Annotated in this window: 204 protein-coding genes (2 of these 204 only partly in view); 103 read left to right on the top strand and 101 right to left on the bottom strand. The window is 46.2% G+C overall.

The window, feature by feature from the left end; genetic code table 11:
• Both FIU99_RS20925 and FIU99_RS20920 read left to right on the top strand, forming a co-directional pair.
• Window positions 1-187: the 3' end of an AraC family transcriptional regulator gene (locus tag FIU99_RS20925; RefSeq protein ID WP_006960101.1), read on the top strand. Its footprint begins 746 nt before the window's first position; 187 of the gene's 933 nt are visible here — the last part of the coding sequence; the start codon falls outside the window, past its left edge; the stop codon is at window positions 185-187.
• Window positions 188-327: 140 nt separating this feature from the next.
• Entirely contained in the window at window positions 328-2451 is a 2124-nt protein-coding gene (locus FIU99_RS20920) for a TonB-dependent siderophore receptor (protein WP_006960102.1), read from the top strand.
• 61 nt (window positions 2452-2512) lie between these two features.
• Here the strand turns inward: FIU99_RS20920 and FIU99_RS27565 are convergent, their stop codons facing one another.
• The 3 genes from FIU99_RS27565 to FIU99_RS27555 are packed head-to-tail and all read right to left on the bottom strand — an operon-like array spanning window position 2513 to window position 4188.
• Window positions 2513-2851, bottom strand: coding sequence for a hypothetical protein (locus tag FIU99_RS27565; RefSeq protein WP_236612176.1), 339 nt, complete (start codon window positions 2849-2851; stop codon window positions 2513-2515).
• Entirely contained in the window at window positions 2800-3870 is a 1071-nt protein-coding gene (locus tag FIU99_RS27560; RefSeq protein ID WP_006960103.1) for a S8 family peptidase, read from the bottom strand. The genes FIU99_RS27565 and FIU99_RS27560 overlap by 52 nt, the downstream gene beginning before the upstream one ends.
• Before the next feature lie 15 nt (window positions 3871-3885).
• Window positions 3886-4188, bottom strand: coding sequence for a protease inhibitor I9 family protein (locus FIU99_RS27555; RefSeq protein WP_236612177.1), 303 nt, complete (start codon window positions 4186-4188; stop codon window positions 3886-3888).
• 631 nt (window positions 4189-4819) lie between these two features.
• Here FIU99_RS27555 and FIU99_RS20910 point away from each other — a divergent pair.
• Window positions 4820-6457, top strand: a complete 1638-nt coding sequence (locus tag FIU99_RS20910; protein WP_236612178.1) for an EAL domain-containing protein — start codon at window positions 4820-4822, stop codon at window positions 6455-6457.
• Window positions 6458-6605: 148 nt separating this feature from the next.
• Here the strand turns inward: FIU99_RS20910 and FIU99_RS20905 are convergent, their stop codons facing one another.
• Window positions 6606-7910, bottom strand: a complete 1305-nt coding sequence (locus FIU99_RS20905; RefSeq protein WP_006960105.1) for a dicarboxylate/amino acid:cation symporter — start codon at window positions 7908-7910, stop codon at window positions 6606-6608.
• Between the two features lie 580 nt (window positions 7911-8490).
• Here FIU99_RS20905 and FIU99_RS20900 point away from each other — a divergent pair.
• The 14 genes from FIU99_RS20900 to FIU99_RS20835 all read left to right on the top strand — a co-directional run bounded on the left by FIU99_RS20900 (window position 8491) and on the right by FIU99_RS20835 (window position 18404).
• Window positions 8491-9702, top strand: coding sequence for an AraC family transcriptional regulator (locus tag FIU99_RS20900; RefSeq protein ID WP_006960106.1), 1212 nt, complete (start codon window positions 8491-8493; stop codon window positions 9700-9702).
• A gap of 101 nt (window positions 9703-9803) precedes the next feature.
• On the top strand, window positions 9804-10004 hold the full coding sequence (locus FIU99_RS20895; RefSeq protein WP_006960107.1) for a RebB family R body protein: 201 nt from the start codon (window positions 9804-9806) through the stop codon (window positions 10002-10004).
• 52 nt (window positions 10005-10056) lie between these two features.
• Window positions 10057-10323, top strand: a complete 267-nt coding sequence (locus FIU99_RS20890) for a RebB family R body protein (RefSeq protein ID WP_006960108.1) — start codon at window positions 10057-10059, stop codon at window positions 10321-10323.
• 23 nt (window positions 10324-10346) lie between these two features.
• On the top strand, window positions 10347-10607 hold the full coding sequence (locus tag FIU99_RS20885; protein ID WP_006960109.1) for a RebB family R body protein: 261 nt from the start codon (window positions 10347-10349) through the stop codon (window positions 10605-10607).
• Window positions 10608-10660: 53 nt separating this feature from the next.
• Window positions 10661-10924, top strand: coding sequence for a RebB family R body protein (locus tag FIU99_RS20880; RefSeq protein WP_006960110.1), 264 nt, complete (start codon window positions 10661-10663; stop codon window positions 10922-10924).
• 59 nt (window positions 10925-10983) lie between these two features.
• Entirely contained in the window at window positions 10984-11277 is a 294-nt protein-coding gene (locus FIU99_RS20875) for a RebB family R body protein (protein ID WP_006960111.1), read from the top strand.
• Between the two features lie 86 nt (window positions 11278-11363).
• Window positions 11364-11792, top strand: coding sequence for a RebB family R body protein (locus FIU99_RS20870; protein WP_006960112.1), 429 nt, complete (start codon window positions 11364-11366; stop codon window positions 11790-11792).
• Entirely contained in the window at window positions 11779-12042 is a 264-nt protein-coding gene (locus tag FIU99_RS20865) for a hypothetical protein (protein WP_006960113.1), read from the top strand. Before FIU99_RS20870 ends, FIU99_RS20865 begins: the two co-directional genes overlap by 14 nt.
• An 11-nt stretch (window positions 12043-12053) precedes the next feature.
• A complete protein-coding gene (locus FIU99_RS20860; RefSeq protein ID WP_019277222.1) occupies window positions 12054-12326 on the top strand; it encodes a RebB family R body protein in 273 nt (90 codons plus the stop codon).
• Between the two features lie 94 nt (window positions 12327-12420).
• The gene (locus tag FIU99_RS20855; RefSeq protein ID WP_006960115.1) at window positions 12421-12612 is read left to right on the top strand and encodes a RebB family R body protein; all 192 of its coding nucleotides are present in this window, start codon (window positions 12421-12423) and stop codon (window positions 12610-12612) included.
• 13 nt (window positions 12613-12625) lie between these two features.
• On the top strand, window positions 12626-12892 hold the full coding sequence (locus FIU99_RS20850) for a hypothetical protein (RefSeq protein ID WP_006960116.1): 267 nt from the start codon (window positions 12626-12628) through the stop codon (window positions 12890-12892).
• Window positions 12893-13053: 161 nt separating this feature from the next.
• Window positions 13054-16578, top strand: coding sequence for a T6SS effector BTH_I2691 family protein (locus tag FIU99_RS20845; protein ID WP_251768407.1), 3525 nt, complete (start codon window positions 13054-13056; stop codon window positions 16576-16578).
• A gap of 9 nt (window positions 16579-16587) precedes the next feature.
• Window positions 16588-17481, top strand: coding sequence for a hypothetical protein (locus FIU99_RS20840; RefSeq protein WP_006960118.1), 894 nt, complete (start codon window positions 16588-16590; stop codon window positions 17479-17481).
• Window positions 17482-17510: 29 nt separating this feature from the next.
• Window positions 17511-18404: a hypothetical protein gene (locus FIU99_RS20835; RefSeq protein ID WP_006960119.1), complete on the top strand. Its 894-nt coding sequence runs from the start codon at window positions 17511-17513 to the stop codon at window positions 18402-18404.
• A gap of 264 nt (window positions 18405-18668) precedes the next feature.
• On the opposite strand, the gene FIU99_RS20830 is transcribed toward FIU99_RS20835, so the two are convergent.
• The 4 genes from FIU99_RS20830 to FIU99_RS20815 all read right to left on the bottom strand — a co-directional run bounded on the left by FIU99_RS20830 (window position 18669) and on the right by FIU99_RS20815 (window position 23266).
• Window positions 18669-19223: a hypothetical protein gene (locus tag FIU99_RS20830; protein ID WP_006960120.1), complete on the bottom strand. Its 555-nt coding sequence runs from the start codon at window positions 19221-19223 to the stop codon at window positions 18669-18671.
• Between the two features lie 195 nt (window positions 19224-19418).
• A complete protein-coding gene (locus tag FIU99_RS20825; RefSeq protein ID WP_231115567.1) occupies window positions 19419-20951 on the bottom strand; it encodes a hypothetical protein in 1533 nt (510 codons plus the stop codon).
• A gap of 10 nt (window positions 20952-20961) precedes the next feature.
• Window positions 20962-21210, bottom strand: coding sequence for a hypothetical protein (locus tag FIU99_RS20820; RefSeq protein WP_021456133.1), 249 nt, complete (start codon window positions 21208-21210; stop codon window positions 20962-20964).
• Window positions 21211-21403: 193 nt separating this feature from the next.
• On the bottom strand, window positions 21404-23266 hold the full coding sequence (locus FIU99_RS20815) for a hypothetical protein (RefSeq protein ID WP_006960124.1): 1863 nt from the start codon (window positions 23264-23266) through the stop codon (window positions 21404-21406).
• A 207-nt stretch (window positions 23267-23473) separates the two neighbouring features.
• Between FIU99_RS20815 and FIU99_RS20810 the strand changes: the two genes are divergently transcribed.
• On the top strand, window positions 23474-24388 hold the full coding sequence (locus FIU99_RS20810) for an SDR family NAD(P)-dependent oxidoreductase (protein WP_006960125.1): 915 nt from the start codon (window positions 23474-23476) through the stop codon (window positions 24386-24388).
• Window positions 24389-24424: 36 nt separating this feature from the next.
• Here FIU99_RS20810 and FIU99_RS20805 read toward each other — a convergent pair whose 3' ends face one another.
• The 6 genes from FIU99_RS20805 to FIU99_RS20780 form a co-directional block, all read right to left on the bottom strand.
• Complete coding sequence (locus FIU99_RS20805) at window positions 24425-25018, bottom strand: hypothetical protein (RefSeq protein WP_006960126.1); 594 nt, start codon at window positions 25016-25018, stop codon at window positions 24425-24427.
• Window positions 25019-25120: 102 nt separating this feature from the next.
• Window positions 25121-25972, bottom strand: a complete 852-nt coding sequence (locus FIU99_RS20800) for a hypothetical protein (RefSeq protein ID WP_006960127.1) — start codon at window positions 25970-25972, stop codon at window positions 25121-25123.
• 21 nt (window positions 25973-25993) lie between these two features.
• Window positions 25994-26701: a hypothetical protein gene (locus FIU99_RS20795; protein ID WP_006960128.1), complete on the bottom strand. Its 708-nt coding sequence runs from the start codon at window positions 26699-26701 to the stop codon at window positions 25994-25996.
• An 84-nt stretch (window positions 26702-26785) separates the two neighbouring features.
• Window positions 26786-27571 (bottom strand): hypothetical protein, encoded by a 786-nt coding sequence (locus tag FIU99_RS20790; RefSeq protein ID WP_039951866.1) that lies wholly within the window; start codon window positions 27569-27571, stop codon window positions 26786-26788.
• Window positions 27572-27619: 48 nt separating this feature from the next.
• Complete coding sequence (locus FIU99_RS20785) at window positions 27620-27919, bottom strand: hypothetical protein (protein ID WP_006960134.1); 300 nt, start codon at window positions 27917-27919, stop codon at window positions 27620-27622.
• A 20-nt stretch (window positions 27920-27939) separates the two neighbouring features.
• Complete coding sequence (locus FIU99_RS20780; RefSeq protein ID WP_006960136.1) at window positions 27940-28362, bottom strand: hypothetical protein; 423 nt, start codon at window positions 28360-28362, stop codon at window positions 27940-27942.
• A 152-nt stretch (window positions 28363-28514) separates the two neighbouring features.
• On the opposite strand from FIU99_RS20780, the gene FIU99_RS20775 reads away from it, so the two are divergent.
• Window positions 28515-28826 (top strand): hypothetical protein, encoded by a 312-nt coding sequence (locus FIU99_RS20775; protein ID WP_039951868.1) that lies wholly within the window; start codon window positions 28515-28517, stop codon window positions 28824-28826.
• Here the strand turns inward: FIU99_RS20775 and FIU99_RS20770 are convergent.
• The 7 genes from FIU99_RS20770 to FIU99_RS20740 all read right to left on the bottom strand — a co-directional run bounded on the left by FIU99_RS20770 (window position 28738) and on the right by FIU99_RS20740 (window position 36580).
• Window positions 28738-29700, bottom strand: coding sequence for a hypothetical protein (locus tag FIU99_RS20770; RefSeq protein ID WP_006960138.1), 963 nt, complete (start codon window positions 29698-29700; stop codon window positions 28738-28740). The two genes, FIU99_RS20775 and FIU99_RS20770, sit on opposite strands and share 89 nt — an antisense overlap.
• Window positions 29701-29716: 16 nt before the next feature.
• Window positions 29717-30493 carry a lamin tail domain-containing protein gene (locus tag FIU99_RS20765; protein WP_006960140.1) on the bottom strand — a complete coding sequence of 259 codons (777 nt, stop codon included), beginning with the start codon at window positions 30491-30493 and terminating at the stop codon, window positions 29717-29719.
• A 104-nt stretch (window positions 30494-30597) separates the two neighbouring features.
• Window positions 30598-32676, bottom strand: a complete 2079-nt coding sequence (locus tag FIU99_RS20760) for a hypothetical protein (protein ID WP_006960142.1) — start codon at window positions 32674-32676, stop codon at window positions 30598-30600.
• Complete coding sequence (locus tag FIU99_RS20755) at window positions 32673-33296, bottom strand: hypothetical protein (protein WP_006960143.1); 624 nt, start codon at window positions 33294-33296, stop codon at window positions 32673-32675. The genes FIU99_RS20760 and FIU99_RS20755 overlap by 4 nt, the downstream gene beginning before the upstream one ends.
• The gene (locus FIU99_RS20750) at window positions 33293-34849 is read right to left on the bottom strand and encodes a transporter substrate-binding domain-containing protein (RefSeq protein ID WP_006960145.1); all 1557 of its coding nucleotides are present in this window, start codon (window positions 34847-34849) and stop codon (window positions 33293-33295) included. The genes FIU99_RS20755 and FIU99_RS20750 overlap by 4 nt, the downstream gene beginning before the upstream one ends.
• Complete coding sequence (locus tag FIU99_RS20745) at window positions 34846-35631, bottom strand: bifunctional 2-polyprenyl-6-hydroxyphenol methylase/3-demethylubiquinol 3-O-methyltransferase UbiG (RefSeq protein WP_006960148.1); 786 nt, start codon at window positions 35629-35631, stop codon at window positions 34846-34848. The genes FIU99_RS20750 and FIU99_RS20745 overlap by 4 nt, the downstream gene beginning before the upstream one ends.
• Window positions 35632-35689: 58 nt before the next feature.
• On the bottom strand, window positions 35690-36580 hold the full coding sequence (locus FIU99_RS20740; RefSeq protein ID WP_006960150.1) for an N-acetylmuramidase family protein: 891 nt from the start codon (window positions 36578-36580) through the stop codon (window positions 35690-35692).
• A 256-nt stretch (window positions 36581-36836) separates the two neighbouring features.
• On the opposite strand from FIU99_RS20740, the gene FIU99_RS20735 reads away from it, so the two are divergent.
• The 3 genes from FIU99_RS20735 (at window position 36837) to FIU99_RS20725 (ending at window position 38116) form a co-directional block, all read left to right on the top strand.
• The gene (locus FIU99_RS20735; RefSeq protein WP_152472527.1) at window positions 36837-37082 is read left to right on the top strand and encodes a YdcH family protein; all 246 of its coding nucleotides are present in this window, start codon (window positions 36837-36839) and stop codon (window positions 37080-37082) included.
• 188 nt (window positions 37083-37270) lie between these two features.
• Window positions 37271-37666, top strand: a complete 396-nt coding sequence (locus tag FIU99_RS20730) for a helix-turn-helix transcriptional regulator (protein WP_039951870.1) — start codon at window positions 37271-37273, stop codon at window positions 37664-37666.
• A gap of 60 nt (window positions 37667-37726) precedes the next feature.
• The gene (locus FIU99_RS20725; protein WP_006960155.1) at window positions 37727-38116 is read left to right on the top strand and encodes a VOC family protein; all 390 of its coding nucleotides are present in this window, start codon (window positions 37727-37729) and stop codon (window positions 38114-38116) included.
• Window positions 38117-38217: 101 nt separating this feature from the next.
• Here FIU99_RS20725 and FIU99_RS20720 read toward each other — a convergent pair whose 3' ends face one another.
• The 4 genes from FIU99_RS20720 to FIU99_RS20705 all read right to left on the bottom strand — a co-directional run bounded on the left by FIU99_RS20720 (window position 38218) and on the right by FIU99_RS20705 (window position 41912).
• On the bottom strand, window positions 38218-39003 hold the full coding sequence (locus FIU99_RS20720; RefSeq protein WP_006960157.1) for an HAD-IIB family hydrolase: 786 nt from the start codon (window positions 39001-39003) through the stop codon (window positions 38218-38220).
• 33 nt (window positions 39004-39036) lie between these two features.
• Window positions 39037-40320, bottom strand: coding sequence for a TRAP transporter large permease (locus FIU99_RS20715; RefSeq protein WP_006960159.1), 1284 nt, complete (start codon window positions 40318-40320; stop codon window positions 39037-39039).
• A 9-nt stretch (window positions 40321-40329) separates the two neighbouring features.
• Window positions 40330-40794, bottom strand: coding sequence for a TRAP transporter small permease (locus FIU99_RS20710; protein WP_006960160.1), 465 nt, complete (start codon window positions 40792-40794; stop codon window positions 40330-40332).
• Between the two features lie 101 nt (window positions 40795-40895).
• A complete protein-coding gene (locus FIU99_RS20705) occupies window positions 40896-41912 on the bottom strand; it encodes a C4-dicarboxylate TRAP transporter substrate-binding protein (protein WP_006960162.1) in 1017 nt (338 codons plus the stop codon).
• Window positions 41913-42187: 275 nt separating this feature from the next.
• Here FIU99_RS20705 and FIU99_RS20700 point away from each other — a divergent pair, with 275 nt between their 5' ends.
• The 6 genes from FIU99_RS20700 (at window position 42188) to FIU99_RS20675 (ending at window position 47710) form a co-directional block, all read left to right on the top strand.
• The gene (locus tag FIU99_RS20700) at window positions 42188-42892 is read left to right on the top strand and encodes a glycerophosphodiester phosphodiesterase family protein (RefSeq protein WP_006960164.1); all 705 of its coding nucleotides are present in this window, start codon (window positions 42188-42190) and stop codon (window positions 42890-42892) included.
• 8 nt (window positions 42893-42900) lie between these two features.
• Complete coding sequence (locus tag FIU99_RS20695) at window positions 42901-43662, top strand: DeoR/GlpR family DNA-binding transcription regulator (protein ID WP_006960166.1); 762 nt, start codon at window positions 42901-42903, stop codon at window positions 43660-43662.
• 156 nt (window positions 43663-43818) lie between these two features.
• Window positions 43819-46152 carry a hypothetical protein gene (locus FIU99_RS27550; RefSeq protein WP_152472526.1) on the top strand — a complete coding sequence of 778 codons (2334 nt, stop codon included), beginning with the start codon at window positions 43819-43821 and terminating at the stop codon, window positions 46150-46152.
• A complete protein-coding gene (locus tag FIU99_RS20685; RefSeq protein ID WP_039951871.1) occupies window positions 46149-46700 on the top strand; it encodes a hypothetical protein in 552 nt (183 codons plus the stop codon). Before FIU99_RS27550 ends, FIU99_RS20685 begins: the two co-directional genes overlap by 4 nt.
• 26 nt (window positions 46701-46726) lie before the next feature.
• Entirely contained in the window at window positions 46727-47515 is a 789-nt protein-coding gene (locus tag FIU99_RS20680; protein ID WP_006960172.1) for a choice-of-anchor U domain-containing protein, read from the top strand.
• Window positions 47516-47518: 3 nt separating this feature from the next.
• On the top strand, window positions 47519-47710 hold the full coding sequence (locus tag FIU99_RS20675; protein ID WP_006960174.1) for a hypothetical protein: 192 nt from the start codon (window positions 47519-47521) through the stop codon (window positions 47708-47710).
• 13 nt (window positions 47711-47723) lie between these two features.
• Here the strand turns inward: FIU99_RS20675 and FIU99_RS20670 are convergent, their stop codons facing one another.
• Complete coding sequence (locus FIU99_RS20670) at window positions 47724-48911, bottom strand: MFS transporter (RefSeq protein WP_006960176.1); 1188 nt, start codon at window positions 48909-48911, stop codon at window positions 47724-47726.
• 122 nt (window positions 48912-49033) lie between these two features.
• Between FIU99_RS20670 and FIU99_RS20665 the strand changes: the two genes are divergently transcribed.
• The 4 genes from FIU99_RS20665 (at window position 49034) to FIU99_RS20650 (ending at window position 51799) form a co-directional block, all read left to right on the top strand.
• Window positions 49034-49915 (top strand): LysR family transcriptional regulator, encoded by an 882-nt coding sequence (locus FIU99_RS20665; RefSeq protein WP_039952037.1) that lies wholly within the window; start codon window positions 49034-49036, stop codon window positions 49913-49915.
• Between the two features lie 78 nt (window positions 49916-49993).
• Entirely contained in the window at window positions 49994-50314 is a 321-nt protein-coding gene (locus FIU99_RS20660; RefSeq protein WP_019276990.1) for a heavy metal-binding domain-containing protein, read from the top strand.
• 63 nt (window positions 50315-50377) lie between these two features.
• Window positions 50378-50836 (top strand): YaiI/YqxD family protein, encoded by a 459-nt coding sequence (locus FIU99_RS20655; RefSeq protein WP_006960182.1) that lies wholly within the window; start codon window positions 50378-50380, stop codon window positions 50834-50836.
• Window positions 50837-50845: 9 nt separating this feature from the next.
• Window positions 50846-51799, top strand: a complete 954-nt coding sequence (locus tag FIU99_RS20650) for a LysR family transcriptional regulator (RefSeq protein WP_006960184.1) — start codon at window positions 50846-50848, stop codon at window positions 51797-51799.
• 48 nt (window positions 51800-51847) lie between these two features.
• On the opposite strand, the gene FIU99_RS20645 is transcribed toward FIU99_RS20650, so the two are convergent.
• The 4 genes from FIU99_RS20645 to FIU99_RS20630 all read right to left on the bottom strand — a co-directional run bounded on the left by FIU99_RS20645 (window position 51848) and on the right by FIU99_RS20630 (window position 53962).
• Window positions 51848-52300, bottom strand: coding sequence for a copper chaperone PCu(A)C (locus tag FIU99_RS20645; protein ID WP_006960186.1), 453 nt, complete (start codon window positions 52298-52300; stop codon window positions 51848-51850).
• Window positions 52300-52899, bottom strand: coding sequence for an SCO family protein (locus FIU99_RS20640; protein WP_006960189.1), 600 nt, complete (start codon window positions 52897-52899; stop codon window positions 52300-52302). Before FIU99_RS20640 ends, FIU99_RS20645 begins: the two co-directional genes overlap by 1 nt.
• Window positions 52896-53315 (bottom strand): hypothetical protein, encoded by a 420-nt coding sequence (locus tag FIU99_RS20635; RefSeq protein WP_019276986.1) that lies wholly within the window; start codon window positions 53313-53315, stop codon window positions 52896-52898. Before FIU99_RS20635 ends, FIU99_RS20640 begins: the two co-directional genes overlap by 4 nt.
• 104 nt (window positions 53316-53419) lie before the next feature.
• A complete protein-coding gene (locus FIU99_RS20630; RefSeq protein WP_006960192.1) occupies window positions 53420-53962 on the bottom strand; it encodes a GNAT family N-acetyltransferase in 543 nt (180 codons plus the stop codon).
• Window positions 53963-54192: 230 nt separating this feature from the next.
• On the opposite strand from FIU99_RS20630, the gene FIU99_RS20625 reads away from it, so the two are divergent.
• A complete protein-coding gene (locus FIU99_RS20625) occupies window positions 54193-55470 on the top strand; it encodes an HD-GYP domain-containing protein (protein WP_006960194.1) in 1278 nt (425 codons plus the stop codon).
• A gap of 29 nt (window positions 55471-55499) precedes the next feature.
• Here the strand turns inward: FIU99_RS20625 and FIU99_RS20620 are convergent, their stop codons facing one another.
• Window positions 55500-56153, bottom strand: a complete 654-nt coding sequence (locus FIU99_RS20620) for a DUF2057 family protein (RefSeq protein WP_006960195.1) — start codon at window positions 56151-56153, stop codon at window positions 55500-55502.
• A gap of 502 nt (window positions 56154-56655) precedes the next feature.
• Here FIU99_RS20620 and FIU99_RS20615 point away from each other — a divergent pair.
• Entirely contained in the window at window positions 56656-58053 is a 1398-nt protein-coding gene (locus FIU99_RS20615) for a tryptophanase (protein ID WP_006960196.1), read from the top strand.
• Between the two features lie 412 nt (window positions 58054-58465).
• Window positions 58466-60994, top strand: a complete 2529-nt coding sequence (locus FIU99_RS20610) for a glycosyl hydrolase family 18 protein (protein ID WP_039951874.1) — start codon at window positions 58466-58468, stop codon at window positions 60992-60994.
• Between the two features lie 72 nt (window positions 60995-61066).
• Here the strand turns inward: FIU99_RS20610 and FIU99_RS20605 are convergent, their stop codons facing one another.
• From FIU99_RS20605 to FIU99_RS20590, 4 genes are read right to left on the bottom strand one after another with little or no spacing between them, the layout of a single operon-like run.
• Complete coding sequence (locus FIU99_RS20605) at window positions 61067-63181, bottom strand: type I secretion system permease/ATPase (RefSeq protein WP_006960198.1); 2115 nt, start codon at window positions 63179-63181, stop codon at window positions 61067-61069.
• A gap of 11 nt (window positions 63182-63192) precedes the next feature.
• Window positions 63193-65103 carry an EAL domain-containing protein gene (locus FIU99_RS20600; RefSeq protein ID WP_006960199.1) on the bottom strand — a complete coding sequence of 637 codons (1911 nt, stop codon included), beginning with the start codon at window positions 65101-65103 and terminating at the stop codon, window positions 63193-63195.
• Window positions 65104-65108: 5 nt separating this feature from the next.
• On the bottom strand, window positions 65109-65771 hold the full coding sequence (locus FIU99_RS20595; protein ID WP_006960200.1) for a transglutaminase-like cysteine peptidase: 663 nt from the start codon (window positions 65769-65771) through the stop codon (window positions 65109-65111).
• A 46-nt stretch (window positions 65772-65817) separates the two neighbouring features.
• Window positions 65818-67209 (bottom strand): HlyD family type I secretion periplasmic adaptor subunit, encoded by a 1392-nt coding sequence (locus tag FIU99_RS20590; RefSeq protein ID WP_006960201.1) that lies wholly within the window; start codon window positions 67207-67209, stop codon window positions 65818-65820.
• A gap of 282 nt (window positions 67210-67491) precedes the next feature.
• Between FIU99_RS20590 and pdxH the strand changes: the two genes are divergently transcribed.
• On the top strand, window positions 67492-68127 hold the full coding sequence (gene pdxH, locus FIU99_RS20585) for a pyridoxamine 5'-phosphate oxidase (RefSeq protein WP_006960202.1): 636 nt from the start codon (window positions 67492-67494) through the stop codon (window positions 68125-68127).
• 37 nt (window positions 68128-68164) lie between these two features.
• Here the strand turns inward: pdxH and FIU99_RS20580 are convergent, their stop codons facing one another.
• From FIU99_RS20580 to FIU99_RS20570, 3 genes are all read right to left on the bottom strand, one after another.
• A complete protein-coding gene (locus tag FIU99_RS20580) occupies window positions 68165-68878 on the bottom strand; it encodes a helix-turn-helix transcriptional regulator (protein WP_006960203.1) in 714 nt (237 codons plus the stop codon).
• Window positions 68879-69220: 342 nt separating this feature from the next.
• Window positions 69221-71050 (bottom strand): SUMF1/EgtB/PvdO family nonheme iron enzyme, encoded by a 1830-nt coding sequence (locus tag FIU99_RS20575; protein WP_006960204.1) that lies wholly within the window; start codon window positions 71048-71050, stop codon window positions 69221-69223.
• A 148-nt stretch (window positions 71051-71198) separates the two neighbouring features.
• The gene (locus FIU99_RS20570; protein WP_006960205.1) at window positions 71199-72308 is read right to left on the bottom strand and encodes a PEGA domain-containing protein; all 1110 of its coding nucleotides are present in this window, start codon (window positions 72306-72308) and stop codon (window positions 71199-71201) included.
• Window positions 72309-72755: 447 nt separating this feature from the next.
• Here FIU99_RS20570 and FIU99_RS20565 point away from each other — a divergent pair, with 447 nt between their 5' ends.
• From FIU99_RS20565 to FIU99_RS20540, 6 genes are all read left to right on the top strand, one after another.
• A complete protein-coding gene (locus FIU99_RS20565; RefSeq protein WP_006960206.1) occupies window positions 72756-73571 on the top strand; it encodes an AraC family transcriptional regulator in 816 nt (271 codons plus the stop codon).
• A 187-nt stretch (window positions 73572-73758) separates the two neighbouring features.
• Entirely contained in the window at window positions 73759-76878 is a 3120-nt protein-coding gene (putA, locus tag FIU99_RS20560; RefSeq protein ID WP_006960207.1) for a bifunctional proline dehydrogenase/L-glutamate gamma-semialdehyde dehydrogenase PutA, read from the top strand.
• 22 nt (window positions 76879-76900) lie between these two features.
• Window positions 76901-77599 carry a hypothetical protein gene (locus FIU99_RS20555; protein WP_006960208.1) on the top strand — a complete coding sequence of 233 codons (699 nt, stop codon included), beginning with the start codon at window positions 76901-76903 and terminating at the stop codon, window positions 77597-77599.
• A gap of 74 nt (window positions 77600-77673) precedes the next feature.
• Window positions 77674-79161 (top strand): sodium/proline symporter PutP, encoded by a 1488-nt coding sequence (gene putP / locus FIU99_RS20550; RefSeq protein ID WP_006960209.1) that lies wholly within the window; start codon window positions 77674-77676, stop codon window positions 79159-79161.
• Window positions 79162-79328: 167 nt separating this feature from the next.
• Window positions 79329-79559, top strand: a complete 231-nt coding sequence (locus FIU99_RS20545) for a hypothetical protein (protein ID WP_006960210.1) — start codon at window positions 79329-79331, stop codon at window positions 79557-79559.
• Between the two features lie 110 nt (window positions 79560-79669).
• Window positions 79670-80146, top strand: a complete 477-nt coding sequence (locus FIU99_RS20540) for an Lrp/AsnC family transcriptional regulator (protein ID WP_006960211.1) — start codon at window positions 79670-79672, stop codon at window positions 80144-80146.
• A gap of 54 nt (window positions 80147-80200) precedes the next feature.
• Here FIU99_RS20540 and FIU99_RS20535 read toward each other — a convergent pair whose 3' ends face one another.
• Window positions 80201-80902 carry a DUF445 domain-containing protein gene (locus tag FIU99_RS20535; RefSeq protein ID WP_006960212.1) on the bottom strand — a complete coding sequence of 234 codons (702 nt, stop codon included), beginning with the start codon at window positions 80900-80902 and terminating at the stop codon, window positions 80201-80203.
• A 125-nt stretch (window positions 80903-81027) separates the two neighbouring features.
• Entirely contained in the window at window positions 81028-82881 is a 1854-nt protein-coding gene (locus FIU99_RS20530) for an ABC transporter ATP-binding protein (RefSeq protein WP_006960213.1), read from the bottom strand.
• 304 nt (window positions 82882-83185) lie between these two features.
• On the opposite strand from FIU99_RS20530, the gene FIU99_RS20525 reads away from it, so the two are divergent.
• The gene (locus FIU99_RS20525; protein WP_006960214.1) at window positions 83186-84163 is read left to right on the top strand and encodes an arginine deiminase-related protein; all 978 of its coding nucleotides are present in this window, start codon (window positions 83186-83188) and stop codon (window positions 84161-84163) included.
• Window positions 84164-84280: 117 nt separating this feature from the next.
• On the top strand, window positions 84281-85171 hold the full coding sequence (locus FIU99_RS20520) for a LysR family transcriptional regulator (protein WP_006960215.1): 891 nt from the start codon (window positions 84281-84283) through the stop codon (window positions 85169-85171).
• 39 nt (window positions 85172-85210) lie between these two features.
• Here FIU99_RS20520 and FIU99_RS20515 read toward each other — a convergent pair whose 3' ends face one another.
• From FIU99_RS20515 to FIU99_RS20500, 4 genes are all read right to left on the bottom strand, one after another.
• Window positions 85211-86185 (bottom strand): TAXI family TRAP transporter solute-binding subunit, encoded by a 975-nt coding sequence (locus FIU99_RS20515; RefSeq protein ID WP_006960216.1) that lies wholly within the window; start codon window positions 86183-86185, stop codon window positions 85211-85213.
• Between the two features lie 55 nt (window positions 86186-86240).
• Window positions 86241-87092 carry a 3-keto-5-aminohexanoate cleavage protein gene (locus tag FIU99_RS20510; RefSeq protein ID WP_006960217.1) on the bottom strand — a complete coding sequence of 284 codons (852 nt, stop codon included), beginning with the start codon at window positions 87090-87092 and terminating at the stop codon, window positions 86241-86243.
• Complete coding sequence (locus FIU99_RS20505) at window positions 87083-88414, bottom strand: aspartate aminotransferase family protein (protein WP_006960218.1); 1332 nt, start codon at window positions 88412-88414, stop codon at window positions 87083-87085. The genes FIU99_RS20510 and FIU99_RS20505 overlap by 10 nt, the downstream gene beginning before the upstream one ends.
• Before the next feature lie 149 nt (window positions 88415-88563).
• The gene (locus FIU99_RS20500) at window positions 88564-89484 is read right to left on the bottom strand and encodes a DUF368 domain-containing protein (protein ID WP_039951879.1); all 921 of its coding nucleotides are present in this window, start codon (window positions 89482-89484) and stop codon (window positions 88564-88566) included.
• Window positions 89485-90129: 645 nt separating this feature from the next.
• Between FIU99_RS20500 and gltS the strand changes: the two genes are divergently transcribed.
• Complete coding sequence (gene gltS, locus FIU99_RS20495; RefSeq protein ID WP_006960220.1) at window positions 90130-91356, top strand: sodium/glutamate symporter; 1227 nt, start codon at window positions 90130-90132, stop codon at window positions 91354-91356.
• 59 nt (window positions 91357-91415) lie between these two features.
• On the opposite strand, the gene FIU99_RS20490 is transcribed toward gltS, so the two are convergent.
• On the bottom strand, window positions 91416-92546 hold the full coding sequence (locus FIU99_RS20490) for an HlyD family secretion protein (RefSeq protein ID WP_006960221.1): 1131 nt from the start codon (window positions 92544-92546) through the stop codon (window positions 91416-91418).
• Window positions 92546-92935, bottom strand: coding sequence for a DUF3302 domain-containing protein (locus FIU99_RS20485; RefSeq protein ID WP_006960222.1), 390 nt, complete (start codon window positions 92933-92935; stop codon window positions 92546-92548). Before FIU99_RS20485 ends, FIU99_RS20490 begins: the two co-directional genes overlap by 1 nt.
• A 135-nt stretch (window positions 92936-93070) precedes the next feature.
• On the opposite strand from FIU99_RS20485, the gene FIU99_RS20480 reads away from it, so the two are divergent.
• Window positions 93071-93961 carry a DMT family transporter gene (locus tag FIU99_RS20480; RefSeq protein ID WP_006960223.1) on the top strand — a complete coding sequence of 297 codons (891 nt, stop codon included), beginning with the start codon at window positions 93071-93073 and terminating at the stop codon, window positions 93959-93961.
• Window positions 93962-93964: 3 nt separating this feature from the next.
• Here the strand turns inward: FIU99_RS20480 and FIU99_RS20475 are convergent, their stop codons facing one another.
• The 4 genes from FIU99_RS20475 to deoD form a co-directional block, all read right to left on the bottom strand.
• Entirely contained in the window at window positions 93965-95545 is a 1581-nt protein-coding gene (locus FIU99_RS20475; RefSeq protein WP_006960224.1) for a GGDEF domain-containing protein, read from the bottom strand.
• Window positions 95529-97013: a hypothetical protein gene (locus tag FIU99_RS20470; protein WP_006960225.1), complete on the bottom strand. Its 1485-nt coding sequence runs from the start codon at window positions 97011-97013 to the stop codon at window positions 95529-95531. Before FIU99_RS20470 ends, FIU99_RS20475 begins: the two co-directional genes overlap by 17 nt.
• Before the next feature lie 126 nt (window positions 97014-97139).
• Window positions 97140-98609, bottom strand: coding sequence for a hypothetical protein (locus FIU99_RS20465; protein WP_006960226.1), 1470 nt, complete (start codon window positions 98607-98609; stop codon window positions 97140-97142).
• Window positions 98610-98672: 63 nt separating this feature from the next.
• Window positions 98673-99383, bottom strand: a complete 711-nt coding sequence (deoD, locus tag FIU99_RS20460) for a purine-nucleoside phosphorylase (RefSeq protein ID WP_006960227.1) — start codon at window positions 99381-99383, stop codon at window positions 98673-98675.
• 350 nt (window positions 99384-99733) lie between these two features.
• Between deoD and FIU99_RS20455 the strand changes: the two genes are divergently transcribed.
• From FIU99_RS20455 to FIU99_RS20440, 4 genes are read left to right on the top strand one after another with little or no spacing between them, the layout of a single operon-like run.
• Window positions 99734-100684: a DUF523 and DUF1722 domain-containing protein gene (locus FIU99_RS20455; protein WP_006960228.1), complete on the top strand. Its 951-nt coding sequence runs from the start codon at window positions 99734-99736 to the stop codon at window positions 100682-100684.
• 1 nt (window position 100685) lies between these two features.
• The gene (locus FIU99_RS20450) at window positions 100686-101471 is read left to right on the top strand and encodes a MerR family transcriptional regulator (RefSeq protein ID WP_006960229.1); all 786 of its coding nucleotides are present in this window, start codon (window positions 100686-100688) and stop codon (window positions 101469-101471) included.
• A gap of 4 nt (window positions 101472-101475) precedes the next feature.
• Window positions 101476-102891: a deoxyribodipyrimidine photo-lyase gene (phrB, locus tag FIU99_RS20445; RefSeq protein ID WP_006960230.1), complete on the top strand. Its 1416-nt coding sequence runs from the start codon at window positions 101476-101478 to the stop codon at window positions 102889-102891.
• Window position 102892: 1 nt separating this feature from the next.
• Complete coding sequence (locus tag FIU99_RS20440) at window positions 102893-103804, top strand: L,D-transpeptidase family protein (protein WP_039951882.1); 912 nt, start codon at window positions 102893-102895, stop codon at window positions 103802-103804.
• Between the two features lie 63 nt (window positions 103805-103867).
• Here the strand turns inward: FIU99_RS20440 and FIU99_RS20435 are convergent, their stop codons facing one another.
• The gene (locus FIU99_RS20435; protein ID WP_006960232.1) at window positions 103868-104116 is read right to left on the bottom strand and encodes an Lpp/OprI family alanine-zipper lipoprotein; all 249 of its coding nucleotides are present in this window, start codon (window positions 104114-104116) and stop codon (window positions 103868-103870) included.
• A gap of 344 nt (window positions 104117-104460) precedes the next feature.
• Here FIU99_RS20435 and FIU99_RS20430 point away from each other — a divergent pair, with 344 nt between their 5' ends.
• Window positions 104461-105804, top strand: coding sequence for a DEAD/DEAH box helicase (locus FIU99_RS20430; protein ID WP_031343167.1), 1344 nt, complete (start codon window positions 104461-104463; stop codon window positions 105802-105804).
• 292 nt (window positions 105805-106096) lie between these two features.
• Complete coding sequence (locus FIU99_RS20425; protein ID WP_006960234.1) at window positions 106097-108568, top strand: collagenase; 2472 nt, start codon at window positions 106097-106099, stop codon at window positions 108566-108568.
• A gap of 63 nt (window positions 108569-108631) precedes the next feature.
• Here FIU99_RS20425 and FIU99_RS20420 read toward each other — a convergent pair whose 3' ends face one another.
• The gene (locus tag FIU99_RS20420) at window positions 108632-108907 is read right to left on the bottom strand and encodes a nitrogenase-stabilizing/protective protein NifW (RefSeq protein ID WP_080555936.1); all 276 of its coding nucleotides are present in this window, start codon (window positions 108905-108907) and stop codon (window positions 108632-108634) included.
• A gap of 245 nt (window positions 108908-109152) precedes the next feature.
• Between FIU99_RS20420 and FIU99_RS20415 the strand changes: the two genes are divergently transcribed.
• From FIU99_RS20415 to FIU99_RS20390, 6 genes are all read left to right on the top strand, one after another.
• Window positions 109153-110478 carry a sphingomyelin phosphodiesterase gene (locus tag FIU99_RS20415; RefSeq protein ID WP_006960235.1) on the top strand — a complete coding sequence of 442 codons (1326 nt, stop codon included), beginning with the start codon at window positions 109153-109155 and terminating at the stop codon, window positions 110476-110478.
• On the top strand, window positions 110478-111422 hold the full coding sequence (locus tag FIU99_RS20410) for a hypothetical protein (protein WP_006960236.1): 945 nt from the start codon (window positions 110478-110480) through the stop codon (window positions 111420-111422). The genes FIU99_RS20415 and FIU99_RS20410 overlap by 1 nt, the downstream gene beginning before the upstream one ends.
• A gap of 155 nt (window positions 111423-111577) precedes the next feature.
• Window positions 111578-113995 carry a M9 family metallopeptidase gene (locus tag FIU99_RS20405; protein WP_006960237.1) on the top strand — a complete coding sequence of 806 codons (2418 nt, stop codon included), beginning with the start codon at window positions 111578-111580 and terminating at the stop codon, window positions 113993-113995.
• A gap of 254 nt (window positions 113996-114249) precedes the next feature.
• Entirely contained in the window at window positions 114250-115443 is a 1194-nt protein-coding gene (locus FIU99_RS20400; RefSeq protein ID WP_006960238.1) for a DUF3103 domain-containing protein, read from the top strand.
• A 415-nt stretch (window positions 115444-115858) separates the two neighbouring features.
• Window positions 115859-124426, top strand: a complete 8568-nt coding sequence (locus FIU99_RS20395; RefSeq protein ID WP_152472525.1) for a tandem large repeat — start codon at window positions 115859-115861, stop codon at window positions 124424-124426.
• Window positions 124427-124954: 528 nt separating this feature from the next.
• Window positions 124955-131602 (top strand): tandem large repeat, encoded by a 6648-nt coding sequence (locus FIU99_RS20390; protein ID WP_152472524.1) that lies wholly within the window; start codon window positions 124955-124957, stop codon window positions 131600-131602.
• 57 nt (window positions 131603-131659) lie between these two features.
• Here the strand turns inward: FIU99_RS20390 and FIU99_RS20385 are convergent, their stop codons facing one another.
• From FIU99_RS20385 to FIU99_RS20335, 11 genes are all read right to left on the bottom strand, one after another.
• Complete coding sequence (locus tag FIU99_RS20385) at window positions 131660-132115, bottom strand: hypothetical protein (protein WP_039951887.1); 456 nt, start codon at window positions 132113-132115, stop codon at window positions 131660-131662.
• 185 nt (window positions 132116-132300) lie between these two features.
• Complete coding sequence (locus FIU99_RS20380; RefSeq protein ID WP_006960244.1) at window positions 132301-134088, bottom strand: aminopeptidase P family protein; 1788 nt, start codon at window positions 134086-134088, stop codon at window positions 132301-132303.
• Window positions 134085-135080: an ABC transporter ATP-binding protein gene (locus FIU99_RS20375; RefSeq protein WP_006960245.1), complete on the bottom strand. Its 996-nt coding sequence runs from the start codon at window positions 135078-135080 to the stop codon at window positions 134085-134087. The genes FIU99_RS20380 and FIU99_RS20375 overlap by 4 nt, the downstream gene beginning before the upstream one ends.
• Window positions 135081-135089: 9 nt before the next feature.
• Window positions 135090-136079 (bottom strand): ABC transporter ATP-binding protein, encoded by a 990-nt coding sequence (locus FIU99_RS20370; protein WP_006960246.1) that lies wholly within the window; start codon window positions 136077-136079, stop codon window positions 135090-135092.
• Window positions 136080-136088: 9 nt separating this feature from the next.
• The gene (locus FIU99_RS20365) at window positions 136089-137018 is read right to left on the bottom strand and encodes an ABC transporter permease subunit (protein ID WP_006960247.1); all 930 of its coding nucleotides are present in this window, start codon (window positions 137016-137018) and stop codon (window positions 136089-136091) included.
• 10 nt (window positions 137019-137028) lie between these two features.
• A complete protein-coding gene (gene oppB, locus FIU99_RS20360) occupies window positions 137029-137949 on the bottom strand; it encodes an oligopeptide ABC transporter permease OppB (RefSeq protein WP_152472523.1) in 921 nt (306 codons plus the stop codon).
• Between the two features lie 71 nt (window positions 137950-138020).
• The gene (locus FIU99_RS20355) at window positions 138021-139631 is read right to left on the bottom strand and encodes a peptide ABC transporter substrate-binding protein (RefSeq protein ID WP_006960249.1); all 1611 of its coding nucleotides are present in this window, start codon (window positions 139629-139631) and stop codon (window positions 138021-138023) included.
• Window positions 139632-139927: 296 nt separating this feature from the next.
• A complete protein-coding gene (locus FIU99_RS20350) occupies window positions 139928-140692 on the bottom strand; it encodes a hypothetical protein (RefSeq protein ID WP_039951890.1) in 765 nt (254 codons plus the stop codon).
• A 5-nt stretch (window positions 140693-140697) separates the two neighbouring features.
• A complete protein-coding gene (locus FIU99_RS20345; RefSeq protein ID WP_006960251.1) occupies window positions 140698-141372 on the bottom strand; it encodes a GntR family transcriptional regulator in 675 nt (224 codons plus the stop codon).
• Window positions 141373-141521: 149 nt separating this feature from the next.
• A complete protein-coding gene (locus tag FIU99_RS20340) occupies window positions 141522-143036 on the bottom strand; it encodes an aldehyde dehydrogenase (NADP(+)) (RefSeq protein ID WP_006960252.1) in 1515 nt (504 codons plus the stop codon).
• A gap of 23 nt (window positions 143037-143059) precedes the next feature.
• Window positions 143060-144061, bottom strand: a complete 1002-nt coding sequence (locus FIU99_RS20335; protein ID WP_006960253.1) for a 4-hydroxyproline epimerase — start codon at window positions 144059-144061, stop codon at window positions 143060-143062.
• Window positions 144062-144172: 111 nt separating this feature from the next.
• Here FIU99_RS20335 and FIU99_RS20330 point away from each other — a divergent pair, with 111 nt between their 5' ends.
• The 7 genes from FIU99_RS20330 (at window position 144173) to FIU99_RS20300 (ending at window position 152042) form a co-directional block, all read left to right on the top strand.
• Window positions 144173-145438 carry an FAD-binding oxidoreductase gene (locus FIU99_RS20330; RefSeq protein ID WP_152472522.1) on the top strand — a complete coding sequence of 422 codons (1266 nt, stop codon included), beginning with the start codon at window positions 144173-144175 and terminating at the stop codon, window positions 145436-145438.
• A gap of 148 nt (window positions 145439-145586) precedes the next feature.
• Complete coding sequence (locus FIU99_RS20325; RefSeq protein WP_006960256.1) at window positions 145587-146666, top strand: polyamine ABC transporter substrate-binding protein; 1080 nt, start codon at window positions 145587-145589, stop codon at window positions 146664-146666.
• Window positions 146667-146711: 45 nt separating this feature from the next.
• Window positions 146712-147677 (top strand): ornithine cyclodeaminase family protein, encoded by a 966-nt coding sequence (locus tag FIU99_RS20320; RefSeq protein WP_006960258.1) that lies wholly within the window; start codon window positions 146712-146714, stop codon window positions 147675-147677.
• A gap of 80 nt (window positions 147678-147757) precedes the next feature.
• Window positions 147758-148672 carry a dihydrodipicolinate synthase family protein gene (locus FIU99_RS20315; protein ID WP_006960260.1) on the top strand — a complete coding sequence of 305 codons (915 nt, stop codon included), beginning with the start codon at window positions 147758-147760 and terminating at the stop codon, window positions 148670-148672.
• A gap of 120 nt (window positions 148673-148792) precedes the next feature.
• Window positions 148793-149914, top strand: a complete 1122-nt coding sequence (locus tag FIU99_RS20310) for an ABC transporter ATP-binding protein (protein ID WP_006960261.1) — start codon at window positions 148793-148795, stop codon at window positions 149912-149914.
• Window positions 149911-151191, top strand: coding sequence for an ABC transporter permease (locus FIU99_RS20305; protein WP_006960263.1), 1281 nt, complete (start codon window positions 149911-149913; stop codon window positions 151189-151191). Before FIU99_RS20310 ends, FIU99_RS20305 begins: the two co-directional genes overlap by 4 nt.
• Window positions 151192-151193: 2 nt before the next feature.
• Complete coding sequence (locus tag FIU99_RS20300) at window positions 151194-152042, top strand: ABC transporter permease (protein ID WP_006960265.1); 849 nt, start codon at window positions 151194-151196, stop codon at window positions 152040-152042.
• 67 nt (window positions 152043-152109) lie between these two features.
• Here the strand turns inward: FIU99_RS20300 and FIU99_RS20295 are convergent, their stop codons facing one another.
• Complete coding sequence (locus tag FIU99_RS20295) at window positions 152110-153120, bottom strand: GlxA family transcriptional regulator (protein ID WP_006960267.1); 1011 nt, start codon at window positions 153118-153120, stop codon at window positions 152110-152112.
• Window positions 153121-153263: 143 nt separating this feature from the next.
• Between FIU99_RS20295 and FIU99_RS20290 the strand changes: the two genes are divergently transcribed.
• From FIU99_RS20290 to FIU99_RS20280, 3 genes are all read left to right on the top strand, one after another.
• On the top strand, window positions 153264-153872 hold the full coding sequence (locus FIU99_RS20290; protein ID WP_006960269.1) for a LysE family translocator: 609 nt from the start codon (window positions 153264-153266) through the stop codon (window positions 153870-153872).
• 100 nt (window positions 153873-153972) lie between these two features.
• The gene (gene dmeF / locus FIU99_RS20285; RefSeq protein ID WP_006960272.1) at window positions 153973-154893 is read left to right on the top strand and encodes a CDF family Co(II)/Ni(II) efflux transporter DmeF; all 921 of its coding nucleotides are present in this window, start codon (window positions 153973-153975) and stop codon (window positions 154891-154893) included.
• Window positions 154881-155297, top strand: a complete 417-nt coding sequence (locus FIU99_RS20280) for a MarR family winged helix-turn-helix transcriptional regulator (RefSeq protein WP_006960274.1) — start codon at window positions 154881-154883, stop codon at window positions 155295-155297. The genes dmeF and FIU99_RS20280 overlap by 13 nt, the downstream gene beginning before the upstream one ends.
• Before the next feature lie 9 nt (window positions 155298-155306).
• Here the strand turns inward: FIU99_RS20280 and FIU99_RS20275 are convergent, their stop codons facing one another.
• Entirely contained in the window at window positions 155307-156062 is a 756-nt protein-coding gene (locus FIU99_RS20275) for a hypothetical protein (protein WP_006960275.1), read from the bottom strand.
• Window positions 156063-156241: 179 nt separating this feature from the next.
• Here FIU99_RS20275 and FIU99_RS20270 point away from each other — a divergent pair, with 179 nt between their 5' ends.
• From FIU99_RS20270 to FIU99_RS20260, 3 genes are all read left to right on the top strand, one after another.
• Window positions 156242-156514 (top strand): hypothetical protein, encoded by a 273-nt coding sequence (locus FIU99_RS20270; protein ID WP_006960277.1) that lies wholly within the window; start codon window positions 156242-156244, stop codon window positions 156512-156514.
• A 14-nt stretch (window positions 156515-156528) separates the two neighbouring features.
• Window positions 156529-157740 (top strand): radical SAM protein, encoded by a 1212-nt coding sequence (locus tag FIU99_RS20265; protein ID WP_006960279.1) that lies wholly within the window; start codon window positions 156529-156531, stop codon window positions 157738-157740.
• Between the two features lie 168 nt (window positions 157741-157908).
• Window positions 157909-158493 carry an EF-hand domain-containing protein gene (locus tag FIU99_RS20260; RefSeq protein ID WP_006960280.1) on the top strand — a complete coding sequence of 195 codons (585 nt, stop codon included), beginning with the start codon at window positions 157909-157911 and terminating at the stop codon, window positions 158491-158493.
• 62 nt (window positions 158494-158555) lie between these two features.
• Here FIU99_RS20260 and FIU99_RS20255 read toward each other — a convergent pair whose 3' ends face one another.
• Window positions 158556-159953, bottom strand: coding sequence for a DUF1501 domain-containing protein (locus FIU99_RS20255; RefSeq protein WP_039951893.1), 1398 nt, complete (start codon window positions 159951-159953; stop codon window positions 158556-158558).
• Between the two features lie 3 nt (window positions 159954-159956).
• Complete coding sequence (locus FIU99_RS20250) at window positions 159957-161729, bottom strand: DUF1800 family protein (RefSeq protein ID WP_006960282.1); 1773 nt, start codon at window positions 161727-161729, stop codon at window positions 159957-159959.
• Window positions 161730-162098: 369 nt separating this feature from the next.
• On the opposite strand from FIU99_RS20250, the gene FIU99_RS20245 reads away from it, so the two are divergent.
• From FIU99_RS20245 to FIU99_RS20235, 3 genes are all read left to right on the top strand, one after another.
• Window positions 162099-163196: a YdcF family protein gene (locus tag FIU99_RS20245; protein ID WP_006960284.1), complete on the top strand. Its 1098-nt coding sequence runs from the start codon at window positions 162099-162101 to the stop codon at window positions 163194-163196.
• Between the two features lie 479 nt (window positions 163197-163675).
• Complete coding sequence (locus FIU99_RS20240) at window positions 163676-166294, top strand: cellulose-binding domain-containing protein (RefSeq protein ID WP_039951895.1); 2619 nt, start codon at window positions 163676-163678, stop codon at window positions 166292-166294.
• Between the two features lie 287 nt (window positions 166295-166581).
• Window positions 166582-167451: an aspartoacylase gene (locus FIU99_RS20235; protein WP_006960288.1), complete on the top strand. Its 870-nt coding sequence runs from the start codon at window positions 166582-166584 to the stop codon at window positions 167449-167451.
• 51 nt (window positions 167452-167502) lie between these two features.
• Here FIU99_RS20235 and FIU99_RS20230 read toward each other — a convergent pair whose 3' ends face one another.
• The 4 genes from FIU99_RS20230 to FIU99_RS20215 are packed head-to-tail and all read right to left on the bottom strand — an operon-like array spanning window position 167503 to window position 170915.
• Window positions 167503-168501 (bottom strand): GTP-binding protein, encoded by a 999-nt coding sequence (locus tag FIU99_RS20230; RefSeq protein ID WP_006960290.1) that lies wholly within the window; start codon window positions 168499-168501, stop codon window positions 167503-167505.
• A complete protein-coding gene (locus FIU99_RS20225; RefSeq protein ID WP_031342569.1) occupies window positions 168491-169051 on the bottom strand; it encodes a carbonate dehydratase in 561 nt (186 codons plus the stop codon). Before FIU99_RS20225 ends, FIU99_RS20230 begins: the two co-directional genes overlap by 11 nt.
• Before the next feature lie 29 nt (window positions 169052-169080).
• Window positions 169081-170415, bottom strand: a complete 1335-nt coding sequence (locus FIU99_RS20220) for a dihydroorotase (RefSeq protein ID WP_006960294.1) — start codon at window positions 170413-170415, stop codon at window positions 169081-169083.
• A gap of 38 nt (window positions 170416-170453) precedes the next feature.
• A complete protein-coding gene (locus FIU99_RS20215; RefSeq protein ID WP_006960296.1) occupies window positions 170454-170915 on the bottom strand; it encodes a Fur family transcriptional regulator in 462 nt (153 codons plus the stop codon).
• Between the two features lie 248 nt (window positions 170916-171163).
• Here FIU99_RS20215 and FIU99_RS20210 point away from each other — a divergent pair, with 248 nt between their 5' ends.
• The 5 genes from FIU99_RS20210 to FIU99_RS20190 all read left to right on the top strand — a co-directional run bounded on the left by FIU99_RS20210 (window position 171164) and on the right by FIU99_RS20190 (window position 176444).
• Window positions 171164-171580, top strand: coding sequence for a RidA family protein (locus FIU99_RS20210; RefSeq protein WP_006960298.1), 417 nt, complete (start codon window positions 171164-171166; stop codon window positions 171578-171580).
• Between the two features lie 80 nt (window positions 171581-171660).
• Window positions 171661-172545, top strand: coding sequence for a DMT family transporter (locus tag FIU99_RS20205; protein ID WP_006960300.1), 885 nt, complete (start codon window positions 171661-171663; stop codon window positions 172543-172545).
• 265 nt (window positions 172546-172810) lie between these two features.
• Complete coding sequence (locus FIU99_RS20200) at window positions 172811-174463, top strand: phosphoethanolamine transferase (protein WP_006960301.1); 1653 nt, start codon at window positions 172811-172813, stop codon at window positions 174461-174463.
• Window positions 174442-175323, top strand: a complete 882-nt coding sequence (locus FIU99_RS20195) for a hypothetical protein (RefSeq protein ID WP_006960303.1) — start codon at window positions 174442-174444, stop codon at window positions 175321-175323. Before FIU99_RS20200 ends, FIU99_RS20195 begins: the two co-directional genes overlap by 22 nt.
• A 218-nt stretch (window positions 175324-175541) precedes the next feature.
• Window positions 175542-176444 (top strand): homocysteine S-methyltransferase family protein, encoded by a 903-nt coding sequence (locus tag FIU99_RS20190; protein WP_006960306.1) that lies wholly within the window; start codon window positions 175542-175544, stop codon window positions 176442-176444.
• 108 nt (window positions 176445-176552) lie between these two features.
• On the opposite strand, the gene FIU99_RS20185 is transcribed toward FIU99_RS20190, so the two are convergent.
• The 4 genes from FIU99_RS20185 to FIU99_RS20170 all read right to left on the bottom strand — a co-directional run bounded on the left by FIU99_RS20185 (window position 176553) and on the right by FIU99_RS20170 (window position 179591).
• Entirely contained in the window at window positions 176553-177299 is a 747-nt protein-coding gene (locus tag FIU99_RS20185; protein ID WP_006960308.1) for a ThiF family adenylyltransferase, read from the bottom strand.
• Window positions 177300-177301: 2 nt separating this feature from the next.
• The gene (locus tag FIU99_RS20180; protein WP_039951900.1) at window positions 177302-178096 is read right to left on the bottom strand and encodes a hypothetical protein; all 795 of its coding nucleotides are present in this window, start codon (window positions 178094-178096) and stop codon (window positions 177302-177304) included.
• Between the two features lie 556 nt (window positions 178097-178652).
• Window positions 178653-179066, bottom strand: coding sequence for an alternative ribosome rescue aminoacyl-tRNA hydrolase ArfB (gene arfB / locus FIU99_RS20175; RefSeq protein ID WP_006960314.1), 414 nt, complete (start codon window positions 179064-179066; stop codon window positions 178653-178655).
• A 96-nt stretch (window positions 179067-179162) separates the two neighbouring features.
• Window positions 179163-179591 (bottom strand): PACE efflux transporter, encoded by a 429-nt coding sequence (locus FIU99_RS20170; protein ID WP_006960316.1) that lies wholly within the window; start codon window positions 179589-179591, stop codon window positions 179163-179165.
• Between the two features lie 91 nt (window positions 179592-179682).
• Between FIU99_RS20170 and FIU99_RS20165 the strand changes: the two genes are divergently transcribed.
• Window positions 179683-180564 carry a LysR family transcriptional regulator gene (locus FIU99_RS20165; RefSeq protein ID WP_039951903.1) on the top strand — a complete coding sequence of 294 codons (882 nt, stop codon included), beginning with the start codon at window positions 179683-179685 and terminating at the stop codon, window positions 180562-180564.
• A gap of 6 nt (window positions 180565-180570) precedes the next feature.
• Here FIU99_RS20165 and FIU99_RS20160 read toward each other — a convergent pair whose 3' ends face one another.
• Window positions 180571-181182: a LysE family translocator gene (locus FIU99_RS20160; protein WP_006960318.1), complete on the bottom strand. Its 612-nt coding sequence runs from the start codon at window positions 181180-181182 to the stop codon at window positions 180571-180573.
• 103 nt (window positions 181183-181285) lie between these two features.
• On the opposite strand from FIU99_RS20160, the gene FIU99_RS20155 reads away from it, so the two are divergent.
• The gene (locus FIU99_RS20155) at window positions 181286-182161 is read left to right on the top strand and encodes a LysR substrate-binding domain-containing protein (protein WP_006960319.1); all 876 of its coding nucleotides are present in this window, start codon (window positions 181286-181288) and stop codon (window positions 182159-182161) included.
• Between the two features lie 8 nt (window positions 182162-182169).
• Here the strand turns inward: FIU99_RS20155 and FIU99_RS20150 are convergent, their stop codons facing one another.
• Window positions 182170-182730 (bottom strand): TetR/AcrR family transcriptional regulator, encoded by a 561-nt coding sequence (locus tag FIU99_RS20150; protein WP_006960321.1) that lies wholly within the window; start codon window positions 182728-182730, stop codon window positions 182170-182172.
• Window positions 182731-182821: 91 nt separating this feature from the next.
• On the opposite strand from FIU99_RS20150, the gene FIU99_RS20145 reads away from it, so the two are divergent.
• Both FIU99_RS20145 and FIU99_RS20140 read left to right on the top strand, forming a co-directional pair.
• Window positions 182822-183352: a dihydrofolate reductase family protein gene (locus FIU99_RS20145; RefSeq protein WP_006960323.1), complete on the top strand. Its 531-nt coding sequence runs from the start codon at window positions 182822-182824 to the stop codon at window positions 183350-183352.
• A 205-nt stretch (window positions 183353-183557) separates the two neighbouring features.
• Entirely contained in the window at window positions 183558-184712 is a 1155-nt protein-coding gene (locus tag FIU99_RS20140) for a histidine decarboxylase (protein WP_006960325.1), read from the top strand.
• Window positions 184713-184754: 42 nt separating this feature from the next.
• Here the strand turns inward: FIU99_RS20140 and FIU99_RS20135 are convergent, their stop codons facing one another.
• Window positions 184755-185078 (bottom strand): HdeA/HdeB family chaperone, encoded by a 324-nt coding sequence (locus FIU99_RS20135; protein ID WP_006960328.1) that lies wholly within the window; start codon window positions 185076-185078, stop codon window positions 184755-184757.
• A 157-nt stretch (window positions 185079-185235) separates the two neighbouring features.
• On the opposite strand from FIU99_RS20135, the gene FIU99_RS20130 reads away from it, so the two are divergent.
• A complete protein-coding gene (locus tag FIU99_RS20130) occupies window positions 185236-185487 on the top strand; it encodes a hypothetical protein (protein ID WP_006960329.1) in 252 nt (83 codons plus the stop codon).
• Window positions 185488-185583: 96 nt separating this feature from the next.
• On the top strand, window positions 185584-187053 hold the full coding sequence (locus tag FIU99_RS20125) for a winged helix-turn-helix domain-containing protein (protein ID WP_006960331.1): 1470 nt from the start codon (window positions 185584-185586) through the stop codon (window positions 187051-187053).
• A 56-nt stretch (window positions 187054-187109) separates the two neighbouring features.
• On the opposite strand, the gene FIU99_RS20120 is transcribed toward FIU99_RS20125, so the two are convergent.
• A complete protein-coding gene (locus FIU99_RS20120) occupies window positions 187110-187850 on the bottom strand; it encodes a TerC family protein (protein ID WP_006960333.1) in 741 nt (246 codons plus the stop codon).
• A 579-nt stretch (window positions 187851-188429) separates the two neighbouring features.
• On the opposite strand from FIU99_RS20120, the gene FIU99_RS20115 reads away from it, so the two are divergent.
• Window positions 188430-188966, top strand: a complete 537-nt coding sequence (locus FIU99_RS20115) for a mechanosensitive ion channel family protein (RefSeq protein ID WP_006960335.1) — start codon at window positions 188430-188432, stop codon at window positions 188964-188966.
• A 67-nt stretch (window positions 188967-189033) separates the two neighbouring features.
• A complete protein-coding gene (locus FIU99_RS20110) occupies window positions 189034-189414 on the top strand; it encodes a VOC family protein (RefSeq protein ID WP_006960337.1) in 381 nt (126 codons plus the stop codon).
• A 46-nt stretch (window positions 189415-189460) separates the two neighbouring features.
• On the opposite strand, the gene FIU99_RS20105 is transcribed toward FIU99_RS20110, so the two are convergent.
• From FIU99_RS20105 to FIU99_RS20085, 5 genes are all read right to left on the bottom strand, one after another.
• The gene (locus FIU99_RS20105; RefSeq protein WP_006960338.1) at window positions 189461-190138 is read right to left on the bottom strand and encodes a hypothetical protein; all 678 of its coding nucleotides are present in this window, start codon (window positions 190136-190138) and stop codon (window positions 189461-189463) included.
• A complete protein-coding gene (locus FIU99_RS20100; protein ID WP_006960340.1) occupies window positions 190125-191060 on the bottom strand; it encodes a hypothetical protein in 936 nt (311 codons plus the stop codon). The genes FIU99_RS20105 and FIU99_RS20100 overlap by 14 nt, the downstream gene beginning before the upstream one ends.
• 7 nt (window positions 191061-191067) lie before the next feature.
• Complete coding sequence (locus FIU99_RS20095) at window positions 191068-191745, bottom strand: hypothetical protein (protein ID WP_006960342.1); 678 nt, start codon at window positions 191743-191745, stop codon at window positions 191068-191070.
• Window positions 191746-191838: 93 nt separating this feature from the next.
• Window positions 191839-193140 carry an alpha/beta fold hydrolase gene (locus FIU99_RS20090; protein WP_006960344.1) on the bottom strand — a complete coding sequence of 434 codons (1302 nt, stop codon included), beginning with the start codon at window positions 193138-193140 and terminating at the stop codon, window positions 191839-191841.
• A 92-nt stretch (window positions 193141-193232) separates the two neighbouring features.
• Window positions 193233-194177 carry a LysR substrate-binding domain-containing protein gene (locus tag FIU99_RS20085; protein WP_006960346.1) on the bottom strand — a complete coding sequence of 315 codons (945 nt, stop codon included), beginning with the start codon at window positions 194175-194177 and terminating at the stop codon, window positions 193233-193235.
• Between the two features lie 125 nt (window positions 194178-194302).
• Here FIU99_RS20085 and FIU99_RS20080 point away from each other — a divergent pair, with 125 nt between their 5' ends.
• The 6 genes from FIU99_RS20080 (at window position 194303) to FIU99_RS20055 (ending at window position 201338) form a co-directional block, all read left to right on the top strand.
• Window positions 194303-195739: a Mur ligase family protein gene (locus FIU99_RS20080; RefSeq protein ID WP_006960348.1), complete on the top strand. Its 1437-nt coding sequence runs from the start codon at window positions 194303-194305 to the stop codon at window positions 195737-195739.
• Window positions 195736-196920: a D-alanyl-D-alanine carboxypeptidase family protein gene (locus tag FIU99_RS20075; RefSeq protein WP_006960350.1), complete on the top strand. Its 1185-nt coding sequence runs from the start codon at window positions 195736-195738 to the stop codon at window positions 196918-196920. The genes FIU99_RS20080 and FIU99_RS20075 overlap by 4 nt, the downstream gene beginning before the upstream one ends.
• Window positions 196920-198137 (top strand): MFS transporter, encoded by a 1218-nt coding sequence (locus tag FIU99_RS20070; protein WP_006960352.1) that lies wholly within the window; start codon window positions 196920-196922, stop codon window positions 198135-198137. The genes FIU99_RS20075 and FIU99_RS20070 overlap by 1 nt, the downstream gene beginning before the upstream one ends.
• Window positions 198138-198181: 44 nt before the next feature.
• Window positions 198182-198817 carry a type B chloramphenicol O-acetyltransferase gene (gene catB / locus FIU99_RS20065; RefSeq protein ID WP_006960353.1) on the top strand — a complete coding sequence of 212 codons (636 nt, stop codon included), beginning with the start codon at window positions 198182-198184 and terminating at the stop codon, window positions 198815-198817.
• A gap of 162 nt (window positions 198818-198979) precedes the next feature.
• Window positions 198980-199828, top strand: coding sequence for a pirin family protein (locus FIU99_RS20060; RefSeq protein ID WP_006960355.1), 849 nt, complete (start codon window positions 198980-198982; stop codon window positions 199826-199828).
• Between the two features lie 277 nt (window positions 199829-200105).
• Window positions 200106-201338, top strand: a complete 1233-nt coding sequence (locus tag FIU99_RS20055; protein WP_006960357.1) for a hypothetical protein — start codon at window positions 200106-200108, stop codon at window positions 201336-201338.
• A gap of 42 nt (window positions 201339-201380) precedes the next feature.
• Here the strand turns inward: FIU99_RS20055 and FIU99_RS20050 are convergent, their stop codons facing one another.
• From FIU99_RS20050 to FIU99_RS20025, 6 genes are all read right to left on the bottom strand, one after another.
• On the bottom strand, window positions 201381-201926 hold the full coding sequence (locus tag FIU99_RS20050; RefSeq protein ID WP_019275418.1) for a cupredoxin family protein: 546 nt from the start codon (window positions 201924-201926) through the stop codon (window positions 201381-201383).
• A 62-nt stretch (window positions 201927-201988) separates the two neighbouring features.
• Entirely contained in the window at window positions 201989-205117 is a 3129-nt protein-coding gene (locus FIU99_RS20045) for an efflux RND transporter permease subunit (protein ID WP_006960362.1), read from the bottom strand.
• A 2-nt stretch (window positions 205118-205119) separates the two neighbouring features.
• Window positions 205120-206826, bottom strand: coding sequence for an efflux RND transporter periplasmic adaptor subunit (locus tag FIU99_RS20040; protein WP_006960364.1), 1707 nt, complete (start codon window positions 206824-206826; stop codon window positions 205120-205122).
• Window positions 206827-206836: 10 nt separating this feature from the next.
• A complete protein-coding gene (locus tag FIU99_RS20035) occupies window positions 206837-208228 on the bottom strand; it encodes a TolC family protein (protein ID WP_006960366.1) in 1392 nt (463 codons plus the stop codon).
• A gap of 51 nt (window positions 208229-208279) precedes the next feature.
• Window positions 208280-208657: a hypothetical protein gene (locus tag FIU99_RS20030; protein ID WP_006960368.1), complete on the bottom strand. Its 378-nt coding sequence runs from the start codon at window positions 208655-208657 to the stop codon at window positions 208280-208282.
• Window positions 208658-208725: 68 nt separating this feature from the next.
• Window positions 208726-209163 (bottom strand): thioesterase family protein, encoded by a 438-nt coding sequence (locus tag FIU99_RS20025; protein ID WP_006960370.1) that lies wholly within the window; start codon window positions 209161-209163, stop codon window positions 208726-208728.
• Window positions 209164-209333: 170 nt separating this feature from the next.
• Between FIU99_RS20025 and FIU99_RS20020 the strand changes: the two genes are divergently transcribed.
• A complete protein-coding gene (locus FIU99_RS20020; protein WP_006960372.1) occupies window positions 209334-210098 on the top strand; it encodes a ferredoxin--NADP reductase in 765 nt (254 codons plus the stop codon).
• Between the two features lie 3 nt (window positions 210099-210101).
• Here the strand turns inward: FIU99_RS20020 and FIU99_RS20015 are convergent, their stop codons facing one another.
• The 3 genes from FIU99_RS20015 to ppsA form a co-directional block, all read right to left on the bottom strand.
• On the bottom strand, window positions 210102-210437 hold the full coding sequence (locus FIU99_RS20015) for a hypothetical protein (protein ID WP_006960374.1): 336 nt from the start codon (window positions 210435-210437) through the stop codon (window positions 210102-210104).
• Between the two features lie 131 nt (window positions 210438-210568).
• Window positions 210569-211939 (bottom strand): YjiH family protein, encoded by a 1371-nt coding sequence (locus tag FIU99_RS20010; protein WP_006960376.1) that lies wholly within the window; start codon window positions 211937-211939, stop codon window positions 210569-210571.
• A 469-nt stretch (window positions 211940-212408) separates the two neighbouring features.
• Window positions 212409-214781: a phosphoenolpyruvate synthase gene (gene ppsA / locus FIU99_RS20005; protein ID WP_006960378.1), complete on the bottom strand. Its 2373-nt coding sequence runs from the start codon at window positions 214779-214781 to the stop codon at window positions 212409-212411.
• 174 nt (window positions 214782-214955) lie between these two features.
• Here ppsA and FIU99_RS20000 point away from each other — a divergent pair, with 174 nt between their 5' ends.
• The gene (locus FIU99_RS20000; RefSeq protein WP_006960380.1) at window positions 214956-215789 is read left to right on the top strand and encodes a pyruvate, water dikinase regulatory protein; all 834 of its coding nucleotides are present in this window, start codon (window positions 214956-214958) and stop codon (window positions 215787-215789) included.
• Between the two features lie 43 nt (window positions 215790-215832).
• On the opposite strand, the gene FIU99_RS19995 is transcribed toward FIU99_RS20000, so the two are convergent.
• From FIU99_RS19995 to FIU99_RS19980, 4 genes are all read right to left on the bottom strand, one after another.
• Window positions 215833-216237, bottom strand: coding sequence for a hypothetical protein (locus FIU99_RS19995; protein ID WP_006960381.1), 405 nt, complete (start codon window positions 216235-216237; stop codon window positions 215833-215835).
• A 181-nt stretch (window positions 216238-216418) separates the two neighbouring features.
• Entirely contained in the window at window positions 216419-217150 is a 732-nt protein-coding gene (locus FIU99_RS19990) for an ABC transporter substrate-binding protein (RefSeq protein ID WP_006960382.1), read from the bottom strand.
• A gap of 61 nt (window positions 217151-217211) precedes the next feature.
• A complete protein-coding gene (locus FIU99_RS19985; RefSeq protein ID WP_006960383.1) occupies window positions 217212-218111 on the bottom strand; it encodes a DMT family transporter in 900 nt (299 codons plus the stop codon).
• 148 nt (window positions 218112-218259) lie between these two features.
• Complete coding sequence (locus tag FIU99_RS19980) at window positions 218260-219969, bottom strand: phospho-sugar mutase (protein WP_006960384.1); 1710 nt, start codon at window positions 219967-219969, stop codon at window positions 218260-218262.
• A gap of 357 nt (window positions 219970-220326) precedes the next feature.
• Between FIU99_RS19980 and coxB the strand changes: the two genes are divergently transcribed.
• From coxB to FIU99_RS19960, 4 genes are read left to right on the top strand one after another with little or no spacing between them, the layout of a single operon-like run.
• Window positions 220327-221481: a cytochrome c oxidase subunit II gene (coxB, locus tag FIU99_RS19975; RefSeq protein WP_006960385.1), complete on the top strand. Its 1155-nt coding sequence runs from the start codon at window positions 220327-220329 to the stop codon at window positions 221479-221481.
• Entirely contained in the window at window positions 221478-223145 is a 1668-nt protein-coding gene (ctaD, locus tag FIU99_RS19970) for a cytochrome c oxidase subunit I (RefSeq protein WP_006960386.1), read from the top strand. The genes coxB and ctaD overlap by 4 nt, the downstream gene beginning before the upstream one ends.
• Window positions 223146-223155: 10 nt before the next feature.
• On the top strand, window positions 223156-223758 hold the full coding sequence (locus tag FIU99_RS19965) for a cytochrome c oxidase assembly protein (RefSeq protein WP_006960387.1): 603 nt from the start codon (window positions 223156-223158) through the stop codon (window positions 223756-223758).
• A complete protein-coding gene (locus FIU99_RS19960; RefSeq protein ID WP_006960388.1) occupies window positions 223755-224639 on the top strand; it encodes a cytochrome c oxidase subunit 3 in 885 nt (294 codons plus the stop codon). Before FIU99_RS19965 ends, FIU99_RS19960 begins: the two co-directional genes overlap by 4 nt.
• Window positions 224640-224651: 12 nt before the next feature.
• Here the strand turns inward: FIU99_RS19960 and FIU99_RS19955 are convergent, their stop codons facing one another.
• Window positions 224652-224891, bottom strand: coding sequence for a DUF2909 domain-containing protein (locus FIU99_RS19955; RefSeq protein WP_006960389.1), 240 nt, complete (start codon window positions 224889-224891; stop codon window positions 224652-224654).
• On the opposite strand from FIU99_RS19955, the gene FIU99_RS19950 reads away from it, so the two are divergent.
• Genes FIU99_RS19950 through cyoE form a run of 4 tightly spaced genes read left to right on the top strand, consistent with a single transcriptional unit; the run spans window position 224881 to window position 228120 of the window.
• Complete coding sequence (locus FIU99_RS19950) at window positions 224881-225630, top strand: SURF1 family protein (RefSeq protein ID WP_039951909.1); 750 nt, start codon at window positions 224881-224883, stop codon at window positions 225628-225630. The two genes, FIU99_RS19955 and FIU99_RS19950, sit on opposite strands and share 11 nt — an antisense overlap.
• A complete protein-coding gene (locus FIU99_RS19945) occupies window positions 225623-226171 on the top strand; it encodes a hypothetical protein (protein ID WP_006960391.1) in 549 nt (182 codons plus the stop codon). Before FIU99_RS19950 ends, FIU99_RS19945 begins: the two co-directional genes overlap by 8 nt.
• Before the next feature lie 21 nt (window positions 226172-226192).
• The gene (locus FIU99_RS19940) at window positions 226193-227227 is read left to right on the top strand and encodes a heme A synthase (RefSeq protein WP_006960392.1); all 1035 of its coding nucleotides are present in this window, start codon (window positions 226193-226195) and stop codon (window positions 227225-227227) included.
• Window positions 227224-228120 (top strand): heme o synthase, encoded by an 897-nt coding sequence (gene cyoE / locus FIU99_RS19935; RefSeq protein ID WP_006960393.1) that lies wholly within the window; start codon window positions 227224-227226, stop codon window positions 228118-228120. Before FIU99_RS19940 ends, cyoE begins: the two co-directional genes overlap by 4 nt.
• 13 nt (window positions 228121-228133) lie before the next feature.
• Here cyoE and FIU99_RS19930 read toward each other — a convergent pair whose 3' ends face one another.
• The 3 genes in view from FIU99_RS19930 to FIU99_RS19920 are tightly spaced (at most 56 nt apart) and all read right to left on the bottom strand, a layout consistent with a single transcriptional unit that may run on beyond the window.
• Window positions 228134-229048: an amino acid ABC transporter permease gene (locus FIU99_RS19930; protein WP_006960394.1), complete on the bottom strand. Its 915-nt coding sequence runs from the start codon at window positions 229046-229048 to the stop codon at window positions 228134-228136.
• 56 nt (window positions 229049-229104) lie between these two features.
• Window positions 229105-229914 carry a transporter substrate-binding domain-containing protein gene (locus FIU99_RS19925; protein WP_031343191.1) on the bottom strand — a complete coding sequence of 270 codons (810 nt, stop codon included), beginning with the start codon at window positions 229912-229914 and terminating at the stop codon, window positions 229105-229107.
• Window positions 229915-229956: 42 nt separating this feature from the next.
• Window positions 229957-230686, bottom strand: the 3' portion of a protein-coding gene (locus FIU99_RS19920) for an amino acid ABC transporter permease (RefSeq protein WP_006960396.1). The gene runs 68 nt beyond the window's last position; 730 of the gene's 798 nt are visible here — the last part of the coding sequence; the start codon falls outside the window, past its right edge; its stop codon occupies window positions 229957-229959.

The following is a 230686-nucleotide window of genomic DNA, read 5'->3' as shown; positions in this document are numbered from 1 at the left end:
TAAACATTGTGGCCCGGTGGTGCATTTGCCAAAAACGCTGGAGTGGTTTCTGCTTAATTGGTTACCTAATTCTGGCTATCGAGGTATTGATGGCTATGAACTCGAATGCTATCCCGCCAATTACAATCAACATGATACCGATGCAGTTATGGAATATTGGATTCCTGTTGAACGCTTGTCTCAATGATCAAATGAACGACCTACTGATAGTTAACTAAATTATTTCGCGTAAGATGCACCAAATTGTTAACTTTCCTGTTTCTCAGGTTTGTAGAATGCAAATGAGATTTATTCTTAATAAGAAAAGCATTGGTACTTGAGGGACACATGACAACTCCAACTAATTTTAAGCGCTCAACACTTACTTTAGCGCTGCTTACCGCCTTTTCAGCCCCTGTAATGGCTGCGGATGAAGTCAGTCAAGATACAACTGAACTAGAAACCATCACTGTGATGGGCAAAGCCTATCGGAATACGGCAACCAAAACATCGCTAGAACCTGAAGAAACACCACAAAGTATCTCAATTATTGAAGGAGAGCAGCTTGAACAGCGCGGCGTCACTTCGATCAATCAAGCATTGCGATACGTACCGGGTGTTGCGACTGAGAACCGAGGCAGCTCGGTAACCATGTTTGATGATTTCACCATACGTGGCTTCCAGACAAAAAACCTCAATTACTATGACGGCTTGTCGATGCTCTACCTGACAGGCTGGAACTTACAGCCTCAGGTGGACCCTATCGCGCTCCAGCAAGTGGAGATCTTTAAAGGGCCAACTTCAGTACTGTATGGTGCGATGCCTCCTGGTGGTATGGTCAATATGATAGCCAAAACACCTCAGCAAGAAGAATCTACAACCGTTGATGTTGCGACAGGTTCACGAAATCTGATGCGAGCCTCGATTGATACGACAGGTCAAATTGGTGACAGTGACTTTTCATATCGCTTAATTGCGCTGGCACGTAAGCAAGACAGCCAAGTTGATAATGCCGAAGAAGAGCGTTACGTGTTGGCACCGAGCTTGGATTGGCAGGCAACAGATAAAACGTTGATTAACTTTAATGTTTACTATCAGAATGACCCGTCAATGGGCATTAACTCTTCTATGCCATTAGAGGTGTTAGAAAAGAGCTCTCCTTCCGTGTCGATGGGGGATGTGAACTGGAGTAAGTTTGAACGTGAAGTCGTAATGGTCGGTTACAAAATCAACCACGAATTCAATTCAAACTGGACGTTTCTGCAAAATGCTCGATTCACTGATGCGAGTTTGTATCAAGAGAACACCTACCACACAGCGGGCCTGAATTCTGATGGAACGCTAACTCGTACTCCTTACTCAACTGACGAAGAGCTAAAAGGGTTTGTTATTGATAACCAAGTGTCTGGCATCGTCGATATAGCAGGTATTGAAAACAATCTGTTATTCGGCATTGATTACCAATCTATGGATGGAAACACGATTTATTCCGCTTATAGTGTTGATGCTTCAAGTGGGTTCGGGAAGTTTGATCCGCTTAATCCAAACAATAATCTGTTGGACCGCGATGATCTGACTAAAACAGGTGAATATTTAGATGACAGCGAATCGAAACAGCTAGGTATTTACTTCCAGGATCAGGTTCGACTTGATCAACTGGTACTGATTGGTGGTGGTCGCTTCGATCAGTATGAATCAGAAAGCGTGTACTACTCGACAAAATCTGATCACAATCATTTCACGTATCGTGTCGGCGCGCTGTATGAGTTAGAGAATGGCCTGTCACCATTTGCAAGTTACGCGACCAGCTTTGAACCCGCGCCTGGTGTAGACAAAAACAACAAGGCGTTTGACCCTGAAACGGGCGAGCAAGCGGAAGTGGGCGTGAAATACATGTCGGCCGATATGTCCAAAACAGCAACGGCCTCATTTTTCCATATCACCAAGAAGAACATGTTGATGACGGATCCAAGCAACGTATACGGTCCTCGCATTCAAGTCGGTGAAGCGGTGTCTCAAGGGATAGAGTTAGAAGGTCGTTGGTATGCATCTGAGAGTCTAGATATTGCGGCATCCTACACCTATCTTGATATGGAAATTACCAAGGATTCAGGTAATGACCTCGAAGGTACCACACCAATCTATGTACCAGAGCACAGTGCGAATATCTGGGCAAACTACAACGTGTTTAGTGGTCTGCTTGCGGGTACTCGTATCAGTGGTGGTGCACGTTATGTGGGAGAAATGGAAATGAATGCGGCCAACACTCAGGGCAAAGTTCCATCTTACACTGCAGTAGATATGTCCGTTGGGTATGATTTAGGTAATGCAAGTGAATCCCTTACCGGAGCAACGGCTAACTTAATCGTGAACAACGTATTCGATAAAGAATACTATTCTTGCTACGACAAATATAACTGCTGGTTTGGTGCAGAACAGTCTGTTGAAGTGAACGTCAAATACGAGTTCTAATTATCCTGATAAGAAGAGTAGAAAAGCAGCCAAGCTGGCTGCTTTTTGTTTGTTTCTAATACTATTTACAGGCTGAGGCTTGTACCTCTCGCCATACGCCCCATTCACCTCCGGTGCCAGGTGTATCTCCTTGGGTCCACCAGTGGTTTTCCCAGAACTTACCGTTCCAAGTAACGACATTCCCTGGTAGGTCATAGATTTTTGATTTGTCCCAGACTTCGCAGGAAACGTCTTCTGCCACATAGTGAACTGATACTTGAGAGCTATCACTGAGTTGATTATCAGATACCGTTAACTGAAAAACGTAGTGCGTGTCTTGCTGAGTCTCAGGTATATAGGCTTGTGTTGCTACTGCGTTTTCACTGACGATATTGACCTGATGTGATTGAGGTGAAACCACCTTCCATTGATAGGAGAGGGTATCGTATCGTTGTCAGGATCATAAGATGCTGACGCATCCAGCTCAACGTAACCAGATTGGTTGACTTCAGTATGGCTTATTGTCGCTTTCGCGATAGGTGCAGTATTGATGTTATTGCTTTCTATCTGTGTATATAGCAAGCGGTTTGGTGAACCTGAGCCCACATCAAACAAGGCGTTTTGGGTTGTCTGGTTGATAAGCGTTTGTTTGAGCTCCTCTGTTGTGGCTTGCGGGTTCATTTGTAGTAAACGAGCTACGTGACCCGTAACATGTGGGGCTGCCATTGAGGTGCCATTCATTATTTTGGATCCACCCCCATCTGCCGCTGAAGTGATGTGATCACCGGGTGCGAAAAGTGAAACACAGTTTCCCCAGTTAGAGCTGTGGGCGCGGTGATCGTCATTAGTGGAGGAGCCGACAGTGATAGAGTAGTCTGAATGAGGGCTTTTGGTACATGCGTCGGTATCATTGTTGCCCGCAGAATGTACAAACGAAATGTTATGTGTCTGCACAATGGTGTCTACGGCTTCATCCATTGCATGCCAGCGTTCGTCTCTCGAAATACTGTAATTGATAACAGCAGGCTTACCTTGTTGTTTGGCATGATCGACAACCCAGTCAAATGCGTTAAGAATCTTTTCGCCGTTGCCTTTGCCCTCGCAATTGAGCACCCGCACTGAATAAATGTCAGCTTCTGGGGCAATTCCAAAGCGATTCCCAGCTGCTGTTCCAGCAACGTGAGTACCATGTCCACGACAGTCAGACGCATCACCGTCGTTATCTACAAAGTCCCAACCAGACACTGCCCGACCGCCAAAGTCTGAATGGGAGAGATCGATTCCTGAGTCGACAATATATATTGAAACACCTTTCCCCGTATATTGTCCTACATCATAAGTTCCATCGAGTGGAAGGTTCCTTTGATCTGAACGATCCAACCCCCACGATGGGGCTGAGCTGCCCTGAATTTGAGTAGCGTTATCCGACGTAAATGTCACGTTTTTATACACCCCTTATACTTTGGGGTGCTTCTTGAGTTGCTCTGCCTGCTTTTCGGATAACGTGGCTGAAAAACTCCTTAAGTTTTCGAAAGAACGGGAAATTTGCCCCTTGGACTTAGCTGAGTTCCGTGCTTCTCTAGTAGGGCTTTCGTCGATAATCTGTTGCGCGATATCCTTCACCTTGGTGTGAGGTGAATTGTTTTGGGCTGCAATATCTTTTAAAACCACAATATACGTATCATTCACATCAGCATGGGCTGGGAAGTATAAGGCTGTTGATAAAATAGAAAGCGCTATCCTGGATTTAATCCTCATTTTTCATTTCCTTATGTACGGTGTATTAGAGCGAAATTGTTCTAGAGTCTTGAAATTGAAACTTCCGCTGTTGAAGCTTTTTAATTTGTAGCTAAGTTATTAATGATTGTTTAGTCAGAAAATTGGTTTTTTTATTATTAATAATAATGATGACTTATATTTTAACAATTTACTTTCAGTAGTGGATATGGTGCTAAGGAGGTGTAATAAGAACTGAATGATTTTACTTACTTGTTCATTAATAATAGAAAGATAACTAGTGGCGATTGAGATATCACAGTGATAATCGATCTTATTTTTGCTTTTATCCTACTTTTTTCTTGTTTTTATGACTTTGTCTAAGGTTAGATAGTTAATCGCCATACTTTAGAAAATATAAATAACCAGTTACAAAATATGCATCATTAATCTTATGAATTCACATGGATACTTTTGTGACATCAATGGTTAAATAGCTTTAATTAACTCTGTTGGTTATATCCGTAAGCTCATTTTAATTCGAATAAAAAGTCTAATAAAAACATTAACGGGGTAAGGGATGTTCTATTCATTTAACTTAAGTAATGATAGATCGCTAAGTTTAATTCTTAATGGGAGCTTGTTATACAGCGTTGAGGATAAAGCAAAGAAATTGGAATTTGATTTAAACGATAAGGAACGTTTTGTTTTAGAGTTTTTAGTCGAGAATTCATCAAGGGAATTTCCGTCAAGCCCGAGGGATATCGAAGCCGCATATAAAGATTATTATCAGGGTGAATTTGGTCTATATGCACTTAAAAACACAATTGCATCATTGAGAAAAAAGTATAAACACCTTGTTGCTGAATACAGTGGTTCTATGGAAGACAAAGAACTGATTGTTAATGTGTTTAAAAAGGGCTACTACGTTGACCTAGATCTTATTGTAAACAATCAAATTAAAGAAAGCATCGTTGCTAACTTCAATAGTTTTAAGCCTTCCAATCTGGAAATGCTTTGGCTCTTTCTGAAAATCTATCATTTGACAGTGTTAAACAGAGCGACGAAGGCTCTTTCACTCGCAGGCTTTGTTATTGCACTTCTCTATGTTTTCCAAATTTGGCACTTGAGCTCCATTGTTGGGAAGTACAGTTATAATACGGATCAAGTGGCGCAAGCACTTATGACTCTTGGTTGTCATGATCGGGAAACCGTGACGGCGTTTAACCGATCATTGAATCTGGATTCAGCGCTGTTACTTGCAGAATCTCAGTCCTGCCTTGTCGATCGAGATGTCGTCAAAACGCTTAGCAGAGAGCAGGTAGAAGAGTTTCTGGGGTTACCTCAATTTGTTTACACGATTAGAGAGAACTTACCAAGCGGCTCGGTGATGATTGGCCGAATTTCTGCCAGTGCAATTGAGAACCGCTATCGGAATAATCTATGGCCTGTGCTCATCGATGCCGTGACTATAAACAATAAAGTCTCTAACGTGTTTACGACGGGAAGTCAGTCGGGCATTAGGGTATTTAGTGCGACCTTTGACAACGGTACTAGTGTCGCCTTCTATAGTCACAATTTGTTGAGCGAATGGCTAAGTCTATTTGTTGTGTTTTTGGTTGGCTTTTATGGCAATCGATTGCTGCGATTTGGAAAGTTTTGTCACGACTGGACAACACTGCGCTACAAGCTCGAAAAGATTATTGATACCACCTGCAAAAGCGTCCTTTATCATGAAGTGTTAACTAGAGTGAAGCACCGCACGGCACTGCAATATATCGCAAACCTAACGCAAAACCAGCTCGTCACTTTTCATACTGTTCTGATAGCCAAAACGATAGCCAACGCCCGAGCTCACGGAGTCGTTGGGGTATATGGTATGAACTTATGTCCAAGCTCACTGTTAAACAAGAACTTCTACGTTTTGGAAAAGTACCTCCAGATTTTGGAACCCAATGAGGTGGTTTTAGAACTGACCGAGAACTCGAACCAGCCATATAGCAAAGAAATCTACGCCAATATCACTCACCTTAAATCGCTGGGCTTTCATATAGCATTAGATGACTTTGGTACCGGAAACAATAACGTTCAGATTGTTCAGCGAGTGTCTCCAGATTATCTCAAAGTAGACAAAGAATTTATTCGAGGTATTGAGTCGAATGAAGTCAAAAAAAAGCTGCTCATGACATTATCGGATATCGGCACCATGTCGGATTGTAAGATCATACAAGAAGGTGTTGAAACCATCGAGCAGCAGGAAATCTTGTGCAAACTTGGCTATCGATTTCAGCAAGGCTACCTCTATAGCTAGGACATGAGCTATGAATTCTTTTACTTATTCTCTAGAGTTATCAGAAAACCAGTCATTGCAGTTGCAGTTCTTCCGAACAGCTTCTTAATCAGAAATAAAAATGCCCCGTGTGAAAGCACGGGGCATGTATTATGTGTAGATAAGAAAGTTAAGCTTCTGCTTTTTTCAGATGAACTTCTTCTTCTTTCGCTCCGGCCATTGGGTCGTTGAAGCGTGACTCATCCAGAGCACCTTCTGACTTAGCAACGATAACCGTTACCGCGCTGTCACCTGTGATGTTTACAGCAGTACGGATCATGTCTAGTAGACGGTCTACACCCATAATTAGTGCGATACCTTCTAGTGGTAGGCCTACTTGGTTAAGTACCATTGCTAGCATGACCAGACCTACACCCGGAACACCAGCCGTACCGATAGACGCAAGTGTTGCTGTCATGATCACCATCAGGTAATCACCCATAGTTAGGTCAATGTTGAATGCCTGAGCAATAAAGGCTGTCGCAACACCTTGCATGATGGCCGTACCATCCATGTTTACGGTTGCGCCTAGTGGAACCGTGAACGAAGAAATACGGTTATCAACGCCCATGCGGTTCTTAGCGGTTTCCATCGTGACAGGGATTGTCGCGTTGGAAGATGCAGTCGAGAACGCAAACATGATGGCGTCTTCCATCTTCTTCAGGAAGGTGATTGGGCTAAGACCAGTGAAGCCTTTTAGCATCACGCTGTAGGTAACTAGGCCATGAATCACAAGTGTACCCGCCAGAACGAGGAAGTATTCTGCTAAGTTCAGAATTGCACTCAGACCTAGACCTGTGAATAGCTTCGCCATTAGGAAGAACACACCGTAAGGAGCTAGGTTCATCAGTAGCGCAACCAGCTTCATGATGACCTCATTAAGGTCAGCAAATACAGCGGCAATACGCTCACCTGGTTTACCCGCGGCACTGATCGCGATACCAAACAGTACAGCAAATACGATGACCTGAAGGGTTTTACCTTCAGCCATGGCGCTGATCGGGTTGGTTGGGAACATGTCGATAATGACTTGGCCCAGAGACGGTGCTTCTGCGGATTTGAATGAGCTCGCTGCGGTCAGATCAGCACCTGCACCTGGCTGGAATAGGTTACCCATAGTCAGTGCAAGCGTAATCGCAACAGCGGTTGTAGTAATATAGAAAGCGAGTGTTTTACCACCCATTCGGCCTAAAGTAGATAGGTCTTTCAGTGAGCTTGTACCACAAACCAGTGAAACAAAAACTAGTGGGACAACAAGCATTTTTAAGCTGGCAACGAAAATCTGGCCACCAACTTCAAACAGTCCATTGACGATGTATGTGTCGACAAATCCGTTGTCGGCAAAAAGGCTGCGAATCGCAAAACCTGTCAAGATACCCGCAACCATGCCCAGAATTACTCGGCTGGTTAGCGACATTGGTTTCTTGGTATTCATAGTGAACACTCCTTATAGTTATGCACCTTGAGTTCACTTCAAGGCGTGCAGGAGGTTATCAGTCGAACCGGAAAATACGAAAGTAAAATGCATTATCAGATTTATAGATGTGATCTTTATCACTGGAGATTATTGGGTTTTAACTCTGTGATAACAATGTTAGTTAAATGTTTTATCTAAGTATTTTCAAATTTCACATCTTGTTTGGGAGGTGTTAAAAAACAAGTCATTCTCATTACCTGTGGGATTAGGTGCATATGGAGGTCGGATGACTTGATGCTTGCATAGATAATCAATAGTTATGCACTTTTTAGTGTGCCTGATAGGGAGATGTTAAGCCCTTTTCATCGAAATGACGCACGGTTTTCCTTTGCCATCACTTGTTTCTCGTGCGTTGGGCGTGGATAACAACAGTTATCGTGTTAATTATTCCTTTGTAAATGCTAGTCACTTCATATTCAACGGGTTTCTCACTGCTTTAACCGTGAATTTAGCCAATAACACCAATTTACCTAGGGATGTTCCCCTTAGCATAGAAGCTCGACGTCAGAGACTACATTAAAATAAAGGAATAATTACAATGTCAGAGCTAAGCTACGCCAATACAGGAGCGGCCGGAAATGGCCTTCCTATGGTACTTAATAATTACAATTCGTTCCCACATAACCCTGTCAATAGAAGTGGAGCAGAGTACCCTCTGCTAGGCTTATCCCCTTCAATACAGAGAATCCAAAGTCAGATTGAATTTGCTGCCAGAACCAACTATCCGGTATTTATCAGCGGAGAGACAGGGACGGAAAAACGCTCCATAGCCTCTCTTATTCATCTCAACAGACTGGAAGGTAAAGGCCGTTTTATTCTTATCCCGCCAACCATCCATAATCAGTCACAATTTAAAGCGTATCTAGAGAGTAGCCTCAATCGAGCGAAGCAAGGCACTTTGTATCTATCTGAAGTCGATGTGTTGCCACAGGAAAAGAAGGACTATCTGACCACCTTATTCAGTCAGGAGGAGTTTCAAAGTTGCTTGACTGAAAAAAAGGTCCAGCTGATCGTCTCCTGTACCGAGTCAATCAACAGTGCGGAAGGAAATCGGCAATTTTTGGCTAAGTTACTGGGGACAGAGGTTCCGCACCTAGAGCTTCATATCCCGCCAGTCAGGGAGCGTAAACAAGACCTCTCCAACCACATCGACCATATACTCAATAAACTCCAGTCCTTTACCACTACACGATTTACCCCCGAAGCGATTCAGCTTCTTCATAAATACCACTGGCCGGGTAATGTTGAGCAGTTGCAGCGCGTCATTGTGACTCTAGCGTCCTGTTGCAATAACAACATTGATGTTGAAGACATTCAGAATCTCGATCTTTTCCCCGAAAGTGAAACCTTCGACATTGTTGAAGCTGTATTAAGTCAAGAGTTCAGTGGATTCCGTCATCTTCACCCAGGATTGCTAAAAGCGCTCAACTATATGAGCGAGAACTTCACCGAAGAACTGACGCTAGCCGATCTCTCTAACGCGGCGTTTACTAGCCAGTCCCACCTCTCTTATCTATTCCGCCAGCACATTGGCTACTCATTTAAGTCACTACTGGTACAGGTGCGTATCTGTTATGCCAAGCAGCTGATTGATGAATCACCGATGATGAAAGTGACGGAAGTATGCCTGCAATCCGGGTTCGGTGACCTGAGTCATTTCGAAAAAATGTTCAAGAGAAATGTCGGCTGCACACCACGTCAGTACCGACAGAAAGAACGAGAAAAAGCGCGTCTCTTTGCGACGAATTAAGTTGGTGAAAAGGCCGCAATTCTTGATGGATTCGACCAAGTTATCAAGCGGGCTTCTTCTTAATATGGAAAGCATAGAGACGAACATCAAGAGCCTCTGAAATGGAAATCAACATCGAGAAAATGCTGAGTCAATTTACCCCGACAACATCGCGCAATATGTACCTCAACATGGTGGCCGATTCGTTAGGGAAAGCATCACAAAATGCGACTCATGCTCAGCAGCAGATTCAGACCATAGTGGTCACCAATACGGCGTTAGGTTCCGGGTTGATTTATTCCATTGCAGCAAAAGGGTCTTAGTCAGTTTTGAGGTGCAATGCGGCACTTCTTAACCAGCAAAGGAGCATTTGATATGCCAGTAAATGATGCGGTCACCGATTCTGTGACGCAAGTAAACACCGAGGTTGTGGGTGATACCCCCGCTGTTGCGAGTGGAAACCTGTTGCTTTCCACCAGTCAGGCAATGGGCATCTCCGCACTCAACAGTACAGGGGCGAACCAACAAGCGACTTTGGTCCATCAGTCTTCGACAGTGCAGGGAGTGAACTCTTTGCTCGCTACAGGTACCGCGGTTATAGGCCGTAGTGTCGAACTCATCCTAGAACCTAGCGCAAGCTAATTAACTGAAATTAGGAGCAAATTATGCCAGTTAATGAACAAGTAACAGACTCAGTAACACAGGTGAACACGAAAGTTGTTGGTGAAACTCCAGCAATGGCAATGGGTAACTTGCTAATGTCTACCAGCCACGCTTTGAGTAATGCTGCTCACAACGCGACGGCTGCACAGCAGCAAGCACAAATCACTATGCAGGCTGCAACAGTACAGGGTGTGAACTCTTTGATGGCAATCGGTTCTTCGGTCATTGGCCGTGGTGCTGAAGGCATCATCGAAAAAGGCTAATTATAGCCAGGTTGGAAAAAACTAATTGTTAACAACAAATAAGGAACGAAACAATGCCAGTTAATGAACAAGTAACAGACTCAGTAACACAGGTGAACACAAAAGTGGTTGGTGAAACTCCGGCAATGGCAATGGGTAACTTGCTAATGTCTACCAGCCAAGCGTTAGGCACTGCAGCTCACAACGCGACAAGCGGCCAGCAGCAAGCACAAATTACTATGCAGGCAGCAACGGTCCAAGGCGTTAACTCGCTTATGTCTATCGGTTCTTCGGTTGTTGGCCGAAGCGCAGAAGGCATCATCGAAAAAGACTCGTAATGCCATACGCACCTTTGTCAGTCTGATGGCTGGCAAAGGTGTATTTGAAGGAGATGTGAATGAAAACGGTAAACACACCCCCTGATCAGGCAGAGTCAGCATTCCACGCGGCGAATCAATCTGTGGCTCAGTCCACCGCCATGGCACTTGCGGATGCAACAGACAATCTGCGCAACCTGAACACATTGAGTACCACTGCGATTGGCACAGCGTTAAGCCAACTTCTGGAAACGGGTGATCCAAAGTACATGGACATTATCGACCAGGCGCAAAAAGTGGTGACGAACGGCGCCGAAAACTTCGGTGTGGTCGGCGATAAAGTAGCGACAGTGCTACACGATCGCTCTCAGTAACTATTGCTGTTCTTCTCATTTCCATTTCAGGTTTGTGAGTTCAGCATTCGTTTCAGCGCCTGTTGAAGGCATCGCAAGGAGTGAACATGAAAGAGCAGGATACAAGATTCGAAAACGAGTTCGAACAGGAACTCTCGCAAAACGCTATCGACCAGTTTAATACGTTGCAGGCGTTCTCGTCGCAACCAACCAGCTTGCTGGAAACCACATTGGCTGACACGTTAGGTTTGTCCATGCATAACGCGGTCAGCACTCAGCAACAGTCTCAAATGACCACCGCGGCTTCGGTGACGAACGCCTGCGCCCGACTACTTCAGACTCAAACTCGACCGACGGTTGAGGCGAAAGTTGAGCCTAAAACTGAGCCCGCCATTTTTGTCGATGCCAGTCATCGGTTAGGAAGAGAAGACGGTGGCAGTGAAGACATTCAGGAAGAGGCTGAAGAGAAAAAACGCTCATTCAGCTTGTTACGTTTTCTGAAGAGAAACAAAGGGGCGAACGATGACCAGCAATGACACGATGAAGTTTGATGTCAATGAACAGCTCAAGCAGATTGAGTCGTTCACCGAGCGGCAACAACAGGATGTGCAAAAGTTGATTGCAGAGTCACAGAAGCGTTTTGGTTCAGGCCAGGTGACTGAGTCCATTGATGAAGTGGAAAGCGCGGTCACGGGTATGTTGGATAACATCGAAGGCCAGCTTGAGCAGGAAATCAGCAAAATCAATCAGCAGCTGCAGGAGCTGCTGCCAAATGAAATTCAATAAGTGAGGTTATCATGCCGAAAAAAGTCAACGAGCAGATCACGGACTCTGTAACTCAAACCAATACTCAAGTGCTGGCGGGATCACCAGCTAATGCGATGGGTAACCTGTTTACCTCTATGGGCTTGGCGATGTCGAACCTGAACAATAACGCGACTTCAGCGCAGCAACAGGCAAACATTGGTATGCAGGCGGCGACGGTTCAAGGTGTCAACGCACTAACGGCTATTGGTACTGCAGTTTTGGGTCGAGCAACAGAAGCGATCGTCGAAAAAGACGAAGAATAAACGTCAGCACACTTTGATTTTCTTGCCAAAAGTACCATTTGACCCAACGGCCAATTCAGTTAATGACATTGGCCTTTTGTTTTAGGAGTGAACCATGAGTGATAAAAAAAGTGCGGAAGACCTCAAACAAGTGTCAGAGATGATCGATCAGCTGACAGAGTCAGCCATGTCAGACACCATGGGTCTGCACATGCAAAACGCCGTGACCATACAGCAAGGTATGCAGGCAATTAGCAATGCTTCAACCTCGACAGCTTGCGCCTTGATCCTCAAAAAAGGCGGCTAACGGGTAGCCGCTCATGTCGAATGAGAGCACGACTGACAAGGCCAAACAATCGGTCGCTCAATCTACTGCCATCGCAGTGCAAGACGCTGCCGACAACTTGCGCAATCTCAATACCATCAGTACCACCGCTATCGGTGTTGCTCTGTCTGAACTTCTGGCTACAGGTGACCCAAAATACGTTCAGGTTATCGAGCAAGCTCAGAAAATCATGGAAAAAGGCACCGCCAACTTTGCCGAATTGGGTGAAAAAGCGGCTGATGTGGCAAAGAAATTTGGATAGTCAGGTGCTCAAGAATTTGTTTAAAAACACAACTTCTTGTTCAAATTAGCAAAATGTTGTGTAACCAAGAAAAGAAACATTTTAATTGTTTGAATTATTTAACTTTTTATTAGGTACGCTATTTGCTTAATCCAGATAGTTTTTGTCCGTCTGGTGTAACTATGAGCAACCACAACCCCCTTCCTCCTAAGAAATCCATGTTTTGGAACGATCAGAGCTTCAGCCATGATGATGCGGTCACAGCGTATGAGCAAGATGGCACTCTTACATCCTTTAATCAGATGTCTGACTTGGAATCTGATGATCTTGCAGGATCGCCACCTGAACACAGCATGTTTTGGGAAGGGGGGACGGAAAAAATTGAGCCGCCAGAACAAGGCGTACCCGAAGAAAAACTCAACTTAAAGAAAAAAGAGGTAGAAGGGGAAACAATCAATATTGTTCCTGTGCGTTACGCGATAGATGAAATCGAAGACCCGGAAGCTGAGCCTGCTACAAAGCCATTTGGATTGCCTGAAGATTGGAAGGGGAAAGGCTCAACAAAATACAGTGCAGATTCAGGCTTAAGTTATACGCTAAGACAACTGCGTGATGGTTGGCTATACGTTTATGACCACATGACAAAAGAGCTCGATGAATACGAAGTAAAGGGCGTGAACTTCACTCAGTATCTGATGGGCGAAAGTGAAGATCCTGAACTAGGTAAAGACAGCCGCGGTCAGGCACAAGAAGCAAAGCCTTATATCACTTATTCTACAAAAACCGCCATTTCATGTGTGTTCTCAAAACATCGTTGGAGCTGGGAAAGCTACGAAAGAGTCCGTGCTGGCGAAGCGAAGAACGGCCAGTTTATGTCTACTCGGGCATTAAAGCTGCCAGATGCTTCTGATGTCGGCGATATTGAGCTGTTATCACAAGTGGCGGATATAGAGGAGAGTGCGGTTGAGGACCAGCGTTTTGCTAACAGCAGTGTTCTAACCTCGGTGGATAGTGAGTACCCAGATCTAGAAGTGAAACCTGTGGCATCCGCAGCCGAGATTAAAAGTGCTTTACCCCCTGAAGAAGCTGCTTGCATCATGGCAATTGATGATTACTTGGCAGAAGGGCGGGATGTCTCTGCGTATTTTGTAGGTGTTGCATCTCCTTATCGGTTATTCGAAGAACAATACACCAACCAATGGGCTCTGATGCAAACCGCCATGCAGCTTTGCATGTTTGGCTCAAAAGATGATCTCAAGATGCCATCTATCGTCAAGCGAAGAGGCCAAGAGCTTGAGTTCTATAAAGACCTTTCTAGCTATTATTCGAGCCGAAATATTATTGATATTGCGAAGAAAAATGAGGCATACCCAGGGCAGTTCAATGAAATAAACAGTGAACTTAATAAACTCTATGGCTCGAATATGTCTTCGGCTATGGAGTCAAAAGAGGCGTATTTTGAAGAGAAATACAATGTCTCGCCTGCCAAACTAAAAAGCTACGATACATGGGCAGCAACAGATAAATGGAGAAAAATGCTGGACTGGCAGCGAATGTTCTCTGAAATGGAGGAGCTGACCAAGAAGCGCGAGGAACTCTTCGAACCGGTGGCAAAGGTGAGAGAAGATTTCCACAAGAACTTAGAGAAACTTTCCCCGCACCGTATTGAGTGGCTGATGGACTTATGGGATAGGGAAACTCAGGATGAGTTACTCCACTATCACATGCAAATAGTCGAGGCAGTCACTTTTATCCAAAGTGAACAAGATCAAGAGTTTGTTGCCGCACAATTTGACAACCCGACGACGATTATCCCACTAAACACCAGTGGTTTTAGCCGTGAGCTATTCAGTATTCTGGGTTCCGCTATTCCATTAAGTATCGATGATGCATCAGCGATTTCGGCGGATCAGCAAACAGAGTCTTCAATGCAGGACAAGTTTGCTTCGGCAGCTTCAAATTGGGGAAGCGCTACAGGTATTTACAGCAAGCTGGTGGATTTTCTAACCAACGAAGATGTTTATGGCAGCGAACTGCTTAAACCTCTGAGTGACGGAGCAAAGAATATTCACTTGCTTATCCACGAATTTGTTGAAGCGCTGTCACTTGCCGCGCCAAAAACGAGTGCTAGCTTCATCGCTCAGTCATCCGTACTGGTTCTATCTGCAGTTGCCCCGACTGCCACAGCGAATACAACGTACATGCGAATGGCTATGGCTGAACGCCTTGCTCTCAAGATGGGGCTGGAAGTGCCAGATGACTATTCAACGAAATTTGTCGAGTGGCGAGATAAGATCAAACGTAATGAGGCGACCTTAAAAGAATCCAAAGCGATGGTGGATGCGTTTAATCGTAATGATAAATCAGTATCCAAGAGTGCTTTCAAGGCAGCTCGGGAAAAATACACCAACGCTAAAAAAGTACTCAGAGCCAGCATGTTGGAGTACCCACAAAAGATTGTCTTACCGAGAGATTTCGCATCTGCGATGGCCAACGCACATATGGACATCCTTAAGGGTAAAATTGACAGGCTCGGAGATTACTATAAATCGGTAGGCGGGCTCGGCTTCATCGGTTTGTTATTCAACCTGATTTCATTTCATGACGCCTTGGAAGACGCATTTGAGGATGACTTTATTCAGACAGATGAGTATCTGGCAATTATTCAAACAGGGATGTACTCGCTTTCTGCAGTTGTCGGTATTCGTGCTGGGAAAGCTTGGTCTGAAGCGTTGACTGGTAAGGTGCATTTACGAAGAGCTTCGCTTAGAGCTTTGATTATCAAACGTAATGAACTCGGTGTTAAATCTGGAGAGCTAAGAAAATTAATGAGGTTTAACAAATGGTTAGCAGTTGGAGCTGTAATTGGGCTATTTGCTACTGCAATTGAAGGATATCGAGTGTATCAAAAGTATAAAGTTAGCTCAGGCATCGAAAGGCACCTATTGTTTGCTCAAGGCTTTTCGCTGGTAGCATCAGCAGGTGTATTGACAATTCAGACGGTAGGATACACGGGCTTTTTGTCTTTGTCTGTAACCGTAGGCGCTTTCGCTACAGGTGTTCTTGCAGTGGCCGTAATGATATATGTGGCAACAAACTTTTTACTTGAAGCTACAAAAAAAGACGACTATCAAAAGTGGCTTTCTGAGCTTCCTTGGGGACGTGATGCTAGTCGAAAACAGTGGAGCACAAGTCAAGATTTTGAGCTGCAAGTATCTGAAAATTCGGTGATAGTAGAAAAGGCGTTAAAAAAACTTCAAGATATTGTTCATCAGCCTGTTGTAAAGCAAACTCCTATAAATGCTATCGAACCTAATTATCATGGTCCTGCCGCTGTGAGAGTTACTCAGACAGCAATTAAAGTGGATGTTTTAATTCCCAATGGCGCGCGTATAGATGCTTTTCGGATTCACAGCAATTTTGATTTATCCACAGCTGAAAACATAAATTGGTTGTTAAATAAGCAAGACAACCAGCCTAGTAAATATACATTCACTCTACCAATTAGACAGAATGAAGAATATTTTACGATGAAGGTGGAGTACGTCGTTTTTGATAATGAGCCAAATAGTGAATCGGTAAGAAGTGCATATTTCTATCAAAATGCTGTAAAAAATGAAGTAGCATACACATCGAATTCTGATGAAAAGAAAGTTGCACGTTATTCATCGAATCTAACAGCTAATAGTATGACAGTTTTTTATTGAGGTGCGCTGGTGGCATATTTACCTTTTTATATCACTCCAGAAGAATTTACAGAGTTAGAAGATAAAAAAGAAAGAGAGTTTAGAGAAGCGAAAGACTCTCTTTCTTGGACCAGCTATAACCTCGATGAAAAAGATAGATGGATTCGAAAGAAGCTGTGGTTCTTTATCACGGCTTCCGTTTCTGTGTTGCTAATTGGGGTCGGGATGCTAGCAGACTTTGAAATGTGGATGCGTATGGAAGGGCTCGCTCTTGCTACAATGCTTGCATTGATTGTGGTGTGGTTTTCTACATACGTTAGCTATGCCTGCGATGATCGGTTTGACTATGTTTTCTCTAAAAGAGGAACCGCCGTCTTTCAACGCTTTGGAGAGCCTGATTGGGTACCTGCTGCCGTGAAAGGTATGGGAATTATTGGTAGTGTCGGGTGTATTATTTTAGTGGCTGTTGTTGGGCCTGTTGCTTTAGTGGGGCTTGGAGGTTTTATGCTAGTGTCGTTTGCTCTAGTGTCTAGAAAGCCTCATGAGCCGACTAGAATGGTTGTACCTACAGAGCAATACCTGATGGTTAAATATAACCGGAAGCGTAATGTGGTATGTATTTATTCTAAGATAGACGTATGTATGCCTTCTCCACATGAAGAAGACTCTGTGTTTCGTGCTCAGTCAAAGGGAGAATTATACCTTTTCCCTGAAAATTCAGCTCAATTCGACAAAATATTGAAAACGTTGAATGATAGTTCATCTATTAGTGTGGAAGAGGAGGACGATTATGAGGCGCTTTTTGACACGAAGAAACGGCCTCAGATAGTCAAAGCTGTTCGTCGAGCTAAAGCTACTTACTCGATGGAAGATGCGGTTAACAAACGTCACCTACCGACGCCACCCCCAAAAAAGCCTAGATAAATGCTTTAGCAAGATTTGAGTATTGGTTAATGTCGCATTTACCTTTTTATATAACGTTAGAAGAATTCTCAGAGTTACAAAAAAAACAGATAGAAGATATAGAGAATAGTACTCAGGTTTTTTCTTGGACCAGTTTTAACTTAGATGAAAAAGATAGATGGCTTAGAAAAAAGTGGTGGTTTTTTCCTATTCTATTAATTTCTGCACTTCTGATCGGTATTGGTTTAGTTGCAGATATAGAAATGTGGAAGAACATGGAAGGGCTTGCTATTTCTACTTTAGTCGGACTCTCTATAGGCTGGTTTGCAACATATATAAGCTTTGCATCGGATGATCGGTTTGATTACATTTTATCCAAAAAAGGTATTGTTGTGCACCAGAGCTTAGGTGAGCCACTTTGGGTTCCTAACGTAGTTAAAATTATTGGGACTTTGGGAAGCGCAGTTTGTTTAATCCTTGTTGCTTTTGTTGGCCTTGCAGTGTTAGTGGGTGCCGGAAGCTTTATGCTGGTATCGTTTTTTTTGATAAATAGAAAGCAAGATGAAGCTTATCGTCGAGTAGTTCCATATGACCAATTCATGGCTATAAGAGCTAATAGAGAAAGAAATATTATATGTATATTTACAAGTATTGATTCATGCATTCCATCAATGAAGAATGAAGGGTATATATATCGAGCCTTAGCGAAAGCATGTATACCTATTTTCCCTGAAAACGAAGCGCAATATTCAAACATTGTTTCACTGTTAGAAAATGATATTGGGCTAGTTGTTGAAAATGTTGAAGATCTCGACTTGATTTATGACTGTGAACAAGGTCCAGAATCATTCAAAACCTTCCATCAAAAAGGCGAGCATTATTCTATGGAAGATGCTGTGACAAAAAGAGATCATCCAGCTCCACCACCCAAAAAAGCAAGATAAAGCATGACTTAATGCCTAAGCCAACAAGATGCCTCGGTTAAACTGAGAATGACTTGTGAATACCTTGTAGAGTTTGGATTGAAACTCGAAAGGTAGGAAAGTGAATGCGGATTTTAGACTTAGTTTTCATTGTTTGGTTGAGCTTTTTAACGCTTTATCAGTTCAATACATTATTCCAGCTGCTTGTTGATGGTTGGTTATAGAGAAAGCCCATAGAGATCAGTCCCTATGGGCTTTTACTTTATAAGTGGCTTATCAAGTCTTCTACAACACTCTCAAACATTGCTCTGGCGGAAGACTGAGCAGCGTATTCGCAAAGTGAATCTTTTCATTGCGCCACTGCAGCCCAGCTTCTGGGCTTTCCTTAGACCTTCTGTCTGCCTCAAAATAGCTGTGCCTCGGTAAGCCGTCTGCAGGCGTCATGACCATGGACTGCTCATTGACTCGCATTGTAAACAAGAATTGGCCTCGTTGACCCGATTGAGCGCCTGGATGATGCAAGGTGGTGTCGCAGCAATAGCGTTTATCGCGCAGTGCTCGGCAAGTGTATTCAAAAGCATCCTGTGTGCCGCGACCGGGGAAGGCAGTGTAGATACTGATACCATCTCGCTGTAATACTTCACTCCCTGCGCCGAGCTTAACCGCGTATTGAACCAGCCTGAAACCTAATACCAATCCACCGATACTGTTGATACCGCTGTATTGAATGGCCCCCGCTAAATCTAGGCATAGACGGTCATCGTTTTCATAAAGGTAAAGTTCCGGTGAAGCCCACTCGCTTTGAGGAATTAGCAGTTCAGTGATGTCTGGTTGATTCATGTTGGCCTCCGCCGTTAGCTTGATATCATCAGGGTGATAATTTATACGAATGAAAATCATTATCAATAAATGATGACAAAAAGTTTGGCTTTGATTGAATGTAAATTCAACTCGGAAAGGTAAGAGAAGTCGTCTTGTAGGAAGAAGGAAAGCCCATAATGGTTTATGGGCTTGGAGCGAACCATAAAGAAAGAACTAAACTCTCAGTTTACCTGCGAGAGTACTGATAGCAGCGTCTTTTCTACACGTCATGATTTCGACAAACTTGTGCGGTTTTTGCTCCACCAAGTGGAAGATGGTAATCAGTGCTAGGCGCACTTGAGCATCATTGTGGTGATCTTTATTGTGAATCAAATCGGCTACTTCTAATAGTTTCTGTGCCTGAGATTTGTCACCATCGCTCACACCTGTTTTTCTCGCTACCCATTTAAATCCACTGTAAGCAGAAATAAGCAGACCGAATGGCGTGACTTTGAATGAGTAGCGCACGGCCGCCCAATCAATATTGTCGATTGCCAAGATGATGGATGCCATAACAGGATCGTCGTCTTTGAGCTTGAGCGTCTCTTTGCCATGTTGCTTGAGATCGTATAGAAGCAGCTGTTTGGCCATGTACACATTGAAATCGACCGTTGCGGTTAACGGAGTCAGCAAGTTTCCGCCGAAATGGAGGCCCAACGCCGTTCCGCCTTTACTGGCAATCTGGCCCAGTGCAAACCACAAAATACTGCGGGCATTATCTTTTAGTGTTGATGGAATGCTGGTGATTTTATTAGTGAACCATTCCAGCCAGGTTTCTTCGCTGGTTTGACGTTGAGTTGCCTTAATTAAATCAAGCATTGGGTTTACTTGAGTAATGAGTGTATCTATCGAATGGAAGCCTGCGAGTGGCATTTTCTCAAATGGAATTGAGACGAAATGGATTGATTCAGGTGCCTTGATTTCAGGTGTCGGAAAATCAAGCTTTTTCGTGATGATTTCCAGTTGTTTCTCAAAGAATTTGACGAAATCATCCTTGCTCGCGGGGGTGTCGCTACCAAATAATCCGCTACATACAACATAAGGTGCTTCCGCAGTGCTGGTGACATCATGTGTGTCATATTTGATTTTCTGCCACAAAAAGTTCATCGCTGTGATGGTTTGCGGAGAGTATTCGTTGCAGAACAGGTTAAAGGAATCTGAGCTGATTAGCTGCATTAACCAATCGGCATAGTTTGTGGAAGCAGGGTTAGTATCAAGGATATCTTTCGGGAGCTTTTTAGGATATTCCGATATCTCGGTTTTAATGCCATTGAAGCTGGTCTTGAGATCGGCATACAAAGCTTGAGCCATCGCGGTAGCATTGGATTTCTCTAAAACAAGAGGGGAAACAAGGCTGGGGCATAGTTTACTTGCTTTGGCTAGGTGGACTTGAGCGCCACTCAAGCTCTTAACGGATTCTTTCGAGCTTGAGTTGATAAGCGAATCCAAGAAGGAGGAGTGTGTACTCACATTTTTGTCGGCGAGTAAATCTGACAGCACAGTCTGCATATGAGCTAAAACAGTCGGAAAATCCTGATATAGGAAGTACACGAAGTCGCCGCTATTGAGCAGTGAATGTGTCCAATCTCGGTACTGAACTTTCTCAGGTATCGTGTCTACGTCCATTTTTCTCATTCCATTCTCCCAATCCCCTCGGCTTTTGAGGATTGAAGCCAAATGCTTACATGCTCTATTTCTAATGGTCATCACGGGCTCCTTACTGTTCTTCAGAGTTAATGTTTTCTAACTCTGTGAGTTGCTGCCACAGATACTCATCCATAGCTTGTTGTTGGCTGGTTGTGAGAGGGGCACTCTCGTTTTCAGTTGAGCTGCCTGAAGCCCCCTGTCTTAACGGGTTAGTGTTGGTTGGCATTGTTGTCACTCCAATTAGGTTGAATGGCTGGACGAAGCGTCCAAGGCGTGGAATTTCAAAAAACGTCAGACGTTGTGCCGACGAATCACACATGAAGTGGTTCAACTATATGAATCTACCGGTGGATTCACTCAGGCTTAGCTGTGATCTTCTCGGGGGATGGAAGGAATCTTGTTTTTTACTGGTGCCCTAGCACAGAGGATTTAGCACGAAAGTTGGATAAATTAGAGGAAGCTAGCCCATCAAGATCTAGTCTTAGTGGGCTAGAGATAGAAATAGATTGTTATCAGCTAATCTCTACAGAGCTGTATATATGTACTGAGCCACCTATAGGCCCATCAAAACTTACAGAAGTTGCGACGCCAGGCCTTACTGCCGGCATTTTAAAAGCATTATATAAAGTATTACTACCTGAGGTATATAATGCGTTGACCTTTATCCGAGAGTTCATTGGGTTTCCATTGGCGACTTCAGACACACCCAAGTTGATATTTTTTACGGTAACTCCTTTGGTATTGTATGCCGTGAGTGTGCTACTTTCTGTTGGATCTAGCTTGGCAGTGTCGACATACATTAAGCCTGTGTGAGAGTTTCCTACGGATTTATCCGTGTTTTTAGCTGACGTTTGATAGCCTAATAGCTCCTTCAACGCTCCAGAGGGTTCATAGTCTACAAACACAGCACTGTTGGCTTCACCAACAAAGGGCTGATATAAATATCTTTTGGACTGAAGCCCGTCGCAGTTGAAAACCCAGCCTCCCGTTTTTGCAACTATGGAGTTTGACTTAATATCCATTCCACATGATGGGACAATTTGAATGTCTACCCCTTTGCCTTTAATTTCTTTTAATAAACTTTCACTATTACTAGGCACTATTTTTGATAGTACTGGCTGAACATTATTATCGGTGAGTGCGTGAAGCGTTTTTTTGCTTATCTTCGATAAATGATCTAAGCATACATCTACAGCTATATTTAAGTTGTTAACTTTGATAAAGCCTAGTGGGTCATCATTTTCTGGCTTCGCAGTAAACCAATAAAAGTCCTTGTCAGAGACAGGTACCGCGTAGTCCTTTTCTTTCTTCAACTTTTCAATGGTTGTTGAGTCTATTTTTCCATTCGCCTCTATTAGTTTCCATGTTTTGGCATGTATAACTCTCGGGTCGTTGTCCCCGCCTTGCACATCTACTAGCAAATCATCATTCAGATCTACAAGGAGGGAGCCTCTGCCGTATAAGTTGTACTCATCGCTATCGACCTTGTTTAGCTTTACAAAGTCGATTGATGATTTTTGTCTTTTCATCGTCATATAAGTGTTATCTGCAGCTTTTGCAGTACCGAAACCACCAACGATTATTGGACAAAGGTTATATGCTTCTTTCACTTTTGACTGGTCTGTTGCGGCAGACCAAGAAAAGTTAACCAGCTCTTTTAGCTCTATGCATTTGGCATCATTAGTGACACTAGCGAAGCGGTCGTTTTTCAGTTTGTTTCCAGAGGCGTTAATGATTGAATTAACGGCGACATCTGAAATCGGTGTTTTATCAACGATGTCTTTTGCGTATTTTAGAGCAAGGTTATCTCTATCTGGATTAGTATTGAATCGATTATCGCTATTAAAAGCCTGCTTAAATTCATATTCAAATACAGATATGCGAAGTGCTTCTTCCACCGTGTACCCGCTTTTGTCTACGGGTTTATTTACAGTGTCGTTTCCATTTTTACCTTTGGGCTTAAACGTTGGAATTACAATATCTGAAACTAAAACGGACTTTTCTTTCGCAGTTGCAGACCAGCCAATTATTGATCCAATTACAAACAACCAGTTACGCCATTTCTTATCTTTTACAAGGTTTTGTAACGCGGATATCAAGCCCGTATCGCCACCTGGTACTCCCATAATCGTAGCCAGGTCATAGGCTCCTAGGTGCCCGCGAAAATAAAACTCTGGGACTGTAAAAATTTTGACTGCTTGTTTATCAATACTGTTATCAGATGCTGCTTTTTCAATTGCTTGCTTAAGTAACTCAACGCGAGCTTTATAGTCTGCTATCGGATCATCTAAGCCAAGGTAAATGGCTTTGTTGTTCTGAAGAGTGTGTGGTCCTGTATTGATTGAATAGCCTATAAATTGAACCTTTTTTGTCATAGTAATAGCGCCTTAAGTGATAAGTGTGCTTAAAACTTTATAAGAACAAACCACAGCTTACTCGGCAGGATTGACAGTGTTTGCGGGGCAAATAACCGCACTGCGATTGAGCAAGAAATATCAAAAATGACTTAATCTGAGTTGATAAAGTTTCACCATCAAGACGGCGCAATAGCCGCAACAATAGTCGAAATTTAGAGGTGAAACATGGTGAAGAGTGTATTGATTACTGGTGCGAATGCTGGCTTAGGTAAGGAAACAGCGAGACAGCTAGCGGCCAATCAAAACATCGAGAAGATCTATCTAGGATGCCGCAATTACACTAAAGCTCTGGTTGCCAAGCGAGAGCTGGAGGAACAAACCGGAAGAGCGATATTTGATATTTTGGATATCGACGTTTCTGACCTTGCATCGGTTAATGCCGCGGTTGAAGCCCTACCTGAAGCGGTAGATGCACTGGTGATGAATGCAGGTGGCACAGGTGGCGCACGTTTCTATGAGCGAAACAGCGCTGGCGTAACCCAAATCGTTGCGGTGAATTTACTTGGGCATGTGGCGCTGACGAACGGTCTGCTAAAAGCCAATAAACTCAACAAGGTCGCATTGTATGCCGGTTCTGAAGCGGCGCGTGGTGTGAAGTCGATGGGAATGAAGCGCCCTGAGCTGAAAAACTCATCAGTTCAGGAATTCGCGGACATTTGTGAAGGGCGATTATACAACCATCAAAAAGACGCGACGGTCCCTTACGGGCCTGTGAAGTACATGGCAGCGCTTTGGATGTCGTCCATCGCTCGTGAGTATCCTCAAGTCCGCTTTGTGACCATGAGCCCCGGTGCGACAACAGGTACGGAAGGCTTTGATACCCTTAGCCCAATGCGTCAGTACATGATGAAGGGAATGATGCAGGTTATGTTGATGCTAGGTAAAGTGCATAAACTGGAAGTGGGTGCACAGCGCTTTGTGGATGGGCTGCTGGATGACAAATTCAAGAGTGGCGCTTTCTATGCCAGTGAGTCTGGGTTAACGGGTCCACTGGGCGAGCAGAGTAAGTTGTTCAAGGATCTTGCAAACGTTCATATTCAAAATAATGCGCGTGCCGCGATTGAAAGCTACATAGCGTGATAACCATGATGTTGGGAGCGGGACTAATGTCCCGCCTCAAAATGCAGCCAGCAGAAAACGTGGCTCCCCTTCTTTTTTCATATGACTGAGCCGCGCAATCTGAGTGCTGCCCGTTAAGCTGGTATCAAGCACATACGCACATTGAGTGTTGTTGTCTAGTGGCTCGAAATGCTTGATGTCTTCGCCACTGAAGCTTCCCCATAATCCGACCAGCAGCATCACTTCATCTTCAGGTAGTGACTTACGCAAGGTAGCCACTCGTTTGGTGTCATCATAGAGTTTGTTGCGATCTTTCTTTGACGCTAGTTCGTCCTGGTGAAGAACGTGAAATTCAAACCAAAGGTTTTTCCCCGGCGTTGAAATACGCAGATCCGCTTTTGATGCGTAGCGTTTGTCGCAAGGTTCGACGGAAGCCGATTTGCTAACAAATTTGAGGTACTCGTCATTATGTCTGTAGGGAGAGGCGAAATGGATATCCTCGATATCTGAAGATTGAGCCAGTGACAGGCTGAGATCGAGCGTGAGCCAGGAATGTACAAAGGGCTTTGCCTGAGGCATGGCGATGACCTGATTCGCTTTGCTGAAATCGTGCTGACCGGCGAGATGGCTGAGTAGTGATTGCTGAATCATAAGGTTTCTCCGAAAGAGCGATGCGTTCAGAGTATCAATCGAAGTGGGCAGAAACTCGGGATAAGCCAGCATAGAATAGGGGATGCTGGCGTTAGGTTAGGGTTATGCGTTCTCTAGCCATAGCTGTGCATCATCCAGTTCATGTAGATACACTCTGCTCTGGCTGGCATGGTTAGCAAGGTTGTAATCGTTCAATAGCTCTGGACGAAAGGCTATGCCCAAAGATAGGCATTGAACTTGCTGAGTGGGAGAAAAATAACTGAGCTGCTCAGACAAAATATCGGAAAGCTCAGGCTCTTCAATTCCCCCTTCAAAGCATGACCACAATGCTTTGATCACCGGATACATAGGTTTGCTTTGTTGCCTTGAATCAGTACTTTTGGCATAACCCGATTGCCATTGAAAAGTCGTACCAAACAAAAAGCAGCGGATGGTGTGCATGAGCAGCCAGTAATCGTGCTGAACATCCGATCCATCCGGTTTGGTGGCTCTCATGTACTGGTACAGTGCAGCAACAAACTTGCTGGTGGCGAGGCTATCTGCATTGGTCATTGCCAATAAGATGGCACGATTGATCTTGCCAGCGTATTTCTCCTCAGGTGTGGGCTGCTTGGGTGGTCGATTGACCTCTCTTGGTTCATGAGAGTAATGGAAGTGACCGGAAATACCGTGTTGTCCGAGCCTAGAACCTCGTTCATTCAGTGCACCACCATTGAGCCAGTCTACATGACTGAGAGGGTTAATCGGGCGTATCGACATAGGTTTACCAGCTTGTGAGTGTTGTGACCATTCAGGTAAATCTGATGAGCTTTCACAAGCGGGCGGTTCCTCTTGCACTGGGGAGGAAAGAGCCAGATAAGCCAGTTGGTACGCCAGCCGTTGGGCGAGGCCGGGTTCTGCTCCGGCCATTAATGCGGCGCTGAAGGCCGCATAATACATTTGGTCTGATCGCATTAAGAGTCCTCCCGGTCGGGATTATTCAGTGGGCGCGCTAAGGGCTTTCACGTTGCTGTTAAACTGCGGCAGCGTTTCGACAAAGCGGTTGATGACCTGTTCTGCGACGGACTCTTTGACGGAAGGTTCACTGATGTAGGTATCCACTTCTGAGCGAATATGCCCACCGTTTAACGCATCACGATCTCTTTGGTTGACGATGGCATTCACGGCCTGAGCAAAAGCGAACCCATCCGTTTTACTATAAATACGATGCTGGCTGCCTGTGTTGCCCGACTCTGGGTAGCGAGGGGCTGCATAAGACACCATGTAAGGCTGGGTGTTCGGATCGTTACCGATCAGCTCTTCACACGAGAAGAGGACGAAGTCTGTAGAGCGGTAATTATCCATGACCTGATTGCAAATAGGCAGGTCAGCTTCGATGGCTAAGTTGTAGTCGCAGAAGAAGACATCGACACCTGGGATCAGGCTGGAGATCATAGTATCAAACGCGTTTTGGACGCCTTCAGGCAGTTCATCTTGCTCTGGAACCTGACTGTAGTTCTGTGATTTCACCGAATAGGAGCTTCGCCAGCGGGCTAGGAGTTGTTTCCCTTTGTGCCCGTCTCGATACTTGTAAGCGACCTTGTAGCCGCTATCAAAATAATCTTCAACATCAGGCTGGTCAGTCAGGAATGCGAAGGTACGTCCGTCAGAAGCTTCGCAAAGGCGAAATAGTAGTTGTCTCATTGGTTTCTCCTGTAGAGTAGTTACCTCCGCAGAATAGGTTTTTCAGGCTATGTATACTTGGTGCAATAGTTCACTCTTTTGGGGTTATTGACGATCCGTTGCACGCATGCAAGAACGCACGCCTGTGAGCCAGCGAAGATTCGGTTGTCGAGATGCACTTTGAGGCTTTGAGTGAACGGAATTCTTCACTGTTTGTCTTTTATTTTCAGCGTGTTGAAAGTCTGGTTTAGCTTCTGCTGATATTGCAGATTCCTGCTTATGTTCCGATGCGCCATTAGCCACAAACTTAAATTGATACGGGTAACTTGAATGGCCCTGATAGCTTGAAGGCTGAGACCAGTTGATTTTGGTTGTTTGAGTCTTGGCTTTTGGTTTGGAATCGTCTTGTGGTAAAGCGTTTGGCTCGAGCCTGCGGCGTTCACTACCAGATTTTGGGCGCACGGGCTCGGATGGCTTTTTTAGATGGTCGACAGGTTCTTCTGTATGGTTGGCATCGTTAGAAACCTCAGCTCCCTCTTCCGAGCTGGCCGTAAACACACTTTTAGGCATGCTGGTTAGGCAGCGCGCCAGATCCTGCACATAGCTTTGATAAGGGTTAAAGCTAGCGTCAAATTCCGCCAGTTTGCTTTCGGTGTTGGTCGTGCTTGTTACTTCTGCCGTCTCTTGCATGAGTGGTTCTTTTGGTGAAGGTGAATCTTGGTTAGCCTGGGAAACGGGTGGTGTATTTTCCGATGCTTCTGGCGATGAAATAACGGACTCTTCCTGCACAGTCGCTTCTACCGGTTGAGTTTTGTTAGCTTTGCGATAGCGGGATTTGAGTCGGTAGCCACGAGGAACCCATACGACTCTGCGGCGTCGATATTTGCCCATGCTTCCCCCTTATGAGCAAGATTGGCGGGAAGCTCCCGCCAGAAACAGTTACACCAGCGTATCGACTAGTGTGCTAAAGGTTTTATTGACGATTTTCTGCACTTCGGATTTTGCGCTGATTTGCCACGTCAGCATTTCGGCCTCAGCGATTTGCTTTTCACGTAATATCTCTAGCTCAAAATCTTCATTGGTTAAGTCGCCGTTGTTTCTAGCCTCTATCAGCTCTTGCAAGGTGGCCTTTTGCTTATCCAGTGTGACTGTCAGCGCACTGGTCAGCAGGTTCTTAATTGGTGAGTCTTCAATTTGGCTAGTAATTTGTTCAATGATGTTATCTATGCTTTCCGTCATCTTTCTGCTCCTTGAATGATTTATTGTTTGGCGAGTTCACCACGAATTAACGTATCAATAAGCCGTTTGTACTGATCTAAGCGACGCTTGATGAGAAAGTCTGACAAGGTTTGCTTTTGCTGGTGGGTTTTCATGTCCTGCTGCCAGAATTGCACCAGTGTTTGAGCCTGCTTTAAGGTCTCTTGGTTTTGCTCTCGCCTTGCCTGCCTGCGCTCTAATCCACGCACGCTCACATCGATTTTGAGGTACTGTTCAGTGAATCTCGCGTAGAGGCGTTCGCTTTCCGGCAGCGCTTGCATGCTCAGGTAGAGGTATTCGATATCACGTTCGATACTTTGTGCCTGCTGAACGGTTTGAGGATCGTAGGGAGCCACCAAGCGCAACGTACAGCCACTCAGTAATATCAAACAGGCGGCGATCCAGCCGAGGTAACGAGTTTTCATTGTGTGTCCTTATTTTTCGGGTTTCACTCCATGATGACTTGGAAAGAGGGTGAGTAGCTCAGGCTAATTGGCTGAATAATTGGGTTATTTGGCCGTGATTATTCCTTGTTGAGTGATAAGTTAAAAGCAGGAGGAGTCAGCAAGGAAATGCTATGTCGGATTTAATCGATGCGCTTAAACTGGTCAAAAAAGCCTATAAGCCGAAATTGCAAAAACTGAAGATGACGCCAGAGCAAGTGAAGCAGAAGGTCAAAGTACACCAGAAAGTCACCGGTGTACTTCAAGGAATGGATAAGCTGGAATCACTCCAGAAAGAGTCTCTCGAACTGGTCGCTAAGTTGGTCAAAACGTTTGTTGAGCAAGCTCCGACGATGGCTAATCAGGCGCTCGCCCCGTTGAAGAAGCCTCAGGAGAAGAGTCAGGCTGACGACGAATCCCATCAATCAGACGATCAAGCAAAGTAAATAACACCTCAATGCTATAGCCTGCGATAAAAGCCAGCGCCATCGGAGACAGTGCCATGTCGCCCATTTCCGGCTTGAGTAACCAGCCGGTTATCATTCCCGCTAAACAGCCTAGTGTGAGGCGCAGTCGATAGCCGACTTCTCTGCTGGCGGTATACGTAAGAGTACGCACCTGTTGCAGCAGGCTTCGCAGGACAAAGATAAACGCACCAAGCAGGCCATACATCAGCGGAAGAATGTAGTTTTGTAGCATTTGCAATACCGACTGAGCGGCGATCAGGTTAGCGGCATATTCAACGGGTGAGTCTTCATTGGCAGTCCTTTCGGCATCCAATGGTATGTTACGTCCACCTAGCCAGATGTGATTCCAGTTTCGCAGCAACTGGTAATTGGCCTCCATATCTGGGGGCATAGGAGAATTGAGGGCGTCCGTTGACCCCACAGAGGTGAGAAGGTTTTGCGTCAGTGCGTAGCCAAACAAGTAGTACATCTGCACAATGAGCAGGAAAATCAGGGTTAAAACGGTGTAGCGCCGATACCAGGTGATCACCCTTGAAGCGCCCGGTAATTCAAGCTTGCCATCTTTAGTGTCGGGCACAACGGCTTTGATGCTCTCGACTGTCACTGGGTACACCTGTTTGGCTAAACGGTCGTAACATTGCAGCAGCAAAGTTTCATCTTCTACGCTCCAGTGCCGAGTATCAATGCGATATTTGGCGCGATATATTCCCTGGGCAATCTCTGGGTCAATAGTGAGATCACCGTGGCGAGCAACGTATTGCAGCAACTGAATACCTTCACGGATCAGTTGTTGTAAATCAGACTCAGGGATCGATTCGTGAGTCCGCGATTTTACTAATGAGTCACTCGCCAACGGCTATCTCCTTTGATTAATAGTTGTAACTGGAGACTTCTCTGTCCTGATAATCAATCAGCTTACAGCCTCCACCGTCGTTGTTCCAAAGCGCTGTGGGGCTGTTAAAGCTGTATTCGTTATCTTCAAGCGACGCTTTGTTGGTAAAAACGCGTAAGGAAGTGAGCGGCGCTAACTGAGTGTCTTCAGGAAACACAAAGCAATTGTCATTGAGCAGAGCTTCTAAACGCCACTGGCTAAGGTCGACTGTATACTCTGATGTGTTGTGAATCTCGACGTACTCATCGCCTTCGCTGCGAAACTCTTTACCGTCATAATTGACGTGGCTGATGATGGCATGAGGGTGAGCTTTATCGCCATAAATGAAGCTTGAAACCGTCTGGCCGTGGTGGTTGACCAAAGTGCCAAGGTCGCCTCGGTTATTCCACACTGGCTGATTGGAACCAAAACTGTGCTCCGACTTACCTGATGTATCAATTTTGATGTACTCAAACGGCGACAGGAAGGTATGTTCTGGGAAGATATATTGCTGATCTGGCGAACCTGCCTGTATATGCCAACCACTAATGTCTGCAGTCATATCGCCGCGATTTCGAATCGTGATCGACTCATCCAGAGGTGAGGTGGTCCCTTTAAAGTCTAGAGATGAAATCTCTACCTGACTCAGCACTTGAAGCTGGTTAAGTTGTTGCCAACACTCGTCCATCTCCTCTTTAGATAGCTTTTCTGGTAACGCTATTTGGTTGAGGATCTTAAGCACTTCCTGCTGAATGTATTGGGTATTCACTGACACGTGTCACTCCTTGTTGATTGAGGCATTTAACGTGTCCAATGTAGCGAAATCCCCGAAAGATACTCGGGGATTTCTGACCAGAATTGCCGCTAATCGACGCTCGGTTATTTTTCGATAAACAGCAGGGTAATAATCAGCGAAAGCATGAGGAGTAGTGGCCAGTACCACTGTTTAACCCTCAGCCCTTGCTGATATTCCAACGCGTGAATTTTCATCTCCGTGGTGTACGCCAGAGCGCCAATGGAGGTGAAAATAATCTGCAGGTAAGCGAGGAAATAGAAGTACTCGATAAAGATAACACCCTGAGCATTCAGCTCCTCACGAAGTGCGACATGCGCAATGACCAAGATGAAAAATAACGAGGCACAATATTGGAGAACGGTGGCAGTATTAAAGCCCCACAGCGCTTGCTGCTTTTCGTCTTTGGTCCAAAGAAGCAACATACAATAAGTAAGAAAGCTCACGACCAGCAGCGGCATGATATGGCTTATTAAAGGTCCTGTAATACTCCTTTGTATGACCATGTTGTACTTCAAATTGACGGTTTGATGGCCATTGTAGAGCTTGTCAGTTTGATAACTAAAGTAACTTTGTAATAGTTTCCAACTGCCAAAATCATGTTCAGCCATTCTGATACCGGGTAAGTCCTCGGGCCGCATGGAAGGGTAGCTGTCAAACTCGGGTACCAGCATTAGGTAGCCTGAGTCTGGCCTAGGAATCATTGTCAGCTCAATGACTTCACGATCGAACGGAAAAGACTCGTAATCAAAAGGCTGTTTGATGAGAGCGACAAACTGCCACAGCTGGAATCCTTCGCTCTCCCGAATCAGAGACCAAGAGGTATTCAGGGAATTATTTATGTGCAGTGGTGGCTCATCGGTTGCCTGATCTGAGGTGATGATTTTACCGACAATACTGACCTGATCCGCCTCGACCAAATCAAGTGACTCAACGGTTAAGTTTATTTGATGAATGTGCTCCGAAGAGGCTTTTTTACCCGGTGGATATTGGGCTTGCCAAGCGAGGTACGCGCTTTCTTCATTGACCAGCAGAGCTTCGCCTTTGCTCAGAGGCTTGGGTGCTAAAGCCTGATACCAAAGCAGGAGCAGGTATGACAATAGGCACAGTGATAATACAGTAAACAGGCGTCTTAATTTGGCGCGCGACGCATCGGGAAAACGCAGCGAAGCGACAAAAATGATTAAACCAGCAATACTGAGAAACCAAATCAGGTCGTGATACCCAGCATGAGACGTGGTTGATGTCCTGAGCTCATCTGCATCAATAATGAGTCCAAGCTGAGCGTCGAGTCCTTCGATATTACTCAGTACCATCCACTCCTCACGACCAGTGACCGGATGAGAAAAAGTGGATAGATCCCCCTTAGTCAGCTGCTCCGAGATAGAAGCAAGCAGCGGGTACTCGGCAGGGTCTAAGCTGTATATGTCTTTGCCAAGAACCGACTTGTTCGGGTAGGCCAATATCTGACCTGTGCGTGAAATCAGCATGCCAAAGCCTTGGCTACCAAGATCTAGATTCAAGACTTGCTTGGTCAGGCTATTGAGCGAGAAGTTGAGGAAGACGATACCGTCAAAGCCATTGTTCATTTGCCCGTCATAATTGGACTCAAAGGGTACGATGAATTCAGCCAGCCAGGTATTGGCCGTGGTGCCGAAATACGGTTCCATCCACATACTGCCTTTTGACATTGGCTGATGAAACCAAAAAGTCCGTGGACCGTTGTTCATCCTGTCTGGCAAGGTGTAGTCGTAACGTTCCGAAATCTGCTGGCTTTGGCGATTGTCTCCGTTCTTCTGAAAGTAGGGTGAGTACAAAGGATTAGCAGGATCCGAATAACGATTTTTACGAAAGGCCACACCGCCTCGGTGCGCCCCTTGGGTTGTCATCACTGACTGAGTGATCAAGTGGCGCAATTCTTTATCATCACGTTGCTTTTGGTTGATTGCGGCCGCTAACAGTTCCGTTTTCTGCGATAACTCCGCCAAGCGCTTGTTGATGGCCCGAGTAGCCGCTTGGCTTTGTTCGACCAAGTGATGGCGGATATCAGTATCAATATCTGCGTGTAACTGGTAAAGCGTAATGGTGATAAAGGCCGCAACAGACCAGATAAGCGCTGCAATCCAGCGCAAATGGTAATACTGAAGTTCGGAAGGTTTGATCATGATTCGTCCCTCGCTTCAATATGCCGATTTTGGCGCTTTTCGGTGAGCGTGATAAAGGTCTTCAAAAAGCTCTGACACAAAGCGCCGCTGACGATGAAAAAGCAAGCCACCATGGTGTAAATCGGCAATATCGCATCGGCTTGGCCAGAAGACGCAATGTATGAGTTTGCCGTTGCCAGTATTTCATCCACACCGATGGCTGATGCTGTGGTGGAGGCCATTAAGATAACTAGAAAGAACTGATTCACTGCTGATAGCGAGAAGGACTTACCGCTGGTACGTTTTTGTGTGGCCAAATCACAGCTGTAACCCATGACAGGGATCGCCAGAGCGATAATGGCTTTACCTAGTGCGGGTACGTACATTTCAAAGCCCATCATTTCCCAGCGTGAGGGGACGATCAGCGCAAGATAAAACAGCATCACGAAACTGGGGACATTACAAAGTAAAGACTGAGCCCCTTTCGCCAGCCACTTGATTGGTGTTTGAGTGTGATTGGTTCCGCGACTCAGCAGAGCTCCGACAGGAAAACCTATCGTCATCGCTGATATAGCAATAAGAATATTGAGGCTGAAGGAGTAGGTAAGCGACAGCCATAAAGTCATGTCCGATAAAATCATTGCAACGCTCCTTTGTTGTTGATGTCGGGCGATGTTTGTCTTTTCAGATAATCGGAATAGCGGGTGAACAGCTTGCCGACGAGATAGGCAAACAGCAGTACTTCAAGGTAGTAAAACAGAGCCAGAAGTGTCATGAGCAGAACGGGGTAGCCTGAACTGGAGACTAAGGTGTTGACCACCAGAACCGCATTGGGCGAAGCAATAACACTCGCCATACCGGCAGCTTTAGCGAGATTGACCAAGTTAGCTTTGACCCCAGCACTGTGATGAAGATAGCGCTGAGTTAAGGAAAGCGGTGACGTAACATCTGCGGTGACTAGGTTGTTGATACCAGAGGCGGTGTACAGCGCCAGTACCAGCCAGGCAACACTGGCTCCGCTTAATAGCCAGTGCTGACCGTGCTCGTTCCAGAAAGACAGCGCACCGAAGTAAATCAGGTAGAGCATCAAAATGGGAGGAATCGAACTTTGTAGATGAGTGAGAAACGCGATGGGTTTTGCGACCCAGTGTTTGGAACTCGTCGTCATGTGAGTAAAGCCTAACGCCAGCGCGATGGCGGTTAGGATTGAAATCACAGTAAACAGAGCAGTGTGAAGCATCGATTGAATAAGTCGCTCTGTATCGAACTGGTCAAAAGGCCAAAACTGTTGGTCCCCTTGTTGCCCTAGTGATATGACGGTATCAAAGCAGAGCTTTTTCTTGCTGACCTTGTCGCTATCTGCCTGACACACGGCATCGCCATTCTCATCCATTGAGTTCCAGTTTTTGTGCTGCTGAGCAAGGTAATCCTGTTCTGGCAGCTGCCATTGTTGGGCGAGACTCTTCAGACGACCATCTCTGATGCGGCTCGCGATAAAACGAGATAACCAGTTTGCTAAAGACTGCGATGCCGTATCTTTGCGAGTCACCATCGACCAGTGGATTGGCATAATGGTCTCTACATCAACGCTGTAATCACTCCACTCTTTCTGATTCGACAAGTGGAACAGAATGCCGCTGTCGTAGGCCCATGCCTGACATTTGTTGGTCAATAGCGCCAGTTTTGAATCTCTATTACTCATCAGAATGATTGGTTTGATGCGATAGTTCTGTACCAGCGATTTATTGAAATATGCCCCAGCGGTCAGGCAGACCGGCTTGCCGATTAAGTCAGTCCATTTTTCGACGCTGTTCGATTTGTGAGTCAGGGCGGTGACACCACTGCGAAAATAGTGAGGCGTGATCATACGGACACGCTGTCGACGTTGCATGGAGTCACCGACCGTTGCAATCAACATGTCTACTTGCCCTTCGTTAAGCTTTTGAAAACGGTTGGCACTGGTGACGGTTTTGAATTCCACTTCTGCATTGAGCGCATGGCCGATCATTTGCGCCAAATCGGGTTCAAAACCAGCAGGTTGATTGTTGCTGTCCAGCATTCCCCAAGGTGGGTAATCGGCTTTAACGCCGATAACAATCCGTCCAGATTGTTTAATTTTGCTCAGCAGATCTTGCGCTTGAACGCTGGGTAACAATAGGCAACAACTTATAAGGAGGGTAAAGAAACGAATCATGCACGCCTCCTTGCGACCACCAGTAGGCCGTAACCCAGCGAAGCGGGTAAAAGATTACACAGTAGGTTATCTAAAAAGGCCATGGCGGAGTTCTGAATGACAAAACGCTCTGGAAAAATGCTTTCTGCAGTGACTTTTTCGATGTCAAACCCCGCTTCAATCAGCTCTGCTCTGATCTCGTTTACAGTGTAAAGATGATAAAAAAGAGGGATTTTTCGGCCTGATTGAAAGCGTTGGTACTGAATATCTCCGGGCAAGTTCTGTTGATTTCTTTGTCGCCATTGCAGTGTGAGAAAACGCCGTCGTCGATTGGGCACGGATAAGATCAGCGACCCATCGGGTTTCATGTGTTTGTGAAACCATTTCAGTAGCTTAGCGCGTTCTTTCTGTTCTCGGATATGGCTCATGACACCGAAAAGAAGCATGCCTAGCTGGAACTTCTCATCTCGGTCTTCAACGTGTTGATGAAGCTGATTTTGGTCACTGAACCAGTCGACGCGCTCAGAGAATTGTTGTGTTGTTTGCTTCGCTTGTTGGACGGCGATTTCACTGATATCGAAGCCATAGAGGTGCAAGTTAGTCTGTTTGAGTATCGGATAGCTATAGCGGCCGTTTCCGCACCCATAGTCCAGTGCTAATGAGTCCTGAGCGAGAAATTGCGCGTGCTGAAAGAGCGTGTTGAGAACTCGGATATTGGCTTTTGGATAGCGAGAGGTATACAGGCCGATGCGATAATAATCGTCGTAGGATTGGGCGATAGTTGTAGATTGGACGTTGTTCATGAATAGACTCCTTTCTTCGCCTGAATGAATGCTGCGCAGGTCGCCCTGCGCAAGCCGTTTAAGCTGAGTGAGTCTGGTAGGCGGACTCCAGTCTTTCGTCATAGCGGTTTTCAGCGTAGCCAGGGCCGTTGTAGTAACGGGCGAAGGTCGGCCAGTCGAGTGCTTGAATTGCCTCGTGCAGTTTTGAGTTTGATTTGATGAAATTCACAAAAGCCATCAGGTGGTGACGCTCAGCAAAGAACATGTCGCGAACGAAGGTTTCGACATCGTCATAACCCGCAGCCTGATGGTTAAAGCCCATGATTTGGTAACGGCCGAAGGAAGCAGATTTCAGAGCGGCGGTTCTATCCAAGTCGATAGCTTGTTTCAGGCGGTCATACTCTTTTTCACCACCTACATAGAGTGAGCGATCCCATTTTGGGGAAGAAATATTAGGGTGTGAGTCATCAAATTGATGGCCACTGTATTTGGAGAACTGGTGCGCTTCGAACAAGATGCAAGGCGCGCCAGACTCAAAGAAACCACTGCCTGATGATTCAACATCTGAGACGGCTTTAATCGCGGCAACTTCACAGCCAAGGGAGTCAGCTGCATCATTGTAGTCATCGTCAGTCAGTCCTTTGATAGGTTCAATCGCTGGCAAGAATAACGAGCTCAGCGCACTTTGACCTGCGCTCAGTTCTTTGTTGAGTGTGCGGTGGCTTTTACCATTAGCATCGATTCGGCTATCAGGATTATGAAAACCCAGAATAGTTTTCTGCATAGTGGCGATTGCCTGACATGTTGGCGATTGGCCAAGCTCTGAGCTGATGATGCCATCTTCTTTCAGTGGTGTGCTCAAGCCAATTTTGTCGCTCAATTGATTAAGGGCTTTTTGCACGTTGAGCACATCATCAGGTGTGTTGTCCGCGCCAATTCCAACCGACGAGGATAGGGTGAGTTCTTTCATGTTTGACTCCATGTATTCTGGTTTGATTGATCCCTACAAACGCTACTGGAATCGAGGTGTGACTAATTGGGCAGAGTCAGGGAATTTTCGGCGCGACCGATGAACAAAGGGTTTAAGAAGGAAAAGTTAAGAATTCGTCAGAATTAGATCTCAGAGTGAAGTTGTCGATTTGGATCTCAAATATGGACACATAATGGTGCTATGTTTGTATGAAATTTAACCAGTAAAATCCACCAAGATGAACAAAGGGGTTGTTATGCTAGGTGAAGAACACTCTCTATTAAGCGAATTCCCGCAATACAAAGATACCATTCGTGCATTGGCCAAAATGGATGACAGTTTTCTGTCTGAGATGAAGTCCTATGACTCGTTGGATAAAGAAATCCGCAAGCTTGAACTGATGGATTCTCCACTCAGCGATGAAGAAATGCATAAGATGAAACATGATCGCGCAGTGATGAAGGATGTCCTTCATAAACGTTTGGTAAGCGCGCATCAATAAGTACGATTGTTAGAGAGGGAGAAGTCTCTCTCTTTTTGTATCAACGACTGAAAGACCCGTATTCAGTTCTTGTTGAACCGCTCAGACACAACAAGCGTTTCTCTCCATCGATGTGAGTATTGGCTACCTGGCCGCTGAACTTAGCGTGTTAAAATCAACGTATGTTTCTCTTCTGATGCGCAGGAATTATGCCGAAGACATTCTATGAACAAGAGCTTGAGCGCCTGTATAGCGAGTTACCGCTGAGACCCAAACAGTACGCGTTGGTTAGGCAGTCCAAAGTGTTCATGGAGCAACACTATTTCGAAAAAATAGACTTAAATGATTTGGCTAAAGCGGCGCTTATGTCGCGCTTTCACTACGTGCGGATCTTCAAGCAAATCTATGGTGTTACCCCTCGAAGCTATCTAAGAGATATGCGGATTTCGAGAGCTAAAACTTTGCTTAGAGAAGGCCACTCAATGACGGATACGTGTTTTTCGGTTGGCTATGAAAGCTTAACGACTTTCTCTAGCGTGTTTAAAAAATGCACGGGCTATTCCCCTAGAGATTTTCAAAAACGTCATAAAAGCAATCTGGAATAAGTTTTTGTTCGGTGTTTTGGCTATCTTGTACTTATCCCATCACTGAAAAGGACTATATAAGTGATCAAAATTTGTCTAACGAGTGTTCCTGTTGATGATCAGGAAAAAGCATTGGATTTCTATACCAATATCTTAGGGTTTATCAAAAAAACAGAAGTACCTTTAGGTGAGCATAAATGGTTGACTGTTGTGTCTCCACATGAGCAGTCAGGTGTTGAGCTGTTGTTAGAGCCTATGGCTTTTGCGCCCGCGAAGCAGTATCAAAACGCATTAAAGGAAGCGGGAATACCTTGGACTTCATTTGCTGTGGAAGACATTAATAAAGAACACCAAAGGCTAGTGGATTTAGGTGTCCAGTTTTCAATAGCCCCCCGAGAGGCAGGGCCCGTTATGATTGCGGTGCTGGACGATACTTGTGGTAACTACATCCAACTGATGCAGGAGCTGTAAAGAGCACCTGAGAACCGCGCGGATTTAACTGGTCTGGATAGAATTAAAAAAGCGCTGACACAAGGTCAGCGCTTTTTGTTCATTTAGCTGCCTATGTTTGACTATTTTATGGCGAGCAGCTTTTGTGTGAATTCGGCAAAACCGTAGCCACCTGGCTCCGTCATTAGGACCGAAGGATGAAACGCCAATCGATCCCAATAGTGTTTAATATTCGCGACCCCAACACTGTTTGGCATAATTTCAAACATGTGCTGGTCGTTCATTGAGTCACCGACATAACAGGCGCGCGTTGTGATCTCTTGGCTAGACAGGCCTTTCTCGGTAAGGAATGCTGTGGCTGTCGCTTTTTTCGAGTGCTCGCCATACCATGCATTAATGTGAATCGAGCTGGCGGTGGCGTGGGCACCTAAAGCATGAATTTTAGCGACAATTTCTTCGATCATGGCTTCGTCTACACGGGGGCGGTTCTGGCCGATATCAATCGCCACTTCACACAAGCGATAGGACTGATCCAGTGTCAGTGACAAATCTGGGTAGTCACGTAGGATGTCTTCAACCTGCGCTTTTAGCTTTGTCTGGTCGTCGCGGATAGCTTCCAACGGAACACCAGAGCGTAGGGTAAGATAGCCATCCTTCTTTTCCATAATAAACGCACCGTTTTCACCTAATACGGCATCCACAGGCCAAAGCTGGGCAATATGGTCACACCAACCCGCACAAGCGCCAGTTACAGCGACTACCTTCTTACCTGAGTCTCTTAATTTTTGTAGCGCGATTAAGGTCTCTGGTGGCAAACGGCCTTCCCAAGTCAGGGTGTCATCGACATCAGTCAGTACCCAGTCGACCTGTTTCCAGTTTTGGTTTAAATCATTCGTTACCGAATTCATTTCTACACCTCAAAATTCTTTCAATACATCGTGTTAAAGTAAATTCGGCAAAAACATCACTAAGCTTTCTGAGAAAGTCAGCAGCATCAACACCGTCAGTAGCGCCAACAGTAGTGGCGCCACTTCTCGTACAAAATCAACCATACGTACCTTTAGAATGGAACATACGGTGAACATCATTGAACCAAATGGCGGTGTCACACCCCCAATCATGATATTTACAATGACAATGATGCCGAAGTGAACTGGGTTGACGCCCAAGTTCAGTACGGCTGGCAGTAGCAATGGCGTGAGGATGATCATCGCCGCGCCACCTTCAATAAACATCCCAACAACTAACAACAGAGCGTTAATGAGTAGCAGCAATACCAGTTTGTTGTCTGTCAGTTCAATCAGCGCTGAGGCCACATTGTGTGGGATTTGTTCCAGCGTCATGTAGTAGCCAAACACCATGGCACCAATAATGATGAACATGACGCTACTGGTACCTTGAACCGTTTCACGCATGATCATTGGAATATGCTTAAAGCCAAGCTCGCGATACACAAATGCACCAATGATGATGCAGAGTAGAACCGCAATCGCACCTGCCTCTGTCGGTGTAAACAAACCAAAGCGCATCCCCAAAATGATGCCGAAAGGAATCAATAATGCAGGCACAGCTTTCAGGAAGTAATGGAAACGCTCTTTCGCTGTTGCAGGCTCCGAACGAGACGGCTTGTACTTACGCTTGCGGGCGATAAATGCGATGGTCAGCATCAGGGAAGCCGCCATCAGAAGCGCTGGCACATAGCCCGCAATAAACATCTGGTGAACAGAAACATTGGCGAGCAACGCAAAAATGATCAGGTTGATACCCGGCGGAATCACTGGGCTGATGCTTGAAGAAGCTGCGGTTACCGCTGCGGTAAAGGGTAGGTCATAACCGCGTTTGGTCATTTCTGGCGCCAGTATTTTCGACTGCATCGCAGCATCAGCGTTGGCAGAACCTGAGATGCCGCCCATTAGAGTGCTTAATGCCACGTTAACCTGTGCCAGACCACCTGTTTTGTGGCCAATCATAGAATCGGCAAAGGCCAGTAGGCTTCGGCTGATCCCAGCGTAGTTCATGACCGAGCCAACCATAATGAAAAACGGTATCGCTAGCAGCGGGAAAGATTCAGCAGAGCTGATGAAACGCTGCATAACTAAGCTCACGGGAATCGAATCATTGATGAATAAGAAGTAGACCATCGATGAGGCGATCAGTGAAAAAGCAATGGGAATATTGAGCAGAAAAAGGACAAATAGAATGATGATTGGCAGATAGCTTTCCATCGACAGAACCTATTTATGTGAACGCTTAAGTAACGCGACGTCATCCACAATGAACTTCACTGTGTGAATAGCCATAAGAACAAAACAAAGTAACAGTACGCCATTAATGGCGAAGTACGACAGGCCCATTACAGGCGTGACTTTGTTAGAAAGCATCAGGTATTGATAGCTCAGAATCGCCATCAAGATATTGAGGGCCAGTAAGAACACGGACACACCGAGCTTAAATGCAGGTTTCGCTTTGCTTGGTAGCATAGCGACCATGACGTCGACGCCCATATGCAGCTTGTGCTTGTAACAAGAGCTGATACCTAAGTACACCGCCCAGATAAAGCAGATCACAGACAGCTCTTCGCTCCAAGGGACGACAAAGCCAAACCCGTAACGTAAAACCACGTTCACAATCACAACCAGTACTGTGATTGAAATAGCAATCGAAGCGAGGATCTCTTCAATATTTCTTAGTAAAAACAAAAAATCTTCTCCGGCAAATTACCTACTAACCATAGATAATTTACGAACAATGCGGCTTGAAAAACGTCAAGCCGCATCTAGGTTAGTTAGTGTTTTGTGAGTTATTGAGCCGCACGAATCGTTTCTAGCTCTTGCATGATCTTAGCGTGGATGCCTTCGCTCCATTCAGGGAACTGGTTGTAGACATCAGCCGTTAACTGGTTGAACTCTTCAGAGTTGACTTCGTTAAACGTTACGCCAAGTTCTTCCAGTTTCTGGGTGTATTCCGTATCTAGCTTGACCAGCTCAGAGGTGTTTGAAATCGCGCCCGCTTCCAGCTCTTCGTTAATGATTTGCTGCTGCTCTGGAGTGAACTTGTCCCATAACTTGGGAGAAATATAGATGCCGACTGTGCCAAGGAAGTGCTTGGTGAGTGACATGTTCTTCGCGACTTCATAGATCTTAGTCGAGTACATCGTCAGAATAGAACCTTCCAGACCGTCAACCACACCTTGCTGAACACCCGCGTAAGTTTCTGGGAATGGCAGAGAAGCTGGTGCTGCGCCCATCGCAGATAGCGTGCTAATGAACAGTTGGCTCTGTGGTACGCGAATACGCATGCCTTTCATATCTGCAGAGTTCACGATCTCTTTGTTGGTGATCATGTGGCGGAAGCCGAACATGTAATCTGCATTCAGTACTTTAATGCCTTTTTCTTCTGCTTTCGCTTTTAGCCCGGCGACAAACTCTGTGTCCATCATTGCTAGGTATTCATCGTACGTGTTGTAAAGCATTGGTCCGGCAAGCGCCGCGAAGTCTGGCACGTAGTCACCTAGGTAGGTTAAATCTTCGACCGCGATCCAGTTTGCACCGTTCACAACCTGCTCTAGGTTATCTTTGTATACAGGTAACTGCCCGCCCGGGAATACTTTGATGTTCACTGAACCGTCAGTACGTTCACGGATTTTGTCTGTCGCCTTGATGAGCTCCTTAGTCAGCAACTCATTTTGCGTAAATACCAGGCTCATGTTGATGTTGATTGGATCAGCAGTCGCCTCAGCTTCAGGCTTTTTCGATTCACCACAACCTACTAAAAGTAGCGCTGCCGCTGTAATTACCGCACCTAATAGCTTTTTCATTTGTCAGTACCTTATTGATGGCTGTTTTATAAAAATTAGAGAGTGATATGTAATATTTGTAGAGTATGCGAGTGAATTGTTACACTCATATGAACATTTTCATTATTAATATGAACATATTTTTGAATGAGATCTCACAATTGTTTAGCAACATCAGCCATTGCCTTCAATGTCGATTTTCAGCTAAATTACAGTATAGGACGTTATGAATAATAAAACTGTAATAAAACCAATCTATTGTCGCTTGGTTTTCAAATGAACATTGAGAGTACACTATGATTACAGGCCATCGCGGTGCGGCATCGTTAGCACCAGAGAATACTTTGGTGAGTATTGAACACGCTGCTACGTCAGGTGCCCTATGGGTAGAAATCGATACCCAACTCAGCGCAGACAACGTTCCAGTTATCATTCACGATAAGACGGTTGATCGTTGTACCAACGGCAAAGGTAAAGTATCAGACCTTGATACTAAGGCGCTTAAAGCACTCGATGCAGGGAGTTGGTTCGGGGCATCGTTCGAAGGAATATCCATTCCCACTCTCGAAGAGGCCTTGGATAAATGTGTCGAACTCGGGCTCACGCTTAATCTTGAGTTGAAAACCTACGATGACAAAACTATCGACACTCTGGTTGAGCAAGTGGTTAAGGTAGTGAAGCAGAAAAACTACCCGTTGGATAAGTTGCTTTTATCGAGTTTTAGCAAAGAGGCACTGGTCATTTGCCAAGCGCAGATACCAGAAGTAAGACGTGGGTTCATCTGTGAAGTGTGGAATGATTTTAGCCTAGAGTCTCTGCAAGACTTAGACTTGTTCAGCATCCACATTGATCACAAAGTTCTTGATGCTAAGATTGCGGACTCGATTAAAAACGCGGGTTTGGTGTTAAAGATCTGGACGTTGAATTCGCCAGACAAAGCACAAGCGTTTTACGATTTGGGTGTGGATTACATCATCACGGATAAGCCAAACGAATTTTAGTAGGAACTATGGAACTGAACCAACGCCAAAAGCAGATTCTCGCGACCCTTAAAGTGGATCAGGATGTTCAGATCGACCAGTTGGCCGAGTTGTTTTCGGTGACCACTCAGACCATTCGTCGCGATGTAAACAACTTGTGCGAACAAGGGCTGGCGCGTCGAGTTCATGGTGGGGTCAGTTTGCCTGCTACCTTAACAAACACCAGTTATCGCTTTCGCTCAGAGGTGGAATCGACCACCAAAGATGACATCGCAATGGCGGTCGCGGAAGCGATTCCTGATGGCGCGACAGTGATGATTGGTATTGGTACTACGGTTACACGCATTGCTCAGTTTCTATTGGGGAAAACTACTTTGCGCGTGGTCACCAATAACCTGCAAGTCGCGAAAATCTTAGAAGCCAATCAGAACATCGAAGTCTACCTTGCAGGCGGCCTGTTTCGCCGTGAGCATCAAGATCTGGTGGGGAGCAGTGTAGTTCACTTCTTCGAGGGCTTTGAAGCCGATATCGGCCTATGCGGTTGTGCATCGGTGACAAGCAGCCACTTCGCAATGGAGCACGAGCAGTTAGAATCGGACTTGTCTCAATCCATCATACGTAACAGTCGCCAAACTTGGCTAGTAGCTGATGCCACTAAATGGGACCGCACTACTGCGATCAAGGTTGCGCCTCTTGCTCACTTTGAGCGTATTTACACCAATAAAGATCACCTACCCAATGAGTTGAATGTTAAAGTCATTCCAAGTGCTCTATCGCCAAGCAAAGAATAAGAACTCTTCCGGTATTTCAAGAACGTACGCCTAAATGCTAGCCCTGTTTATCGATTATTATTAATAGATATATCCATACATGGAAGGGAAGCGACTTAGCTAATAGTCAGATATTAGCTATGTATTCCGTATCCAGATAATACAGGGATTTAGTGAATGACGGGCAGGTGCAGAAAAAGGCGATACTTTGGCTTTAGCCTTTATTTCTTACCACTATTTGCTATGGCAGGGCTCAGTCAAACAATAGATTTTACGCTGACGGGTAGCTATGACACGGGGGATACGCGTTTTGCGATCAGCGCAACGGCAACCTCTGGTTTGACGGTCAGCTTTGCCTCTTCCACTCCTTCCGTCTGTACCATTTCAGGCCCTTATGTTGCGATTGGCGCGACCGGAACTTGTACCATTGTTGCTTCACAGGCAGGTGATGGCACTTACGATCCCGCGCCAGACGTCTCGCAGTCCACCACGATAGCTAAAGATACGCAAAGTATTCTCTTTCCTAACCCTGGTCCGCAAAATTTAGCTGATAGTTCATTAACATTATCGGCGGTGACTACTGCAAATTTAAGCGTGACATTTGGCTCCAATACGACCAGTGTCTGTGCGGTTTCTGGCACGACATTGAGCTTTGTGACCAGCGGCCTGTGTACGGTCTATGCTGACCAAGCTGGTGATAGTAACAATAATCCTGCCAATCGAGTCGCACTGTCATTTTACATCGATAATGATACCGATGGGGATGGTGTGATCGACCAGTTGGATGCTTTCGCCAATGACGCCAGTGAATCTTTTGACGTCGATGGTGATGGGACAGGGAACAATGCGGATACTAATGATGCGGGGGACTGGGATCTTAGCTTTAACAGTCAGGGGTGGTTGGTCACTACTACAGAAGCTAATGAAGATTATACCTACCAACATGCTGTGGATGTCACGTCGACGGATGGCATTATTGCGGCGGGTCAAAACGAGAATAATGCAGGGGGATTCAGCGGCCAATTTGGCACGGTTATCTCGGTCAACTCAGATGGAACGCTCAACACAGCCTTTGATGGTGACGGCAAGCTTCAATTCAGTTCCACTTCCTGTACAACTGGCTGTAATGAAATTCTCGGCGATGTGTTCGTTGCCAATGATGGTAGCTATGTGGCGATAGGCCGAGAGGGGAACTCTTCCGAGGCTAAGTTGGTGAATCTCGACTCAACTGGCAGCCTGACCAGTGTCTTTTCTTCTGGTATCTATACTCTACCTGCTCAGTTTCCAATCGGGATAATACCGCTTAGTGATGGTGGTTTTGTGGTTGGCAGCACTAATGGCAGCGTGCCCATCTCAACAATCTATTTCACTCGCTTTAAAAGTGATCTGACGGTGAATACCAGCTTTGGTACTGCTGGATCTGCGGATGTTAGACCAACGGGCTTTTTCGCCGTAACATCAGTGGCGGTTGCCGAAAAGGCTAACTACCTGTTCACCATTCTTCAGCAAAACAATGGTTCTCGCTATCTGGTTCGAATAAACAAAACGGACGGTAGCGTCGATACCAGCTTTGTTCATTTAGGAGCAACAGGCCTTAACCCCAACGTGTTTGGTACCATTTACGCCATGTTAGGCACTGCAGACAACAAAATCCTTTTTGCCAACTCTGCGTCGCAAGTCATCGCCATGGATGAGGATGGCGATATTGCTGAAAGCTTTGGTGATGGGGGAATACAGACACTCAATCAGACGCTGCAGACCGCTGATCTTGTGAAAAGCAGCGATGGGCGCGTTGTTGTTTCTGGCTATGATTCAAATGGCGATCTTCATGTTGCTCGTTTGAAGAGTGACGGGAGCTTAGATACATACTTTGGTGACAATGGTCAGATCAAACTCGACCCGGGTAACGATAGGTTCATTACCAGAGATATGGTGTTGGACAGTGACAATGATATCGTGATTGCGGGCTATGCAGAGATGACAGATACCACTGAGCAGGCGCTGTTCGTAAAGTTGATTAATGACCTTGATACCGATGGTGATGGTATTAGTGATCTTGTTGATACAGATGACGATGGTGACGGCGTCAATGATAGCAGTGATGCTTTCCCACTGGATGCCTCCGAAACTCTTGATACCGATGGGGATGGCACTGGTAATAACGCTGACACAGACGATGATGGCGATGGTGTGAATGACAGCAGTGATGCATTCCCACTTGACGCATCAGAAACGCTCGATACTGACGGGGATGGTATCGGGAATAACACTGACACGGATGATGATGGTGACGGTGTTGATGACGTTAATGATGCCTTTCCATTGGATGCTTCAGAGACCAAAGATACTGATGGAGATGGCATCGGAGACAATGCCGATAAGACCAACCAGACTATCAACTTTGCTGCAATCAGCCCTCAAGCTTTATCGGCCAGCACTCTGGCTATCAGCGCGACAGCAACCTCTGGGCTATCCGTCATTCCTCCTCAACATCAGCCATATGTACTGTGACAAACGCTGTGGTGACGCTAGTCGCATCAGGCACATGTACTATAGTCGCGAGCCAGTCAGGAGATACCAACTATGAAGCAGCGAATGATGTGAACGTCAGTTTTGATATCTTGGATGATGCGGCTTTGAGTTCTCGTATTGTCTTGAGCCAGGGAAGTGGTTCAGTTTCCATATTTTTTGCAGATCAAGGAACAGCGGTGCTGAGGGCCCAAGTGGACAGCGCTAGCAGTACAGCGGGTTACAGTTTTGTCTGGAGCCAAACAGACGTTGACCTTGAGCCCAGTGAAGGTCTCAATAGCGAAACCTTCAGCTTTGATCCTCAAGGACATGTCGGTAGCCATGAGTTGAGTGTTGTGGTGACCGATCCTGTCGGGACAACGGTCACTATTAGCAGGGAAATTAGTATTCGCTCGACACTACCGGAAATGGTATTCCCGATTACCTTGACTCTATCTCAAGCTCATCACAAATTTATTCAGATTCTGTCCACCATTTGGCTTACACCGAGACTGGCTTGTTGTTTGTTCTGGGCGATGTTCCTTACGTGAATGGTCAAGATTTTATAGGTGTTTCCATGGATAACATTGTTGATCATTACAATCTCAGTGAGCAGCAGCAGGATGGGGATTATCAGTATCCAAGCGGCTTGTTTGACTTTGAAGTGCAACAACTTCGACTGGCCGCTTCCGCGCAGATTGTACTGCGACTGAGTTCTGCTATTCCCGCCAACGCGATTTATCGTAAGTACATTGAGTCAAAAGGGTGGTTTACGTTTGTTGAGGATGCAAACAATGCGCTTGCCAGTACGGCGAGCGTGAGTGACGATTGCCCCGCGCCGGGCAATGTCAGCTTTAAAAGCGTTTTGAATCAAGGGGATGACTGTATTCAGCTCACGATTGAAGATGGTGGCCCTAATGATGCCGATGGTAAGGTCAATGGTATTGTCAGTGACCCTGGTGGTATCGCTGTTGCTTCGACGACGCCAGAAGTCAGCATTGCGGTGGTTAGTAATAACGCCAATACCTTCAGTCGTAACGACCAAGAACAAGTGGTATTACGCTTGAAAGTGACTGCCAGTTTGGCAGGAGCCCAATTGGATAGCTTACAAATATCTTCATCGGGTGATCTGAATGAGCAAACTGATTTAAGTCTAGTTGCGCTTTATCAAGATACCGATGCCAATGGCGAGGGTGATACCCTGCTTGCCAGTGGTATCTACCTTCAAGATGACGGTCAGCTTGAATTCACTCTATCCACTCCTTTGCAATTGAGCTCGGGTGATACACATCTGGTCATCACCTATCAATTCAAACAGTGTCCTACGGGGCTGGCGAGTTGCGATACCACAACGGAACGGAGGTAACTCATGATAAGGAAAGTCGTACACGGTGTTGTCGTAGCGCTTGCCGTTTTTGCATTGTCTGGCTGTAGTGATGCTCCAGAGTCGAATGAGTTTGAGCTATCTGTCTCGGATATCAAGATCAGCGAAACCAGCAGCAGCGCACAGCTAGACGTCGATGTGAGTGCTGCCAAGAGCAGCACTCTAAAATTGAAGTAATTGATCAGCGACTTTAGTTTACTTCTGCGCCCTGACATGTTGCTTCACGCTTATCGAGCAAACCGCTGAATTGGGTGAGAAGTAGGGCAATGATGACAATCAAAGCGCCGACCCAAGGTGTATTCATTAGGCCATGCTTTGCAACGATTAATCCTCCTCCCCATGAGCCTAAAGCGATGCCGACGTTAAACGCCGCTATGTTAAGTCCAGAGGCGACATCAACCGCATCAGGCGTATGCTTTTCTGCCAGATTCACCACGTAAACTTGCAACCCAGGGACGTTACCAAAGGCGAATGCCCCCCAGATTAGAATCGTAATAACAGCACTAACAGGATGATAAGCCGCAAGGTTGAAGACAAACAGTATAATCGTAAGACCAATAAAAATGGCGGTAAGTGCTTTAATAGGGCCAAGTTTATCGGCCATTTTGCCTCCCCAGATATTGCCAATGGCAACGGAAACACCATACACCAACATGATTAACCCTATGGTCCCAGAGCTAAATCCAGAAACGTTTTCCAGTATAGGGGCGAGATAAGTGAAAGCAGTAAAAGTTCCTCCATATCCAAGTGCCGTAATCGCATAAACCAGTAGCAACCTAGGTTCGGTAAGAACCTTTAGCTGGGCTGAAATTTTGGTTGCTGGTGGCTGTTTGAGGTTGGCAGGGATTAACAGGGCACTGCCAAGCAAGGCAATGACGCCAAGAATAGCCACGGTGAGAAATGTCGCCTGCCATCCAAATGCTTGCCCGATATAGGTGCCAAGAGGAACACCGGTGACCAAAGCAACGGTAAGGCCTGTAAACATGATCGCGATAGCGCTGGCGGCTTTTTCTTTGCTGACCAGTCCTGTAGCAACAGTAGAACCGATGGAAAAGAAAACACCATGAGCCAGTCCGGTCAGGATGCGAGCGATGATCAGAGTTTCATAACTCGGAGCTTGCCACGCGAGTACATTCCCTAAAACAAACAAGCTCATGACGGACAATAGGACCTTTTTTCTTGGCCAGTTGCCAGTAAGCGCAGTTATGACGGGAGCTCCAATTGCCACGCCAAGCGCATATAGGCTAACCAATAAGCCAGCGGAAGGTAGGGATACTGCAAGGTCGCTTGCCATAGTCGGAATCAATCCGACGATAACAAACTCAGTAGTGCCGATAGCAAAGGCACTAAGGGTTAAAGCAAAAAGTGCAATTGGCATAATAAATTCCAATAATGATGTCGTGGCCGCCATTATTGAAAATCTTTTATTTGTTAAAAATGGTGATTTTATCAAATTACTTTTGCTATAAATAAAGGTAATTGAATTTAATGGACGAAGACATGCGCACACGTTCAGATGAGTTAGAAATGCTACTCGCGGTTGTCGATAGCGGCGGGTTTTCAGCGGCAGCTGAAATGTTAAACATACAAGTTGCCAGAATTTCACGTGCGGTAAGCAAGGTGGAGAAACAGCTGGGTGTTTCAATATTGAACCGAACAACAAGGCGGGTAGAGTTAACCCAAGAAGGTCGGACTTTTGTTGACTCTGTGCGTAAGGGCCTTCACATTATTCATCAGGCTGAAGAAGATCTGATTTCTGGAAGCGAACGTCCAAGAGGCAAGTTACGAGTGGATGCCGCCAGTCCATTTGTTTTCCATCAGCTTGTACCGCTGATACAGTCATTCAAAGATACTTATCCAGAGATTGAGTTGGAAATAACCTCTAACGAAGGTTTTGTTGATTTGCTCGAGCAGCGCACCGATGTCGCTATCCGTATCGGACAACTAAAAGATTCAACATTGCATGCACGTCCACTAGGTAAAAGTGAGCTCTTCATCGTAGCTTCTCCCCAGTATCTGGAATCTTCTGGTGCGCCCCGCACAACGTCAGAATTACAGTCGCATCAATTGATAGGTTTTACATCACCTAAAGTGCTTAACCAATGGCCGCTAAAAGGAGTTGATGCCATAGAGCCAGATATCACGTCGAGTAATGGTGAAACGGTTCGGCAGTTGGCATTGGCATCTAATGGTATTGCCTGTTTGTCTGGCTTTATGGTTCGCGAAGATATTAAACAAGGTAGGCTGGTATCTTTGCTTGATGATGCCAAGCGTCTTGATACCGGTCGAGAGCAGGTGAGTGCTGTGTACTACAAATCTTCAGCAGTGGCACGGCGAATCTCCGCGTTTATCGACTTTATTCAGCCGAAGTTAACCTTGTAGCAAGATTAGTTTGTGAGCGCAGTGTTTGACTAAACCCACTGCTAATATGGATAACAGTGATTCAAAAGGAGAAAGATTATGATTAAAACAACGACTTCAGTAGTTGAAGGCCGACCTGTACAAGATTATTTGGGCGTTGTGGTCGGTGAAGCTATCTTAGGGGCAAACATTTTTAAAGATATGTTCGGCGCAATTCGAGATGTCGTCGGTGGCCGATCTGGTGCTTATGAAAGAGAGATGGGCCGAGCTCGTGAGATAGCCTTTGCTGAAATGGAAGAGCGGGCACGTGAGCTGGGTGCCGATGGCATCGTCGGCATCGACATTGATTACGAAGTGATTGGCAGTGGCGGCAGCATGATGATGGTGAGCGTCAGTGGTACCGCGGTGAAGTTCAAATAAGGCTATTCAGCAAGGCGCTTTTGCGGTGTAATGGCGCCAATTGCAGATATAGGAAAGTAACAGATGAAAATTTGGGTTGATGCAGACGCGTGTCCGGTCGTTATCAGAGATATTCTCTTTCGAGCTTCTGAGCGCACTGGCGTGGAAGTCACTTTGGTGGCTAACCAGTTTATTCGTACTCCTGCTTCTCCAAAAGTCACCATGCTACAAGTTCAGGCTGGCTTTGACGTCGCAGATAATGAGATTGTTCAGCGCTGTGAAGCTGGCGATCTGGTGATCACCAGCGATATCCCATTGGCCGATGAGATCATCACCAAAGGCGGCCACGTGTTGAGTTCTCGTGGGGAGCAGTTCACCAAAGAGAATATAAAATCACGCCTTAATATTCGTGATTTTATGGAAACCATGCGCAGTAGTGGTGTCCAAACAGGCGGCCCAGCACCGCTAAACCAAGCGGATCGACAGCAATTTGCTAACCATTTAGACAAATGGTTAGTGCAGTGGCAAAGGGCGCAAAAATAGGAGGAGTGGATGTCCTTGGTTAACCAGTTAGCGCTGTTTATTGATGTGGTGCAGCAAGGCTCTTTTACTAAAGCTGCGACCTTGCACAATATGGACAACTCATCGTTGTCAAAACAGATCAAAAAACTGGAAGTAGAACTAGGCGTGCAGCTTCTTAATCGCTCAACGCGCTCCTTTTCCCTAACGCCAGCGGGTGAAGAAATTCTCGAGCAGGCACATAATCTGGTTGGGACTTTAGGGCATGTTCACTCCATCGCAGACTCTTATCAGGCAAGGCCGAAAGGACGCATACGCATTACCGCACCTTTGCATATTGGCCAGCACTACCTTCAGCCCGTGATTACGCAATTTATGCGCAGTTATCCTGAGGTGGAAATTAACCTGCAAATGGATGATAAGCGTTCAGATATTATTTCTGATCACTTTGATGTCGCATTTCGCCTTGGTCGGCTAGAAGATTCGAGTTTGATTGCAAAGAAAATCGCTGACATCAGGCCGGTGATTTTGGCGTCTGAAAGCTTTATCGATCAGCACGGAGAACCTCAGACTCCTGAGGAGCTAATGAGCTTGCCTTCTGTCGTCTATAGTAATGGGCCATTAACCGTAGATACGGCACGTATTAGTGAAGCACCGGGTGGCAGTACGTTCATAAATCACAAAATGACGGGTAAATACAAGGTCAATGATGTGCTGACTTTGTTAGCGGCCGTCCAAGATGGGCTTGGCTATGCCATGATTTCCTCTTCCAACCTATACCGCCCAGTTGCCGAGATGAATCTAAAGCCGATCCTGACGCATTACACTCTATGTAATCGCGGCCTCGCCCTATATGCTCTGTACCCACATCGTAAGCAAACGGCGCTGGTTAGAGAGTTTATTTCTGCGGTGCAGGCACATATTGGTACACCACCAATCTGGGAAAAGCAGGTGGACAACTTTGCTCACCTCTACCCAACTCGCTAAAGAGTGAACAATAAAAAGCCCGGCGAAGGCCGGGCTAATCAACAAAACTTAATGATGATGTTTGTGGCTCATCCCACTCATGACTTTCTTGATAGGTGCTGAGACAGTCTGCTCCTGACCGTTTGCGAAGGTCAGTTTCACATCAATGCTCTCACCTTCGACCAGCGGCTTTTTCAGGTCAAATAACATAATGTGTAGGCTACCGGGTTTTAGCTCGACCATACCATTGGCTGGCACAGTAATTTGCTCTACCTGACGCATTTTCATTACATCGCCATCTTTAATCACATCATGCAGCTCAACTTTGCCTGCAGCGTCTGTACTGGCTGATACAATAACGCGGTCTTTTGCGCTGTGGTTCATGATTTCAGTGAACACAGCACTAGTGGCGGCACTCGGTGGTGTCGCACGTGCATAGGTATGGGATAGCATGATGTCTGAAGCAGCGTGAGCAAGTGGGCTAAGTGCGATAGACGCTAAAATGAGGGCTTTTAACTTCATTAGGATTTTCCTTGTGACGTAAGTGTTTTCATCGCTTCAACCAAAGGAGCCGGTGTCAGCGTGTGTGGCACTTTAGTAATTAATGTGCCATCTGGTTTTAGGAAATAAAAATAGGAGCTGTGGTCAAGGGTGTACTTCAGCTCCGAGTTTTCTAATTTGGTCTTACGGAAAATAACGCCGTATTTATGTGCCAAAGGTGTGGTGACATCGAGTGGCGCGGACAAGCCTTCAATCATTGGATGGAAGTACTGGGCGTATTTGTATGAGTCTGCCGCGGCATCACGTTCAGGATCGAGCGAAACAAACATAGGCCTGAAGTGAGATTTTACTTCATCATCCACCTGATTCAGCGCGCCTGCTAACATGGCTAGCGAGGTTGGGCAGACATCTGGACAACGTGTGAATCCAAAGTAAACGATGCGTACGCGAGAGTCTTGTTGATCGAAGATTTTGACCGGTTTGTCATTTTCACCGAACAGGACGACTTCTTTACTGGTTGCAGCAGGAGCCTCGGTCGTTGGCTGTGAATCCAGATACGCTTTCACGCCAAAGCCTAGTGCAAACGCGGCAACTAAAATTAAAGACCAGTTCTTACTCATTGTTCCATCCTAATCGAGGTGCTCACACTGTGTTGGCCATCAGTGAGTTCGCCAACCCAAGTCATGGCATCAGTCGTACATACCGGCAGAATAACCTGGCCTGTAAACTGACCTGTTGAGCTTTTATTGAGTTTAAATACGGCGGTACCCATTTCCATCTCGTGGCCTTCCAAAGTCAGCAACAGACTTTCCTGTTGAGCTTCGGGCCAGTCGACGACGATTTCAGTGGGTACCAATGGCTGACTGATGTCGCGATCAACTTTTATACGAACATCGTTGCTTTCACAAGCTTCAGTAGTGAGTAAGCAATATTCTGACAAAGGTTTGACTTGGGAACGGGTTTTAAACCACTGGTAAATGTCACCGGCGAAGAAGCCTGCACCAAGCGTTACGACGACCAAGAGCAGCTTTAACATTGAAGACACGGTGTTCTCTCTTTGATTCTAAAGCCGCAATCCTAGCACCAAGTGAGTCTAAATACCTCAGCCAACAAATAAATCTGTGCTTGGAATCAATCTACTCAATGATGGGTGTTCTGGCGATGAATTCCATAGACAGCATGATCCAGAATTCGATCTCCAACTTTCTCCTTATTGGTAATGATACCCTCTAGGGTCATACCTACGCGCTCGGCGACTCGTCGGCTCGGTAGGTTATCTTTGGCGGCAGATAGCTGGACCTTCTCCATCTGGTATTCATTAAACGCAATATCAATCAATTTGTTCACCACGCGCGTAATGATGCCTTTGCCTTGCTGGTGTTGCGATAGCCAGTAACCAATCTCGACAGTTTTTGTGTCGTAACTAATTGTGTTGAAGCTGCAGTTTCCTACGATGTTGCTGTTATAGATGATCGCACAGGTCATTGATTTCCCGTCTGCATATTCATGTAAAACACGCTGAACGAACATACGGAAATCTTGCTCGGACTGGCAGTAGGGAGGCCAAGTCAACCATTGTGATAAATATTCTGTTTGAGTGGATACTAATTCACTGTATTGAGTGGCAAATGATTCCTGAACAAGAGCGAGTTCGAGTTCAGAGTCGATAGAGATTGTGAACATAAGGAACCTAAACAAGTTGAATATGAAGAGCTAACTTAACAGAGTAAGACTGGTATGACCATAAACACTTGTTGCAAAAAACATTTTCCATGTAGCACGGAATTCACCCAAGACGTTATGCAAATCACAATTATATAAATAGTCTTAAATAATTTGTGGTTTTTATGAAAGGAAATCGTTTAGCCTTGCAGCCCTAAAATAAGAAAAATTAGTCAGTTAGGTTATTACTAATGGATGAGCCGCTTGATAACGTAAGCGTAGATTTACGTCAGGTGCTATTTGAAATCGCTTCAGCCCTCGATGCAGTCGGGATCGATGATATAAATCACGGTCACCGGGTTGCATACATTGCTTATCAATGTGCTAAACGAATGGGGTGGGAGGAAGAGCAGGCTCAAATCGCTTTTTCCCTGGGATTGATCCATGATTGCGGTGTTTCGCAGTCTAATGAGCGTTCCTATCTATTCAAGTCGATGGCTCCGGAGAACACCAAAAAGCATTGTATTAAAGGTTATGGGCTGTTGAGCGCTTGCCCGCCTCTGGCTGGATTAGCATTGCCAGTTCTGTATCATCATACCTGGTGGGAGCAGCTGAGCGGCGAAACCAGAGCTTCAGAAAACGATAAACTACTCGCCGGATTGCTATTCATCTCTGACCGGGTTGATTATCTCTACTCACGTTTTTACCCAGACCAATACGGCAATATCACCGAGAACAACAAAAAATCGATCATCGGGGAATTGACCGCCAATGCTGGGATCTTGTTTGAGCCTAATATGGTTCAGCACATGTGTGAGTTGATAGACAACGATGACTTCTGGTTTTCAATGGAATCTCGCTATATCGAGACAATGGCAAGTCGCTTTCCATCGGTGCCTTTCTTTTCATCTCGATTGGGATTGGAAGACACGATTGCTGTAGCGGAATTCTTTGCCCAGATTGTCGATGCAAAAAGCACTTTCACGTTTCAGCACTCTCGTCATGTTGCGGAGTTAACGTCATTTCTGGGTAAACAACTGGGGTACTCGACCAAAGCACAACGAATGTTGTATCTGGCAGGGTTAGTGCACGATATTGGAAAACTGAAAACTCCGGTCGCGGTTTTGCATAAACCTGCAGAGCTGACGGATGAAGAGTATGCGTGCATAAAGCGCCATGCGACCGATACCCGTCACGCATTGACCAATATGTTTCGCTCTAGCCAAGTTATTGATTGGGCTTCGAATCACCATGAAAGGCTGGATGGGTCTGGTTACCCGTTAGGGAAAACAGCCAAAGATCTCGATCAACCAAGCCGAATTGTGGCCATTGCCGATGTGTTTCAGGCTCTGACTCAATCACGCCCTTATCGACAAGGCGTGTCACTTGAGGAAACAATGCAAATACTGCAGGAATTGGTAGATGAATCGAAACTGGATTCTGTCGTGTTTGAGTGTCTGATGGAGAACGATCTTGAGTGCTATCAGATTTCAACAGGTCACCCTGCCATAGAAAAAGCCAGCGCTTAATGCGCTGGCTTTTGGCTTATTGAGCTTGATTACTTTTCCAGTAAGAACTGTTTGAAGCGCGCCTGTGTTTCCGCGTCGGCTTTGTTATACCAGAAATGCAGCATTTCCTCGGCAGTCGAGTCGCCTTTGACGCCTTCTTTGGTGACTTTAGCAGGTAGCGTTACTGGCTGTACCGTGGCGCCAATAGCGGCGGCAGAGACAGCTGCAACACCACCTCGGCGGTTGTAATCTGCCAGTTCAATCTGGAAGTTTCGGCCAATCTGCATACCGTCTTTTACGAGCTTATCCTGCGTAACTGCTAGAGCGCTACCACTTGCAGTTGTGAGCTGCCAGTCGACATTTTTAATCTTCTTCTCCGCTTCGTGTTGATCGCGGTATTTAGGCATATCGAATGTCAGTTCAGTATCGTTGGTATCAAACGTGGCAATAATGGGATCGCTTTCAAGAATAATACGGTCATTACCTTGCGTGAAGTATGGCTGGTAGCGGAACAAAACTTGGTTTTCGCCGTCAGGTAAAGTCAGCGTTTTGTTTGCTGAAAAGAAGCCACCAGAGAGCTCTGGTTTTGCGTCGTTCGCAACCAATACATCCACAGTGTCTGGGACGGTAATGGTTACTTCAGCCGCCGCCATACCGCTGATGCTTAATGCAACGGCGGCCAATAATGTTGTTTTGATTTTCATGACTTGATCCATTTGATTTGGTTAGCCAACACTTTGCCTAGCAAGTCCAGATATTTCAATTAGATGAATGTCAAAGTGATAAGATTTCACGGAAACTTAACTTTCAGTGATGATAAACCACTAACTAAGCGCAAGCTAAGTGTGACAGGTGTTTAGGGGTACGGATGACTTATTTTGCTAAGGTTTATTAAATAATGATTTTGGGGTGTGTGATTTATAAATTTTGAGTGACATTTCACGGTAAATAGGTGAGATCACGACTATATTGATGGTTATGTCTATAACCTACGAGAAGGATAACGCTATGAACTGCATTTGGATGCAAGACAGCCGTTTTGTGTTGTCGTCATGGTACAACTTAGACTTTTGCCTATCGCTTTTGAGCAAAGAATCCCCTTCGCTTTGATTTCCTGGGTGCACTCGCACCATCTATTCGCAATTTAACGCTTTAAATCCGATGCAGATTGTCTGCAGGGATCGATCTATCTATAGGAAATTAAATATGAAACGCATTCCAGAACCCTTTCGCATTAAAATGGTTGAACCGATCAAAATGACCACTTATCAAGACCGAGTTGCTGCGCTTGACGAAGCCGGTCTGAACCCTTTCTTATTAAAAAGTGATGATGTCTATATTGACCTTCTGACTGACTCGGGCACAGGTGCGATGAGTGACAACCAGTGGGCTGGTTTGATGATGGGGGACGAGTCTTACGCAGGGAGTCGCAACTATTACAATCTTTGTCAGGCGGTCGAGCACTTTTTTGGTTATAAACTAACGGTGCCCGCTCACCAAGGTCGCGGGGCGGAGCAAATTCTATTCCCGGCATTGATTGAGCGTATGCGCAGTGTTCGCGGCGGGACGGAGCCAGTTTTCATCTCCAACTATCACTTTGATACCACGGCGGGGCATATTGAGTTAAATGGAGGCAAGGCCATTAATGTCGTCGACAGACATGCTTTTGATACGACGACCCCGTATGACTGGAAAGGTGATTTCGACCTCGACAAACTTGAAGCGACTATTGAGCAGTATGGTGCACATAACATTTGCGCCATCATCACCACGGTGACTTGTAACAGCTCTGGTGGTCAGCCGGTGTCTATGGCCAACATGCGCGCGGTTTATGAGTTGGCAAGCAAGAATGACATCCCTGTTGTGATCGATTCTGCACGCTATTGTGAAAACGCCTATTTCATTAAACAGCGTGAGGAGGGATATCAGGATAAGTCGATCCTCGAAATCATCCGAGAGATGTATCAATACGGTGATATGCTGACTATGTCCGCTAAGAAGGACCCTATGGTCAATATTGGTGGCCTGTGCTGTATTCGTGATCACCAAGAGCTGTTCCAAGCCGTACAAACGCGTTGTGTGCCAATGGAAGGGTTTGTCACTTATGGCGGTATGGCAGGGCGAGACATGGAAGCGTTGGCTCGCGGCCTTTATGAAGGTGCAGACGAAGATTACCTCCACTATAGGATCAGTCAGGTGCAATATCTTGGTGAGCGTCTGCGTGAAGGGGGGATTCCCATTCAGTATCCAACAGGTGGGCATGCAGTGTTTGTCGATGCAGCGAAGATACTCCCTCACATTCCAGCAGAAGAGTTTCCAGCTCACGTCTTGTGTAATGCCCTATACCTTGAAGCTGGAGTTCGAGCGGTAGAAATTGGTTCGTTGCTCCTGGGGCGTGATCCGGAAACAGGCAAACAAAAATCGTCGGAATTGGAACTGATGCGTCTTACCATTCCTCGTCGTGTATATACCAACGATCACATGGATTATATTGCCGATGCGATCATTGCGCTCAAAGAGCGTGCTCATGAACTTAAAGGCTTAATGTTTGAGTATGAACCTCCCGTGCTGCGTCATTTCACGGCGCGATTTAAGTCCAAATAATCCTTAATTAAAACCTGCCTCCTAAAATTTTTAGGGGGCAGTATTTTGTAATGGCGATCCTCCAATATTTGGTATCTCATTCTTTAAATTATTGACAAATAAGTATGTTTCTCGGCTTGCTAGGATTTTATAAATTATGGGTCGAAATCCAATTTGTAATGTAACAGACCTCGTATATACAACTATTTTCTGATCTTGCCTCGAAAACAACCTTTATTTTTTTTATCAAAAAAAAAGTCTCTCAAATACTGAAAGTGATGTTCTTCGCGATGTATCCGTAGAACAGCGAATACCGATCCTCGATAAGTCTTTCGGCTCAATACTTGGCCAGCAGGCAGTTAAACGCGGCTTACGATGATAGGTATCACTTCCCAACTTTCGGGTAAATGTACAAGGAATGAGAGAAATAGGTATGAATCGTATAACTTTGTGCGCCGCTAGTATCGCTTTGGCGCTATCCGGCACCGCGATGGCTGCACCAACAGCCCCTAGTATTGATGTTTACGGCTCAAACAATCTTCAGTTCTCGAAGATTGAGTTAGCAATGGAAACCACTTCTGGCTACAACGACATGGTGAAATATTTCGATGAAGCGGATATTACCATTAAATTTAATCAGTGGAGTGGCACAACGGGGGACACCTACAAGGTTTACTTTGACGGTGCTCAGGTAGCAACCGGAGACATTACCGGTAGCCAGACCACAGCAAGCTTCAAATATGCAAATGGCGGTCGTTATCAAATGACGATTGAAGCGTGTGACGCAAGCGGTTGTAGCACGAGTGCGCCTGCTGAAATTGTGGTTGCTGACACCGATGGTGCTCACCTTGCACCGCTGGCGATGAATGTTGATCCAAACAACAAGAGTTACAACACGGACCCTAACACGGTCGTTGGTACTTACTTTGTTGAGTGGGGTATCTATGGCCGTGACTTTACGGTAGACAATATTCCTGCCGATAACCTGACCCATATTCTATACGGCTTTATTCCAATTTGTGGCCCGAATGAATCAGTGAAATCAGTCGGTGGCAACAGTTACAACGCACTGATGACCGCATGTAAAGGAGTGCCAGACTATGAAGTCGTGATTCATGACCCATGGGCAGCTTACCAAAAGAGCTTCCCTCAAGCAGGCCATGAGTACAGTTCTCCTATCAAAGGCAACTACGCGATGCTAATGGCGCTTAAGCAGCGCAATCCAGATCTGAAAATTATCCCTTCCATTGGTGGCTGGACGTTATCAGACCCATTCTTTGACTTTACTACCAAAGCGAACCGAGACACCTTTGTCGCTTCTGTTAAGCGCTTCCTGACGACGTGGAAGTTTTATGATGGTGTGGATATTGACTGGGAATTCCCAGGCGGCGGCGGTGCTGCTCCTGATTTAGGTGATCCTGTAAATGATGGCCCAGCGTACATTGCGTTGATGCAAGAGCTTCGTGCGATGCTTGACCAATTGGAAGCAGACACCGGCAGAACGTATGAGCTTACGTCAGCAATCGGTGTGGGTTACGACAAAATTGAAGATGTGAACTACGGGGATGCAGTTCAGTACATGGATTACATCTTTGCCATGACGTATGACTTCTACGGCGGTTGGAACAATGTTCCTGGTCATCAGACGGCACTGTACTGTGGTACATTCATGCGCCCAGGTCAGTGTGATGGTTCTGGTGTAGATGAAAATGGCGAACCGTACAAAGGCCCTGCTTACACCACGGACAACGGTATTCAGCTTCTGCTAGCGCAAGGTGTTCCTGCGAATAAACTCGTTGTGGGTACCGCCATGTATGGTCGTGGTTGGGAAGGCGTGACACCTGATACGCTCACCGATCCTAATGACCCAATGACTGGAACAGGTACTGGTAAGCTGAAAGGCAGCACAGCACAAGGTGTCTGGGAAGATGGTGTGATTGATTATAAAGGCGTGAAATCCTTTATGCTTGGCGCGGACAATACTGGCATCAACGGTTTTGAATATGGCTACGACGCGCAAGCTGAAGCACCTTGGGTTTGGAATCGCTCTACAGGTCAGCTGATTACGTTTGATGATGACCGCTCTGTGAAAGCGAAAGGCGCATATGTACGTGATTTAGGCCTTGCCGGTCTATTCTCCTGGGAGATTGACGCTGATAACGGTGACATTCTCAATGCTATGCATGAAGGGCTAGCTGGTGGAACACCAGCGAATCGAGCTCCAGTTGCTGCAGCGGGCGCGGATGTTTCAGTAACCGGTCCTGCATCGGTTGTACTGGATGGCAGCAGCTCAAGTGACTCGGATGGCAGTGTTGCAAGCTATGTGTGGGAACAGCTCTCAGGTACTAGCGTTTCACTAACGGGTGCAAACACTGCACAGGCGAGTTTCGATGTAGCTGAAGTTGCGCAAACTGAAACGCTTACTTTCAAATTGACGGTGACGGATAATGAAGGTGCGACGGGCACCGACACAGTTGTTGTGACAGTAAAGGCGAAAGACACTGGCCCTGTAAACACTGCGCCAGTTGCGGCAGTATCAGCACCTGCTACAGCGAATGCTGGAGATGTGGTAGTGGTTGACGCTTCTGGTTCTAGTGATGCAGATAATGACATACTAACGTACAGTTGGGATGTGCCTGCTGGACTCAATGCCACCATTAGTGGTGCAACGGTGACATTCACTGCTGCTGAGTACACGCAAGATACTTCATTGCTATTTACTGTAACAGTCAGTGACTCTCAAGCGACGTCTTCTGCTTCGGCTACTGTTGTTGTCGCGAAGAAGGATACTGGTGGCGGTACTTGTACCAACGCTTGGGATTCTGGCGCAATCTACAATGGCGGTGACCAAGTGACTTGGGATGGTAAAGTCTGGGAAGCGAAGTGGTGGACACAAGGTGATGATCCTACTCAATCTGGTCAGTGGGGTGTTTGGAAAGAAGTAGGCCCTGCAAACTGCTAATCTAAACAACTCTTCTTATCGTAGATAAAGAAAAGCCGCTCAATACTGAGCGGCTTTGTTGTTCTTGTCAGCTTAGTTAACGGCTCTGACTTTACCTTGCTTAAGACTGTTGAGTACTTCAGCTTTAGGCCCATCAGCGATGACGCAGCCTTTCTCCATAACGATGACTCGATCAACCACATCTAGCATGGATGTTTTATGCGTAATCAAGATCAGCGTTTCCGATGGCTTTAGTTGCGCTAACTGTTGCTTGATGTGCATTTCAGAGCGGTTATCCATAGCACTGGTTGGCTCATCCATTAACAGCACTGGTGGGCGACCAAGGAAGGCGCGTGCAATGGTAACGGCTTGACGTTGACCACCGGAGAGCAATAAGCCTCCTTCACCGACCTGACGTTCTAGACCTGCTGGGTCTTGCTGAGTAAATACGGTCACACCAGCGCGGTTAGCCGCATCCATCACATCACGATCGTCGGCCAATGGGCGACCCAAAGTAATGTTATCGCGAATGGAGCCATAGAAGAGCTGGCTGTCTTGTGGCACGCAGCCAATGTTGCGTCGGATGTCGATGTGATGCAGCTGCTCGATATCTGTATCATCGATACGAACATGGCCTTCCGTCGGTTTAAACAATCCAAGGATCAAACGCTCAAGCGTAGTTTTACCTGAGCCAATTCGACCAATAATAGCGACTTTTTCACCAGGATTGATGGTAATGCTCAGGTCTCGAATAGAAGCTATCGGCGAGTCCGGATAGTGGAAGGTGACCTTATCCAATTCAATCTTACCGTGAACAATTGGACGGTGAATATAGCGCTTCCCTTCCTCCTGCTCATCTGGCATTTCCATCACTTGTTCAATAATGGTCATTGAAGACTTGGCTTGGTTGTATCGTGTGGATAGCAAAGAAAGCTGAACCATAGGACCAATGGCTCGACCACTCAACATGGTTGCTGCAATCAGGCCACCCATGGTGAGGTCACCTTCTGCAATCAAGTACACGCCAAGAATGATCATCCCAACATTGGATGCTTGCTGAACGAAGCCTGCGGTGTTCTGGATGCCATCTGTGATGCGACGACTCTTGATGTTCCAGTTTGCCATATGAGCGACCGCTTCTTCCCAGCGGAACTGGAATTGGCTTTGCGCACCAAACAGCTTGACGGTTTCTAGCCCTGACAGACTCTCAATAAGGTTAGCGTACTTTTGTGAGGCTAGGCGTGAACCCTCTTCAATTGTGCGTCGCAAAGGTCCCTGAATCAGCGCCGAGTAGATAATTAGGATCAGCACGCCTGCAATTGGAACCAAAACAAGATTACCCGCCATCAGCCAGATTAGAACAAGGAATAGCAGCGCAAAAGGCAAGTCAATTAAAGAACCAATGGTGGCTGAAGTGAAAAATTCCCGAATGGACTCAAATTCTTGCAAATGACGAGCAAACGCGCCGACCGACGGTGGTCTCGCTTCCATTCGAATGCCAAGTACTTTACTGAACAGCTTGGAAGAGATCAGAATATCGGATTTTTTGCCTGCCACGTCGATAAAGTAGCTGCGCATTATCTTGAGTGTCAGATCAAACAGGAAGATGACAAAGATACCGCTTGCCAGCACCCACAAGGTTTCGAAGGCGAGGTTGGGCACCACCTTGTCATACACCAAACGGGTAAACATTGGCGCTGCAACGGCAAACAAGTTAATCAGAATAGAAGCGATCAACACGTCACGATAGATGTTCTTCGACTGCCAAATCGTGCTCCAGAACCAGTGCCCTTCGCGCGTTTTGAGGACTTCTGGAGAACGTTCGTCATAACGGAACTGTTTCTTAACCAGAAAGTAGCGACCAATGTAGAGTTCTTCCAGTTCATCAAGCGGAATAGCGATTGGTACTAAGCCAGATTCGCCAGTGACGATTTCTGCTTCCTGTTTATCACTGTTGATAGTGTTAAGCACGCACGCATCACCACTTTTTAGCAGTAAGACCACAGGCAAAACTAAATCCGAAATATCTTCGAGTTTGGAACGGTTCTCTTTCGCGACCAGACCGGCACGCTCAGCCGAGCGAGGGAATAAAAATGGTGTCAGCTTGCCTTCGGTTAAAGGCAAGCCATTTATCAAGGCTTCCGGCGAGTTAGCCAGACCGTAATAGCGGCTGACGTAAATCAGCGAATTTAATAAAGGATCCTGCATCTATAACCTTTTTACTTATCGACAATGAAGCCTTGGAAGACATCAATAAAGTGTTCAGACAAGAAATCCAACTGGATTTGTGTCTCAACTCGGGACGCAATGGTTTTAATACCAAGGTTATGTGCGGTACGTGAGATAGAAGTCAGGGTAAATTTCTGCTTCTCATCATCCAGATGGTGCGTGTATAGGTAATCCAGTTTGACGTAAGCCGGGCGGAATTCGTTAATGTAATCCAGCGATTGGAAGTTACGTCCGTAGTTATCGACACCAAAATCCGCACCTGCACCACGAACCGCATTACAGAATAAAGCTGTATGGTGCGGTGTATTGACAAAGCAGCTTTCGGGAACTTCGAAATGTAGCTTATCGGCAACGGACTTATGGCGATTCAACATCTGAGTGATCCAGCGGATAAAGCTTGGCTGGGCAATACTGCTTTGCGAAATGTTGATGGCAATTGGTTCAGAAAATTCCCCTTTCTCAAGGCGTTCGACAATGGACTTGATAACGTATTCATCAAACAGGTGGCTGGCATTGAGCTGTTCTAAGGCAAACAGGTATTGGTTAGCACTGAAGCGTTCGCCATTTTTCTCAATCGCAGAAAAGACTTCTCGGTGATAAGTTCTTCCACCTTCGTCATTGGCAGCTTGGAATCGGAACTGGAACCAATCGTTACTGATGGCTTCCTCAACCAACGTTTTCCATTGCTGTTTACCCATCAGATTTTCAGAGTTATCACCCGTGACGTAGCCATAGGTAATTTCCGGATCAGACTTAGCCGTTGCCAGTGCGTTATCTAGCATGGTCAAAATTTCAGATGGGTTCTTAGTTGTTTCACTGTATACAACACCCAGTGATAGGTTGGAGGTAGCCATGCCTGTCGGATCGGCGTTGATGTCCTGAACATAAGTTACGATGCTATCGGAAACCAGTTTAAGGTCCACTTCATCCATATTTGGCAGGATGAAACCGAATTCTGCGGAGGAGATTCGAGCCAGCGTCACATCTGGAGACGTGAGAGAGATTTTAAGATGGTCAGCCAACTCACGTACCATTCCATCACCAGCTTCGTAACCTTTCTCTTCATAAAGCTCGTTGATGAAGCTTGCTTCGAGGATTGCAACACCGCCGATACCGCCTTCACCAAGCCACGAGTTAAGCTGACTCATATAGTAAGCGCGGTTTCCAAGCCCTGATACTGGATCAATGTAGGCACGCTCACGTAGTTGCTGTGCTTCTTTTGCTTGCGCCTTAAAGGATTGTTCTACTTGAGCAGACATGCTGTTAATGCCGTCAACGACATAAATAAGATCTTTCGTGCTCGGTCTTGGGAGTGGTTCACCAAAGTGATTACGTGCCACTTGCTCCATTTTTTCAACGATGAGCTGAAGAGGACGAAGGGCGCGCTTAAGAATGAAGGCAATTGATAAGAGTCCGATAGTGAAAATCAGACTGAACGCGATAACTAGGCGCTCAAATGCGTTCCACAGCTGGGTGTAGGCATCCCCAGTGTGGCTGACAATCTCAACTTCTGCCAGTTGCATCCATCCGCTAGTAACGACTCGGCGCTCGTGAATTTTCTCAAACAGGTGCAGTTTGGTAAACCAATCTGGCACATCCAGTGGCTTGACGGGGTACGAACGAAGAATTTCCTCACCATTATCGAGGAAAATCAGTCGAACGACTGAATAACTGCTGCCATCAAACAGGGCATTAATGACGGATTCAACGGCGACCTGATCCTTGTTCTCCAGATATGGAGCCAAAGCAAGACCGACTGTGTTGATGGTGTTATTCACTTCAGAGCGCTGCTGCTGCACTAAGTTATTGCGCGTGGTGTTAAATTCGATGATGAAGACCGAAGCCATCAGCATCAAAAATACAGCAATCATTCCCGCGACAAGCTGTTTATATAAAGTCATATTGCCTACTCATCGTAATTCACTATTGGTTTGTTGAGTTTGAGTGATTTTTCTCGTGCACGAAGATCATTCCATAGACTAAGTCTGGATGATTTTCCTGCCAGTTGTCCTTGTTTTGATTTCATCAGCCATAGGTTTTTACCGTTGAAGCTGTAAATCGGTAGTAAGTCCCTGCGTTTGGAGGCTTTTTTTATCTCTGGGTCGATATTATCGAGCAGAATCGGTTCCGCACTGGGCTTAGAGTAATATGCGAGCACCATGTGAAACTGGTTAAGCGTGATAGCTTTAACGTATACCAAACGCAGTTTTTTATCTGAGACGCCCAGCTCAAGGAGAGAGAAATACTTTGCGATGGTAAAATCTTCGCAATCGCCGGCATTACTGCCGAGAAATTCCAACGGAGTAGCCCAGTAGTCTTTCTTTCCCCATAAACGGTCATCGTTGACAAAGTTCAGCTGGTTAAAGAAGCTATTGACTTCAGTGAGCTTTTGTCTTTCCGAAAGCCCCTTAAACTGTTCCATTTCACGACGCCATGTTTCGACACGTTTGCCTGCTCGATCACCATAAGTATTACGCACAGCCTCGACCCAGCGCTGCTCTTGAGTATTGAGCGCCTGTGAAGCTGTGGAAGCTAAAATAATAAATAGAGCTGCGAGCCAGTATTTCATGTTGGCTATACTCTGACCTTACTTGCAGTCTCAGTTGTTCGCATCTTTATTCCTTTAGTGCGTTGTTTTTGGCGCCCAAAATTGGTTTAAGTAAGTATTCCATTACCGTGCGTTTGCCTGTGATGATATCGACAGAAGCGGTCATCCCAGGAATGATGGGTAAAGAGGTATCGTTGTTCAGGCTGGTTTCTTTAGTTCGCACTCTAACCAGATAAAAGCTATTGCCTTCTTCGTCTGTCGTGGTATCAGCACTGATGTGCTCTAACGTTCCTTCCAAACCCCCGTATTTGGTGAAATCATATGCACTGAACTTAACGATGGCATGCAATTCAGGGCGTAGGAAGGCAATATCCTGTGGGGCAATTTTTGCTTCGACCAACAGAGTATCTTCACTTGGGACAATCTCAACGATATCCATGCCCGGTTGGATAACACCACCGACGGTATTCACATTCAGTGTTTTTACTGTTCCGGTAACGGGGGATACGACCACAGTTCGATTTACTCTGTCTTCAAGCCCTACTGTTGATTCGGTTAGGGCTGATAGCTTGTCCTGTGCTTCGTTAAGCTTTTCTTGTTGCTCAGAGCGGAATTTTTGTGCGGCATCTATCCGGCTGAGCATGGATTCTTTGATAGAGGATCTTAAGACGGGAACCTTCAGTTCACTCGAAGTCATCTCCCGGCGGGTATCATTAACTTGACGTTGTAATTTAAGCAACTCAATACGTGGAACAACACCTTCATCAGCGAGTGGTTTGGTGATTTCCAGCTCTTTACGGGCAAAATTGTAGCTTTCACGTAAGTTGCTTACCCTAGCCTGAATTTCGACGAGGTCTTGCTGCTTCTGTTTAACTTGTTGATCGATCACTGAGATTTGGTTACGCAGGTTATTTAAGTCTTGACGATACTCAGCGCGCTGGCGAGCGACGAGTTTTGGTTGACGTTCTTCAAGTTCAGGTGGAAATGCCAGTTTACTGAAGTCGAGTTGAACACTTTGCTGCCAAGATTTTTCACTGAAGTCTTCATTCACACTCACGCTGGTGATAGACGCTGATAGCTGCAGAACACTGGCCGTCAGGTTTGCCACTTGCTGTTCGCGTTCACGAAAATCTGAGCGAAAGCGGGTATCATCGATCAAAAGTAGTTGCTGACCTTTCTGAACGATTTGACCTTCACGAACGAGGATTTCTTTAACTAGGCCGCCTTCAAGGTTTTGTACTACTTGTATTTGAGAAGAAGGCACAACCTTCCCTTGCCCAACGGTAACTTTATCGATCTGAGCCCAAGACGCCCATGCCCCAGCAAGGATAAAAAACAAAACCATCACCCACAGCATAATTCTCGCGCTGCTTGGCGTATTGAGCAAGAGCGCTGCTGTTTTGTCATCTACATACTCAAGCTCATTGTTAGCGAGCTTGTTGTAATTGTCTTGACCCATTGATGATCCTTGTTACTTCTACGTATTTGATTGATTCTATTATCCAAAATGATAAATGTTAAGCTGTAGTCGTTAGAACGGTGTGCCATATCAAACACTTAAATAATAGAAAACAATCAATCAGTTGTACTAAGTATATACGGCGATTTTTCTTGATAACTTGCTTTCTACCGATAGATAGCGCTTTACGTGCATCAAATCTCCCGAGACAATCTGGTACATGAGCTTGTGTTCATGTATATATGAGCGCACAATCGGCAAAAAAATTTCGCAGGAGAGAAGATGGAACTCGAAGATATCCGCCGTGAATACAGTAAAGGTGGTTTGCGTAGGAAAGACCTAAAAACCAACCCAGTAGATCAATTCAATCTATGGTTGCAGCAAGCGATTGACGCTAAACTTACTGACCCAACCGCAATGACAGTGGCGACGGTAGACGAAAACGGTCAGCCTTTCCAGCGAATCGTGTTGCTGAAGTATGTCGATACACAGGGGTTTGTCTTCTATACCAACTTAGGTAGCCGCAAAGCGCAGCAAATTGAAGTTAACTCACGAGTTAGCCTTCATTTCCCATGGCATCCATTGGAGCGTCAGGTGCATATTACGGGTGTGGCTGAAAAACTGAGTGTTGCAGAAAATATTAAGTACTTCTCCTCACGTCCAAAAGAAAGCCAACTGGCGGCGATTGCAAGTAGACAAAGTAGCCGTATTTCTACACGCGGCGTACTGGAAGGTAAGTTTCTCGAGCTAAAGCAAAAGTTTGCACAGGGCGAGATTCCTGTTCCTAGCTTCTGGGGAGGATTTCGTATTAAACCTGAAAGCATTGAGTTTTGGCAGGGTGGCGATCACCGCCTTCATGACCGCTTTTTATTCTCCAAGTCAGATAACGAGTGGCAGATTGACCGTTTAGCACCATAGGTTAGCCGCTTACAAGACATACGTTGAATACGCCGTGCTATGCGGCGTATTCATTACTCAATACCACTGAAAGCTGTGTTCTCAGCAGGGTTTGAGGGATGTGCGAGCCAAATCCTGCATCCAGAGCCATATCAATCAGTTGTGCTTTACTGTGGGCACCAAATTTCCCTCTTAGGTGCAACACGTAGTTTTCCAGCGTTTTAGTCGAGATGTTCATGACATCGGCTATGTATTTCGGCTTCTTACCGTACAGCAACAAAAATAATACTTCTGACTCTCTTGTTGTCAGCTTGATTTGATGGTTTTGCGGCGACAATTGATTCAACGAGATTCGCTCTTCACTGTGTAAACCCGTCGCCCGACAAATCCAATGACCGACCTCCAACACTGCGGTATCAGTCAGCTCTTGACCATAGAAGATAGTGCCCTGAACGTTTCCTTGAGAGTCATACCAAGGGGACTTACTGAAAATGTGTGTGCGCCAACTGCCGTCAGGGTAGGGGTGAACATCCAGTACCTTAATTGACTGTTTAGTCTCAATCACGAACCTATCTTGCTCCTGAAAGTCACTGGCACACTTAGTGGTTGGGCTAGGCATCTGATGATCGGTGAGACCGATACAATCCTCTGGCAGTTCAAAGCCAATGAGCTTGGCATAAGAGTGGTTAGCGTAAGCGAAAACGGAATTGAGGTCTTTGCATCCCCAGTAGCCAGGGAGTTGGTTGAATAAAGAAATTAGGTGCGGTTCCAAAGCGATGTCTACCTTTTACAGTACTCCGGTTATGATATCAGATGAGTAATCTGTCAATCCATCCCAGATTTGCTGTAAGGGCTTTAAAAATAAGAATTTTTGCGGTAAATCGACAAGTATCGAACGAAAAAAAGCCAGCTATCGACAGGATGGCTGGCAAACACAAGAATAATTCTTGTCGACGTGTAGAAGAGGTTCTATGCACTCAGTACGAGGAACTGAGCATAGACGTATCAATCGATACTGAGCCCATTGTTGGGTGAGCTCAGGGGAAATTCTACGTGGAAATGACGTACAAAAAAGGGGGGAAATCCCCCCTAAACCATTATGTGTATTGTTTATTTAATTGATGTCTCTTACGACACGGAATCCGACATAGTTTGCAGCAGACGAACTTGATAGCGAAAGCTGCTGATGAGCCGCTGCCATGTCTGGTGAAAAGTTCCATGCGCCACCTTTTAGCAGACCGCGAGAGTCACTGGTCCATTGCCAGATGTTACCCACAGTATCGTAAATACCTAAACGGTTTGGTTTGAACGCATTGACTGGAGAGGTACTCTTGTTTGACCAAGGCGTTCCTCCCCAACCCGTGTTGGCTTGATTGGGGATAAAACTGTCACCCCACCAATAGTTGGTTTCCGCGCCTGCTCTTGCGGCGATCTCCCATTCATCCTCACTTGGTAGACGATAGGTATGTTTGGTTTTTGTGCTTAACCAGTTTACGTAGGCTTGAGCATCGTTTCTGCTAACACAAACCACAGGAGAGTTTGCTGCTTGTTTAAAGCCAGGGTTACGCCAGTAGCCTTTCGAGATAGGTGTTACTTCGCCTTTTACAATAGCGGTACAGGTGTTCTTAAGCTCCGCGTCAGTCTGGTAGTTAGTGGCGTCAACGAACGTTTTAAACTGACCAACGGTAATAGGAGTAGTACCAAAGCCGAATGGGTGTTTCAACTGAAGTTGCTTTGAGCCATGTTCACCAAGAATGTACTGGCCTGATAGAATAGTGGACAACTCAGGGCCTTGATAACCAGAGCCCAGTGAGTCTGCGAACTTGTCACCTTCACGCAATGGGTTCTCTTTTTCGACCAGAACAGCACGAAGATTTTGATCACGTCTGACGGTCAGCTCACGATGGAAAGAGCGGTAGCCTTCTTTCTGGACGGTAATCATATGCGGCCCAACGGGTAACATGACTTCGACAGGAGTACTGCCATAGTTTACGCCGTTGATCTCAACGTTATCATCGTAAAGGTTAGAACGGATATTCAAAGTGACCCAAGCCACTTCTTTATTGCTAACAAACTGATCTTTATCGCTCAGTGCTTCCGGTTCGAAGCAGTATTTCTTATCGATGCCCAATAGTGTACAAGCTGCGCTTTGGGTTGGTCTGGCTTGCATCTCAACGTCCATTAAGCTGCGGTAACGAACACCATCATAGAAGCCAGATTCTTTCGCTTTTGAGCGCAAAACGTGAATGTTGAAGGGAACCTTATTGGCATGCAGTTTCACCACTTGAGGCTCACTGGTACCTGCTACAAGTTCTGACTGGAATTGCTTAACCGCCTTCTGCAATGCAAGATCGCGAGTCTGGCGATCACACTGGGCAATAGTCATATCTGCCTGACAACGATTTGTGAAACTCACAGATAAGGAGTGAGCTTGCTGAAGTTCCTCTTGAAGGCGCTCGGCGCGTGCACGCAACTTATTCTGGTCGAGAGCATCAATGCCTTGCTCAATCGATTCAACTTCATTGTTCGCGAGATCAAGCTGGTGTTTAAGCTCTTGCAGTTGCTGTTCTTCTGATAGGCGTTCTTTCTGGTTTTGTTTTACCTTTGACCAGGCATCTTGGTAGGCTTTCTGAGTAGCGGCGAGATCGATGTTCGGGTCTTCAATCATCCGTGAGTAATCACTTTCAAGGCGTGTTTTTGCCTCGGTCAGTGCCTCATCAAGCGATTTGGCCAGCTTGGTTAATTCAGAGACAGATTGTTGCTGTTGCTCATACGTCGCTTTTTGCTCATCCCGAGCTTGAGTTGCCGCTTTCAGCTCTCCATGCCTATCAAATAACTGCTGATCAATTTCGACAATAGGATCACGAGTATCCTGTGCCGCAACATTAGCTGTGATGAAGCATGGTGATAAAGCAAGAAGAAGCGTTGGTAAACCAGTTCGCATTATCTATATCTACAATTCTTTTCTATCTAATGGGCTTATTCTAAACGAAAACGCCATTTTGTCTTAAGTTATAAAGCGATAACTTACGACAAAACGGCGTTTTAGGTCAATTTTGTGCAATTCCCCTCTTTCCAAAAAGAGAAGTGGGTTAAATATCTGAATCTGGGCGCAACTTCACCCATACTGTATCGTTGCCATTGACTGGAATTGTACGGTTATAGGTTTGGTAGCCATCTTTCGACACAGTAAACTGGTGTTTGCCTCTTGGTAACACAACTTCAACTGGTGTGCTGCCGTAGTTGACACCGTTAATGGTGACACGATCTTCGTACTGATCTGAACGAATGGTAATGTTTGCCCAACTCTTCTCTTTGTTGCCTTGTTCTTTCTTGACAACTTCGGTGCCGTTTAGGCAGTAACGAGATGACACGTTCAATAGCTTACAAGCTGCAGAGGCTTCTGGACGCGCCTGAAGTTGCGCCTGCATTTCAGTGTAGTAGCTGTTGTTACCTTCAAAACCAGAGCGGATGATTTGGCTTTCCTGAACAAACACATTCAGCTGCACACCTTTAAGGTTCTGCTTAGCCAGATTGGCTTCAGTTAAACCATCAAGCAGTTTCGCTTTGAACGTGTTTACAGCGCGCTGCTTAGTTAGGTATTTACCTTGATTGGTACATTCACCAAGTGTCATGGTAGCAGAACAAGTGGTCTTAAATGCTGTGTTGAGCACATCGCTTTCGCGCAATTCAGCGTCAAGACGCTTCACTCGCGCTTCGACTTTCTGCTCTTTTAGGTAAGATAACTCTGAGTTAATGCGAGAGCGTTTCTGTTTGATTTGCGACAAACGCATTTCCTGTTCGGTAATGGTTTGTTCCTGTTCCAGAATCTGACTTTGGTTCTCTTTAACCGAAGCCCAAGCTTGTTGATACTCCTGCTGGAAAGAAAGCAGGTCAACATCTGGATCGTCTAGAAGGCGGTTATATTGCTTGTCCAGTGCAGACTTGGCACGGTTACGTTTGGCGTTTAGCTCTTGCTCTTCACGCTGGTACTTGGTCAGCTCAGCCCTTAGCTGCTGTAAACGCTCAGATTCTTGTTCAAACTCAGCTCCAAGTGTCTGTAGTTCACTTTGTTTGTTCTCTAACTTTCCATCGATAGTTGCGACAGGATCGGCAGAGGTTGCCGTTTCCGCAAAAACCGAAGTCGATACCCACATAGGGCTTAGCGCAAGTAAAAGCGCTGGGATGCGACGTGTTATCATATTTCCCTGCAACAATTAACGTTTCATTTTACCAACGTAAAAACCAAAAAAAGACAAACTTTTGACAGTCCTTGTTTCCCTGCCTCTCCCAAGTTTTCTTTTAACCTAGCATCTTTCTTTTTAACAGATTAATCAGATTAATCTAACTTAAGTATATAAAACTTGGATGCTATCTATCATTTTGAGTTGATTGGGGAAATATGCAAGTGAAGATTGGGCATCTTCAAAAAGAAAAGTTGCTAGAAGTGACATATACCGTAATTTATGTGCACTTGATCATTCTTCCGGAGCGGTTGAAAGTGTGCTTTTTAACCTATGTTCGGTACTTTTTTCACTCTTCAATAATGTGATACTGTACCCAATTGCATATTAATCGATAAATTTCGAATTGAAGGGATTTTGGTATAACATGCGACTCTAGTGCCATTCGAGATCACAAATTGTGCCATGACAGCATCTAAGTACACACAATTGATTGGTGAACATGCCAAACTTTTGTCACCCAAGCCCGCAGAGCTAGTGACACTGCCGTCTTATATGGACTGCCACGATCACAGCTATACCCAAATTGTGATTGGATTGAAAGGGCAGGCGGAATTTGAAGTAAGTGGGTTTGGTAATTTAGTTGGGCCTGGTCAAGGCTGTGTGGTTACGTCTGGCTCTGGTCATGCGTTTGGCGGTGTAGTCGGACAATCCGATATTCTGGTGTTGAACATGCCCGCGCCATCAGGCGATGACCCGTTAATGCTGCAAAAACTCAACGAACTCAACCAGCGTGATACCTATTTCCAACTCGATGGACAAATTCAAAAGCTGATACAAATGCTCGTTGCAGAAATGCAGTCTAGCCCAGAGGACTTGCTTCTCAGCCGGGCTTGTAATGACACTGTGATTGCTTTGATGCAGCGTCATATGTCGAACTTTGCAACATCCCGTAAAGATTCACGCTTCGACCTTGAAGCCATCGACAGATACATTGAACAACATCTTAGTCAGAAGATATCCGTTGCTCAGTTAGCAGGTAGCGTGTTTCTTGGTGAGAGTCAGTTTCACAACTTGTTCAAAGAACAGATGGGCATTACACCTCACCAATACGTGTTGGGTAAGCGGATAGATATGGCCAAGTCATTGATTGAAAAAGGCCACCTTTCATTAGGTCAAGTAGCAGAGCTGACGGGCTTCTCCGGCCAAAGTGCTTTTACTCATACCTTTTCTCGTCTTCAAGGCATGTCTCCATCTCAATACAAGAAACAATTTGGTTAAATAAGAAAAGATTAACCATATATTATTTTGCTTATATGCATGTGACTCTGTTTTTGTTTTGTTAATAATCAGAGTTTTTAGCAAAAAACTCGGAGTTTTTGACAAGTAATCCTCTCCCGCTCAAAATACACTGCAAGCCATTGTAAGAATCCTGATGAAATTGTCAGGTTGAGATTGAGGAAAACGCATGTTTACAGCAACTGATGTGTTGAATGCCGAGTTTGTCGAGCAGCCGCTTGATAAGTTATGGTCATTGATCTCGCCACTTTACATGGTGGACGAATCCCAATGGCTTGAACAACTGTTGCCTCTGGCAATCCCTACTGATGCTGAAAAAGCACAAATTAGCGACAAGACCACCCAGCTAATCGAATCGATTCGTGCTGATAAGAAATCAATCCAGATGATTGACGCCTTGTTGCTTGAATACAGTCTAGATACTCAAGAAGGTATCTTATTGATGTGTCTGGCAGAAGCTTTGATGCGTATTCCTGATTCAGCGACGGCCGATGCATTGATTCGAGATAAGCTGAGTGTTGCCGATTGGAAATCTCACCTAAAGAACTCTGATTCTGTATTCGTGAATGCCTCGACTTGGGGCCTAATGCTGACCGGTAAAGTGGTTGGCTTGTCAGAAGCTGAGTCACAAAGCCCTGTTTCTGCGGTTAACCGCCTAGTTAACAAGATGTCAGAGCCTGTTATCCGCAAAGCGATGCACCAGGCGATGAAAGTGATGGGCCACCAGTTTGTTCTTGGACGTAGTATCGCCGAAGCGCAGAAAAACGGTCGCACCATGCGTGATAAAGGCTTTACGTACTCCTACGATATGTTGGGTGAAGCCGCGCTGACGACAGCAGATGCGAATAAATATTTCAAAGATTACCTGATGGCGATTGAAGCGGTTGGTCGTGACAAATATGGCTTAGACACTAGCCCTGCGCCTTCAGTGTCTATCAAGCTGTCAGCCTTGCACCCACGCTACGAAGTGGCGAACGAAGAGCGTGTTCTAACTGAATTGGCTGATACTCTTATGCAGCTTCTTCGCCGAGCTGTTGAGTTGGATGTTGCTATCACAATCGATGCGGAAGAAGCCGATCGTCTTGAGCTTTCACTGAAATTGTTCGAGAAAGTGTATCGCAGCGACTTAGTGAAAGGCTGGGGTAAGTTTGGCCTGGTTATTCAGGCTTATTCAAAACGCGCACTGCCTGTGCTGGTTTGGATTAACGGTCTGGCAAAAGAGCAGGGCGATTTGATCCCACTGCGTCTGGTTAAAGGTGCATACTGGGATAGTGAAATCAAATGGTCTCAACAAGCTGGCTACGATAACTATCCAGTTTACACGCGCAAAGAAGCGACGGATGTTGCTTATCTAGCGTGTGCGCGATTCCTACTTTCTGAGAATGTTCGTGGTAACATCTTCCCCCAATTTGCGAGCCACAACGCTCAGACGGTGACGTCTATTGCAGTCATGGCTGAGCACAAAGATTACGAATTCCAGCGCTTGCACGGTATGGGTGATTCCCTGTACAACCACGCGATGGAAGCTTATCAGCAATCTGTGCGTATCTACGCACCAGTCGGCAGCCACAAAGATCTATTGCCGTATTTGGTTCGTCGCCTTCTAGAAAACGGTGCAAACAGTTCATTTGTACACCGCTTAGTTGATGCTCGCTGCCCGGTAGAGACTTTGACTCAGCACCCAGTCGATATGCTAAAAGCGTTCGATACCTTGAACAACGCTAAGATACCACTGCCACCACAGGTCTTCCCTGAGCGTCAAAACTCATATGGTGTCAACGTTGATATTGAATCAGAAGCCAAACCATTTGAGCACTCTGTCGAAAGCTTCCTGAAGAATCAGTGGCAGGCGGGTCCGATCATCAATGGTCAAGCTCATGCCGAAAGCATGATCAAGGAAAACATCAATGTTGAAGCTGTAACAGCGCCTTACGACCGCCGCATTGAAGTGGGTCAGGTTGCCTTCGCGACTCTTGATCATGTTTCCGCTGCCATCGATGGTGCACAGCAAGCGTTTGCCAAATGGCAGACCAGCGATAAAGCTCAGAGAGCCGCTATGCTGGACAAATTGGCTGAGCTACTGGAAGCCAATCTTGCTGAACTTGTTGCTCTGTGTCATCAGGAAGCGGGTAAAACTATTCACGATAGCATTGATGAAGTTCGTGAAGCCGTGGACTTCTGTCGCTACTACGCTAAGCAGGTCGATGCTTTAGGCGAGATTCACTTAAACGGTTTTGATGGGCAGGCACGTACAGTGTCTCGTCAAGGTCGCGGTGTGTTTGTGTGTATCAGCCCTTGGAACTTCCCACTGGCGATTTTCCTCGGTCAGATTACAGCCGCTTTAGTCGCAGGTAACACTGTGGTTGCGAAGCCGGCTGAGCAAACCAGTTTGATTGCTGCACGTGCCGTCGAGTTGATGAATGAAGCAGGCTTCCCAGCAGGTACGATTCAATTGCTGCCAGGTCGCGGTGCTGAAATTGGTTCTGCGTTAACTTCTCACTCTGCCATTGCTGGTGTTGCCTTTACGGGTTCAACGGCAACAGCGCAACGAATCAATCAAACATTGGCGTCTCGTGATGCGGCACCTGTGCCTTTCATCGCAGAAACTGGCGGTCAAAACGCAATGATTGTGGACAGTACGGCACTACCTGAACAGGTTGTGCGCGATGTTATTCGTTCTGCGTTTGCATCAGCAGGCCAACGTTGTAGTGCTCTGCGCGTACTTTATGTTCAGGAAGACATTGCCGATCGCATCGTTGCACTGATTCAAGGTGCGATGCAGGAACTGAGTGTCGGTCTTCCTTATCTTCATTCCACTGATGTGGGGCCGGTTATCGATACGACAGCAAAAACCAAACTGGTTAAGCATATTGAGCGTATGACCGCGACGGAAAAGAAAGTGGCTGAGCTTACTTTGGGTGAAGAACATCAACACGGTGATTTCGTTGCACCAAGTGCCTTTGAAATTCGTGATATTTCTTGTCTTGAAGAAGAACAGTTTGGTCCGATTCTGCACATTGTCCGCTTTAAAGCGAACGAACTTCACCAGATTGTTGATCGCATTAACAGCACAGGTTTTGGTTTGACTATGGGGATTCATAGCCGCAACGAAACCACTTACCGCTGGATTGAAAAACACGCACGTGTGGGTAACTGCTACATCAACCGTGATCAGGTGGGTGCGGTTGTTGGCGTGCAACCGTTTGGTGGTCAGGGCCTTTCTGGTACTGGTCCAAAAGCTGGCGGTCCGCACTACCTATTCCGCTTTACACAAACTTCGTTTTCTTAATCTGTAGGCAAGGAGAAAGATTATGGTTCATCAAGTAACTCGTTTTTCTGATGCTTTTTCAGCGTGGGAAAACTGGAATCTGACTAACTTTGACTCAAAAAGCGAGTGTTTACTGGCTTTTAAACAGGCTCTGCAATCAGTACAGCCGAATTTAGCTTCTGTTGTGGCATACCACATGGAACATGCGTCAGCGCTATTAGCTGAAACGCATCAACTGGTAGGCCCTACTGGAGAAACAAACGAACTGTATACCGCAGGTCGAGGTGTGGCACTGATTATTCAAGATGAATCTTCAGAGTCAGCACAACAAGCAACGATTGCACAGGTGACTGCTGCGTTAGTTGCGGGTAACAGTGTCATCTTGTGTAGTGATGACACACAACTTACTCAAAATCTGGAAGCTGCCTACACGCAGTCTTCCTTACCTATGAACCTATTACAATTTGCCTCTCTTGATGCTTATCATCAGCTGCTGGAGTCAGATGTACGTAGTGTCGGATACATAGGGAATCAAGAGGTTGAACAAACAATCAACCGCCAATTGTCGAAGCGTACAGGTGCTATTGTTGGCCTAGTTTCGGAGACGGATGTTGCGACTATTCCGGTAGCGCATGATCCACATCTATCGCTTCGCTTTATCACAGAGCGAACGAGAACAATAAATATAACAGCAGTGGGCGGCAACGCGACCTTGTTAGAACTTGGGAGTGAGGCCCACTAATCCTTTCTCAGAGAGCCCTCACTCAGTGTAAGTGAGGGCGTTCATGGAAGGCGATCTTAATAGAGGACAAACACATGGAAAATAGCTTTGCTATTACGACCACGTTTATTGCGTATCTTATTCTGATGTTGGCGATAGGCGTTATTGCTTATCAACGAACGAAAAACTCGACTGATTACTTCTTAGGTGGCCGTTCATTGGGCCCTTGGCCTGCGGCGCTGTCAGCGGGTGCATCTGACATGAGTGGCTGGTTGCTACTTGGCTTGCCTGGCTATGCGTATGCAGCGGGTATTGAGGCTTTCTGGTTGGCTGGTGGTCTGCTAGTTGGTACTTGGCTGAACTGGCTAATCAGTGCAAAACGTCTACGTACATACAGTATTACGACAGATGCTCTGACTCTGCCTGAGTTCTTGTCACGTCGCTTTAACGACAATTCGAAACTGATTCAGGTTATCTCTGCTTTCTTTATCCTTTTATTCTTCCTTTTCTACACCAGCTCAGGTCTGGTAGCGGGCGGAAAACTGTTTGAAACGGTATTCGGATTGGATTACACCACAGCAGTTATTATTGGTACTGTTTGTGTGGTTTCTTACACATTGTTTGGTGGTTTCTTAGCGGTATCTTGGACTGACCTTGTACAAGGCCTTCTGATGGCAGCGGCACTAATGATTGTGCCTATTGCAGCGATGGAAGGTGGTTTTGGTCAACTAAGCACTGATCTAACTAACATCAACCCTCAGCTTTTGACATTGTGGAATGATACTAAAGGTGAGCCGCTGTCAGCGATTGCGATCATCTCTTTGGTTGCGTGGGGCCTAGGTTACTTTGGTCAGCCACACATTCTGGCTCGTTTCAAAGCAGCGCGTAGCAACAAAGATTTGACCACGGCTCGCCGTATCGCTGTGATTTGGACCGCACTGTCTATGGTTGGCGCGATGCTGGTTGGTCTGGTTGGTCTGATTTACGTGACCAACTCTGGCGTATCCATTGATGACGGCGAGAAGATCTTCATGCTACTGGTGAACTCTATCTTCCACCCTGTGGTTGCTGGTGTTCTTCTTGCGGCGATCTTGGCGGCAATCATGAGTACTGCGGACTCACAGCTTTTGGTTTCTTCTTCAGCATTGGCAGAAGATTTCTACAAGCAGCTTGTGAAGAAAGACGCTACGTCTGAAGAGATTGTTATGGTTGGCCGTATTGCGGTAGTGGCTATCTCTATCGTGGCGCTAATCCTAGCGATGACGCCAGACAGTTCAGTTCTTGGCCTAGTGTCTTACGCTTGGGCAGGCTTTGGTGCTGCATTTGGTCCAGCATTGGTGCTTAGCTTGTACTGGTCTCGTATGAACCGCAACGGTGCGCTTGCAGGTATCGTGATTGGTGGTGTGACTATCGTGGTATGGAAGCAGCTAACGGGTGGTTGGTTCGATGTTTACGAAATCGTTCCGGGAATCATCTTCTCTACTATCGCAATTGTAGTTGTGAGCTTGATGACAGGTGAACCAGAAGAATCCGTGAAAGCACAGCACGCTAAGTTTGAAAAACAGCTTACTGAGCTTGAATAAGCGGTAAGCTGACGAAACATAAAGCCCCGATATTCGGGGCTTTTTTAATAAAGTTGGTTAATAATTGAACTTGGTTCACAAATTGAAAATGAAAATTTGAGCAATTGGAACTAAGGCCTTACTAATATGTCCACTATCAATAACGCCATCGCTCACGGAGAGAGAAAATGCCTCAGGTATATTGCCATTGCTGCCAAAAAGTGACTGCCCACAAAGTTGTTATGAAGCGATGCCAAGAAGAGCATGACTCGGTGAAAAAGAGTTTGGCGTGTTTCTTTGCGACCCTCTTTCAGGGCGCACACTATGTAAAAATGGAAAAGCAGACGTTTTGTCGAGTGTGCAACACTCAGGCAGACTTAGTCGAAGAGCGTGAGCTCTCGAACGTTGAAGCCGCTTAAGTTTCCATTCCTCTCAATAAAATTTCTTCTAAGTCGGTTCCTTTATTAGGTTTCGTTGACTCGTTTCGATTATGATAAGCATAAAGAAAGACATCTAATCAGAGCGTTAAATGGACTTAGATAGAATTGACCGTGAAATCCTTCGCACCCTAAACCTTAAAGGGCGTCTTCCTGTCGTCGAGCTTGCTAAGCGAGTGAACCTGACTACATCCCCGTGTTCTGATCGCGTCAAACGATTGGAAAAAGAGGGTTACATTAAGGGCTATCATGCAGAGCTGAATCCTGAAAAGCTAGGCTTAGACGTTCAGGTTTTCATCCATATTCGCCTTGATCAAACCAGTTTCTCTATCTTTGAAAAGTTCGCCAAAGCAGTGGAAGACATGCCAGAGATCGAAGAGTGCTATTCGTTATCCGGCGATTTCGATACCATGATCAAAGTACGAGTTAAAGATATGAAAGCTTATCAGAGCTTTATGTCGACTAAGCTCGGGACACTGCCAGGTGTGATCCAGACGCGAAGTGAAGTGGTGATTGAAGAGCATAAAACCAGCTTTGGTGTGAATGCGGATTTGATAGCAACACTGTAGAACAAGAAAAGGGAAGCATTCGCTTCCCTTTTTCGTCAATTGCTGAGTTCTACGTTAGGCAATGAATGATGATGCGATACCAATTAGACCACCAAACACGCCGCCCCAGACTACCAACCAGCCTAAATGCTCTTTAATCATTTTCTGGACGATTTCTTTGACCAATTTTGGCGTCAGTTCACTTAGGCGCTGGTCAATAATGTTTTCAATGTTGGCCTGAATCTCTTCCATCATGGCTGGTGATTCTAGTTGACCCTTAAGCGCTTCTTTAACCGCATCACTCTGGCTTATTTCTACCACCGCTTCCTGCATTTTTTCGACAAACGGTTCTTTAAGCGGTTGCAGGGCCTCCGCGCCGCCAAACATGGCCAGCATGCTGCCAAAAGAAGAGTTTGCAATGACATTGACCAGAGAATCAAACGTTGGATTGAAATCGACTTTCTCTAGTACAGGCTCAAGATTGAGAGTCTTGCCCGACATTTCTTTGTTGAGGAATCGATCAATGTTCTCTGCTGTAAAAAACTGTTCCATCATCAAGTTCTTGATGGCGGCCTTAAACTCTTCAAAACGCGCAGGGATCACGCCGGAACCGTATAAGCCGGGTACTTTCTCGAACAGCATGTGAATCGCCAACCAGTTAGTGATTGCGCCAGAGAAAGCGAATAGGCCTGCGTAAAAAGCAATTTGGTTGCCTGTCTGATAGCCACCAGCCAATAGCGCTAGTGCCAGCAAATTTGTCAGTAAGCTTTTATTCATTAGATTTGTGGAAAAATATTGAATGGGAATGGCGCGAGTATATCTCAATTGCTGGTAGAGATTGAATATCGGAAACAAAAAAGCAGAGGGAATACCTCTGCTTTTGTATTGGGTGATCGCTTTGATCAGGCTGTTTGTTTCTGCTCGCTTTCATCGCCGATGAATCCGCCCGTTTGATGGGCCCAGAGCTGAGCGTAGATACCTTCGTTCTGAATCAACTCTTGATGAGTGCCTTGTTCAACAATCTGGCCTTTATCCAACACGATTAATCTATCCATAGCTGCAATGGTTGATAGGCGGTGTGCAATCGCAATAACCGTTTTGCCTTGCATCAGTTCATTGAGGCTCTCCTGAATGGCCGCTTCTACTTCTGAATCCAGAGCAGAGGTCGCTTCATCCAAGATAAGCAAAGGGGCATCTTTAAGCAGCACACGTGAGATAGCGATACGCTGTCGTTGACCGCCAGACAACTTCACGCCTCGCTCACCCACCTGAGCATCGTAGCCTTTGTTACCAAACGGGTCATTGAGTGACTCGATAAACTCATGAGCATGAGCCTGTTTGGTTGCGCGCAGTAGGTCATCTTCTGTGGCATCAGGGTTACCATAAAGAATGTTATCGCGAATAGAGCGGTGAAGCAGGGATGTATCTTGCGTAACCATACCAATATTGCTGCGCAGTGAGTCCTGAGTGACATCAGAAATCACCTGACCATCAATCTTAATGCTGCCACTTTCGACATCATGGAAGCGCAGCAGCAAGTTGACCAAGGTCGATTTACCTGCACCTGAGCGTCCAACTAAGCCAACCTTTTCACCCGGCTTAATATTGAGATTGAGATGACTGATCACACCTTTGCTTTCATCGCCGTAGTGGAAGCTGACATTATCAAATTCAATGCCACCTTGCTCAACCACAAGAGGCTTAGCATTATCTTTGTCCTGAATATCAATCGGTTTGGAGAGCGTTTTCATACCATCGACAACGGTACCCATGTTTTCAAATAGGGCACCGACTTCCCACATGATCCACATAGACATGCCGTTGATACGCAGCGCTAGAGCGATTGCGATAGCGATGGCACCGATGCTGATCGAATTGTCCATCCACAGATAAATAGAGAGCGCACCGATAGTGAAGACCAATAGGTAGTTGGTGATCTCAACAGCAACGTCAAAACCGGTGACTAAGCGCATCTGGCGGTATACGGTATCTAGGAAGCCGCGCATACCATTTTCTGCGTACACCGTTTCACGTTTGCTGTGGGAAAACAGCTTAACTGTAGCAATGTTGGTGTAGCTGTCGACGATACGACCAGTCATGGTCGAACGTGCATCGGCTTGCTCTGACGCCACTTTCTTCAGTTTCGGCACGAAGTAAAGCTGAATACAGACATAACACATCAGCCAGATCACCATTGGGATCATTAGACGCCAGTCAGCCTGCGCCAACAGAACAACAATCGCGGTAAAGTAAACCGACACATAAACGAATACGTCCATGGTTTTCATCACGGTTTCACGCACGGCCAAAGAGGTTTGCATCACTTTCGTCGCCACGCGGCCTGCAAAATCATCCTGATAGAAGTTCAGGCTCTGTTTGAGCAGGTAGCGGTGCGCGAGCCAGCGAATAGACATTGGGTAGTTGCCAAGTAGCGTTTGGTGAACCAAAAGAGAATACGCAACGACCAAGATAGGCATGACTATTAATAGCAAGCCGCCATACAGCATCAGCTCTGATTGGTTTTCCTGCCAGAAGGTTTCTGGATTGCTGGTTGATAGCCAGTCAACGAGGTTACCCATAGCACCAAATAGCGATACTTCCACTATCGCAACCACAGTGGCCATCAATGACATCAGGATCAGAGGCACCTCAAATCCACGGGTGTAATAGCGACAAAAAGCGAAGATCCCACTCGGTGGCTGAGAGGGTTCTTCATCGGGAAAAGGTTTCGTAAAGCCTTCAAATTTCTTAAACATATCTCGCCTTAAATATTACAACGCAGGAGAGAGCCAGACATGGCAATTGCGCTTGTGTCATATGGTAGCTCGTTAATGTTTGAAATGTAACCATATATCAACCATTTGTTATACGAACTGCTGCATATTATTCAGGCAATAAGTTTTAAAAGTCATGCCGACCATAAAATTTACTGAGAAATACGAAATTCACAGTAAAAATGCAAGGTATATATCTATTGAAATGGGTGAATTCAGCAATTGTTATTTTAACAATATGTCTACAATTCAACGTAAGTGAGTGAGATATAACGAGTCTATCGCAATGTTCAAACAGCAAACACAACTAGAAAAGTCAGTTTCTACAGTGCAAAACGCTAACTGTGTGGTGATGGTGCCACCAAAGGAATTTGCGTTTAATGCTGAAACCGCTCGAGACAATGAGTTTCAACATCAGGTGACTGAGTCCACTGAACAAGTTCGCAAACAGGCGATGCAAGAGTTCAAGACAATGGTCGGTCAGCTGCGTCAGGTCGGCGTTCAAGTGGTCGAATTTGATTACCCGCTTGGAGACGTGGAAACGCCAGATGCGGTATTCCCAAACAATTGGTTTAGCACCACTGCTGACGGTGCTCTTTATACGTTCCCAATGGCGTGTGAGAACCGTCAACAAGAAGTTCGCCCTGAGGCTTTGCGTGAAGCTCTAGAAGCTGCTGGTCGAGCTGTATCTAGTGAAGATTCGCTGACGGATTACTTAGCAGAGAATGCCCACCTAGAAAGTACCGGTGTGATGGTGATTGATCATGTCAATCGCACCATTTATGCTGCGCTGTCACAACGTTGTGATCGAGAAGTGTTGGAAGATTACGCCGAGCGAATTGGTTACGAGCGTGTGGTTTCTTTCCAGACGGCACTTCCATCGGGCAAGCCTATCTATCATACCAATGTAATGATGGCGATCGGCGAGCATTTCTGCGTAATTTGCGATGAAGTGATTCCTGAATTTGAGCGTCGATTTGTACTCAAATCTCTTGCGAAAGATAAGCAGGTTGTTTCAATCAGCCTTGAACAGATGAACCAGTTCTGTGGCAACATCTTGGAGCTTGAGACGGTCAATGGTGATAAAGTGATTGCAATGTCGCAATCGGCGTACGATGCGTTTTCACCTGCACAGCGTGCCCAGCTGTCGAGCCACGGTAAGCTTCTTCCATTCAACGTCCAGACCATTGAGTCAATCGGTGGTGGCAGTGTTCGTTGTATGTTGGGTGAGGTCTTCCTGCCAAGCCGCAAGAACAACTTATAATCTTACAACAGCCTGTCACTCGACAGGCTGTTTTGTTTTGGATCGATACTTCCCTTTACAACTGCCCGTCACGCCTCTTATTCTGCATGTATGAATTAAAGGAATAGATTCACACCTATGCTCAAAGGAAGCGAACTTCCATCGATTAAAGCACTGCGATCCTTTATCGCTGTTGCTCATCATCAGAGTTTTTCAAAAGCAGCAGAAGAGCTTTATGTTACTCAGGGTGCTGTTAGTAAGCAGATAGCGATACTGGAGCAAATGGTTGGTCAGCCACTGTTAGAGCGCCAGTTGAATGGCATTGAACTAACGACTGCTGGAAAGCAATATTTACCCAAAGTTATTGAAGCGCTAGAGATCATCCAACACGCAACCGCCAGCTTGATTCAAAGTGACACTCAGCAAGAGTTACTGACTATTGATGTGACGCCTTCGTTTGCCAGCTTATGGCTGTTGCCTAAGATCGAAGAGTTTCGCCGTTTGCATCCACAGCTTCAGGTTAAAATTCGCACTCGCGAGAATACCCAGCTTAAACTTGCGGGTGAATCGGATATCGCCTTGCGTTGCTTGCCACTGTCCCAGCACTACGAGCACAGTCAATTATTGTGTCAGGAAAAACTGCTTTTGATTGGTGAACAATCTGCGACCTGTAGCGACGTCAATTCTGTTTTAACGCAGCATGCATTGATTCCTCACACTACTAGACCACAGCTGTGGGAGCTGTTTAAGTTAGAACATCAGTGCGCGGAGTCGCTCAACTACTATGGTGTTGGCTACGAACATTTTTACTTGTCACTGGAGGCGGTGAAGCGGGGCAAAGGGCTGGCTTTGGTGCCTGATTTTATGGCGAGTGAAATGTTGGAAAAGGCTCTGGTGAGTAATCTGCTTGGGCTCTCCATGCTAAGTGGCTATGGCTACTACTTGAGTGTGCCGAATTACCGTTTGGCTTCAAGGAAAGTTCAGCTCTTTCACCAGTGGCTCAGAGACGAACTCGAAGAAAGCAAATAAAAAACCCGGCGTTTGCCGGGTTTGTTACTTATGACGTGGTTACTTAATCAGTCCCACTTCTTTGTAGTATTTCAGTGCACCTGGGTGAAGAGGTGCAGACAGACCGTCTTTGACCATCTCTTCTTTTTTCAGGTTTGCGAACGCAGGGTGCAGCTTGCGGAAGTTATCGAAGTTTTCGAATACCGCTTTCACAATGTTGTAGACCACATCTTCCGGTACCGCAGTAGAAGAGACAAACGTTGCGCCAACACCAAATGTTTGCACATCATCAGGGTTGCCCTTGTACATGCCACCAGGAACCGTTGCAGTACGGTAGTAGCTGGCATCAGACAGAAGCTTGTCGACTTGCGGACTTGCTACCTGAACGATATTACTTTCACATGACGTGGTGGCTTCCTGAATTGCACCACTTGGGTGGCCTACCACATAAACCATCGCGTCAATTTTGTTATCGCACAATGCTTTCGACTGTTCAGCTGCTTTCAATTCTGAAGCCAGCTTAAAGTCCTTAGTTGTCCAACCATACTGGTCCATCAGAACTTCCATTGTGCCGCGTTGCCCCGAACCTGGGTTACCGATGTTGACACGTTTACCTTTCAGGTCTTCAAAGCTCTTGATGCCCGAATCGGCGCGAGCAACAACGGTGAACGGTTCTGGGTGAACAGAGAACACAGCGCGTAGCTCTTTGAATGGGCCCGCTTCAGAGAACTTGCTTGTTCCGTTGTAGCCGTGATATTGCCAGTCAGACTGTGCGATACCTAAGTCCAGTTCACCCGCACGAATCGTGTTGATGTTGTAGATGGAACCACCGGTAGACTCAACAGAACAACGAATGCCGTGTTCTTTTTTCGTCTTGTTTACCAAACGGCAAATAGCACCGCCTGTTGGGTAGTAAACGCCTGTTACACCACCAGTACCAATGGTTACAAATCTGTCAGCAGCCGAAGCGTAAAAAGTGGCGCCTAAAAGTGCAGTTGCTGAGGCGGCAGTCAGTACGTTTTTTAGCAATGTCATAATAATTCCTTTTTATTGCGTGTAACGATCCTATCTTACTTACCAGAGGCACGAATCAGTTTTTGTTTAGTGCCTTTCGGAAACTATAAGCATCATGAATGCAAATGTTTAATAATTTGTTAATTTTTTTGAGGTTTCTCACTTGTTCCGCATTATTAATGGCTGGATTTCCTTGTGGATCAAGGTGATTGTTCTCAAACCCAACTCGTACATCGAGGCCGAGTAGCATGGCACTGATTAGGCAGTCCTGCTCACGATCTCCAAACGCACATACTGCGAGGTGGACGTTTTGTTGAACAAACCGACTCAAGTCGAGTTGTTTTAAATCCCACGGACTGGATTGCTGTTCGTCATGGTATCGGCCAAGAACGATGAGAGCGTGTTGATTCATTGTCGGCAAGATTCCCTGAGATCGAAACCGGAAGTAGCGGTCAATATCATCTTGATCGTAGAGAATGATTTGGCTGATGATTCCGTGTTCCGCGACCCAGTGGAAAAAGGCCTTTCCAGACTCAATGTGGTTGTCATCGGGTATCAATTCACGCAGTGCGAATGAGGCGGCTTCGGGCTTGACCGCTTTAGTCAGTGCTATTTGCTGCTCTGCACTATAAATCCCTACGGCTTCGGTTGTCAGCTGGACGATAATGCTGTCACCGACGGCCTGTTTCACCTTGTCATACAGTTGGAGATTGGGTTCGATCTCTAGGCTGTGCTGACCATGTTCATCTCGACAGTGAAGATGAATCATTGCAGCGCCGGCATCACGACATGCAATGACCTCAGAGATAATTTCTTCCTCGGTCATTGGAAGATTGGGATGATCTCGCTTGGTTTTACGCGCTCCATTTGGTGCCACGATAATTGCGCTGGTTTGCTGGTGGCCAGCATCAACTGTTGCTAAATCCATGCTCCGGACACCTCAGTCAATGTGGTTTTCAGTTTAGCCACAATCTCGTCGATGTGGCTTGGTTCGATGATGAAAGGTGGCGCTAACAGAATGTGATGACCTTGTTTTCCGTCAATCGTCCCGGACATTGGGTAACACATCAGGCCATTTTTCATTGCTTGAGACTTAACCGCAGTGTGGGCTTTTGTGGCGATATTGAGCGGAGCTTTGCTTGCTTTATCCTTGACGAGTTCAATGCCAAGGAAGAGTCCTTTGCCTCGAATATCGCCCACGTAAGGCAAGTTGCCCAACTCACTCGACAGGGCTTGTTTAAGCTCTGCTCCGTGAGATTGCACCGCAGACAACAAAGATTGTTGTTGAATAGCTTCGACTGTGGCCAGTGCAGAGGCACATGCCATCGGGTGCGCCATAAAGGTGTGACCATGCTGGAAGAAGCCGCTGCCATCGGCAATGGCTTGGTAAATCCGGTCATTGGCGATGGTGGCACCGATAGGTTGATAACCCGCTCCCAGTCCTTTCGCAATACAGACCAAATCGGGTTCTATCTGCTCTTGCTCGAATGCAAAGAAACTGCCGCTGCGACCGACTCCGCACATGACTTCATCCAAAATGAGCAACACTTCATATTGATCGCAAATCTCTCGAATTCGTTTGAAGTAGCCTTCTGTCGCAGGCACGGCGCCAGCAGTCGCGCCAACAACAGGTTCAGCGACAAACGCCATGACGTTTTCTGCGCCTAATTCGAGGATTTTTTCTTCAAGCTGATTGGCACTGCGAAGTGAATAGTCCAGCTCTGACTCTTGTGGTTGTTGTAAACGGTAGGCGTAGCAAGGATCGATATGGTGACTAGTTGTGAGAAGTGGCTGAAATGGCTCACGACGCCATTCATTTCCACCGACAGCAAGTGCTCCTAGCGTGTTTCCGTGGTAACTCTGTTTACGCGCAATGAACTGAGTCTTGCTTGGTTTTCCTAGCTCAACAAAATACTGTCGAGCCATTTTTAGCGCCGACTCCACGGCTTCAGAACCTCCGCTGACAAAGTAAGCGTGATTGAATTGCGAAGGCATCAAAGCACACAGTGCATCGGCCAATTGTTCACAGGGCTCGTTGGTAAAAAAACCGGTGTGAGCAAAAGGAATACGCTTAAGTTGTTCAGCGATGGCTTGTTTGACCATCGGATGGCTATGGCCAAGATTAGAAACTGCAGCGCCGCCACAAGCATCTAGATAAGCTTTTCCATGTTTATCATAAAGATAAACACCTTCGCCGTGGCTGATAGTAGGTAGTTGTGTATGACAGTGTCGGTGGAATACGTGAGACATAACAGGTCACTCGGTGGTCGCATTAGCCTTATCCTGTACAACAAAGCTTAGACGCGCAATCGATTAAAAGTTGACCGCTATGAGTTTTTGGAATGAGGTTGAGAATACAGAGATGAAAAAAAGCAGCCAACAGGCTGCTTTTAAAACAATTAGATATCGCGATTTTCGGCAAATTTTTCCAAGCCGAGGACCAGCGCAATGGCACACAACATGAGAACGATGGCGATGCCTATCTGAGCAGGTTGTGAGGTGATGGCTTCAAAATCAAACGGTGATAGGTTGCGTTCAATCAACGGGACTTGTTCACCACTTGAGTTAGTGCGCCACGTCAACGTTTCTTTCCAAGGCCAGATCTTTGGTAATGTGCCAATCATTAGGCCAGTCAGGAAGATAAGAGTGATGTCTCTGAATCGTTTTAGGAGCCAGGATAAGACGTGGGAAAAGCTCAGTAAACCAATGACACAGCCCGTGAGGAATAACAGCAGAATGGTGATATCCAATGATTTGACTGCGCCAAGTACAGGGCTGTACATACCAATGAGCAGCAGGATAAAACTGCCAGAGATACCGGGTAAGATCATCGCACAAATGGCGATCGCTCCAGCAAACATGACATTAATGCTGGTCGGATCCATTTGAAGGGGTTTGAGGATGGTAATGCTGTAAGCAAACCCGACCCCAAGTAATAGGAAGATAAGGCGACTGAAGGTTCTTTTTTCTATTTGTTTCAGTATATGGAAAACGGAAACCAGAATCAGACCAAAGAAAAAAGACCATAACGGAATAGGGTGTGTCACTAGCAACCACGAAATCAGCTTAGCTAGTGTTGCAATGCTGGTGAGAACGCCCCCGAATAAGGCGATAAGAAAGAAGCCGTTGATATGGTTAAACGCAGCTTTAACGCCATCGCGTTTCAATACACCAATCAGGCTTGGATTAATGCGTCGGATGCTTTCCAACAATGTGTCATAGATGCCTGTGATGAAGGCGATGGTGCCACCAGAAACTCCTGGTACAACGTCGGCCGCGCCCATGGCTAAGCCTTTACAGAAAGTGGATAGATAATTCATTCGATACAGCGATTCAGTTCAGGTAGTGGGAGTATATCGACAATAACGTAAAAAAAGTATGAAAATAGTGCATTGATAAACTAGTTGATAAGATACTTGTTTAATATCGAATTGCACTTTTTTGCAAAATGCAATTTTCATTTTGCACATTCAATATAATAAATTGGCTAAAAGTTGGATCAATATTGTGGTTTTATGGGTTTTAAAGTTGGCACGCTACATGCATTAATGTGATTGACCCTTATTAAGCCGAGGGTCACCTAGCCAACTGACGTTGTTAGTGAATGAATTTGTTCACACTATATATATGCCAATCGCCTTCATTGCGGTTGGCTTTTTTTTTGTCCTTTGGTTAACTCTTGGTCAATTTACACGGATTCATGACACGAATTTTCTGTCTATACTCGACAAACGCCTGCGAGTTTATTAATAATGTCCGCTTTCTTTTTATAGCCCTAAAGTACACCGTAGGGTTTCGCTGTTGAAATGGAGTGGGGAGACCCGCTGTAGAGAGGACGTTTTTCAATAGAGAATATCTCAATCAGTGCCTGCAATTGTTACCTGAGACCTTGGTAGCAAAATGGCCCAGAGCAGTATGCTCTTAACTCGTTAGGGAAGATGAGTGACAGACAATAAAGAGGTTATATGAATCAGATAATTTCGGTTGGACCACTAGAATCTTTCTTAATCGCAATCAGCGTGTTGTTTCTTGGTCACTTTGTAAACTCAAAGCTCCCTATTCTGAAGAAGTTTAATATTCCAGAGCCTATTGTTGGTGGTTTGATCGTTGCGATGATCATCACGGGAATGCATTTCAATGGGGTTAGCTTAGAGTTCTCATTACCGTTGCAAAACACCTTTATGTTGATGTTCTTCAGCACTGTTGGTCTGGCTGCAAATTACACTCAACTGATGAAAGGCGGCGCTAAAGTCTTTCTATTCCTAGCCGTTGCGTCTTTTTACATCATCATTCAAAACGGTGTTGGTGTGTCAATGGCGACAGCGCTTGGTTTGGATCCTCTAATGGGGTTAATTGCTGGCTCCATCACATTGTCGGGTGGGCATGGTACGGGTGCAGCATGGTCTCAGACTTTTACTGACACTTACGGTTTGAGTAATACACTTGAAATTGCAATGGCATCTGCGACTTTTGGTCTGATCATTGGCGGTATTATCGGTAGCCCGGTTGCTCAGAAATTGGTTACTAAACATAACTTCGAATCTGAATACGGACGCGGAACACAAACCCATGAAAAGTTCCCTGAAGTCGTGACGTATAACGAATACGAAGAAGATAAGGTGACGGCGAAAAAGGTTATTGAAATCCTGTTTATTCTTCTTATCTGTGTAACTGGTGCTAAATACCTTGAACAGTGGGTGAGTAGCTTGGAAATCAGTTGGCTGATGATTCCAGACTTTGTTTACGCTTTGTTCATCGGTGTTTTCATCACCAACGTTATGGAAGTTACTAAGACACACAAGGTAGACGCAGAAACCGTTGATATTTTGGGTACGGTCTCGCTATCTTTGTTCTTGGCTATGGCACTGATGAGCCTGAAACTATGGAACATCTTTGACTTGGCGATTCCGTTCCTAATCATTCTGTCGGTTCAGTCTGTCATTTTAGGTATTTTTGCGTACTTTGTGACGTTCAAAGTGATGGGCTCAAACTACGATGCAGCTGTTATTGCGGGTGGTCACTGCGGTTTTGGCCTTGGGGCAACACCGACAGCTGTTATGAATATGGGTTCTCTGGTGAATAAGTTTGGCCCTTCACCGCAAGCATTTATGGTGGTGCCGATTGTTGGTGCTTTCTTTATCGACATTGTTAACTTAATTATCCTTCAAGGGTATATCTCCTTTATCGGCTAATAAGTTCATATATAAAAGAAAAGGCCTCTTTAAGAGGCCTTTTTGCTTTCTGACGGATTTTAATGGTCTAGGTAGAGATAGTTCTGCCAGCTTTTCATTCTAATGAGTACTTTACGCATAATGGATACATGAGTGAATTGATCGGAGTAAACCGCAACTTCGACCGCTGTCCCCATGGGTAAGTGGTAGTCAGATAAGTCATCAGTGATCTTCAGAGTAACAAAGACTCGCCCACTGGTGCGCAATGCCTCCGTGCCAAGCAGGGCGCCACGGGCCTGAAATTGGCTTTCGCCAATGGCGGGCAACACATCTACTACTTCCCCTTTAAAGACCTTGCCTGGAAGCGCTCTGAAGAGAAATTCTGCTTCATAACCCGGCTGTAAGCGTTGTAAGGAATTTTGCCTGAACGCGGCTGCATAAAGCGTTTCCTCTGTATGAACAAAGGTCATCACAGGTGCTAACGGCAGTGGAACTGCCATAACCCCAGGTCGCAGAGCTAACTGCGTTGCAAAACCATCGGTGGGAGCTCTGACGATGGTTTGTTCAAGATCGAACTCAGCTTGACGCAGCTCCGCTAGCAAACGCGCCACTGTTGTGTTTTCTCCACCAATTTCAGAGTTGAGTGCTATCTTGGCTTGATCCACTCTGGCTTCCGCAACTTTGACCGCAGCCTCAGTGGCTTTGTATTCTTGGCGTCGGGTGTCCAGTTCTTGCTCGGTGAAGGCGCCTTTATCGTAGCCACGTTGATAACGAGCGTATTCACGTTGTGCCTTATCTCTATCTGCGATGGCTTGAGCTTGAGCGGCTTGCGCTTCTTGCACATCAGACTCCAGTCCAAGTGCGCCTTGGCTGGCTTCTTTAATTTGTGCTTCAAGCTTTTCAACTTCAGCTTCGTATGGGATAGGGTCAATCATGAAGAGAATGTCCCCTTGTTTGAGTGGTTTATTGGGCTCAACAGGCACTTCGATAACACGGCCTCTTACTCCTGAAACGATAGGAGTGCTAGAAAAGACCTGATTGCCAAGCTGGGTAAAGGGATGGTTGTAGTTCATCAACAAAATTAAGGTGCCGACTAAAACCACACCTCCCAATACGGCTGTTGGGACGGTCCATTTATTGAGAGGAATATTGAAGATTTTAAAGATTGCAATGCACAAAGCGGCGTAGGTCAGAATGAGAAGTAAATCCATTATTGCTCCTCCTCATGTTCATCGATACGGGGTGTTACAGTCGTTTGATTGTTGTGTTGCTGCTTAAGTTCAAGGACTTCCTTTTGTAGCTGGCTTACTTGATCAATCAGTGAATCAACACGGTGATGAATATCGTGTTGTTCTTCTTCCAGCTTTTGAAAGCCCCACCCTCGTTCCTGACGCCATAAGGTGGCCCATATCCAGAGAAAAGGCCAGATGGCGTGAAGTGTGAAGAGACTCACCCAGCCAGCATAATGAATCGCATCCTGATGTGGATGCTCTCGCTCCTTGGCTATCTCATACGGAATATCGTGAATCACGATAATGCCGTAGAAAATGACCAGAGCAACAAAGATGAGTAGACCTAGCGCGAAATAGTCCAAAAACATAAATGCGTCCTGTTATTGTGTTTGTATTCAATAAAACGTACGGTGATACAAAGCTAAGTATAGAAATAAAAACAAGATATTAGAGAGACTTTGTAAGTCTGCCTCTTTTTTTCAAATCAATACTAAGGTCAATAGATGGAGTTTCAGGGAGAGATTGCCGCGTTGTCGGCTGCAGTGGTCTGGGCGCTGGCGACTTGGATTTACAGTCAATTCAGTCATCACTTTTCAGCTATGCAGCTCAATATTGTTAAAGGTGTCGGCGCTTCAGGCATGATGCTGGTGGTGATGCCATGGATTGAGATGCCCACAATGGCGATATCTGCTACTCATTTGGCTATATTGGCAGTGTCGGGAATCATTGGTATTGCCGTCGGAGACAGCGCTTATTTCGCCTCCTTAAAGCGAATTGGTGCCAATAAAACACTATTACTGGAATCCTTAGCGCCGCCGCTTTCAGGTGTGTTGGCGCTGGTCGCCCTAGGTTCGGTTCTACCTCTGCAAAGTTGGCTCGGTGTGTTATTGACAACCTTAGCCGTCACTTTCGTTATTTTTCAGCCTGATGCTAGTGGTGAACAAACGAAGTGGTCAGGTGTAGGCTTTGGCTTGCTTGCGAGTGTGTGTCAGGCGTCGGGAGTGGTTATCTCACATTACGCGTTGGTAGCAGGAGATTTACCGCCTCTGTTGGGAGCGTTAATCCGGCTTTCTGTTGGTGTGCTGGCGGTAGCTATGGTGATCGTGTTATTTGAGCAAAAACCTTTCTCGTCAATGAGAAAGCATTTAGGGCAACTTACGAAGTCGGCCTTTCTTTGGTTGCTAGGTGCGATCTTTGTCGGGACGTTTTTAGCATTGTGGCTTCAACAAATCGCTTTGAAACACGCTAACCCTGCCATCGCTCAAACTCTGATTGCAACCAGTCCACTATTTATATTGTTTATCTATATGTTAAAAGGGGAGAAAGTCACAGCCAAAAGCATCATCGGTACTTTGGCTGCGGTTGGTGGGATATCGTTGTTCTTTTGGCGTTAAATCTTATTCCGTACAGACTTGATTACGCCCATTGGCTTTTGCTCGGTATAGAGCTTTATCTGCACGGTAGAATGTACGTTGAGTATTCTCGCCTTCCCGGTGAAGGGTTATGCCAATACTGACGGTTAAGCCACGTTCACCAAGAATATCTTGCCAGCCAAACTTAAAAATACGCTCACGGTAATTTTCAGCATGCATCGTGGCTTGTTCCAGTGTGGTACGCTCAAGAATAACCAAAAACTCCTCCCCACCAAATCGTACGCTCGATGCACCTCGGAACTTAAAGTAGGCAGACAGCTCATGAGAGACGTTCACGATGGCTTTATCGCCAACTAAGTGGCTCAGCTCGTCGTTAATGGATTTAAAATGGTCAATATCGATAACCATGAGCGCAAAAGGCACGTCATGCAGCAATAGGTCTTTGAGCTTCACATCCAGCCAGCGTCGGTTGTGCAGGCTGGTCAGCGGATCGGTAAACACATCTTGTTGGAGCTGAGCCACGGTGTGCTTCTGGCTCTCCGTGGTTTCTTTGAGCTCACGATTTTCAAGTTCAGATAGAATCAGTTTGAGTTGCAGTTCAAATCGTGATAAACGCCGCAGCTGTGCCGCACCAAGTTCACCGATTGGGATCTGCTTCATCAAGTCACTTTCGATACGAAATGCCCGCTTCTGACATTCCAGTGCTTTTTGGAAATCGCCTTGTTGCTCGTAGATATCACCTAATGCCGTGTTCAGCTTGAGGTTGAGTACAGGAGAAGCGTAACGTCTGATCTTCTTCTGGGCGCTTTCTAGTACCCAGTTAGCCAAATGGGGTTTGTTTGACTCGTTGAGACTGTGCGCCAGCTCAAGGCGAATCATGTTCGACAGCCAGATCGAGTGGATATTACCGGCGGTGTATTGAACATTGCCTAAACACTCTATCGCTTTGTCCTGCTTGCCCTGTCGACGATACAGCTTTGCTTGATAGAGTAGGATTTGCCCAGCAAGTACCTTGTCACTGACCAGAATCGCCAGCTCAGAGCACTCTTTAAGTAGGTCTTTTGCCGCCGAGGTGCGATTAAGCTCGATATAGCACGACAACATGTACAGCTTGTAGCGCAGACGCAATGAGCGGCTGGAGATGGCATGATCGATACCATCTATCTTTTGGTAGTAGCGTAATGCTCGGTTATGGTCGCCGTAGGCATCGCATAGATTACCCATGCCCAAGACCGCCAGTACATAGGCATCGATATGGCTGGTATCGACGGCAATGGTTGAGGAAGAAATGTACTCCTGCAATGCACCTGAGTAATCGCCCCCTTCCACCAGTCGATCGGCTAAGCTGTTTTTCACCTCTAGAATCAACTCTGCGTCGCTTGGCAGAGAGAGGTGTTCGAGTGCACTTCTTAACTCTTCAATGCTGATTTTGGGCTGTTTGAGCTCATTGCGATACTCAGCACTGATGATTAAGCTTTGCGCTTTTTCCTGAGGTGTTGTCGCAATATGCTGACGAATGTGGTTCCAGAAAATAATCGCCTCTTCACCTGAAACAGAAGAAGCATCTAAACCCGATTCGGAGATTTTATTAAGCAAAGTTTCCATTCTGTACTTCCAATGGTTGGCTTTCTTCTAGTTGTTCTAAAGTAAATGGGAACGTCAGGATGTCTTGAAAAACCACTTTAGGCAGTGATTTATTGAGTCCTTTTCGGTGCCATGGGTAGATTTCGATCATTTTTGCTAATACGTGAAACACTTGCAAAGCGGCATCGTCTTTCTCTGCGAGCAGGACACCGAGGCGATCACTACTGAGTCGAGAAAGGAGGTCTTGCTGTGTACACAAAGAGTGTGCGAGTTCAGCACACACTTCAATGTATTCAGGGTCGCTGTGCTGAATGATAACGACTGCATGGTTAGAACGTTTCAGTTCGGTCTTGAACAGAACCAGTTGCTCCCACCAGTAAATCTCAGACACCATCTGATTAAGGTGCTTTTCTGGGTCGTATTCGTGTTGGCCACGAATGCGGTTAATCAATTTGCGCGCGCGCTGTTCGAGTTGACGCTTCGATGCTCGGGCTTTGTCATTACTTACTCGGGCGGTTTGCTCTCTGAGCATATCTGTTGAGTGTTTACGGTACTTTTGAAACGCGTGCAGCGCCTCTTTAAAGTTACCTTGCTCTTCAGCCACACGTGACTGCTGAAAACAAATCTGCGACAACAGTTCGCCGTTATCGAAAGACGATGCTGAACGTTCGGCTTGTACTAGTAGTTTGGTGGCTTCTTCCGGGCGTTTTCTCAACAATTCTAGTCTTGCCTGGCTGATGTACGAGTGCGCTTTCATCCACACCAGATCGTGTTTTTCAGCTAGGTCTTGCGCTTTACCCGTTGCAATTTCTGCGTCTTCAATCCGCTCAAGCCCTAACAGGGCTAATCCTCTGAAGTCCCAGACTTCTGCTTGCCAGGTTTTATCTTCGTGGCCTTTGAGTGCCTCGGTCGCGCCATCAAGTACTGTCAGCATCTCAACATAGTTGTTGAGTAGGTAAAGGTCCCATGCCAGTAGAATTCTCGCTTTACCTTCAAGCCAACCGATACGTGTATTATTGGCAACGGTCACAGCCAATTCGTGAGTCGTTTTGGCGAGTTGATATTCATGAGTAATTCGCCAGACGTTGCCTAGCCCGATTAAGCATTCGATTTGTATTTCGATTTCATCGACCAGAGCGGATTGCTCAAGGGCGTTAATCCAGAACTGTTGAGCGGAGTAATATTTGGCTTGGCCCCAGAAGTGAAGCGCATGGATATGAAGAATCTCAGGAAGAAAGTCGTCGGTATCTAGGGAGTTGAGTTTACTATGGGCTTCTTTGATGTATTTTAGCCCACGCCGATAATCCATCAGGCTCCAGGCACAGCGAGACATGATAATCAGACACTGTACAGCCCCTTCTGGGTACAAAATCTGACTGGCGCGCGTCGCGCACTGTTCAGCGATGGCTAAAACCTTTTCAGGCTCACTTTCAATTCGTGCTTTGAGCTGTTCAATCTCTGTATCTAGCAGATGCTGGCTTTTATCCAATGAATCAATCCCTTAACAGCCATTCTTAATATCATTCAAAAGTATTATAAAAATAGTGACTGATGTAACTCTAGTAAAAGCATTAATACGCCTAAGGTTTAATGGCGTACTTCACAATAATGGTAATTATGAAAGCAGTTCCCGCAGAGTCAAAGGTGATTGAGTTAAACCAAGACTTTGCGCCGCTGTCATACCGCTCTTATCTTGGTAGCACAAATTATGCCATGCCCGGAAAATATCCAACATTGGTAATAAACCACCAGGGCGAAGCTTACGACGAGGTTCGTTGATAAAGCTTTCAAAAAGAGTTTGAAAGCGCTGTTGGTAGAATTCGGTCTGGCGGACGCTTGCTTTTCTAAGCCATTCTTTCGGCTCGTTATTCTGCCCTGCAAGGTAGCAAATCCCTTTTGATGAATTTGCAAAAGAGGTAATAGCCCAGCGATCGCGCCACCAACCCATATGAACAATATCGATCTTTCCGACCAGACTGTGCTCATTCCAGCTTTCATCTTCCTCGACATACATAAGGTCGACATTTTGACGCTGGATGCGTGATAAGCAAACACTCAGCGCTGCAGAACGCAAAACGGGATCTTGGGGTAGATAGATAGAAACCTGACGTTCACTGTTACACAGATCCAGTACATGAAGGAAATGAGCGTAAGAGGTATATGGCGGTCTGATCAGTGCTCCTTTTGATGGGTAGTTGAACACGGTCAGGTTACCCATCGGGTCTTCAACATTGCCACGTGCTAGGATCGTTTGATATTGCTGATCAATACGTTCTCTGAGTACAGGTGATGGCTCTGGAACTGGGATGCTGGCTTCAGATGAGTGATCGCGCGAAACGAATCGAGCGGTTTCCTGATACGGATCGTGGTCAATACTGCCTAGTGGTTCTTCATTACCAGAATAGTTGACGTGCTGGCAGAGGATGTAGCCTGAGTTGGCTTCACCAGTCGCTATCCATAGTACGCCATTATTACTCTTAGGTTGCAGAGGCACGTAGTAGGACGCCAGTTCATATTTCTCAGCATGATTGACCCAGCGTGCATCAAACATAGCCAGCTTGCGACGACATCGGCTAGCAATATGATCGAGATGATCGTAAAACGTCTTCGGGTTGATCTCTAACTTACGGCAGATTTCACGTACTGAGTAGCCCATAAAGAGCAAACCGAGGAGGTTTTCCTGAAAGGCAAGTTTCTTATTGGCACCTGACCATTTATCAACGAACGTCGATTGGCAAAGCTTGCAACGATAACGTTGGCGGTCACCGCTGTAACCAAAGGCATGATAAAGGTGTTTATGAGTATGGACAGATAAGCCAAAATTTTCGCAATCGGTATTGCGACAGGTTGGCAGACCGTCACTGTGGAGTTGTCTTAAACGATGGAGTTCGTTTAACACTTCCTGATTGTTAAGTAAGGGGGGGAAAGCACCGCACTCCCGACATACCATCGCAGGTCGCTTAGGGTTAGCATGTTGCACGACGTATCGATGTGCATCACTCAATCCAAAGTTGTCACACGCCAATGTTTTACAAAAGTTGAGTTGTAACCCGTCTGCTTCCTGTGGCAGTTTGCCAGTTGTCACTATCTCCCCCTCGGGATTATCTGGGCTGCCAGGCTATTGGCTCTGGCAGCGAAGGAATGGCGATTAGATGTTGATGGCTGTCTCAAGCGCAACTTTCATCATGTCGTTGAAAGATTTTTGGCGCTCTTCTGAGCTCAACTTCTCGCCACGGATGATGTGGTCAGAAACCGTTAGGATAGTCAGTGCTTTTGCACCTAAATCGGCAGCAACACCGTAGATACCTGCCGCTTCCATATCAACACCTAAGATGCCTAGTTTTTCCATCTTCTCGAAAATGTCGGCTTCTGGAGTGTAGAAAAGGTCTGCAGAGAATACGTTACCTACTTTTACAGGTACTTCTTGAGCACGTGCTTGGTTTACCGCTTCTTCTAGAAGGCCGTAATCAGCAATTGCCGCGAAGTCATGATCGTTAAAACGGATACGGTTCACTTTTGAATCTGTTGATGCACCCATACCGATGACAACGTCCATCAGGTTTACGTCATCACGTACTGCGCCACAGCTGCCAACACGAATTACGTTTTTCACACCATACTCAGCGATTAGCTCGTGAACATAGATACAAGCTGATGGGATACCCATGCCGTGACCCATCACAGAAACACGTTGACCTTTGTAAGTGCCTGTAAAGCCGAACATGCTACGAACATCACAAACTTGTTTTACATCTTCTAGGAATGTTTCCGCGATGTATTTAGCGCGAAGTGGGTCGCCTGGCATCAAAACCGTTTCAGCGAAATCACCTGGTTGAGCGTTAATGTGTGGGGTTGCCATAGTTGTTACTCCAAGTTTATTAGTAATTCTGTGTTCTGATTACTAATTTTGTTGATTCTCAAAAATCTGTTGAAGCAATACTAGCTAGATATGGCAAGGCTCCATGAGAAGTACGTCACAAAAGTAATCCATTTCACTATAGATGTAAGTATTTATAACGTTTTTTGTTGAAAGGGTTAATGCAATCGATTTGGAAAAACGATTGCCTCAGAATTGAACCGAAATCGTATCAATTACGTAACACTCCATTAAATTGTACATTTTTATTTCTTGTATAACTTTGAGATGTTGTGCTAAAACTTATACAAAAGATATTTTTGTACACCTCAACAAGAATACTGGAGCACAATATGAGCAACGTAATTAAAGTCGGCATTAGTTCTTGCGTTTTAGGTGAAAAAGTTCGCTTCGACTCAGGGCACAAGATTAGTAAGTTCGTCACTAAAGAACTCGCACCTTTTTTCGAGTTTGTTCCAATTTGCCCGGAAGTTGGAATGGGGATGCCCGTGCCAAGGCCGACTATCCGTTTGGTGTCGGATCAAGAACGTATTGCTTTGGTAGAAACAAAAGATGCGTCCATAGAGCACACAGACAAGATGGTGGACTACTCCAAAAATAAAGTGGCTGAGCTGCGTGACACAGAACTGTGCGGATATATTGTGTGTGCCAAATCACCAACCTGTGGCATGGAACGGGTGAAAGTGTACAAAAAAGGTGGGGCTGACAACACAGGAGTGGGTCTTTACACCCAAGAGCTGATGAAGCAAATGCCTTGGCTACCAGTTGAAGAAGATGGCCGCTTGAACGACCCGGTTTTGAAAGAGAATTTCATTACTCGCATCTACACGCTGAGAGATTTTTACGACTCCATGGGTGGTGCTCCGACAGCCGGTAAAATTGTTGCATTTCACTCTCGCTACAAACTTACTTTGATGGCCCATCACCCTCAGTCATACAAAGAGTTAGGTCGCTTAGTCGCCAATATCAAAGAGTATGACATCGATACTTTTTATCAAGAGTACCGTGTGGGTTTGATGAATGCGGTATCGCACAGAGCAAGTCGTAAGAACAACACCAATGTGCTTATGCATGTCCAAGGATACTTCAAGCGAAACCTCGCCAAGGACCAGAAAGCGGAATTGTGTGGTGTGATTGATGAGTACCGTCAAGGTACGTTACCACTACTGGCCCCCATCACTTTACTTAAACATTATTTGGCTGCGTACCCGGATGCTTATTTATCCGAGCAGAAATATTTGCAGCCTCACCCTCAGGAAATGCGCTTGAGATATGGATTATAGAATGAAGAAATATGCAATCAGAGAAATATCAGAGCTGACGGGGGTGAAACCTGTCACTCTCCGAGCTTGGCAGCGCCGCTACAACTTGATAGAGCCTGAAAGAACAGAGAAAGGCCACCGCCTATATACACAAAAGCACATCGACTTAATCAATGACATTCAAGGTTGGTTAGCTAAAGGAGTGTCGATTGGCAAGGTGAAAGCGTTATTGGAATCAGGAGATCAGGCTGAATCCGATGTCTCTACCAATATGGCTCATTTAGATGATGTTGAACCTGTTTTAGATGCTTTGGCAAGCCTAAATAAAGGGAAAGCCGAAACTCTGATTCATTCAGTGCTCAAAGAATACCCGCTCAATGTCGTGGAAACTCAGTTTATTCAGCCTGTGGAGCAGGCATTAGGACTTGTCAGACAGAATTTGCGATCACTTCAATTTGGTTTGTTTCAAACATTGATGCTAACCAAGCTCAACGCGATTATTGAAGCAGAAAACAAAGCCGCTCGTTTAGGCAAAGCGCTCTTTATCAGCGTTCAAGGAAGTGTGGATGTGGCATCTCGCATAATGGCTCTTTCACTGGTAGAAAAAGGGTGCAAAGTGACCATCATCGATGAGGTTGAAGATTTATCTGGACTGCTTGGTCATCCATGTCTTGAAGAGTTTTCAACCTTAGCGATTTACAGCGCACGTGCGATTAATGAGTCGCAAATGGCTGCGATCCAACAACTGGAAACCATGATTTCCGGAGAGCTGATATTGCCGGAACTGTTACAACGCCTAAAGAGGTAAAGTCATGAATCTGGTGTGGCTAAGACGCGATTTAAGAATCGAAGATAACTCAGCACTAGTTAATGCTGTAGAGACTGGTGAGCCGGTTGTCTGCATTTACACTGCAACTCCTGAGACTTGGCATGAGCACGGTTTAGCGCCTATTCAGGCAGATTTGATTTACCGTCGATTGCAGGGATTAAAGCAAGACCTGGAGTCTTTACGTATTCCACTGCTTTATGAGGAAGTGGATACATATACTGAGAGCGCAAAGCGTGTCGCTGAGATTGCTACTTTGCTCAGTGCGAATCGAGTGTTGGTTAACAAGGAATACGAGGTTAATGAGCAGCGTCGAGATGCCACGCTTGAAATGTGTTTGAATGATACTGCCATTCAAGTTAAGTCCAGCGATGACAAATGCATATTTGCTCCCGGTAGCATAGTGAACAAGCAAGGTAGCTATTTCAAAGTGTTCACACCGTTTAAGAAGGCCTACCTCGCTGAACTTGGCGAGTGCTCATTTCAAGTTCGCAAACCACAAGTGGCTTGTTCGAGTAGGTTACCTGAGCACTTGAGTTCTCTACTATTCGCTGATGATGTGACCTTCAGCTACCCGCGAGAGCCGAGCGACCAATTTGCCGCGGATACCCAGTCGATAATCCAAACGCTGAGAGATTTTGATAGCCAAGACGTAGAAGGCTATGCTAGCAACCGAGATTTTCCCGCTATTGCTGGAACGAGCCAACTGTCTCCTTACTTAGCTATCGGTGCTTTATCTGTTCGTCAATGTATGGCGCGTTTGATGTTTGGCCAAGCTCCCCCTCTCAGCCAAGGTAGAGAAGTCTGGCAGAGTGAGTTGATCTGGCGTGAGTTCTATCAGCATCTGATTTATTTTGAAGCTAAGCTGAGTAAAGGAAGGTCTTTCGTTGATTGGGGGGATCGCTTGGTATGGAAGAATGAGCCACAGTATATTGAGGCGTGGAAGCAGGGTGAAACTGGTTTCCCGATAGTCGATGCTGCCATGAAGCAACTTAACCAGACAGGGTGGATGCATAATCGCCTCAGAATGATAGTCGCGAGCTTTCTGGTTAAGGACCTCCACGTTGATTGGCGGGTTGGTGAGCGGTACTTCATCAATAAACTGATTGACGGCGATTACGCGGCGAATAATGGTGGTTGGCAATGGTGTGCGTCGACAGGTTGTGACGGCCAGCCATATTTTCGAATTTTTAATCCTATTACGCAGGGTGAGCGATTTGACCCGCAAGGCGAATTTGTCCGTCAATGGTTGCCTGAATTAGCACAAGTACCTGACAAATACTTGCACCAACCCTGGAAATGGAGTGGTGTAAGAAGCTTGTCATATCCGCCGCCAATAGTTGATCATAAGGTAGAAAGAGAAGTAACCTTACGGCTCTATAAGGAAGCGAAGGACGCTTAGAATGCTGCGAAAAATACTTTCTCTCTGTTGCTGCTTTAGTACCTCACTATTCGCCGCAACCTACGAATTACCTCCAGAGGGAAGCAGCATGGTCGGGCGCACACAATACCATCAAGTGGAAAGTGGTGAGAGCCTAGCAGATATTGCAAAGCAATATGATGTTGGCTTTCTTACCTTGATGGCTGCAAACAAAGGCGTGGATCCTTTCCTACCTTCTGAAGACTTTGTTCTGACGATTCCGACGCAAATCATTCTTCCTCAAGTGCCAAGAGAAGGGATAGTCATCAATTTGGCAGAGCTGCGTCTGTATTACTTCCAGCCGGAGAAGAACTTAGTACATATTTTTCCGGTCGGTATAGGTCGAATTGGTCGCGACACTCCTGAGATGGTGACCAGCATTAGTCAAAAACGGCCAAATCCAACTTGGACACCACCCGCATCTATTCGCAAAGAATACCTTGAGAAAGGCATCGAGCTTCCGCGTGTTGTACCCGCAGGTCCGGAAAACCCACTTGGGGAATACGCGATGAGGCTGGCTTATGGCGTTGGAGATTACCTTATCCATGGTACTAACAAAGACTTTGGTATTGGGCTGCGTGTCAGCTCAGGTTGTATACGTATGAACCCTAAGGACATTGACTGGTTGTTTCCAAAAGTGAAGTTGGGTGAAAAAGTTCGAGTGATTAATGAGCCAGTAAAAATTGCACTAGAGCCGGATCGCAGTGTGTTTTTGGAAGCTCATGAACCGTTAACGCGAAGCGATGGTAGTAAGAAGGATTTGAAGATCCCTCAGGAACTGCAGTGGTGGTTGGAAGAGTTTGAACTATCGGATGCTAAAGCAAGAGCGGCGATTCTTGCGCAAAATGGTGTACCAGTGGAAGTGGTCTCCCCGAGTTATTCATACGTGAATTGAGTCTTGTTATATAAGAGAAAGGGCCTGCAGTTGCAGGCCCTTTCTTATCGAAAATTGACAGAATTACTTAGTGTAAGACTGAGCAATGTTGTCGATACGCTCGTTAGCGCGTGCTGCTTCTTCTTGAGCAGACATTGCTGCATCGCCTGATTTACGTACATCAGACTGTAGAGCCTGTACATCTTGGCTTAGCTGGCTAACTTGATTGCTTAGCTCGTCAATTTTTGCTGAAGATGCTTCGTCTGGACCAGAAGCACAGCCAGCTAGAAGAAGTACAGAAGACGCCGCAGCTGCGATCAACATTTTGTTCATAGATGAACTCCTTGCATTGTAAGTATCAAAATGACGTCCTATACATTTCTGCTCATATAGTGACGGTTCCTAAAGTGTAGACTCAAATCTAGGCTTCAAAAAGCAGAAAAAAGTCAAAAAAACCCAAGAATTTAAGCAATTATCAAATTAGTTGATATATGTCTCACTGACGAGAGCTATAAGTGTCAATGTTCTAACTATATCGAGGGATGTAAACACGGCGAAATAAGATAATTTTCTGTGATCTCTATCCAGTATGGATCTTTCACGGTATCATAGCGCGTTTTTGAAAACTTTCGTGTTTGAGCTATAACCTAGAGCAGGGCTGAGACACATCTATGAACTTGGAGAATACTTTGCACTTTAAAGATTTAGGCCTAGACAATCGCTTACTGAAAAACCTGAAGCACTTTGACTTCAAGCAAGCGACAGAGATACAGCAACAAGCCATCCCGGTGTCGATTGCTGGTAAAGATCTGTTGGCTTCTTCGAAAACTGGCTCAGGTAAAACACTGGCGTTTGTGCTACCTATGCTACACAAGTCGTTAAAGAACAAAGCATTTTCAGCGAAAGATCCTCGTGGTGTGATTTTGGCTCCGACCCGTGAACTGGCGAAGCAAGTTTACGGTGAGCTGCGTTCTATGCTGGGTGGTTTGTCTTATGACGCGACTCTAATTGTGGGTGGCGAAAACTTCAATGATCAGGTGAAAGCGCTACGTCGCTACCCGAAATTTATTGTTGCTACACCGGGTCGCTTAGCGGACCACCTTGATCACCGCTCGCTTTACCTAGACGGATTAGAGACTCTGATCCTTGATGAAGCTGACCGTATGCTGGATCTCGGTTTCGCGCCTGAGCTACGTCGCATCCACAACGCGGCTAAGCACCGTCGCCGTCAAACATTGATGTTCTCAGCAACTCTTGATCACGCAGAAGTGAATGAGATTGCTTTTGAGATGCTAGATGCTCCAAAACGTATCGCGATTGGTGTTTCTAATGAAGAGCATAAAGACATCACACAGAAATTCTATTTGTGTGACCACCTTGACCATAAAGAAGCGATCCTTGAGCGCATTCTAGAAGAAGCTGAATACAAGCAACTGATTATATTTACTGCGACTCGCGTAGATACGGAGCGCTTAACGGACAAACTCAACGAGAAGAAGCTTAAAGCAATCGCTCTGAGTGGTAACCTGAATCAGACTCAGCGTAACACCATCATGAGCCAGTTTGAGCGTGCCGTGTTCAAGATTCTAGTCACAACAGATGTCGCTTCTCGTGGTCTGGATATTGCGAACGTCACACACGTTGTGAACTTTGACATGCCTAAGCATACCGAAGAGTACGTTCACCGTGTTGGTCGAACTGGCCGTGCTGGTAATAAAGGTGACGCCGTGTCTTTGGTTGGCCCGAAAGATTGGGATAGCTTTAAGCGTGTTGAAGCTTACCTCCAGCAGGACCTAACGTTCTCTGAACTGGAAGGTTTAAAAGGTAAATTCAAAGGAATCAAACCACGTAAACCGGATTATCGTGGTAAGAAGAAAGTGGTTAAGAAAGCCAAACCACAAGCGAAGAAAACAGCGAAGAAGCCTGCTCAGCGTGATAAAGGTTTCTATCAGAATGTCGCTGTGGGTGATTCGGTCTTTATCCCGAAAAAGAAAGTCGCCCCGAAAGCCGACGACGAGTAATAAGAAAGCCACCTGTAATAGGTGGCTTTTTTGTATGCATTTAACGGAACTTGTGCCGTTAAAAAGGTTGTTAAATTAGTAGCATAAGATAGCTTTTCCACCAGAAAATATAATTGAGAGCGCATTTCTGAAACCAGCAAGATTAGAAACTGAGACCACAACATCCAGTGTTAATATTTTGCTTACTATGCGCATTTTTCTCTGTTTAGAGTGAGTAGTGATCGGGTGACCGATTGCATATGGCACTTCACCGTGAAGTGCTCCTACTTAACGACAGACAGAAGAAAAAAAGATGGAACTTAAAAAAATAACAGTGGCAGTGGCTAGTGTATTACTTAGTGCGAATGCCTACGCCATCAGCGCGCCCGTACCACAGGTTGTCGAACTCGATGCAGGACACAATCACGAACATCACCATGGTGTAGAAGATCAACACCTCGAATACGCCCCAACGAAACTCACTCCCAAAAAGCCTCAACCAACAATCAAAGCGTTTAACATGATTGCGGCTGATGAAGCAGCTGTACCATGTGACGTTGAAGCGTTCGCGACATCAAACAGCACCAGCCTGATTAATACCATCACAACTCAAGGTGCTAGCTGTGTTAATGAGCTGTTCTCTGCTGAAAGCCGTATTCAGGAGACAACGTTTGAATCTAGCAACATGTTTAACGTTGCCAAGCACACCACAACTTTAGCTAAGAATTACCAAGGTGGAGGAAGCGATGAGCTGGAAGCTTTGTTCCTCTATCTACGTGCTGGCTATTACGCGGAGTTTTACAACGATAAGGTCAGCTTCACCACTTGGGTGCGCCCAGCGGTGAAAGAGGCGGTAGATGCGTTTGTTGCCAACGGCAATTTCTACGAGAACAGTGACGCTCACGGTAAGGTGTTAGCAGAAGTGATCATCACTATGGACAGCGCCAGCCTAGAACATCATTACATCGATGTTGTCACGCAATGGCTCAACCGTTGGAACGCCGACTACGCGCAGAGCTGGTACATGCGTAATGCAGTAAATAGCGTCTTCACCGTGTTGTTTGGTGGCAGCTGGAATGATGAGTACAAGGCGAAAATCGGCGAGCAGACTGACCTAGTGAATGCGTTATCGAGTTTCGCGCTAAACCGTAACTCAATTGGTCGCGATGATGAGTTTATGACCGCAAATGCGGGCCGTGAACTGGGTCGATTAACGCGTTATCAAAACACGCCTATTGAAGCCAATGTCAAAGCTAAGGTGAAGCAGATCTTTGATCAGTATGAGATGTATGGTTTTGGTGATTCAGTGTGGCTGGGAACGGCGGATACTGCTTCATACTACTCAGATTGTACAGAGCTGGGAATATGTAACTTCAAAACAGAATTGAAGTCGTTAGTGCTGTCACAAAGCTACACCTGTGGCCCGTCGGTCCGTATTTTGTCCCAGAATATGACTCAGGTTCAACACCAAGCGGCCTGTGACAAAATGGGTTACGAGGAAGGTTATTTCCATCAGCGCTTAGAAACGGGTAACCAACCAGTGGCTGATGACTACAATACTCAATTGCAAGTGAACATCTTCGACAGCAGTAATGACTACGGCAAATACGCCGGACCGATCTTTGGCATTGATACCAACAACGGTGGAATGTACCTCGAAGGTGACCCTTCCAAACAAGGCAACGTGCCCAACTTCATTGCTTATGAAGCCTCCTACGCTAATCCTGATCATTTTGTTTGGAACCTAGAACATGAGTACGTCCACTATCTGGACGGACGATTTGATATGTATGGCGATTTTGGTCATCCAACTGAAAAGGTTGTGTGGTGGAGTGAAGGGGTAGCGGAGTATATCGCCAACGAAGACAACAATCAGAAAGCCATAGATACGATCAAAGACGGCTCAACTTATACACTGAGTGAAGTGTTTGAAACAACGTACGATGGTTTTGATGTCGACAGAATCTATCGTTGGGGTTATCTGGCAGTCCGCTTCATGTTTGAGCGTCACATGGACGACGTAAATCAGATGCTGGTGGAAACGCGTAAAGGTAACTGGTCGCAATATAAAACCATCATCAACGGCTGGTCTACGGCTTACCAAAGTGAGTTTGAACAATGGCAGCAAGAGTTGGTGAATGGTGGTTCGGAACAACAGCCACCAACAGCGGTGATATCGGTCAATAGTGAGGGACAAGTAGGTGAATCCATTTCATTCAGCAGTAAAGGTAGCTCAGACTCCGACGGTCAAATCTCGAGTTACCTCTGGGAATTCGGTGACGGCGCGACCAGTTCAGAGGCCAATCCGACGCACCAATACAGTAGTGAGGGGAGTTATTCGGTCCGCTTAACGGTCACAGATAATGATGGTCTAACGGCCAATACCAACGCATCGATCAATATTCGCAGCCAAGGTGACAACGACTCTTTGCCTACCGATTGTGCTGTTCGCCCGAAAGTCAGTGGTGGGCGATTGACGGCCGGAGAGCCAGTATGTTTGGCGTCTCAGTCGCCAATATGGCTGAGTATCGAAGGGGTTAATGAATATCAGTCGATGTCGATTACATCGGCGCATGGTACTGGTGATCTCAAACTGGAGTACAGTAACTTTGGCTGGCCAAATGATGAAGGCTCCAATCTTCATGGATGGTCTGATAATTCAGGAAATTCAGAATGTATCACTATTAATGGTCAGGCGAATTACTGGGGGTACTTGAAAGTGTCAGGAGAGTTCAGCAACGCAGCACTGGTGGTTGATTTCAATACATCAGGTTGCCGTCAATAGGTCGTGACTTCGAACAAAGCTCAGCATTCGCTGAGCTTTTTCGTTTTTAGCTTCACTGAGGGATTAACGTCGCTGACAAGTGGTGCACCCTCGACATGCGGAGCGGGAATGAGGATCCAGACGGCTACGCTGAATTTTGCAGTAGGCACTTTTCAGGCAGCGCCGCGCTGCAAACCAATCTTCAGGTTTTACCATAATTAAGTAGCCGTTAAACCGCTTCACTAGAGGCGTTCGATACTCGCTTATAAAAGCTGGTTCGTAACCGATCTCGAAATAATCTAACGCCTCCTCTATAGAGGATAATTGGGCAATTTTTCGTTGGATTTCAGCGTCGCTCATCGTCGAAAACATCTGGAGAATGTGCCGAAATTATCTCATCTCTACTGATAAAGTTATTGATCTAAATCGAATCTAGTAAGGTGTGGGCAAATGTTAAATTTTGAACAACAACTGATCAAAAAATAGACGCTTCATCACATATTTTCATTAACTTACGTGATTTTTATCTTTTCATATATTTATAACAAATATGCAACTTGTTTGCTTTAAGTTCTAGCCTTCAAACAAAAACTAAGGAACAAAACATGAATCTTAAGCAGTGGAATATCTTGTTAGCGTCTCTGATTGCGCTTCCCGTTTTAGCGGACACAGATGTATATTTGACCAACAATTCAGACCAGTCTCTGACTATTCAGGTGAGCCATGATGGTACCGATTTACTTGAATATGGGGAAGAATGGAAACAACACACAGAAACGCTTGGGCCATGGGAGACCAAGCAAGTACTCAGCTTTAATCGCTGGGAAGGGGTGAAATCGGGCAAGACATACCAATTCAACACCGTGGTTTCCAATCCTGTAGGTGAAAGCGTCGTACTAAACCAAGTGATGGAAGGTCATTGGTATAACTCTACTATTGAATATGGGGTCTCTTCCTCTGATGTTGAACTGGCTTTAAAAGATGACCGTAATGTACATCGCTTTAATACGGCTGCATTTGGTGAGCGACAAGCGGAGTTGGCGTTTAAGTCTGCGAATACCGCTCGCTATGATGACCTTTACTACACCATCACACCTGCCAAAGTCGATGAAACGGTTGAGCCAGATGAAAACACGCTTAAGTTAATGACTTACAACATTTGGGCGTTGCCTGTTATTGCGTCGCACATTGGCGATCGCTACGCACTGATCCCTGAATACGTCAAAGGTTACGATGTGTTGGCTCTGCAAGAAGTGTTTGCTAGCGGTCGAGAGGAGTTTCTACGCGAATTGGCAAAAGAGTATCCTTACCAGACCAAGATGTTAGATAAAGATGGCATCAACATTTACGACGGCGGTGTTACTATCGTCAGCCGCTACCCAATCGTCAATCAAGCCCAGTATGTATTTCCTGATTGTACCGGAACGGATTGCTTCGCAGACAAAGGCGTCAACTACGCAGAAGTAATTAAAGGTGGTAAGGCTTATCACGTGTTTGCTACGCATACAGCGTCGTTCGATACAGACACCGCTCGTGATTATCGCCAGCGTCAGTTCAAACAGATCCGTGAACTGGCGACATTACTCAATATTCCGTCAAATGAAACGGTGGTTTACAGCGGTGATTTCAATGTTAACAAGCGTAAGTTCCCGGGTGACTATCAGCAGATGATTGCAAACCTCAGCGCAATTGAACCGCAATACTCAGGCTATACGGAATCGACTTTCGATCCACGCATTAATGATTTTGCTGGCGAAGCCATGTCAGGTGGTGAAAATGTCGAATATCTTGACTACGTCATGGTGAGTGACGAGTACGCGGTGAAAGCATTCAACGATAACCGTGTAGATGTACCGCGCAGCACAGATGAACGCTTGTGGAAGCATTACAATCTATCCGACCATTTCCCTGTGTCGGCGGTGATTAAGTAATGGTTTATCGTTACCTGTTGTTGATGCTCGCCGTTGTGGCGGGCATCTTTCTCTGGCCTTCCGATGAGGTTGTTAATTCTCGGGTGATGGTTGAGAGGGAGTATGCTGACCAATCTGTCGCTGCTAACGAGAGTCTTGCTCGAACAGTGGTAGAGGGTGGAAGCCCGTCCGAAAATACGATTAGCCCCTATCAAGGCAAAGTGTTAAATCCTCTTGCGGAAGCCTCAGGAAACGCGCTGGTTGAAGCGTTGGAATCTTTTTGGCAAGAGTGCCAACAGAGTAACGATTGTGAACAGCTACTGGTTCAGCTCCAAGCTGAACTGTCGGACGCTAGGTATCAACTCCTTGCTCGTTACCCTCAATTGAAAGCCCAGTGGCAAGAGATAATGGGAGAGCTGGATCTCAATCAATACCACTCGTTAGTTGATCGAATTGCCGAAATGAAGCAGCAGGCATTGTTAATTTGGGGCGAGCTCGCAAGTGTTATGTTTGCTGAAGAATATGCGCTCTATGACTTTAGTTTGGCATCCCAGGACTTAGCCACTGATAACGCTGAGAGTTATGTTGAAAGCTATGAAGCATTGCTGAATCAATGGCAACACAATGAAGAGTCGTTGTCTTTAGATAGCGGTGCTGCACGTTATGAAAAAGGCGTGAGTCTAATACCAAGCACGTTTTCGCAGCAGCAAAAGGATCAAGCAAAAGCAAAGCTCGCCACCAAATACCTTAATGCTGAACAGTCGGCATCCATTGCTCAACGAGAGCAGCAAGTCGCGAGTCAGGAGGCACAAGTCGCAAGCTATCAAAGCCAGTTATCTGATCTCAAAGAGTCACTCGACCAGCAACGTTCAACGGCGGGGTCAGCAATGTCTGATCTTGAGTGGCAACAGTACGTTGAGCAGCAGATTAGCGACTTTCGTATTAACTTTTTTAACTATAACTAATTGTTAAATAAGTGTTTTATTTAATCGTTTGCGAAGATTTAATCTAAGAAATTATCGGAACCAGCCTCTAAATTGCTCATCAATCGGTCTTATGTGACTTATAGATCGTTGATATAACGCAGCTCCAAATCATTACAATAAGTGTGGTGTTGCGTATGAAGCACAATCAACGTTTGTTTATTCCCAAGAAAATTGCCAGCGCTTTGCTATTAGCTGGCATCAGTTTCAATGCCTTATCTGCTCAGGAGTGTGAGTATGAGTTGCTTTCGCACTCTTCTGACTGGCTGACACAGATCAAACGCGCAGATTCGTCGTGTTATCACTCATGGTTCAATGCGCCTGAAGAAGCAGCGACGGGCATCTACAGCGAAACGTCAATAAGACAAGTACAGCGTGAGTTGCTTGAAGAAGTGACGCAGTATGAGGGAGATGAGCAGCAGGCTAAGCGAATTGCCAACCTTAGTGAATTTATCAAAGCGGCGTACTTTGCGCGTTACTCAACCCAATCAAGCTATGGCTATTATTCTGAAGAGTTGAGTCGTGAGCTTGCGCAAATTTCAGCTCGATTCTTAAGTAGCCAATATGCTCAAGCGCTGGGCCGCGAACAGGTACGTGCAATGTCTGCGATGAGCATAATGGTCGATAGCGTGAAACAATTACCTACCGCAATGCCTGCCATGTTAGACCTGCTCGAAAGCTTCAACCACCAAAATAGCCAGCGGCTGCAGTATGTAGATGGATTAAACAATTTGTTCAGAGCGATGAGTGGTCACGTGGCGCGAGATTATTTTTATGCGGATCTCGCAGCTCACCCTGAGTATTTGGTGAGGCTGGAGCGGTTTGTTGATCAGAATCGCTGGGCACTGGGTACAGACGCTGAGTTTCTCATCTACAATGCGGTACGTGAATCTGGCCGGCTATTGGCGAGTAGAGATGAGAAGCTACGTAACCAGGTGATGGCGTTTATGAAACGTACGCTAGAACGTAATGCGATCGGCAGTGAAGGCGAACGTTTATGGATTGCGGCTGCGGAGATGATCTTGTTTTATGCGCCAGAGGAAGGCAAAAAACTAAAGCTTGAACAAAGTAAATCGCAACTTGAACTTAGCCTTCTTCCATACCGTTACGAATGTCAGGGTGCCGCGATCATACGTTCGCAAAACTTATCAGAGCAACAATCTGAACAGGCGTGTGACGTTCTGTCAGCGGTTGAAGCCGATTTTCATCAAGTGGTGAACTCTGGTTGGGCTCCGGTCGATGATGATCACAATGATAATGTTGAAGTGGTGGTCTGGAAGGACAATGATGCTTACGTTACCTACTCTAATTTTCTGTTCGGCAACAGCACAGACAATGGAGGGCAATATCTAGAGGGTGATCCATCCAAACCTGAAAATGTGGCTCGCTTTTTAGCTTACCGCTACGACTTCAGTGATGAACTTGCCATCCTAAACCTTGAGCATGAGTACGTTCACTATTTAGATGGCCGTTTTAACCTCTATGGTGACTTTAGTGACACTTTAAGCCGTGGTCGTATGGTCTGGTGGCTGGAAGGATTCGCAGAGTATATGCACTACCGCAAAGGTTACCAAGCGGCGGTAGATTTAATTGAACATCAGCCACTGTCTTTCAGCGAAGTCATTGAAACCACGTACGAAGATGACGTAAACCGTATCTACCGCTGGGGTTATCTCGGGGTTCGGTTTATGTTGGAAGAGCACCCTCAGCACATGGCTCGTTTATTAGAGTCTGCAAGGAGAGGAGACTATGTGACTTGGAGCGAACAAGCGAAGCGTTTGGGTGTTGAATTCAATGACGAGTTTGAATTGTGGCTAGAAGCAGTCTCATCTGCCGATTCTGACTCTCACAACGATGACGGTGAGAAAGAACAATCGCCCCAAGGCTCAGCAGAAATAGTGAGTTTTGCCGCCAACCATTCTCAGATCTTTAGCGCTAACGCCTACGAGGAGCATCTGTTTTACATCGATATCCCTGCGGAAGTGACAGAATTCTCCGTTTCGATTGAAGGTGATGGGGACGCTGATCTATATGCAAGTTACCAGAGTGTTGCGCACTACTATGAGTACCAGCTTTCGGACTTTCAGCGAGGAAGTCAAGAGTCAATCGAGATTGAACCACAGCCAAACGGGTACATTACGCCGGGTCGCTACTATTTCAGCTTAACAGCCCGCGAATCATTTGAATCTGTCAGGGTGACAAGCAAAACAGTCACTCAATCCCCTACCGTTGAGCAAGATGACCTGACGCCAAAACTGATGCCAGCGAATGAACCCCTGCGAGTAAAGGTGAATAAGACACGTTATGTGGGTATGTATGTTGAAAGACCAGCCACGGTTCGGCTTTGGATAAACGCGTTAGACGACATTCCAAGTAATGTGGACGTATTTATAGGCAAACATTCTTGGGCAACACGTGAAGACTTTGATGTAGCTAGTCAGCAAACTGGTAGCAATGAGTTTGTCCAGTTTGAGGTAGAGAAAGCAGGTTATGTTCACTTTACGTTAAGCGCCGAACAGCAAGGTGGAGAAGTCGAACTTTACGCCACTTATTAGAAAGGACAAAAGAGCACTTAAGGTGCTCTTTTAGCTAATAATATTATGAATTGCTTATTGATTGGATTATTAATTCGCACATTCTAATTTAGATAAGATTAAATATCATACAATTTGGTTAAAAAGTGATCTTGAGCTGGAAAATGGAACAAAAAGCAATCGTTTTACTTCCACTTATTGATATTGCTGATAGGTTTTTATGTGTAGGGCAAATGCTCTATATAATGATAAAAATTAAAATAAGGATCATTTTTATGAGACCAAATCTATCTATTAGCATGATGCTTGCAACGGCGGTGGTTGGCTTCCAGTCGAATGCGCAGACTGTAGACACAACAGATGCTCAATCTAAGGCTGAGGCGATTGCACAACAGAAACAGTCCATCGCTTTGCAGATCAGTGCTCGCTATGCTGATCTTGAATCCTCTATCAAGTCACAGATTAACGAAGAGCATCTATCAGCACCTCTGAACAACCTACAGTCTGCTCAGCCATATTCTGCGTTTAGTCAAAAAATGCAAAAAGCGGATCGTAGCTATCGCGCCATGAAAGGCATTAGTGAGTACAGTGATTCAATCATGGAGCTGCGTATCGCGGACGCTTCAATGGTGAAAAACTGGAAAGAGGGTGAAAGCCCACTGTTCGCGTTCGAGCCTTCAGGTGATGACTCTAACTGGCAATTTATCGAGGCGTATGATGTTTATGGCCAGGTGCATCAACTGGATGTTTATGAGATGCCAGATGTGCCTGTATTGGTTGTCGATAGTAATGGCGCAGAAGAACTACGTGCTGGTTTGATGGCCATGCAAGCAGAAATGAAGCGTTTAGGTCAGGATACGGAGCTGACAACCAATGATTCTGCACCAAAACCGGCTGCTAAGATGAGTAAAATGAGCCGCTCGGTCATGGCTGCCGATGTTGAGCCTCTTAACACCACTCAGTTGACCAAAATTCGTTTAAATGATGACCAAGAGCCTTGGATTTCTGGCAAAGCTGAAGTCTACGCCATCATTACTGGTGTCGATCCAAGTCGCGTTGAACCGGAAATTGATTTAGTTGAAATGCCTTACCTTGACTACGATGGTCAAGACTATTACCCAGGACAGACAATGGTGCTTTGGCCACGTTACCGCTGGGGCGCTGTCGACATGATCCTGATGGAGCAAGACGATGGTACTGACTACAAAGAACTGGCGAAGCTATTGGTCAAAGCCGCTGAAGAAATCCTTAAAATGATTCCGGATCCTGAAGTTCAAGGCTACGCTATCATTGCTCAGATTACCGGTAAGATAATTGACGTGATTCCAGATGGCTTACTAACCAATGATGACGACTACGTTGATGTTTATTATACCTTGATGCAGAACACAACTTATGTCGATCGTCCTGGAGCTGGTGGCAATGCTGTCGCGACCTTCAAGCCAGTAACAATTTCACCGACTGAATAATTAGCGACAACCCATCTACATTTAAGAGCGTATATTCGAAAGGATATACGCTCTTTTCGTTGTTATCCTTCTTATCCATCTGGGCGCAATCCGCACTGAGTATCATCAGTCATTGAGTGGCACTCCAGATAGTTCCTTTGGCGACAAAATGCCATCAGTAATATGATAAACATGGTTGTTACATGAAGCCTCAAATAGTCACCTTATGAATTGATATTCTGTGTTTGTGAACTGGTCGTATTTTATAAATCAACTAAGTGAACTATAGTGATTCTGTATTAACTTAGTGTTTTGATTGAAGTTTAACCATTTTCAAATACATGAATGCGTGACATTTTTAAACCTTGCCACAGAAGATTTATGAGTGATCTAGATCTCATAAATAAAAAAAATATTGTCTATTGATGTATAAGAAATGCCAATTGAACGGCATTTTGACTACTACAACAGTGCTAAATACCTCTCTGAATTTCTTTTTTCTTATCAAAAGTTAGCCACAACCCTGACGATTTTTCCATATCTAGTGGTGATTCGCCGCGTTGTTATTATTAGTGCCAAAAATATACTTGAGCCACTTTTTTTGCAACGTCACTTCGGCACCATGTTGAGATTCACTAATAAAATTAAACTTATTCTCACCATCCTGTCCATCCTGTCACTAAGTTCCTGTGGCGGCGGTGGTGGAGATGGGGACTCTTCACCACAGTCACGTAAAACGGGCACTATCACCGGTACTGTATTCGATGCACCTATCTCTGGTGGTGTAGTGACGGCATACGAATATAAAAACGGCGTGTTAGGTCGAGAGTTAGGCCAAACTAAAACGAACGCGAGTGGCGAATACACTCTGAACGTAGACTCTGCCTCCATGCCTGTTTACATAAAAGTTCAGGGTGGTGGGTATCGAGACCCGTTCTCAAATAATGTTGTTAGGACGAGCTCTAACGGTGTTATCGAACTGGCCAGTGTGATTAATTTTTCCGAAGGTGAAACTGCGCAAGTGATGATCACCCCTATGACCTACATGGCTCAAGGGCTAGCGGAGTACAAAATCAAAAGGGAAGGGCAAAGCGCATCATCTGCAATCAATAGCGCGCTAAGTACTATTAATTCAATGTATGGCTTTAACGTTAACACGGTTAACCCTATTGATATCACAACAGGCGGACACGACGCTGTAGCGACAGATGGCCATAAATACGGTGCGCTGTTAACAGCCTACTCTTCCTATGCTTATTCATTTTTGGAAAACGACTCGACGGGTGCCGAGACTTATACGTCAATCAACCTAGCCAGAATTGGTTATGACGATATTGTTGCTGATGGCTTACTAGACGGAAAAGTACTTGATGATAGCCGAGATTTCTTAGAAGACGCGCGCTTTGGTACTCAATATATCACTTCCGATTTTTACACTCACTCGGTAGCTGAGCACACACTGATCGTGGTTAGTGATCCAAATGTCAATGTTTCAGGTACGCCAGTTAATCAGTACGAAACTACAGTCAATCACCTCAATAATCTAGGGACTAGCGGTGGTGAAGGCTCAATACCGTCGCGTCAGCCGAAAGAAATGGATAAAAACGCACCAACTGCAAAGCGCTCAGACACTAGTGTTTTGGTTGGTACGGAGTCAATGGAAGTCACACTGGAAGACGAGACGGGTGTTGAAGGTTTAAGTGTGACTGTTAAATATCTTGCGAAAAATACAAGCGATCCAAGCACTGGCACCGAAGTAGAAGTATTGTGTGAGCAGGATACCGCTTCAATTTGTTGGTTGGATAAAACCAGTTTTGTTAAGGGGCCACGTAAAACGACTTTGAAAGTCTTCGTCAATACAACGTCCCTTGATGAGAGCGTCTTTACAGGCACTGTAGACGCAAACTTAATCGTTAGAACGGTCGATGTCCTAAACAATGAAGATAATTCAGGCATCGCACTCCCATTTAAATGGGATAATGTTAAGCCTGTGATTGAGTTTACATCCAGCGAGAGCGTACGAAATACAGACGATAACAATAACAAGATCGAAACGTATATTCTTAAAGGGATAGTTAAAGAAACGTTGAACGATATCGTTGATCAGTCAGTTTATTTGACGATTGCGAGCTCTGGCGACCCAATTAAAATTGAGTGTAAAGAGTTAAATACTCAATGCCAGTTTAGTTACAGCTATGAGACGGAATTATTTTCAGCCAGTGTTGAGTTTACCGTTGCTGCAACGGATATTTATGGTAACAAGGGTGAAGCAAGCTATACAGTCTATAAGGATGATCAACCACCTCAAGTATCCCTAACTTTTTCAGAAGCACTTTTTAATTACAAACAGACTGATGGCAGTGGGTATTCTGGATTATTTGATCAAACTACATTCCCTTCAGGTAGCGTTGATAGTCTCGATCGATACTTGGATATTGATTTTGCTCTCGCCACCTCTGGTTTAAACGAAACCCATGAAGGTTTGAACTATAAGGATTTCGAGCTTTCAGAAGGCGTATTGCAAAGTAATTCAATTCCCTACTTTATTGCTACGATTAAAGACTTAAGTGATAGAAATACCTACGGTTCATCAGCAGATGACTTAACCTTAAGAGTTGAGTACCTGCGTAAGCGCTCGACAGAAGATAAATACTCACTTGTAAGTACAAAGACGCAGGTTGCCAGTGAGGCATTTGACGATAATAGTGGTATTCCTTTCAAGCGACTTCCTGACGAAAGTTCAGAAGAGCGTGTGTTCTCAATGGACTACTATCTTCCACTGACGGCGGATCTGCTGAGTGACTTCGCCAACGCATCAGAAGGTGATTCACAGCTAATCCAAGTCAGTGTGGAAGACCCGGCTGGCAACTCTAGTGACCCACAACAGGTTTACTTTAAAACCACTTTTGAAAGACCGACGTTAACAATCGTCACTCCTTTTGTAGGCGCGATAGCCACAGTTGAAGGCTGGAATGAGGAAAGTAAAAAGTTCGAACAAATACAATCGTGTACGGACTTCACGCATTCCACGACGAATGTTGCTACCTGTTCTATGCCTTACAACACTCGGATCCAATTCTACAATCTGTTCAGAGTGACGTTGCAAAATGGTCAGGATACTTATTATCACCAGTGGTCTAACAGTTCTAAAGACGATGCTGTGAAGTATACGGCTGACTTTGCAGATGCAGCAGGTGCTATTGGAACCTATTTCACTAAAGCAGAAACCAAAACCATTTACCTCACTGAGTTTTCCGCTTACCACACAGGGTTGTTTGAGTATCTATGGAATAAGTCGGCTAAAACGGTAAATGACGCTGAAACCATCCTGACGGATGTGGCAAAGGCCATAGTCGGTGATAGTGACAGTAAACCTCTACTGGGATTTGACCCTTTCAGCAGTAGATATGCGACCAATGAAAACATGATTTCAGTACCCGATAACCCTGCTACGGCTTATCAGTACCGCATTCTTTTAGAATCATTGGCGGGCTTATCGAGTGAAACGACGTCTTTAGAGTACGCTTTTGCTTTTTACAAAGACCTAAAAGCAGATGGCTTAGCGAACGGTAATGCAGAAAGTGATTCTGGAAGTGATGCTCAGAAGCCAATTCAAGTTGGAGACAAGTATATTTCCATTAGTGCGGATACTTATAGAGAGAATCTAGCTAAAGGCTATTACGATCTCGCAGTTAGTTATGGTGTGGATTCTCAAAATGCTGTTGCTCAGGCAGATGTTTTTGCAACCGCTAACCCGACAATAGATGACACCCCAATATTTAAAGACGCTGGTGGGAGTATTGATAACGAGCCACCAGTAGCAATAGTGTCAATGGATACCACTCAGGATGATGGTGCTTACGTTGCGGTGAGCGAAAATGTTTACACTATTGCGGGCAAAGTCTATTCGCTAATAACGGTGACCGATATCTCTGGCGTAGACTTAGCCGCTTCCGAATTCAGAGTCTATTGGTACCATTCTGACAATCCAACGGAAAGAAAAGAGACCAACATAGTTTTTGAGGAGGCGAGTGGTGATACTTATGAAAAGAAACTTAAGTTCGCCATCGACTCCACAAACGCCCTGTACCAGGGCGTAACTCGTTTTGAGGCCTATGCAACGGTACTGAAAGACGTAAAGAACAATACGTCTAACGGAGAGGCGTTACTTGCCACATTCAATGTCGATAACGTGGCACCAAAGGGTTTGGTTGAGAAGACAGAACCTGAATATCCCGTTGATGGCAGTGCAGTCGATGTAACGGTCAAGTTCGATAAACCAGTGAATCAAGTAGAAGCAACAATCGACGACATCAAAATTGATTTCGGCGAGTCAAGTCAGACGAAAACTGAGTGGGTTGGTACATCTCTAGGCGTAATGAGCCTGGAAGTCAATGAAACGTCGAAATCGATTAAAGTAAAAAATACATATAGTGATGCATTGGGTAATGTTGGAGCAGAACTTACAGCCAGCGTCGGTGTAAAACCAGTCATTACTATCAATGACGTAGCAACAAACAATATCATTCAACATGGTGATGAAGATATCAGTGCTGTCGTGATCAGTGGTACCACCAAGGGGATAGAGTCTGGTGCGAAACTATCTTTGACGGTGACCTCAGAGAAAGGTGGTCGTAAGGACATTGATAAGTATGAGCCTGACGATTTTAAAGATTTAAAGGTACAAATTGACGGCACTTGGTCTCAGACGGTCAGCTTCCAAACTTGGGAAGAAGCAAAGGTGTCTATCAGTGTGTCTGGCACGAATGATCAGGGTGGGAATACGATTCAGCCTAAAGCAGAGGAGGTTACGTATAAAGATAAGGTTCTTCCCTCACTTAGTGAAAGCGGCAGTATGATCCAAATGTCTGGTGGAGCGGAAACGTCTCTGGCAGATAGCGTACTGGTTGATGGTAAAGCTGCCAAAGTAACCCTGAAATTCAGTGAGCGAGTTACTGAGCCGACGGCATCTCTCAATAGCCAGAGCATTACTTTTGACCAGCCTCAAGGAGGTGTTTCTGACCAATGGGTGGGGCAGACAGCAGCATTAGACTTACCTGTCAATGCATCAACTGCAAAGTTAGAAGTATCGTACCAAGACACTGCAAGTGAACCAAACCCTGGTTCTTTTAGCAAAGATATCGATCTTAAGCCGGTTATTGCTATCAATCATATTGATTCATTCAACTCAGATTCTGATCTAGCAAAAAGCTTCGTTATTTCAGGTACATCGAAAGGTATTCAAAATGGCGCGAAACTGACCATTAAAGTGTATTTGAAAGATGAACTTAAATATCAACATGAAGATGTCCAGGTTACTAACGGTGTTTGGACTCTTGATCCGAAAAACATCTCGACGTGGGAAAGTGGTGAAATAAGAATCACTGTAAATGGTGAAAACGATAAGAAACTAGCAGCGGAAGAGGCGAGCCTAGCGATAGCATTTACAGACGACATACAGCCAAGCGTTCAGAGTGTGGTGCTGAGCCCAGAAAAGCCAGCGGATGGTGAGGAAGTGACAGTGACGGTGACGTTCAGTGAGCCGGTGAGTGGAACGACAGGGACACTGGACGGTCAGGCGCTGAGTTTTACAGGGCCATCAGAGACGAAATCGGTATGGGTTGGCACATCTACGGTGGATGTTGGTGTGGGTGAACTGTCAATGACCTTGCAGCTGAGTGGTTTTCAGGATGCCTCGCTAAACGCGGGGACGGATGACCCACGAACGGTGACGGTAACGCCAACGGTGACGATAACTGCGCTGGATAAGATTGACTCAACGGAAGTGAGTGATGTTGTGGTATCGGGTACTGGTGTGGGTTTGGTCAAAGATGACGAAGTGACAGTCACGGTGACGTCTAAAGTGGACAGCGATAAGCATTGGACGGAGACGGTGAGCATCGGCGTGGACGGTAGCTGGAAGACTTCGGGCGTTGACATGTCTGCTTGGCCTTTGGGTTACGTTACGGTCGTAGCGTCGGGCAAGAACGCGAACAATGTCGTCAGTCAGGACGCGGTTGATGAGAATGTGGAGATTATCGATACAGCGGAGCCAAGCGTTCAGAGTGTGGTGCTGAGCCCAGAAAAGCCAGCGGATGGTGAGGAAGTGACAGTGACGGTGACGTTCAGTGAGCCGGTGAGTGGAACGACAGGGACACTGGACGGTCAGGCGCTGAGTTTTACAGGGCCATCAGAGACGAAATCGGTATGGGTTGGCACATCTACGGTGGATGTTGGTGTGGGTGAACTGTCAATGACCTTGCAGCTGAGTGGTTTTCAGGATGCCTCGCTAAACGCGGGGACGGATGACCCACGAACGGTGACGGTAACGCCAACGGTGACGATAACTGCGCTGGATAAGATTGACTCAACGGAAGTGAGTGATGTTGTGGTATCGGGTACTGGTGTGGGTTTGGTCAAAGATGACGAAGTGACAGTCACGGTGACGTCTAAAGTGGACAGCGATAAGCATTGGACGGAGACGGTGAGCATCGGCGTGGACGGTAGCTGGAAGACTTCGGGCGTTGACATGTCTGCTTGGCCTTTGGGTTACGTTACGGTCGTAGCGTCGGGCAAGAACGCGAACAATGTCGTCAGTCAGGACGCGGTTGATGAGAATGTGGAGATTATCGATACAGCGGAGCCAAGCGTTCAGAGTGTGGTGCTGAGCCCAGAAAAGCCAGCGGATGGTGAGGAAGTGACAGTGACGGTGACGTTCAGTGAGCCGGTGAGTGGAACGACAGGGACACTGGACGGTCAGGCGCTGAGTTTTACAGGGCCATCAGAGACGAAATCGGTATGGGTTGGCACATCTACGGTGGATGTTGGTGTGGGTGAACTGTCAATGACCTTGCAGCTGAGTGGTTTTCAGGATGCCTCGCTAAACGCGGGGACGGATGACCCACGAACGGTGACGGTAACGCCAACGGTGACGATAACTGCGCTGGATAAGATTGACTCAACGGAAGTGAGTGATGTTGTGGTATCGGGTACTGGTGTGGGTTTGGTCAAAGATGACGAAGTGACAGTCACGGTGACGTCTAAAGTGGACAGCGATAAGCATTGGACGGAGACGGTGAGCATCGGCGTGGACGGTAGCTGGAAGACTTCGGGCGTTGACATGTCTGCTTGGCCTTTGGGTTACGTTACGGTCGTAGCGTCGGGCAAGAACGCGAACAATGTCGTCAGTCAGGACGCGGTTGATGAGAATGTGGAGATTATCGATACAGCGGAGCCAAGCGTTCAGAGTGTGGTGCTGAGCCCAGAAAAGCCAGCGGATGGTGAGGAAGTGACAGTGACGGTGACGTTCAGTGAGCCGGTGAGTGGAACGACAGGGACACTGGACGGTCAGGCGCTGAGTTTTACAGGGCCATCAGAGACGAAATCGGTATGGGTTGGCACATCTACGGTGGATGTTGGTGTGGGTGAACTGTCAATGACCTTGCAGCTGAGTGGTTTTCAGGATGCCTCGCTAAACGCGGGGACGGATGACCCACGAACGGTGACGGTAACGCCAACGGTGACGATAACTGCGCTGGATAAGATTGACTCAACGGAAGTGAGTGATGTTGTGGTATCGGGTACTGGTGTGGGTTTGGTCAAAGATGACGAAGTGACAGTCACGGTGACGTCTAAAGTGGACAGCGATAAGCATTGGACGGAGACGGTGAGCATCGGCGTGGACGGTAGCTGGAAGACTTCGGGCGTTGACATGTCTGCTTGGCCTTTGGGTTACGTTACGGTCGTAGCGTCGGGCAAGAACGCGAACAATGTCGTCAGTCAGGACGCGGTTGATGAGAATGTGGAGATTATCGATACAGCGGAGCCAAGCGTTCAGAGTGTGGTGCTGAGCCCAGAAAAGCCAGCGGATGGTGAGGAAGTGACAGTGACGGTGACGTTCAGTGAGCCGGTGAGTGGAACGACAGGGACACTGGACGGTCAGGCGCTGAGTTTTACAGGGCCATCAGAGACGAAATCGGTATGGGTTGGCACATCTACGGTGGATGTTGGTGTGGGTGAACTGTCAATGACCTTGCAGCTGAGTGGTTTTCAGGATGCCTCGCTAAACGCGGGGACGGATGACCCACGAACGGTGACGGTAACGCCAACGGTGACGATAACTGCGCTGGATAAGATTGACTCAACGGAAGTGAGTGATGTTGTGGTATCGGGTACTGGTGTGGGTTTGGTCAAAGATGACGAAGTGACAGTCACGGTGACGTCTAAAGTGGACAGCGATAAGCATTGGACGGAGACGGTGAGCATCGGCGTGGACGGTAGCTGGAAGACTTCGGGCGTTGACATGTCTGCTTGGCCTTTGGGTTACGTTACGGTCGTAGCGTCGGGCAAGAACGCGAACAATGTCGTCAGTCAGGACGCGGTTGATGAGAATGTGGAGATTATCGATACAGCGGAGCCAAGCGTTCAGAGTGTGGTGCTGAGCCCAGAAAAGCCAGCGGATGGTGAGGAAGTGACAGTGACGGTGACGTTCAGTGAGCCGGTGAGTGGAACGACAGGGACACTGGACGGTCAGGCGCTGAGTTTTACAGGGCCATCAGAGACGAAATCGGTATGGGTTGGCACATCTACGGTGAATGTTGGTGTGGGTGAACTGTCAATGACCTTGCAGCTGAGTGGTTTTCAGGATGCCTCGCTAAACGCGGGGACGGATGACCCACGAACGGTGACGGTAACGCCAACGGTGACGATAACTGCGCTGGATAAGATTGACTCAACGGAAGTGAGTGATGTTGTGGTATCGGGTACTGGTGTGGGTTTGGTCAAAGATGACGAAGTGACAGTCACGGTGACGTCTAAAGTGGACAGCGATAAGCATTGGACGGAGACGGTGAGCATCGGCGTGGACGGTAGCTGGAAGACTTCGGGCGTTGACATGTCTGCTTGGCCTTTGGGTTACGTTACGGTCGTAGCGTCGGGCAAGAACGCGAACAATGTCGTCAGTCAGAACGCGGTTGATGAGAATGTGGAGATAATTTCACCTTAGCATCCTAACACCTAATCGCTGTAAATATGAAAAAGAGTAACCACCTATGTGGTTACTCTTTTTCTTTATAAATTAATTGCTTGCACTCAAATTAACGAATAATCATTAGGTTAATTTACCTTTATATACAACATTCATTATCAATATGAATTTATTATTCTAATAATATTAGGGTTTTAAATTAATAATTGATATTTATTATTCTGGTGATTGGTATGTCTGATTTTATTTAAAGTATATATTTATAAATTTTCTGTTTTATTTTTTAGATGTATTGGTTGTTATTTATTTATATTAACTGAGAATTGAATTATGTTGTTTACTTCTAATTTTTTAAAAAAAATATCCTAAGCATTTTTTATAAATATTCATTAGTAATCATTTCTACTGTTCTAATAGTGAAATTTGTTTGTATATAAATCTATTTTTTATCTGTTTGTATATAGATCGTCGTTCTTATTCTTATTATCTCTGGTTATTTTGCCGCGTTGTCATTATTAAATCGATAAATATACTTTAGCCACTTTTTTGCAACGTCACATCGGTACCATGTTGGTATACAAAAATATAGCTAAGCTTTTTCTTACGATCATAGTTATCCTGTCACTGAGTTCCTGCGGTGGTGGGGGCGGTGGTGATTCATCACCAAGAGCCAGAGACAAGGGAACGATATCTGGAATCGTTTTTGATGCGCCTGTCTCTAAAGCTGTGGTTACGGCTTATGAATATCAAAATGGCAAGGTGGGGCGTAAACTTGGCTCAGCAACGACGACACCATACGGCGAGTACTCAATCGAAGTTGATGCATCGTCAATGCCTTTGTATATCGAGGCTAAAGGCGGGGCTTATAAAGACCCTTTGACAGACGACATTGTTGAGACGAGTGAAGGCAAGCCGATACGCATAGTCAGTGTGATTAACTATGGTGAAGGAAATGATCAGGATGTGATGATCACACCTTTAACCTACATGGTGACAGGGCTAGCCGAATATAAGATCAAGAATGGCACTGAAGCATCTTCTGCAATTGATGACGCGTTAAACACCATAAACGCTATGTATGGGTTTAATGTCAATTCTGTTAAACCCATCGATATTACCCGAGGCGGAATTAGTGGTTCTGCTAGCGAAGGGCATCGCTACGGTGCGTTATTGACGGCTTACTCTTCTTATGCTTATGACTTTATTGATGAAAATGGTAACGCGGGTAATGTCTATAGTTCGTTGAACCTGTCAGATATTGGCTATAGAGATATTTCTGCTGATGGTTATCTCGATGGTCAGGAGTTGGATAGAACGGGGTCATTTGCCGAACAAATTTATTTTGGTTTAGAGGAAGTCACACCTGATACGTATACCAACCAAATGGCCGAGCATACGTTAGTTGTTGTCAGCGATCCTAACCTTAATGCTTCCAAAACACCTATTGATGATTACCTGGCGATGACTGAGCACCTTAATGCATTGGGAACAAATGGCTCTGCCGATGGTGCCATTCCAGAGCGTGAAGAAACAGTGATTGATGATCAACCTCCGGTCGCAACACGATCTGATGAAGGTGTTTTGAAAGGTATAGCGTCTATTGACGTAGCTCTAACTGATGCGGTGGGAGTAAAGTCGGCGAGCGTAACTTTAAGACACAAATTTGACGAAGGGGACAGTTGGAGTGATTTTGCCTGCTCCTCGACACCTAATGACGGTGATATATGTTGGGTTGATGTTAGTGAGTTCGTTGAAGGAACAAGAGAAACAAGCCTAACAGTCTATATTGATACAGAGAAATTGGATCCTGCTAATATCGAACAAGAGCCGGAAGCTTATTTGTTAATCCAAGCCACGGATGTTATGGGTAACAGCAGTGGCCTCCTGTCAGGCTCTGAGATTCCATTTGAGTGGGACAACATTGCTCCAATCATTGAAATAACCTCGGCTGAAACTATTAATAGTGATACTGAAACCTATGTGCTTAAAGGTTTAGTCAAAGAAAACCCTAAATATTTGAAAGGTGAACGCGTACTTGTTTCGTTATCCAACGGAGAAGATGAACCTTATCTCTGTACCGAAATCTATGTAGACGAAATTTGGTGTGAATTTGAGACGATTGGTTATTTAACCGAAAACTTTGGCGATAAAGCCAACTTCAGAGTTACTGCAGAAGACGTCCACGGTAATGTTGGTGTTTTGGATTTCACATTATATAACGATAACACTCCGCCCACGATATATCTAACATACCCCAACTCGCTCTTTAATGTTGAAGATGATGCAGGGGATGTGTACCAAATTGATTATTCTGATACTACTTACAATCATGAATCGGTAGAAAGTGCGACTGAGTACTTAAAAGTACTTTACGATTACGCTTCAAAAGGCTTGGCCGCCACACTAGGTGCCATTGACCCTGATCTTGAGTTTACAGATTTCATTGGGCAAGACTTAGTTGATCAATCCGTACCGTATGTGTCTGCGACGATAAGTGATCAAAGTGATGGGGAAACGTATGGGTCTTCAGCGGAAAACCTGACGTTGAGAGTGAAGTATTATTCCAAAAAAGAAGGTGAAGAGACGTATCGCTATCACTATACCGCAGAGCAAGTTGCCAGCGACGCTGTGGTCGGTGAGAATAAAGGGATTCCTTTTGAAAAACTAGAATTTGAAGACGATAATACCGTACCTCGCATGACGTATATTATCCCCTATGTGAAAGAAGTACTAGGGCTGACCTATGGAGACAAAACATCGCAAGACATTCAAAAATTGGTTATCTCCGTTTTGGATGCTTCTGGCAATGAAAGTGTACCGGAAGAAGTCTACTATCGTACCTCATTTGATATGCCTGAGGTGACGGTTGTTACTCCGTTTATTGATGCTCAGGTAAGGTTAGAAGGTTTAAGCGCATCTGGCTCGTTCAATTATCTGAACTCATGTGACACAGTGCAAGTTGAAGGGCAAAAGGATGTAGCGAGTTGTACAATTCCTTACGACTCGTCAGGTTATGAGTTCTTTAGGGTGTATTTAGGTAGCAAGAGTAATACACATTATTATCAATGGAGCCTCGATCAAAATACTCCAGTTTATATTCCTGCATCGGTTAATGTTGGAGCTTACTTTTCAGAAGTAGATAAAAATACTCTATACATAACAGAGTTTTCTACCTACCACACAGGGCTATTTGATAGTCAGTGGAATAATTTAAACGGTGATGAAAAAACTACAGAAAACGCCCGTCTGATTCTGGATGAAGTGAATTCCGCTCTAGATACGCAGGAACGTTCAATGCTTGGGTTTGATCCTGTAACAACAGAGTACGCGACTAACCGAATGTTAAACTCGGCATTGCCTGATCCATTGACCGATAAGTTTATCTATCGTTTCTTACTGGAAAGCTTAACTAACATGGCAGGGGATAACTCGGCAGAGAATTCGAGCACCTTCGACTATGCTTCCGCTTTTTATCGCGATTTGTCCTATGATGGGTTGGCTAATGGAGAAGACAAAAGCGGTCCAATAAAAATCGGTAACTACACACTATCTTCTGACACGTATCGTAATGAGCTTGCACAGGGCTACTATGATGTTGCGCATGGAATACACGGCGTAGAATCCAAAGTAGCGTTGGAACAGGCCGACCACTTTGCGAAAGCATATCCGGAGTTTGCCGACCAAAATGTCTTTGAAGATGAAGGCGGTAGTATCGATCAGCAGGCTCCCTCGGTTGTCGTTGCTCCAAATGAGGAGCAAACACATGGATCATTTACAGAAGTAGGCAATGATACTGATTACAATATCTCTGGCATCATCCATTCCAAGGTAACGATTGAAGACATCGCAACAGTAAATGATCAACAGACCGTGTTATCTGCCTATTGGATAGGTAACTCAAAAAAAAAGACGCCAACCAGTATAGAGTTTACTCTCAATGATGCCGAATCAACAGAGTATATAAAGGTCTACGACTTCATCATTAACTCTTTGTTACCCGAATATGATGGAGTCGAGAAGTTTGAAATCGAAGCGACAGTCGAAGATGGAATTGGGAATAGTGAAGGCCCTTATATTGCGTCAACCTATTATGTAGACAACGAACCGCCTGTTGGCAGTCTTACTACAGTGGTTCCTGAATATCCAACTGAAGCAGATGATGTAACGGTAACACTACAGTTCGACGAACCAGTAACCGCGGTCGCTGCAACATTTGACGACATCGATATTGATTTTGGTGAATCTAAAGACTTCAAAGAGCTATGGACTGGGACAACGTCGGAAGTCATTTCACTCAACCCTGATGAGAATTCAAAAAAGTTAGTGGTGAGTGCCTATCACGATGAACTCAATAATGTTGGTGCTGAGTTCACCGAGGACATCATTGTTACGCCGGTCATCACAATCGATGACGTTACAGATAACAACATTGTTGATGACGAAGAAGATAACGTTACAGATATAACCTTTAGCGGGACAACGACAGGATTTTTAAAGGATAGTGAGCTTTCAGTCAATGTGGTTTCAGACAAGCGCCCGAACATCGATAAGTTTGAATTCACTGAGGTCAAAGTAAACCAAGAGGGTGTTTGGTCTATATCTAATCAAGATATGTCCAGCTGGGAAGAGTCGGACTTCACGATTGAGGTGACAGGCCGAAATAGCGAAGAATCTGAGTATGTGACTGAAGATAAGCCCTCCAGGTACGTTGATAGTATTGCCCCGGAAGTCATCCAATCTCAAATTTCAATGTCCGGTTCCGCGGTGACTTTACTTCCTGTTAATTCGGACGAAGTGCTGATTGATGGGGAAATCGCGACGGTCACGTTGACCTTCAGTGAGCGAGTGAGTAAACCTGAGTCGCTCCTAAACGGACAACTCATAACCTTTAACCAGCCAGCCGATGGTGATGTGGCCAAAACTTGGGTGGGGACGAGCCCAGAGCTTGTCCTTCCTGAGAGTGAATCGACATCGAAGCTAGTCGTTACAAACTACACAGACACAGCGGGCGAGCCAAATTCAGGGGCTCCTTATGAGAAGACGGTTGACGTTAAACCAATCATCCTTATCTCGGACATTGAAGACTTAACGACCACCGAGGCGACGGACTTTGTGGTATCAGGGACGGCGCGAGGGTTTGAGAATAACGCTCAGTTAAGGGTAGTGGTTTCGAGTGACAATCCAATTAATGAAGATGAGGAGCTTAATCTTACCGCGAAAGTGACCAACGGGATTTGGACGACGGCACCAGAGGATATTTCATCATGGGAAAGCGGTACCTTGACCATCACGGTGGACGGCGCGAATGATGGTGGGCAGGCGGCGGAACAAGCGTCTCAGGAAGTCGTTCTAGAGGATGATATTGAGCCAAAAGTGAATGGGATTACCGTGAACTCAGGAGACCCTATCATAGATAACCAAACGGCTTTTGTCAGTCTGACCTTCAGCGAGCGCGTGGAGAATGTTGTTGCGAATGTTGATGGTGTCGATGTGACGTTTATCTCTCGAGATGCGGCGAAGACGGTCTGGGAAGGGACCACGTCGGGTGTGGTGACGCTGAACGCCAATGAGATGTTCAAAACCGTGACCGTAACGGAATATCAGGATGCGCAAGGCAATAGCGGTGAGGAAGACTCAAGTGAAGCGCCGGTGAAACCCGTGATTGAGATTACGGAGCGAGGTGACTCGATTGGTGAAGACGAATCGAGTCGAGTGGTGATTTCTGGTACTGCAAGAGGCTTTAAAACGGGCGATAAAGTGACGGTTGTAGGTCGCCTAGAATCAGCCCCCAATAAACACTACTTTAATGAAACGGTAGACGTGGCTGGAAGTGGAACATGGAATACTCCAGAGCAAAACATCCGTGATTGGCCAAGTGGGGATATTAATCTCACGGTTGTTGGTCAGAATAATAATGGTGTGGCGGCGGATAGTGCAAAAGACACTATTACCTACGAGGATGCCACGCCTCCAACAGTTGATGGTGAGATAGTCTTTAGTCCAGAATTTCCTGTGGATGGCCAGAACGTAACGATTACGGTGAATTTCAGTGAGCTAGTGACAGGCGTGACAGCGACCGTAGGTGGTGTGGGTGTGACTTTCACTGGTGATGAACCCGCCCAGCAGTGGGTAGGTGAAACAGAGGGGCCGGTTACGCTATCGTCCAATGAAGACACGATTACCGCGGTGGTGAATAGAGGCTACCAAGACCTTTCGGGTAATGAAGCGGGCAGTGATAAAGAGACAGCAACTGGGGTGAAGCCAGTATTGTCTCTAGATACCGTGGAAGATAACAATCAGATCGACTCTCAAGAAGCTGAGCATGTTGTTATCCATGGAACAGGCATAGGCTTCGCTGGAGATTCGCAAATGATTACCGTTACAGTGACCTCGCAAAAAGAGTCATCTTTTAATTGGCAAGAAACTGTGTCTATTTCTGAAGATGGAGTTTGGACTACAAACAGTAATGGTCAGGATATGTCCGATTGGCCATTAGGGTTCATTACAGTAGAAGTCTCTGGCTCGAACCAAAAAGGGATAGCCGCAGAGTCTGTGTCGAATGATAAGGTATCTATTGTGGATACCTTGCCCCCAAACGTAACGAGGGTGGAATCTCTCACGCCATCTGAACCTGAGTTTGATAGTACAGTGAGTTTAACCATCAATTTTGATGAACCTGTGAAAGAGTTGTCGGGGACCTTTGCTGGCGTGCCGATGAACTTCACTAAAGTTGGTATGATTGGTGAGTTATCTGATCAGTGGATGGCCGAAACGGAAAATGGGATAGATTTGACGGCGGGCAGTGCGACGGAAGAGTTCATATTAAACACTTTTGAGGATGCTTCAGGTAATGCCGCAGTGCGAGAGTATAAAGAATCGTTTTTTGTTAAACCACTGATCGAAATCGAGCCAGTAACAGGTGACAATACAATCAAACCTAATGAAATCAATGGCTTTTACATCACTGGGCAATCCAAAGGTATTGAACAAGGTGGAACGCTCAAAGTTAAAGTCAAGCAGGGCTGGCAAACAAAGTACACTGATGATGTAACTGTCGAATCGAATGGCTCTTGGTCTACTATCGAGGTGGATGGTGCCGACTGGAGGCCCGGAGAAATGGAAGTTCAGGTGACTGGGATAAACAGCGGAAATGTGAGTGCAGACCAAGCGACTCAAACTATTACCATTCAATAACAACTAACCTCACCTGAGAATAAAAGAGTAAATACCCTGCGTATTTACTCTTTTTTATTAGCCTTTTTCGCAAGAAAGCTGGTTTCCCGATTGCGCCGTCATTGAAATTTTACTTTCATTCACTGCCTTCAATTTCCATTTTTCGGTTACGGTAGGAAAAAGCTTATCAGTGATAACTTTCTGCAATTTTTCAGGCGAGTTGTCTGAAAAAGTAGTCTCCAAACTATCAATCACTTCTAGCAGAGAAGCATTGCGTTTCATCCACTTCCCGCTACTGAGTATGTTGACGTCATAAGTGATGTCGGTGTCTAAATTGGTTATTTTCAGAAGTGACTCTTTCTCATAGTGTCCATCTTCGAAGTAATGGACGTTGTCACTGTACTTGAGGTTAACGAGTTCGATGGTGGATTCTGCGGAGCATTGCCACTGACCAGAAATGTCTTGTTCAAACTTTGGTGTGGTAACGCAGCCGTATATGGCAAGCGTAGCGATTAGAATAGATAGCGATTTCATGGTTTTAATATTCCGACCCAATACATCAGTGGAAGTGTGTTGGTATTTGTATTGATTATTTATTTGCTGGAATTCTATCAGTATTGGTTATGCTGATCGATATTGATAAATCACAAATCTATCAAATGGTTAGTCGTAAAAAAGCCAACCTTACGGTTGGCAAAGAAGTTACAAAGGACAAATGGTTAAATCGGCTTTGTGGCCGAATTCAGCCAATTCTGGGTATCTGAATCCAAATATGGGCTGAGTTGTTCTAGGCATTGGTGATGGTAGGCGTTGAGCCAGTGCACCTCGTCTTTTAACAGCATGGATTTATCCAACATGTTAGTCGCAATGGGCGCTAAAGTTATGGTTTCGAAACCATAAAACGTCCCAAACTCGTTTTCTTCCAGTTCAACCACTTTGAGGATATTCTCAATGCGAATCCCGTATTGATCTTGACGGTAAATGCCCGGTTCGTTGGTGATCACCATCCCCGGCTCTAAAGCAACTTCTGCTGGGTTTTGAGAGAAGTTCTGCGGCCCTTCATGGACATTCAGACAGATGCCAACGCCATGCCCAGTACCACATTTGTAATCTATACCGTGTTGCCACAGAACGCCGCGTGCCATGATATCCAAATTAGCGCCAGTGGAGCCTTTCATAAAACGGGTTTGGGTGAGACGAATCACGGCCTTGAGTACTAAGGTGTAGTCGCGACGTTGTTGCGCCGATGGCTGACCAAAATGGAAGGTGCGGGTAATGTCTGTCGTCCCCCCTAGATATTGACCGCCTGAATCGACTAGAAAGAACTGGCTTTCATCAACGCGGTAATTGCTCTTATCGTCGGCAGCATAGTGCATTTTCGCACCATGCTCGGCGAAACCAGCAATGGTTCGAAAGCTCTCCCCAATATAGCTGTTAATTTCCTTGCGGTATCCCATTAAGGTTTGTTCAGCGTTGAGCTCTGTCACCTTACCACTGGGCACTTGTTCGTCTAGCCACTTCATAAACCTGACGACGGCGGCGCCATCTTTGCGTAACGTCTCCTCCATGCTGGCAAGCTCAGTGTGATTCTTACGTGCTTTCATAGCAGTGACTGGGCAAGCCATATTGAGCAAACGTACTTGAGAAGGAATGTGACTGATCAACAAACTGTCGGTGTTTCTGCGATCATGAATGAGTACTGAATCAGGAGTGAAAGCTTTTAACGTCTTGCTAAGCTGCGTGTAATCTTCCATCTCTATACCGTGCTCCGTCAGTGTAGCGATCACGTCAGATGTCAGCTTTTGCTTGTCGACAAAGAGTTGGCATCTGTTAAGGGTAATCAGCAAATAACTTTCAGAAATTGGGCAGTATAGGGTGTCGCCGCCGCGAATATTGAGCGCCCACATCACATCATCAAGAGAGGAAACGAGCAGGGCATCAGCCGCTTTTTGCTCGAGTACGCGACGAATTCCTGTGATTTTTTCACTTGCTGTTTGTCCTGCAAATTCGAGTGGATGATTGAACAAAGGCGCGCTCGGTCTTGCAGGGCGGTCGGCCCATATTGGGCTGATCAAGTCCTGAGCAAGGACTAGCTGTATCGACTTGGCTTTAAAGGCGGCTTTCAACTCCAGATAAAATTGCTGGCTGATGCTCCGTCCATCAACGCCTACTCGACTGTATTGCTCTAAACTGCCGGCGAGATACTGTGCAATGGTAGGAGTTTCCGGTAAGCGGGCTTTAAACAAGGCTAACCCCGAGCCCTGTAATTGCTCGGCAGCTTGGATATAGTAGCGCCCATCTGTCCACAGGCCGCCAGATTGTGTCGTGATGACGGCGTTACCCGCTGAGCCAGTGAAGCCTGAAATCCACTCTCTTGCCAGCCAGTAATCTGCCGAGTATTCGCTGGAGTGTGGATCATTGTTTGTCACTATGTAGGCGTCAAATTGGTGCTCAGCCATTTTCTCGCGCAGAGCATTAAGGCGCTGAGGAACGGTCGTTAAGGTCATGTGTTATAAGTTCCTATTTGTGTATGAGTACAGAAAATCTGATGGTCTGAATGCCCGCTAAGTGTGGGCTTTTGTTGAGCGCACTGGTTACTGGAGTCCGGGCAGCGCGTTCTAAACACGCAACCACTTGGCGGATTGAGAGGCGAGGGAAGGTCGCCGGGCAATAGCTGAACGTTCCTCTGTCTTGCCAAGGTAGGGTTGGCAACCGGGACCGCAGATAACAAGGCTTTGGTATAAGGGTGATGAGCGTTATCAAAGACTTTGTCGTATCGACCAATCTCCATCGGCTTACCCAGATACATCACCATGACTCGGTCACTGATGTGGCGCACCACGCTAAGATCATGAGCGATCATCACCATGGTTAGTCCCATCTCTTGCTTAAGATCATCAAGAAGATTGATGACTTGCGCCTGAATAGAAACATCCAGTGCACTAACGGGTTCATCACAAACCACAAGATCGGGCTTGAGAATTAACGCTCTGGCAATCCCAACTCGCTGGCATTGCCCGCCTGAAAACTCATGGGGGTAGCGGTTACGCTGGCTGGCTAAAAGACCGACTTTATCCATCATTTTAATCACGCGATGCTCCACTTCTGAGCGCGACAGGCTGGGTTCGTGGGTCAATAGAGGCTCGGCAATACACTCTGAGATCGTAAGTCTAGGGTTGAGGCAGGCTGATGGGTCTTGAAAGACCATCTGAAACTCACGCCGTTTATCGGCGAGTTGATGTTTCCCCAACGCCAACAGATCTTGTCCTTTCCAGTGCAACTGACCGCTTGAAGGTTCAATGAGCCTTAATAATGCTCGCGCCAGTGTTGATTTACCGCAACCCGATTCGCCAACAATACCGAGTGTCTCGCCACGATAAACATCGAGGTCGATGCCATCCACCGCTTTGACCACTTTGCGTTTACTCGGCAGGATGTGTTTGTTGATGTTAAAGTGCACGCGCAAATCACGCGCTGAAAGCAATACTTGCTGTTCCATGTCGCTCTCCTATGCTCGACGCGCTATCTGAGTAACGGCCTGAGGCCCATTAACATGGCAAGCCAGAGACTGATGTTGTGATAGTGACCGAAATGGTGGTACTGACGCGTTACATTCTGGTCGATAGTGATTACAGCGCTCTTTAAACGGGCAGCCTTTACGTTCTGTGAGAGCGCTCGGTGGGTTACCGGGAATGGTCGGAAGCCTGTCCATATCTTTCGTGATGGAAGGGATAGCTTCGAGTAGGCCTTGGGTATACGGATGAGCAGGGTGGTTGAACAGAGAGTCTGTATCCGCTTCTTCCATCTTCTGTCCACCGTACATGACCAACACGCGGTCGCACATCTCAGCGACCACGCCCATATCGTGAGTAATTAACAAGATTGCTGTGTGAAATTCAGACTGTAGATCGCGTAATAGAGAGAGAATCTGCGCTTGTACCGTGACGTCCAAAGCGGTGGTGGGCTCATCAGCAATCAGAAGTTCCGGCTTACACAATAAGGCCATCGCGATCATCACACGTTGCCGCATGCCACCAGACATCTCGTGAGGGTATTGAGCCATACGAGTGGCGGCGGAAGGGATCCTGACGGCATCAAGCATGGTGATCGCTTCGCGGTTTGCCTCACTACGGTTCATGCCTTTGTGAACCATCAACACTTCGGCAAGTTGTTTACCGACTTTCATAAACGGGTTCAGCGATGTCATCGGATCTTGAAAGATCATGCCGATTTTTTCCGCGCGGATGTGGTTAAGCTGTTTTTTGGACATGCTGAGTAAGTTCTCGCCATGAAAACTCGCTTGACCAGAAACAATACCGTTATCGGCAGTCAGACCCATCAAGGCAAAAACGGACTGACTCTTCCCTGAGCCAGACTCACCAACAATGCCCAGTGTTTCACCTTTGTGGATGTTGTAGGACAGATTACTGACGGCATGAACTTCACCATCAGGCGTTTTGAAACGCACATTCATATCTTTGATCGATAAAATACTCATGGGGCCTCCTTAGCGATCTTTAGGGTCGAGGGCGTCTCGCAGCCCGTCACCGATGAAGTTGAAGCAAAATAGGGTGGCGACTAAGAATATGGAAGGGAACATCAGTTGCCACAAAGCCACATCAATGGTCTTAGCGCCTTCCGCAATCAGAATGCCCCAGCTTGTATCGGGCGGCTGAACGCCGAGCCCGAGAAAACTAAGGAAGGATTCAAACATAATAAAACCGGGTACCATAAGTGAGGAGTACACCATCACAATGCCGAGGACGTTAGGCAGTACATGGCGGCGAACGATAGTGAAACGGGAGACACCAATGGAATGGGCGGCTTCGATAAACTCGCGTTTCTTGATACTAAAGGTCACGCCGCGAACAACGCGGGCAATCCCGAGCCAAGACACCATGCCAATCACAACAAAAATCAGATAAATGTTGTTGCCGAACAGGGTGACAAACAAAATGACCATAAACATGAAGGGTACTGAGTCGAGTACTTCAATGATTCGCATCATCACACTATCGACCATGCCTCCGATGTATCCGGATAATGCTCCCCAAGCTGTGCCGATAATCACAGCAACCAGTGCGCCCATAAACCCGACCATGATTGAGAGACGCCCACCTTGCATAGTACGGGCAAAGATATCCTGACCAAGATCATCGGTACCAAAGTAATGACCTGAACTAAACGACGGTTTACCTAGCTCATAGGGATCGACGACGACATTCCAGTCAATCTCATCATGGCCGAATGCCGCGACCTGCGGGCCAAAAATGATGCATACGATGATAAACATCAAGACATAAACCGACGTCATGGCGGCGCGGTTTTTACGAAAACGTGTCCAGGCATCCTGCCATAGACTCCTGCCTTCAACCGCTTCAATCTGAGCACTCATTTGCTCTGTCAGTTCCGTGGCATCAATGCGTTTGGTTAACATAGCGGCGCTCCTAAATTCGAATGCGTGGGTCGATGATGGTGTAAAGGATGTCGACCACCAAATTGAAGAAGATGGTCAAAGAGGCGACGATCAGCGTTATGCCCATCACCAAACCGTAGTCGCGGTTGAGGGCACCTGAGACAAAATGCTGCCCCATGCCGCCAGTGCTGAAAAAGATGTCGATGATGACCGAACCTGTTACTACCGCGACGAAGCTGGGGCCGAGCATGGCAATGATAGGAATGAGTGAAGGGCGAAGCGCGTGATGAAACAGAATGTAGCTGGTCGACAGGCCTTTCGCCTTTGCAGTGCGGATGTATGGCTGATTGAGTGTCTCGATCATGGCACCGCGCATCACGCGCGCAATGCTGGCAACGGATCCAATCGCCAAGCTCAGCACGGGTAAGATCAAGAAAGAGAGCTCACCCCCTTCCCACCCACCGGCGGGTAGCCAACCGAGTTGAATCGAGAAAATCGTGACTAACACCGGAGCCAATACAAACGCAGGGATGACCACTCCTGTCATTGAAAGTGACATAAGTAAATAGTCAACTTTACCATTGCGGTTTAATGCGGCAATGGTGCCAAGTAACATACCTAATGGCACAGAGATACAAAACGAGATAACACCAAGGATCGCCGACACTGGCAAAGATTGAGCAACAAGCTGGGTGACGGTGAAATCCTGGTAGACAAAGCTTGGGCCGAGATCGCCTTGAAGGAAGTTGGTGATGTAAATGAAAAACTGAACCAGAAAGGGTTCGTTCAAGTGAAATTTGGCTTCGATATTTGCCCGTACCACTTCTGGCATTGGGCGTTCCATATCAAATGGGCCGCCGGGCGCGATATGCATTAACCAAAACGACACCAGTGCAATAAACAGCAATGTCGGTATGGCAATCAGGCAGCGGCGCAATATGTACAACAACATGACATTTCCTTGCGTAGAAAAAAGCCCGTAGCCTGTGCTAGGGATAAGTGACAGGTACGGGCAAACTCGGGTTAATGTGCTTTTACATAGACATTTTTGCGGTAGTAGGAGGATTCCGGATTGGTACGCTCATAACCGCCAATGTAATCCTTGATCAGGTATTGATCGTTGCCATTGCGGTACATAGGGATGATCGCCATGTCCTGAATCAGAAGCTTTTCCGCAGCAATGTATTCCTGTGACGGGTCACTGAGGCTCTTCGATTCAGCCATCAGGCGATCATATTCTGGGTTGTTGTACTTTGAGTCATTGTATTCGCCGGTCGAGACAAAGATGTCCAGCCAGGTTGAGGCTTCGTTGTAGTCAGCCGTCCAGCCACCACGGTTAATGTTGCCCGGATCTTTCAGCGCATAGAATACCTTTGGCTCAAGTTGCTTAATTTCGATTTGCGCGCCTAACACGCTTTTCCACATGCCCGCCATCGCGGTGGCCATTTTGACGTCTTTAGAAAAAGTCGGCACGGTGAAAGTGAGCTTAAGGGGATTGCTCTTGCTGTAACCCGCCTCTTTAATCAGCGCTTTAGCCTTGGCGTTACGTTGTTGCTGAGTCCAAGTCGCGAATTCCGGTGTGTGAGATTTGAAACCATCGGTTTGAGGGGGAACCAGAGTAAACATTGGAATGCCGCCATTTTTGGCGATGGCTTTTGTGATGATGTTTCGGTCGATAGCATAAGAGAGTGCCTGACGGACACGAAGGTCTTTGGTCGGGCCTTTACTAGTGTTGAGATAGTAGAACGTCGAGCCAAGTGAGGCACTGGTGTCCGCTACCTGCTCAGGATATTGTTTTAGAAGCTTGTTCTTTTGAGCCGCGGGAATCGACAGAGCTTGGTCAATTTCGCCGGCTAAGTAGCGGTTTAGTGCAACATTGGCATCTCCGATAGGTAGCCAAGTGATTTGGTCAAGTATGACGTTGTCAGCATCCCAGTATTTCTCATTCTTTGTCATCACCATTTTTTCGTTTACTTTCCACTCAGACACAGTGAAAGCGCCATTGGTGACGATGTTTTTTGGCTGAGTCCACTCGCTGGCGTATTTTTCTACCGTGGCTTGGTGAACTGGTGCAAGGACAGGGTGGCTCAGAAGTTTGATGAAGAAAGGCACTGGCTTTTCTAATGTCACTTCAAAGGTGTGATCATCAATGGCGCGCACGCCTAAGGTGTTAGCTGGTGCTTCACCTTTCATAATCTTGGCGGAGTTTTTGATGCCGGGAATCGCGGCAAACCAAGCATAAGGTGACGCGGTTTTCGGGTCGATAAGGCGCTGCCAACTATAAACAAAATCGTGTGCCGTTAATGGGTCACCATTCGACCACTGAGACTGACGCAACGTAAAGGTATAGACAGTGTTGTTGTCATTCGCTTGCCAGCTTTCAGCGATGCCGGGAATGGTTTTGCCTTGCTTATCCTGTACTGTCAGACCTTCAAACAAGTCTCGCCCTAAATTGAATGCTGGCTCTGCGGCCTGTTTTGCCGGATCAATTGAAGTGACCTCAGCTCCGTTGTTTAAAACAATCTCTTGTTTTTCAGCGAGCTGCGTTCCTGATGGGTATGGTTTGGCGAGAGCATTGCTGGCAAATAATGCCGTTGCAATAGCACTCAGTGCGATCAGTTGTTTTGCTTTCATAGCTTCCTCGTAATGTCCTTATCGGATGAAATCCCTATCATCTGAAGGGAGGGAAATCAGACACTCAAAACGACCGGATTGGCGAGTACTGCACAGAGTGAAAGGGATAGAGAAAATGTATATTGTATAAAATTTTTCAACAATCGATATTTAACATTGTTGTAACAAGGTGGCAGTTTCAGAGACTTGTGGTCTTATAAAATGAGACTGAGCGAAAAATGAACAAATGAAAGTCTGAGAATGAATCCAGAGTCACAGAAAGTTGATGAAAATGATACGTCAAACTCACTCTGGCCCTAGCGTCTGCGGAATTTTGCGGAAACCTGTTTAAGCAATTCCCCATCTATCTCTGGTAATCCGTCCGAGAAGTAGATCTGCTGGCCGGGCGTCATTCGAAACAGCACATTGGTGAACTCACCCTCTTCGTTAGCGCAATTCGCCGCGTGCATTTCACTGACTTTACGATCCACTTCCTGTTCGAGTTTGAGCTTTTGATCTTGGGTCAAACGCACTCTGGCCTGACAAACTTGAGAAAGGGTTGAGTCTTCCATCGAGATCGTTTCAAAACGGCGCTTGAATAAGGTATCGAGTGCAGTGCCTTCTTCCATGATAAATCGCCTGCCAGAGCGATACACGATCTTGTCGCCGTGCGCTTCCATATAGCCAAGGATTTCAGCAATGCTCAGGTAGAATCTCAGGCTGGTATCTGAGAGTTGATACTGATCGGCAATTTGCTGCGGTGTTTGGTTACGTGAGGTGATGAGGTAGATAAAGTCGAGAAGGTAAGGGTGTTCAACAAACAGAGCGTTTTGCTCATCAGAGAGGAACTGCTCATTGTCTCGTTGGAGCTGCACCGCCAATTGCGTCAGTTCCATCAGATCACTATTGAGGTGATTGGTGTACATCAGGATCTTGTCCAGACCCAATGAAGGATTATGCAAATGCCGCTTTATGGTCGAAAGCGGCACGCCGGTTTTGTCAGACAATTCGCTATAGCACAAACCTTCGTTTTTGATTTTCTGGCGGATGGCAGCCAGCAAAAATTCTGGTCCTATATGCATGGGTTTCAGCCCTGATTGTTTTGGCGCTCGATAAGCAAGTTGCGAATATCAGCACCAGCTTCGAGGATGTGTTTCTTCAACATGTATTTCGCTCCTTCAATATCACGGTTCTGGCACATTTCCAGCAGGGCAACATGCTCCTTGTCGGCTTTGACGATGCCTGATGTAAACAGAAGCTGCATACGAATATAGCGGTCGCACTTTGTATTCAGGTTGTAGATCACATCCATGGTTTCCGGCATTTCGGCGGGTTCATACAAGGCTTTGTGCAACTCATAGTTGTAGTTGCTCCACTCTTCCACTTCATCTCCGCGGCTGACAACATCTTCAAATCGCTGACGAATTTCATTCGCTTTAGCGAGATCTTCATCGGTCATTTTCTGGATAGCGCGTTCCAGAATAAAGCACTCTACGACGGCGCGCAGTTCAAATAGCTCATCAATCTTCTCAGGCGATAGCTCGGTAACAGTGGCACCTTTATGTGCTTCAAACGCAACCAATCCTTGCGCTTCTAACTGCATCAGAGCTTCACGCACGGGAATTCGGCTGACGTTGAACTCTTTGGCGAGGGCATCTTGACGTAGGGGTTGGCCCGTCTTTAATTCCCCTTTGAGGATCTTGGTTCGGATCGCTTCTTCGACCAACTGCGTTCGAGTTTTAAAAACAGGTTTTTGCGACATCCAAGTCTCCGCTCACATCATTCTTATTCAATATTTTATTCAATATACCATTAGCGTCCGGCATTGCGACCCTTGCAGCCGTTCACCTGTTTGTTTTTTGGGATGGGTCAAAACAAAAAGGTACCAGCTGGTACCTTTTTGAACAGTGACTACTGACCATCTATAGTCCGACGCACGTTAAGTGGGTTTGCTTGCTGTAGAGCCTGAGGCAATAACTCGTCCGGCATGGACTGATAAGCGACCGGACGCAACCAGCGTTTTATCGCTTCCGCCCCCACTGATGTGCTTGCAGGCATGGTTGAAGCTGGGTAAGGACCGCCGTGCACCATGGCATAGCTGACTTCAACTCCGGTGGGCCAGCCATTAAACACTAAGCGACCAGCGACTTCTTCAAGCTCAGTCACCAGTTTCGCTGCGAGTGCATAATCTGCTTCTTCTGCCTGAATGGTAGTCGTCAGGCTTCCGGCCAGATTCTGGCTCAACTCAAGCATGTCTTCGGCGCTTTCACATTTGACGATGATGGATTGAGGGCCAAAAATTTCTTCCTGCCATTGTGGGTTGCGTCGCCACTGTTCACTGGTGGTTTCAAATAGATACGCAGGTACACCTTGTTCAGGCTGGGATTGGGTGAGTGTCAGCCCTTGCTCGCGAGATCGCAGCTCACTTTGTTGCAGGTAACCCTGTTTGATCCCTTCTGTAAGCATGATCTGCCCAGGCTGGTTTTGAATCCCTTGGCGTACCGACGACAGGAATTGTGTGCCAGCGTTATCATCGACGATGAACACCACCGCAGGCTTAGTACAGAACTGACCGCAGCCCATATTCATCGACAGCAGATATTCTTCGGCTAAAGACTGACTATGCTGCGCCATACGTTGGGGGAGGATGAAAACAGGGTTGGAAGCGCCCAGCTCACCGTAAAAAGGAATCGGTTCTGGACGCTGCTGCGCAATATCATACAGTGCACGTCCGCCAACAATCGATCCCGTAAAACCGACCGCCTTGATTTTAGGATGAGAAACCACGGACTGGCCTAACTCATGGCTGGTTCCTTGCAGCAGAGTAAATACCGCTTGAGGCAAACTCATCTCATTCAATGCTTTGGCAATACACTCAGCGACTTTCTCACTGGTGCCAGGGTGTGCCGGGTGCCCTTTGACGATCACTGGACAACCCGCTGCCAATGCTGATGCGCTATCCCCGCCGGCCGTGGAAAAAGCTAGAGGAAAGTTAGAGGCACCGAAAACCGCAACCGGGCCAAGAGCAATGTTCTGACGGCGAATATCCGGTTTTGGTAGTGGCGAACGTTGAGGATCTGCGGTGTCGAAAATCGCTTCCTGCCACAAGCCACTTTCTACGACATTGGCGAACAACTTAAGCTGCGCAGTTGTACGGCTTAGCTCACCATTAAGTCTTGCGTGCGGCAGAGCTGATTCAAGATGAGCTCGTTCCACAATACCTTCTCTGGCTTGCTCCAATTGGTCGGCGATACTGTGTAACAGCTGAGCTCGAATCGCTGGGGAGGTTTGGCGAAATGATTTAGCCACCTCAGCCGCGGCATTGGCCGCAAAGTCGACATCAGATTGCTGATGCTCTGGAAATTGTCCTTCCAATACCTGCTCGTTTGCAGGATTGAGGGCAGAAAAAGTGCTGGTTTTATTCATGGTTGTGTCCTGTTGATCTTGGGCTATTTAAGTTCAAATCCAAATGCATATGGGTCGTTATCATCCACCCAGATGGTGTTGTGTCCGGTAACCTGCGCCCAGCCTTCAATACTGGGTAAGATGGCTGCTTTCCCATTGACTTCCGTAATGCCTTCGATGCGGCCAGTAAACAGGCTGCCAATGATGCTTTCATGAATAAAATCATCACCTTGCTTTAGTTTTCCTTTAGCGTGCCATTGTGCCATTCGGGCGCTGGTACCTGTGCCACAAGGGGAACGATCGAGTGCTTTCTCACCATAGAAGACAGCGTTGCGAGCGGTAGCTTGGGGCTGAGTTGGTGAGCCAGTCCAGAGTACGTGTGAGACACCACATACTGTTGGATCGTCAGGATGGGTGCATTCAACGGCATCGGATACGGCTTTACGTACCCGAGGGCTAAACATCAGGATTTCGTCTGAGGTGTAATGCTCCAGCCCCAGATAGTTTTCCTGAGGATCAACGATAACGTAGTAATTACCGCCATAAGAGACGTCAACGGTGATCTCGCCAAGACCTTCCACATCGACGGTGACATCTTGATGAGCAAGATAGGCAGGCACATTGAAGATCTTCACAGAAGTGATCTTTTCGCCATCGCGTTGATAGTGCACTTCTATCTGACCTGCTGGAACGTCAAGGATCAGTCGGCCTTCTTCTCGTGGAGTAATCAATTTTTGTTCTAATGCTGAGGTGACTGTACCGATCGTGCCGTGCCCACACATGGGCAGGCAGCCACTGGTTTCGATAAACAAGATCGAAGCATCAGCGTTTTCGCTACAAGGTGGCAGGACAACAGAACCAGACATCATGGCGTGACCACGCGGCTCAAACATTAAAGATTGGCGGATCCAATCATAATGTTTTAGGAAGAATTGCCTTTTCTCACTCATTGTTTCGCCCTGCAGTGGCGGTACGCCACCTGCAACCAGACGCACTGGGTTACCACAGGTGTGTGCATCAATGCAGAAGAAGGTTCCTTGTCTCATTTCTCGCTCCTTGGATACGAAATTGGTTGAACTGCTTTGGAGGGATGTTATCGTGATGTTAAGTATATTTTATACAATTTCTTTTTTGAAACGTGATAAGGAGCAAAATAAATGGTGAACAAAAATTCCTCACAAGCGCAAAAAATTGCGGTCATTGGTGGTGGTATTATTGGACTTTGTATTGCGCTCAAGCTGCAAATGAATGGCGAGAAAGTCACGATTATTGAAAAAGACAATGCGGGAGAAGGATGCTCCAAAGGCAACGCTGGCCACTTCGCAACGGAGCAAATTTTCCCATTAGCAACACCGGCACTTATCCCGCAACTTCCTAAGATGTTATTGAGCCCATCAAGCCCGGTTTCTATCCGTTTTCAAGACATCCACAAAACGCTGCCATGGATGATTCGCTTTCTGATGAAAGCGAGAAAATCAGCCACTGAACATGCGACTCAAGCATTGACTGAACTTAATCATTCGGCGATGGAAAGTTGGCAACGCTTGTTAGAAGAAATTGGGCTGAGTCATCTGATCGTGGATGAAGGCTCACTACTTGTTTTCGAAGACTCTCAGCTATTTTCGGCTTACCAATCCACTTTGAATGCCATGGATGAGCAAGGAGTGAGTTATCAGGTTTGGGATAGAAATATGGTACGAGAAAAAGTGCCTAAACTTTCTCACTCGGTGAATCACGGTGTGTTCTTTCCAAAAACCTCACATAGCTTGAGCCCTTATGATATGTGCGTTGAGCTTAAGTCTTACTTTCAAGGATTATCGGGGGAGTGGAGCAAAGGGGAGGTCGAAAACATCCAAGAAAAGGACGAGAAAATGGTCGTCACTGTTCAGGAACGTTCGCAGAGTTTTGATAAGGTCATTGTTGCCACAGGGGCAGAATCCGCTTCCTTGGTTAAGCAAATGACGGGAATAAAAGTGCCACTACAAGCGGAGCGCGGCTATCATCTAATGATGCCAGATCTGGCGAAAACTCTGCCGTTTCCGGTGAGCTCAGCAGACAGAAAATTCATCATGACGCCCATGCAGAATGGGTTGAGATTAGCGGGCACTGTCGAGTATGCTGACCTGAATTCACCAGCCAATATGCGCCGCGCAACCATGCTAAAAAATCTTGCGAAATCGGTGCTTAAACCAGAATGTAATCTGGAAAATACAGGGTCATCTTGGATGGGAAATCGACCTTCATTACCGGATTCGTTACCTGTGATTGATAGCCTGAAAAACGGAAAAATGCTGTTTGCTTTTGGTCATCAACATCTGGGGTTGACTCAAGCGGCGGTGACTGCAGATTTAATTGTTCAACTTCATCGTGGCGAGCAACCACATATAAATTTAGCGCCATTCTGCCTAAATCGATTTGGCTAAAAAATTTTAAAATTTAATATTGTATAAAATATACTGTCGTATTATGTTAATGAAAAGTTAATGTGAATTTGGTGCCTAACAGCGGTATTCAGGCGTCTGAAAAATTCGGGTTAAACCCGATAAGACAACAACAAAGGAGCACAACATCATGTCAAGCAAGACATTTACACCACTGGCTTTATTGATAGCCACAACGCTGTTAGGTACGGCTGGTTCTGCCGTGGCGGGGGATAAGTTGACGATCGTTTCATGGGGAGGCGCGTTTACAAAGAGTCAGGTGGAGGCCTATCACAAGCCATACATTGAGAAAACTGGGGTCGAACTGGTGTCCGAAGACTTCAGTGGCGGCTTGGCGGAAATCAAAGCCCAAGTAGAAGCGGATAACGTTCGTTGGGATCTGGTGTCTTTGGATAAACCCGATATCGTTCGCGGCTGTGCGGAAGGGTTACTCGAACCCTTTGATCCAAGCATTTTGCCAGCGGGCGCAGATGGTACTCCAGCGCAAGAGGATTTTATTCCCGGTGCAATCCATGAGTGCGCAGTGAATACCATCGTCGTATCTACGGTGCTCACCATTAACGAAGATGCATTCAAAGGTAAGTCGGCGCCTACCAAGCTAGTGGATCTTTTCGATTTGCAAAAATACCCAGGTCGACGTGCGTTACAAAAAATGCCACAGGGCAATTTAGAGTGGGCACTGATTGCCGATGGTGTAAAGCCAGAAAATGTGTACCAGATGCTGGAGACACGCGAAGGCCGACACCGCGCATTTGCCAAACTTGATAGCATCAAGCCTTACGTGGTTTGGTGGACGACAGGCGCACAACCGCCTCAGATGTTGGCTGATAAAGAAGTGATCATGGCGTCAGCGTTTAATGGTCGTATCCATAGTGCGACAGAGGAAGAAGGGCAGCCGTTCAAAATCATCTGGGATCATCAACTTGGTTACATGAATGGTTGGGCGATTCCAAAAGGCAGCCCGAATACCCAACAAGCCCTAGATTTCATTAAGTTTTCTTCCGGGACTAAACCATTGGCCGATCAAGCGAAGTACGTCGCTTATGGCCCAACCCGCAAGTCATCCTCTGCGCAGATCAGCCCGGAGATATTAGCCAGTCTACCAACCGCACCAAACAACTTTAAAACGGCCTTTTTGATCGATGATGAGTGGTGGTCTGACTATGCCGATGAACTCAACGAAGAGTTCAATACTTGGCTACTTAACTAACGTGCAGGTCAGAGGCTGTGGCCTCTGACCATTTCTGGAGGATCTATGATTAATATCGACGCGCAGCAAATCGTCAATTGTCTTTCGATGCGAGGACTTATCGAATCGATGCGCCAAACTTACACTGAGCAGGCAACCATTCCGCAGCGTCGAGTGATGCCGCTTGAAGACGGTAGTTATGACGCTTTTGCTCTGCTTCCTGCATGGAACGAGTCGCTGATCACCGTTAAAGCGTTCACGTATTTCCCTAACAATGCTGAGCAAGGCAAAGACACTCTGGCGTCGAAAATTCTCGCCTTTGATCGCACTAACGGTGAGCCGCTTGCGCTACTCGATGGCAAAGTGTTGACCTTCTGGCGCACAGCGGCGGCATCAGCGCTCGCGGCGGATTATCTGGCCAGACAGGATGCAAGCAGGCTGCTGATTTGCGGCACTGGAAATCTCGCCCCATACATGGCGTGGGCATACGCAGCGGTACGGCCTTTGAGCAAGGTATTGGTTTGGGGGCGCGATGAAGCAAAAGCTCGTCAAACGATGGATGAGATCTTATCCGCTAGTGAATATCAGGCGCTGCCTGAATCAAAACGTTTTAGTGTTGAAGTGGTTGACTCCGTTGATCAAGCGCTGAGTGAAGTGGACATGGTGACGTGTGTAACAGGCGCTAGTCAGCCTCTGTTTAATGGAAGCAATGTCCGAGCTGGCACACACATCGATCTGATTGGCAACCACGACAAAGACAAACGAGAGTGTGATACGCAAATCGTCACTCGCTCCACAGTGTTTGTCGACAGCAGAATCAACGTACTAGCGGAAGCCGGCGACCTATTGATCCCTATTGAAGAAGGTGTCTTCAGTGAGCAACAGATAAGTGCGGAACTGCCTGAACTGTGCAGTGGGCGCCATGTTGGCCGCGAAGACTCACAGCAAATCACACTCTATAAATCCGTGGGCAGTGCGCTGGCGGATTTGGCTGCTGTGAAGTTTGTTTTAACGCAGAAACAGGTTTTTTAACTCTGAGTGGCATGACTACTCATCACGTGGTTTCGGCCGCTATTTTAAATTGCATACAATATACAAGTGGAAGGTTATTGATGAACGTAGATTGGAAAGGTGTATACCCGGCAGTAAGTACTCAGTTTCGCAAAGATCAGAGCATTGATTTAGATGCGACACAAACGGTGATCGACAATCAGATTAATGATGGTGTCAATGGCATTATCTGCCTTGGAACCGTGGGTGAGAACTGTGCGCTGTACCCAGATGAAAAACGTCAGGTGCTTGCAGCAGCACACGAAGTGGTTGCAGGTCGAGTGTCCCTGATTGCGGGCACTGCGGAGTCGATTACATCGGCATCAATTGATTACATGCAGGATGCACAAAAGATAGGAATCGACGGTTGTATGGTGATGCCTGCCATGGTGTACCGTACTTCAGACAGTGAAACGGTCGATTACTATTCCACTTTAGCGCAAGCGACTCCGGAAATGCCCATCATGATCTACAACAACCCGGTCTCTTATGGCGTTGACGTTAACCTAGATTTGATGGAGAAACTTGCAGAGTACGACAGCATTGTTGCGGTAAAAGAGTCAACGACAGACACCCGCCGCATTACCGAGCTCTACAATCGATTTGATGACCGATTCACAGTGTTCAGTGGTGTAGATGACATTGCACTAGAGTCGTTGATGCTGGGCGCTACCGGTTGGATCTCTGGTCTAACAAACGCATTCCCAGAAGAGTCAGTAGCGATCTATAAGTTAGCCAGCCAAGGGCGTTACGCGGAAGCGTTGGAAATCTACCGTTGGTTCCTGCCGTTGTTGCGTCTGGATACGATTCCGACTCTGGTTCAGTGCATTAAATTGGCTGAACAGGTTTGCGGCCGCGGATCCGAGCAGGTTCGAGCACCTCGACAGAATCTAAAAGGAGAAGAGCGCGCCAAAGTGATCGCTATGGTTGAGCATGCCATTGCTACGCGCCCGGACCTGACTAAATACCAACTCTAACTCTAAATTGGGCGGTATAAACCGCCCTTTTAATCCAGTTACGTAAGCGGCTTATGAAGATGTTAAACCCTTTACTTAGCTGGATTGCTTTCGCGTTTACAGCAACCAAAGGGATAAATCATGACTGCGCAAAAGGAATACGTCAGTTTTCAGCATGTCCAGAAAACCTATGATGGCGAGAATCTGGTGGTTAAAGACTTCAACCTGTCGATAAAACCCGGTGAGTTTGTCACCATGCTTGGTCCATCAGGCTCAGGCAAAACAACTTGTTTGATGATGTTAGCTGGGTTTGAAACCGCGACACGTGGTGAAATCTATATTGATGGCACACCCGTGAACAACCTTGCGCCGCACAAGCGGGACATTGGCATGGTGTTTCAGAATTACGCTTTGTTTCCCCATATGACCATCGCAGAGAATCTCGCTTTTCCGCTCAAGGTTCGCCATATGAGTGAAGAAGAGATTGAGCAAAAAGTGGCTACCGCTTTACAAATGGTGGAACTGGAACACGTTGCGACCCGCTATCCCAAGCAACTGTCTGGTGGTCAGCAGCAGCGTGTGGCCTTAGCGCGAGCATTGGTGTTTGAACCTAAGTTGGTGCTGATGGATGAGCCTCTGGGGGCATTGGACAAACAGCTTCGGGAGCAAATGCAGTTAGAGATCAAACGCTTGCATGAGAAACTTGGCATTACTGTGCTGTATGTAACTCATGATCAGGATGAGGCGCTGACGATGTCGGATAGGATAGCCGTATTCAATCAGGGTGCTGTCCAGCAGTTAGCATCACCATCTGAGCTTTATGAAGCTCCCAGCAATGCGTTCGTGGCTCAGTTTATTGGTGAGAATAATCAGATAACAGGGCAAGTGATATCGCTTCAAGGGGATATTTGCCAAGTGGAGGTCGGGGACCACCGGATACACGCAAAAGCGGTGAAAGTATCGACAGTGTATCAGCAAACAACCTTGTCGATTCGTCCTGAAAAGATCATGGTCGAACCCAAACAAACAGAATGCGACAACCATGTCTCAGGCCTGCTGCGCGAGCTGATTTATCATGGCGATCATTACCGATTAGTCATCGATGTGGATGAGATGGGTGAGCTGATTGTAAAGGTGCCTAACGATAGCCGTCATGCCCGCAGTTTTACCCCCGGACAAACTTGCCAGCTGGGTTGGCACAGTCACGATTGCCATGCGCTTGATGGTCAAGAGCCGCTGAGAGTGGAAGGAGAAGCCGCATGAGTCGCGAACTGACAGGTTTGGGCTCGGTACTCGCATTGCAGAGAAAGCTCTCGCGCTCAAACAATGATCTTAGATCCCAGCTAAAACGCGCTGAACGCCATAAACAGATCCGCTCCCTTTTACTCATTCTTCCTTTGGTCTGTTTTATCTGCGTGACGTTTGCTTTTCCTATCGTCGAAATGTTGTATCGCAGCGTCGATAATCACGCCATCCCGAAAGCCTTTCCTCAAACCGTGGAGGCGATGGAGAGTTGGGATTATCAGCAGTTGCCTCCTCTTGAAATTCAGCAAACCTTTTTGAGCGAGCTGTTGGTGCGATATCAGGATAAATCATTGCCCAAACTGGCGAATCGGATGAACATCGAAGTGTCTGGGATGCGTAGCCTGCTGATGAAATCCGGCCGTAAGCTGAGCAAGATGGAAAGCCTTCCTCAATCAGCTCAAGAAGTGGCCAAACTGGATAGACGCTGGGCAAAACCGCAATACTGGGCGGTGATAAAGAACCTTAGCCAGCCTTACACCCTAAGCTATTATCTGGCGGCGCTGGACCTGCGTTTTGATGAGCAAGGTCAGGTCGTTCAGCAACCAGAGACTCGACAGGTTTACGTCGATCTGTTTACCAAAACCTTCGGCATGTCACTGGCGATCACCATTATCTGTTTGGTTATGGCGTATCCGGTGGCTTACCTGCTGGCGAATCTCCCTGACAAGCAGGCCAATTTGCTGTTGATTGTGGTGCTATTGCCTTTCTGGACCTCACTATTGGTGAGGACGACGTCGTGGATTGTGTTACTGCAAAATCAAGGTGTGATTAACGATCTCTTGTTATGGTCGGGCATTGCAACTGAACGCCTTGCCATGATCCACAATACCTTTGGCACTATTGTGGCAATGGTGCACATTCTGCTTCCGTTTATGATTTTGCCACTGTATAGCGTGATGAAAGGCATCAGCCCGAGCTACTTTCGCGCCGCGCGATCTCTGGGAGCGACGCCCGCTAAAGCCTTTGTCAAAGTGTATATGCCACTGACGATGCCCGGCGTTGGGGCTGGCGCGTTACTGACATTTATTCTGTCGATTGGCTTCTACATTACTCCTGCTCTGGTCGGCGGACGCAGTGGGCAGATGATTTCCAATATGATTGCTTACCATATGCAAACCTCGTTGAACTGGGGCATGGCGGCGGCGTTGGGAGGCTTGCTGCTTGCTGTGGTTCTAGCACTGTTCTATCTGTTTAACCGTGTGGTTGGCATCAATAACATTAAGGTTGGAGGTTGATCATGGCGTTACCTGTATATTGCAGCAAAACCGAGCGCATCGGCTATTGGGGTCACTTGCTGTTTTGCACACTCGTCTTCTTGTTCTTGATTGCGCCTATTTTGATCATTGTGCCGTTATCGTTTAACGCGACGCCTTACTTCACTTTTACGGAAGGCATGCTCAATCTCGATCCAGACGCGTATTCGGTTCGTTGGTATGCGGATATGTTCACCAATAGCCAGTGGCTGTCGGCGCTGAAGAACAGTACCTTGATAGCCGTTTGCGCCACTTTGGTCGCGACCGTGCTCGGTACTTTGGCTGCGATGGGACTGGCAGCTAACAATGTTCCGTTTCGCAATACCATCATGGCATTTTTGATTTCGCCGATGATTGTCCCAGTGATTATTTCCGCTGCCGCAATGTACTTCTTTTACACTCGGCTCGACTTATCTCAAACCTTTATCGGAATCGTCCTTGCTCACGCGGCACTTGGGACACCTTTCGTGGTGATTACCGTGACCGCCACACTTAGTGGGTTTGATCATTCACTGGTGAGAGCCGCTTACAGCTTGGGCGCGAGTCCGGTTTATACCTTTCGCCATGTCACGTTCCCTCTGATTCGCCCAGGAATGATTTCCGGCGGCCTGTTTGCGTTTGGAACCTCGTTTGATGAAGTGGTGGTGGCGCTGTTTATCACTGGTGTTGAACAAAGAACCGTTCCTCGTCAGATGTGGTCAGGTATCCGAGAACAAATTAGCCCAACCATTCTGGCCGTTGCCAGCTTGCTTATTTTGATGTCCGTTATGCTGTTGCTGACATTGGAAATGTTACGCAGGCGCAATGCCCGAATTCGCGGAATTACCGAATAATACGATTCCATACTTTGCAGGATTCTTATGAGGTCAGTGACGAGTTTTAACGGTGAACTTTGCGCCTCTAACTTTCCCTGTACGCCCTGATTTGTCCCAGGGCGTTATTTTGTCTACCTGAGCGGATGTGACTCGGTGAGTCGCCGAAGCGTTTTGTTATCAGTTTGCTCAGATAACTGGTATCGCAGATCGCGACTTCATCGGCGATTGTGGTCAGTGGTGTGCTGGAGTTGAGCAGTCGCCAGTAGACATACTGAAGCTTCATTTCAAGCCAGTACTGATGCGCGCTCTGCTGAGTTTGGGCCTCAAATAGGCGATCCAACTGGCGTCGACTCAGGCCTACGGAATCGGCTATCTGTTCAATGGTCTGCTTCCTATCCAGTTGCTGGCGCATGGTTCGGATAGCTCGGTTAAGAATGGGGTGATGATATTGCTCATCTTTGTCTGAACGGAGCTGGTGGAATGGTTCTCGGCTCTCATCAATCAGCATGTCTGCTAGGCCTTTCAGCGCACGAGATTTGTCAAAGTGAAGCGAGAGGATCTCTGCCGCCAGATCGACACTGGCACTGCCACCGCTACAGGTAATTCGCTTGCGATCAAAACTGAATAATCGGTCTGAATGCACCTGTATCTTAGGGTACAGGTCACGAAACTCTTGCTCGTGGCGCCAGTGGATCGTTGCTTCGTACCCTTCAAGTAAGCCAAGCTCGGCAAGGGTAAAGGTTGCGTTATCAATCGCAACCAACGGCATGTTGTGAGCGGCGGCTTTTCGCAACCAACTCGCATACAGGGAGGCACACTGATGAGCTTGTCTGGCGGTGCGTGAGCCAAACAAAACTAAATAATCAAAATGTTGAAGCTCTATGTCATCGATCAGGTGATCGATTTCGATATGAATGCCACAGCTGGCAAGCTGACGATGCTCATGGCCTACCACTGTCCACGAACACAGTTTCTGTTCACTCAGATCGGCTTCGTCTGCGGTAAAGCGCAGTTTGTCGATAAACCCTCCTAATGCCAGCAGGGAAAAGCTTTCGCAGGGCAAGATTAAAAATCGAACTTTCGGAGTGGTGATCATGAGTGTATTCCGCTAAGCAATCTTCCTACCACTATAAACGACCACGTAATATTTTCACGTATTACGTCCAAATTTTACCAAGTCACAATACAAGATTGACGCTATCGTCAGGCTATCAAGTGAACAATGAATGGGAGAATGTAATGCAATTTGAGATGTGGCTTGTCTATCTGGTAGCAGTGATTGGGGTGAGCTTAGCCCCCGGCCCGAATGGCATTCTCGCCCTGACTCACGGGGTAAATTACGGTCGCCGCGCTGCTAAGTACACAGTGCTTGGCGGTATTACCGGATTTTTCGGGCTGATATTGATTGCCAGCATTGGTGTCGGCGCTTTAGCCATACTCTCTCCCGCTGTCATTAATGGTTTGAAGGTTGCAGGTGCGCTGTATTTGATTTGGTTGGGCATTGGGCTGGTGAAAACACGCACGCTGACGAAAAGTGAAGGTGAAGAGAATGATGTTCAAGCGAGTAAAGGCCTGTTTCGACGCGGTTTCTTTACAGCCGTAGCCAACCCTAAAGTTCTGTTGTTCTACGTTGCGTTTTTGCCCCAGTTCATTGACCCAGCACAGCCATTGGCGCCACAAATCCTTGTTTTAGCGGTCACTTTTGCCGTGGTGGAATTTGCGGTTGAGTATGGCTATGTACTGCTCGCGCACCATATGCAGAGCTTTCTTCATAATCATGGTGGCACGTTCAATCGCATCAGTGGCGGTGTTTTTGTTTTATTTGGCTGTACGTTACCGTTCATATAAGTGAGAGAGTGGTCTGGCGCACTTTTTAAGGTTGACTTTGTTTGACAGTCAAACTAAATTAACTTTCAAATAATTTGATAATCAAACTAAAGGTTCAGTTTTGAAATTTGCCACCGAACATCATCACGATTTTTCTTCACATAATCAGGAAGGCGAGAAGAGAACGTTTTACGTGCTACTGCTGACATTGGCGACTATGGTGGCTGAAATTGTTGCAGGTACGGTTTACGGCTCGATGGCATTGCTGGCTGACGGCTGGCATATGGGAACTCACGCTGCGGCATTTTGTATCACTCTGTTTGCCTATCGTTATGCGAAGAAAAATGCCGGCAACGATCGATTCTCGTTCGGTACAGGTAAAGTCAGCGTGCTTGGCGGATATACCAGCGCCATTGCCCTTGGTATTGTCGCATTGCTCATGGTGGTAGAGTCTGTACACCGACTGTTTAACCCGCAAGCGATTCAGTTTAACGAAGCCATTATGGTTGCGGTGATAGGGTTGATTGTGAATGTGGTCAGTATGCTATTGCTTCATGGACATCATCATGATCACGGTCATCACCACCATCATCACGGTGAGCATGAACATCATCATGATCACAATTTAAGAGCCGCTTACATGCATGTGTTGGCGGATGCCCTCACTTCCGTATTGGCCATTGTTGCGCTGTTTATGGGTAAATTCTACGGTTGGAACTGGCTCGATGCGATCATGGGTATTGTTGGTGCCATCGTCATTGGTAAATGGACGCTTGGTTTGATTCACCAGACCAGCCCTGTGTTACTTGATGAAAGCGTTGAGCCGGATTACCGAGAAAAAATTGAGTCTGAGCTGGCGGGCCTCGCTTTGGTAAAAGACTTCCATATGTGGAAAATCAGCAGTGATCATTATTCGGCGGCGATTGCGATTGAGTCCTTGGAGGACAAATCCTTATCAGACTATAAACAATTGCTAGCGAAGTTTGATAAGATTCATCACCTGACCCTTGAAGTTCATCCAGCGAAACTATGCGCAACCTAGAGTTACTTAACCAAACACTGACCGAGTTCTACGACAAAATGTCCTCATGGGAGCAGTCTGTCGTCAAAGAAACGGGTTACTCACTGGCACAAATTCATACTATTGAAGTGCTGGGGAGTTTTGGTGCACTGCGGATGAAAGAGTTGGCGCAAAAGCTGGGGATTACCACGGGCACCTTGACGGTACAGATTGAAAAACTGGTAAAAGCCAACCTGATTGAGCGTTGTGATCACCCTGAAGATCGCCGCGCGATTGTCGTCAAATTGACGGAAGCTGGCGATGAAATTTATCAGCATCACAACCAGCTCCACCTAGCGTTAGTCAAGGATCTGACCAGACATATCAGCGATGAACAGTCTGAGGTGCTTTTAGAATGTCTGAGCAAAATGAATCAGGAATTCTAGTTCCCGTTTCTATTTTTCAATCAGTTTCTTCACACTGGCGCGATAGGCCTCGCTGGCCCCGGCCTTTATGGGCTCTCCGTGTGAAGGAAGAAGCGCTTCAAACGACCAATCGAAAAATTCATTGAGTTCCGTTAAGTCCGGTTTTACCGCTTGCATCCAGCCCGGCCCAATTCCCGCATGGGCAAAGAACCCCATTTTCTTCATCATAAACTTGGCGGTAAAGTTGAAGAATGCATCCGGTTCCGCCCAGTTTTGCAGGCTGTCGCCTGAGATAGCAATACCTTGCTCTTTATCTATCCACAACAAGCCTTCGTTGAGTCTTCCTGAACTGATTTCGAAATAGCGTAGCCCTTTTAGCGGAGGCAGATGATCCGCAGAGAGAATTTCGTCAGGAGTGAAGTAACGACTGTCAGCTTGGTTCGGATTAACGCCATGAAAGTAGGGCGCATCCACCGACCACATAGTGGCACCGTAACGCTGTTGGTAAAAAGGGTCATCCATTCCGTGAAATGCCGCCAGTCTGACAACGTGCTTAACCTCGCCTAAGGTTTCCAGCTCTTTCAGTGTCTGTTCATCCAGTCGGACAGAGTTCACCAGTGTCAGTTCATCATTGTCACGAATGATGGTCATATTGCGGCTGAACTGCATCGTAAGCGGGCCGAACTTAGGGTGAGGTGCTTTGAGTTTTACGCACCCTTGTATCCAATAGAGGTCATCTCGAAACTTGGTGAGTGAGCCATGTTTTAGCGCTGGAGGAAGTGTCATCTCAAATCCCTGTATTTAAAGCTAGGTTATCAGACTATATCGCTCGGCTGACCTATGCGAGAGCAGCCAAATGATTCGTGAAGCGGTTCTCATCTGGTAACCAAAAGTTAACCCTTAGCTTAGTAAGCTACTCGTACTGAAGCAGAACACCGCTGAATGTGTGACTTGTGAGAGGCTTTATGCAGCGTTTTATTCCCGAGCGATGGAAAACCATTTTGGCTTTACTGATGGCGGTGATCGCCCTCAAGTACAACCTGTTTTTCGTCTGGGGAATGTTCTGTGTGTTTTGGAGTTGGGAGAATTTCCGCTCCAAAGAAGCTTACTTTGTTGAACGGGTCGAGCTGAAGAAAAATCCCATGTTGTTCTGGATTATCGTTTTAAGCTGGCTGGCAATGGGCGCGTTGTATTTCTTCATGGATAAGAACATTTTTGATTTCTTTTACCGTCTGTGAGTTGAGGGGGAACGATGAACATTTATCTGGTTAAAGCATCTGCTGGTAGCGATTACTCCAAATACAAAGCCGAAACGGGTGGGCCGCCGCAGAACATCTTTGCCGCCGCCGCGGCCACACCGAAATGGTATGGGATTGGTATGGTGGACGAAACCATTGGAATGAAAGCGGATCCTTCTCCCGACGCGGATTTGGTAGTGATTTTTATGTCGACCCCAGACGCGTATCGAGCTTATGAGCTGTCTTCGCATTATCGTCAGCAAGGTAAGTGGGTGGTTTTGGGTGGCTTGCATACCAAGTTCAATCCCGAAGAAGCCGCTGAATATGCAGACAGCCTAATTTTTGGTGAAGTGGAAAACTACTGGGTTCAGCTGCTCAATGATGCAGAGCTCGGGCAACTTAAGGCTCAGTATCAAAGCAACGAACCTGTTGATTTAAGCTGTTTGAACCCGTATCCGACCGACATAATTCCACCATCGGTTTACGACTATACGTGGTCGGTGGTTGTTACGCGGGGTTGCCCTTTTAAGTGCAATTTCTGTTTGGTTCCTCGATTCTTTAACAAGTTTGAACAAAGGCCCATTGCCCACATTGTGGAAGAAGTGAAGCAGCTAAAAACGCTGGGTGTTGAGTGGGTGGAACTGCATTCAGACAATCTGACTCATGATAGACAGTATGCCATGGATCTGTTTGCTGCGTTAGAGCCACTCAAAATGAATTTTTACGGTGAGACAACGGTGCTCATTGCACGTGATGAAGCGCTCTTAGCGGCTGCGAGCCGAGCTGGTTTTAAAGCGGTATTACTCGGGATTGAAACCCCGTCTGAAGCCGCTTTGAAAGCGCAAAAGAAAGGCTTCGTGAAACCAGTAAAAATGAAGGAGTACATCGCTAAAATCCGTCGTCATGGCATTGAAGTGTGGGGCGATTTTCTGTTTGGCTTCGATGAGCATGATTCGACGATTTTTAAGCAGACTCAAGCGTTTGTGAAGGACATTAAAGTCGATAAAGTGATTCCACATTACATGATTCCCTTTCCGGGAACCGAGACCTTCAGAAAGCTGGACGAAGAAGGACGTATTTTGACCAAAGACTGGTCCAAATATGACGGAAGCCATCCCGTCTATCGACCTAAGAACATGACCGAAAGCGAATTGGAACAAGGTATCTACTGGATCTGGAATAAGAATACGAGCTTCATCGACAAAATGAAGTACTGGCTGAATTAATTTCTCTTTGTTTAACTGCCAAACTTAGGTGCCCGTCTGTCACTCAGACGGGTTTTTTTTGGTTTCTTCTTTCTATTCTCTACTCAAATACTCATCTCTAAGTGTTAACCATTCGTTTACGTTCCGCTTTCTATACTGGCTCGGTATTCACGATTGAAAGGAACTGATATGCACTTACTTAAAGCCGTTTACTTACCTTTACCACTGCTGAGTTTTAACCTTATCGCTGCGCCTGCCGTTGATGAAATGTTCGATTACTTTGATACCGATAAAAACGGATCTCTGAACATTCAAGAATTTAAAAATGGTGGTGTGGATGCGGAAGGGGAACATTGGAATCAAGGGCTCTCCAAAGTGTGTTCTGAGAAAACGTTACAGGTCGCCGAGCCTGAGTTGGTCAAAACATTTAAACAACTGGATAAAGATGGTAACAGTCAGGTTTCTAAATCAGAATTCACTAAGCAAGGTACAGTGATTTACAACGCCTACTGGCAAGCGTCGTTTGATAAAGCGGACACCAATAGCGACAAATTTCTGGTCAAGGACGAATATCTGAAACAGGCCAATGCGTATGTTGAGAAGTTGAAGACGCAATACGCTAATGCCAACATTCCGGTTGAGTGTAAAGCGGAATGTTGGCAGGAGTACTACCAAAATCTCAATCAATACGCTGCGTATGCCTTCGATTATCTGGATAACAATGCGGACAAAAAGTTGAGCTACCAAGAGTACATTGGTGAGCATCTCAGATAACGCTGTGATGCATGACAAAAACAAAAAACCACCATATTTGGTGGTTTTTTGTATCTTGATTGCTACTTCAGTAATCCGGACAGTTTATCTTTCTCACCTTTAATCCGGAAGTTTTTGAGGTTAGGCAGTAAGCGATGAAGCTGCTCTTCACTGGCGCCAAACCAACGGGCGAGCTCAGCGTAGAGCTCATCAATGGCTGTGGTGGGTATCAGCACGCCATCCCCAACATCCAGCGGGTTTTTGTCTCCCAATGTTAGAGAAGGGTAGTCGCCGTAAACTTTACCGCCATTAACCGCGTTGCCCATCACTATCGTATTGCCACCCCAACCGTGGTCGGTGCCGTTACCGTTGGAGGTCAGTGTGCGGCCAAAGTCGGAGCCGGTAAACGTCACGACTTGTTCGGCAATTCCCAATTCATCAAGGCTGCGTTGAAACTCCCCAAGAGCCTTACTTAGAATGGCGAGCATGCTAGCGTGGTTGTTCAGTAGTTCATCATGGTGGTCCCAGCCAATATAGCGCAGAAAGAAAGTCTGTTGCTGGTGGCCGAGGTTATCTGCCGCCTTAATCGACTGAGCCACTTTGCGTAGCTCTTTAGACAACGGCGAATCAGAGAAGGTCGTTTTAACCCTGATCCCCTCAACAGCTCTACGGTAGATTTCATGCTGAGCTTGGGATTCTCGTGTGATGGCCAGATAACTTTGTTTAAAAGGATCGTTGGGGTAGCTTTGATTGAGGCTGCTCTCAAAGTTATCCAGCAGCAATCTGTTAAGCTCGGTTGGGCTCTCATTAATGATCAACCCAACGCTGCCAGATTCCGTGATTGAATAAGGCGCGGACTGCAAGCCGTTCTGCATGATGTTGCTGCCAGCGAGTGAGATGTTCATCGGAATCGCTTCAATCGGTTTGTTGGATTGAAGGGCGTCTGCGAAATAGCCAAACCAGCCACGGTTGATACGCTCTCCTGGTCTCGCTGTCTGCCAGTGTTTGAACTGATCAGAATGGGACATCAACCCAAGCGGCAGTGGCACATTCCCAGCGTAAAACTGAGATTTTTCAATCGGTTTGATCATAGGGCCAGTGTTAGCCACGAAGGCGAGCTTGTTGGCATCAAACAGCCGCTGCACTTCTGGCATGCTAGGGTGAAGACCAAAACGCCTCCCTTGAGCATCCTTGTAGCCACTCAGGGCAAGAAGTTCGCTCTTGTTTAACGCCAGATTGCTGCGCGATACTTGGTAGTCACGATAGTGACGTTCAGAGGTGGGAACCAACATGTTGTAAGAATCATTACCACCATCAAGCATGATGAACACCAGCGCTTTTTTTGCTGGTTTGATGTTACCAAGCGTATTTTTGACTGGTTTAGGTGCGGCATAAACCGGAGCGGTGCCAGTAAGCATCAGCCCTGCGCAGGCAGAAGCGGCGGTGGATGATTTTATAAATTGTCGTCTTGAAATACCCATGGTTTACGCCTCCTGTACCGTGAATTCAGATGAAATGGCAATGAAGAATACGATGGTTTGAACCACCCATTCTGGCTGATCTTTGTATACAGCAAACGAAGACAGAATCTGCGGCTTGATACTTAACTGGTTTTTCCCCGTCAGCAGTAGGCTGATTTCATCAATGAGGGCGCCGTGGTTTGAAGGATCTCGTGCTTTGCCAATGTACTTAGCAAAGTTGAGTTTGAGCCGATTTGCTTTGTTCGCCTGCAGAGCTTCGATGTCCAGCTCCGCGACGTTATGAATGCCCGGCTGGCGACTTATCTCGGTACTGACCGCAGGCAAATAGCCACCAAATAGCCAGTAGTACATGTAGTTGACGTAAGCGATGGACGTTGCCGAGTTATGCAGCTCAAACTCCGGCGCGACCAGTCCACTGTCTTCGATGGGGCCATGCGGTGTGTAACTCGGTTTGTAGAAGTTGAACACGGTAGGAGAGGAGAGCGGGTGCTGCTCTAATTGATCTTCAATATCATCACCAATCACCCACAATTTTTTTGACTGGTTAGAGACATTAAATGCACGTAGGAGTTGAGTGACTCGAAGAATGGGAGACTTAAGCTTCTGTGACTGAACCAGAGTGCCTTGTTCAACAGCTGCGCTGAGAAATCTCACTTTACCCACAGGGTGCTTGAGTGGGTATGTCAGGATCTCGTGAATGGCATTTTTAAGATTACCCTGTGGACCAAACGCTACGGCTACTGCTTCGACGTACTCTGCACTGGGATTGGACGTCACCAACTGGTTAATGAGCTTAGTCGCGATAAACGGTGCCGTACTCGGATAGGAGACCAGCTTTTGCGTTACCGTCCGAATTTCTTCCTGAGCAGAAGTATTCTTGCGCAGCGAGATGTGCCCATTGAGCAATGACTTTTCCTGTCTGTCATGATAGCTCTCTTCAACCTCCATCGGCTGAGTCATATTCACAAATGGGATGGTTTTGTAGCGCTTGTCGATACCGTCTTCAAAGCTGACTTGGTAACCGTTGTAATCTTTACTCCAAAAACTGTTTTCCCACTCAAACTGATAACTCGCTGCTTTGAGGCCAGTGAAGACTCGGGCGAGTTCTTTGATATCTCGATTGTCGTAGGTAGCGATTGGATGACCATGTTGGTTAGTTTTACGAGTGCCATCAGGGTTGAGTTGATAAAGGCCAATTGAAAACAGCTGCATGATTTCACGTGCGTAGTTTTCATCGGGATGGATACGCTGTGAAGGATCGGCTTTACGATTGTTGATGTGACTTAGATAAACACCCATACAAGGGTGCATAGACACGTCATAGAGTAAGTCAGCGTAGCTGCCAAAAGCGTGTTTGTAGAGCAGGTCGTAATAGCTCGCCATACCAATCGCATCGAGTTCAAGCACAGAGTTGTCGGAAATAACCAGAATTTCACTCAATGCCTGTGCGACCCGATGACGAAGCAGACTCTCGTTGTTTTCCAGCGCTTTTTGCCACCAAGCCATATGGAAATACCACTTGTATGGCAAAGCTGGGTTGTTGCCATCACCATCTATCGCTCGTTGCCCATGAGCATTGACGAGCTTGCTTCTGAAGTAGTGCCAGATCTCACGAGTGGTTGACTCATATGAGTGATTCGGAGAGGGCGTTGATTTGAACTCGTTTGCCAACCATTTTTCAATGCCTTGCTGGGAAACAGAGTCGATGAGTTTTTGATCTGCACCAAGCGTGGCTTGCATCAAAAATCTGCTGACCTGCTGTTGGGTGTGCTTCATCAGATTGTCCTTGTGTTGATAACGCAGGAGCCAACAAGGTCACGTTGGATAACGTAGCACTGTGAAACCTGACTCCATTCGTCCTTCTTGTTCAGTGTAAGACCGAATGATAAGAAGAGACGGGTTAACTTTTGGTTATCTCAAGAAGAGTAATTAGGTTGCCTATAAGAAGTTATTTGATGGGGTGAAATTATTATCTTTATGGATTCATTTATGGCGTTGATTTGTGATCTTAATTCGCTTTTTCAAAGCCTTATCAATGTCATAAGCACGAAATGCGTATTGGTTCACGGTTTTGCTGGTGAGTAAATTTACACTGCGAAAAAATTAATCGACACAGTTCGAACATAACAACATCAGGACCTCTACATGAAAAAGAACATCATTGCCCTTGCTCTTGGTGGCGCACTAGCGCTTACTGCTGCGCCTTACTCTTTGGCTGCGAACGACGCGACGGTTCAAGCGTCAACGGACTACGCGCAGCTTGTAACGAAACGCCAAGTGGTGGATCAATTGTTGGCAGATGCAGTCACTGCATTTAAGTCACCAGCACGTATCTCGCACGCTGGTTTTACGGCAAAAATGCCAAGCAATATGGAAATCGTCACGAATCGACTTCTGGAAGCTTACGAACTAGAGCCTTACCGTACCGACTTACTGATTTCGGCGGCAAATGCGCAGATCTACAACAAGAACGCTGATCGTGCGATTGAGTTGTTCGAGCAAGCATTGACGGTCGCACCTGATGATGTGGATTTGCATGCGTATCTTGCAGTTTGGCAACGCTTCAAAGGCAATGATGCTGAATCAAACAAGCATATGGAAAAGCTGAGCACGTTAAATGCAGGTAAAGCGGCTGACATTACTCGTCTCTTTGAAACCGTCGATCGCGTCTTGGCGACACCGCTGAAAGACTCGGCGGACAAAGGCAAGCTGGATGACAAAGGGGCAATTGTGACGTTGGGCTACGCACTAAATCCAGATGGCTCGATGCATGAAATATTGATTCAACGCCTAGAAACAACGTTAGCGATGGCGAAAGCCAACCCTGACGCTTTGATTGTACTGACAGGGGGCGTGCCTAAGAACCATAAAACGGAAGGCAAACTCATGGCAGATTGGTTGATCTCTAAAGGTGTCAGTAAAGATCGCATCATTGAAGAAAACTATGCGACCAGCACCGTCGGTAATGCGTTGTTCAGCAGTTACGCTTTGGCTCGTCACGGCATCAAACACGCCACTATTATCAGCTCGGCGAGCCACGTACGACGCGGGCAGACTCTGTTTGAAGTGGCAAGCTGGCAAACAGGCCCGCAAGGTATCACGTTTGACACGGTAGGCTACCCAGACAAACCGCTAAAAGAGCTGGCAAAGGCTAGCGACAGCGAGCTGCTGGGTATTTACCGAGATGCTCTACGAACTTACGGTATGTGGAGTTACCGTTCTTATCCACTTGAATCACGCTAAGTCACCTTATTTAAAACACCAAGGCTACATCAGTAGCCTTGGATAGCTGTGAGCCATTCATGCAGATCCAAGGCTTGCCTGCGATTACTGGACCATAATGATCCGCTAATAGATTTATCCGCTCATCATAATCAGACAAACAGAGATACTGACATAAATTCAATATATTGAGTTGCTTACATTTCAAAATACACCCTCTTTTGTAACTAAACTTTACCTACCCCTTACCCCAAATTTCATTCTGTAAATAGCTACTTTAACGCGTACATAAGTTATTTTAACTCGATAACTAACTAGGCATGAAATAGCTAAATCGACGTGATATTAGCCGCATAACGACACGAATACAGCGTATTGACCAGATAATTAGGTTGGAAAGTGCTAGCTTATTTTTAGATCATTATTTATCTGATTAGTGAATCTAAAAACCTTATTCAAGCGTGAAGTAAACAATATAAAATTAACTTAAAGGTAAACTTATGTTTAGGATGAACAAGATAGCGACTACGTTGGCGTGTATTGTTTTAAGCGGCAGTTTATATGCGGCGGAACCTTATGACTCAACCAAGGCCTACTCCGGTGGCTCACAAGTCACAATTGATGGGAAGACATATGAAGCCAAGTGGTGGGCTAACGCTGGTCAAAGCCCAACGGATGAGTATCCAAATGAATGGGACTCGCCGTGGAAATTGATCAGTGATACAACGCCGGACCCAGACCCGACGCCGGACCCAGACCCGACACCGGACCCAGACCCGACACCGGACCCAGATCCGACACCGGACCCAGATCCGACGCCAGACCCAGATCCTGCCCCCGGACCAGTTGATGACTTATGTGTTGAATTCAATGTGTATCCGAACTGGACGCGTGGAGATCATGCGAATGGTGGGGACATCATGGTGAACGACAATGTCGCTTATAAAGCGAATTGGTGGACTGCTTCTGTTCCTGGTAGCGATGATAGTTGGGGACATCACCTGAATTGTGATAGTACACCTCCGGGTACGGCACCGTTACTGTCACTACCAAATCCAATGGACCCTGTGCGTCTTGAAGTGAGCGGGTGGCCAAGCAATTTTGTCGTGACTAGCCCTGCGACATTGAATGCACCTGCGACGCTAGTGATCGATACTATCGGTAGCTCGGATCTCTCTGATACAACGAAGTTAACTAATGCGTTTGTATCTCTTATTCAAGCAGTAGAAGTTGCGGGTTCAACATCGGTCATTATCAATAGTGATGTACTGGATGCTGCGACTGCAGACAAAGGCCAAGCATTAGGTGCCATCGCGGTTAAGCAAGCGCTTACTGCTGCTGTTGATGCGACAGGTAGCCAAATTGATATCAATGATATCAATGCGCTAAGTGACGATGCACAAGGTTGGGCTCAGGCGTACAATCTAGTTATCTCAACACTTGCGCCTCAAGCCACGTTCGGTTGGACATTAAGTATCGGTGATTTTGCTTACGATACTCACTCTGGTCGCAGAGCGGTTTGGAATGCAGCGTCAGGCGCAACGTCTGATTTATTGTCTAGCTTTGAACTGTATAAAGCAGAGTCGTTGACCAAAGCAGACTTTGTTGCTTTCACTAAATCAAGCACATCGCCAGCTCTAACTGATGAGCAATGGCATTACGCTTTGGAATACGTCAAACAAGTAACTGATTATCTCCAAACGCCAGCACTGCTGTCTTCTCTTCCTACCACGCAAACCGCGTCTTACTTCTTGGGGAATACGAATGGTGACCGCCATATTCGTAAGGCCGCACACAGCAATATCTTCGCCATTTCGTTTGATACTGATACGGCGGATTTGAGCGATAAAATTGCTCGCTACCAAAGCGCCACTGTGCCGCTTTATTATGCTGGAGAAAGTGTCACGAATGGGCCGTTAACTCGCATTGATTCATTGAACAATGAGTTAGCCAGTGCAGAAACAGCAATGAACAACCAAGCATTCCTGTTTGAAACACCTCAATCACAGTGGATTCCTTCAACGGTGTACAAGTGGGCTGATTTCTTAGCGGGCCTTAACTCTATGCACAACGTTGGTGTAGCAGGGAATACCTTCTGGCTATTGGATGACGTGGCAGATGATGCAACGAATACCATTTATGCCAAAGTCGCCATTGCTGCATTCTTGTCACAGAGTATGCAAGAGACGATTCGCTACAATGCTTGTGATGAAAACAACTGGTCTGAAGTGAGATACGGTGCGCCTGTTAACTACCCTATGACTGCAAGCTGTGGTCAGCTAGGTCAGAAGTATGCTGACTATGGTATGGATCCGGTGACGGGTCAGGATCACCCATACTCTTGTCCTCGTGATCCGAAGATGGAAGTGAGCGCACTAACCAATGCCAAGTGGTATGGTGCACCTGCCCCTATCTTCGCAGCTCCGGACTCGGTGTTGGAAGAGCAAGGACTGTTAGTGAACGGTAATGTTGGGCGCTGGACGAACAGCGGTCACTGTAATGAAGTGCCAACTGTTGTCGATACGTCGAAACAGGTATGGGAGCGTGATGAATGTAAAGTCTACGCTGATCAAAAAGCAGGCTCGTTTATTTGGGACGGCACTGATACTAACGGTACTGTCCAAGGATGTGGTTGGTGGGGCCGTGGTGTTATTCAAACCACTGGCCGTCAGAACTTCGGTACATTGAACCACTTCATGGGCCGTTCGCACGTAGACCCTGATACCGTCGGTACAACAGTGAATGGGGTTACGGTAGAAGCACCACCTGCTAACCCACTTTATGCTGACCTTGATTTCTGTTCTAACCCTGGGCTGATTTGTAGCTCGGAAGAGAATAGAGAGATCAAGTGGATTGCGGGCTTGTTCTATTGGGTAACCTCGGTACAGGCTTACAACGATGAAGGTGGTCCATACGCACACTGGAACTATCACACTGAGTTGAAGAAGTATGTAGACGGTGGCTTGCAAGGTACTGAGTTTATTGATGCAGTATCCGGTATCGTCAACCGAGGTTGTCCGGATCACACTTGTCCGGTGAGTGGTGAAGTTCACGCGATTAAAGAGCGACAAGATAACTTCAAGCTTGTTCTACAAACTCTTGGTCTTAACCCTCAGTAAAGGTGCTTGGGGGTAACCCTTAGCTGATACCTTCACAACAAATGGCTCCCAATGAAAGGGAGCCATTTTTATACCCATCTCTAGCTTCTACCCACTGATTTTATATTGCTACTGGTATTACTTCTTCGCCTATCTAGTATTGGTTAACCCTATGGGGGGACTGTTGCTGGGTGCCCCGGTTTTACATCAAGAATACGTTTCTCTCATTCTCATCGAGTCGCGAATATTAAATTGTTATGTTATAACATTGTATTTATTGCATTGTATTGAACTTAGGACGTCAATTTATGCCGAAAATAAACCAAGTGCTTCTCGTGGCAGGCACTCATGGTAATGAGCTAACAGGCCTTTATCTCCATAAGCTGATCAGAGATGGACATTACCCTGCCGACCGATCAACGTTTGAGGTTAAAAATGTAATAGGTAACCCTGAGGCGGTAGAGCGTCGTGTTCGTTTCGTTGAAAGTGATTTAAACCGTGAGTTTTCAACAAAGGCATTATCGGGAGCTTCAGAGTCAAAGGAGTCTGAACTTGCCTCAAAATTTTCAGAACGATTTGGAGATTCGCAAAACCAACTGATTATTGATTTACACAACACGACCAGCAACATGGGTGCAACGCTGATCCTGCTGTCAGATGATCCTTTTTACAATCAAATGGGGTCATACGTGAAGCACCGCATGCCGAGTGCCAATATACTATTTGAAGATCGTAAACCATGGCATGAGCAGCCCTACTTATGTTCGGTTGGACAGTATGGTGTGATGTTAGAAGTCGGTGCGCAAGCACACGGTGCTTTGACTTATGAAACATTGGAACTGATGAAAAACTTGCTTACCGCAGTGCTAGACTTTATTGAACTACATAACTTAGGCAAAGCTATTCACGGTACCGAGTATGATGCGTTTCGTTATTTAGAAGACGTCGCATTTCCGCTGGATAATGATGGCATGCGTATCGCGACAGTTCATCCGACAATTTGTGGGAAAGACTTTGAAGTTGTTAAGTCCGGAGAGCCAATCCTTGCCACTTTCAATGGATATGACGTGCATTGGCAGGGGAGCAATGAAGTGTATCCTCATTTCATCAATGAAAGTGCGTATTGTGCCAGTAATATCGCCATGGCACTGGCCGAAAAGATACGTGTAAAAATATAAAGTGGATATGTAAAGGGTAGGCGTACTGTCTACCCTCTAAGACTTCGTTGTTTAGGCAATCACGCAAGCCAGCAGCTGAGCTTCAATCTCGTCATCAAGGTTGTCCGAGATAAACTCTACGCGGCTTTCAAAACCATCATCCAGAATCACTTCGGTCAATCCGTCTGACGTCATGTTGTAGCCTAAAACTCCCATATCGGTTATGAATACAGCCTTCATACGTTCAACGTTCAGCTCAACTAGCATTAATGCCAGTTTCTGTCGGCTGAAAACTTTGTCTGGTGAGAAGCGCCAGCCAATGCTTCGAAAACCTTCACCTTCGTTTACTGCTTTGATGATGCCACTCTCTGGCATAGGTAGGTCAGCGGCCAGAGGTTTTGATTGGCCATGGTGGTGATGGTGACCGCCTTGTTCGTTAGCTAAAGTAGGCCCCTCAAATTCATCAAAAGGAATATTGCCAAATTCGGCGAAAATCACTCGTTTGTCCGAGCCACCCAGCTTTGTCACATAAGCGTCTAACTGCCGTTTCTCATCACCTTGATATAAATCGACTTTGCTGCCAACTATGGTGTCTGAAATCGCAATCTGTTGGTTGAATGTATCATGAAGCGTGTAACGCTCATCAGACAGCTGCCGTGCATCAACCAGCGTGAGTGTTTTTTGTAAAGACAGTACTTCTTGATAATGTTTAGAAGAGAGCACTTGCAATACTTCTTTAGGGTGCCCGAGGCCAGTCGGTTCAATGAGAAGACGGTCAGGCTTGGCTTCGGTAAGTAATTGGTTAAGAGCAATTTGCATGGGTAGCCCAGCTGCGCAGCACATGCACCCACCTGGAACTTCACGAATAAATACTTGCTCTGTTCGATTATGTTGGCCTTGAAACAAGCTTCCATCGACACCTATTTCACCGAACTCGTTAACCAGAATAGCCCAGCGTTCGTCAGCCGGTTTGTGCTGCATTAACTTGAGGATTGCGGATGTTTTTCCTGCACCTAGAAAGCCAGTAATAATATTTGTCGGAACCGCTTTGATTGGTTGTTCAGAGCTCATTTGCCATTCTCCTATACCCTTTCACAAGGGTGTGGTTGGCAGAGACAACGGACTCTGAAAATGCTGAATACTCAGGCGGGACTTTAGAAATGCTACTTAAATCAAAGCCTGCGCCAATATTGGTCATTGGTGGTACATGAAATTGCTCAGGCAAATCTAAACCATCAACAACACAGTTGTGGCGAATGACACAGCCTTTTCCTATCGTTGCGTTAAAAACGACCGAGTTGAAACCGATGAACACGTCATCGCAAACCTCACATGGGCCGTGGATGATAGAGCGGTGAGCGATAGAAGAGCGCTCGCCAATGGTCACTGCTGCGCCTGCTTTGGAGTGGATAACCACGCCGTCTTGGATATTGGTATCCTGTTTGATGACAATAGGATCCATCTCTCCTTGCGCATTGACTTCATCAGCTCGTATCACCGCGTAGGGACCAATAAATACATTGTCTTCGATAATCACTTTGCCACAGATGATGGCGGTTGGGTCAATGAATGCCGTTTCGGAGACGACAGGCATATGCCCGTTTGGGTTTCTTCTTAACATTTTAATATCTCAGTGGATAGGAACTGCTTCTAACGTGTGAAGGACAGGGCATTGGCGATTGATGGCTCAAAAGTCACTTGTTTCCCGTCGAATACCTTGTTGCCGTTCACCCAAGTGCTTTGGATCTTCGACGAAAAGGTGTGACCTGCGAATGGACTCCAGCTGCAGTGATACAGGCTGTTGTCATGAGTGACGCTGGTGGAATTGTCTCTGTCGACCAGCACCAGATCGGCGTAGTAACCTTCGCGAATAAATCCTCGGTCTTTAATCGCGTATCTGAGTGCTGGATTGTGCGATACTTTCTCGACCACCTGAGTCAAGCTCAGCCTTCCTTTGTCGACGTGATCGAGTAAGCTCAGTAGGGCATGTTGGACCAATGGCATACCAGCGGGAGCCTGTTCATATGGCACCTGTTTTTCTGACAAGGTATGCGGTGCATGGTCGGTAGCGATGATATCAATCTGATTGGTGTGCAAGGCTTGGATCAAGGCATCTCGGTCGCTGGCGTACTTAATCGCTGGATTGCATTTAATCAGGTTGCCTCGCTCAGCGTAGTCCTGATTGCTGAACCACAAATGATGTACACACGCCTCGGCTGTGATGTGTTTTTGTTGAATGGGCCCCGGTTCAAATAGCGAAAGCTCTTTTTCCGTAGTGATGTGAAGAACGTGCAGCTGCGTGCGGTACTTTTTAGCTAATGAAACGGCGTATGATGAAGACGCAAAGCACGCGGCATCATCACGGAGTACTGGATGGTCTTCAATCGAGAATACCGAACGAGATTGTCGCAACTTGTCGCTGTTTTGGGCGATGATAGGGCTACTTTCACAGTGTGTTACTACCAACGTGGGCGATTCCGCAAAGATTCGTTCTAATGCTTGCGGGTGTTCGACTAACAAGTCACCCGTTGAAGCGCCCATAAACACTTTTACGCCACAGTGCTTTGTTGGATCCAGCTGTTGTATTTGAGTTAGGTTATCCTCGGTAGCGCCAAGGTAAAACGCGTAGTTGGCGCAGGAGTGCTGGGCTGCAATCGCGTATTTCTGTTCGAGCGCTTCAATGGTGGTCGTGGAAGGGTTGACGTTTGGCATCTCCATGTAACTGGTAATACCGCCGGCTACTGCCGCTCGTGACTCTGAAGCGATGGAGCCCTTGTGTGTCAGGCCAGGTTCACGAAAATGCACCTGATCATCGATCATTCCGGGCAGTAGGAAACCTCCTTTGGCATCGACAATTTCGTCACCCGAGGTGGCGACAATATCTGCCTCTATTCTCTCTATTCTTTGACCGACAATACGCACATCCATTTGACTCACGATACCGTCGCTGACGATGTGTGCATTCTTAATTAGTATTGAGGTCATAATGTTGGACCGGCTCCTTTTGGCTGAGTTACTGAGTGTTAATCGGAATTCTGGCTGCATTCACTGCACAGGCAATCGATCTCTAGTTGTGGTGTCAACACCTTAAACCCGACTTGCTTGGCATCTGACTCTAGGTTGGTAATAAGGGATGGGTCTAAAGTTTGTTCCTGAGTCTTATTACATTGGCGGCAAATCAAGAACTGGGGGACGCCATGTTCGTGCTCGTGATGGATATGAGCACAGGCGACGTATTTGCTTGAGGCGTTGAGCTTATGTGCCAAGTGCTCTTCTTCCAAAAACTCCAGGATTCGGTAAGCAGACATGGCTTGAACCGTTTGGCCAAAGTGAGTTTTTGCGTAATCAATCAACTCATAAACAGACAGGGCTTTATCAGCATGAAGGAGCGCTGTGAGTACTTGCTTACGTTTTGAAGTGAGCCGCTTTCCATTTGCCCGGCAGCGCTTCTCTGCCTGTTCAATCATTGTCTCGATTGTGTCCATAACATTCACCCAAACCGTGTATTTTCTGATGTTCCATTATTATTGTTTTCTTATGTTATAACATAACATTTTTGCTCGCAATAAAGCCTTTCGACATACTTAGCGAACCAGAAATACGTGTCTGTGGGTTTTATTTGTTATCCCGCTTTTGGCTATATCTGCGGGACTAAAAAATGCTATTGACCTCAAGCTAGGTTGAGCTTTTATAGTGCCTGGGATTTGAACGTACAATGGCTAGAAGGTAAAAAATGTCCAATAAAACAATTACTTTTCATAATCCCTCAGATTTATTCAATCCAACACCGTATGGCTTTTGTCACACAGTAACGGCTCCCTCTAACGGGCAGCTTGTTTATATCTCAGGCCAAAGTGGTGGAGAAGGCGTCGAGCACCGTTTAAGTGAAGATTTTCGCCAGCAAGTGCGGAGTGTGTTAACCAACTTAGATATTGCTCTGACTGCCCATGCAATCAGCTTCGGCGATGTATTAAAAATTACCGTGTTAATCGTCGATCACGATGAAAGCAAACTGAAAGTCTGGAGTGATGAGATGCTCACGCGTTGGCCTTCTGATCGCTTACCTGCCAGTACGTTGATCCCAGTACCTAGGTTGGCGCTTGATGGGATGAAAATAGAAGTGGATGCGGTTGCTTTTAAAGCGATGTAATCGATGTGCCCACCGAACTTACTCCAACAACGACAACATACACATCTAGTGAAAAATGATGCACTTTAGGTAATCACGTCATGTTTAAAAACTATTTAACTCTGCTTGCGATCGGGCTCATCTGGGGCTCTCAGTTTGTTTTCCAGAAATATTCGCTGATGGGATTTGACCCAGTATGGATAGGCACATTCCGCGCTATTCTCGGTGCACTAACATTAACTCTGATATGCAAAATGATCGGCATAACCAGTGTGAGCAGGCAATGGGGGCTGTTTGCACTAATTGGCCTTTTGGAGGCGGCAATTCCGTTTGTTTTGGTACCTTGGGCACAACAGGAGTTATCAAGCTCGATTACGGCGATATTGATGGGAACATTGCCTTTCTACGCATTGTTGCTTGCGCCTGTATTTATTAAAGGTGCGAGAATCAGTATAGGTAGTGCGATTAGCGTTATCGTAGGATTCGGCGGGCTGCTGGTGTTATTTTATCCTGAGCTTGTCACTGAGACAGGGCGTATCGACCTTGTTAGCTCGATAGCGATTGTGTTCTCTGCTATCTGTTTTGCTATTGCGTTGCTGTTACTTAATCGCGTCAAAGGCGAGCACCCACTTATTGTGGCGCGTAATGTTCTATGTATGGCCAGTGTTCAGCTGACTGTGATTGCTTTGATGACGGCACCGCTCAATCAATCGCACCCGAATACGTCATCAGTTATGTCTTTGCTTTACCTAGGTGTGATATGTGCTGGCGTTGTGTATTACCTCTATATGATGAGTATTAAAAATGCGGGCGCGGTTTTCACTTCGATGACCAATTATTTGGTTCCCGCCGTCGGCGTATTGATTGGTGTTTTCCTCACCGATGAGTCTGTCCAAGGCAATACTGGGCTAGCGTTAGCCATTATTTTGTCAGCCTTATTTATTAATCAGATGTTCGAAGGCAAACACAGTAAGAACGAGCGATAGTCTCACGTTGTTGCCACGGCTAGTTGAGCCGTGGCATCTAATTTCTGCAAGAAACACTATTGGTTAAGCAGGGAGCTCAATATCTAAGTTTTCGACAGTGTTTTTTGATATGAGAATCAAAAAGCGATGATTATCTCAATATGGGTTTGAGATTAACCCAACAACCCTGTTTGTCACTTAATACATTGTAGTTTAAAGATTTTATAGTTGGCATGTTCTCTGCTGTATCGATTGAATGCGCAAGTCGTTATTGAGGAGAATGCCTATGAAGGCGATGAATAAAACTGCTGTCGTGTACTGCGTAGTTGGTTTACTTCCTTTTCTCGTTCCGCTCGTTTTTACCATGCAGTTAAGCAGTATATTCACTTACTACTTCGCGCTGATGAGCGTGCTGCTACTGTTATTTATCATGACGTTTAAAGGCTGGTTGGGTAAGGCGATCAAACTTCTGTTCGCTCTATCGTGCTTGTTCAGCATCGTATCTTTGGTTCTGACGGGAGGCCTTGTTTCTACGGGAGCGTTCCACTCAATACTGCTGACACATAGCGAAGAAGTTATCGGTTATTTTGAACTCGTTAACTGGAGCATCATGGTTCCGGTCTTTCTATCCACCGCCATAGGGCTGTATTGTTTCTGGAAAGCCTACTTGCCTATTCAGGGATGGCGCCGAATGACGTTATTGTTGAGTGTTTTGGTTGTGGCTACCGCTTTACCTGTTTTTAAATGGAACTTTGACCCTGAAGCCAAACAGCAGATAGCTGAAGATTACGTCCATACTTTGTACCTTTATCAGGACACGCCCGCATACAATATTTTCAGAGTTGCTGCCTTGGCTTTTTATGAGCGTTATCAGAGCCACTTGAGCTACGGACAAGATTTGCCAGAGCATGTGTTGCCTGATTTTTCTCTCGCTATTCCTACTAATATCGTCATTGTTATTGGAGAGTCTTCACGAAGAGCATCCTATTCTCTCTACGGTAGTCAGATAAATTCGAGCCCAAAGCTGAAGGCTCGCTATATCGAAGACAGTAACCTTGTCACCGTGGTCGATGGCGTTTTTGCTCCTGCCCCCAACACTCGAGAATCCGTCCCTCGTTCGTTCTCATTTATTTCGGCGAATCAAATGTTGTACCAAGGGTTGCCTTATGTGAACTTAATTGATGTTGCCCGGATGATGGGATACCAAACTACCTGGGTTACCACCCAAGCGCTCTACACTCGCTGGGACTCGTTCACCGCTAAAGTAGCGACTTCCTCAGATAATGTTATCCATACTGGTGAGCCAGGACAGCTTTGGCGAGATATTGATGCAGCCAAAGCGGTGGTAAAGCAGCTAAACAAAGATGATGGGCATCAGTTTGTTGTGCTGCATTTATCTGGCGAGCATGCTGACTACTCAGTGAGAAATGGTGAAGCATTGCCCCAAGCCCACTTTGATGCCATCAAGCAGCAACTCACGCTTGCTTCTGATGTTTCACCCATTGAAATCGCTTACTTGAGCTCTGTTCATTTCACAGACTCGATTCTGGATGCACTGATTTCTGGGCTGTTTAAAGATGAACCCAACAGCTTACTGGTTTACTTTTCCGATCATGGTGAAGTTATTGGGAAAGGGCATGGGCTTCAACCTATTCGGATCGAAGACGAGCTTGCCGTGCCTTACCTTGTCTTTGGTTCGCTAGGGAAAAATATGTCTGAGGTGATTAACTGTTACCGGGATAACCAACATCTGCTGTTTAACAGCGCTTACTTTCCTGAAGTCTTGTTATCAACACTCGGTATGAAAATAGAGCCACCAGAGTCAACCAGTGAGTTCACCTATTACTCTGTGCAGGGTGTGACGAAAACCTTACCTAGTGACTTTTCATTTGAGTTTTATTATCCGGGGCAGCAGCAATGCAGATACAACGCTCATTAATTTATCTTTTAATTTTCACATCTGTTCTTATCTTGCTGACGTTCGATAAGCTGAGGCCGATCAGGGTTTTTGCCGTTTATTCCAGCTGTAAAGTCGTCGAGAAAGTAGGGTTGGTTGCAAGCTGTGATCAATTACCCGTTGTCACTATTTTGGAACAAGGTAAGTTAGATGCTGATTCATACGGCGTTGAAGATCCACTAGCGTTATCTTTGTTCTTTGAACGCTATCGTATTCCTGAGCATGTTTATGCTCACCGAACAAACAGTCCTGAGCGGGCAAAAACGTACGCTAAGTATTATCAGGCATTCGAGTTTGATGCGGTTTGGAATGTGGACCAAGAGGCGCTGGATATTTACCACTATCCTGAACATGCATCAATGGCGTTCTACTTCCATCAGCTTGTGGATATTGTACCGATAAGCAGTCGTTTATGGTTAGATCTGAAAAATCTAACGCCTGAAATTAGCCCAACTATTGTAGGCTATCTGAACCGCTACTTTAATCAGAAGGAAGACAGGCAACGTCTAATTGTAGAATCTAAAAACGCGGCTGCACTCGCTGATTTCCATGCATCAGGGTATAAAACATCCTATTATTTGCCGAGCCCAGAGCTCCTTGCGGGATGTGAGGAACACCGTTCTGTCCAAGAATTGATCGCAAATATTAATCAGTGGAAAACCGATTTTATATCGTTTCCTTACACTCAACAGCAATTTGTAGACTTGTGCGTTTTACCCTATGTAAGAGCGGTTCCGCAGCTCTCTTGGGGAGGTTTGCCGTTCGCGATTCCTGAAGGTGCACTAGAGCGATATCAAGGTTATATCGTCGATCACTCATTACACCTAGAGAAGCTCGAATGAGTCTTGTGTGAAACTGGTCGTCGGCCAAGATAGTGTACTTCAGCTGTGGTTCAATCTCGTACCTTGAAGAAAGAGATCTTCACTTACATTGACGTTATTTTATACTAGAGACATAAACTTGAAGTTTGTTCATGTTAATAATGAGAAACTATCACTTTTGTCTACGCATTAATGTGATTGAATTGCCTTAAGGGTACTTAGCAGTATAGAAGTCCAAAATGAACAAAGTTACGATACTTGACGGCGGTATGGGTCGCGAATTAAAACGCATCGGAGCGCCATTCTCTCAACCTCTCTGGAGTGCTCAAGCTCTGATTGAATCCCCACATTATGTAAAGCAAGCTCATCAAGGTTTTATTGATGCAGGGGCAGAGGTCATCACAGTGAATAGCTATGCTTGTGTTCCTTTTCATCTAGGGGAAGAACTGTATGCGTCCAGAGGCAAAGAGCTGGCAAAAAGTGCAGCTCAAATTGCTCGTGAAGTGGTGGATTGTTCAGGAAAAAATGTGGTGGTTGCGGGCTCGCTTCCTCCTCCTCTGGGCTCATATCGTCCTGACCTCTTTGAGGAAGCTAAGGCCCATGAAATAAGTTCGTTGTTGTTTCAGGCTCAAGACCAGTATGTAGACGTATGGCTGGCGGAAACTGTATCGAGTTTGGCAGAAGCAAAGGTTGTTTTGGACGTTTTCTCGCAGACGGATAGACCTTATTTTGTTGCCTTCACCTTGATGGATGAAGTGAATCAACCAGCTCGTCTTCGATCTGGTGAGTCGGTGTCATCAGCAGTAGAGCTTTTGTTGAGTAGTGAGGCTAAAGGAATATTCTTTAATTGCTCAATTCCAGAGGTTATTGAGCAAGCGATCAAAGCGGTGAATAACGTGGTTGGCCTACTGGAGCGTGAGCTAGCGATTGGTGTGTTTGCAAACAGTTTTACGCCAATAAATACCAGCCATGAGGCGAATAACACTGTGCAGGCGCTGCGTCATTTTTCTCCTCAGGAATATTTAGAGTTCGCAAAAACATGGCATTCGCTCGGCGCTAGTATTATTGGTGGATGTTGTGGCATAGAACCAAGTCATATTGAAGTGCTATCGGCATGGCGAGATGGAATGGAAGAGTCTTAATTACTCCTCAAGACATACATATTTAATGCTCTGGTTAAAAATCCCTCTTCGAAGAGGGATTTTTACTTAATTAGCCAGTTTTGGTCCCGAAATGATCAGAAGAACACCCTACAAAACCGTTGGCGCCATTACATCGACGTATTGGAACTGAGGGAATTTGGCAACGGGGCTACCTTTGGTTATCGCAACGATAGCACCTATAGCCATTGATGCCGAAATTGATGAAGAAATGGCGAGCTGCGAGTCGTATTCCACTTGTTTTGCGTAGTAAGTCTCTGCGCTCTTTACCAAATAGTCGGACATGGCACCGGAGTGAAGCAAGTGCATCAGAATAGCCTGTTTAATCTCGGTGTGATGAGCGACTTGATAGTGCTCCAGCCAACCTGGCGTCGTGTGATCGAGCAATGTCATCCCAGACCCGAAGCCTAAATTGATGGGAAAAATCTCCACTTTCTTATGCTGTTTGCAGATATGGTGTACGAGAGGGAATTCAGGTGCATCAAAGTCTATGGTATTGATGACAAAGTCATGCTCAGGGATATGTGCCATCAAGTCTGACTCGTCCAGAAACTTGTCTATAACATTAATTGATGCTGTCGCATCTATTTTTGTCAGTCGGTCTCCAACTGCTGACGCTTTGTTCTTACCAAGCTCGTGGGAAGTAAAGTTTTGTCGATTAAGGTTGCTTGACTCAATGGTATCGCCATCGGCAATGGTGATATGCCGGATGCCAGTGCGAAGAGCCAGTTCTGCTACGACCCCACCGATTCCACAGCCTACGATCAAAAGTTTGGTAGAGGCTAGTTGCTGCTGTTCCGTAGGCGAGACGAACAACCAGTTACGTGAGTAGTCCATCACTAGGCTCCTTCGGTAGATTGTTCAGTGACAGCTTCTTTGGTTTGATAGGCTGGTCCAGAGCTAACCATTAAAATCAATCGATAGAGACTGATTTGAATCCAGGTTTTGAATGCAACCCAAGTGTTAAATATACCAACTTGCAGAATGTCTTCTCCCTTTTCAGTATCAATCCACGTCATAACAAAGCTGTTTACGTTGTGGCGCTTTGCTCTGGGTAACTGGCGGTAGTCTTTTTCAAACCCCATTTCATCGGTTTCTGAGCTGAGAACAAAACGCTTCGAGTCAAAGGTAACGGATTCCGGATTGTGGAAGTACTTTTTGACATAACCATTTACCAGCGTTTCTGCAACTCGAGCATAGATTTTAGAAGGTGGTTTGATTTGGTTGGACTCCGCGGTAGGCCATCCTTTTACAGTAAAACGGCTGAAATTTTCTATGATCCTGGGCGTTGCAGATATGTTGGTGGTATAGACTCGTCGATATTTTCTGTAAATGACTTTGGCTAAGCCTGCGGTGGCGAGTGCCAAAAGATTCGTCCCATTGTTTTCTGCGATAACAACGAGTCCTGCGTGAACAACGGTTAACTTACCTTCGCGAATAATGGGGCTCACCAAAAATCCAATAGGCACTTGTTGCTCTTTATACAAGATGCCGACAACCATGCTTTGGAATTTGTTACGTATCGCGTCTACATCATCAGCGGCATCTAACAGTCTGTGATCAACTGGTTTCTTGGCGCGTCCATTGATTGAGAGTAACTCATCGTAAATCTTTAAAAGTGCTTCGTCGCTCAAGTACTTTCCTGGATTAAAGTAATGATGTGTAGTTGTTGGTCCAAAGTGATCTATGTAGGTGTGCGTCATAGCAGCTAGCCTCGTTGTAATTATCATTGCTGTTTTTATGTACGACCTCGGCCTTATAAATAGTGATAATTTACTTTGCATAATCATCATAAATATAAATAAAAACAGGAGTTTAATAAAAATTTTGCATATGCTACTGGTTTTATATTTTGGTGAAAGGCAGTAGATCACAAATGATGAATGCAACCAATGTGATATGGAAAATTGAACGGCTTGAAAAGGTGGCTTCACATGAGGAAGTGTGGTGGGAGTTGTTGCGACCTCTCGTTGCACTCTATGCTTCGGTGTTAGCTGAACGAGCAACTCATCACTTAATAAATCGATGAGTTGCTGGCGTAACTATCTTTAATATTTTTAAAGTTAAGGGTTGATGCCTGCTTAACCTTCTGAAGGCAGGTTTCTCCAAACACTAGTTATGTTGGGTAAGTTTGGTTATTTATTTGAGTCTAGTAGGCCGCCCCAATCTTGAAGGGGTATTAAGGATATTTTAGTGGCTCACCTTACCGCGCAAGGATTTAGTTTGTGATTTTATCCCTTTGGCTTTTAGGCGTCTTTCTTTCGAAGCTCTTGTAGGTTTGGTTGCGCGGCGTTTTTTCTGTACAACATTAGCTGAGCGAATCAGTTCGGCGAGCCGATTAAGTGCGTCTTCTTTGTTCTGCTCTTGAGTGCGGTATTGCTGCGCTTTGATGGTGATAACGCCTTCTTTCGAGATTCGTGAATCATTTAAGGCCAGCAAGCGCTCTTTATACACCGCAGGAAGTGTTGAGTGCTTAATATCAAACTGCAGGTGTATCGCAGAAGACACTTTGTTCACATTCTGGCCACCGGCACCTTGAGCGCGGATTGCCGTTAGTTGAATCTCCCATGCCTGAAGCGTGACTGTGTTTGAAATAGTGAGCATTAATGAAGTGGATTTGCGGAGTAATAAGCGAAGTGTAAAGCGAATAGCGGCTAAATACCACGAGCTTTGATAAAACCAAAGCCCGTGAATCTGTGTTTATGCTGAAGTGGCTAGTCGCTGAGCGGTAATACGTTGACGAATAGTGTCGTAAACCCAGTTGAAGCCGATGGAGTAAAGGACGAAAAAAATCACCACGCCAATATCCATGACTAATACTGACCAGAATCCGAGTTGCAATGTCCACATTAGAACTGGGAAAGAGATGATCATCATGCCTAATTCGAATCCGAGCCCGTGCAGAATACGTACTTTGGCGGTTCGCTTACTGCGGTCTGCGCCGAATACTTTGTCGTAACCATAGTTGTAAATGTAGTTCCAACCCATCGCTATCAGCGATAGTGCGATTGCAAGCCCCGCCATTTTGCCCGCGCCGTTTCCAGTGATCAGCGTTGCTAGCGTCGCCATTAAAATCAAGGCAACCAGTTCAAATAGCACCATATGTAGAATGCGTTCTTTATGTGACATTGTTTCTCTCTCACTTATGTACTGATTATTTGCTATAAATAGTATCGATATTTATGATTGTATAAAGATAGTAACTATCACGAATGATGATATGTATAACATTGAGCAACTAAGGATGTTTGTTGAAGCCGTTGAGCAGGGCTCCTTTTCCGCCAGCGCGAGAAAATTGGGCAAAGTGCAGTCAGCGGTGAGTCAGGGAATCAACAATCTAGAGATTGATCTGAATATTCAGCTATTTGATCGTTCGACGCGTAAGCCGACGCTAACCCGTGAAGGGCGTCAATTGTTTAAGCAGGTCAAAGCGATTGTCTTGCAGGTGGAAGAGCTGAACGCCTCTGTGGAATCGATTGAAAACGGCGATGAGGAACTAATTCGCCTTGCCGTGGATGATGCGCTCATGGTGCCGAACTTTCCGAAGATACTTCTCCAGTTTGCTGAGAGATTTCCGGCTACAGAGATTGAACTGATTTCGACCGCCAGTATGGATGTCGTCGAGTCTTTGACTTCACGTCAGGCAGACATTGGCATCATGTTTACTGATTTGGATTTTAGTCAGGACATTCACCCGTGCTTTATTGGGCATTTACCGTTTAAAGCGATCTGCCATCCTGCTCACCCTCTGGCTGAGCTGGATACGGTCACGATCACTGATGCCATCAAATACCGTCAGTTGTTACCGCGTGGTGACCAAGGCGCTACCCTACAGCAATTTCCCGTGCTGGCGTCCAAGGTGTGGTGGTCAAACAGCTTTAGCTCGATCAAGCACACTATTCTGCATGGCAACTTAGGTTGGTCCTATCTGCCTGCTCACATGGTGGATCCTGCTATTGAGTCAGGCGCCTTGGTTGAGTTGCATGTTTCGATTGATCACAAAACTTGGAGCCCACCTGTGGATGTGGCGACCTTGAAAAGTTCAGGTAAGGGGCCGGCACTCTTATGGTTGGAAGAGCAACTCAAGCAACTGCTTGACTGATCCTTATCACGCTTTGGTTGCCAATAAGGCGCCGAAAGAGACAAGCGCAATGCCGCAGGCTTGTTCTAGCCTTTTCTTCAATTTCAGCAAGCGCGTTTGAAGTGTTGGCGAAGTCAACAGGACGGCCACTAAACCAAACCATAGCCCGTGGAGCAGAATCATATAGCCACCGTAAAACAGCGCTAGAGTCATTTCTTCGCCGTTTGGAGAAATGACTTGGCTAAAGATACTGACAAAAAACAACATGGTTTTTGGGTTCAATGCGTTACATAGCCAGCCTTGCAATGCATAGCGCCATTGAGCTTGATGGCTGTCCATGCCTGCTTGTTGCTCTAATTCGTGGCTGCTGGATAAAAATCCTTTTATACCTAGATAAATCAGATACGCAGCGCCGAGATATTTCAGACATTGGAAAAGAAAAAGGTTTTGTGAAATTAAGTAACCAATACCTAGAATAGAGTAGGCGATGTGAACCGTAATCGCGGTACTAATGCCAATGGCTGTCCAAACACCTGCCGCTCTTCCTTGTTGAACACTGTTCCTCAACACTAAGACAAAATCCGCACCGGGACTAATGACAATAAAGAAACCGAGCACGGCTAAACTAACAAATTCCATTGTGAACCTTTGTATATTGTTTATAAGATGCAGCTATTGTAGGAAGCTTTCCTCCTTTCTATAATCGAAACTATCGCCAAAGACTTGTGAGATAATTTCACATATGCGTCACCTTAAAGCGTTTCACGCATTCCACATCGCCGCATCGTCCAGCAGTTATACTCAGGCAGCAGATCAGCTCAATTTGACGCATGGGGCCGTCAGTAAGCAAATCAAGACATTAGAGCAGTATTTGGATAAGCGCCTGTTTCACAAACAAGGCCGCAATGTGGTGCTAACGGAAGAAGGGCAACTGCTCAAGAGCTATACCGAGCAGGCGTTTGGCGCTTTATCGGCAGGTGTTGCCAAGCTAAACAGCCTCGATGCTCACTCTTTGGAAGTGTCTTGTGAGCCCACTCTTACCATGCGCTGGCTGATGCCCAAGCTGGACGAATTCTATTCTCAAACAGGGACAGATGTCCGCTTATCCACGGCAGGCGGCCCAATCAATCTCGTCAATGCGGGGCTGGATGTCGCGATTCGTCGTGATGATTTCCCGATCCCGTCGCACTATCAGATAACTCCTTTGGTGGAAGAGTGGGCGGGGCCAGTGTGTACCAAAGAATACTGGGAGAGCATTCAAGGTGATATACAAAATGCCAAGGTGCTGCATTCTCAAACGCGTTTAACAGCGTGGCAAGAGTGGTTAAACGCTTCGTCTCTCTCAGGAGTCACAACAAAATCCCAGCAAAGCTTTGCTCATTTCTATTTTTGTTTGCAGGCGGCAAGTGACGGGCTTGGGATCGCTATAGGTTCTTACCCACTGGTACACCATGACATTCAGCAAGGGCGGTTAATTGCGCCTTTGGGGTTTTCTCTTACTGGGCACAACTATGTTGCCATCCAGGCTGCCGATCATCATTCGCCACTGAGTGCGCCATTCGTCAACTGGCTTAAATCGGAAATGATTGACTGCTTACCCTGTCACTGCGCAGCATAGCTCCTACGTTATTGACCAGACATTAAAGCTCGGCAATAGAGTGAAAGCGGCCCTGTCATCATGTTTTCATCGAGTTGGTCGGTGTTAGGGTTGCAGTTAAGGGCTAAAGCAAACCCGTGTAGGTAGTCCGCCAAAAGATCAATGGCATTACGCTCTTCCGCTTCGCTTAAAGACAATGGCGCGATAATAGATTTGAAACGCTCAATGAAGACCATCGCTGGGCTGACAGATTCCATGCTGAGCAACGTGGTCAATAATCCTGGATAGCTCTTCAACAACTGGACATAGCTGGTTGCTAACTGCGTGAGCTCATGCTGCCAGTTTTCGTTAGTTTTAGGCAGATAGATGTCTTCAATCAAGGAAACTGTGATGGCTTCCAGCAGCGCATCTTTGTTTTTGAAATAGTAATAGATGGCCATCGCGTCGACATCTAACTCGCTGGCAAGTGCCCGTATGCTGGGAATTTTTCCTTGCTCTTTCATCATTGATTTTGCAACCGAAAGAATACGTTCCTCACCCAATTGAGCTTTTTCTCCTGCTGGTCTTCCGCGTTTCTTCTTGACAGTCATTTTGTTATCTCGTTATAGTATTTTCATTAATTCTACATTGTAGAATTAATGGTGTCGAGTTCGTTTTACCTATCACTATCGGAGCTGTTTTATGTCTAACATCGTGTTTATTGCTACTAGTCTAGACGGGTATATCGCGGATAAAGAAGGTGGCCTTGATTGGCTGCATTCTGTCTCGAACCCAGACAATCATGACATGGGGTTCTCCGCAATCATGGAACGCGTCGATGCACTCGTGATGGGGCGAAATACATTGGATGTGGTTTTAGGCTTTGGCAGCGAGTGGCCTTATTCCAAACCTGTTTTTGTATTGAGCAATACAATGGACAAGGTGCCGGAAGGTTATGAAGACAAGGTCTTTCTGGTCAAAGGTGAGCTGAAGGATGTATTGAATGAATTGAATGCTCAGGGCTACAAAGATCTCTACATTGATGGTGGAAAAACAGTACAAAGCTTCCTTCAGCAAGACCTGATTGATGAGATGGTCCTAACTACTATTCCAGTATTACTTGGTGGTGGCGCGCCGCTGTTTGGTAGCTTAGTGAAACCATTGAATTTCAAGTTGCATAAGAGTGAAACCCATCTAGGTGCTATTGTTCAAAGTCACTATTTAAGGGCCTGAAAAAGCGCAGATACATCAATGTTTTTAACTAGAAATAATTGATATATATAATATTTTAACAACTACTCTCTTAGTCTTTCATCAGCTAAATGTAGTGGTTTTCTATCGCCAGTCACACATCCGAATTTAGCGTTCGATTTATTGTTGTAATTGCTTGTTGAAAAGGGCATTTAGACGTCGATAAATCGGACGTAAAGGATTGAACATGCCACTTTCTTATGATGATACTCAAAGACTTAGGGAGTTTTACAAAGTTTGCCTCGACAGCCAACATCAGATGTTGGGATATCCAGTTGCGACAGATTACGACTATCAGGACCTATCGTCTTTCTTCCAGTTTTCCATTAACAATGTTGGTGACTGGGCGGAAACGTCGAACTACCCAATGAATACCTTTCAGTTTGAGCAGGATGTTGTTGAGTACTTTTGTCAGCTGTTTCATACCAGCACAGAAAAAGCTTGGGGCTATGTCACCAATGGTGGCACTGAAGGCAATATGTACGGATGCTACTTGGCACGTGAACGCTTCCCTGACGGTGTAGTGTACTTCTCTAAGGATACTCACTATTCGGTGATGAAGATTGTTCGCTTTCTCAACGTCGAGCACTGTGTTGTAGAGTCTCAGGCGAATGGCGAAATGGATTATGACGCGCTAGAGTCCGCTCTTAAGGAAAACCCGAATAAACCACCAATTATCTTCGCCAATATTGGCACAACCATGTCCGGAGCAATAGATAACTTAGAGCAGATTCAGGCTCGATTGTATAACGCAGGCTTTAGCCGCGATCAGTACTACTTACATGCGGACGCCGCTTTTCATGGCATGATCATTCCTTACGTAGACAACCCGCCCAAGTTTTCATTCAGAGACGGCATTGACTCAATATCTGTGTCTGGCCATAAGATGCTGGGCTCACCGATTCCGTGTGGCATGGTGCTGGCCCTAAAAGAGCACACCGATAAGATCAGCCATCAGATTGAATACATTGCTGCACCAGATAAAACGCTGACGGGCTCGCGTAATGGCTTAACGCCTTTGTTTCTGTGGAAGTTTATTCGAAGCACCAGCGAACAAGAAAAAAGAGAGCGAATTCAAAGCTGTCTTGAACTGGCAGAAGAAACGGTTCAGGTACTTAACAAGCATAATATTCCAGCCTGGCGAAACGCCAATTCAACCATCGTGGTATTCCCTAAGCCTTCTGAAGCGATTTGGAGAAAGCACCATCTTGCCGTTGCAAATGGTATGGCGCACATCATTATCGCAGGTCAGACAGTGAGAAATCGGAGTAAGCTGAATCAGGTTTTGGATGACTTGATGAGTGAGCAAGCCTATACAGAGATGACACTCTCCGAAGAGTAAAAATGAAAAGGGCCTGAGCGCCCTTTTCTGATAGCGGATAATTTATGAGTGATGCTCGTCGACAACGATATCATGCAACATGATATCTGGTGTGTCTCGGCATTGCTGCGCCAGTTCATCGATATACGCTTCAATTCCGTTGCTTTCAATAATAACGGCGACTTCATCCGTGTTGTAATTCCATGACAAGAGATATTCCATCACGACAGGTTGAGTCTGCAATTCCAGTTCGTTGAACTGCTCACAGGTCATTTTATCGACGGAGAGTATCTCCTGATCCTCGCACTCGGCATAGCTTTTTACGCTGCTGTAGCCAACAACACCAAATACCGCTGCAAGTATGAGAACGGTGAAAGGCTTTTTCACATCTATCTCCTTAGGACTATTTAATTAAGGCAACAGACTAGTGTGTAACAAGATAAAAAAGATAAAACTAAGATAAACAAAACATCCAATTTTCGTCATATCCTTATGAATTATTTAATTATTCTATTTTTATGACATGCGTTAGTGGATGAATAGAATGCTTTCTCTTTTCGGTATTCGTGGAGCCTTGGTTCCGAACTTCGATGGTAATGAGATGCTAAATTTAACCGCTAAAACCTTGTCTGTTGTCGTTCTTGCCTTTGGTGTGAACGATGTTGGGCTGACCAGTGAACAGGATGAATTACTGAAGCTACCAAAACCTATTTATGGACTGGATATAGAAGATCTTCACATAGAATTGATTCGATCAGAGTCTGCTTTTGTGAGCCATTGGGTAGAACGACAATGAAGTCGATAAGAATTGATAATAAATCCAACAAAATCATCTAATTGTATACTATCTTTAATCTGAATTAACGAAATAATAGGGGCGAGATTTCCAAATATGTTAGAGAAAGGTACCTGTTTTATTGTTGATGAATGGCGCTTTGTTCCAAACGAAGGGCAGATTTTTTTTGCTGACGAAACGGTTAATATTGATAGAAGGCTATCTAAGCTACTTGAGTTCTTTTGTCAGTATCCGGGGCAGACACATACTCGTGATGAATTGATCGAGCATGTCTGGAATGGAACAATCCTGACGGATCAGGTCGTGACCCAAGCAGTATTTGAGCTGCGCAAGGTCCTTAAAAACAAAACGGAATCTCACAAAAATTATGTTGTGACTGTGCCAAAGCGCGGTTACAAGTTTGACGCTGAAGTGACAGTCGAAAAGCTGGAAGTATCGTCGCCTTCAACAGCTAGTGACTTGGTAGAATCGGACGATGAAGTTGTGGCACCGACGACTTTCGTCGCTGACAAACCTGCACGCTCCAAGCGTAGCTATCTTACCTGGGCTTTAGGTGTGGTTGTGGTGCTGCAAGCCAGCTTCATCGCCAATCACTGGGCAAACTCCACTTCAGAAGCTGACCACCAACATCAAGCGGTCGATAACATTCAGCACTATGAATCACGTTATGTGGTGCTTAATCTCAGCCCTGAAATTGAAGAATCTCCGGAGCTGTATGGCATGGTGACCAAGTTCATGGAGTATCTCGACTATTACAGCAATATTCGTATTGTGAACGAAGAGCCTCATTCTAAACTGGCTGCGGTTGAGCTGAGCTTCAAGCTCAAGCAAGGCAAGGATGGCAAGCAAAAGCTGGCGATGAAGTATTACAATCGCGTATCTGAGCAAACACATTTAAATCGACGTTATTCCACTGACCTCTCTCTATTTCATGCGACCTTTTTGGCAATGCTGGATGACGTACTGAGCTCGATGTTCATTGAGGTGCCTAAGCGCGATATTTTACTCACGCTAGAGGAAATGCCACGTGACCCACAGACGCTCGAAAATATGATGAATGGCATTGGCTTATTGTACAAAAATTTCGACTTTATGGGGTCTTTGAACCGATTCAGAGCCGCGAAAGAAGCGTCACCTGATAATTCGATGGTGATTGCGGTGAACTACATCGGAGAGGTGATGAATGTGTTCTTTACCGATGAGGAAAATAAGAGTGCAAAGATTGCTCAGCTCAATCAGCTTTATGAACCCGCATTAGTTGAGAGGCTGCAGGAAGGCGCTTCACCAAGAGTTTATGAAGCTAACGCCATTATGGCACTGACTAAAGATGACCCTAGGCTTGCTTCACGTATTTTGTTATCCATGCCTTATCAGCAGCAATCTAATCTGACTTACATTTTGCTGGCAAAAGCAGAAGAAGCGAGAGGAAACATTGGTGGTGCTAAAGAGCTGTACTTAAAAGCGACTCAGAGTAATTCTTCTATGCGGGCGCTCAATCTGGCAGGGCCACTGTTTTTTGACAGTAACTTAGACCCTATTCTCGAAGATATAAGCCCAGAGCAGTAAATGAAAAAACGCCGGAGTGATTCCGGCGTTTTTGTTTCTGTTTGATAGTCGAGGGCTTAGCCCAACTGATTCAAATCATTTGCAGCGTTAACCTGACTGTTGCTCGCTTTACGCTTGCTCAGCAAGATATGGCAACCTTCCAGAATCAATCCGAATGCCATCGCGACGTAGACATAACCTTTGTTGACCACAATACCTACCCCCTCGGCAATCAATAACCCACCAAGAAGCACCAAGAACAGCAGCGCTAAAGTTTTTAGCCCAGGGTACTTCGATATTGCCCCCTGAATTTTATCGGCGAATACCATCATGATTAATGCTGAGATGATGATTGCTGCGATCATGATATTGATGTCGTTAGTCAAGCCTACCGCGGTGATGATTGAGTCGATAGAGAATACGGCATCCACCGCAATGATTTGTAGAATGATGACGGCCACACCAGTGCTTAACGTACGCGAATGGGCTTGGGTCTTCGCCCCCAACCAATGCCACAATTCGTGCAAACTTTTAAGCAGCAAAAACAGCCCACCCAACAGCAATATGAGCGCCTTACCTGTGAAGTCATATTCACTGATGGTGAGCAAAGGTTCTGTCAAAGACATCAACCAGCTGATTGAGAACACCAAGCCGATTCGTGACACCACGGCGAGGCCGATACCAAGGTTTCGCACACGCCTGCGAAGGTGGATCGGGAGTCGTTCACACAAGATGGAAATGAAAACGATGTTGTCGACACCGAGGATAATTTCCAGTGCCAGCAAAGTGCCGAAGATAATGGCAATGTCTAAATTCATAGTGATAACCAGTTAACGATTAGTTAGAGGAGGTAGCAAACGTACGCAGCCCAATCAGAAGCATTACAACGCCAACAACCTAGTTGTTGTTGGCTGTGATATTTAGTTCGGGACGGTACCGATAGGGTCGACGATTGCCCAGAGCATAAGAAGTTGGGTGATCAAAAGGCTGAGCATTGTCGATTAAGCTTGCACGCGGCTAGCTCGATATTTTTTACGTAGCTGTGCGGCAAGAACAAAAAGCAATTTAATAGCGATAAAGGTCATAATAGATTCCTGGTGTAGGTTGAACAGGAGTGTATTATTTCCTAATCCGAACGGGTTTTAATTACCGAATCGTTAGCAATATCTCATCAAGCTATTTGCTGGGAATAAAAATATAAATTCTTATATATCAGTGTTTTGATATTTATTTTATCGGTACTTTATCTGTTTAACTGACCTAAAGGTGGGTGCAGTGAGCTTATGTGGGAGTCTTGTTCCTCTTAGATAGTGATTTTATTAAATGGCTATCCACCGTTGATAAATTTTCAGTGCAGTTCCTGCATGATTGAATCCAGAAATCGAGAGGAGATCATCATGCTGGAAAATGTGGCGAGGTTTTTTGCGGTGCTTAAGGAGTACGATATTCTGCTCGCACTGACATTTATCATTATCTATTGGATCATGGTTCGTTTTACGGACAAAGCGATCACGACGCTGGCGGTTGCTAAGAAAGTTGGCCTAAGTCGTACCCTGTTTATTAAGCGTTGCTTCAGCCTGATCTACTTCGGTTTCCTATTCGCTGTTTATCTAATTGCTAGTGGGATTGGCTATGGAAGTTTTTCAATTTTTCTTTCGTCTGTTTTTACTGTTCTTGGTGTTGGCTTTATTGCTCAGTGGTCAATCTTGAGCAACATTACAGCCAGCTTTCTGATTTTCTTTGTTTTTCCATATCGGATTGGCGATGCGATTAAAATTGCCGACGGGGAAGATATTGAGGGGACCATTCTCGATATACGTATGTTTCATACCCTGATTAAACACCCTGAAGGCAATGTGATTACTTACCCTAACTCCCTCTTGCTGCAAAAGAGCGTCACTAAATGTTTCGATTGTGCGAATGAATCGTCGTAAGTCCACGCTATCAACTGGGATGGTCTACCTTTAACAGACCGGGCGGCGCACAAAAGGAGAACGGACTATGCAAACAAATCCGGTAGGTTGGTTTGAGATTTATGTTGACGACATGGATCGAGCGAAGGCGTTTTATCAAACGGTTTTTGATGTCACGCTGGAGGAGATGAACGATGATGCCAAAATGGGTGTGGAGATGTGGCTATTCCCTGCTGTGATGGAACAGTATGGTGCGGCAGGCGCATTGGCGAAGATGGAAGGTGTTTCAGCAGGCGGCAACAGCACGATGGTGTATTTCTCGTGCCAAGATTGCAGCGTTGAAGAGGCCAGAGTCGCTGACGCTGGTGGGAAAGTTGAACACTCCAAATTCTCTATTGGTCCTCATGGCTTTATCGCCGTGGTGTCGGACACAGAAGGGAATATGATTGGCCTTCACTCAATGGCTTGATAGCCATTCGCTTCCCTCCGTTTTGCTGTGAGGGAAGCAAACCACCTTATTCCCAAGAGTAAGTCGTTTTCTTGTTGGGCTTACGCTTCTTCTCAACCTCTGTCGCACAGAGATAATCTTCACGAAAATCAGGATTGTCTTTCATCTCCAATGGGACAAATAGTCGGATCTTCGTCCCTGCGACGACGACAGTTCGATTTCCCATCACGGCGATATCACCACGATGCAATCTGATACCTTTCATGGTTTTCACCGATGCGCTAGATGAGGAAAGCACCACCGGATAGCCAAACAAGGTCAGTTCTTGATTGGTCAGAGTGACGGTCTCTTTGAATGTCACCTCAAAATACTGTTCTTCAGAACGGATAATACTTTCCAGTTCACGCACTTTATCTTCAACCGACGCGGAAAATACCCACTGGCCGAGAATCGTTTCCCATTTGCCGCCGAGTCGCAGACATTTCTTGTAAAGAAATTGATTTTTACGGCCACTGCTGAGCGTGCAAATGTCGATACTGCTTTGCTCTTCAAGGGGTAGTGTGAGCTTAAAAATGGCTTCGTTGGAGTAGTACTTGTATTTGTTTGAGACTTCTTCAACATGCAGCTCAACTTCACCGAGCGGCAAGTCACGACTGTAATCGTCAATGATGATTTTACAATGCGAACGCCCAGTGGAAGCGAGAAAGAAATCTCGCTCTTTCTTCAGAATATTAAAGGTTCTCATTGTCGCCGTTTGTTTCTCGTAGAATCTGTTCCATCAAAGCTTGTTGCTCACGATCGATCGTGTCTTGTTTAACTGGTTTCGCAGGTTCTGTCACCTCTTCCCATGTCGCTTCCGACGCGTTTTCTGCCGACGTGCTTTCACCCGCCCCACGCAGTTTATCAATACGAGAAAGAATGCTGCCGACTTTTCCGCTAGGCCTTATACCTTGTGTCATTCGGCGCTCAATTTCACGATCAGTTTCTGTTGGCTCCACTTTGAGCACGTTCTGTTCGACGTCTTTTTCTCTTTGGTCGAGTGTCTGATCGAGGTTGTTCTGCACTTCTTGATACGCGTTGATGTATAGCACTTTGAATTCTTCGGCGAGATTTTTCTCAGACAGCGATTTCAGGTAACTGTTTTTACGGTTAAAGATGTACTTTTCAACGCGAGTTTGCGGATCTTTCTTAATTAAAATGCGATGGCGAGCTTCAAGAATTTCGTTGTTGAGCGGAAGGTCTTTCAGCATAGAGAGCAGAGCCAACGCGGGTGGCCACTCTTTACCTGCCACCAAACGCTCACGTAGATGATGAACAATGCGCTCAACATCATCGATGGAAAGCTCAGAGGCAAACGCCGCAAATTCATCATCCGGCTCTGAGCCGTACATGTGAGTGAACTGAGTGGAGAAGTTCTCCTGCATTTTGCCAAAGAAACCCATGATGTGCTTACGTTGTTCTACAGAGTAGGGACGAAGCACATCCTTCAAATCCTGATTGAACTCGCTGCTGACTTGCATCTGGTTCGAAGTAGTTGCAGGCGCGGCAGGCGTTTGAGTTTGCTGAACAACGGGGATGCTAGGTTTGGTAACCTGTTGAGTTGTTTGAGCGGGCTTATCCTGACTTTTTTGCTTCCAAGAAGAGGCGATCTCGTTGATATCTTTCATCTTTTACCTAGTCGTCAAAATCAAAGTTGAAGTTCGCCATCTTTTTCTTGAAGGCTTGGTTGGGTGACATTTTGGTCGCTGCAGGTTTTTTATTACTAAAGCCTTTACCTTGTCCGTAACTCTTTTCCGTGTGCAGGTGGGCGTGAAGGCGACTGTTAAGGTCATCCTGACTCATCAGTGGCTGACCAATGGCCTGAACTTTTTCCACAAAGCTTGCCCAGACGTTGGTCTGATTGGCGAAACCAGTGCGGAACATAATGACTTCTGCCCACGACTCGATCACATTAGGTGACAGTTCAGCAAGGTTGATCATTTTGCCATTGGAAGCCGATGGATTGAGTGGCTTCACCTGCGTTTTATGGAATTGCGGCACTTTGGCGATCGGCTCTGAGGTGGCATACACAGGAATAGAGTGCTGGTTACCAACGTTGATTTTGCACTTGATGTTCCCCTGCTTACGGGTATACGTCTTGCTTAGTGAAATAATGGCTTGTTCAACCGCCAGTTTGCCAAGGACATGGTCAATTGTGGATTCAGAACCGTTGGTCATTTCCTGCAACTCCGCCATGGTGGTAATTACTGCACCGCTGCGATCGGACAATTCTGCCAGAGCGAGCAAGATGAGCTTTTCTTCCATAGTGACACAAGCATGAGACCAAACTCGTTCAATAAATTTTGAAGACATGTTCTGAATCCAGAAATAACAGACTAATAAGGAAATTATACGATTTGACAGGGCGAACACCAACAATTGATCTCAGTGTTCGCCTTGATTTCGTTAAACCAGCGTGAGATTGGCGGCAGTTTGTTCACCCATCTCGAACAGTTTGTCGAAAATACGTTCGCCATCGGCTCTAAGACCGTTGTGCTCGTATTCGTTTGTTATCCACGCTTTAGCATTGGGCATCATTGCCAGAGTTTCGCGGCTGATGTCCATTTCAACAAACATATCATCGGCGTAAACCGCGCAGCTGACCGGTACTTTGTTGTTTGAAAGCTGCTCAGCACTGTATAGCGGTGCCCAGTCTTGCTTTTCTGCCAGTATGTCTGCGGCTTGCTTGAACGGTTTTAACGTTACATATTGGTCAAACATCCAAGGGAATACCATTTCGCCAGTAAAGTAAAATGGCTGCCCCGACTGATAATTAAACGCCTGATGATCTTGACGAACGCGGTGCGCACTCCACTTTGAAGCAAAACCCTGACAGTAGATAGACTCGTGCAAAATGGCATAAATCGGATTGGTCTGGAAGTTTTGTTCCATCAACATACTATTGAGGAATTCATAACGAAGTTGAGGCTTACCATTCACGGTAATGAATGCGTTTTCAAGCAAGTAGTAAGTGGGTAGGAAAGTATCACTAACGCCAAAGTTAATTCCAATTTGCTGGAATTGTTCAACGGTAAAACGCTGGCCATTGGGCAGAAACTCTTCATTTTGCAAAAGATGATCAGCAATCTGCTGACATAGCTGCTGAGCTTTCGGGAACTGGCTAAAAAACGCTTGGTTCTTTTCCATCGTGCGCTTAAACGTCGCACGATAGACATCGTCTGGGTGGCGGGAAACAGAAGGCACGCCGCCTGTGATGTAGCTTCTCGACAAGCTGTCTGGGAACAGAGACAGATAAGTCAGAGAACAGAAGCCACCAAAGCTCTGGCCTAGGATAGCCCATTTATCGACACCGAACTGTTCACGGATGAATTCCGCATCTCGCACTATGTTGTCAGCGCGAAAATGGCTCAGATACTCTGCTTGTTGTTGTGGCTGTAAATGGGCCAATGTTTGGTGATTAACAACCGAACTGTTACCAGTGCCCCGTTGATCAAGCAGCAACACGCGGTAGTTTTGCAGCGCGCGTTTTATCCACCCGTTATTGCCGTTTTGGCGTGGTGATGGAAACCCTGGCCCACCTTGAAAATAAACCAGCCACGGTTTAGACGAATTCTTATCTTCAACGAGAGACACTTCACGCGCAAAGATATCAATCTGTCCTTGTGCTGGGTTTGAGTAATCCAGTGGCACTGAGAATGTGTGGGGGATGTAATGCAGTCCTGCGTCAATAAATGCTTGAGCGTTCATTATTATTTCCTTTTCTGAAGTCGGGCTACTTTACTCTGGTTGAAGCGGATAACCAATCCTATCAGGTCAATTCTGAGCAAAGGATAGCGCGCCTAATTGGACGTTGTCTGCAGGGCCGCCACTTTATGCTGGATGACTTCTTTGACCCAATCCGATAACCAGAGAATTCTCGGGTGGTGGCTGTCTCGGGTGAGTGTGACCATTTCGATATCAAAATCAGGAATATTGATAGGTGGTGGGCAAAGAGTGAGGTTGTCGTCGATCAGTTCAACCCTTCCCACCATTTCTGCCATGACAGCAAGCAAGCGACGGCCAGTGAGCATTCTTCGAATCGTGAGAAAACGGGTGCTACCCAACACCACATTCCGTTTGACCCCCATACTCGATAATGTGGCGTCAACCTTAGTAGTCAGCTCCTGACTGGCCGTTATGATCATTTGCGGCGTGGCTAGGTAGGTCTCTAGGGAGAGTGGGAGCTCGGAACCCAGCACTCTGTTATCAAAGATGCACAAATGTTTCTCTCGGTATAGAAAGGTCGAGGTGACTTTTGGAGGGAGATCTGAAAACACGCCAATACACAGGTCTACTTCTTGTTTCTCTAATGCCTCAACACAGTTGCTGACATCAACAGGTTTGAACAGCACCTTGGCATTTGGCGCTAACTGTTGCAACTTATCAAACAGTTCTGGGCCATACACTTGTTCCGCATAATCGCTCAAGCCAATTTTGAAAGTGCCGTCGAAACTGTCAGCTTCAAACGCGGCTTTAGGCATGATGTCCTGACTGAATATAGATAGGATCTGACGAACTTTAGGTTCAATTTCCATCGCTCTCGTCGTCGGAGTCATGCTGCTGCCGCCTCGTTCAAACAAGGGGTCGTCCAGTAGCTCCCTTAGCCTTTTGAGGTTGTAACTTGTTGCAGGTTGACCAAGATGAAGATGTTTTGCCGCCGCCGAAACACTGCGGTGCTTGTATAGGGCGTCGAAGGTCAGAAGCAGATTAAGATCTACGCGTCGCCAGTTGATGTTGTCGCTCATTTCATTCAAAGCAGTGATTAACCATGAATATCAATGTAGTCGATGTAGATGATAAAATCATTCGATTTCACTGATTTTGTTTCACTTCCTATACTCGAAGTAATTTCGTTAATGGGAAGAACTCTATGCCAACCCCAGCCATCAACTCACAGATAGAAGTTTTAAAATCTCTGCCAGTCAACCAGTTCAAAACGAACAGTGCGCAGATTGAAGTTAATGATGTATTTGTATGTCGTGAAGGGATCTCCCATGACGGACACAGTTATGCGCAACAAGCGGTCGGTCGGGGTGCTGTTGCGGTGATTGCGAATCGTCCGTTAGATATTGATATTCCGGTAATAATGACCGATAGCTACTATCAGAGTTTAGCCTTAGTGAAGGCTTACTATGGTCACCCCCACCAGAAAATCAAGCACATAGGCGTCACTGGAACCAATGGTAAAACCACCGTGTCTCACTGTCTTAACCAGATCCTGAACCAGACAACGACGAGTGCTTACATCGGAACGCTGGGCGCGAAGTTGGCGGGTAGCGATTACCCGCTTGAGAACACAACCCCCGATGGTGTGACGTTACTGAACCTCTTCCATCAGATGGCGCAACGCGAAACTGAATTCAATCTTATGGAGCTGAGTAGTCACGCTCTAGCACAGGACAGAGCCGGATTTGTGTCGCTGCAGATTGGTATCATCACCAATATTGGCCGCGACCATCTCGATTATCACAAGACTAAAGATGCTTATGTCCAAGCCAAGTTGCAGTTGATTGATCGTATTGCACCCAATGGCACGGCGGTGATCAACCTTGATGACCCGCATGCAGCAGCGGCGATTGAGCGAGCGAGTGGGCGAGTGAACGTGGTGACTTTTGGTATTGAGAATGCTCAAGCGCATGTTTTCGCCACCAATGTACGTACTACTCGTTTTGGCTCGTGTTTTGAACTCCGAATTGACGGCGAGTGTTTTGATGTGAACTCTCAAATGCCTTTCACGTTCAATGTCGAAAATGCTTTGGCGATTGCAGCGAGTTTACTTTCACTCGGTTGGCAATCTAGTCGGATAGCGGCCGCATTGCAAACCATAGTAGCGCCCGATGGCCGTGCTCAGTTCTTGTCGCTTAACAATGGAGCGACCGGATTGGTGGACTATGCACACAATGCTGATGGACTCAGTAAGCTGCTGGAAGACGTTCGACCTTATACCAAGGGGCGTTTAATCGTAGTGACCGGAGTAACGGGAGATCGGATTCAGGACGCGAGTGGCATTGGCGTTCTGTGCTCGCAACTGGCAGATACGGCAGTTTTTACCTCAGATAACCCCATGGGTGTCGATCAGGAAGACATATTTCGAGCACTCACATCGCAAGTGTCCAAAGTTCCGCATTTTGAAATCAGTGACAGAGCTGAAGCGATTGAATTTGCGAAGCAATTGAGTGTGGCCGGTGATTTGATCGTGGTGTGTGGAAAAGGCAGTGAAACTCACCAGTACATTTCAAATGGCAAAGGAGACAGACAACAATATATCGGTGATCTCGCGGCGCTGAGTAGTGAGGTGGCAAAATGATCAAATGGACTCAACTTTGTGCCTTGCTCTGTACTCTGGTCGTTGCCTCCGCGGAGGCTGTTATTACACCTGATGCACCACAGATTAATGCTAAAGGTTATGTCGTAATGGATTACCACTCCGGTCAGGTAGTTGCGTCACAAAACCCAGATACGCCTTTGGCTCCTGCGAGTTTAACCAAACTTATGACGGCGTACGTTGTTGGACAAGAGATAAACGCTGGTCGCCTTAGCTGGGATGACAAAGCGACAATCAGCCGTAATGCATGGTCGGTGAATTTTCCGGAGCCATCCAAAATGTTCATCAAACCGGGTGACGAAATCAGCATTCGTAACCTGATGTTGGGCGTGATTGTGCAATCGGGAAATGACGCTTCGGTTGCGCTAGCTGAGCACGTAGCAGGCAGTGAAAGCGCTTTTGTTAGCTTGATGAATGGTTGGACGCAGACGCTTGGCATGGAAAACACACAGTTTATCAATGCGCATGGCTTAGATGGCGACAATATTCAAACCACACCAAAGGATATGGCGAACTTGATGCGCGCGATCATCAAGGACGTGCCTGAGGTCTATAAGCTATATCAGGAGAAGAAATTTACTTGGAATGACATCGAACAGTACAACCGAAATAAGCTGTTATGGGATCGCTCACTGAATGTGGATGGTGGTAAAACAGGTTATACCGAAAACGCGGGGTACAGCCTTGTCTCGTCTGCGACAGAGGGGCGGATGCGTTTAATTTCTGTGGTGATGGGTACACCAAGCCAGCAGGCGAGAACCAGCGCTTCACGCAACTTACTTGGTTACGGCTTTCGCTTTTTTGATACCGTCCAAGTGGCGAAAAAAGACGAAGTTATTATGCAAAGCCGAGTGTGGAAGGGAGCTGAGGAAAACGTCCCTGTAACGGTGGCAGAAACTGTGTACTTGACCTTTCCACGTGCCATGAAAGACTCGCTCAAGCAGGAGGTGGTCGTCGAATCCCAGTTACAGGCACCGATTGCAGCGGGAGACTCTCTGGGGCAGGTCATCTGGAGTCTCAACGGTGAGAAAGTGTTTACTGCTCCCGTCGTAAGTCAGGTCGGGGTGGACCAAGGCTCATTTACCAGTCGGCTGATGGATACCTTCCAACTCTGGCTACGTGCTTTGGTGTCAGGCATTAAAGCGTTTTGGGAGGGAGAGTAATGACCGTTGCTTTGAAGCCTTCTACCTTGTGGCAGAACGTGAATTATGTTCGCTTACTGTCTGCGCAGGTGATATCCCTGATTGGCACAGGAGTGAGCTCGGTATGCTTAGCTTTACTCGCTTATGATTTAGCGGAAGAAAATGCAGGGGCAGTACTGAGCATCGCTTTCGCCCTCAAGATGCTGGCCTATATTGGCTTAGCGCCAGTATTTGGTGTTTTGGCTCACAAGTTGCCCAAGCGCCAGACGCTGGTCGCTCTGGATATCATCCGTGCCCTTATGTTTGCTTGCCTCCCTTTCGTCACTGAAGTGTGGGAAGTGTACGTGTTGATGTTTGTTATCAATGCATGTTCGGCAGGGTTCACACCAATGTTTCAGTCCACTTTGCCACAGGTTTTACCGGATAAAGATGATTATGCTCGAGCGCTCTCATACAGCCGATTAGCTTATGATTTAGAACAGATTTTTAGCCCAATGCTCACTGCATTGTTGCTGAGTGTGATCAGTTTTCGTCAGCTGTTTATGCTTGATTCGATGACTTTCTTATTGTCTGGCGTACTGATCATTCTATGTACCTTACCCAAAAGGAAAGAACTGAATGTTCAGCCAAAAAAACTCTCTTTTCGCTCAGTGTTAAGTGGAATTTCAGCGTATTTAGAGCAGCCGAGTCTGCGTGCACTTTGGTATGCCTATTTGGCAGCTGCGTCTGCTAGTGCCATGGTTTTGGTGAATACTGTGGTCTATGTACACGACATTCTGCATGGGAGCGAGACCCAAACGGCGATGGCCATGTTAGTGGTTGGATTAGGGTCCATGCTGGTAGCGATTTTTCTTCCTCGACTCCTTAAACATCATCAACCACAGCGCTACCATTTACGCGGTTTAGTCTTTATTGCTCTGGCGTTTTTGGCCGGAACCTGGACACCAGGCTGGATTGGTTTTGGCTTGATGTGCTTTGCGCTGGGTATCGGAATGTCATGCATTCAAACGACATCTGGGCTCATTATTAATGCCGCAGTCGAAGGTAAAGAGAGTGGTGAATATTTTGCCGCGCATTTCTCGTTGACTCATTTTTGGTGGTTGGTGACATATTTGAGTGCAGGCCTGTCAGCGAAATGGCTTGGCCTAGCGGGCGCTTATTGGGTGATGCTTGGTCTATGTCTTGTCAGCGTTGCGTTATATCTGGTTCAGACGAGAAAGAATGCTTGGGGGCAATAGAGTGTTGGTGTAAATTGTCCGAAAAACAATCAGGTACCACCATAATGCAAAACTATTTTGACTCGCCTTTCGCGGGTAAACCGATTGCTGAACAAATTACTAACCCTAACATTGTCGTTGGCAGACACAGTTACTATTCAGGCTACTACCATCAGCACAGTTTCGATGACTGTGCTCGATATCTTTCTGCTGAGCGTGACGATGTCGATAAACTGATCATTGGCAGCTTTTGCTCTATCGGCTCCGGTGCAGTGTTTATGATGGCTGGCAATCAAGGGCATCGTACCGACTGGGCAAGTACTTTTCCTTTCTTTTATCAGGACGATTCAAATTTTGCTCAAGCAAAAGATGGCTTTCGTCCGGCAGGTGACACTGTGATCGGCAATGACGTGTGGATTGGCTCTGAGGCCATGATCATGGCAGGAGTCAATATTGGCGATGGCGCGGTGATTGCCAGCCGAGCTGTGGTAACAAAAGATGTTGCGCCTTATGAGATTGTTGGCTCAAATCCAGCCAAGCACATCAAGTTTCGTTTTAGCCAAGAAGAAATCGCGCAGTTGTTAGAAATGCAATGGTGGCACTGGCATGACGAAGAGCTAAAGGGAGCGATGGAATGGTTGTGTTCCAAAGATATCGCTGCGCTTCATCGCTATTGGCAGAGCTACATTGCTGCTTCGTGACAGTCAAAATACAAATCTAAGTGGCTTCTCATTCGAATAGGTCTTGCAGAGGCAACCGCATTGAAGGCATTCAAAAATTTTGAATAAGTAGCTCGAATCCTTGTGCTCAAGTTTCAATTTGAGGGCGATAGACTGTAGTCATCGCTCTTGAGGAGAAAGAAAATGAGCCAGCTTCGCGAAATCCGCCAAATCATTCCAGCCTATGCCACGTCCGATGGCGATGGTGTCAAAATTAGCCGCGTGGCGGGGTTTAATAACGCAAGTTTCTCGCCATTTCTAATGATGGATGAGCTGAAATCCGATCAGCGTTCCGACTATATAGGCGGTTTTCCTCCTCATCCGCATCGCGGCATTGAAACGCTGACCTATATGCTCAAAGGTCATTTTCAACATAAAGATCATATGGGAAATGTGGGTGAGTTACGTTCTGGTGGCGCTCAATGGATGGCAGCAGGCCGTGGTGTGATTCATAGTGAAATGCCTATCATGCAGGATGGCGAGTTGCATGGATTCCAAATTTGGATAAATCAGCCAGCGCGCGACAAGATGAAACCCGCTCAGTATCATGACTTTCAGCCTGAAACCATCACAGAATATCAAGATGAGAGCGTTGGCGTATTGCGCGTTTTAGCTGGTGAGGTATCCGTTGAAGGCAACGTACAGCAAGGGCCGCTGAGCAAAACCGGAGTGCCGTTATCAGTTTCAGACTGGCGTTCTGAAACAGCGCAGAAGATTAAGTTACTTACGCCGCAGAAATTTAACATGATGCTTTATGTTTATCAGGGCGAAATTAGTGTTAAAGAACGCAGGGTGCAACAAGGTGAGATGGCGCTTTTGTCTTCTGGAGAAGTCGCTGAGTTGAATGCAAACAGCACAAGCGGTGTGCTGATTTTCCTAGGTGAACCCATTGATGAGCCCGTTGTGCACTATGGCCCGTTCGTGATGAACAGCATGCAAGAAATTGAACAGGCGCTCAGTGACTACAACAACGGTGAGTTTGAAAAATATTGATATTAAACCATATGAATAGATAGTTGCACTATTTCGTCTAAACTTTACGTATTAGCTCCTGAGCTTGGGGGCTATAAAACGCAAAAAGCGAATAATCCACTGCCATTCACTTTTTGTTTTGCCACGTGTCTAAGATACGTGGCTTTTTCTTTATTTACTTCTTTTGATTTTTTAGAAAACCCCTTTGACCTACTTAAAGGTTAATCATTGTTAACTATTAATGATTACTCCGTTTTGTCTCTATGCTCGGAAGATCAACTTTGAACAGAGTTAAAGTATGTCTACCCCCTCCTCGTTTACGATATTACGCCGAGCGTCTCTTTTCTTTATCACCACTTTGAGCCTGATAACGTGGCCATCTGCTTGGGCGGCGTGTCCGGCCGGCAGTCGGGTTGGAGATGCGAATTGGCAGTTTGATATCAGCCGGTATGACCAACGATTTCCGCTGAGCATCGAATGGGCAAAGGCTGGAGTCAGAGGGGGGATCCCGTGTTTTGAACCTGAACGAGTGGTTGCGAAGATAACGCCTAAGGATGATATTCAAACGGCAATTGATAAAGTAGCAAGTGCTGGCGGAGGAACAGTAATACTGGAAGAGGGTGTTTATCTGCTGGATACAACGGTGGAGATGCGCTCAAACGTAGTATTGCGCGGCAGCAGCAAAATAGAGACACAAGTTCTGGTAACCATGCGTAATACTTGGCAAGGCTATGGTACAGATAGATTTGCTTTCCAATTCTCGGATGTTTCTGGGGCGGGTTTGGAGAACATGACGATTCAGCTTGCGGTTGACGGATTTGAGCCTCTAGATAGAAACAATTTCGATGAGCCTCATGTTGAATCTGCGTGGCCATTTACCAATGACGTCAAAGTGGCTCGAACCGGAGACAAAAACCAACCTGTATCAGATCCAAACCTCTATGTCGGCTTGGTTAAGTTTTCTGAAAAGAGTCATGATTCTTGGGTACAAGATACCCGCATGTTGGAAGCAGGGACGAATCCCATCTTTGCAGCTAGCGATACCTCACACCTGACATTTCGCGGTAATGATATCTACCGCTGCTACAACAAGGGAATCAATGGTCACTGTTATTACGATATACGCGGCCAGTACATTTTAGTGACGAACGAGAGGGTGCGAAAAATTCGCCATGTTACTCTGCATCAGCAAGCCAAATACAATGTGGTTTATGACAATCACCTTGAAGTGGATGTAAACTTTCACAATGGTGACGGTGGGAAAAATTTAGTTGAAAACAACCTGATTCAGTTACCGTGGAGCCATCATTGGCCTTTGATTGCGACTGGGGAGTTGGGCAAGCATCAAGCTCCGGGAGCTGAGAATCTGATTTACCGTAACAACGTGGCACATCTAAGAGAAGGAAAGAATAATATTCCCAATTCCGAAAAAGTTTATACGTTAGCGGGCTTTGATGAGGTTATCGCGTTACCGAGTCACCTACAGCAACCCAAAGCTGGCACTTTATATCCGATGAAGCACTTTGACTGACATCATACGGCCTGCCAGCAACAGCTGGCAGGCTGGGGTGCGTTACAATACTGCTGATTTGACCATGCCAGCTTCCGCGTGTCCTGGGATGTTGCAGGCAAACTCAACGTTGTTGTCACCATGGAAATGCCACAGTAACTGTTTGGCTTTGCCCGGAGCAACCGTCACTGTACTGCCAGAATCATGAGCGTGGTTGCCCATTTTCTTCATCATCTCACGGTGCTTGAGTTGCTCTTGTGCTGAGCCTATTGAAAACTCATGGTCGATTTTCCCTTTGTTCATAACCACAAATTGGACTACGTCATTCGGTTCTATATCCACCTCTTTTTTGAATGTAATGCTCATATCATCGTCTAGGATCACGTGGACCACTTTGTCCGGTTTAGCACCTTTGGCAGGCATACCGACATCGGACATCTCGTCCATGTTCATTTGTGAGTGGTCCATCCCCTTCATATCGCCCATCATTTTCGAATGGTCCATACCTTCCATATTCATTTTGGAATGATCCATGGATGAGTGATCCATTTGAGCGAGAATTTGAGTGCTAGCCAGAGTCAGTGCAAGTGCCAGAATTGTTTTTTTCATCATTGTTTCCTTAAGTAGTAGGGTGCCCCGAAGCACTGAGCTACGGGGACATGGTTCTATGGTTATGAGTGACGTGAGATTTCTCTTTGTTTCCACAATTTGAAAATGGCCGGTAGTACCAGAAGCGTGAGTAGCAGCGCCGATGCCATTCCACCAATCATAGGGGCGGCGATTCGTTGCATGACTTCAGAGCCCGTACCTTCGCCGTACATGATTGGCACAAGACCTATGATGACGGTCAGAACTGTCATCATCACAGGTCGAACTCTGAGACCTGCGCCGTCTCGTATCGCCATCGACAGATCATCGGAAGTAATGGCGTGATTCTGCTCTTGGGCATCCAGCTTTTTGTAGTGCCAGGCTTGGTTGAGATACACCAGCATGATGACGCCAATTTCGACGGCGACACCCGCGAGGGCAATAAAGCCGACCCCAACGGCAATCGAGAAGTTATAGCCGAGGTAATGCATCAGCCATAAGCCACCCACCATGGCGAGAGGGAGAGTCATCATAATGACCAGCACTTCGCCAATGCGACGGAAGCTGAAGTAAAGCAGCAGCATAATGATCGCCAGCGTAATCGGTACCACGACACTTAAGCGCTCTTTCGCGCGTTCCATATATTCATACTGACCTGACCAAGCCAGAGAATAGCCAGCGGGCAGATTGAGCTGATCAGCCACGACTTGTTGTGCTTCGGCAACGTACGAACCGAGATCTCGTCCATCGATATCAACGAATACCCAGCCATTAGGGCGAGCGTTTTCTGTTTTGATCATCGGTGGGCCGTCTTCGTAACGAATATCAGCAACATCAGCCAGTGCGATACGAGCGCCATTTGGAGTAACCAGAGGTAGGTTCTGTAGTTTCACCACTGAATCACGGTAGTCCTGCGGGTATCGAACATTAATCGGATAGCGTTCCAGCCCTTCTATAGTTTCCCCAACGTTCATGCCTCCCACCGCAGTGGAAATCACGCGTTGCACATCTTTTATATTGAGGCCGTAGCGAGCGGCAGAGCGACGCTTAATATCGATAGTGACGTATCGTCCTCCAGCGACACGCTCAGCATAAACAGACGCCGTACCATTGACCTGATTGAGAATAGGCTCCAGTTCTGCCCCGATTTGTTCAATGACGTTAAGGTCAGGGCCTGCAATTTTGATCCCAATAGGCGTTTTAATGCCAGTTGCCAGCATGTCGATGCGGGTCTTGATTGGCATGACCCACGCATTGGTTAGCCCGGGGAACTGCACGAGATCGTCAAACTCTTTGCGCAGCGATTCGGTGGTTACGCCTTCACGCCATTGTTCGCGAGGTTTCAGCTGTATGACGGTTTCAATCATGGTCAGTGGTGCTGGGTCGGTTGCGGTTTCGGCTCGTCCGATTTTCCCCCATACCGTCTCAACCTCAGGGACGCTCTTAATCAACTTATTGGTTTGCTGTAACAGCTCGCGTGCTTTACCAATTGAGATGCCCGGATAGGTGGTCGGCATGTACATCAAATCACCCTCATCGAGTGGAGGAATGAATTCGCTGCCAAGCTTACTGGTTGGATAGTAAGCCGATGCCATAAGTCCCATCGCAATGACGATCATGGTTTTAGGGTAGTTCAGGCTCAGGTTGAGCAAGGGTTTGTAAAGCGAGACTAACCCTTTGTTGACTGGGTTTTTGTGTTCTGGGAGCACTTTGCCACGAATGAAATAGCCCATCAGAACAGGCACTAGCGTAATCGCTAAGCCAGCGGAGGCTGCCATGGCGTAGGTTTTGGTAAATGCCAGTGGTGAGAACATTTTCCCTTCCTGACCTTCCAAAGCAAACACAGGAACAAAGCTCAACGTGATGATTAGCAGAGAAAAGAACAGCGGTGCGCCGACTTCCTCTGCAGCCTTGCCAATGACTTGCCAGCGATTCTTATCGGTGAGTGGAGTGCGTTCAATGTGCTTGTGAACGTTTTCTATCATCACGATTGCGCCATCGACCATGGCTCCAATGGCGATGGCAATACCGCCCAATGACATGATGTTGGCGTTAATCCCTTGCCAGTGCATGATCACAAACGCAGTCAGAATACCCACCGGTAAGCTCAAAGCGATTACCAGAGATGAGCGGATATGGAACAGGAACAAAGCACAGACAATCGCAACCACGATGAACTCTTCAGCCAGTTTCTTCCATAAGTTTTCTACCGCAGAGTCGATCAGCGTAGAGCGGTCATACGTTGGTACGATTTCGACTCCCTCAGGCAAGCTGCGTTGCAGCTCGGTCAGTTTGGCTTTGGTTTTGGCGATCACTTCACTGGCATTTTCTCCGAAGCGCATCACGATCACGCCACCAACTGTTTCCCCTTCACCGTTGAGCTCAGAAATGCCACGACGCATTTGTGGGCCAAGGTTAATATCCGCGACATCACCCAACAGAAGCGGGGTGCCTTTTTCGGTTACCTTGAGTGGCAGTGAGCGGATATCTTCGATGCTAGTCAGGTAGCCCGTGGTGCGCACCATGTGTTCAGCTTCGGCGACCTCAATCACGGAGGCACCTGTCTCCTGGTTGCCGTTTTGAATCGCGTTGTTGACTTGCTGTAATGTCAGGTTGTAAGCACGCAGTTTGGCGGGGTCAATCTGTACCTGATATTGTTTGACCATGCCACCTACAGTGGCAACTTCCGATACTCCATCAACGGTTTGCAGTTCGTACTTGAGGAACCAATCCTGCAAGCTGCGTAGCTGGGCTAAATCGTGTTGCCCGGTTTTATCCTGAAGAACATAGCTGTAAACCCAACCAACCCCAGTGGCATCAGGCCCCAGCGTTGGTTTGGCATTCGAAGGCAGGTTTGGTGCGACTTGGCTGAGATACTCCAGCACGCGCGAGCGGGCCCAGTACATATCGGTGTCATCATTAAAGATGATGTAGACATAGGAGTCCCCAAAGAAAGAGTATCCCCTGACGGTTTCTGCACCGGGTACAGCCAACATGGCAGTGGTTAATGGATAAGTGACCTGATCCTCGACCACCTGAGGTGCTTGACCCGGATAGCTGGTTTTGATGATAACCTGAACATCCGATAAGTCAGGAATTGCGTCTACAGGCGTATTCTTTACACTGTAAAGGCCAGCCAAAACAATAGCTAAGGTGGCAATCAATACTAGGAGTCTATTACTGATTGACCAACGGATAATTGCATTGATCATCGTTAGCCCTCATCCGTTACCAATTGCTTGAGCAGGTAATCTGCACCTTGTCGTTCAACTAGAAATCGAACGCGCTGACCTTCCTCAAAACCTGATAGATCCACTTCATCGCCAACGGAGAAGTTCATCTCACCGGCTTGCCAGTTCCACTCCGCGACAGGGAGGTGGTTTAAGGTGATCATGCCAAAGTCGGCCATCAGCATAGAAATATCGCCTTGCAACCAAAGCTCGCCAGCAACAACAGAGTCATCCACTTTGTAGTCGACGATTTCGTACTGGCCAGACTCGGTTTTTTGCATTTCAAACTCTATGCTTTGACCTGTTGTGAATGCACTCGCATCGACTTCTTTAGCAAGAGTAAAATTCATCACCATGCCCGGCCAATCCCATTCTGGTACTGGCTGGTGGTTGATCGTCAACATGCCATGATCAGCCATGACATCGGTGATCTCTCCCTTAGCCCAAACGGTCTCCTCATCTGGCTCAACACCATTAATGCGCGCAAGGTCGGCAGACTGGCTGGATTCGGAATCGAGCATAAAGTGTGCGGAAGTCACCACTTGATCGTCTTGGGTTAAGCCCTGCAAAACTTCAACCCGATCTCCGGCTTCGCGGCCTGTTTCGATGCGAGCAGAACGATATTTGCCTTCACCTTCTGACAGCACAATGCGAGCCATGCCGCCTGAGCGTATCACCGCAGATTTAGGAATAGTCAGTACCGACTCTTCACTTACAGGTTGAAGAGCAATGTTGGCGAACATATTGGGCTTGAGTTCGCCATCTGGGTTAGGGAATTTAAGTCTGACGCGCAGAGTACGAGTATTAGGATCAAGAATCGGGTAGACGTAGTCGACCTTACCCTGCCATTCGTTGCCCGGAATAGCATCCAATGTCATCGAAGCTTCACTGCCAGCTTTAATCCATTGCGCCTGACGCTCGAACACTTCTGCATCTACCCAAACATTGTTCAGCGGGCCAGCGCTGATCACAGCTTGCGCGGGTGACAAATACCCCCCTTCGCGAATGCTTAAACTTGCAATCACACCGTTAGCCGGTGCCTTTATTTCTATCGTTTGTGACGCTTTACCGCGTTTTAGAATCGCCTTAATCTGTGCACGGTCTACACCTAGTGTCACGAGTCGTTCAGTGGCTCCTTTGACTAAGCCGGTTCGACCGGTTCGAGAGGCATTAAGTAACTCTTCCTGCGCTTTCACCAACTCAGGTGAATAGAGCGTAAACAGCACATCGCCTCTGTTGACTTTTTCACCGATCGCATTGATGAACAGTTTTTCAACCCAACCCGCGACGCGTACGTTGGTTTGCCACAGCTGGCTTTCATCAAACGCGATGTAACCGACCGTTTCAATGCGAGGCGAGAGAGGTTCTAGGGTTACGGGTTCGGACTTGACGCCGAGGTTGTTTTCTACCGAAGGATCAATCGTAATGGTTCCGGGTTTATCTTGCTCTCCCGCCATGTCTTCGGCGTAAACTGGAATTAAGTCCATGCCCATTGGTGACTTACCGGGCTTATCTCGCTTGTAGTTCGGGTCCATCGGAGCAACCCAGTAGAGAGGTTCAGCAGAATCAGAAGAACCAGACTCAGCCTTGGCGTCCATTCCCATGCTAGATCCGGCTAGGAAATGATTAGCGGAATAGCCCAGCGCGCCTCCTACCAACAGAGCGATAGCAGCGATTTGTAATGTTTTCATGTCAGATACCTTATTCTTGTTCGCCTTGAGCCAAAGTGACTGGCTCAACTTGATAATCAAAACCGTCCAGTAGGGCAGCTAAGTTGCTGTTCACAATGTTTAAATCTGCAATCAGACGTTGCTGTTCGAGTTGCAGAGCAAGTTCATCGGCAGAGGCCGTAATGACATCGTTAAACTGAGACGTGTTGTTCTGATAACCTCGCTCAACCGCGCGAATTCGTGCGTTGGCCTGAGGAAGAAGGGTGGACTGATACCGTTCTAGTCGTTGGGCTAAATTGGTTCGGTCGACAAGTAAGGCGTTGACTTTGGCATTCATCTGAGCGAGTAACGTGTCTTTCTGGGACTTGGCCGCGCCGACCTGATACTGGGCCGCAGCGAGATTTCTGTCCTGACGGTTTCCCGTGAACAGAGGAATGTCCATGGTCAGATAGGCACTAACTAAGTCTGATGCAGGTTCTCCCATCATACCGTTGGCCTGACGGTAGGCATACATGACTTCAACGCCAAACTGAGGTTGGTAAGCCTGCTGTGCAATTTCAACCTGAGTTTCGGAAGTGGATATGGTTTGGCTGGCCATTTGTACCATTGGGTGCAGGCTGAGCTGCTGATAATACTCGGAGCTTGCTAGGTTCTCGTTCAGCTGTTGGTCGAGCTTGATCCAGTTAAGCTGATTGGATGCGCTGACGTTCTGAATCTGTTCAGACCAATTGGCTCCCAACCATTCGGAAAGCTGGGCCATCAAGCGCTGTTGCATCTGCTGATTAGCCTGAAGCTTCTCATCCAGTTTGCTCACTTGAAGCTGAGCATTGAGCAGATCCTGAGCTTCACTTTTACCAATCGAATAGTTGGTCTGAATGAAGCTTTCCATTTCTTTGAGCAAACGACGGTTTTCCAGCATGATGGTTTTCGCCTGCTGCTGGTAACCGAGTTCAAGCCAGAGTTGGGTCATGCTGTTAATGACATCCAGTTCTCGGGCATCAATTTGTAAACCGACGCCATCCGCTTGTTGATTGCTTTTCTTTTGTTGTAACTCCAGTGTCGAACCACGCTCAAATTGTTGCATCAATCCGACGGAAATGTTCGTCATCGGATCTTCGTCGAATTTGAAGCTGTCTACAGGTAGGCCACCGAAGCCAACTTTGATTTTGGGGTCCATTAGCGTGGCACTGGCAACGCCGGTCTCGCGCAAAGCTTGTGACTGAGCAAAATATTGCTTTCGATTGCTGTCGTTATTGAGTGCCATGCTGATCAATTGTGATAGCACGGCTTGCGGCTGGTGAGTCTGCTCTTGCAAGTTGCTTGCTGATACAGGCGCAAACCAGACCGCGGCGCTGACAGAAAGCGCCAGAATCCTTGGTTTGATTTTCACTTTATTGTCCGTTTCCGAGTGCCTGACAGGCACGAAAAACCATCTCCCAAAGCAATAGGCTGGGAGTCGATAACAGAGAACGGATTACGCTATCGGAGGGCGATAGAGTGAGCTTAAACGGGTAATGACCTGACCTTGGACATCTGAATGGATCAGAGCCAACTGAGTCGAGATTAGTAGAGGTTTATCAATTCGGGGAATGGGGGCGAAAACCGTTGCGCACATCATGCTACAACAGTTATGAACCATCTCTTCGCTGGTTTCACAATGATCTGAAGGGATTGAAGAATCTGTCAGCGCTGGGCTCATGTTCATTGCCATGCCACAGTGAGCCTGCTTGCTACCGGAATCGCTGAGCATTTCGAACGTCATTAGGGTTTCGCTAGTAGCAAAACTGGATACCAACATGGCGCTCATGCTGATAAATAGAATCCAGTATTTACGAATCGAAGGGAAGCCCATACGTAACCTAAAATGACTATAACCCGGCTAGCATAAAGCTTCCCCTAGGGGGAAGGTCAAGCGGTGTATTAGGATTCTGCCGTCGCTTCTAAATTTAAAATGGACTGTTTGATTTGCTCAGGTAAGTTTGCTTTGCAATTGTTTTTAAAATCAAACATCACACAGGTGGCGCGCCCTACGGTACTGACTTTACCTACTTTCTTGCTCACAACCTGATACTCCATAGTGAATCTGTCTTCCTGAATGTCGACGACTTTAGACCCTATCATCAGAGTGTCTGGATAGGTGATGGGCATTTTATAGCGGCAGCTTGTTTCGCCCAATACTGGGCCGATATGGCTTTGGCTTAGGTTGACGAGAAGATTGATGTGCTCAAAGTAGTCGAGCCTTGCGGTTTCAAAGTAGCGAAAGTAAACCACATTATTGACGTGTTGGAGAGCATCCATTTCACCCCAAGCGACCGGAATTTCTGTGATGACCGGAAAGTCTTTCAGTAACGATTCCATGCGTGTTCCTTGCATTGGTTTTTAAAAGAGCTTTTATTCTAATGCTGAATCAAGTGGTTTTGTGAAAATGTTATCAAAATGTGATCTTTAATGACTAAGTAAAGGCCCGTCTTTACTTATAAAGATCAGAGGAGTAGGTTTTAAAGAGGTAACCTGATGGAGGATCTGCAATGACCGCACCCGATGGTTTTAATCTCGCCAAAGTAGATAAGCGCACTGACTGGACGTCAGAGCTATTCAGTTTACGTCTTACTGGCGCGCCTCTCACCTTTAAAGCGGGCCAATTTACTAAACTGGCCCTGTATGACGACGATGGTCAATTGATCAGCCGAGCGTATTCAGTCGTCAACGCACCACTCAACAGCAGTGATATGCTGGAATTTCTGATTGTTTCGAACCCTGAAGGCAAACTGACGCCAAAACTGCAGCACTTGAAAGAGGGAGACTCGGTATACGTAGGCGCTGCCGCTTACGGTGATTTGATTTTGAGTTCTATTCCTAAATCGACTCAGGACTTATGGTTGCTTTCAACGGGGACGGGTATTGGTCCTTTCCTATCGCTACTCGATGACATTAACGTTCGCCCCGGATATGAAAAAATTGTTTTAGTCCATGGCGTTAGGCATGAGAAAGACTTGGTCTACCGCTACTTGATTGAGCAGTTAGTTGACCAATATGAAGGTCGCCTGAGTTATGTGCCTGTTGTATCGAGAGAGCAGCACCCAAATACGCTATATGGCCGCATTCCTCAGCTGTTGGATCAACGTGAGATTCAAGAAAGAGCACAGGCAGAGCTCACTCAGGAGAACAGTTTTGTCATGCTGTGCGGAAACCCAGAAATGATCAAAGAGACCACCAAGACTCTGCAAGGGTTTGGGTTAGAAAAATTCCGTCGAGCGACGGGAGGCAACATCACCTTTGAGCGCTATTGGTAGGGCTCAATTATCGTAGGGAACTTGTTTGAGTTTCCACATTTCAACTGTGTGCTTGGTTTTATCACATAATCCAAGCAGGATTTGATATTTAGGATCGTAAGGTTCGCCAATGTAAGTTGTCCTGATCAACTCATTGGTTTTTAAATCCACTTGAGTGACAACCCGACCTTTAAAGTTTTGGAAGATCACAAACTGCTTGCTTTCATACACCATCTGCTCGCGATAAAACCAAAAGTTGTCAGCAGTATGGAGTAGGCGACATTTCAAAGGCAAAGAGCTCGCATCGACTGTTGGTGCGGGCGTTGTCAGCAATAGCACGTGCAAAAGTAAAGGGCTCATCTCTCCCTCCTTTACCACCTCTCAAATTAACTTAAGTATAGGTAAGAGACTTTATTTTGCTGATCTAGGTTGGCAGGTAAAACAAAGGCCCTGAAAGGGCCTTTGAAAAAAGATTGATTTGCAACCTGAGATTAGAAAATCAGATGAGCAATACCGGCAATTACAGGCAGTGTGATTAAGGTACGTAGAATGAAGATGGCAAACAGTTCAAAGATGTTCACTGGGATACGGCTGCCAAGTAACAGCGCACCAACTTCAGACATGTAAATCAGCTGAGTGACAGACATAGCAGCGATGACGAAACGTGTCATTTCGTTATCAATAGACGACGCTAGAATCGCTGGAATAAACATATCAGCAAAACCAACCACGATAGTTTCAGAGGCCGCTGCCGCTTCTGGGATGCCTAATAGCTCAAGGAATGGGATGAACGGTTGACCCAGGAAGCTAAACACCGATGTGTACTCAGCAATCACCAGAGCAATTGTACCTAGGCCCATTACTACAGGTAGCACGCCAAATACCATGTCTACCGCGTTACGCACGCCTTCACCAAAGACATCTTTAAATGATTTCACTTGGCTCGCTTTCGCCAGTGCCAGCTCCATACCCCAAGACACGCTTGTATGGCCTGCAGGAATAGCATCGGCATCTTTTGCTGGCTTAGTGCCATCGATGAAAGCGTCTTTCTTCATGCTTAGAGGAGGCAAGCGAGGAATGATGATCGCTGCCACAATACCCGCCAGACAGATTGCACCGTAGAAAGGTAAGAACAAGTGTTCCAGTTCAACCTGAGCAAGAACGACTAAGCTGAACGTGATGGATACCGCTGAGAATGTGGTACCCACGACAGCCGCTTCGCGCTGTGTGTAGAATTTGTTTTCGTATTGCTTGCTGGTCAGCAGGATACCGACTGAGCCATCGCCAAGCCAAGAAGCCATACAGTCGATAGCACTACGACCTGGTAAGTTAAATACAGGGCGCATCACTTTACTTAGCAGCGTGCCAAACAGCTCTAGCAAACCAAAGTTAAGTAACAGTGGGAGCAGTAGACCCGCAAATATAAATACCGAGAATAGCGTTGGTAACAAACCTTCTAGTACTAGGCCGCCAGTATTTTCTTCCCATACGGCTTCAGGGCCGACTTGGAAGAAGGTCATCGCAACAGCAAGACCACCAATAACACGCACTGCCAGCCAAAGAGGGCTTGGGTTAAACAGGCTGTTTAAAAATGGGTTGTTAGCAATAAATGCAGGGTTCTTAATACGGCATAACAATGATGTTGCCGCCATAAACAAGATGATAGACGTGACCATGCCTACTAGGTGATCACCAAATACAGCTTGGATGGATTTTGCCAGTACAGCGACTGGAATGGTGATATCACCGTCATAGCTAATCGGCGCCATGAAAAGAAACAGACCCAGTAAAGAAGGGATAAAGAACATCCAAAAGTTGCCTTTACCTTTCGTCTGTTTGATAGATTGAGCGTTATTCTGCATTACAATTCTCGTGTTACTACTAGTCAATATGATAGGCCAATCCACCTGGCATATATATTCACTATACATCTGCATTTAATCATCGGGCGCAAGCCTACTGTCTTTCGAATACCTTTGCAATACTATTCAATAAAAACCGCTAAATATTCACGATTAAATGTGCTATTTTCGTTCAATGGTGGATTTTTGTTTTGCTGATGTTAATTTGATTGAAATTATGTTGCAACCGTGAACTGTGTGTGGTCTTTATTTTTATTTTGAATAATAGAGGTGGGACTCATAAATTCAGTGTTAAGTCGCTAGGCAGGGCAAGGCGTTGAGCGTTTTTAGGTGTATCAAAGTGGGTAGAGAGGAAAATGCCGAAATCGGATAAATAGACATTTTGAGAGAATAAAGTCAGCGATTTAATCGTGAAATTAAAAAACCGCCCAGTCAGACTAGGCGGTTTTTACTCAGTTATCGTGTCGTTTTATTTGCCGCTTACCTGACCAAGTTTCAGCCAAGTATCAATCACAGTATCTGGGTTAAGTGACACTGAGCTGATCCCTTGCTCCATTAGCCATTCAGCCAGATCATCATGGTCAGATGGACCCTGACCACAAATACCGACGTATTTACCAGCTTTAGTTGCAGCATCGATAGCCATTTGTAGCATGGCTTTAACAGCAGGGTTGCGTTCGTCAAACAGGTGAGCCACGTCGCCTGAATCTCGGTCTAGGCCCAGTGTTAGCTGAGTCATATCGTTAGAACCGATTGAGAAGCCGTCAAAGTACTTGAGGAACTCGTCTGCCAGCACAGCATTAGACGGTAGTTCACACATCATGATGACTTTAAGGCCCTGATCGCCACGGCGCAGATCGAACTTCGCAAGAAGATCGATAACCGATGCTGCCTCGCTTGGAGTACGCACAAATGGGATCATGATTTCAACGTTCTTCAGACCCATCTCATTGCGAACACGCTTAATCGCCTGAGTTTCTAGCTCGAAGCAGTCTTCAAATACAGGTGAGATATAACGTGACGCACCACGGAAGCCCAGCATAGGGTTTTCTTCGTGCGGTTCGTAACCTTTACCGCCAACCAGGTTGCTGTACTCGTTGGACTTAAAGTCAGACATACGAACGATGACACGTTTTGGCCAGAATGCTGCAGCGATAGTCGCGATACCTTCAGTCAGCTTGCTGACGTAGAAATCGATAGGATCTTTGTAGCCACGGATACGCTGAGTGATTTCTGCTTTTAGCTCGTCACTTTGTGCATCGAAGTTCAGCAGTGCTTTCGGGTGAATACCAATCATCTTGTTGATGATGAATTCCAGACGCGCCAAGCCAACACCTTCGTTTGGAATCTGCGCGAAGTCGAATGCACGATCTGGGTTACCGACGTTCATCATCACTTTAGTTGGCAGCAGTGGCAGTTCATCAACCGCAGAGCGCTTCACTTCGAAGTCCAGCTCACCTTGATAAACGTAACCTGTCTCACCTTCAGAACAAGAGACAGTAACGGTAGCACCGTCTGTCAGCTTTGATGTGGCATCGCCACAACCAACGATTGCGGGAATGCCGAGCTCACGCGCGATGATGGCTGCGTGACAAGTACGGCCACCACGGTTAGTGACGATTGCCGAGGCCTTCTTCATCACTGGTTCCCAATCTGGGTCAGTCATGTCAGTGACCAGTACATCGCCATCTTGAACCAAAGACATTTGGTCTAACGAGTCAACCAGACGTACTGGGCCAGAGCCGATACGCTGACCGATAGCACGGCCTTCGACCAAAACTTCTGCTTTGTTGTTCAGCTCGTAACGCTCAATCACGTTCTGTTCGCTTTGAGAACATACGGTTTCTGGGCGAGCTTGAACAATGTAAAGCTTGCCATCAATACCATCTTTCGCCCACTCGATATCCATCGGACGCTGGTAGTGCTTTTCGATGATCATCGCTTGTTTTGCCAGTTCTTTGATCTCTTCGTCATTAAGAGAGAACTGCTCACGCTCTTGTGCTGAGGTATCAATGATATCGACTTGCTTACCAATTTCTTGGTTGGTCGAGTAGATCATCTTGATAAGTTTAGAACCGAACGTCTTCTTAACAATCGGATGCTGACCCGCTTCAAGCATTGGCTTGTGAACGTAGAACTCGTCCGGGTTTACTGCACCCTGAACGACCATTTCCCCTAGACCCCAAGAGGAAGTGATGAACACAACCTGATCAAAGCCAGATTCAGTGTCTAAGGTGAACATAACACCTGAAGAGGCTTTATCTGAGCGTACCATGCGTTGGATACCCGCAGACAGCGAGATACCACGGTGGTCAAAACCTTGGTGCACACGGTAGGAGATAGCGCGGTCATTAAACAGAGATGCGTAAACGTGTTTCGTTGCTTCAAGTACAGCATCGATACCTTTTACGTTAAGAAACGTTTCTTGCTGGCCCGCGAATGAGGCATCCGGCAAGTCTTCAGCAGTTGCTGAAGATCGAACGGCGACTGAAAGCTCGGTATTACCTTCAATCAGTTCTTGGTAGTCGTTACGAATATCCTGCTCTAGGTCAGCAGGGAAGGGAGCTTCTAAAACCCATTGACGGATGGTGGCACCTGTCTTACGCAGAGCTTCTACATCCTCAACGTCTAGTTCATCGAGCAGTTGGTGGATTCGTTCATCCAGACCTTCATAATCAAGGAATTGGTTAAACGCGTAAGAAGTAGTCGCAAAACCATTCGGTACTGAAACGCCAGCATTCGATAGATTTGAAACCATTTCTCCAAGTGAAGCGTTTTTACCGCCGACCTTGTCGACATCTTCCATGGATAGGCTATTGAACCAGAGGGTGTTCTTTTGCATGTCTTTCTCCAGAAACATTGCAGCTTTGTAGGGATAGGCAAACGATTACGCATGGGCTCAAAAAAATTCTCAACAAATTTTCAAAGCTGTGGGGGGCGTAATTGTCAGCCGGGTTTTATTATCGATATTATGGTGTCCATCCTACTCAAAAGAATTTTAAAGTTTAAATAAAAGATGCAAATTGATATTCAAAGTCGTGATGTATTCTATGTTTCTGACGGTACGGCCATAACATGTGAGACATTAGGCCATGTTGTTTTGGGTCAATTCCCGTTTAACGCCAACGAAAAAACGTTTCCGTTTGTCGAAAGTGAAGACAAATTAGCTGATCTACTGAAAGAGATTGAACAGTCTTACCAAGAGAGCGGTGTGAAGCCTTTAGTGTTTTTTTCCATCGTTATACCGGAGATCAAACAGAAACTATTGGAAGCCCCTGCATTCAGTTACGATGTGTTGGCGAGTATCGTCCAACAGGTTAAAGATGATATCCAGATGGAGCCAAAACCGAAGTTGCAGCGATCGCGCAGTGTAGGCAAAGATTCTGACACCTACTTTGACCGCATTGCAGCAATTGAATACACCTTAGCGCATGATGATGGCATTACGCTCAAGGGAATGGACGAGGCAGACATTATATTGTTGGGCGTTTCTCGAAGCGGTAAAACGCCAACCAGCCTTTATATGGCGATGCAATTTGGTCTACGAGTCGTGAACTACCCATTTATTGAGGAAGATATTCGTCGTCTGAGACTGCTGCCAGAATTCGAAATCCATCGCCATAAATTGTTTGGTCTGACGATAGATCCTGAAAGATTGACGGAAATTCGCGAGAACCGTTTGGCAGGCAGTGAATATGCGAGTACAGAACAGTGCATCAACGAGTTGGAAAGTGTTGAGGCTTTATTCCGACGTGAAGCCATTCCATATATCAATACTTCATCGTTGTCGGTAGAAGAGATTTCAACCCGCATCCTTGAAAAAGCGGGCCTGAGAAGACGGCTACTGTAAATCAAAGAAGCTGGGGCAGTGAATGCAGGCTGCCCCGAACGACTTATTTGAATGAGTAGGTGACGCCAAATGAAGCTCCGACACCGAAATCCAAGCCGTCACTAATACCTAACTCTGGGTGCACCTGCGCATAGATTTCCCATTTGTCTGCAAAGTGAACTTCAACACCTAGTGGTAGGCGTGCACCAAAGTCATCATCCCATTCGTAGTAACCTCCAGCGCCTAAAAACCAGTTGATATCGGTTTCTGATTCTATGTCACCACGCTTAAATACGTAGTCCATGGCCATGCCATCATTTCCTGCCGTCATTCTAAAAGTGCTATTAAGATCGAAGATGACGCTCAGGTCTTGATCATAACCAAGGCCGACGGAGATGTTTGGGTCTTCAGCGGCAATACTGTTTGACGATACTGCGGCCAGCGCCAGTATAGGTAATAACTTTTTCACTAATCTGTTCCTGTTGTTGAGTAAAAGCGCCGCATGCTGCTGCATGGGCTGTGGTGAGCAGATTAGTGAGCTGGATGAAAAATGTTATCAAAGTTCAGTCAGTTATATATTTTTGATAATAATTTTATATATCACTTGTTGGGATTATTGGTGGGCTAAGTGCTAAAGTTCGGGTCGATATTTAATTGGTTTGGAATCTTCTCAAGCCTTTATCGAGGATATTCCGCAGAGCTGGACCATGTTCATATTGTTTGGAAATCAACATGTAAAATTTATGCTTAGGCATATTTGGAATCGGCTTAGATTCGATCTCTTCACTTACGTAAGTAATACCCCAAATGCTTTTAATTCCTTCGAGTATCTCCTGCCAAGATAGAATAACGTCGCATCTTTGTTCTTTGAGCTCTGTAACGAGTTCATGCATGTTGTGAGAGTATTGGTCAACATTTTTAAGCCAGAAATCGCCATAGTTGTAGCCGTGGATCCCACAGACCTTGTATTTATCTAACTCCGCGACGCCATCAATGTTTAGTCCTTGAGGAAATCTCGACTTTTTATATAAGTAGTGGGGAGTGACGTGATAGTACCAAGTTGTATACAGGTAGTGCTTGGCACGCTCTTCTGAGTGTGAAGCGCTGACTGCAATTTGGAATTCACCGCTCTTCGCACCTTTAAGGCAGCGGGTCCATGATGTCATGGTGAAATTGAAGGTGATGTTTTTAGGTATCAAAACCTCGTTAAGAACCTCGAGATCGAAGCCTTTAACGTCTTCTCCATCTAGGTATGTATAGGGAGGCCAGTCGATAGAGTCGCCGCAGATACTAAGATGTTCGTCACGGAGTTCTATCTCCGTGGCGAGGGCTTTAGAGCTGGTTAGCAGAATCAGAAAGCAAAAACATACTCGTAAATTCATTGCGGGGTGTTTTCATTATCATCGTTAATGACAAGTATAGACACCCCGAGAGGGTTTGAAGCTATTTCGCCCGTTGGAACGGTGGCTTCAAATGTTGCCCAAAGACGTTGATTAATGCGCCAATGACAATCAACGAGCCACCCAAATATGTCCAATAGGATGGGATTTCGTTGAACACCCAAGCACCAAGTAGGGCCGAAAATACAATTTGCACATAGGAATAGGCTGAGGCTTTGCCTGCGGCTTGAGTCTGCATCGCTTTGGTTAGCCCGTATTGACCTATCTGAGTAAAGACGCCAACTAGGATCAGCATCAAGGTCAAAAATAGACTTGGCCATACAAAATCATCGCCTATCAACATCATCGAGGTTGGTAGGGCCATCAGTGGAAAATAGAAAATAATCACTGAGCTATCTTCTGTCTGGCTTAATCGACGGACAATCACATAAGCAATAGAGCTACCAAAGGCACCAAGTAGTGCCATCATCACGCTAAACAGCGGTAAGTCTGAGCTGGAGCCTGTTTGCATGCTCGGCTGAACCATCACACCTAAACCCACTAAACAAAGCGCGATGCAGATCATAGTCGAAAACTGAATGCGCTCTTTGAGAAATAGCACACCAAGTAAAGCAGTAAACACAGGGTGCACATATTGGAGGATAGTTGCTTCTGCTAGTGGAAGTGTTGTCACTGAATAGTAAACACACATGAGAGCGACCGTGCCGACTGCGCCGCGAAGCATTAACAAGGGCTTATTGTGCCCCCATACTGAAATGCGCTTGCGTTTGACATCTAGGTAACTGATCACCAGCGAAACTAATGCCCTTGCGGCAACAATTTCAAACACAGGAATACCATAGTTGCTGACGTATTTGACGCAGGCCGACATTAAGGCAAAGCCAAGCGCCGAAAGCAGCATAAAACGCACCCCAACAGGGATGACAGATAAAACGGTATTCATGACGATTCAATCACTAGAGGAAAGTGGAAGCCAAACTTTAACATATTTGTCAGTTTGAAGGTGTTTGGGGATTGAAATAAGAGTAGAGATATAGAAAAAGCGGCTAACCAGCCGCTTTGTAAACAGGTACTTTCGAGACGATGACTCGTTAGTGATCCAAACTTGTTTGGTGCTCACTGATCAGCATATCCAGCGCTAGCTCAGCTTTTTCTTCCGCGACGGAAAAGCTATCTGCTGCATCAAATGCTTCGACGACTTCGTAATAGCACTTCAGCTTAGGCTCCGTGCCTGATGGACGAACGATGACACGTGCACCGCCAGATAGGTGATAGATCAAAACGTCACTGGCTGGTAAGTCAATAGATTCAGTTTTTCCGTCTGCAAAGGTGCGTGTTGAAGATTTCAAATCTTCAATCACTTCGACTTTACGGCCCGCGATTTGATTTGGCTGCGCAGCTCGTAGCTTGTCCCCAACAGGTAGTGCTTTTGGATCGAGCGCGGTGCTATGCTGAGCGTTGATGTACATACCGTGCTCGCGATAAATGCTTTCCAATTGATCCCACACCGTTTTCCCCTGACTCTTTAGCTCGGCGGTTAGCTGAGAGAAAGCGACCAAAGCAGACAAGCCATCTTTATCCCACACTTTATTACCCACGGTGTAGCCTAATGCTTCTTCATAAGCGAACAAGAATTGCTTCTCTGTGGTTTGTTTTTGCATGGCGATATTAGTCAGCCATTTGAAACCTGTCAGAGTTTGGTAGTACTCAGCGCCATGAGAAAGTGCAATCTTCTTAAGCAATGTTGAAGACACGATAGTATTACCAATCAACTGTTTGGTTGCATCAGTATGGCTGAGTAGGTAGTTGCCAAATAGAGAACCCACCTGATCGCCCGTTAGCATCTGGTATTCGCCATCAGGTCGACGAGCAGCGACCGCAAAACGGTCTGCGTCTGGATCATTGGCACACGCGATGTCGGCGTCATTAGCTTTCGCCAGCGCGACCACCATATCCATAGCACCAGCTTCCTCAGGGTTAGGGAAGTTCACAGTCGGGAAAGAGCCATCGGGGTCACGTTGCTCGGCAACGCTGTAGATTTTGGTGAAGCCTGCATCTTTTAGCAGTGTTTCTGCCATGTCAGCACCTACACCATGCATTGCGGTATAGGCGACGCCAACCGCTTCTGGCTGTTGATGATTAGCCAGCAGTGGGTTGCCATTCATCGTTTGGCGATAAGTCTCGTAGTAATCTTCTTTTAGCCACACGAGAAGATCATGCTTTTCTGCATCATCAAGATTCATCAGAGGGATGGGTTTTGTGGCGGCTTCGTCGATTTCTCCAGCAATACCAGAGTCATGAGGAGGAATAATTTGAGCGCCATTTTCCCAATACACTTTAAAGCCGTTGTACTCGGGTGGGTTGTGGCTGGCTGTGACGACAACAGCAGCGGTGGCATTAAAATGACGAACACCAAATGCAGCGATAGGTGTCGCAGCAACATCGTGTGTCAGGTATACCTTGATGCCTAAAGAGGTCAATACAGAGGCGGTATCATGAGCGAATTGCTTTGAATCTGGGCGTCCATCATACCCAATGACAACGCCACGTTTTACTGCATCTTGAACGTGCTTAATAAGATAATGACCAAGCCCGGTAGCCGTTTCCTGAATAACAAGTCGGTTCATTCGATTTGGACCACAGCCAACTTTTCCTCGTAAACCAGCAGTACCAAACTCCAACCTCTGGCTAAATCGGTCAGCTAATTCTTGATATTGCTCTTTATCAATCAAGTGTTGAAGTTCTTCACGAGTACGTGGATCCGGATCTTTTTCCAACCAACGAGTAACTTGTTCCATCATAACTTATTTCTACCTTTAACTATCGTTATCCCAAGTGTATGACATTTGGGAAATAATGGATGGATATTAAGTGATATTGATTATCATTTGCGAGAGCGCAATCGCTAAACCAATTATTGTGATCAATCTTCAATTTAACCTGCTCAAGTTAGCGACATTTCCATTAGCACTTTCTTGCACAATTAGTAAACGCCAACTAGCTTTTATTAACATAACTATAACAAATTACATCGAATTTGCTGTTTACAAGGAATTTTCCGCACCCTTTGGCCCACTAGGACTTTTTTGCGTCATTCAGGCTAAAGGGCGCCTTGGATAAATCATCAGAGATGATGCCTCAGGCAGAGGAGAGGTCTTTTGAAAAGATTACAGGTTTCACTGTGGCAACTGATCAATGTGTTGTTTGTTGGTTTTGCTACTTCAGTCAACGCTGAAGAGAACACCTTGAACATGACCAGAGGTGTGACAGGCATCAGTAATGAAGTCTATGACTTACACATGCTGATCTTCTATATCTGTTGCGCTATTGCCGTTGTGGTATTCGGGGCAATGTTCTATTCCATGTACCATCACAGAAAATCAAAAGGGGCAGTGGCGGCTAACTTCCATGAAAGTACCAAAGTGGAAGTGATCTGGACGGTCATCCCCATCATCATTCTGGTTCTCATGGCAATTCCGGCGACTCGTACGCTTGTCGCCATGGAAGATACGTCCCAATCCGATCTGACGATTAAGGTCACTGGCTCCCAGTGGAAGTGGCACTACAGCTACTTCGGAGAAGACGTTGAGTTTTTCAGCTTGTTAGCAACCAGCCAAAAAGCCATTGATGGTATAGAAGAAAAAGGCGCACATTATCTTCTTGAAGTTGATAACCCTCTCGTGTTGCCCATCAACCGAAAAGTACGATTCCTCCTGACTTCCGATGATGTAATTCACTCTTGGTGGGTACCTGACTTTGCAGTGAAGAAAGACACGATCCCGGGCTTTATCAACGAAGCGTGGACGCGCATTGATGAGCCCGGTGTTTACCGTGGCCAGTGTGCAGAGCTATGTGGCCGAGCACATGGATTCATGCCCGTTGTTGTTCATGCCATGGAAGAAGACAAATACGATGCTTGGCTATTGGCGAAAAAAGCCGAGATAGAGCAAGCGAAGCAAGAAGCGGCAGCATCTCTAACCGCGTCACTATCGCAAGAAGAACTGATGACGATAGGTGAGAAGGTTTATGTCGACCGATGTGCCGTCTGTCATCAGGTGAGTGGCGCGGGTATTCCAGGAGCTTTCCCTGCGATTACAGGCAGTAAGATCGCGACGGGCGATGTTGATACTCATATTGATGTGGTGGTTAACGGTCGGGCAGGGACTGCAATGCAGGCTTTTGCTAATCAGCTTTCGGACAAAGAAATTGCGGCTGTGGTGACGTACCAACGTAACGGTTTAGGAAACAGTACGGGTGATGTGGTGCAGGCATCCGATGTGAATGCATTTAAGGCATCCAAGGAGGGGCAATGAAAACGTCCAAACCTGAGTCAATGAATTCTGAATCAGTAAAATCAGCGCCAGCGGCTGATGCCGAGTTAGGAAGAGCAAACAGTGCGATTGCCATTGATGAACACGATGATCATGAGCATCACGAAGCGCCTTCTGGCATAACCCGCTGGATTTATTCGACCAATCACAAAGACATCGGGACGCTTTACCTTTGGTTCAGTTTCATTATGTTCCTGACCGGTGGAGCCATGGCGATGATCATTCGCGCCGAGTTGTTCCAACCTGGCCTGCAATTGGTCGAGCCCCAATTCTTCAACCAGATGACGACCGTGCATGGTTTGATCATGGTGTTTGGTGCGGTCATGCCAGCCTTTACTGGCTTAGCAAACTGGATGATTCCGATGATGATTGGCGCACCAGATATGGCGTTACCACGGATGAACAACCTCAGTTTTTGGATCTTACCTTTTGCGTTCTTAATCCTGATTGCTTCGTTATTTACGGAAGGTGGGGGCCCTGATTTCGGCTGGACTTTCTACGCGCCGCTTTCTACGACTTACGGGCCTGACAGTACGGCGTTGTTTGTATTCTCAGTTCACATCATGGGGATTAGCTCGATCATGGGCGCGATCAACGTGATCGTCACTATCGTCAATATGAGAGCGCCGGGAATGACTTGGTTCAAGATGCCGATGTTTGTCTGGACTTGGTTGATTACTGCTTTCTTGTTGATTGCCGTCATGCCTGTACTGGCGGGGGCGGTGACTATGGTTCTGACTGACAAGTACTTTGGCACATCATTCTTTGATGCCGCAGGTGGTGGTGACCCTGTGATGTTCCAGCATATCTTCTGGTTCTTCGGTCACCCCGAAGTGTACATCATGATCTTGCCTTCGTTCGGTATTGTGTCGGCCATCATCCCAGCGTTCAGTGGTAAAAAATTGTTTGGTTACCACTCGATGGTGTACGCCACTTGTAGTATCGCGCTGTTGTCCTTCTTGGTTTGGGCACACCATATGTTTACAACAGGGATGCCTGTGTTTGCCGAACTCTTCTTTATGTATTGCACCATGCTGATTGCGGTGCCCACTGGGGTCAAAGTGTTCAACTGGGTGGCTACGATGTGGCGGGGTGCGATGACATTCGAGACACCGATGTTGTTTGCCATTGCTTTCATTATTCTGTTTACCATCGGTGGGTTTTCCGGTCTTATGCTGGCGATTGTTCCTGCAGACTTCCAGTACCACGATACGTATTTTGTGGTCGCGCATTTCCATTATGTGTTGGTCTCAGGAGCGGTATTCTCGATTATGGCCGCTGCTTACTATTGGTTACCGAAATGGACAGGGCATATGTATGACCATAAGTTGAGCTTGTGGCATTTCTGGTGCTCAGTGATTTCGGTCAATGTCTTATTCTTCCCGATGCATTTTCTTGGCTTAGCTGGGATGCCACGACGCATTCCTGACTATGCGATTCAGTTTGCCGACATCAATCAGATAGTGTCGATTGGTGGTTTTGCCTTTGGTTTGTCTCAGCTCATTTTCCTCTGGTTAGTGATTAAATGTATCCGCGGAGGAGAAAAAGCTGAGGCAAAACCGTGGGATCGTGCTGAAGGGTTGGAGTGGACAGTTCCAAGCCCAGCACCGCACCATACATTCTCTACCCCACCGAAAGTGGATTGAGGGAAGCGCTATGGATGGACAACAGCAATCCAATAACAAATTAACCTTGAAGCTGCTGGCAGCAGTGGTGGCAATGTTTGGCTTTGGTTTTGCGCTTGTCCCGTTATATGACGTGATGTGCGAGGCTTTAGGAATCAACGGAAAAACAAATACTGAGTCTGCGCTACAGCCACAGGGTATGGTTCCTGACACATCACGTCTTATTCGAGTTGAGTTTATGGCACACAGAAATCAGGGTATGCCTTGGTTGTTTGAACCTAAGCAACAGTCAATGGATGTGCATCCCGGAGAAGTGATTCAGACGGCCTACATAGCAACAAACCAGTCATCCATAGCAACTATCGGTCAGGCTGTTCCTTCAGTGTCTCCGGGTATGGGCGCGTCGTATTTCAACAAAATTGAATGTTTCTGCTTTAATCACCAACCACTGGAAAGCCTGGCGAAGGCCGAAATGCCTTTGATCTTCTACATTGAGCCAGATATTCCAGAGTCGATTCATACATTAACGCTGTCGTATACCCTCTACGACATTACGGATAAGGTTCCTCAACCCGTTGAAGTAGCACGAATGGAACCGAGTGGCGACCTCACACAGCAAGGAGCTAAGCCATGAGTTCAAAACATCAATCATATTATGTTCCGGCTCAAAGCAGCTGGCCAATTGTCGGAGCGGTTGCGCTGTTTCTTATCGCGGTTGGCGCGGGGATCACGGTGCAGAACATGGCCGAAGGTGGAGAAGGCAGTATCTTCGGTAAGTTGATTCTTCTGGCTGGATTCCTGTTCCTGCTCTACATGTTTGCGGGTTGGTTTAGCAATGTGATTACCGAGTCGATGACAGGTAAGTATTCTGAGCAAATTTCTCGCTCCTTCAGGCAAGGAATGAGTTGGTTCATCTTCTCTGAAGTGATGTTCTTTGGCGCCTTTTTCGGAGCACTGTTTTATGCGCGCATGATCTCAGTGCCTTGGTTGGGTGGCGCGAGTAATAACGCGATGACTCATGAAGTTTTGTGGCCCGCGTTTGAAGCACTTTGGCCACTGACGACCACACCTGATGGTGTCACAACGACGGCGATGGGATGGCAGGGGATTCCGCTGATTAACACCCTGATTCTTCTGACTTCCTCTATCACTTTGCATATGGCCCATACGAGTCTTGAGCAGAACAAACGTATGGCGCTCATTGTATGGCTAGAAATTACGATTGTTCTGGCTGGATTTTTCCTTTATTACCAAGGTGTTGAGTATGCCCATGCTTATCAGGACCTGAATCTTACGCTGCAATCCGGAATATATGGCAACACTTTCTTCTTATTAACCGGCTTTCACGGTATGCACGTTTTCTTAGGGACAACGTTCCTAATCATACTGCTCGCCCGTGTGGCAAAAGATCATTTTACTCCTAAGGATCACTTCGCGTTTCAGGCAGGCAGCTGGTACTGGCACTTTGTCGATGTGGTTTGGCTATGTCTGTTTGTTTTTGTTTATGTGCTGTAGGTGTGTTCGCCCTTAGTAAGGACGAACATTAGGTTCAATAAAACCTGTAAGAAGGGCGGCGATCAATAACACAACGGCAAGTGCAGAGAGGAACACCCGTCGGCCAAGGTAATAACTCATAGGCTTATCTTGGCGAGGCTCCTCATCACTTTCAGGCTGAGGCCCTTTCACCATTTCGAGCATCGCTCTTGCGAGGTTTACGATGATAAACAGTAGTAACACTACCAACAGCGATTTGAAGATGAATACCATAAAGTCTTCCTTATCAGTTCAGATGAAGTCGTACTCGTTTTGGGTTGGTCTGTTATTAACTGTGGTTGCCTTTTCTATTTTGGTCAACTTAGGCTTGTGGCAACTATCGAGAGCTGAAGAAAAGCAGCAAATGGAGCGGTTTTTGGATGCACGAGAACAGGCCCCTGCAATCGATATTACTCAGCTAAACGTTACCGAGACCCGCTACCTTACAGGCATGCGGGTTACCGCTGAACTATGGCCTATCGAGGGCAAGTACCTATTGCTCGATAATCAAACCTATCAAGGTGAAGTTGGTTATTTGGCTTATCAGCTTATGGAGTTTGGGGGTGATCGTGCGGTTTTGGTGGAACGCGGCTTTATTCCTTCAAAGGGCCAGCGAGGCAACTTGCCCAGCGTTGACTGGCTGAACAGCCCACTGATATCAGAAGCGAGAGTTTACCAGCGCTCTTCGAACCCGCTGAGTGATGAGCTGTATATTGAGCCGGGTGTTCCGCATCGAATTCAAAATCTCAATATTGCTGAACTTGAACAATATTGGCAGCACCCAATAGAGCCTTACATTTTACAGCCCCGCACGTCAGATTGGCCCTATGGGCAGCCTTGGAAACCTGTCCCGCTGGGTTCCGCTAAACACACAGGATATGCCGTTCAGTGGTTTAGTATGGCCGTGGCTCTCGTGTTGTTGAGTGGTTGGGTTTTTATCAGAGCATTAAAACAAGGAGGTCAGGATGGCTAATCCAGTTACAAGAGGCAGAATCATTCTGGTTGCCTTGGTACTAATGTTTGCTTTGCCCGCAGTCATTGCTAAGACATTTCTCGCCAATCATTGGTATGAATCTGGCGTGACGAACAAAGGCGAATTGATTGAACCAAAGCAAAGTTTTGATGGACTTGGAATCAGCAACCCTTATGCAAGCGAGCAATGGCAATTGGGGTACTTAATTCCGCAGCAATGTGATGAATTCTGTCAAAAGCAAGTGTACTTGCTAGGTCAAAGTCATTTAGCGCTGGGCAAATATCAGAGCCGAGTCGCGCCTGTGCTGCTTGTCTCTGAGCTCAGTGATACATCGGTATTGGAAAAGGGTGGGTTTGAAGCCATCAAAGTGAATCAAGCCTTCCATCAGGTTGTGTCTGACTTTGAGTACGTCATTGTCGACCCATTGGGCCAATTGGTGATGCGTTATCCCAAAGTGGAATCACAAGACGATTTGGTCCGCCAAAGCAAAGATGTACTAGCGGACTTAAGGAAACTACTTAAGTTATCAAGAGTAGGCTAACAGCAGGGAAGGAGTTTGGTTATGGGATTGACCAATTTAGTTCGCCTAAGTCTCGTATTGACGTTCATTGTCATCATGCTTGGTGCCTATACCCGATTGGCTGACGCTGGACTAGGATGTCCCGATTGGCCGGGATGTTATGGCCAGTTGACCGTACCTAACGATCAAAAAGAAATAGCACTGGCAAAATCCTTGTATCCAGAGCTCACTGTTGAAGCGAATAAAGCTTGGCTGGAAATGATCCACCGCTATTTTGCGGGCACGCTGGGTTTATTGGTGTTTGCTATTTCATTTCGAGTGATTAAAGAGAAGTCGTTGCCTTATGGCCTGCCGATTGTTATCTCTTTAGTGGTGGTTTTTCAGGCGCTCTTGGGTATGTGGACGGTAACCATGAAGTTGATGCCACTGGTGGTGATGGGGCACCTTCTTGGAGGGTTTACACTGTTTTGTCTACTTGCGCTTCTGTATTGGCGGCTACTTGATCGCAAGTCACATATTGAAGCCGTCCCTCATGTATCTGGTTGGCTAAAGTTTCTCGCCCCTGTCACTTTGTGTTTTGTTGTTATTCAAATAGCCTTGGGCGGCTGGACATCATCCAACTATGCCGCCCTAATGTGTACAAGTTTACCGGTATGTGAAGGGAACTGGACAGAGCATCTGGATTTTGACCGCGCTTTTCAGTTGATACAACCCAAGCAAGAAACCTACGAGTTTGGCACGTTAGACTATGGCGCTCGCATGACGATTCATGTAACGCACCGATTTGGTGCTGTGCTGGTGGCTCTGTTGTCCATCAGTTTACTTTGTGCGTTGCTATGTGCCAGAAATCCTAAGCTAACAAGTGCCGCTTTCAAAGTGGGTGTGTTGCTGATTCTACAAATCAGCTTAGGTATTGCTAATGTCTTACTTAGCTTACCTCTTGTGGTGGCGGTTGCGCATAACCTAGTCGCTGCTTTGTTGCTGCTTTCAGTCCTCCATGTCAATTATCTGCTGCGGCAGAAAGTCACTGCTAATGCCCATTCCACTCGATTTTTTCGTAAGGAGAGTTCGCGATGAGTAATTCTATCAGTCACATCTCTGAACAAGACCGATCATTATGGCGAACCTACCTCACTCTGACTAAGCCGAAGGTGGTTGCTTTAATGCTGCTTACCGCTCTGGTCGGAATGTGTTTAGCGGTGCCAGGATCACTACCTGTTCAACAATCAATTCTTGGTATGTTGGGGATTGCTTTGATGGCAGGTTCTGCTGCGGCATTTAACCACCTGATTGACCGACGAATTGATGCGGTTATGGCTCGAACATACAAGCGACCTCTGCCGTCGGGTGAACTCAATGTGCGCAATGTGTTTGCGTTCGCCACTGGAATCGGGCTCGCCGGATTTGTGGTCTTGTATGTCTGGGTTAATGCGTTGACAGCTTGGCTGACTTTTGCCAGTTTGCTGGGCTATGCCGTTATCTACACCATGTACTTAAAGCGCGCTACGCCACAAAACATCGTCATTGCGGGGATTGCTGGTGCGATGCCGCCGTTACTTGGTTGGACGGCTGTCACAGGTGAAATGCATGCTAATGCCTGGCTGCTTGTGATGATTATCTTTATATGGACCCCTCCGCATTTTTGGGCATTAGCGATTCATCGCAAAGAGGATTATGCCAAAGCCGATATACCAATGCTGCCTGTCACGCACGGTGAGGAATATACGAAAACATCAATACTGCTTTACACCGTATTATTACTTATCGTTTGCCTGTTCCCTGTGTTGGTTGGGATGGCAGGAGTCTTCTACCTAGCCTCCGTAACAATACTGTCTGCGCTGTTTGTCTATCACGCTTGGAAGCTGAAATTTGGTACTGACGAGAAGCAAGCCATCAAAACATTTAAGTTCTCTATTTGGCACCTGATGTTGCTGTTCTCAGCGCTATTAGCCGAGCACTATTTGATTTGAGAGAAGTACCTGTCTAGCCATTTGCTTGATGTTTTAATGAATGACGCTCAAGCCTTTTAAACAAGGCGGAAAGCGTCAGGCAAAATATCAGGTAAGTGGCGCCTACAATTAGCCAAATTTCAAAGATAAGACCGGAGGAGTTTGCCATCTCTGTGCCAACGAAAGTCATTTCTTGAATCGAAATCAGTGACACAATCGAGGTATCTTTGACTAATGAAATGGCTTGTCCGGCAAGTGCAGGAGTAATTGCGGCTAATACCTGAGGGGCGATTACCAAGCGGTACTTAGCCCAAGTGGACAGCCCTAATGCGTCCGCCGCTTCCCATTGTCCTTTTGCTATGCCAGCCAAACCTGAACGTACTATTTCAGCAACATAGGCAGAGGAAAGGATCCCGACACAAAGTACGCCAGACAGTAGATTTTCCCATAGGGACTTAGGCCCGAACAACATCGACTGCAACGCATTCGCATCTCCGGAGTTCTCCCTTAGAACTCCTTCCAACCCGATAGCGGGAATGAGCTGATTTGAGATAAAAAAGTAGAAGATAAACACAAAGACCAGCGGGGGAATATTTCGGATTAACTGAATATACACATTGGCCAGTGAACGAAATACGTAAATGGAAGAATGCCTAGCTACACCAATGAGTGTTCCCAGGGTTAGTGCCAGTAGCATTCCCCAAACACTGAGCCGTAATGTCGAGATCACACCCTGAATGAAGTAGGGCAACGACCCATCAGAGCGTGAAGTAAAGATCAGCGTGAATGCTTCGCTCCATCGCCAAGTGTAATTCACTCCGATAGAAGCACGTTGGTAAAGCCAGAATCCAAACACAGCTAAAGCAAGCAATAAAACCAAATCTAGCTTATTGAAGCTTAAGCTGGGTTTTCTGTCCTGACTGGCGGTCAGTAAATTCGATTTATTCACCTAACGTCCTGCTAATCTTTATGTCTCATCAATCATTCTGGGTTTAAGAAACGTGGTTATTGGCCCGTTGCAACTTGCTGCTGCCAGTCGAGCGTCGCGAACCAGTACTCGTATCTTTGCTCAAGCCAGCCATCCTCGGTACGGGCTTGTATCCATTGGTCGAAGAAGGCTTGTTTGTCGCTTTCACCAAGACGAACGGCGAAAGCCTCGTTGCCCTTAGACAGGCGCTCATTAAACGGGATAAACAGTTTGTCGGCATTCTTCACAGCTTCATGTTCAGGTTTAGGGCTAGAAGCAATCACAGCGTGAGCGTTACCATTGAGGACTTCCTGAAATGCTTGAGCATCATCGTCGAACTGAAGAATCTTAGCTTTCGGAAAAGCCTCTCGAGCGACTTGTACCGTGAAGGCGCCACGGCGTGCAGCGATTTTAACGCGTCGAGAATTGAAATCGCTCATTTCAGAAAAGCCTGAAGCCAGTTCTTTATTGGCAGCCACCTGAACACCAGAGTGTGAATAAGGAGTGGTAAATAAGACACTCTTAGAGCGTTCGGGAGTCACGCTCATGCCGCCAATAATGACATCAAATTTTTTCGCCAGAAGCGCTGGAATAATGCCATCCCAAGCGGTGGGTACAAATTCGACTTTCCAGCCAGAATCCGCGGCAAGACGTTCAGCTACATCGATTTCGAAGCCGATTAAATCCCCTTGCTTGTCGCGCATTGCCCATGGGACAAAGGTCGACATTCCGACGCGTAAGGTGCCGCGCTCGTTAATCTTATCCAAATTTGGGGTTTCACTGGCGAGCGTTGGTAGCGCTACTGCTAGCCCAAGCAAAGCGGTAATCGCTTGCTTGAAAGCTCTCAACGAACGAATCTTTTGTCCTAAGTGTTTCATTTGATTTCCTTATTATTGAGCACGCCATTGGGCGCCAAGTTTGTGTTCTAGCCAAGCGGAGATTCCCGAGAGTGACAGTGTGAGCAAAAGATATATCGCTGCCACGCTAAACCAAATTTCAAATGGCATAGCGGTTTCCGAAACAATGTTTCTTCCTTCTGTCGTCAGGTCGAATATGGCCATTACGCTGACAATTGATGAATTCTTAACCAGAGAAACCACTTCATTGGTCAAAGGCGGTAACGTTCTTTGCAGTAATTGCGGGAAGATAACGTCGTAGTAGGTAGAGAAAGGGCTGAGTCCAAGGGAGCGAGCAGCCTCAAACTGACCTTTAGGGATGCTGTTCAGGCCTCCACGAAAAATCTCAGCGGTGTAGGCACCCTGGAAAAGTGAGAGCGCCAAAATCGCAGTCGCGAATCTATCAAGGCCGATCACAGGCCCAAAGACGAAATATAAAAGGTATATCTGAACCAGAAGCGGCGTATTGCGAATCAGCTCAATATAAGTATTTGCGATGGTTCGACCTACAACAGACTGAGAAAGCTTAAGCAAAGCCGTCAGCATTCCAATCAGCAGAGTAAACAATAGGCTCCATGCCGATATCTTGATAGTGACCCACAAGCCTTCGAGCAGTTCAGCAGGCCACCACTCACCATCTTCATAGAAGGCGATATAGTCAGGTACTCGGTGCCATTGCCATTGGTAATCTATTGCTTTCGCACCCGAATCCAGCAGCCACCAC

The sequence above is a fragment of the Vibrio sp. THAF64 genome (genome assembly GCF_009363455.1).
Lineage (GTDB): Bacteria > Pseudomonadota > Gammaproteobacteria > Enterobacterales > Vibrionaceae > Vibrio > Vibrio coralliilyticus.
The sequence above is the reverse complement of the archived record's forward strand: the minus strand, read 5'-3'. Positions and strand labels throughout refer to the sequence as shown.

Bases quoted from the DNA above. Each gene is read 5' to 3' on its own strand.
- catB (WP_006960353.1), top strand. From the start codon at position 198,182: ATGCAAAACTATTTTGACTCGCCTTTCGCGGGTAAACCGATTGCTGAA.
- FIU99_RS20395 (WP_152472525.1), top strand. From the start codon at position 115,859: ATGCCAATTGAACGGCATTTTGACTACTACAACAGTGCTAAATACCTC.
- FIU99_RS20325 (WP_006960256.1), top strand. From the start codon at position 145,587: ATGTCAAGCAAGACATTTACACCACTGGCTTTATTGATAGCCACAACG.
- FIU99_RS20640 (WP_006960189.1), bottom strand. From the start codon at position 52,899: ATGAGTAAGAACTGGTCTTTAATTTTAGTTGCCGCGTTTGCACTAGGC.
- FIU99_RS20720 (WP_006960157.1), bottom strand. From the start codon at position 39,003: ATGAATTCGGTAACGAATGATTTAAACCAAAACTGGAAACAGGTCGAC.
- FIU99_RS20125 (WP_006960331.1), top strand. From the start codon at position 185,584: ATGTTAGAGAAAGGTACCTGTTTTATTGTTGATGAATGGCGCTTTGTT.
- FIU99_RS20300 (WP_006960265.1), top strand. From the start codon at position 151,194: ATGGCGTTACCTGTATATTGCAGCAAAACCGAGCGCATCGGCTATTGG.
- FIU99_RS20015 (WP_006960374.1), bottom strand. From the start codon at position 210,437: ATGAGCCCTTTACTTTTGCACGTGCTATTGCTGACAACGCCCGCACCA.
- FIU99_RS20565 (WP_006960206.1), top strand. From the start codon at position 72,756: ATGACAGCATCTAAGTACACACAATTGATTGGTGAACATGCCAAACTT.
- FIU99_RS20140 (WP_006960325.1), top strand. From the start codon at position 183,558: ATGCCACTTTCTTATGATGATACTCAAAGACTTAGGGAGTTTTACAAA.
- FIU99_RS20210 (WP_006960298.1), top strand. From the start codon at position 171,164: ATGTCCAATAAAACAATTACTTTTCATAATCCCTCAGATTTATTCAAT.
- FIU99_RS20410 (WP_006960236.1), top strand. From the start codon at position 110,478: ATGGTTTATCGTTACCTGTTGTTGATGCTCGCCGTTGTGGCGGGCATC.
- FIU99_RS20545 (WP_006960210.1), top strand. From the start codon at position 79,329: ATGCCTCAGGTATATTGCCATTGCTGCCAAAAAGTGACTGCCCACAAA.
- FIU99_RS20205 (WP_006960300.1), top strand. From the start codon at position 171,661: ATGTTTAAAAACTATTTAACTCTGCTTGCGATCGGGCTCATCTGGGGC.
- FIU99_RS20040 (WP_006960364.1), bottom strand. From the start codon at position 206,826: ATGAAAACATTACAAATCGCTGCTATCGCTCTGTTGGTAGGAGGCGCG.
- FIU99_RS20790 (WP_039951866.1), bottom strand. From the start codon at position 27,571: ATGGGCAAATATCGACGCCGCAGAGTCGTATGGGTTCCTCGTGGCTAC.
- FIU99_RS20645 (WP_006960186.1), bottom strand. From the start codon at position 52,300: ATGAAGTTAAAAGCCCTCATTTTAGCGTCTATCGCACTTAGCCCACTT.
- FIU99_RS20715 (WP_006960159.1), bottom strand. From the start codon at position 40,320: ATGGAAAGCTATCTGCCAATCATCATTCTATTTGTCCTTTTTCTGCTC.
- FIU99_RS20820 (WP_021456133.1), bottom strand. From the start codon at position 21,210: ATGTGTGATTCGTCGGCACAACGTCTGACGTTTTTTGAAATTCCACGC.
- FIU99_RS19985 (WP_006960383.1), bottom strand. From the start codon at position 218,111: ATGAATACCGTTTTATCTGTCATCCCTGTTGGGGTGCGTTTTATGCTG.
- FIU99_RS20805 (WP_006960126.1), bottom strand. From the start codon at position 25,018: ATGATTCAGCAATCACTACTCAGCCATCTCGCCGGTCAGCACGATTTC.
- FIU99_RS19980 (WP_006960384.1), bottom strand. From the start codon at position 219,969: ATGATGGAACAAGTTACTCGTTGGTTGGAAAAAGATCCGGATCCACGT.
- FIU99_RS20515 (WP_006960216.1), bottom strand. From the start codon at position 86,185: ATGACATTGCTAAAAAACGTACTGACTGCCGCCTCAGCAACTGCACTT.
- FIU99_RS20835 (WP_006960119.1), top strand. From the start codon at position 17,511: ATGTCGCATTTACCTTTTTATATAACGTTAGAAGAATTCTCAGAGTTA.
- arfB (WP_006960314.1), bottom strand. From the start codon at position 179,066: ATGCTCACTATTTCAAACACAGTCACGCTTCAGGCATGGGAGATTCAA.
- FIU99_RS20620 (WP_006960195.1), bottom strand. From the start codon at position 56,153: ATGAAAATCAAAACAACATTATTGGCCGCCGTTGCATTAAGCATCAGC.
- FIU99_RS20480 (WP_006960223.1), top strand. From the start codon at position 93,071: ATGGAGTTTCAGGGAGAGATTGCCGCGTTGTCGGCTGCAGTGGTCTGG.
- FIU99_RS20570 (WP_006960205.1), bottom strand. From the start codon at position 72,308: ATGATAACACGTCGCATCCCAGCGCTTTTACTTGCGCTAAGCCCTATG.
- FIU99_RS20365 (WP_006960247.1), bottom strand. From the start codon at position 137,018: ATGTTAACCAAACGCATTGATGCCACGGAACTGACAGAGCAAATGAGT.
- FIU99_RS20780 (WP_006960136.1), bottom strand. From the start codon at position 28,362: ATGAAAACTCGTTACCTCGGCTGGATCGCCGCCTGTTTGATATTACTG.
- FIU99_RS20595 (WP_006960200.1), bottom strand. From the start codon at position 65,771: ATGAAATACTGGCTCGCAGCTCTATTTATTATTTTAGCTTCCACAGCT.
- FIU99_RS27555 (WP_236612177.1), bottom strand. From the start codon at position 4,188: ATGAGGATTAAATCCAGGATAGCGCTTTCTATTTTATCAACAGCCTTA.
- FIU99_RS20905 (WP_006960105.1), bottom strand. From the start codon at position 7,910: ATGAATACCAAGAAACCAATGTCGCTAACCAGCCGAGTAATTCTGGGC.
- FIU99_RS19940 (WP_006960392.1), top strand. From the start codon at position 226,193: ATGGGATTGACCAATTTAGTTCGCCTAAGTCTCGTATTGACGTTCATT.
- FIU99_RS20610 (WP_039951874.1), top strand. From the start codon at position 58,466: ATGAATCGTATAACTTTGTGCGCCGCTAGTATCGCTTTGGCGCTATCC.
- FIU99_RS20355 (WP_006960249.1), bottom strand. From the start codon at position 139,631: ATGAAAGCAAAACAACTGATCGCACTGAGTGCTATTGCAACGGCATTA.
- FIU99_RS20100 (WP_006960340.1), bottom strand. From the start codon at position 191,060: ATGAAAGATATCAACGAGATCGCCTCTTCTTGGAAGCAAAAAAGTCAG.
- FIU99_RS20230 (WP_006960290.1), bottom strand. From the start codon at position 168,501: ATGAGCTCTGAACAACCAATCAAAGCGGTTCCGACAAATATTATTACT.
- ctaD (WP_006960386.1), top strand. From the start codon at position 221,478: ATGAAAACGTCCAAACCTGAGTCAATGAATTCTGAATCAGTAAAATCA.
- FIU99_RS20600 (WP_006960199.1), bottom strand. From the start codon at position 65,103: ATGACTTTATATAAACAGCTTGTCGCGGGAATGATTGCTGTATTTTTG.
- FIU99_RS20310 (WP_006960261.1), top strand. From the start codon at position 148,793: ATGACTGCGCAAAAGGAATACGTCAGTTTTCAGCATGTCCAGAAAACC.
- FIU99_RS20540 (WP_006960211.1), top strand. From the start codon at position 79,670: ATGGACTTAGATAGAATTGACCGTGAAATCCTTCGCACCCTAAACCTT.
- FIU99_RS20705 (WP_006960162.1), bottom strand. From the start codon at position 41,912: ATGAAAAAGCTATTAGGTGCGGTAATTACAGCGGCAGCGCTACTTTTA.
- FIU99_RS20380 (WP_006960244.1), bottom strand. From the start codon at position 134,088: ATGACCTTAACGACCGTTCCTCAGCGCCTTAATGCTCTGCGCGAGAAA.
- FIU99_RS20235 (WP_006960288.1), top strand. From the start codon at position 166,582: ATGCCGAAAATAAACCAAGTGCTTCTCGTGGCAGGCACTCATGGTAAT.
- FIU99_RS20185 (WP_006960308.1), bottom strand. From the start codon at position 177,299: ATGGACTACTCACGTAACTGGTTGTTCGTCTCGCCTACGGAACAGCAG.
- FIU99_RS20630 (WP_006960192.1), bottom strand. From the start codon at position 53,962: ATGTTCACAATCTCTATCGACTCTGAACTCGAACTCGCTCTTGTTCAG.
- FIU99_RS20520 (WP_006960215.1), top strand. From the start codon at position 84,281: ATGCTCAAAGGAAGCGAACTTCCATCGATTAAAGCACTGCGATCCTTT.
- FIU99_RS20855 (WP_006960115.1), top strand. From the start codon at position 12,421: ATGAGTGATAAAAAAAGTGCGGAAGACCTCAAACAAGTGTCAGAGATG.
- FIU99_RS20590 (WP_006960201.1), bottom strand. From the start codon at position 67,209: ATGGGTCAAGACAATTACAACAAGCTCGCTAACAATGAGCTTGAGTAT.
- FIU99_RS20755 (WP_006960143.1), bottom strand. From the start codon at position 33,296: ATGATTTTATCGGACATGACTTTATGGCTGTCGCTTACCTACTCCTTC.
- FIU99_RS20030 (WP_006960368.1), bottom strand. From the start codon at position 208,657: ATGGGCTTCCCTTCGATTCGTAAATACTGGATTCTATTTATCAGCATG.
- FIU99_RS20860 (WP_019277222.1), top strand. From the start codon at position 12,054: ATGCCGAAAAAAGTCAACGAGCAGATCACGGACTCTGTAACTCAAACC.
- FIU99_RS20220 (WP_006960294.1), bottom strand. From the start codon at position 170,415: ATGACCTCAATACTAATTAAGAATGCACACATCGTCAGCGACGGTATC.
- FIU99_RS20850 (WP_006960116.1), top strand. From the start codon at position 12,626: ATGTCGAATGAGAGCACGACTGACAAGGCCAAACAATCGGTCGCTCAA.
- FIU99_RS20535 (WP_006960212.1), bottom strand. From the start codon at position 80,902: ATGAATAAAAGCTTACTGACAAATTTGCTGGCACTAGCGCTATTGGCT.
- FIU99_RS20775 (WP_039951868.1), top strand. From the start codon at position 28,515: ATGTCGGATTTAATCGATGCGCTTAAACTGGTCAAAAAAGCCTATAAG.
- FIU99_RS20895 (WP_006960107.1), top strand. From the start codon at position 9,804: ATGGAAATCAACATCGAGAAAATGCTGAGTCAATTTACCCCGACAACA.
- FIU99_RS20485 (WP_006960222.1), bottom strand. From the start codon at position 92,935: ATGTTTTTGGACTATTTCGCGCTAGGTCTACTCATCTTTGTTGCTCTG.
- FIU99_RS20075 (WP_006960350.1), top strand. From the start codon at position 195,736: ATGATCAAATGGACTCAACTTTGTGCCTTGCTCTGTACTCTGGTCGTT.
- FIU99_RS20435 (WP_006960232.1), bottom strand. From the start codon at position 104,116: ATGAACAAAATGTTGATCGCAGCTGCGGCGTCTTCTGTACTTCTTCTA.
- FIU99_RS20195 (WP_006960303.1), top strand. From the start codon at position 174,442: ATGCAGATACAACGCTCATTAATTTATCTTTTAATTTTCACATCTGTT.
- FIU99_RS20450 (WP_006960229.1), top strand. From the start codon at position 100,686: ATGAAGAAATATGCAATCAGAGAAATATCAGAGCTGACGGGGGTGAAA.
- FIU99_RS20880 (WP_006960110.1), top strand. From the start codon at position 10,661: ATGCCAGTTAATGAACAAGTAACAGACTCAGTAACACAGGTGAACACA.
- FIU99_RS20555 (WP_006960208.1), top strand. From the start codon at position 76,901: ATGGTTCATCAAGTAACTCGTTTTTCTGATGCTTTTTCAGCGTGGGAA.
- FIU99_RS20900 (WP_006960106.1), top strand. From the start codon at position 8,491: ATGTCAGAGCTAAGCTACGCCAATACAGGAGCGGCCGGAAATGGCCTT.
- FIU99_RS20865 (WP_006960113.1), top strand. From the start codon at position 11,779: ATGACCAGCAATGACACGATGAAGTTTGATGTCAATGAACAGCTCAAG.
- FIU99_RS20500 (WP_039951879.1), bottom strand. From the start codon at position 89,484: ATGAATTATCTATCCACTTTCTGTAAAGGCTTAGCCATGGGCGCGGCC.
- FIU99_RS20260 (WP_006960280.1), top strand. From the start codon at position 157,909: ATGCACTTACTTAAAGCCGTTTACTTACCTTTACCACTGCTGAGTTTT.
- FIU99_RS19945 (WP_006960391.1), top strand. From the start codon at position 225,623: ATGGCTAATCCAGTTACAAGAGGCAGAATCATTCTGGTTGCCTTGGTA.
- FIU99_RS20885 (WP_006960109.1), top strand. From the start codon at position 10,347: ATGCCAGTTAATGAACAAGTAACAGACTCAGTAACACAGGTGAACACG.
- FIU99_RS20375 (WP_006960245.1), bottom strand. From the start codon at position 135,080: ATGGAACAGCAAGTATTGCTTTCAGCGCGTGATTTGCGCGTGCACTTT.
- FIU99_RS20525 (WP_006960214.1), top strand. From the start codon at position 83,186: ATGTTCAAACAGCAAACACAACTAGAAAAGTCAGTTTCTACAGTGCAA.
- FIU99_RS20825 (WP_231115567.1), bottom strand. From the start codon at position 20,951: ATGACCATTAGAAATAGAGCATGTAAGCATTTGGCTTCAATCCTCAAA.
- FIU99_RS20190 (WP_006960306.1), top strand. From the start codon at position 175,542: ATGAACAAAGTTACGATACTTGACGGCGGTATGGGTCGCGAATTAAAA.
- FIU99_RS20730 (WP_039951870.1), top strand. From the start codon at position 37,271: ATGCCGAAGACATTCTATGAACAAGAGCTTGAGCGCCTGTATAGCGAG.
- FIU99_RS20115 (WP_006960335.1), top strand. From the start codon at position 188,430: ATGCTGGAAAATGTGGCGAGGTTTTTTGCGGTGCTTAAGGAGTACGAT.
- FIU99_RS20010 (WP_006960376.1), bottom strand. From the start codon at position 211,939: ATGCAGAATAACGCTCAATCTATCAAACAGACGAAAGGTAAAGGCAAC.
- FIU99_RS20605 (WP_006960198.1), bottom strand. From the start codon at position 63,181: ATGCAGGATCCTTTATTAAATTCGCTGATTTACGTCAGCCGCTATTAC.
- FIU99_RS20280 (WP_006960274.1), top strand. From the start codon at position 154,881: ATGCGCAACCTAGAGTTACTTAACCAAACACTGACCGAGTTCTACGAC.
- FIU99_RS20700 (WP_006960164.1), top strand. From the start codon at position 42,188: ATGATTACAGGCCATCGCGGTGCGGCATCGTTAGCACCAGAGAATACT.
- FIU99_RS20405 (WP_006960237.1), top strand. From the start codon at position 111,578: ATGAAGCACAATCAACGTTTGTTTATTCCCAAGAAAATTGCCAGCGCT.
- FIU99_RS20815 (WP_006960124.1), bottom strand. From the start codon at position 23,266: ATGACAAAAAAGGTTCAATTTATAGGCTATTCAATCAATACAGGACCA.
- FIU99_RS20695 (WP_006960166.1), top strand. From the start codon at position 42,901: ATGGAACTGAACCAACGCCAAAAGCAGATTCTCGCGACCCTTAAAGTG.
- FIU99_RS20265 (WP_006960279.1), top strand. From the start codon at position 156,529: ATGAACATTTATCTGGTTAAAGCATCTGCTGGTAGCGATTACTCCAAA.
- FIU99_RS20655 (WP_006960182.1), top strand. From the start codon at position 50,378: ATGAAAATTTGGGTTGATGCAGACGCGTGTCCGGTCGTTATCAGAGAT.
- FIU99_RS20130 (WP_006960329.1), top strand. From the start codon at position 185,236: ATGCTTTCTCTTTTCGGTATTCGTGGAGCCTTGGTTCCGAACTTCGAT.
- FIU99_RS20810 (WP_006960125.1), top strand. From the start codon at position 23,474: ATGGTGAAGAGTGTATTGATTACTGGTGCGAATGCTGGCTTAGGTAAG.
- FIU99_RS20745 (WP_006960148.1), bottom strand. From the start codon at position 35,631: ATGAACAACGTCCAATCTACAACTATCGCCCAATCCTACGACGATTAT.
- putA (WP_006960207.1), top strand. From the start codon at position 73,759: ATGTTTACAGCAACTGATGTGTTGAATGCCGAGTTTGTCGAGCAGCCG.
- FIU99_RS20245 (WP_006960284.1), top strand. From the start codon at position 162,099: ATGAAAAAGAACATCATTGCCCTTGCTCTTGGTGGCGCACTAGCGCTT.
- FIU99_RS20305 (WP_006960263.1), top strand. From the start codon at position 149,911: ATGAGTCGCGAACTGACAGGTTTGGGCTCGGTACTCGCATTGCAGAGA.
- deoD (WP_006960227.1), bottom strand. From the start codon at position 99,383: ATGGCAACCCCACACATTAACGCTCAACCAGGTGATTTCGCTGAAACG.
- FIU99_RS20475 (WP_006960224.1), bottom strand. From the start codon at position 95,545: ATGGAAACTTTGCTTAATAAAATCTCCGAATCGGGTTTAGATGCTTCT.
- FIU99_RS19965 (WP_006960387.1), top strand. From the start codon at position 223,156: ATGGATGGACAACAGCAATCCAATAACAAATTAACCTTGAAGCTGCTG.
- FIU99_RS20110 (WP_006960337.1), top strand. From the start codon at position 189,034: ATGCAAACAAATCCGGTAGGTTGGTTTGAGATTTATGTTGACGACATG.
- FIU99_RS20920 (WP_006960102.1), top strand. From the start codon at position 328: ATGACAACTCCAACTAATTTTAAGCGCTCAACACTTACTTTAGCGCTG.
- FIU99_RS20615 (WP_006960196.1), top strand. From the start codon at position 56,656: ATGAAACGCATTCCAGAACCCTTTCGCATTAAAATGGTTGAACCGATC.
- FIU99_RS20530 (WP_006960213.1), bottom strand. From the start codon at position 82,881: ATGTTTAAGAAATTTGAAGGCTTTACGAAACCTTTTCCCGATGAAGAA.
- FIU99_RS20155 (WP_006960319.1), top strand. From the start codon at position 181,286: ATGCGTCACCTTAAAGCGTTTCACGCATTCCACATCGCCGCATCGTCC.
- FIU99_RS20225 (WP_031342569.1), bottom strand. From the start codon at position 169,051: ATGTTAAGAAGAAACCCAAACGGGCATATGCCTGTCGTCTCCGAAACG.
- FIU99_RS20330 (WP_152472522.1), top strand. From the start codon at position 144,173: ATGGTGAACAAAAATTCCTCACAAGCGCAAAAAATTGCGGTCATTGGT.
- FIU99_RS20650 (WP_006960184.1), top strand. From the start codon at position 50,846: ATGTCCTTGGTTAACCAGTTAGCGCTGTTTATTGATGTGGTGCAGCAA.
- FIU99_RS20740 (WP_006960150.1), bottom strand. From the start codon at position 36,580: ATGAAAGAACTCACCCTATCCTCGTCGGTTGGAATTGGCGCGGACAAC.
- FIU99_RS19960 (WP_006960388.1), top strand. From the start codon at position 223,755: ATGAGTTCAAAACATCAATCATATTATGTTCCGGCTCAAAGCAGCTGG.
- ppsA (WP_006960378.1), bottom strand. From the start codon at position 214,781: ATGCAAAAGAACACCCTCTGGTTCAATAGCCTATCCATGGAAGATGTC.
- FIU99_RS20455 (WP_006960228.1), top strand. From the start codon at position 99,734: ATGAGCAACGTAATTAAAGTCGGCATTAGTTCTTGCGTTTTAGGTGAA.
- FIU99_RS20660 (WP_019276990.1), top strand. From the start codon at position 49,994: ATGATTAAAACAACGACTTCAGTAGTTGAAGGCCGACCTGTACAAGAT.
- FIU99_RS20510 (WP_006960217.1), bottom strand. From the start codon at position 87,092: ATGGATTTAGCAACAGTTGATGCTGGCCACCAGCAAACCAGCGCAATT.
- phrB (WP_006960230.1), top strand. From the start codon at position 101,476: ATGAATCTGGTGTGGCTAAGACGCGATTTAAGAATCGAAGATAACTCA.
- FIU99_RS19990 (WP_006960382.1), bottom strand. From the start codon at position 217,150: ATGAATTTACGAGTATGTTTTTGCTTTCTGATTCTGCTAACCAGCTCT.
- FIU99_RS20875 (WP_006960111.1), top strand. From the start codon at position 10,984: ATGAAAACGGTAAACACACCCCCTGATCAGGCAGAGTCAGCATTCCAC.
- gltS (WP_006960220.1), top strand. From the start codon at position 90,130: ATGAATCAGATAATTTCGGTTGGACCACTAGAATCTTTCTTAATCGCA.
- FIU99_RS20760 (WP_006960142.1), bottom strand. From the start codon at position 32,676: ATGATCAAACCTTCCGAACTTCAGTATTACCATTTGCGCTGGATTGCA.
- FIU99_RS20345 (WP_006960251.1), bottom strand. From the start codon at position 141,372: ATGTCGCAAAAACCTGTTTTTAAAACTCGAACGCAGTTGGTCGAAGAA.
- FIU99_RS20050 (WP_019275418.1), bottom strand. From the start codon at position 201,926: ATGAAAAAAACAATTCTGGCACTTGCACTGACTCTGGCTAGCACTCAA.
- FIU99_RS20680 (WP_006960172.1), top strand. From the start codon at position 46,727: ATGGATAACATTGTTGATCATTACAATCTCAGTGAGCAGCAGCAGGAT.
- FIU99_RS20315 (WP_006960260.1), top strand. From the start codon at position 147,758: ATGAACGTAGATTGGAAAGGTGTATACCCGGCAGTAAGTACTCAGTTT.
- FIU99_RS20275 (WP_006960275.1), bottom strand. From the start codon at position 156,062: ATGACACTTCCTCCAGCGCTAAAACATGGCTCACTCACCAAGTTTCGA.
- FIU99_RS20105 (WP_006960338.1), bottom strand. From the start codon at position 190,138: ATGAGAACCTTTAATATTCTGAAGAAAGAGCGAGATTTCTTTCTCGCT.
- FIU99_RS20665 (WP_039952037.1), top strand. From the start codon at position 49,034: ATGCGCACACGTTCAGATGAGTTAGAAATGCTACTCGCGGTTGTCGAT.
- FIU99_RS20785 (WP_006960134.1), bottom strand. From the start codon at position 27,919: ATGACGGAAAGCATAGATAACATCATTGAACAAATTACTAGCCAAATT.
- FIU99_RS20055 (WP_006960357.1), top strand. From the start codon at position 200,106: ATGTCTACCCCCTCCTCGTTTACGATATTACGCCGAGCGTCTCTTTTC.
- FIU99_RS20255 (WP_039951893.1), bottom strand. From the start codon at position 159,953: ATGGGTATTTCAAGACGACAATTTATAAAATCATCCACCGCCGCTTCT.
- FIU99_RS20420 (WP_080555936.1), bottom strand. From the start codon at position 108,907: ATGAGCGACGCTGAAATCCAACGAAAAATTGCCCAATTATCCTCTATA.
- FIU99_RS20200 (WP_006960301.1), top strand. From the start codon at position 172,811: ATGAAGGCGATGAATAAAACTGCTGTCGTGTACTGCGTAGTTGGTTTA.
- FIU99_RS20385 (WP_039951887.1), bottom strand. From the start codon at position 132,115: ATGAAATCGCTATCTATTCTAATCGCTACGCTTGCCATATACGGCTGC.
- pdxH (WP_006960202.1), top strand. From the start codon at position 67,492: ATGGAACTCGAAGATATCCGCCGTGAATACAGTAAAGGTGGTTTGCGT.
- FIU99_RS20165 (WP_039951903.1), top strand. From the start codon at position 179,683: ATGTATAACATTGAGCAACTAAGGATGTTTGTTGAAGCCGTTGAGCAG.
- cyoE (WP_006960393.1), top strand. From the start codon at position 227,224: ATGAGTAATTCTATCAGTCACATCTCTGAACAAGACCGATCATTATGG.
- FIU99_RS20250 (WP_006960282.1), bottom strand. From the start codon at position 161,729: ATGAAGCACACCCAACAGCAGGTCAGCAGATTTTTGATGCAAGCCACG.
- FIU99_RS20240 (WP_039951895.1), top strand. From the start codon at position 163,676: ATGTTTAGGATGAACAAGATAGCGACTACGTTGGCGTGTATTGTTTTA.
- FIU99_RS20150 (WP_006960321.1), bottom strand. From the start codon at position 182,730: ATGACTGTCAAGAAGAAACGCGGAAGACCAGCAGGAGAAAAAGCTCAA.
- FIU99_RS20625 (WP_006960194.1), top strand. From the start codon at position 54,193: ATGGATGAGCCGCTTGATAACGTAAGCGTAGATTTACGTCAGGTGCTA.
- FIU99_RS20295 (WP_006960267.1), bottom strand. From the start codon at position 153,120: ATGATCACCACTCCGAAAGTTCGATTTTTAATCTTGCCCTGCGAAAGC.
- FIU99_RS20145 (WP_006960323.1), top strand. From the start codon at position 182,822: ATGTCTAACATCGTGTTTATTGCTACTAGTCTAGACGGGTATATCGCG.
- FIU99_RS20800 (WP_006960127.1), bottom strand. From the start codon at position 25,972: ATGCGATCAGACCAAATGTATTATGCGGCCTTCAGCGCCGCATTAATG.
- FIU99_RS20440 (WP_039951882.1), top strand. From the start codon at position 102,893: ATGCTGCGAAAAATACTTTCTCTCTGTTGCTGCTTTAGTACCTCACTA.
- FIU99_RS20095 (WP_006960342.1), bottom strand. From the start codon at position 191,745: ATGTCTTCAAAATTTATTGAACGAGTTTGGTCTCATGCTTGTGTCACT.
- FIU99_RS20505 (WP_006960218.1), bottom strand. From the start codon at position 88,414: ATGTCTCACGTATTCCACCGACACTGTCATACACAACTACCTACTATC.
- FIU99_RS20085 (WP_006960346.1), bottom strand. From the start codon at position 194,177: ATGAGCGACAACATCAACTGGCGACGCGTAGATCTTAATCTGCTTCTG.
- FIU99_RS20670 (WP_006960176.1), bottom strand. From the start codon at position 48,911: ATGCCAATTGCACTTTTTGCTTTAACCCTTAGTGCCTTTGCTATCGGC.
- FIU99_RS20020 (WP_006960372.1), top strand. From the start codon at position 209,334: ATGACCGCACCCGATGGTTTTAATCTCGCCAAAGTAGATAAGCGCACT.
- FIU99_RS20845 (WP_251768407.1), top strand. From the start codon at position 13,054: ATGAGCAACCACAACCCCCTTCCTCCTAAGAAATCCATGTTTTGGAAC.
- FIU99_RS20890 (WP_006960108.1), top strand. From the start codon at position 10,057: ATGCCAGTAAATGATGCGGTCACCGATTCTGTGACGCAAGTAAACACC.
- FIU99_RS20045 (WP_006960362.1), bottom strand. From the start codon at position 205,117: ATGATCAATGCAATTATCCGTTGGTCAATCAGTAATAGACTCCTAGTA.
- FIU99_RS20400 (WP_006960238.1), top strand. From the start codon at position 114,250: ATGAGACCAAATCTATCTATTAGCATGATGCTTGCAACGGCGGTGGTT.
- FIU99_RS20795 (WP_006960128.1), bottom strand. From the start codon at position 26,701: ATGAGACAACTACTATTTCGCCTTTGCGAAGCTTCTGACGGACGTACC.
- FIU99_RS20335 (WP_006960253.1), bottom strand. From the start codon at position 144,061: ATGAGACAAGGAACCTTCTTCTGCATTGATGCACACACCTGTGGTAAC.
- FIU99_RS20090 (WP_006960344.1), bottom strand. From the start codon at position 193,140: ATGAACGCTCAAGCATTTATTGACGCAGGACTGCATTACATCCCCCAC.
- FIU99_RS20675 (WP_006960174.1), top strand. From the start codon at position 47,519: ATGATAAGGAAAGTCGTACACGGTGTTGTCGTAGCGCTTGCCGTTTTT.
- FIU99_RS20170 (WP_006960316.1), bottom strand. From the start codon at position 179,591: ATGTCACATAAAGAACGCATTCTACATATGGTGCTATTTGAACTGGTT.
- oppB (WP_152472523.1), bottom strand. From the start codon at position 137,949: ATGTTGTTGTACATATTGCGCCGCTGCCTGATTGCCATACCGACATTG.
- FIU99_RS20425 (WP_006960234.1), top strand. From the start codon at position 106,097: ATGGAACTTAAAAAAATAACAGTGGCAGTGGCTAGTGTATTACTTAGT.
- FIU99_RS20830 (WP_006960120.1), bottom strand. From the start codon at position 19,223: ATGAATCAACCAGACATCACTGAACTGCTAATTCCTCAAAGCGAGTGG.
- FIU99_RS20490 (WP_006960221.1), bottom strand. From the start codon at position 92,546: ATGGATTTACTTCTCATTCTGACCTACGCCGCTTTGTGCATTGCAATC.
- FIU99_RS20340 (WP_006960252.1), bottom strand. From the start codon at position 143,036: ATGAATAAAACCAGCACTTTTTCTGCCCTCAATCCTGCAAACGAGCAG.
- FIU99_RS27550 (WP_152472526.1), top strand. From the start codon at position 43,819: ATGACGGGCAGGTGCAGAAAAAGGCGATACTTTGGCTTTAGCCTTTAT.
- FIU99_RS20120 (WP_006960333.1), bottom strand. From the start codon at position 187,850: ATGAATTTAGACATTGCCATTATCTTCGGCACTTTGCTGGCACTGGAA.
- FIU99_RS19950 (WP_039951909.1), top strand. From the start codon at position 224,881: ATGAATACCATAAAGTCTTCCTTATCAGTTCAGATGAAGTCGTACTCG.
- FIU99_RS19955 (WP_006960389.1), bottom strand. From the start codon at position 224,891: ATGGTATTCATCTTCAAATCGCTGTTGGTAGTGTTACTACTGTTTATC.
- FIU99_RS20415 (WP_006960235.1), top strand. From the start codon at position 109,153: ATGAATCTTAAGCAGTGGAATATCTTGTTAGCGTCTCTGATTGCGCTT.
- FIU99_RS20160 (WP_006960318.1), bottom strand. From the start codon at position 181,182: ATGGAATTTGTTAGTTTAGCCGTGCTCGGTTTCTTTATTGTCATTAGT.
- FIU99_RS20370 (WP_006960246.1), bottom strand. From the start codon at position 136,079: ATGAGTATTTTATCGATCAAAGATATGAATGTGCGTTTCAAAACGCCT.
- FIU99_RS20025 (WP_006960370.1), bottom strand. From the start codon at position 209,163: ATGGAATCGTTACTGAAAGACTTTCCGGTCATCACAGAAATTCCGGTC.
- FIU99_RS20575 (WP_006960204.1), bottom strand. From the start codon at position 71,050: ATGCGAACTGGTTTACCAACGCTTCTTCTTGCTTTATCACCATGCTTC.
- FIU99_RS20350 (WP_039951890.1), bottom strand. From the start codon at position 140,692: ATGCATATAGGACCAGAATTTTTGCTGGCTGCCATCCGCCAGAAAATC.
- FIU99_RS20070 (WP_006960352.1), top strand. From the start codon at position 196,920: ATGACCGTTGCTTTGAAGCCTTCTACCTTGTGGCAGAACGTGAATTAT.
- FIU99_RS20000 (WP_006960380.1), top strand. From the start codon at position 214,956: ATGCAAATTGATATTCAAAGTCGTGATGTATTCTATGTTTCTGACGGT.
- FIU99_RS20870 (WP_006960112.1), top strand. From the start codon at position 11,364: ATGAAAGAGCAGGATACAAGATTCGAAAACGAGTTCGAACAGGAACTC.
- putP (WP_006960209.1), top strand. From the start codon at position 77,674: ATGGAAAATAGCTTTGCTATTACGACCACGTTTATTGCGTATCTTATT.
- FIU99_RS20290 (WP_006960269.1), top strand. From the start codon at position 153,264: ATGCAATTTGAGATGTGGCTTGTCTATCTGGTAGCAGTGATTGGGGTG.
- FIU99_RS20270 (WP_006960277.1), top strand. From the start codon at position 156,242: ATGCAGCGTTTTATTCCCGAGCGATGGAAAACCATTTTGGCTTTACTG.
- FIU99_RS20750 (WP_006960145.1), bottom strand. From the start codon at position 34,849: ATGATTCGTTTCTTTACCCTCCTTATAAGTTGTTGCCTATTGTTACCC.
- FIU99_RS20320 (WP_006960258.1), top strand. From the start codon at position 146,712: ATGATTAATATCGACGCGCAGCAAATCGTCAATTGTCTTTCGATGCGA.
- FIU99_RS20735 (WP_152472527.1), top strand. From the start codon at position 36,837: ATGCTAGGTGAAGAACACTCTCTATTAAGCGAATTCCCGCAATACAAA.
- FIU99_RS20635 (WP_019276986.1), bottom strand. From the start codon at position 53,315: ATGTTAAAGCTGCTCTTGGTCGTCGTAACGCTTGGTGCAGGCTTCTTC.
- FIU99_RS20080 (WP_006960348.1), top strand. From the start codon at position 194,303: ATGCCAACCCCAGCCATCAACTCACAGATAGAAGTTTTAAAATCTCTG.
- FIU99_RS20215 (WP_006960296.1), bottom strand. From the start codon at position 170,915: ATGGACACAATCGAGACAATGATTGAACAGGCAGAGAAGCGCTGCCGG.
- FIU99_RS20060 (WP_006960355.1), top strand. From the start codon at position 198,980: ATGAGCCAGCTTCGCGAAATCCGCCAAATCATTCCAGCCTATGCCACG.